A 226,819-nucleotide genomic window follows, 5' to 3' on the forward strand; every position below is an offset into this window, starting at 1 on the left:
CATGAGATAAGGGTCGCATTGCGCGCTGATCGATATGCCGTAGCGAAACAGCCGGTACTGCGTTTCCTGCGCCAGCGCCGAGGAACTGCCGCCCAGTCCGAACACCGTAACCTGGCGCGCCTTGGCGATCAGCTCGGCGGCCTTCTGCAGCTGGACCGGATCGAGCTGCCGCTCGGCCTCCTGCAGCGCCCGCCGCGCTTCGCCGAACACCGCGTTCCAGAACGGCATGCCGGTGTCGTTCTCCCTGGCTGGCGAAGTGTCCAGATAGAGCGCGCCGACGACGAGGCTCTGCGCCAGCTTCAGCTTGAAATCACGCACGCCCTCGCAGCCGATGGCGCGGCAGAAGCGGGTCACCGTCGGTTCGCTGACGCCGGCACGCTGGGCAAGGGCGGCGTTGGAGGCATCGACCGCGTATTTGACGTCGTCGAGCACGACATCGGCGACGCGGCGCTCGGCCGGACGCAGCTCGGCATAGGTATCCTTGACCAGCGAGATGATGTCGGGAATGCGCCGCACAGGCTCACCCCCGTCCGCCTCGCCATCCGTCATCAGGTTTTCCCGGCTGTCAGCTTCGGTCATGAAGTGGCCTTCCCTGGTCCCTTGTCGACCTCTTACCATGCTTGCACGCTGTCGTTCCATGTGCACGGCCCCGCTGCAACTGCTGCGTGCCGTTGCGGCATGCCACCCGGCTTTGCCCATCTGCAACGCCGCCTTGTTGTGCCACTTTTCCCGAGTATGTAGGAAAGCAACACGCATTTCAAGATAAAGAAAAGACAGCGAAAGCAGGTATATAGAGGAATAGGCGGCTCTCAACGACGGAACGATCGCGCTCTTCGCTTGACACCAAAGTAGGATAGTTACACACTGACTTTGGCAGTCGATTGGACGCACTCTCCGAGGGGCGGATGAACGCGGGCGAAACAACAGCGCCGAAGCTTGGTGTGCAGGCAGCGACCAAGATCTATCACACCGCATCCGGCGACCTCCTGGCGCTGGACCGCTGCAGCCTCGACGTCCACGCCAATGAAATCGTTTCGATCGTCGGCCCGTCCGGCTGCGGCAAGACCACGCTTTTGTGGTCGATGTCGGGCTTGCACAGCCTGACCGGCGGCGAGATCCGGCTCGACGGCGTCAAGATCACCGGGCCGCATCCCGACATCGGCATCGTGTTCCAGGAAGCGAACCTGCTGCCTTGGCGCAATCTCGATGCCAACATCCGCTTTCCCTTCGAGGTCAAGGGCGAGAAACCAGACCGCGCATGGATCGCGCATCTGCTCCACCGCGTCGGGCTCGACGGTTTCGGCGGCAAGTTCCCGCGCGAGCTTTCGGGCGGCATGCAGCAGCGCGCCGCGATCGTGCGGGCGCTGGCGCCAAAACCCTCCGTGCTTTTGATGGACGAGCCGTTCGGCGCGCTCGACAGTTTTACCCGCGAGGAGATGAACCGTCTCGTCGAGGAGATCTGGCTCGACACCAAGACCACCATCGTCTTCATCACCCACAGCATTGAGGAAGCAATCTTTCTCTCCGACCGCGTGGTGGTGCTGAGCGCGCGGCCCGGCCGCGTCGCCAGGGAGTATCGCGTGCCGTTCGCGCGGCCGCGCTCGCTGGAGATCATGGCGACGAAAGAGGTTTTCGACCTCACCAACCGGATCAAGATGGACATCGTCGGCGAGCGCGTCAGGCCGAAGGCGCCGGAGCAGGAACGCGCCAGCGCCGAGATCGTGAGGATCAGGCCGTGAGCGACGCCATCCCGGAATTCTCGAAATCGAAATCGGGTGCCAAGTCCGGCGATGGGCAGGACGTCAGCCTGACCAATCTCTCGGCCTTCGCCAGCGGCCCCGGCATCAAGTCGGGCAAGGAGGTGGCGGCGATCATAGCTGTCGCCGTGATCATCATCGGCGGCATCGAACTGGCGCTGCGCCTGTTCCATGTGCCGCTCTATATCATGCCGCCGCCAAGCTCGATCGCCTATGCGCTGTTCGACGAGTTCCCGCTGATTGCGCCGCATCTCGGCTACACGCTGGTCGAGCTGGTTTCCGGCTTCGCCATCGGAGCCGTCGTCGGCCTGGTGCTGGCCGCCGTCATCACCCAGTTTCCCTTCGCCGAAAAGATCGTCGCGCCCTACATCCTGCTTCTCGTCACCACGCCGATGCTGGCGCTGGTGCCGCTTTTGATCCTTCGCTTCGGTTTCGGCTACACGCCGCGCATCATCGCGGTGGCGCTGGCCGCCGGGCCGATGGTGATGATAAACGCAGCCACCGGCTTTCGCCGCGTCGACAGCGCCAAGATCGCGCTGGCGCGCTCCTACGGCGCCAGCACCTTGCAGATATTCTGGAAGATCCGCGCGCCGATGGCGCTGCCTATGATCCTGGTCGGGCTGATGATCGGCGCCATCTTCGGCCTGCTGACGGCAGTCGGCGCCGAGATGGTCGGCGGCGGCTTCGGCCTCGGCAACCGGCTCACCACCTATTCGTCGATGATCCAGATGCCGCAATTCTTCGCCGTGGTGCTGATCCTGTCGACGCTCGGCATCCTGATCTACGTGCTGTTCTTCCTGATCGGCAAGAAATGGGCGAGCTGGGAGGCTTGAGCACGAGATCATGAACGCCCCGGAGCGGGCGAGGAGCGGGCGAAAGGCCATCGATCAACAAGAAGGTCAATCAACAAAAGGGGAATGCCATGACCGACCAGAACTCATTCCAGACGGCGACAAGAACGGGCATCAGCCGCCGCACCTTCCTGCAGGTGACGGCAGCCGGCGTCGTGACCGCCACCGCGCTCGGTGCATCGGGCTTGAAGGCCAGGGCGGCGGCCTATGAAAAATTCACCTGGATCTCGCCGCGCGGCACGCTCGAAGTGCTCGACGACTATCCTTATTGGGCAGCCAAGAAGGCAGGCTATTTCGACGGGCTCAGCACCGACATGCAGCCAGGCCCGTCGGACGGCACGGCGACGGTGAAGTTCGTCGATGTCGGCCAGGCCGATATGGGCTTTCCCTCGCCCGGCGTGTTCTCCTTCGCCATCCAGAACGGCATGAAGCTGAAGTCGGTGTTCCACATGGGCGCGCGCGACACGTTCTCCATCGCCTTCCGCAAGGGCGAGGGTACGAACGACTTGAAGAAGCTCGAAGGCAAGACCATCCTGCTCGGCTCCGCCGCCTGGCAGTCGATCACCGATCCGCTGCTCGCCGCGCAAGGCGTCGACATCAAGAAGGTCAAGTATGTCGAGGCCGGCTGGCCGACCTGGGGCACCGCGCTCGCCGGCGGCCAGGGCGACGCTGCCTTGTCGTGGGAGGGGCTGCGCGCCGAATGGATCGCCAAGGGCCTCGACTTCGAATACTGGCTCGGCGTGAAGAATTCCAAGCTGCCGGCCAACACCTTCGTCGTGCGCGCCGCCGATCTCGAAGATCCCGACAAGAAGGCGTTCCTGGAAAAATATCTGCGCGGCTGGGCGATGGGGCTGGAGTTCGGCTACCAGAACCCACGCGCGGCGGTCGAAGCGGTGTTCGAGCAGTTCCCGACATTGGCCAAGAACCTCGGCCCCGAGCTCGGCACCACCTCGATCCTGCAGCAGATCAACGTCTTCCGCGGCGACATGGACAAGCGCGGCGGCTGGGGCTCGCACGACATGGCGAGCTGGCAAGGCTTCTTCGACGAGATCCACAAGATCGGCCAGATCACCAATCCGGTGAAGGCCGAGGATGTCTGCACCAACGAGCTGATTCCGGCCGCCAACGACTTCGACAAGGCCAAGGTCAAGGCCGATGCCGACGGCGTCAAGCTGACGGAGGGCTTTGCCGCGCTCGATGTCGAGAAGATCAAGGCGCATCTGTTCGATTCGGCGGTGAAGTAAGGGGCAAGGCATGGCTACGTCGGCGCCGCCCCTCATTGCCCTACCGGGCATTTCTCCCCGTATAGTGACGGGGAGAAAGACGCTGTTGTCGCCGCTTTCGCCAATCGCCCACGCTGCAAAAGACGCAGCGGCGTTACGGCCACCTCCCTTCTCCCCGTCACTATACGGGGAGAAGGTGCCGGCAGGCGGATGAGGGGCGGCGCCAACCTGAAGTGATTGTCCTGGATGCCCAGGCGCGGCAGCAGCTCGCCAGGTCCTATCAAAAAATTGGGAGGCTGAAGTGGCCGACAAAATAAAAGTGCTGGTGGTGGGTCTCGGCAATATGGGCGCCTCGCACGCCAGCGCCTATCACCGCTCCGACGGCTTCGAGATCGTCGGCATCATGAGCCGCTCGATCAAGAGCAACAAGAAGATTCCAGCCGAATTGTCCGGCTATCCGCTTTACGAGGATTTCGACCGGGCGCTTGCGGAGACCAGGCCGGACGCCGTGTCGATCAACAGCTGGCCCAACACCCATGCCGAATACGCGCTGAAGGCGATAGCGGCCAACTGCCACGTGTTCATGGAAAAGCCGCTCGCCACCAACATCGAGGATGCCGAGAAGGTCGTCGCGGCAGCGCGGGCGAAGAACCGCAAGCTGGTGCTCGGCTACATCCTGCGCGTCCACCCGTCCTGGATAAAATTCATTGAGGTCGGCAAGACGCTGGGCAAGCCGCTGGTGATGCGCCTCAACCTCAACCAGCAGAGCAGCGGCAGCGCCTGGCACTGGCACAAGAACCTGATCGATTCGCTGATCCCGATCGTTGATTGCGGCGTGCACTATGTCGACGTCATGTGCCAGCTCACCGGCGCCAGGCCGGTGCGCGTGCACGGCATCGGCGCCAAGCTCTGGGCGGAAGCCGACAAGCAGAATTACGGCCACCTCCACGTCACCTTCGATGACGGTTCTGTCGGCTGGTACGAGGCAGGCTGGGGCCCGATGATGAGCGAGACGGCCTATTTCGTGAAGGACGTGGTGGGGCCGAAGGGCGCGGTGTCGATCGTCGCCGGCCAGCAGGCGAGCAGCGCAGCGGAAGCGGCGGAGGTCTCGAACTCGGCCGACATCGACCGCCACACCAAGACCGACGCGCTGAAAATCCACTATGCGGCGGTCGACGCCGACAAGAACTTTTCGAAACCCGACGAGATCGTCAGCATGGAAGACGAGCCCGGCCACCAGGAGCTCTGCGACCGCGAGCAGGCCTTCTTCCTGCGCGCCATCCGCGAGGATCTCGATTTGACCGAGCAGATGGACGCCGCCGTCAACAGCCTGCGCATCGTGCTCGCCGCGGAACAGAGCATCGAATTGGGGCGCACCGTCGAGCTGGCGTGAGACAAGCGCGCTGCTGGGGGCAGCAGTTTCAGGTCGGTGCCCCTCACTCAGCCCTCTCCCGAGAAGAACGGGAGGCGGTCGCCAGCATCAGAGCGCTTTCCTTCTCCCCGTCATGACGGGGAGAAGGTGCCGGCAGGCGGATGAGGGGCGGCGCCAACGTCGGCCCGAAGCGATAGCTCGGGCGCGGCGCGAGGCAACGACTGGGAGGAGAGACATGGTCACCGACAGCCTGCTGAAAACCTATGCGAACTCCGATGCGCTGGATCTTGCTGACTTGGTGCATCGGGGCGAGATTTCACCTGCGGAAATGGTCGAGGCGGCGATCACGCTGGTCGAGCAGCTCAACCCGGCGCTGAACGCGGTCATCCATCGCCTCTACGACATGGCGCGTGCCCAGGCGCAGACGGTCGACAGATCAGCACCTTTCGCCGGCGTGCCATTCCTGCTCAAGGAACTGGCCTCGTCCTGGACCGGCGCGCCGAACACCAACTCTTGCCTCTACCTGAAAGATGTCGTCGCCGATTTCGACACCGAAGTCGTGCGCCGCATGAAGGCGGCCGGGCTGGTGCTGGTCGGCAAGTCGAACGCGCCCGAAAACGGCTGGTCGATCACGACGGAACCGAAGCTCTACGGCACGACGAAGAACCCGTGGAAGGAAGGCATCACGCCAGGTGGCTCGAGCGGCGGCGCGGCGGCGGCCGTCGCTTCGCGCATGGTGCCGATCGCCGAGGCCAGCGACGGCGCCGGCTCGATCCGCATTCCGGCCTCCTGCTGCGGCATCGTCGGGCTGAAGCCGTCGCGCGGCCGCGTCAGCCTGGCACCGTTCGGCGACTATTGGTATGGCGGCGCCTACTTCCTGTGCTGCTCGCGCAGCGTGCGCGACACGGCGGCCTATCTCGACGCGGTGGCCGGCGCCTTGCCGGGCGACCCCTATACGCCGCCGGTCCCCGACGCCTCCTGGCTCAGCCTGTCGGCACAGGCGCCGAAGAAACTGCGCATCGGCTTCACCGTCATACCGCCCAACGGCACGGCCATCGATGCGGACGTGAAGGCGGCCGTGCTGGCGACCGTGGCGGCGTTGGAGCGGCTGGGACATGATGTCGAGGAACACGACATGTCGCTCGATGCCGATGCCGTGTGGGCCACCTATACCAACATGACCTGCGTGCAGACGGCGGCGACCTTCGGCTATCATGAAACGGTGATCGGCCGCCCGGTCACGCCTGATGATGTCGAACCGGTGACCTGGGCGATCATCGAACGCGGCCGTGCGACCAGCGGCATCAGGCACATCTCCGACGTCGAGCAGCTCAGGCAGGTCGGCCGCGACATCGTCGGCGACCTTTCGCCCTACGACCTCTTCATCACCCCGACGCTGACGCAGCTGCCACGCCCGTTCGGCTATTACGACATGTCGGAGACCGACATCGACCGCTACAACGCCAAATGGACGGATGCGGCGTTCGCCTTCCCCTTCAACATCTCAGGCCAGCCGGCCATCTCGCTGCCGCTCGGCTGGTCGAAAGACGGCGTACCGATCGGGGTGCAGCTTGTCGGCCGCTACGGCGACGAGGCGACGGTGCTGGCCGCGTCGGCGCAGCTCGAGCGGGAAATGCCGTGGAGGGACAGGCGGCCGCCGGTGAGCGGTTAATCGCTCGCGACAGGGCACCCATCGCTGAGTTCTGTGGCGCCCCCCTCTGTCCTGCCGGACATCTCCCCCTCAAGGGGGGAGATTGGAAGTTTCGGCGCCGGCTCATCTTGTTCTTGCAACGTTGAAAATTGGCGAAAGCGGGAGCGATAATCGATCTCCCCCCTTGAGGGGGAGATGCCCGGCAGGGCAGAGGGGGGCGCCGTAGGGCGCTGGCAGTGACACCGTCACGATCCCGCCCTCGCTATCCTATCCTCTCCAATCGCCTTGGCAGCCGGTTCATCGCGGCTGGCCCATCCGGCGTGATCAGGAACTGGTCCTCCAGGTTGAAGCTGGCGAGGCCGTCGATGTAGAGCGGGATCTCGAAGGCCAGCACCATGCCGGCTTCGACCAGGACATCGCTGTCGGCCGCAATGAACGGCCATTGCTCCGAGAACACAGACTGCCCGACACCGTGGCCGAAATGCCCCCGGCGGTAGGAGCGCAGGCCTTGCCGCGCCAGGCTGTCGGTGGCGACGCGGTGCACATGGCCGATCGAATTTCCCGGCACGAGTGCCGCCAACCCGTCCTCGAAAGCGCGCTCGGCGATCGCGTGCAGTTCGACCTGGTCGGCGGAAGCGGGACCGAAAGTGAAGTTGCGCGACATGTCGGACGCATACCCGCCGATCGTGCAGACCATGTCGCATTTCAGCGGATCGCCGGGCATTGCCTTGGCATCGGCACCCTTGGCCCGGGCGCCGAGCGTCACATATTCCGCCGTCGCGACCGGATGGGAGAGGCCCGCCGCCGCCGCGGCCACGCCTTGCCGGTAGAGCGCGACGAGATCGGCCTAGCGCATGCCTGCCATCGCATCCACCTGCAGCCGCTCCAGCCCTGCTTCAGACAGGATAATGCCTTGCTGCAGGAGCTCGATCTCGCGTTGCGACTTGATCGCCCGCAGCCGATCCAAGACCGACGAGCCGTCGACCATCCGGCACTGCGGCAGCAGCGCCTGCATGGCCGCGAAATCGGCGGCCGGAACAAAGTCGAGGTCGACGCCGAGCGTTGCGCGCTCCAGTCCGAATTCGGCAAGCAAAGCTTGCAACTGGCGCACCGAGCCGGCGAGATCGAAGGTGGCGGGGCGCGCGAAATCCGGCGCGCGGCCAAGCGAGACAAGGCCAGCCTCGATACGCTCCGCCAACGGGCCGCGGGTTCCCGTCTCGACCGGCGCGAATTCGATCCAGATCGGGTGCGAACGCACAACCGCTTCGGGCGCGGCGATCCGCAACTGTCCCGCACTGAAATCCGCGACGACGACGCCGATCGGCAGGTCCTGCCGGGCCGGGATGACAACGAAGCCGGCGCCGGCACGCCGGAACAGCCCCGCCGGGCCGATCGACGCGCCGGTCGCATAGTGGAAGGCCTGGGGCGCTGAGAGCACCAGCGCCTGCAGGCCGGCGCGTTGCATCAGTTGCATCGCGCGCTGGCGGTCGACAAAGCCGGTCATGGTTCTCTCCGGATGGCTGAAGCGACATCGGAGCATTGCGGAAGCGGACAATCAAGTGGCACGATGCCGGTAGTCTCCGCCACAAGATGGAACCTGTCGTGGCCTGGAGCATTGCCCGGCGACGGCGGCGGGGGAGCGCGGCGAGCCCGCTACTTGATCGATTCCAGCTTGGCGATTGCCGCGGTGAAGCCGGCCAGCGAGACCGGGATGGTGACCGGCTTGCGGGTCACCGATTCCATGCCGATGTTGAGATTGGTTCCCGATTTCATCGCCTTGATCAGTTCCGGCGGCAGCGGCGTGGCGGCATAGGCGCCGTTCTGGTCGCTGGTCTGGATGGCGATGGTCGTCTTCTGGCCTTGATCGATCTGGTAGCTGGCGCCGGAGGGCAGGAACAGCCCGTGCGGCAGGGCGAGCAGCATGGCGAGGGAGCCGTTGCCGTTGTCGCGGCGCACGGTCACGGTCAGCACGCGCTGCCCGGTCTTGGCTTCGGTCAGGTTCTGCGACACCTGGCATTGAAGCTCGCTGTTGGCCGCGCCGCTTGAACAGTTCACCGCCCATGGATTGGCGTCGGCCGGCTTGGATTGAGCGGCCGGGGGCTGCGCCGGCTTGGCGTCCTCGGCAAGCGCCGGCCCGGCGACCGATGCGATCAGCCCCAGGGCGCCCAGTGCTGCCGTCACATTTAACAGATTAGCACGCGCTAAAATGGCTGCCATGTTCTTCACGCCCCGCATTTTTCTCGAAACGGCAGGTATTTTCCCACCGGCGGCTTGATACAATACTCCTGACTGTTCCGGAAGCCGCGCACAGGCGAGGAAAGCCGGCAAAATTACTGTTGCGGCATTGCCACAAGTGAGAACTTTACGGCGCAACAACAGCAGTCGCGACGTTGGGGACTCGCTATACAATGGAATTCGCGCAAGAATTGGTGCGGGGGCGAGCAGTCCCCAAAGGGCGGCCAGGGATGGGAACTACCGAGACGTCTCGGCAGGTTGGGGAGATGGCGGCGCGCGGGGAGGATTTCCGCGTGCGCGTGGCCTATGGTCGCTCGCGTTTTGCAAGGCATCTCTGGAAGACGACGGCGCTTTCGACGCTGGCGGTGGCGCTGTCAGGCGTGGCCGCCTATGGCGACGACGTCCTCTGGCAGCCGCAGATACGCGCCATCATCGGCGCCGACAACAATGGCGGCAACGCCGCGCTCGAAGGCTTCATCCCGATCAAGCAGACGGCCGAATCGGTGCTGTTCCTGGATGTCAGGGCCAAGCACGATTTCAAGGACGCGTTCGGCCAGGATGTCGGCCTGGGCATTCGCCGCATCATCAATCCGGACCTGATGCTCGGCGGCTACGCCTATCTCAACGTCGAGAACTACAACTCCAACCAGTTCACGTCAGCCACGCTCGGCGCCGAGGCCATCACCCCGCATTTCGACGCGCATGTGAATGTCTTCGTGCCGATCAAGGGCGACACGACGGACCATTCGGTCTCGTCGACCCTGTCGATGGTCTCGAACCAGCTGGTCGAGCAGATCTCGGTGCTCGACCATCGCGACTACGCGGCCTGGGGCATCGAGGGCGAGATCGGCGCGCGGGTGCCGCTCAACCTTCCCGACAAGCATTCACTGCGGCTCGACATAGGCGGTTACCACTTCGAGGATCCGCATGGCGACGACAGCGGCGTAACCGGGGTCAAGGCCGGCATCGAATATGAGATCGGCGATGTCTTCGGCACCGGAACGGCGCTGACCTTCACCGGCGAGGTGCGCAACGACAATCGCGACGACACCCAGTTCGCCGGCAGCGTGCGGCTGAGCATCCCGTTCAATCCCGGCCAAGGCGGCGCGGACAGCGGGCCGGAGCCGGTCTATCCGGTCAGCGAAGGCTTGCGCAAGCGCGTCAACGAGCGGGTGCGCGGCGACATCGGCGTCAGGATCCAGAGCCAGGAGCTGCCCGGCGGCTCGACGACGCGCGTCGCCATCAACGCCGCCACCAATGCCGCCTTCGGCAAGTTCTACTACGCCGATGGCGGCCTGGCCGGCGCCGGCACGCTGGCCGATCCGACGACGCTGGACGACGCAGTGACCAAGGCCGGCACCGGGGGTTTCGTGGTGGCGCTGGGCGGCAACGGCAACATCACCACCACCGGCACGACGCTCGCAGACGGCCAGACCGTCATCGGCGGCGGCCAAAGCGTCACCGCGAGGCTATTCGGCGGCGGCACCGGCACCTTCAATCTGGGCGGCAGTAACGGCACCATCCAGGGCACCAGCGTGGCCAACAACGTGATCACGCTCGGCAACGGCGACACGCTGAACGGCATCACCATCACCGGCGGCGCCGACGGCATCTTCGGCAACAACATCACCGGCGCCACGCTGACCAATGTCACGGTGACAGGCGCCGGCGGCAACGGCGCCGCCTTCACCGGCAACTCGACCGGCATCACCGGTTCCAATTTCACCGCCACCGGCAACGGCCTTGACGGCCTGCACATCGAAGGCGACGGCACCTACAATTTCGCCGGCACGACGCTGCTCCAGGGCAATAGCGACGACGGGCTGGATGCCACCGGCCATGGCACCTATACATTCGCGACGCTTAGCGCGAAGGACAATGCCGACCGCGGCATAACCGTTCAGGGCACCTCGACATCAGGCAGCTTCGCCACCACCGGCGGCACCGTGTCGGGCAATGGCGGCGTCGGCGTCTTCATCGATCCGATCACGGCGCATGTGGTGCTGGATTCGATCGACCAGACCGGCGGTCCGTCGGGCGTCGTGCTCGATCACGTGGCGGGCAGCTTCGCCGTCACCGGCGCCACGACCATTTCGGACACCACCGGACCGGCGATCGCCATTTCCAACTCACCGGCGGCGATCCGCTTCGGCGATATCGACATCAGCGCTCCCGCCGGCGACGGCATCTCGTTTACCGGCGTCAACGCGGCGGTGGTGGCAGGCGACATCGTCATCTCGGGCCTCGGCGTCGGCACTGGCCTCGACTTCTCCGGCAGCCATACGAACTTCACCGCCCAGTCGCTCAACATCGCCGGCACGGGTGCGGCCGGCTCGATCGGCATCGACCTCGCCTCGCCGACCTCGGGCGGGGCATCGATCGTCATCACCGATGGCGGTGCGATCACAGGCGTCGGCACCGGCGTGCGCTTCGGCATTTCCGGCTCGCTGCTGAACTCGGCCAATGCCGAATTCTCCTTCGGCGGCGGTTCCATTGCCGGCAGCACCGCCTCGCTCGACGCGCGCGGCCTTAACCAGACGCTCGGCCACTACGCCTTCGGTTCGACGACCTTCAGCGGCCCGCAATTGTTTGACCAGCAGAATGTCATCTTCGTCGGCGCGGCCGCAACCGGCTCGGGCACCGGCTCCTCGCTGCTCGACCTTGCCTCGATTGCCGATGCCGATGCCAACACCGACGGCACCGCGATCTTTGTGCTGGTCAATCGCGGCACCATCGACGACACCGACGGGTTCTCGCTGAGCGCCGGACAGACGCTGGCTTCCTTCGGCAACGGCCGCACATTCTCGCTCGGCGGCATCCCGGTTAACGTAACGGGCGACAACATCGCGCACACCAGCGCCATCTCGGACGGCGCGGGCGCGGCGACGCTCACCAGTTCGGCCGGCGCGGACACCGTCACGCTGGCCAACAACAGCGCGCTGCTCGACTTCAACGTCTCGAACGCCAATCCGGGCGGCGGCAACGGCGTCCACGGCAACAATGTCACCGGCGTGACGATAAGCGGCATGAATGTCAGCGGCGCCGGCCTGGACGGGCTGCTGTTCGAAGGCGCCAGCAACGTCGCGACCAACAATGTGACCTCGACGAGCAACGCCAGCGAGGGCCTGCATATCGACGGCGACGGCAGTTATGCCTTCACCGGCACGACGACACTGTCGAACAATGCCGGCAATGGCCTGTTCGTCGGCGGCGACGGAACATATGCATTCCAGACGCTGAACGCCTCCGACAATTCCGGCTTCGGCGTCAACGTCCTCTCCACCACCGGCACATTCAGCACCACCGACGGCACGATCTCCGGCAATGGCGCGGCCGGCGTCGCCTTGCTTGGCGCTAATCTCGACGTCAAGCTGGCCAGCCTGACGCAGGACGGTGGCCTGTTCGGCGCGACGTTGGCAGGCGTGTCGGGAAATTTCGCCGTTTCCGGCGCAACGACGATCAGCAACACCGTCGTCGGCGGCCTCGGGATCTTCGACAGCACCGCCGATTTCATGTTCGGAGCCGTCGATATTTCGGACATCACCGCCCCCGGCGGCATCGGCATCGACGTCCAGAATTCCGGCGGCGCGGTCACCTTCGGCGGGCCGGTCATGCTGACCCATATCGGCAGCGAGGGCATCCTCGCCACCGACAACACCGGCACGCTCACCTTCAGTGGCCCGGTGAGCATGACCGGCCCCGGCGACGGCGTCTGGCTGGAAAACAACACCGGCGCCGTTTCGTTCGGCGGCGCCGTCACCATCGACCAGCCGCTCGGAAGCGGCATCGACGTCGTCGGCAGCAACGGCGTCATCAGCTTCGACGACATCGACATCACCGGCCTGTGCAATTGCTCCACCGCGCTCGACCTCTCGGGCAGCACGTCGACCTTCACCGCCGCCACGCTCGACATCAGCGGCAGTTCCGGCGGCTCCTCGATCGGCGTCGACCTGTCCGGCACCAATGGCGGCTCGGTGACCATCGGCAGCGGCGTCATCACCGGTGTCGACACCGGCGTCCAGATGGGCACCAACGGCCTGGCCGGAACCACCGCCAGCACGGCGTTCTCGTTCGGCGCGGCCGGCGGCGCATCGATCACCGGCGTCATCGCCTCGCTCGACATGCGCGGCCTGCTGCCCGGCAGCGGCACCTATGCCTTCAACGGCACGCATCTGGTTGGACCGCAGCTGTTCGATGCAGCCAACGTCGTCTTCGTCGGTTCGAGCAGCACCGGAACGGGCGACGGCTCAAGCGTCGCCAACCTGATCGATGCCGCCGCGGCCGACGATCTGACCACCAATGCCAACACGACCTTCGTGCTGGTCAAGACCGCGGCCGTGCAGACCACCGACACCGATGCCAACGGCTTCACGCTGGCCAGCGGCCAGTCGCTGGTCTCCTTCGCCAACGGCGCCACCATCAGCCTGGGCGGTCCGCCGGCCAATGTCACCGGCACGGCGGTCGTCACCGGCGCGACACAGGCCGATCCGTTCGGCTTCGGTGGCGCGACGCTGAACAACGGCGGCGGCAACACCATCGACCTCGCCAGCGGCAACACCGTCTCCAACCTCAGCGTCAACAGCTCGTTCCTGGCGATCGACGGCACGGCGTCGATCAACGGCCTCACCAGCACTGGCGTGACGATCGTGGGCGGGACCATCGGGCTTTACCTCGGCAGCGCGTCGGGCGCGATCACTGTCAACGATCTGACCATCCAGGGGTCGGTGCCGACCGGCGTCGTGCTGGCCAACACATCCGCGACGGTCGACTTCACCGGCACCACGACGATCGCCGGCGGCAGCAATATCGCGCTGCTGGTCAATAATTTCGGCGGCACCGCCAATTTCGCCGATCTCGACATATCAGGCGGCAGCGGCCTCGGCATCGTGATCCTCAACGGCTCGAGCGGAAGCCTGACCTTCGGGGCGGCCAGCTCCATCGACAATACCGGCGCCAGCGCGATCGTTATCGGCAGTTCGTCGGCCGACGTCACCTATGACGGCACGATTAGCCAGAGTAGCGCGGCAAAAGCCGTCAGGATCGACGGCACCACCGGCGGCCTGATCACATTCGGCGGCGCCATCACTTCGACCGGCACCGGCGGCCTCTTCGATATCGGGGAGATAACCGCTCCCACCGACACCGCGATCCGCTTCACGGGTCCGCTCACGGCGACCGGCGGCGGCGGCGCGTCGATCACCAGCCTTGGCGCCGACTCGACATTCGAGGTCAGCGGCACGCTGTCGATCACCGGCACGACCGGCGCCGCGCTGTCCATCTCGAATGCGGCCGGCAGCGCCACCTTCGGCACGACCAATGTGACGCTGGGCGCGACCAGCACTACCGGCATCGATTTCTCCGGCACCAACAACGACGTCAGCTTCGGCACGACCACCGTCAGCGGCCTCGGCGCGGGCGCCAGCCAGACCGCCATCGACTTCTCCGGCTCGGCCACGACCGCCGATTTCGGGCTGACGACGATCACCGGAAACGACGCCGCGAGCTCGCGCGGCATCGACCTGACCTCGACCACGGGCAACCGCACCATCACCTTCCTGACCGGATCGTCGATCTCAGGCGCCGGCATCGGCGTCGATCTGTCGTCCGGCCAGACGGCGGCGACCAGCGCCAACGCCAGCTTCACCTTCGGCGACGGCGAATTCGCCGACGCCAACGGCCGCAATTCGACGATCACCGCGGCGGCGGGCAATTTCACCGTCAACACCGTCGGTCTCGCCGCGCTCGGCAATTATGACTTCGATGACGTGCTCTTCACCGGCAGCGCGAATCTGGCCAGCGCCGTCGGCGGGGTGTTCATGGTGTCGCAAAATGGCGGCGTCATCGCCGCCGGCTCATTTGGGCTCAGTACGTCAGTCAATACCATCTCGGTTGCCGATGCCGATCTGAAGACCGGCACCCAGACCTTCGCCTTCGTCGGCACGGTCGACCTCAGCGGCACGCCGTTCACGCTCGATTCCGGCCAATCGATCACCGGCTTCGGCAACGGCAACGCCATCACCACGACCGGCACCATCCAGCCGGTGAACGTGCAGGGCAATCTCGGCGCCACCGGCGGCGACGTCACCGGCGACGAGGGCGTAGTCAAGAGCACGGGCAGCGATACCCTGCATCTGCTCGGCAGCAACCAAGTGCGCAACACCGCCTTCGACTTCACCGGCGGCAGCGGCTCGGTCTTCACCATCGACCAGAGCGCGGGCAGCTTCAACAATGCCGGCGGCATCGTCATCGAAGGCGTCACGGTCGGCAATGTCGGCGCCGGCCAGACGGCGTTCAAGGTCGCCGGCCTCGACAGCAATTTGTCGATCACCAACAACAACGTCAACGTCGCCGGCACGCTGCTCGACGTCGACGGCGGCGCCGGCAACATCACCGTGACGCGCGGCATCTTGCCCAACAGCGGGCCGGCCGGCACGCTGACCGGCGGCGGCATCTCGATCGCCAATCACGGCGGCGGTCTGATCAATTTCACCGACAAGGTGACTGTTGGCGGCAACGGCGTCTCGCTCACCAACAACGCCGGCACCGTCAACTTCACGGATGTGGACATTTCCACGAACGGCGCGACGGCGTTCAGCGCCAGCGGCGTCGGCACGGTCAATGTCCTGACGGGTACGGTCAATGCCACCAACGCGCAGGCGGTGGCCCTCGACGGCATCGCCGGCAATATCGATTTCGCCTCGACCAGCGCGTCGTTCGGTTCCGGCAGCGGCATCGACCTGCAGAACCTCAGCGGCACGTTCAATTTCGGCACCGGCACGCTGACCAACACCGGTTTGGGCACGGCCTTCAATGTCGGCTCGGGCACCAATGCGAGCGGCGGCAACGCGAACATATCCTACGCGGGCGCCATCGTCAGCAAAGGCACCGGCGCGGCGGTCTCGATCCAGGAACTGACCGGCGGTTCTGTGACGCTGTCGGGCAACCTGACCGATGGCCTTGCGGGCGCCGGCGGCAATATCGTCGTTGCCGGTATCGACAACGGCACGGCGGCGACCGTGACCTTCTCGGGCGCGACCAAGCAGATCAGCTCGGGCGCGACGGACGGCGTCAGCCTGATCGGCAACCCGAACGCCACGATCGGCTTCGGCAATGGCGGCCTTGACATAACGACGACGGCAGGAGCGGGTTTTGGCGCGGGCTCCGGCGGCACGATCAGCATCTCCGGCACCGGCAACACCATCACGACAACGACTGGAACCGCGCTCGATCTCGACGGCGCAACGGTCGGCGCGGGCGGCGTTATTTTCGATTCCGTTTCGGTCAATGGCGCGGCGACCGGCGTTTCGCTCAACAATATAGTCGGCGGCGCCATCGATCTCGGCGCGGTCGACCTGCAGAACATCACCTCGCGCGGTGTCGACATATCCGGCACGCTCGGCTCGACCTTGGGCTTCGACAGCCTGAACATCGGGCTCAATGCAGCCAATGCGGTCGGCTTCGACCTCAACGGCGCTGCGCTCGGCACGAGCAACATCAAGGCCGGCGATTTCGACGTCGACGGCGGCAGCTTCGCCGGCACTATCGGCATCGACATGGCCGGCACGACCGGCACCGGCACGATCCAGCTCGGCGACACTGCCAACAACAATCCGGCGGGCCAGACCTCGAAAATCGAAAATGTCGGCTATGGCGTCCAGTTCTCCAGCGCCACCAACGCCAGGCTGGTGTTCGGCGACGGCGCTGGCCTGGCCGAATCGACGATCGCGACCACCGGCGGCCAGGCCATCCATGCCATCGACACCCTGCCGACCAATGGCGACTACAATTTCAACGACGTCACCTTCACCGGCGACACGTCGAATCTGTCCGCTTACAAGGTCTACTACGTCACCACCGACGCCACCGGCGGCGGCGACGGCAGCTTCGTCAATCCAGGCACCTATGCCAACGCCCAGGCGTCCACGGCCAATGTCATCGTGCTGATCGACAAGAACGGCACCGGTAGCCAGGAAACGATCGACCTGAGCGGCACGTCGTTCCAGCTCGATGACGGGCAGGTGTTGCTCGCCTTCGGGCAAAACGATACGGCCATCGATGTCTCGCAGCTCGGTGTCGACACCAGCAGCGGCGCGTCGGCGGCATTCCACTTCACCACGGTGCAGAATTCGCCGATCATCGCCGCACCGGCCGGCATCGACACGCTGCGGCCGATCCTGCAGAGCAACACTGCCGGGTCGGTGATCACCCTGGCGACCAGTGGTCCCAGCCCGATCACCGGCGGCATCGAGAATCTCATCATCCGCAACACCGGCACCGGTGCCGGTGTTGCCGTCGATGCGTCGACCGCGTCGAGTTTCTTTCTCCGCAACAATGACATATCAGCCGGCGGCAGGGCGCTCGACTTCTCCACGACCGGTGCGGCGGCCAACACGCTGCTGCTTTCGATCGACGGCAATACGCTGCGATCGACGGGATCTGCGCTGGCCGCGTCCTTCGCCGGCCAGAACATCAGCGCGACGGACAATTCGATCGCCATCCGCTCCTTCGCCGGCAACACGGTGCTCGGCGGCACCGGCGGCGGCATTGCCTTCGACAATGTCACGTTCGACTCCACTGGCGCCGGCGGCACGGTCAGCGCCGGCACGCTCGACGTCGGCACATCAGGCGCGCGCGTCCAGGGCAACGGCCTTGCCTTCACCAGCACCAGCGGCACGCTCGATCTCGGCACGTTCACCACGTTCAATGATGGCGGCACTGGCGTCCTCGTCGACACCAAGGGCCCCCCGGCCACAACTTTTGCGCTGAACAGCAGCGGCGGCACCGTCGACACCATCAACGGCGTGGCGTTCAATCTCGATCCGCTGACCGTCAGCATGATCGTAAACAGCGTCAACGCCAGCGGCGGCGCCAGCGGCATCATCTTCGACGGCGTCGCCGGCACGTTCACGGTCACGGGCGCGACCACCGTCACCGGCACGACGGGTGCCGGCATCAGTTCGAACGCCAGCAATCCCACCGGCACCTTCAATTTCAACACGGTGACGGTGAACAACACGGCTTCGACGGGCGGCGGCATCGGCTGGGAGAGCGGCACGCTCAACGTCGGCGGGCTCGCCGACATCGATACGACCAGCGGGGCCGGCCTGTTCCAGGGCGGCGGCACGACCAGCTTCAACGGCGGGCTGACAATCGACACCACCACCGGCGCCGGCATTACCGGCCCCGGCGGGACGATCAACATCATCGCCACCGCCGGCAGCGAAACGGTGAATTCCACCAGCTACAAGGCGATCGATCTCACCAATGCCGCCCTCGACGTCGCGCTCGACTCGACGTCGTCCGGCGGCGGCGGTGTCGTCCTGACCAATGTCACCGGCACCGCCGGCCTCGGCACCGGCACGCTGAGCGGCGGCGGTGGCACGGCATTCAGCGTCGGCGGCGGCACCGTAAGCACCACCTATGGCGGCAACATCACCCAGGCGGGCAACGCCGCCCTGGTGTCGGTTTCAGCAGGCCATACGGGCACGCTGACCTTCTCGGGCACGCTGTCGGCGAACAACGGCACCGGCCTGCAGTTCGACAATGCCGACGGCACCTACAATTTCAACGGCACGACGACGTTGAATGGCGGCGACGCCGGCATCGATATCGTCAACAATTCGGGCGGCACGTTCAACTTCGGCACCGGCACCTCGATCACCAACCCGAACAGCACGGCCTTCAACGTCGACGCAAGCGCGGCGAACATCACCTATAGCGGCAACATCACCCAGGCCGGCAATGCCGCGCTGGTCGCCATCGCCGGCCACACCGCGGGAACGATCACCTTCCAGACGGGCACGCTGTCGGCAACCAACGGCACCGGCCTGCAATTCGACAATGCCGACGGCATCTACAATTTCAACGGCACGACGACACTGAATGGCGGCAATGCCAGCGTCGACATCCTCAACGATTCCGACGGCACGTTCGGCTTCGGCGTCGGCACCTCGATCACCAGCCCGAACGGAACCGCGTTCAGCGTCGATGGCGGTAACGCGACCGTTACCTATGCCGGCACGATCACACAAGGTACCGGCGGCCAGCGCCTAATCGTCGTCGCCGACACCACCGGCGGCGCGGTGAACTTCACCACCGCCCTGGCGAATGGGCTCAACGACACCAGCGGCACCGGCATCGTGGTAGACGGCGCGGCGGGTAACGTCACCGTCAACAATGCCAGCCTGACCGGGACGACCGGCATCACCATCCTTGGCGATGCCGCGAACAACGCGACCGGCACTTATACGTTCAACAACGTCGCTATCGACACGGTTGCCGGCGCGCTGACGAACCATGCGTTCGCCGTCGACGGCGATCAGGGTACGTTTACCAACGGCGACGTGAGCGCCACGATCAATCTCAACAATGTCGACATCACCAACCCTGGCGGCAACGTCGCCAACATTCGCGGCATGGCTGGTGGCTCGGTCAATTTCGACAACGCCAGCTCCATCACCCGAAACGATGGCGGACTGGGCATCGTCGCGCTCAGCAACTCCGGCGGCACGATCAATTTCGGCGGCGCGTCGAAAACGCTCTCGACCGGCGCCAACGCCGCCGTGCTCCTGACCAGCAACGCCGGCGCGACCATCAACTTCACCAATGGCGGCCTGGCGATCACCACCACGAGCGGCATCGGCATCGGCGCCTCGGGCGGCGGCACGGTGAGCGTCACCGGCTCCGGCAACACGATTTCGACCGGCAGCGGCGCTGCGGTCGACATGGACACCGTCGCTATCGGCGCCGGCGGCATGACCTTCGCTTCCACGAACACGAGCGCCGGCGGCGGCAGCGCCGTGATCCTCGACGCTGTTACCGGCGGACCGGTCAACCTCGGCGGTGGCGCGCTGGTCGGCGGCGGCAGCGCCACGATTCGCATCGGCGACGGCGCCGGCAGCGCCAACACCGGCGGCACGGCGGCTTTCACCTATGCAGGCACCATCACCAGCGGAACCGGCCAGGCGGTCAATATCCAGGATCGCGCCGCCGGCGCCGGCAACATCACGCTGTCGGGCAACATCAGCCACAATGTGGCCGGCCAGACCGGCGTCCTCCTCGACGACAATGCCGCCGGCACGATCACCTTCTCCGGTGCTTCCAAGTCGATCACGTCGGGCAGCGCGGCCGGCGTCAACCTGACCGACAACACCGGCGCGACGATCAACTTCACCAATGGCGGACTGGCGATCACCAGCAGCAGCGGCACCGGCTTCGGCGCCACGGGCGGCGGCACGGTGACAGTGACAACCGGCGCCAATCCAAACACGATCACATCCGGTACCGGCACCGCGCTCAACGTCGCCAACACGACGATCGGCGCGAGCGGTCTGACATTCAGGAGCATTTCGGCCAATGGTGCTGTGAATGGCATCGTGCTCAACAACACCGGCACGATCGGCGGGTTGACGGTGACTGGCTCTGGTTCCACGGTCACAGATGGAAGCGACAGTTCCGGTGGCACGATCCAAAACGCCACCGGTGTCGGTATCTCTCTCGTCAATACGACAAGTGCCTCGTTCACAAACATGCTTATCCAGAACACCACCGGCAGCGGTGTGCTGGGAACGAGCGTTCACGGGTTCACTTTCAATAACGGCAAGATCAGCGGTTCCAACAGCGACGGCAACGTCACCACGGAAGAGGCAAACATCTCGTTCGCGACGACGACCGCCGGAACCGAGAACAACATCGACGGGACGATCTCAATCGCCGGCAATCTGCTGACTACGGCTCAATATCACGGCGTTGACATCTTCAATTTCTCCGGGACGATCGATAATCTTACGGTGTCGAATAACACCATCACCAGCGCCACTGCTGCCGCAAATTCGCAAGGCTCTGGTATCAGGGTGGTCGCCTTCGGCAGCGCGGCGACTGTCGCGAGCATTGTCAAAGCGACAATCGACAACAACCATGTCAACAATTTCCCCGGCGGAACTGGCATCCAGGTTCAGGGCGGCAATGCCAATGCCGGTGGCCCCCCCACCGGCTTCCTCGGCCATGTTGGAAGTGCGACTGACATCATTGCCATCACCAACAATGTGGTCGCCGGGCAGAGCGCTGCCAACAGAATTGCCACGTTTGGGATCTCAGCGACCGTCAACGGCCGCGGCCAAGGCAACTTCAATATTGGCGGGAACTCAGTCTCCAACACGATTGGCAACGGGATCAACGTCGGGTCCTTCGGTTTCGCCAATGTCTTCGCGAAGGTGAACAACAACACCCTCGATCTGCACAATCAGGCCGGTGCGGCCGGTATCGGCGCAGGGACGAGTCAGACATTTGGCTCAAACACGGAGACGCCAACGATGACCATCTATCTCGACAACAACATCGTCCACAACAGCGATGGCAACGGGATACTGGTGACGGCGCGTGACGCCAGCGGCACTGTCAATGCGCACATAACTAACAATCACATCGATGCCCCGCTTTCCGGCAACCGCAACGGCATCAGGGTGGATGCTGGGAACGCTGTCAGCGGCAACGAAACCATGAATCTTGAGATTTTCGGCAACACAAGCGCCGGCAGTGGTCTGTCGCCGGAAGGCATCGGCCTGCGCAAGCAGGGCACCGTTGCCACTATCAACACGTTCAACCTTTACGATGCGCCCGGAGGTCCCTCGCTTGTCGCTAATCCGACGACTGCACAGGTCGTCTCTTTTATCGGCGCTCTCAATCCAGGAAGCGCGGTTAATGGAGGCACGGGAGATCGGGTTCTGATTATCTCCGGCGATGCTTACCAGGTGATCACGACCCTAGTTCCGTAAACGCGTTCAGCGCGGCGGAGCAAAATTTTGACGGTTAAGGCTGAGTTGCATGGACATGTGCCGCCGTATATTTTCATAATTCTAAGATAGGATTGAATCTTCCATCGTTTGCCGTAGGGTTACTTGACTAACGTGAGGGATGTACGTGGCAGAGCCATTTTTATCCGAAATTCGGATCATGTCTTTTGTGTTTGCGCCCAAGGGGTGGGCTCTGTGCAACGGGCAGCTGCTGCCCATTAATCAAAACCAAGCCCTGTTCTCGCTGCTCGGCACGACCTTTGGCGGTGATGGCCGTGTGAATTTCGCACTACCCGACTACAGGGGACGCATTCCTATCCATGTGGGTGCCGGTCACACGCTTGGTGAGCGCGCCGGTGAACAATCCCACACGCTTTCGATCTCGGAATTGCCCCAGCACACACATATGTGGAACGCGAATGCGGCGGCGGCCGCTCCAACCAATACGCCCGACACTTCGTTGGTTATGTCCAACTCAACGGGTGACCAGCCTTGGGGACCGGCGACAAACTTGGTTTCAATGAGTTCCGCGACAATCCAGAATGTGGGCGAGTCTCAGGCGCATCTCAACATGCAGCCATTCCTCACCTTAAGCTTCTGCATTGCCCTGCAGGGCATTTTCCCCTCGCCGACCTGAGGAACGAAATCATGGCACAGCCCTATGTTGGTGAAATCCGAATGTTTGCCGGCAACTTTGCGCCGGCCGGCTGGATGTTTTGTGAAGGGCAGCTTCTGCCAATCTCTGAAAACGAGACTTTGTTCCAGTTGATCGGCACGACTTATGGTGGTGACGGTGAAAGCACCTTCGCGTTGCCTGACCTGCGAGGTCGTCTCCCTCTTCACCAGGGCAATGGATTCGTTTTGGCCGAGACCGGTGGGGCGGAAGAAATCACGCTGACGATTCAGCAGATACCTACTCACAGCCATCCGGCGCTGGGATCAACGAACACTGGAACAGGCACATCTCCGACGAACAATGTTTTGTCCAACTTAACTGGCGCTACGAACTCGGCCTATGGGACGGATGCGCCAAAAACGAACCTTAACAGTTCACAAAGTGTTTCGACGATAGGCGGCAGTCAGCCGCACACCAATTTCCAGCCTTATCTCTGCGTCGACTTCATCATCTCGCTGTTCGGCATATTTCCGTCGCCGACTTAAGAGGGACCGCCATGGCCGATCCGTTCGTTGCCGAAATCCGCATTTTTCCTTTCAATTTCGCGCCCAAAGGCTGGGCGTGGTGCGACGGGCAACTGTTGCCGCTGTCGCAGAACACGGCACTGTTCTCGTTGCTCGGCACCACCTATGGCGGCAATGGCAAATCCAATTTTGCCTTGCCCGATCTTCAGGGCCGTGCACCGATGCACCCGGGACAAGGCCCTGGTCTGTCCCTGCATGATCTTGGTGAAGAGGGAGGTTCGGAAACGGTTTCGTTGCTCGAAAGCGAAATTCCATTCCACAGTCATAGCGTGCAGGTTTCGGCTCAGGATGGAACTACCCGTATCGTAGCTCAACAACAACCGGCGACCGGCATTGGAGTATCGATGTACGGTCCGGCGCCCGTGAATACGACCCTCAATCCTGGTGCCCTCGCCCCCGCTGGCGGCGACCAGCCGCACAACAATCTCCAGCCTTATCTCACCTGCTATTTCTGCATCGCGCTGCAAGGCGTTTTCCCGCCGAGAGGCTGAACTCCGAGCCAACAGGGCAATACCGATCATGGCTACCGAAGACGCTCATCTACCATCCCAGGCGGTGCCCCATGGCCAGATGCCCGCCGGCGCGACGTTTTTCGAATTGTCGCGGCTGATGGTCGTCGGCATCGATTCGGCCAAGGGACAATTGATCCAGAAGGCACAGACATCGCCGAACGGACCATGGCCGTCGGCCTGGTCTGTCATCGCGCCCGGCGCCTGGGTGATCATGACGGCAGGTCTCACCAAGGATGGTCGCGTCGCCGTGGTCGCGCAGCCGTCGGGCACCACCAGCCTGTCCTTCATCACCGAGGATGCCAACCAGATCGGCCCGATCGACAAATGGACCGCGCCTGTCGGCATCGGCGCGCCGCCCGGCGCCTTCAGCTACCAGAAGCTTTCCATGGTGCGCGATGCCGATGGCCGCATCGAGATCTTCCTCACCGACAATCTGGGCCGCGTCTGGTGGATCTACCAGAACCCGGATGTGATCGTGCAGGTGCAGAAGACCATCACGCCGCCCGGCACGACGACACCGATCGTCGTCACCGTCGACGAGCTCAGGCCGCCTGCCCAGCCGTGGAGCGCCTGGATTCAGCTCACAGGCCAGCTTGTGGCGATCACCGCATTGCGCCAGGCTGACGGCCGCATCGCCCTGTTCGGCATCAATTCCGGGCTCAACCTCTACCGTTGCCAGCAGGCCAAGGCCCAGGCGCTGACGGTCGCCGACTGGACGCCATGGGTGCAGATCGACGCCGGCTACCCCTTCACGGAAATGGCGCCTATCATCGGTCCGCTGGGCGGCACCAATCTGTTTGCCATGACGCAGCAGGGCCAGGTCCTGCACACCAAGCAATTGCCGGCAGGCTCCGACACCTGGACGGCCTGGGCGACGCCCGGCTACAGCAGGGTTCCCAAATATACGCTCTGCGCCGGCATCCAGGGCGACGGCGACATCATGCTGGTCGCCTCCGACCAGCAGCATGTTCACTCCTTCAACGCCCAATACGACGCCGCCACCCAGAACTGGTCGGGATGGCGCGATTTCAACGCCTCCGGCGCCAACACCCGCCTGTCGCTCGACTACAATGCCGATGGCCGTCTTGCCTTGTTCTCGATGATGATCCAGAACGACGGCACGAATGGTCTGTGGACCATCAATCAGATGGCCATGGACAGTTCGGAATGGGAGTGGACCTGGACGGCGCTGGCCACCAGCAACCTCAAGCAGATTACCGTGGTGCGCGACCTGACGCCGCCGGTGTGACGTCAGGCAGCGTGACAGAAGCGAAACATGCGCAGCGGCTCCCGGCCTGGCCGCGGTCGCGGCAGGCCGGCCTCGCTTTCCGCCCCGCCGCGGAGGCCGACATGCCGTTCCTGGCGCGGCTCTACGCCTCGACGCGCATGGAAGAGCTCGCCGTGACGGACTGGAGCGAGGCGCAGAAGGTCGCCTTCCTCGACATGCAGTTCCAGGCGCAGCACGCGCATTACCGCAAGCATTATCCCGAGGCCGACTGGCTGGTGGTGGAGTGGGCCGGACAGCCCATAGGCCGCCTCTACATCGAGCGCTGGCCGAGCCAGCACCGCATCATCGACATCGCCTTGCTGCCGGCCCATCGCCGCAAGGGCCACGGCGCCGCACTGCTGCGCGACCTCATCGACGAGGCATGGTCATCGGGCAAATCGGCATCGATCCATGTCGAGAAGAACAATCCGGCCAGGCGGCTCTATCTCGAGCTCGGCTTCGCGGTGATCGAGGACAAGGGCGTCTATGATCTGATGGCGTGCGCGCCACCGCGGGGTGGCGCAGACAGTGGGTGAACGGGGACGCCATCCGCTTCGTCATTCCCGGGCCGAGAATCCTGTTCCGGTCGTCGCACAATTCGGCGGTGCTTGTTCGGTATCGATCCTTCGCGCCAGCGTCTCACAAATCGCACCGCTGCTGCGCTCACGCCTGCTTCCAAACTCTAATTGAACACCGCCTCATACAGCCGCCCCGTAGCGTCGGCGGCCACGGGCACGATGAAGATATCGTGGGTCGCGCCACTGCCGGCGAAGCGGTAAGTCGCCTGCGGCAGCGCGGTTTCGCGCGGGCCCTTGAACAGCAGCGAAAAGCCGCCCCCCGGGCGCGGGCTGGAAGCGATGGGGTTGACCGCGCTCAATTCGAGCGCGATCTGCCTGCCGCCGGCCTCGACGGTGAATGCCTGTCCGACCGCCTGTTCGAAATCCGATGCCGACGCCATGCCACCCCGCCTCAAAGCGCTTGCTGAGCGGGCGGCCAAGGGCAGACCCGCTCCGGTTCCTCATATCCTCGCAATTTCCGGACGCAAGACCGCTACGGCTCCCGGATTTTGCCATGCGAGGCCACTGTCGCCGCTTCGCGGCAAGCTGTCCATAGAGCCATTCCAGGAAAAGTGTGTACGGTCTTCCCGGGAAAAGCGCGCAGCGCTTTCCCTGGGGAATTGCGCAAAAACAAAGAGATAGCGCGGCTCGCCGTTTCCGCGAAACGGTGAACCGCTCCAGGGCCGGCATGGTTGCGGGCGTCCCGCAAGGCGATTAGAGCGCAAACGCCAAAATACAGCAGCGCGTGTCCTTTTATGCGCGCCGGCGACGCTGTAGTACTTTGTCCCTGCGCAGGATTGCTTCGAAGCAAGGCCGGCGCGACAAGAACAGACCCCGCTTTGGGAATTCAATGCTGGACGGGCCGGCCTGGTTGGCCGGTGCGAGGAGGAAAACGGACACATGGCTGACAGCGGTGCGAAGACGGAAACGGCGGGCGAGGCCTTGCCGCTGTTCTATTCCAGGCCCGAGGCGCTCAATCCGGCGCGGCACGGTTCACTCGGCCTGACGGCGCGCAGCGATTTCTCCTTCGCCCGCTCGGCGCATGCCATCCCGGTGGTGGCCTCGGAAATGCCGGCGGCGATGCGCTCCTACCCGATCGTTTTCATCGGCGCCGCCAAGGCGCCCGTCATCATCACCGGCCTGCGCCAGGACGAGAACCTGTTCGTGGACGCCGACGGCAACTGGGCCGGGCCGCACTACATCCCCGCCTATGTCCGCCGCTATCCCTTCATTCTCGCCGACGATCCCAAGCAGCCCGGCCGGCTGACGCTGTGCGTCGACCGGGCGAGCGAGCGCGTCATCGACCAGCTGCTGGCGCCGTTCCGCGACGACAAGGTGCTGCCGTTCTTCAGCGGTAACGAGGCGACCGAGGCGACGAAGCAGGCGCTCGCCTTCTGCAACCAGTTCCAGATCGACTTCAGGGCGACCCGCGAGATGGTCGACAAGATCGACGCGCATGCCCTGTTCGCGCCGCGCCAGAGCAAGGTGACGCTGGAAGGAGGCGAGGTGCTGAACCTCACCGATTTCCAGGTGATAGACGAGGCCGCCTTCAACAGATTGAGCGACGAGGCCTTCCTCGACCTGAGAAAGTCAGGCGCGCTCAGCCTGCTCTACTGCCACCTTGCCTCGACCAACAGCTGGACGTCGCTGATGCATCAGGCGTCGCTGCGCAAGGCGGAGGGGGCGAAGAGCGCCTGAACAACCCATGCCGAGATCCTTCGCGGCGCGGCTGGTGAACAAGGTTCGGCGCTAAGCCGCGGCCCGCCTGTCGTGCCGCCCTTCCCTGATCTCTTCCGTGAGCTTGTCGCAGAAGGCGTCGAGATCGCCGGGATTGCGACTGGTGACCAGCCCCTGGTCGGTGACGACCTCGCTGTCTTGCCACAGGCCGCCGGCATTGATCACGTCGGTCTTGATCGACTTGTAGGATGTGACGCGGCGGGCTTTGATGATCCCGGTCTCGACCAGAAGCCAGGGCGCATGGCAGATCGCGCCGACGACCTTGTTGGCCGTCCAGAACGAACTGATGAAATCCAGCGCCTTGCGCTCGACCCGCAACAGGTCGGGATTGATGACGCCGCCGGGCAGAACGATCGCATCGTAGGCATCGGCGCGGGCCTCGTCCAAGGTCTTGTCGACCGGAACTTCGCGCCCCCAATCCTTGTGGTCCCAGCCCTTGATCTTGCCGCTTTCGAGCGACACGATTTCGACCTCGGCGCCGGCCTGGCGCAGCTTGTTCAGCGGTACCTCAAGCTCGGACTGTTCAAAACCATTCGTCGCAAGGATGGCGACGCGCTTGCCGGAAATATCCTGCATCGTTTTTCTCCATGATTGGATTGGATGCAGGGCTAACGAGCCTGAACCGGTACCGTTCCTCGCTGTAACCTTATGTGACCGGAGGGATCTGTGGTGCGCTGTACTGCACCACGGGTCTCCTTTCCTCATCAGCTCTCCTTAGTGAAGGACTGTTACCCTTTTCGTGTCTCAGACTCGGGGTGCACTACGGAATTCTGCTCGCGGATCGCAGCCGCGCGGCAAACGTACAGGCCGCCCCCCGCACCCGGTTTTCTTCCTAGAAGCGGGGCAGGCAGGGCGGCCCTTCATACCAGCGGCTTACTCGATGACGCGGGCTTCACCGACATCTGCGGCCGACGGATCCAGCCCGTAAGCCTTGAGCGCTTCGGCGATAGCCCCGTTCTTGCGGTAGACATCGAGCGAAGCGTCAACCGCCTTAACGAAGCCCTCATTGCTCTTGTCCAGCAGGAAGGCGGTCTGCGACGGGTTCATGGTCGCATCGATGCGCGGATCCGGCTTCAGGACATGCACCTTGTAGTTCTGCCCTTCGTTCTGAATGACAGCGGAGCCGAAGCCGTCGAGCGCCGCCTCAATACGACCGGCATGAAGGTCCTGAGCGAGGTTCAGCGACGACGGATAGGTCTTGGAGCCTTCGTAGAGCTTCTCCATGTCCTGGACCCACAGATATCCTTCCACGGTGCCGACCTTCTTGCCCAGCAGACCGTCGACGGTATCAATGCCGTTGGTCGAGGTGACGGACAGTTGGTCGAGATAGACCGGCGTGGACAGAGCGACGACCTTCGCGCGGGCGGCGGTACGATAGAAGCCGCCAAGCGCGATGTCCGCGCGCCGCGACTGAACTGCGGAAACCGCGCCCGGATATGTGAAGATCTCATAAGCGATCTCCAGGCAGTTCTCCTTGGCAAAACGCTTCACGAGATCGCCGTCGATACCCGCGATGCCGCCGTCTTTTTCGAGCGAATACGGAGCGGTGTTGGTGAGCGCGACGGTGAGTTTGCCCGCCGACACGGTTTCGAAAGCATGCTGCGGCTTGCAATCCTGTGCGGACGCGACGCTGGCACCCAAGGCCGTGGCAATGGCTGCGGCCGAGATGATCTTACTCCAATTTTTCACTTTGCTCTCCTCTGACATTGATGGTTTTTGATTGCAGGTCAGCCGAGATGGCTGCCCAGCCTACGTTCGGTGTACGAGACCAGCCACCCGAACGGGACGGTGATGGCGAGGTAGAACAGGCCCGCCAGGATCAGGACATCGAGGTAGAGGTAGGTGGCCGCACCCACGCGATAGGCGCGCGCCAGAAGTTCGGGGATGGCGATCGTGTATGTAAGGGCCGTCGCCTGGAAGATGAGAATGGCAAAGCCCATCAGCGCGGGTATTGCGAACAGGATTCCCTGGGGGACCACCACGAAGCGCAGGATGTCCCGGCGGGTCATGCCGAGCGCCAAGCCCGCCTCGATCTCACAATGCGGAACCGCGTTCAGACCGGCCCGAAGGATCTCGCTGGTGTAGGCGCCTGTCGTTAGCGCCAACGCAATCACGCCAGAGGTGAAGGCACTTACGGTCATCCCCGAAGCAGGCAATCCATAGTAGACCATCTGCAGGACGACGAGTGCAGGCGCGCCGCGCCCGATCTCGACAAGTACCACCGCGAAATAGCGGACGAGCCTGTTTCCAGAGGAGGAGGCAAGCGCAAGAACGAGACCGATAGGCAATCCGAACAGCAGCGCCAGGCCCGCCAACTGGAGACTGACAAGAACTCCTTGGAAAAGCTGGGGGGACCAGTCCAGCCAGTTGGCCAGCATCTCGCTCATTTCGCTTGCCCCCTTGAGCGCAGCCGCTCGTCCACGGCGCGTGCCAACACGACAACGGGTATCGACAGCGCGATGTAGAGAAGCGCCGCGAAAATGAACGGCATGAAGCTGCCGCCTCCGCCTTGAGCCTGCTGCGATGCGTACATCATCACGTCGCGGACACCGATCGTGGAGGCCACGGTCGTGTCTTTGAGCAGGCTGACAAGAAAGGTCGCCATGGGCGGAACCGAGACGCGCAGGACCTGCGGCGCCAGGATGTAGCGCAGCGTATCCAGGCGCGTCATACCGAGCGCCGTGGACGCCTCCCGCTGGCCCTTCGAGAGGGCCAGGAAGCCACCCCTGTAGATTTCAGCGAGATACGCCGTTGATACCAGCCCCATACCCAGGATGGCAGCCTGATAGGAACTGAGAACGATCACTCCGCTGCCCAATCCGAAGAAGATAATGAACAGCCAGACGATCGGCGGGATTCCCCGGACAACGTCGATGTATATGCGCGCCGGCATGCTTAGAAGGAGCCACCGGGAACGTCGCATCAGCACCAGCGGCACGGCTGCGATGGCCCCGACTGCGAAAGCGCCGAAGGTCACCAGCAGCGTGGCCGGAACGCCTCTGAGCAGTGAAACCAGCAGGTCGATCATCTGCGATCGACCACGGCACGGAAGAACTGCCGCGTGCGCGGCGACGACGGGTTGCGGATCACGGCATCAGGCGGACCCTGCTCGATGATCTCTCCATTGGCCATGACGATCACGCGGTCGGCGACGTCTGCGGCAAAGGCGATCTCGTGCGTGACGATGATCATTGTCATGCCTTCCTGGGCGAGCTCGCGCATCACGGCCAACACCTCAAGCCCGAGTTCGGGATCCAGGGCGCTCGTGGGTTCGTCGAAGAGCATCACCTTGGGGTCAAGAGCCAGGGCGCGTGCGATCGCGATACGCTGCTGCTGGCCACCCGACAGGCGCGCCGGGTAGGAGTGCGCCTTGTCCGTAAGGTGTACGCGTTCGAGCAATTGGGCGGTGCGCGCGTCCGCCTGCTCCCTGGTGCGCCCCAGAACCCGCATCTGCGGCAGCGAAATGTTGCGCTGCACGGTCATGTGCGGAAACAGGTTGAAGGACTGGAAAACCATCCCGGTGGAACGTCGGAGCCTCAACAGCTCTCCGGCGGACAGATTGCGGTCGACCGAAAACCGGATGGCGCCCACTTCGAGGGTACCGGATGACGGCTGTTCGAGCATGTTGATCGCACGCAGCAGCGTGCTCTTCCCCGCGCCGCTGGGTCCGACGATCGCCACGACCTCGCCGCGCGTAATGTCGAGCGAGACGTTTTTCACGGCGTGATGGCCGCCATAGATCACGTTGATGTTCTTGATGCGGACGATGTTTTCTGCCTCGGGCATGGCTTCTTTGTCCTTGCGCTAACGCCGGTGTCCTACTGGTCAAGCCGCCGCAGTATGTACGGCGGGGACGTTTCTTTCCGGAGTTGGAGCGAGACTCTCGGTGCCTGGGATCGATGCGGGAGAGCCCTTGAGCACCCAGTCCGCGACGATCAGGCCTATCACCGGCGCGAGCTGGATCCCGTAGCCGCCCGCACCGGCCGCGGTGATCAGACCGGGCTCGGACTGATCGACTGGTCCGACATGGGGACGGTGGTCGGCGGTGACAGGGTAGAGGCCTGCCCAGCCCCGGCCGAGCCGGGCGCCCGGCAGATCAGGCACGCGCTCGATCAGCATCTCGGCCAGCATGACCTTGGACCCTTCCTCGCACTGCTCGTTGTAATTGTCCGGATCCTCGGGCGAGGGCGAACTTACCTTGTGTATCTCGGCGATGAGCTCGCTCGCTTTCTCGTGCCGAAAGTTGAGTCCGGTGCCCTGCCCGTTCACCAGATCCATGACCATCGGCATTGTGTAGGGGAGCGGCGCGTCCAGGTGGATTGTCAGCGCCTCGTGGCGCTCGGGGTGGATGTGAAGCGTCTGTCCAAGCATCTCGGCAACGCGTGGCGCCCAGGCGCCTGCCGCGTTCACGACGAAGTCGCAGCCGATCGGACCCTTGCTGGTGTCCAACCGATAGCCACCGGATGTCCGCGCGACACCAAGCAGCTTGCGGAACTGGAAAACCTCGGAGCCGAGCTTCTTCACCTCTTGCGCCAGCAACGTGCACATTTCGTGGGGATCGAGGAAGCCGTCGTCCGGCCCGAAGATGCCGCCTTCGAGCCCATCTGAACTCAAGTGCGGCACGAGCTGCTGGAGCTCGCTCGCCTGGTAGACCCTGGACCTGAAGCCGGCATCGCGCTGGATCTCCACCGAGCGGGCGAACAGTTCCATCTGCTCGGAGGTGCGCGCCAGACGCAGATAGCCGATAGGGTTGAAGCCGAGACCGAGGCGCTCCTGCCATCGACGGATGCGCTGCACGGATTGCATGCGCAGCTGGATATCGAACGAATCCGTCAGCTGTGTGCCAACGACGCCGACCGAGCGGCCGCTGGATCCTGACGCAATGGATTGTGCGTCGATGACGGTGACGCGAGCGCCCTGTTCCGCGAGCGCGTGCGCAGAGCACATGCCGAGGGTGCCTGCACCGATGACGACGACGTGAGGAGAAGCTGTCATGTGACTTCCATCTGTTGCTGCGTCGTCCCGTGCCGGATGGATCCGGCGCCGGACGCGCTACGTCATTGCTTCGCCGCGATTGCTGCGAGGGCGCCGTCGATTGCGGAAAGGATTTCGCGTGCGTCTTCCTCGGTCATCGAGGTGGAAAGCGCGAAGAGTCCGTAACTCGCCGAAAGCACGCCGCGGTCGAGCAGACCCTTGTGGAACAGGTCGAGCTTCGTGCGTTCGGACGCACCCGGATAGACCGACCGATAGTCCGTGATCGGCAACGCCGTGAAATGGACTTTGAAGAGCGAGCCGAGACCGACGCACTGCCCGTTGAGGCCATGGCGGGCAAGCGAGGCCGTGATGCCGTCGCGAAGCAGGCTGCCGATAGCGTCCAGATGCGCGAAGCTGGCCGGGGTCAACGCGCGCATCGCCGCCAGACCGGCTCGCATCGTCACCGGGTTCGCGGTGAAGGTGCCGCCATGCGGCAATGCAGGCTTGCCTCGCGTTGGATCGAACACCGCCATCACGTCGGCGCGGCCGCCGACGGCGCCGACCGGGAACCCTCCGCCGATGATCTTGCCGAGAGCCGTCAGATCGGGCGTGATGCTCCACAGGCCCTGCGCCCCCGAATAGCCAAGGCGGAGCGAGATCACCTCGTCGAAGATCACCAGCGAGCCGGCGGCATGAGCGATCTCGACCATCGCGTCGAGATAATCCTTCCGCGCGGGAATAAGTCCGGCGCGGTTCGGCATCGGGTCGATCAGAACACCCGCTATCGAGTCTCCATGCGCGTCGAAGACGGCACGCAGCGCCTCCGTATCGTTGAACGGCACCGCGATGACGTCGTCGAGAACTCCCTTCGGCGTGCCTTTCGCGTATGCCGTCGAGGCAGGCATGTCGCCCCAGTTGGCGGGCGAGCTGTCCAGGCTGACTTCCGCGAAGTCGTAGGAGCCATGGTAGGCACCTTCGATCTTGACGATCTTCGGCCGTTCGGTGAACGCCCGAGCCGCCTTGATCGCCATCATGACGCCTTCCGTGCCGGAGTTGGCGAAGCGAACCTGCTCGACCGACGGGAGGCGCTCCACCAACAGTTCAGCAAGATCAAGTTCGCTCTCGGTGGGCGCTCCGAAAGCCGATCCCCGGGGCATCTGGTCCACCACCGCCGCCGTGACGGCGGGATGGCCGTAGCCATGGATCATGGCCGTGAAATTGTTGATGCAATCGTAGTAGACGTTTCCATCGACGTCCCAGACGCGGCAGCCCTCGCCGCGCTGGGCATAGATCGGAAACGGGTCGATGAAGACCGTTGTCCGGGTGTTCCCTCCCGGCATGACCTTGCGGGCCCGTTCGAACATCTCGCGGGATTTCGACATTGAATCTGGATAGTGGCGCATAATCTTGTAAACCGATGAAGGAGACAGCCTTGGATGGCCGCGGCGAAGAGCGCGACCTCTTTCGATCACCTGGTCATGATCGTGTGGCTCTGCTCGCGCAGGTACTGTGGCAGGAACCACGAGCCGAGACCGCCCTTGCCGCTGACCCCGGTGCCCTTCCAGCCGCAGAATGGCTGCGCGCCTGGCCATGCACCCGTCGTCGCGCCGCTCGCACGGTTGGCGTAGAGAACCCCTGCTTCGGCGGTGTCGAGGAAGTGACGCAACTCTTCCTGGTCGTTGGTAAAGATGCCGGCGGATAGTCCGTAGGCGATGTCGTTGCCCTCTTCGATCGCGGCATCGAGACTATCGAAACCGCGGACGACCACGAAAGGCATGAAGAGTTCGTCGCGGGTCAGCCGGCCCGGACCATCAAGTTCGACGACCGTCGGCAGGACGTAGTTGTCCGCAAAGCCCTGGCCCAGGGCGGCGCCCCCAAAATGCACCTTGCCTTTGCCCTCGACTTCCGACAGTGCGGCCTGGAAAAGGGCGACTGTGGCGTCGCCATAGACAGGGCCCATAAAGGTCTCGGCCTTGCGAGGATCTCCGACCACCAGCTTTGCGGCGAATGCTACCAGCTTCTCGATGAATTCCGCCTTGACCTTCTCGTCGACATACACGACCGAGCATGCGGAGCACTTCTGGCCTTGCAGGCCGAAAGCGGAGCGCGCCACTCCCTGCGCCGCACGGTCGAGATCGGCCTTGCTGGTCACGTAGGCAGGGTTCTTGCCACCCATTTCGGCGATGACGGGCTTCATGTGGGGCAGCGTTGCCATGTGACGGAAGATGCTCATGCCGGTCTTATGGGAGCCCGTGAATGCAACGCCGTCGATGCCGTTGTCGGTGGCAAGAAGGCGCCCCACCTCTCCATCGCCAAGCACGATGTTGAAAACACCTTCGGGCAATCCCGCCTTGCGAAGCGTTTCGGCAATCAGCAGTCCGGTCAGCGCGCAACCCGGCGACGGCTTGTAGACCACCGCATTGCCTGTCAACAGCGCACCCGAGACCATGCCGATCGACAAGGCGAGCGGAAAGTTGAAAGGAGCGATGACCGCGAAGACGCCATAGGGCTTCATGACGCTGGTAGCGGTCTCGTTTTCGACCAACATGTTCATCGGCCGGACGAACCCGTTGTTCGCCTTCATCTCCGATGCGTAGTACTCGACCATGTCGAGGCATTCCTCGGCTTCGCCGACTGCCTCGAGGCGGGACTTTCCGATCTCGTATAGCGCCGCCAAACCAAGGTCATACTTCCGCTCCGCCAGCGCCTCTCGCCAGCGGGCGCCGAATGCAAGGCGATCGTCCAGCGTCGAACGGTTCCAGGCCTTCGCGCCGGCTCGGGCAGCCTGGATCGCCGACTTGACGTCTGACGGGGTTGAAGCCGGGAACTTGCCGAGAGAGATCTTCTTGTCGATCGGGCTCAGGATCTCTTTCCGAGCGCCAGTCGCAAACGGCGTCGACCACTCGCGACCCAGTGTGTTCTTCTCGAAATCCGGGATCATTGCGTCGAGGTGAGCGTGAACCGGGGAAAAATCCACTCCGATGTTCGAGTAGGTCACACGCGGGAGTTCAGCCATTTCAAGTTCCTCCGAAAATCGGTATTTAGTCCGATAATCAGGATTTGGCTTGCGAGTCAATCGAGGGGACCATAAAATGGGGATAATACCGAATTTCGGAATTTGCGAGGACATTTCCGGATTCGGGTACTAACGGAGCCCGATTGATCGAGGGCGTGCGGCCGTTCGGCTATTCTACGGAGACCCCGGGCTCAAGGCGCGGCGGAATAACAAGGGACCGACCTTGCCCCTCATGTCTGTTTTGAACGATAACCTTCTTGCAGTTGCAATTGTCAGATCGGCGTAGGTGCCCTTGAATACGAAGTCGAAGAAGCCGAGCGCCAAGGACAGCCCCCTCGAGCGCTACATCTCGATCATGGAGACGGTCGCGCCGTTCGAGCATGGCCTGACGGCGATCGAACTCGAAACGACGCTTGGATTGCCCAAAACCACGATCAACAGGCTGCTGCATGCCTTGATCGAAAGCGGGATGATCACCGCCGAGAGCGTTCGCAATCGGACATACCGTCTCGGCGATCGCCTGTTGCAGCTGCTACAGATGTCTCCGGATAGCGGCTGGCTGACGACGCTCGCGCAGCGACCGCTTCAGGATTTGGCCGACCGCACCGGCCAGTCGGCGTTCCTGTCGAAGTTCGACGGTACCGAAGTGCGCTCGGTCACCTGCGTCGCGCCCGACACTCCGGTCCGGACCTATGTCATGCCGGGCATGGCCATGCCTGTAAATGCGACCGCTTCGGCCAAGGCGATCCTTGCGTTTCATCCGCAGGAGACCGTGAAGAGGATCCTGGCGACGGAGCTGCGCAGCTACACCGATCGGACGAAAACGAAGATCGCGGAGTTGACCAGGGAATTGGCCGACGTTCGGGAGCAGGGTTACGCCATGGACCTGGCCGAGCATGTTCCGGGCCTGGGCTCGATAGCATTTCCGATAAGGCCGACGAGCGGTGAGGTGATATACGCGGTGGGACTTACGGGACCCTACGGTCAGATCATAGAGCAAAACTTCAAGCAGCATTGCGCAGCGCTCGCGGAGGCCGCCCAGCGCATGGCGAAGCTGGCGCAGATGCACGCCTACAACGGATCGGCTATGGCCGCAAAGAATGCCGCCGCGGATCAGCGACAGGGCGGTGCGTGAGCGGCCGGTCACTTGCGCGAAGACACGTCGCGCTTTGAACCGAGAATGTAGTTTCGCGATCTCCGTCTCGACGGCGGCGAATGTCCGGCTCCCACCCTCCGATCCGCGACCTTGATCTTCCATCGACAAGATCATGGGTGGGAACATGCTCTCCTATCTCGAGCGACTTGGACGCTAATTCCCTCCATGGCAGCGCCCTAACGCAGCACTGCCCGCAGTTCAGCTTGGAGTGCACGCAACGGCTCCAGGTAGAGCGCAACGAGATTGCCGACACCCACTTGTGTCGCCGCAACGCCAACGTTCACGGCTGCGATCACCGTCCCGCGCACGGTCATCAACGGCACGGCGATCGAGCGCAATCCGAGCTCGACCTCCTGATCGATCAACGCGAACCCTTGCGTCCGCACCCGCCCCAACTCCGCAAGGATGGTGTCGGGGTCAGTCAAGGTGTGAGCAGTCCGCGCCGGCAGGGCATGGGAAGATAGAAGATGTGCAGCGCGTTCCGGAGGCATGGCTGCCAGGAGCACGCGCCCCATGGAAGTGCAGTATGCCGGAAGCCGCGAGCCGGGCATCAGCGCGATCGACATCACCTTTCGCTGCGCCGCGCGCGCGACGTAAACGACGTCGGTGCCGTCCAGAATCGAGACGGACGAGCTTTCGCCGAGCCGCTCCGAAAGGTCATCCAGCAAAGGCTGCACCAGATGCGGCAGCGGCATGGTTGCCAGACAGGCTGTCCCGAGCCTCAACACGCGCGGAGTGAGCGTGAAGAACTTTCCGTCGTAGTCGGCGTAGCCGAGATGGGAAAGCGTAAGGAGACAGCGTCTGGCTGTCGCCCTGTCGAGACCGGACGCATTCGCGACGTCCGTGATCGACTGCCGTGGCCGTTCCACCGTGAACGTCTCTATGACGGACAACCCCTTGGCCAAGCCACCCATCGTGTCTCGTTCGGAAATGGGCATCCATTCACCTTGTGCGATATGTCAACAAACGAATGATATCGCACAAGCCGGCTTGCCGAAAGATCTCGTCTGCCGATACGTGTGGCGGCGAAATCCATCTTGGTGCCGGGAAAGGCAGGTTACGTGGACAAGACAATCGCGAGCCTCGCGGAAGCAGTGGCAGTCGTCCAAGACGGCATGACCGTCATGATCGGCGGCTTCGGCGGCGCAGGTGCTCCGATAGAGCTGATCCACGCCCTGATTGACCATTTTCGCGCTACCGGCGCCCCGAAAAACCTTACGATCGTCAACAACAATGCAGGGAACGGACGGATCGGCATTGCCGCCATGATCGACAATGGCATGGTCGCCAAGATGATCTGCTCGTTCCCGCGCTCGTCCGATCCGCGGGCATTCACCGAGCGGTACCTCGCCGGGAAAATCGCGCTCGAACTGGTTCCACAGGGGACCCTGGCCGAACGAATCCGCGCCGGTGGCGCGGGCATCCCGGCTTTCTACACGCCGACGAGCTACGGGACCGACCTCGCGGCCGGCAAGCCTGTGGCCGAGTTCGAGGGGCGCCACTATGTGCAGGAACGTTGGCTGAAGGCGGATGTGGCCCTCATCAAGGCGGAACTTGCCGACCCTCATGGTAACCTCACCTACAGGAAGGCGGCACGCAACTTCTCGCCGCTGATGGCGATGGCCGCACGCACGACCGTCGTTCAGGCGCGCCGGATCGTCCAGCCCGGTGCGATTGATCCTGAGCTGGTCGTGACGCCCGGGATCTTCGTGGACCAGGTGATCGAGGTCTCGAACCCGATGCAGGAAGAGACGCTTATCCGCCAAGGGGTCGCATACGCATGACAGTCAAGCTGACCAACGCGCAGATTGCATGGCGCGCCGCGCAGGACATTGAGGACGGCGCTTATGTGAACCTCGGCATAGGCTTTCCCGAGATGGTGGCGAGCTTTCAGCCGCATGGGCGCCGGGCGATCTTCCACACCGAAAACGGCATCCTCAATTTTGGCGAAGCCCCGGCGGCAGGCGACGAGGACTGGGATCTGATCAATGCGGGCAAGAAGGCGGTCACGCTCAATCCGGGCGCTTCGTTCTTCCACCATGCCGACAGCTTCGCGATGGTGCGTGGCGAACATCTCGACGTTGCCATTCTCGGCGCCTACGAGGTGGCCGAGACCGGTGACCTTGCGAACTGGAGCACAGGACCCAAGGGCATACCAGCGGTCGGTGGTGCCATGGATCTGGTGCACGGAGCAAAACGCGTGGCCGTCATCACCGATCACGTCACCAAGGACGGTCGTCCGAAACTGGTGAAAGCCTGCAGCCTTCCCCTGACCGGCGTGCGCTGCGTGACGAGGGTCTACACGAGCCTTGCGGTCATAGACATCATCGATTGTCGTTTCGTGCTGCGCGAGAAGCTGCTTGCGATGAGCTTCGATGAATTGCAGGCGCTGACCGGCGCAGAGCTTAAGGTCGATGGCGAAATCAAATCCTTGGCGGCACCGGAGCTCTGAATGACCGAGGCCTTCATCTGCGACTACATCCGCACCCCGATCGGCAGGTTTGGCGGTTCGCTGTCCTCGGTCCGGGCCGACGATCTCGGCGCGGTGCCGCTGCGAGCGCTGCGGCACCGCAATCCAGGCCTGGACTGGTCCGCGGTGGATGAGATCATCTTTGGCTGCGCCAACCAGGCAGGCGAGGACAACCGCAATGTCGCGCGCATGTCATCGCTGTTGGCTGGACTGCCGATCGAAGTCCCCGGCAGCACCGTCAACCGCCTGTGCGGTTCTGGAATGGACGCCGTGGGCATCGCTGCACGGGCCATCAAGGCCGGCGAAGCCGACCTGATCATCGCCGGTGGCGTCGAATCCATGAGCCGCGCGCCGTTCGTGCTTCCGAAGGCGGGCGAGGCGTTCTCGCGCAACGCCGAGATTTACGACACCACGATCGGTTGGCGCTTCGTCAATCCATTGATGAAGAAGCAGTACGGCGTCGATTCGATGCCGGAGACGGGTGAAAACGTTGCGGAAGCCTTCAAGGTCAGCCGCGCCGATCAGGATAGCTTCGCCGCACGCAGCCAGGCCAGGACCGCCGCCGCTCAGGAAAATGGCCGGCTGGCGCTGGAGATCACGCCGGTGACTGTGCCCCAGCGCAAAGGCGATGCGATCATGGTCGATCGCGACGAACATCCACGCGCCGGAACGACAACCGAGTCGCTCGCCAAGCTTCCAGCGCCGTTCAAAAAGGAAGGCGGCACCGTCACCGCGGGCAACGCTTCTGGCGTGAACGACGGAGCGGCAGCGCTGATCATCGCGTCCGAAGCTTCCGTGAAGGCATTCGGGCTCACACCGATCGCCCGGATTCTGGGCGTCGCGACGGCCGGGGTTGCCCCACGGATCATGGGGATCGGCCCGGCTCCGGCGACACGCAAGCTTGGCGCGCGCCTCGGCATCGCGCCTTCGGACTTCGACATCATCGAGCTGAATGAAGCATTTGCCTCCCAAAGCATCGCCGTGCTCCGCGAACTCGGTATCCCCGAGGACGCGGAGCATGTGAACCCGAACGGCGGAGCGATCGCGCTCGGGCACCCGCTTGGGATGTCGGGCATTCGCATCACCGGCACTGCCGCGCTTGAGTTGCGGTCCCGAAAAGCACGACTGGCCCTGGCCACGATGTGCATCGGTGTCGGACAGGGTATCGCGATCGCTCTGGCCAGTGCGTAGCGGAGATGGTGCGACAGTCCGAGTCAGGCGGATTGCATCGATCCGCAGCAAAGCAATCACGGGTATGGATCGGTTGACGTTTGTCAGCTTGTCGATTCGCTAACAGACCAGAGCTATGGCGAGCCGACAAAGATCGTGCCCTGGCTCGCCAAGTCGTGGGAGATATCTATGACCTACGGGCAAAAAAGAAGCGCCGCACTAGGCGGCGCTTTTCTCTTAATTGCTTAATTCCCCAAGAGGAAACTGGAGCGGGTGAAGCGATTCGAACGCTCGACCCCAACCTTGGCAAGGTTGTGCTCTACCCCTGAGCTACACCCGCTCGCGCGGCTTTGGGCCGCAAGCCGGGCCTATATGGCTGAAGAGCGCGGCGATTGCAACAGGGAAATCGCAGGCTTTTTTCAATGCGCCGGACGAGGCCGGCAAGGCCGCCGGCGGCAGCCGGAAGGATTCAGCGCCGCGTCGCGCGGTGGTCTTGTCTCGACCATGTCATTGGCCGTAAACGGCATGGCTGGAAACCAGCCGAAGACGAGAACCCCATGCCCAGGACCGAAGCCGAGCTCTTTGCCTTTCTTGCCGAACTCGGCATCGCCGTTTCGACGAAACGCCATCCGCCGCTCTATACGGTCGCCGATTCGCAGGCGCTGCGCGGCGAAATCGCCGGCGGCCACACCAAGAACCTGTTCCTGAAGGACAAGAAGGACGCCTTCTTCCTGGTCACGGTCGGCGAGGACGCTGTCGTCGACCTGAAGCAGATCCATCATGTGATCGGCGCCGCCGGCCGCGTTTCCTTCGGCAAGCCGGAGATGCTGATGGAGCTTCTGGGCGTCGCCCCGGGCGCAGTCACGGTGTTTGGCCTGATCAACGACACGCAGCACAGGGTCAGGGTCGTGCTCGACGAGGCGCTGATGCGGCATGCGGTGATCAACGCGCATCCGCTGACCAATGAGGCGACGACGTCGATCGCATCGGGCGACCTCGTCAGATTCGTCGAGGCAACCGGGCACGATGCTGCTATCTTGAAAGTCTCGGCATGATCGCCACATGGATGGCGAAACCGGTTTCCAACCAAGGACAGTGCGCCGATCCGCTGGCGCCACCGAAAGGGCGACGACATGAGTGACAACAATCCGTTTGGCGGCTCCTTTGGCAACAGCGGCGGCCAGTATGCCACGACGGTGCAGTATGGCGGCGGCGCGGAACCGCAGAAACCTGCGGCCGGCGCCGCCCCCGCCGGCGACGTCATCAAGGATACGACCACCGCGGCCTTTGCCGCCGACGTCATCCAGGAATCGCGCCGCCAGCCGGTGCTGGTGGATTTCTGGGCGCCGTGGTGCGGGCCGTGCAAGCAGCTGACGCCGCAACTGGAAAAGGCGGTCCGCGCCGCCGGCGGCAAGGTCAAGCTGGTCAAGATGAACATCGACGACCATCCCTCGATCGCCGGCCAGCTCGGCATCCAGTCCATTCCCGCGGTCATCGCCTTCAAGGACGGCCAGCCGGTCGACGGCTTCATGGGCGCCATCCCCGAGAGCCAGATCGCCCAGTTCATCGACAAGGTCGGCGGCAAGGGCAATGGTGCGGCTGATGTAACCGAGGCGCTGGCGGCGGCGGCCGAGGCGCGCGCGGCCGGCGACGTGCAGACGGCGGCCGACATCTATGACGCGGTGCTCGAGCAGGCGCCGGAGACGATCGAGGCGATAGCGGGGCTAGGCGAATTGCTGTTCGAGGCCGGTGATACCGAAGGCGCCGAGGCGATGCTGGCGCGGGCGCCGGAGGCCAAGGCCGATGCGCCGCCGCTGGCCGCGCTGCGCGCCAGGATGACCTTGGCCGCGCAAGCGTCCGAACTCGGCAACCCGGCGGAGTTCGAGCGCCGGCTGGCTGAGAATCCCGGCGACCACCAGGCCCGCTTCGATCTGGCCATGGTCCAGAACGCCAGGGGCGAGCGCGATGCGGCCGCCGACAATCTCCTGGCCATCATCAAGGCTGACCGCGGCTGGAACGAGGACGGCGCCAAGGCACAATTGCTGCGCTTCTTCGAGGCCTGGGGCATGACGGACGAGGCGACGCTTGCCGCGCGGCGCAAATTGTCGTCGCTGCTGTTTTCCTGAGCCGGCGCGGCCGAATGGTCGCGCGGGGCTTGCACCCGGCGCCGGCCGCGCCAGATAGGACGAATCCGGCCCGCCTTTCCCTCGGGAAGCCAACAACCCCGGGCAGCGACAGGCGGATCGCGGCATGGAGGCGCTTCCCGGGCGAAGCGATCGGAGGAACGAGGTGCAAGCGGGAAACGCTCACTACCGGCTCGCCAGGGATCTGCCGTCGACCATCCCGGTCTTTCCGCTCGAGGGCGCGCTTCTGCTGCCGGGCGGCCGCATGCCGCTCAACATCTTCGAGCCGCGCTACCTGCAGATGGTCGACGAGGCGATCGCCGGCTCCCGGCTGATCGGCGTCATCCAGCCCAGCCTCGACGGCGCCTTGCGCGACGATGGCGAGCCGGAACTCTGCAATGTCGGCTGCGCCGGCCGCATCATAGCGCTTTCCGAGACCGGCGACGGCCGCTACCTGATTTCGCTGCAGGGCGTGTGCCGGTTCCGTGTCACCCATGAGCTGACGGTCAAGACGCCGTTCCGCCAGGGCAAGATCGCCCCCTTTCTCGCCGATCTCGACGACGACCAGGCGGCCGCCGAGGTCGACCGGCCGGCGCTGCTGCGGGCGTTCCGCTCCTATCTTCAGGCCAACGACCTGGAGGCCGACTGGGAAAGCGTCAGCCGGGCCGAAAACGCCATGCTGGTCAACGCGCTGTCGATGATGGCGCCCTATGGGCCGGCCGAGAAGCAGGCGCTGCTCGAAGCGGCCGATCTCAAGACCCGCGCCGAAACGCTGATCGCCATCACCGAAATGGCGCTGGCGCGCGAGAACGAGGATTTTGGCTCGAGCCTGCAGTAGGATGTTGAGAGAGGACACGATGGCGGCGGATGGGCGTGACGGAAAGAGAGCGAATGTCGACCCCAGGATGCTGGAGCTGCTGGCTTGCCCGCTGACCAAGGGGCCGCTGGCCTGGGATCCCGAGCGCGGCGAACTGATCTCGCGGGTCGCCAAGCTCGCCTATCCCGTGCGCGACGGCATCCCGATCATGCTGCCTTCGGAGGCACGGAGCATCTCGGCGGAAGACGTGCTGCCGCCGCGGCTGGGCGGGCCGGCCGGCTCGACGTGAAAATTATCGGTCGGCATTCTACGGCGCCCCCCTCTGCCCTGCCGGGCATCTCCCCCTCAAGGGGGGAGATCGAATGTCACCTCCGCCTTCGCCAATCTCCATTGTTGCAGGAATTGGCGGAGCGTTGAAACTGCCAATCTCCCCCTTGAGGGGGCGAGGAGTGGTCCATGAAGTGGACGCAAAGCCAATTGCTTGGCTTTGCGAACGAAGAGCGCCCGAAGCGACAGCGAAGGGCCGGGTCCGGCAGGCGAGAGGGGGGCTCGCCCGCCAGCGTCAAGTTTCGCACCGCTGCGGTGCGGAGACGTCGCGGCATGAATCCTCGCGCCGCGTCGCTTCGCTCCTTGCTCCGCCGGTGGATGACGAAGGCATTGATGTGTCTACTGAAAATTGCGGCCCCTGGGCATGACGCTTTCCGCTTCTTCCGACAGTGTTGCCAAATCCTGCCCGGCCGGTGGGTTCCGCATCGCGGGCCGGCCGGGACGATCCGGATCCTCCCTCGAGGCATGCCCCTGAGAACCGGCCCCCGGCAAACTGGCCTGGTCGACCTTCTCCAGCAACACCGTCAGCCAGGGCGTCAAATCCTCGATCTTCTCGGCGACGATGTGGACGACATCCGATTCCGACTGCAATTTGCCGGTGACCTTGACGAAGCGCGCGCCCATGACGATGGGACGGAAGCGGTCGAAGGTCCGCTGCCAGAAAATGACGTTGGCAACGGCCTCGTCATCCTCCAGCGTCAGGAAGACCGCATTGCCCTTGCCGGGGCGCTGCCGCACCAGAACGAGCCCGGCGACCGAGACGCGCCGTCCGTCCCGCACCGAGCACAGCCTGGCATTGGGCGTCACGCCGGCCCGGTCGAGCCGTTCGCGCAGGAAGGCGACCGGGTGCGCCTTCAAGGACAGGCCGAGCGAGCGGTAATCGTGGATGACATGCTCGCCGAGCGGCATTTTCGGCAGCTTCGTCTCCGGCTCCAGCTCGCGTAGCCGCAGCGCCGGCTGGTCGAAAAGCGGCAGCTTTTCGGCGGCACTCTTGCCGTCGAGGGCGCGCACCGCCCAAAGTGCGGCGCGGCGGTCCAGGCCGAGCGAGCGGAAGGCATCGGCCTGCGCCAGTCTTTCGATCTCGGCGACATCGAGGCCGGAGCGCAGCCAGACATCCCGGACGGATATGTAGCCTGAACCGCGTCGCTCGACGAAGGCGTCCATGCGCTCCTTGGAAAGTCCCTTGATCTGCCTGAAGCCGAGCCGCACTGCGTGCTGCGTCGCGATGACGCCGCGCATGTCGGCATGGCGCGGCAGGATGTGGGCCGGGTCGAAAGTCGCCTGTTCCAGCGTGCAGTCCCAGACGGAGAAATTGACGTCGACCTCGCGGATGTCGACGCCATGATCGCGTGCATCACGAACAAGCTGGGCCGGCTGGTAAAACCCCATGGGCTGTGAATTCAGGATCGCGGCGCAGAACACGTCGGGATAGAAGGTCTTGAACCAGCAGGAGGCATAGACCAGCAGCGCGAAGGAGGCGGCATGGCTTTCGGGAAAGCCGTATTCGCCAAAACCCTCGATCTGCTTGAAACAGCGTTCGGCGAAATCCCGGGTGTAGCCCTTGCCGACCATGCCGTCGATCATGCGCCGGCGGTAATTGCCGATCGTGCCGGTGCGCTTGAAGGTGGCCATGGCGCGGCGCAACTCGTCGGCCTCGCCAGGCTTGAAGCCACCGGCCACGATGGCGATGTTCATCGCCTGTTCCTGGAACAGAGGAACGCCCAGCGTCTTGTGGAGGATCGCCTCCAGCTCCGGTTTCTGATACTCGGGCTGCTCCTTGCCTTGCCGGCGGCGCAGATAGGGGTGGACCATGTCGCCCTGGATCGGGCCGGGCCGCACGATCGCCACCTCGATGACAAGGTCATAGAATTCTTTTGGCTTGAGACGCGGCAGCATCGACATCTGCGCGCGCGATTCGATCTGGAAGACGCCGATCGTGTCGGCGCGACCGATCATCTTATAGACCGGCTTCGCCTCTTCCGGCAGGGTGGCAAGGACATAGGGCTGCCCGTAAGGGTCTCGCGCCTGCGGATAATGGTCCGTCAGCAGAGTGAAGGCGCGTTTGAGACAAGTCAGCATGCCGAGCGCCAGCACGTCGACCTTGAGGATCTTGACCGCGTCGAGATCGTCCTTGTCCCATTCGACCATCTTGCGTTCCTCCATCGCCGTCTTGACGATGGGCACGATCTCGTCGAGCCGGTCCCTGGTGATGACGAAGCCGCCGACATGCTGGGAGAGGTGACGGGGAAAGCCCATGATCTCGTTGGCACGCTCCATCACGTGCCGCGATATGGGGTCGGCGCGATCGAGGCCGCCGGCCCGGGCTTCCTTCTCGCCGAGCTCCGAGGTCGACCAGCCCCAGATCGAGCCGGAGAGCGATGCCCTGACATCCTCGGACAGGCCCATCGCCTTCGACACTTCGCGCAGCGCCGAGCGGCCGCGATAGCTGATGACGGCGGCGGCCAGCGCGGTGCGCTTGGAACTGTATTTCTCGTAGATATATTGGATGACCGTCTCGCGCTTCTCATGCTCGAAATCGACGTCGATGTCGGGCGGTTCGTTCCTCTCCTCGGAAATGAAGCGTTCGAACAGCGTGTCGATTCGCTCCGGCCCGACCTCGGTGATGCCGAGGCAGAAGCAGACGACCGAATTGGCGGCCGAACCGCGCCCCTGGCAGAGAATATCCTGGCTGCGGGCGAATTTGACGATGTCGTGGACGGTCAGGAAATAACGGGCATAGTTCAGGCGCTCAATAAGGGCGAGCTCTTCCTCGATGCGCCTCGTCACCGATTGCGGCACGCCCGAGGGATAGCGCCTGGCCGCCCCCTCCCGCGCCAACCTTTCCAGCTCCGCCTGCGGGCCGAGCCCTGATTGCGTCGGCTCGTCGGGGTAATTGTACTGAAGGTCGCTGAGCGAGAAAGTCAGCTCCTGCGCGAAGCGCAGCGTTTCGGCCAGTGCCTCCGGGTGCCTGCGGAACAGGCGCGCCATCTCCAGCGGCGGTTTCAGATGGCGCTCGGCATTCGCCGTGAGTTCCAGCCCGACCTCCGAAACGGGAATGTTGAGACGGATCGCGGTCAGCACGTCCTGCAGCGGGCGGCGTTCGGCCGTGTGGTAGAGGACGTCGTTGGTCGCCATCAAGGGCAGGCCGGCCAGCTCCGCCATCGCCGCCGCCTGCTCGATCCTGAAGCGGTCGTTTCCCGCGTAGTCGGGCGAGACACCGAGCCGCAGGGCCCCGCCGAAACGGTCCTTGAGCTGGCGAAGCAGGGCAAGGCTGTCTTGCGCGCCTGTCGCCAGAGCGGGCAGGACCGCCAGCGACATCAGTTCGCCCCATTCGAGAAGGTCGTCGCGCCGCAGAAGGGTCGCGCCCTTTTCGTTCTCCTCGCGCAGATTGGCTTGCGTGAGCATGCGGCACAGATGTCCCCAGCCCTTGCGGTTCCGCGGATAGGCGAGAATATCAGGCGTGCCGTCGCAAAAAACCAGCCGGCTGCCGGGGTGGTAGGCAAGCGTCTCGACCTTGGCCTGCTGCCAGGCGCGCACCACGCCCGCCACCGTGTTGCGGTCGGCGAGCCCGATCGCGGAGAACCCCATGAGCTTGGCCGCGACCACCAGCTCCTCCGGCTTGGAGGCGCCGCGCAGGAACGAGAAATTCGACTGGATGCCGAATTCCGCATAGGGAATGGCGGTCAGCGCGTTCATGCGAAGACCCCGTGCAGGAACCAGCGCGGCGGGATTTCAGAGCCGCCATAGAGACCTTGCCGGTAGAGCCAGTAGCGGCGGCCGTCGGCATCCTCGATGCGGAAATAGTCGCGTGTCGACGCCGCTTCGTCGCTCGAAAATTCACGCCACCATTCCGGCGCGATGCGTTCAGGGCCTTCGGCGCGGGCGACCCTGTAGAGCGCACGCCGCCAGCGGAAATTCAGCGGCGGTCCCTCGGGCATTTCGGTGGCCGGCACCTCAATCGGCTCGGGCGAGCGGAAAAGCCGGATCGGCCGCTCCGGCGGGAAGATGGTCATCGGCGCCTGCATCCTGTCCGGTTTCTTCGGCGGCGTGATGCGGCGCGGGGTTTCCGTGAAGGGGATGGTGGCGACGGCACGCTCGGGCAGATGGCTTTCCACGACGACCGGCTTGAGAACCGCGCCCTCGCCGAGCCGGGCGCGGATGCGGTCGGCGAACAGCGCGATATCGGCGCCGTCGTCGGTCGTTTTGCCTGTCAGGTCGGCCTGCGGCATGTCGAAGGCCGCCGCCGCCAGCACCGAAAGCCGCACCAGGTCGAAGCCATAGCCGGCATCGATATGCTGCTCGAGGGCGGCCAGCCGCTCATGGAACAATTTCTGGATCAGCCGGGGTTCGCGCATCGGTCGCGACGTGCCGAGCGCGATGCGGCTGACGGCGCCGTCGACGCGGAACAAGAGCAGCGCCAGGCTTCTCGCGCCTTCGCCGCGCCGCTCGAGGTCGATCTTCAGGGTCGTCGCCAGCATGCCCACCAGCCGTTCTATGTCCTCTGTCAGCGTGACGGGCTCGGCCAAATGGCGTTCGACCGAAAGCGGCGCGACGGGCAGGCGCGGCGACACCGCCTCGTCGAGACGGCCGAGCGCCTGGTCGAGGCGCAAGAGCAGGGAGGCACCGAAGCGGCGGGCGAGCGGCGCGCGCGGCGCGGCCATCACCGCGCCCGCCGTGCGCAGGCCAACACTTTCCAGGCTGGCGCGGGTTTCCGGCGCGATGCGTAGCGCCGCCAGCGGCAAGGGCGCCAGGAGCGCTTCCTCCTCGCCGCCGGCAACGATGCGGTCGCCGCAGAACCGCGCCGCCGCCCAGGCGGCGCCGGGTGTCGCGGCAAGGCCGGCACGGACGTCGAAGCCCTGATGGAAGAAGCGCGACAGGATCTCGTCCAGCATGGCGCGTTCGCCGCCGAAAAGATGGGTGCAGCCGGTGACGTCGAGGAACAGGCCGTCGGTCCCGTCGAGCGCCACCAGCGGGGTATAGCGGTCGCACCAGTCCGCAAGGCCTTCGAGCAGGCGCCGGTCGGCTTCGGCATCGGCCTCCATTATGTCGATCGACGGATGCATGGCGCGCGCATCGGCGATGCCCATGCCGGGCTTCAGATGCAGCGCCTCAGCCCGCTCGTCGAGGGCTAAGATGCGCTGCGCGTTGCTGTCGCGATGGCTGATCACCAGCGGCCGGTGATCCGATGGCCGGGAACGCCAGGACCGCCCCAGGCGCTGCCGCAGGATCCGTTCGGCCGCGAGATAGGGAAACCACAGGGACAGGATTCTTTGCTCGTTCTTCCCCAATCCGTCTTTCATCGAATATGCGTTCATCGGGGTTCCACTCCAATATGAATTGTCCTGGCAGGGCCGTGCGGCTCTTGCCGATGCTGATGGTGAAGGCGGGGCGGCCGATCGAGCCGGCAAGCGGCCCGGCGACCGTGTCGCGCGGCCCTGCCGGCGCCGGCGAGACGATGAGGCGGACGGGCGCCGCCGTCGGTTCGGGTTCGGCCGCCTGCCGCAGCAGGAAGACCGGCCGGCCGGCGCTCTGCGCGCGGGCGTGCAGCCGGCGCGTCGCGGTCAGGTCCAGCCGCTGCGGATTGCCGCGGACTTCAAGGATGACGGCGGCGAGCGCCGTCATGCGGGCCGCCTCCTCGGCGACCCACAGCGCATCGGCGAGCCTTGGCGCCTCGGAAAACAGCAATTGCTCCGGCTCGATGCCGAAGGCGGCGTGAAGGCCCCGGGCATAGGGAAAGCCCGCCTCGCGAAAAACCTCCTGGGTGCCGATCCACAGCACCGGCAATCGCGGCCCTTGCTTGAGGATCAGGCTGGGCTTGAGGATCAGGCTGGCGAGCGACAGGGCGAAGCCGGCGACCGCTCCGGCATCGCGGGTCTCGACGCCATGGATTTCGCTCAAGGCCGCTTTCGGCAGGCCGCCGCCCAAATCGCCGCCCCAATCGCCACCGAGGGCGGCATCGAGCCGGCCGATGCCGGTGCGCAGGAAAGCATCCGGCCTGGCTACGGCGATGCCGCGCCGGACCACGGTGCGGTCCGCGGCGGCCATGCCGGCGTCGGAAACCGCGCCGGCCGGCGCCTGCAGGCGCTCGGGCAGCGTTCCCTCGATCTTCGCGATCTGGCGGCGCAGGGCAAAAACAGTCTCCCGCGCCACGGCGCTCATCGCCATGACGGTCAGTGTCCACTCACAATTGTTCCTGTTATGTTCTTATAGATTCCAGAGGCGACCCGAAGAGTCAAGCAGACTCATGGGGGAATTTATTCCTCTCCGATAAGAGGGCCAACATGGGTCGGACAGCCGACCGCCCCTCAAGCCATGCGAAACGGCTCCCGGTGCCGTAAGCAATCCTGGGGTTGGCCGCCGCGTCATTTGCCGATTGTGGCCCAAAAGCCTATATGCCGGGATCAAAGGACAAAGCATGGCCCGCATCTACAAGACCCGCATTTGGCACGACCAGCTTTCGCCGTCGATGGACGAGATCGAGTTCCTGGCGCTGGAGGCCTACGCCCATCTGCCCGAGGATTTTCGCAAGCTGACCGGCGAGATCGTCATCCAGATCGCCGAATTCCCGACCGACGAGATCATGGACGACCTGTCACTGGAAACCCCCTTCGACCTGCTCGGCCTGTTCGAGGGACGCGGCATCGCCGAGCGCTGGAACCCGCAGACCGGCGAAGGCCCGAACCGCATCACGCTCTACCGCCGCGCCATCCTCGATTACTGGGCCGAGAACGAGGAGACTTTGGGCGACATCGTCACCCATGTGCTGATCCACGAGATCGGCCACCATTTCGGCCTCTCGGACGACGATATGGAGAAGATCGAAGAGGCAGCCGAGTGACCGGTTCCACGTCAGGCCGTCATTTCACAATGAGTGTGACGAAATGTTTTAATACGTTCTGCACAGTCTGCTCCCCGGTATGTCCTGCCACTGCCCATTGCGCAAAATGTCCATCAATGTACATGCGTGCGAGCCCGTAGACGAGCGCCCTCGCGGCTATCTGGGTCTCTGCCATGTCGTCCGACCGGAGCATGTTTCGTCGCTGTGCTTCTGCCATTGACGCTTCCATCAGCGAACGCACCGCTTCGTTATCGTGACGCAGCGACTCTGAAGCATCCCAATCAATAAGATTGCGTGTCGAGATGATCTGGAAGTGGGTGGGGTTTCGAATTGCCCAGCGCAAATAGGCGATTCCAACAGCGGCAAAGCGTTCGATCGGATCGTCCGTCGCAACCTTCTCGACCGCATTCGTGATCTCCGAGCGGAATCGGCTCATTGCCTGCTCCGCGACAGCCGTCATCAACGCGGTCTTGTTGCTGAAGTGACGGAATGGCGCGCCAGGGGAAACGCCGGCACGTTTTGCGGCTTCGCGCACGCTCACATTGTCGGGGCCGCCTTCCTCGACCAGTTGAACCGCGGCATCGATCAGGACCTCCCGCAAATTGCCATGGTGGTAACCAGTGCGATGAGGCGCCTTGGCTTTTGCCATCTCTTTCCCTTCGTTCCGTGGAGCAGCTCCCCGCCTCTGTAGCATGATTCCGCGATTTATGTAATCGCCGTTTACAATTCCGGCCAGAGGATGTAAGCAGTGATTACTGATGGGATCGGAACAGGCCTACGGTCTTCGCGGCTCCCGAACTCCCAGCTGAGGAGACGAACATGCTCGCCAGAACAGCCCCACCCCGCTCGCAATCGGTCATTTCGCATCAGAGTCCAGCCGAAGAATTTCAGCAGGAGAATTTCGCGATTGTTCAGTCGAGCGCGACTGTGCCCAGCCTCACGCTTTATCGGCTTGCCGCCGTTGCCGGGATGGGAAGCGCGCTTATTCTTCTGGTCAACGCGGCTAAACGCAGCTCGCTCATCGCGACCACCGATCTGACGCAACTTCTCGCACCAGTCGCCGAGATATTGGCGCTTGGCCTCGTCGTGGGCCTGTTTCTTGCGTTTGGCCGGCGCGCGGGGCTGTTCGGCACTATCGCGTTTGTCATCAACTTCGTTGCGTTGGCAAGTTTGGTAGGCGTGGAAGCAGTGATCAATCTGGTATTTTCGAAGCTTCCGCTCACAACCATCGTCGAGCTGCGAGCCGGACCGCTCGGTCTGGCTCTGGTCGCCAGTTCGGTTCTTTTTCTGGTTGGAACGCTCGCGTTTGTAATCTCTCTCGCCGTTGCAAGAGGCGTGCCGCGCATTCCTCTCGCTCTCTATCTCATTGGCGCGGTGCCGATCGCGCTTCGTGCGTTCGTTCCGGAGCTGGCTCTTGACCTGGGCTTGGCGATGCTTGCGGCATCGATCGCCTGGCTGGCGGCGTGGCTGTGGATGCGAGGGGCTACCACTCGCTGAGCTTGGTGTCCGGCCCGTATTCCTGGCCGTCGACATCCTTCACCACGGCCTGGCCGCAGCGCATGGTCTTGGTCTTCTTGTCGTAGGCGTAGGTGGGGGAGCCGAACAGGTGCCAGCCCTTGTTCAGCGCCGCCGTCACCTTGTGACAGAAGCTGGCGTCGTCCGGAGCGGTGAGAAAGCGGTAGAGTTTCATCATTCAATTCCTGTCGTCAGTCCATCGCCCGCGATCGGCAATCCAACACGGCACATCATGCGCCGACGGCCGCCGCCTTCGCCAGAAGTTTTTCGGCCTGCGCAAGGTGCAGCCGTTCGACCATCCTTCCCTCCAGCGCAATCACGTTCTTGCCGGCATTTTCCGGAAGCGCAAAGGCCTGCTTCACCGCGCGGGCCTTGGCCACCGCCTCCGCCGATGGCGCAAAGGCACGGTTCGCCGCCTCGATCTGGGCGGGATGGATGAGCGTCTTGCCGTCGAAGCCCATGGCGGCCGCTTCCGTGCACTCGCGGCTGAAAGCATCGAGCGCGCGAAAATCGTTGAAGACGCCGTCGACGATATCGAGGTCGCCGGCACGCGCCGCCAGCACCATCTGCATCAGCCACGGCAGGAGATAACGCCGGTCCGACGTCGCCATAATGCCGGTGTCCTTGATCAGGTCATTCGTTCCGGCAACGAAACAATCAAGCCGCGAGGCAGGATCGCGGCCAAGTTCGGCGATGGCGCCGACATTGAGCACGGCCTTCGGCGTCTCGATCATCGCCCATAGTTTCACGCTGTCGGGGGCGGAATTGTCGTCGAGCACGTCACCCGCCTCGAGCACGTCGCGGGGCGTGTCGACCTTGGCCAGCAGGATGCCGTCCGGCTCCGCCTTGGCCGCCGCCAGCAGGTCGGCGCCGCCCCATTCGCTCGAGAGCGCATTGATGCGCACCACCATCTCGCAGCGCCGGCCACTATGGTTGGTATCAGGACGATTGCTGAAGATGCCGGCCAGTTTTTCGCGCGCCGCGACCTTCTCGGCCGGGGCGACGGCATCCTCCAGGTCGATGATGACGGTATCGCAGGCAAGCTGCGCCATCTTGGCCAGCGCCTTGTCGTTCGAGGCCGGGACATAGAGCACCGAGCGGCGCGGGCGGTAGGGATCGGTCGTCATGCCAGATCTATGCCGCCTGCCGCGGGTTGAGGCAAGGGAACAGGCGGCATCGCGCGGTGCTCTACCGGGGGGACCGCATGGGCTCGGCATCGTGCTGGCCCTCCTGAAAGCGCAGGATGGCACGATCAGGCCGGTTGACTCCGAGCGCGGCACGCGCTTCGAGATTGTCTTGCCGGTTGCGTAAGGACGCCGGCAGCGGATCGGAGAAAAAAGTGCGCTACGACATCGTCATCATCGGCGGAGCCATCGTCGGCTCCTCGATCGCCTATTATCTGCGCGAGGAGGGCTTTTCCGGCAGGATCGCGCTGATCGAGCGCGACCCGCAATTTTCCCATGCGGCGACGACGCTATCCATGGCCTCGATCCGCCAGCAATTCTCGATTCCGGAAAACATCCGCCTGTCGCAATTCACGCTGAAACTGTTCCGCCGGCTGAAGAAAGAATTCGGCGCCGACGCCGACATCGGTTTTCGCGAGGGCGGCTATCTCATTCTCGCCGGCGAGGCCGGGCTGCCGATCCTCAGGGCCAACCACGAGGCACAGCTTGCCGAAGGCGCCGACATTTTGCTGGAGGACGCCGAACAGCTCGTGCGCCGTTTCCCTTGGCTGTCGGCCGAGGGCATCACCGCCGGCGCCTATGGCCGCAGCGGCGAGGGCTGGTTCGACGCGCATGCGATGCTGATGCTGTTCCGCAAGGCGTTGCGTGAGAAGAAGATCGACTTCATCAATGCTTCGGTCACCGGCATCGAGCGGCAGGGCGACCGCGTTACCGGCGTCAGCCTCGACAATGGCGAACGGCTCGAGACCGGCATCCTCGTCAATGCCGCAGGGCCGAATGCGGGCAAGGTCGCCGCACTCGCCGGGCTGGCGCTGCCGGTCGAGCCGCGCAAGCGCAACGTCTTCGTCTTCGAGGCGCGCGAGAAATATGCCGACATGCCGCTGCTGGTCGACCCGTCCGGCATCTATGTCAGGCCGGAAGGCTCGGTCTATCTCACCGGCGGCGCCGAGCCGGAGGAGGGCGACGGCCCGGCCGATCCCGCCGATTTCGACGTCGACTGGCCGCTGTTCGAAGAGGTGATCTGGCCGGTGCTGGCGACCCGCATCCCGGCCTTCGAGGCGATCAAGCCGACGCGCGCCTGGGCCGGTCACTACGACTACAACACGCTCGACCAGAACGCGGTGATCGGCCCACATCCCGAAGTCGGCAATTTCCTCTTCGCCAACGGCTTTTCCGGCCACGGCCTGCAGCAGGCGCCCGCCGTCGGCAAGGCGCTGGCCGAGCTGATCGTGCATGGCGGCTACCGCACGGTCGATTGCTCCCCCTTTGGCTACGAACGCGTTGCCGAAGGGCGGGCGTTCCGGGAATTGAATGTGATTTGAGGCGAGTTGAGGGTTCTCTGTGACGCTGACATCAAAAGGCTCTGCACCGCCACCAGTCGGCTAAGCCGCCACTCGGCTTCCCGCACCCAAATACGCCTGTAGCCAGCCCAGCACGCGTCCCCAGCCCTCGGCATGTTCGGCCGCCGCTTCGGCCAGCCCGGCAAAGCCGCCATGGCAGATGGTGAGGCGCGTGCCCGCGGCGGTTGGTTCCAGCAGCCAGGCGACCGTCGTTTGCCGGCGGCCAAGCGTCGGATGGTCCCAGGCATATGCCCTTGTCTGCACGATCCGGCGCGGCACCTCGATATCGAGGAATTCCCCGTTGGCCGGCAATTCCCTGCCGTCGGCTCCACGGACCGTGACGGCCCATCGGCCGCCGGCGCGAGGGTCTGCCGACCATTTCACCATCCGGTAGGTGTCGGCGGACCCCCACCATTGTTCGACCTCGTCCGTGATCAGCGCGCGGAAGACGCGCTCTGCCGGCGCGTCGATCTCGGCCTGGGCCATAACGGTCTCGCCATTGGTCATGCTCTGCACGGCTGAAGTTGGCACTGGCATATGCAACATCGATGCCTCCGAATGATTGTTTCGGCTGAGAAGCAATGATTTTCAGCCTTTTGACGCCGGCCGAGACAGGCCCTGCCCGGTTTCGAGCAGGCTTTTCAGGCTCGACAGGACGAGCGGCCAGCCCTTGCCGACATGCTCCAGCAGCTTGTGCGGGCCGTCGGCCGCATGGGTGACGGCAAGCTTCATCATGTCGCCCTCCTGCTCGATGACGAAGGTGCAGGTGGTGTAGCCGTCGGCCTTGACGTCCGGCATGAACTCATTGCGCCATTTGATCACCAGGCGCCTTGGCGGATCGATCTCGAGGATTTCGCCGCTGTCGGTCACCCGGCCGTCGGCATAGACCATCTTCCACGCGGAGCCCTTTCTCCAGTCGCTCTGCATGCGGGCGCCGAGAAAATATTGCTGGTGGAATTCCGGTTCGGTCAGCGCCTGCCAAAGCTTGTCGGGCGTGGTGCGGATGTAGGTCACATAAACGAAGGCGTTGCTCATCAGTCTTCCCTTTCGAGGCGTCTCTTCAGATCGCCGAGGGCGGAGAGCCGCCCCCGCTCGAATTTGCCGATCCAGCGCTCGGCGATCTCGTTGATCGGAACCGGGTTGAGGTAGTGCTCCTTCTCGCGCCCCTTGCGGATTGTGGTGACAAGGTTCGCCTCCTCGAGGATCGCCAGGTGCTTGGTCACCGCCTGGCGGGTCATATCCATCTCAGCGCACAGCCCGTTCAGCGTCTGCCCGTTCCTGTCATGAAGGCTGTCCAGCAATTGCCGGCGGGTCGGGTCGGCCAAAGCGCGAAAGACGGCGTCCATGCTCATGGCTCTAATATGCAACCAAATGGTTGCATGTCAAGCACAACATGTCATGCCAACGGCTGCTGGATCCGGCCACAGGGAGAAAAAATGTCAGCGCGTGCGGGAGAACCAGAAGGCGTCGGCCATGCGCATCATGCCGATGCGTTCGTAGAAGCCGGCGGCGTCGGGCACGGAAACCAGGCTGATGGCGACGGACGGGCCGAGCTGCCGCCGCGCCTCGTCCATCAGTCCCTTGCCGATGCCGAGCCCCTGCGCCGATCCGGAAACGGCGAGATCGGAGATGTAGCAGACCCAGGAAAAGTCCGTCACGGCCCTGATGACGCCGACCAGCGGCTTGCCTTCGGTATCCAGCCGCGCGGTCAGCACCAGATTGGCGCCCGACAGCATCGCCCGCAGCCTGTCGGCATCGTCGACGGGACGGATCTCGCCAAGGCCGGAGTCCACCAGCACGCGGCGGAATTCGGCGACGTCGAGCGCGGGTTCGCGTGCATAGAGGATTTTTTCAGCCATCACAGCCAGACTGCACCATCGGGCCGCGAATTCGAAGCCGTTTGTGCGGCACCCCGTGCCGACGCGCGCGAACACCTGCCTTTTATTTGTCGCCGGCTTTGTGTAAACCGGGCGCCAGCAATCCCCCGCAATGCCAGGAAGACGGGCAAAGACCATGGAAAAATTCACCAAGCTCACCGGCGTCGCCGCGCCCATGCCGATCGTCAACGTCGACACCGACATGATCATCCCCAAGGACTATCTCAAGACGATCAAGCGCACCGGGCTCGGCAGCGGCCTGTTCGCCGAGATGCGCTACAAGGACGACGGTTCGGAGAATCCGGATTTCGTGCTCAACAAGCCGGCCTACCGCAAGGCGCAGATCCTCGTCGCCGGCGACAATTTCGGCTGCGGCTCCTCGCGCGAGCACGCGCCGTGGGCGCTGCTCGATTTCGGCATACGCTGCGTCATCTCGACCTCCTTCGCCGACATCTTCTACAACAACTGCTTCAAGAACGGCGTGCTGCCCATCACCGTCAGCTCCGAGGATCTCGACAAGCTGATGGACGATGCTTCGCGCGGCTCCAACGCCACTCTGTCGATCGACCTCGAGGCCAAGGAGATTCGCGGGCCCGACGGCGGCGTGGTCAAGTTCGACCTCGACGACTTCAAGCGTCATTGCCTGCTGAACGGCCTCGACGACATCGGCCTGACCATGGAGAAGGCCGGTGCCATCGCTTCGTTCGAGAAGAAGAACGCCGAGCTACGCCCCTGGGCCTGAACGGCGCGGCTGACGACATCGGCCCGGCCGTCGCTGGCCGGGCTTGCGGCGGCTGAAGGAGGAACTGTCATGACACGCCCGCTTCTTGCCAGCGCCTGCGCCCTGGCCATGACCGTGGCGACGATGGCCGGCGCGCATGCGCAGGCCGAGACGCCACCGGCGGCAAGCGAGACGCCGGCCACGGATCAGGGAGCCGCCGACGTTTCCGACGACGACAAACAGGCGCCGGTGCCGTTCGAGGGCGGCCAGTTCACCATCACCCAGCAGGAACAGTATGGCGAGAAGGTGCTTGCCTATGACGGCAAGCATCTGGCCAGCAATTACGACGTCTTCTTCGACAAGATCGTCGAGGTCGGCGGCGTCAAGGTGGCGCTGTTCGACGTCGGCGACGGAGGCAATCAGTGCGGGCCGGCGACGGTGATCGTCTGGAAACCGGAAGGCGCGGAGATCCAGAGCACCACCGTCGAGCAGGACGAGTGCGGCGCCCCGCCCACGGCCGTCTCCGACAGCGCCATCTATTTCGTGCCTTATCTCCTGCCCGGCGATTCGAAGCCGGCATTGCAATGGTCGCCGACATCGGGGCTGACGATCGCGGGCAATCTGACCTACATGCCCGAACCCGGCACCGACTGGAAGGACATCGATCCGTCGAAATACGACAACATCATCGACGCCTTCCACAATGAGGCCGTCTACAAGGCGGCCGAGGCGCTGCTCGGCAAGGACATGCCCGACATGGCGACCAGCCTGCTGGTCGGCGGCGGCACCGAGAAGACCGCGTCCGGCGCCTTCTACGCCAGCGGCTGCGTGCCGCACGATTGCGGCGGCAATGACGGCTTCATGGCGGTCGACCCGGCCCAGCACAAGCTCTATTTCGCCCGTCGCGGCGACAATGGCGAGCCGGACGCCAAGCCCCCGGTGAAGACCTGGCCGGCCGACGTGAAGGCCGCGCTCGACAAGGCGATGAGCGCGGCGAATTAACTCCGAATTGCGCATCGTAGGCGGGATGTGCGGGGCGCCTAAGCTGCCAATCTCCCCCCTTGAGGGGGAGATGTCCGGCAGGACAGAGGGGGGTGCTTTCCGCCGTCCCGAATTAGATATGCAGCGCGTGTCCCAGCGCCTTCAGGGCCGCTTCCTGGAAGCCTTCGCCCTGTGTCGGATGGGCATGGATGGCGCCGGCGATGTCCTCCAGCCGCGCGCCCATTTCGAGCGCCAGGCCGAAGGCCGTCGACAGTTCCGACACGCTTTGCCCGACCGCCTGGATGCCCAGCACAAGATGATTGTCCGCGCGGGCGACGACGCGGACAAAGCCATCCTCGCCAATCCTGGTCATCGCGCGGCCATTGGCGGCGAAGGGAAACATCCCGACCTTGATTTCGCCGCCGAGCGCCTTGGCCTCTTCGGGCGACAGGCCGACGGTGACCAGCTCCGGATCGGTGAAGCAGACAGCGGGGATAGCCCGCTTGTCCCAGCCGCGCTTATGGCCGGCGACGATTTCGGCGACCATCTCGCCTTGCGCCATCGCGCGGTGTGCCAGCATCGGCTCGCCCGTCACGTCGCCAATGGCGAAGATGCCGCGCATGGAGGTGCGGCACTGCTCGTCGATGCGGATGAATCGCCCCGCCATGTCGAGGTCGATCTGGTCGAGCCCCCACCCTTCCGTCACCGGCTTGCGGCCGACCGTGACCAGGATCTTGTCGGCGGCGATCCTCGCATCCTTGCCGTCCGGGGTCTCGACCAGCAGCGCATCGCCTTTCGTCGACAGGCCCTTGGCCTTGGCGCCTGGCATCATTTCGATGCCGAGCGCCGCCAGCCGCTTGACCACCGGCCGCGTCAGTTCGGCGTCATACTGCGCCAGCACGCGCGGCAAGGCCTCGACCACGGTCACCGCCGCGCCCATCTTGGCGAAGGCTGTGCCGAGCTCCAGGCCGATATAGCCGCCGCCGACCACCGCCAGCCGCTGCGGCACCTCCTTCAGCGCCAGCGCTTCCGTCGACGAGATCACCGGCCCGCCGAACGGCAGGAACGGCAACTCGACCGGCGCCGAGCCGGTGGCGATCACCACCGCTTCGGCGCGGATCACCTGGCTTCCCGTCTCGGTCTCGACCGCGACGGTCTTGCCGTCTCGAAACGTCGCCCAGCCCTGCACGGTCTTCACCCCGGCCTTCTTGAGCAGGCCGGCGACACCGCTGTTAAGCCGACTAACGATGCCGTCCTTCCAGGCGACCGTCTTGCCCAGATCCAGCGCCGGAGCGGCCACCGAAATGCCGAGCGGGCTGTTGCCGCCCGCCATCTGCGCGACCTTCTCGAACTCCTCCGCTGCATGGATCAGCGCCTTGGAGGGAATGCAGCCGACATTGAGACAGGTGCCGCCCGGCTTGCCGGCCTCGACGATGACGGTATCGACGCCGAGCTGCCCGGCACGAATAGCGCAGACATAGCCGCCCGGCCCGGCGCCGATGACCAGCAGCTTGCAGGAGATTTCTTTCATGACGTGACCCTTCGATCCGAGGAAACGCTCCGTCGAGATTCTTCGCGCCCCCCTCTGTCCTGCCGGACATCTCCCCCACGAGGGGGGAGATTGGAGGCTTCGGCGCCTCGCTCAATCCCGCAGCGCTGGTGATTGGCGAAAGCCGGCGTGACATCTGATCTCCCCCCTTGTGCGGGAGATGCCTGGCAAGGCAGAGGGGGGCGCTCTCCCGCCATCATCTCGAATGATCCACCCTCAATCCACGAAAATCAGCGCCGGCGTTTCCAGGAGCGTCTTGATGCGCTGGATGAACACCGCCGCGTCCCAGCCGTCGATGACGCGATGGTCGAAGCTCGACGACAGGTTCATCATCTTGCGCGGGATGAACTGGGTGCCGTCCCATACCGGCCGCACCATCATCTTGTTGACGCCGAGGATCGCCACTTCCGGGTGGTTGATGACCGGCGTCGTCGCCACGCCGCCCATGGCGCCGAGCGAGGTGATGGTTATGGTCGAACCGGAGAGCTCGTCGCGCGTCGCGGTTCCCGACTTGGCCGCCTCGGCCAACCTGGCGACCTCCGCGCCGCATTCCCAGATGTCCAGCGCTTCGGCGTGCTTGACGACGGGCACCACCAGTCCCGACGGCGTCTGCGCGGCGATGCCGATATGGACGCCGCCATGCTGGTGGATGATGCCGGCCTCGTCGTCGAACAGCGCATTGAGGTTGGGCTGGTCCGCAATCGCCTTGACCATCGCTCGCATCAGGAACGGCAGCAGCGTCAGCTTGGGCCTTTCCGTCCCCTTGGCCGCCCGCTTCTCCTTGTTGAGCGCGGCGCGCAGATCCTCGAGCGCGGTGACGTCGATCTCCTCGACATAGGTGATGTGCGGGATGCGCGACGTCGCCAGCGTCATCTTCTCGGCGATCTTGCGCCGCAGGCCCACCACCTTGATGTCCTCGACGGCATCGTTGCGGGCGAGGCCGGATGCCTTTGCCATGTGCGGCCCGCGCGCCAGGAACGCCTCGATGTCCTCATGGCCGATGCGGCCGGCCGGGCCGCTTCCCTGGACCTGCCTGAGGTCGATGCCCGCTTCCTTCGCACGCAGCCGCACGGCCGGCGAGGCCAGCGGCCTTTCACCTTGCGCACGCGGCGCGCTGTTGACCTTGGACCTGGCGCCGTCATCCTCGGGCTTGTCCCGAGGATCTACCGACCTTCCGGAACTGGTCGCGTCATATCCCTGTGGGACGGCGGATCCTCGGGACAAGCCCGAGGATGACGGCGACAGATTGGGCGATGACGGCTCCAGGTCCGAGACCGGGCGAGCCCCCGTATCATCGGAGATACTTTCAGCCGTCACTTCCGCCGGCATCGCACCGCCAACGACATTGCCCTCGCCGGCCACCTTCAGCCGCACGATGGGCGAGCCGATCGCCACCGTGTCGCCGATATCGGCGCCCAGCCACAGGATCTCGCCGTCGACGGGGGAAGGGATCTCGACCGTGGCCTTGTCGGTCATCACGGCGGCAAGCATCATGTCCTCGCGCACGATGTCGCCGACCTTGACATGCCATTCGACGAGTTCCGCCTCGGCGACGCCCTCGCCGACATCGGGCAGCTTGATGATGTGTTCGCCCATGTCGGGCCTCCCCGTTCTAGGCTTCCAATGTTTCCGTAAGCGCCCGGCCGACGCGGGCCGGACCGGGGAAATAGTCCCATTCCTGCGCATGCGGATAGGGCGTGTCCCAGCCGGCGACGCGGGCCACCGGTGCCTCCAGATGGTAGAAGCAGTTTTCCTGCACAAGCGCGACCAGCTCCGCTCCGAAGCCGGAGGTCAGCGTCGCCTCGTGCACCACGACGCAGCGTCCGGTCTTCTTCACCGACGCCACGATGGTGTCGAGGTCGAGCGGCAACAGCGTCCTGAGATCGACGATCTCGGCATCGATGCCGGTCTCCTCGGCCGCCGCCTGCGCGACATAGACCATTGTGCCGTACGCCAACACCGTGACGGCGGAGCCGGCCCGGCGGATCGCGGCCTTGCCGAGCGGCACGGTGTAGTGGCCGTCGGCGACCTCGCCCAGCTCGTGCTTCGACCACGGCGTCACCGGCCGGTCGTGATGGCCGTCGAAGGGGCCGTTGTAGAGCCGCTTCGGCTCGAGGAAGATGACCGGGTCGGGATCCTCGATCGCCGCGATCAGCAGTCCCTTGGCGTCATGCGGGTTCGAGGGCACGACGGTCTTCAGCCCCGACACATGGGTGAACAACGCTTCCGGGCTCTGGCTGTGCGTCTGGCCGCCGAATATGCCGCCGCCGGTCGGCATGCGCACCACGATCGGGCAGGTGAAGTCGCCGTTCGAGCGGTAGCGCAGCCTCGCGGCTTCCTGGGTCAGCTGGTCGTAAGCCGGGTACATGTAGTCGGCAAACTGGATCTCGACGCACGGCTTCAGCCCATAGGCGGCCATGCCGATGGCCGAGCCGACAATGCCGGATTCGTTGATCGGTGCGTCGAAGCAGCGGCTCTTGCCGTATTTCGCCTGCAGGCCTTGTGTGCAGCGGAACACGCCGCCGAAAAAGCCGACATCCTCGCCGAACACCACCACTTTCTCGTCGCGCTCCATCGACACGTCCATGGCGTCGCGAATGGCCTCGATCATGGTCCGCCTCGGCATGGCTCAGACCCCCGCCTGCTGGCGCTGGCGCCTGAGATGCGGCGGCATCTCGGCATAGAGCCCCTCGAACATGTCGCGCGTCGACGGCTTGCCGCCGGCGTGCAGCGTGCCGTGGCTTTCGGCCTCCTTCTGCGCCGCGATCACCGTATCGAGGATTTCCGCTTCGGCCTGCTTGTGCCGCTCCTCCGACCAGACGCCGAGCCGGATGAGATGGTTCTTCAGCCGCACCACCGGGTCGCCGAGCGGCCAGGCATCGGATTCGGTTTTCGGCCGGTAGGCCGAGGGATCGTCCGAGCTCGAATGGGCGCCGGCGCGGTAGGTGACATATTCGACCAGCGTCGGCCCCAGGTTGCTGCGCGCGCGCTCGGCCGCCCATTTCGCCACCGCATGGACGGCGAGATAGTCGTTGCCGTCGACGCGCAGCGCCGGGATGCCGAAACCCAGCCCGCGCGCGGCGAAAGTGCCCGCGCCGCCGCGCGCTATGCCTTGAAACGTCGAGATTGCCCACTGGTTGTTGACGACATTGAGCACCACGGGCGCCTTGTAGGTGGAGGCGAACACCAGCGCCGAATGGAAGTCGGATTCCGCGGTCGAGCCGTCGCCGATCCAGGCCGCGGCGATCCTTGAGTCGTTCGAGATCGCCGAGGCCATAGCCCAGCCGACCGCCTGGATATACTGCGTCGCCAGATTGCCCGAGATCGAGAAGAAGCCGTGCTCCTTCGACGAATACATGATGGGCAATTGCCGGCCCTTCAGCGGGTCGGCCTCGTTGGAATAGATCTGGTTCATCATCGTGACCATCGGGTAGCCGTCGGCGATGAGCAGCCCGGCCTGCCGATAGGTCGGGAAATTCATGTCGCCGGGGGCGAGCGCCTTGCGGAAGGCGCAGCTCACCGCCTCTTCGCCCAGATGCTGCATGTAGAAGGAGGTCTTGCCCTGCCGCTGCGCCATCTGCATGCGCGCATCGAAGGTCCTCAGCGTCATCATGTGGCGCAGGCCTTCGAGCAGTTCCTCGTCGGAGAGCAGCCCCGCCCACGGCCCCACCGCCTCGCCGGCGCGGTTCAGCACCCGGATGATCGAGAATGCCATGTCGCGGATGGCGCGTGGATCGACGTCGATTTCGGGGCGCGGCACCGAGCCGGCGGCGGCGATGGTCACGTTGGAGAAATCAGGCGTGCCGCCCGGCCGCACCTCGGGCTCCGGAACATGGAAGCGCAACATCCCAGCATCGGCCATGACCTTCGTCCTCCATGTCGCCCGGCACCGATATTTGCATATCCGCGCCGCCAGTGCGAATTCACCGGGCAAGCCTCCGGGCATCGGGCCGGCCAAGCCGGCCGATACAGCCTGCCGCGCACCAAGATGAAGATATGTCGGCGAAATTTCTTGTCGATGTTGGGCGGCGCCGCGCAATTAGGCGCAAGGTCGCGTGAGGTTTGTCGCCAGATAAGGTGATTGTTTGGCAAGCTTGGCTGCCGCGCCCACTTCACGCCTGCGGAAGGAGAGGAGAATCGCGGGTCCGCCAAACGTGGCGCCCTTCCTCTCCCCCGTCGATCGGGGGAGAGGTGTCGAGCGCAGCTCGACGGAGTGGGGGTCGACCTTCCCTCGAAGCATTGCTTCCGCTTGATTACCCGGTTTTCTTCCTCGCCGGTCATTGCGCGTGTCTTGGAGCGGCGGCGCGTTTGGCAAACGGCTTCCCCCACTCCGTCCCGGCTGCGCCGGGCCACCTCTCCCCCCTCCGGAGGGAGAGGAAAGGCGCCAACCTTGGCGAACTCGCGCCCTTCCTCTCCCCCGTCGATCGGGGGAGAGGTGTCGAGCGCAGCTCGACGGAGTGGGGGTCGACCTTTCATCGAAGCGATGCTCCGCCTGATTGCCTGGGTTTTCTTCCTCGCCGGGGTTGCGCGTGTCTTGGAGCGGCGGCGCGTTTGGCAAACGGCTTCCCCCCACTCCGTCCCGGCTGCGCCGGGCCACCTCTCCCCCTCCGGAGGGAGAGGAAAGGCGTCAAACTTGGCGAGCTCGCACCCTTCCTCTCCCCCGTCGATCGGGGGAGAGGTGTCGAGCGAAGCTCGACGGGGTGGGGTCGATCTTCCCTCGAAGCAGTTCTTCCGAGGTGAACTGGAAAACGTTCACTCCGCCCCAACATCATGCTAACCACCCTCGATGGCACAGAAGAAAGCATACGAAGTGGATTCCTGGCTCGCGAAGCCGGACCCGCGCATGGCGATCGTCCTGCTTTATGGCCCCGATCGGGGCCTCGTCTCGGAGCGCGCCAAGGCTTTTGCCGCCGCGACCGGCCTGCCGCTCGACGACCCCTTCTCGGTGGTCAGGCTCGACGGCTCCGAAGTCGAGCGCGACGAAGGCCGGCTGCTCGACGAGGCGCGCACCGTGCCGATGTTTTCCGACCGCCGCCTGCTGTGGGTGCGCAATGCCGGCGGCCAGAAGGCGCTGGCCGACGACGTCAAGGCGCTGACGGCGGAGCCCGTGCGGGACGCGATCATCCTCATCGAGGCCGGCGATCTCAAGAAGGGCGTCGGGCTGCGCGCCGTCGTCGAGGCGGCCGACAACGCCATGGCGCTGCCCTGCTATGCCGACGAGGCCAGGGACATCGATGCCGTGATCGACGACGAGCTGCGCAAGACCGGCGCGACGATGACGCTTGAGGCAAGACAGGCGCTGCGCCGCAATCTCGGCGGCGACCGGCTGGCCTCGCGCGGCGAGATCGACAAGCTGCTGCTTTATGTCCATGGCCAGAAGGAAATCGGCCTCGACGACGTCAGGGCGATGTCCGGCGACGTGTCCGGCGCGTCCTTCGACGATGCCGTCGACGCGCTTCTCGAAGGCAAGGTCGGCGAGTTCGACACCGCCTTCACCCGCCATTGCCAGGCAGGCGGCCAACCCTTCCTGGTGCTGTCCTCGGCGATGCGGCAGTTTCAGGCGATGCAGTCCATGCGCGGCCAGATGGAGGCCGGCGGCCGCAATGCCGCGTCGGTGGTGGCGGCGGCGCGCCCGCCGGTTTTCTTCTCGCGCCGCAAGCTGGTGGAGAAGGCGCTGGAACGCTGGAGCGTCGAGGCGCTCGGCCGCGCGCTGACCCGGCTGCAGACCGCCGTGCTGCAGACGCGGCGAAGGCCGGACCTGTCGGTGGCGCTGGCAAGGCAGGCGCTGCTCGGGATCGCGGTGGAGAGCGCGAGATTGGCGCAACGTTAGGCCCTTTGGCGCCGGGCGCTGCCTCCGTTGGTCAATTCATTGTCATGGCGCCTACCGGCTCAAAGGTCGGCAGCGCCTGTGGAAAGACCAGCACCGCCGCGCCATAGAGCAGCAGAGCGATCCCCGACAGCTTCGCGATCCCATTTCCAGACGGCAGGGTCTTTTCCGCGAATATCAGCAAGGTGACCACGGCCATTGCGGCAACGTTCATGATCCCGAGAGGAAAGAGGGCGAGAAACAGAAGCCAGCAGCAGCCCAGGCAGAAAAGTCCATGCTCCAGACCCATGCGAACCGCGCCCCAGTAACCATCGCGCCATGAGGTCAGGATGAAGCCGATCGGTGTGCGGCATTTGGCCAGACACAGATCCTTCAGTGGGGAAAGTTGGTAGGCGCCCCCAAGCATCAGCAGCGCGCCGCCGAAACGCGCGGCCGTCGCCGTGGACAATCCCACATGCCCGGCGAGCATCTCCGCACCCGCCGCGCCGGCAAAGGCGATAACGCCCATCACGCCCCAGACTAGCATGTACCCGGCCACGAACACCCAGCTCGAGACAAAGGTCTCGCCCCGGCCCCGTTTGCCCGCCTGGACCCGGTGAAATGTCAGGATCATGGGTGCGGCCGTCGGAAACATCATGGCAATCATCATGATCATCCAGACGGCAAGAAACAGCGGCGCCTTCATGCCCATTGTGAGGGAGTACATTTCCATGCGCATGTCCGCGCCCATGCCCGCCTGCTGCCGGATGAGCAAGGTCCATGCCGCCGCCGCGATAGCGATCAGCAGCGCGAGAATGATGTATCGCTGCAACGTCTGCACCATGGACGAAGTACGTCCCGTACCATGCGGCCAACGGCTACTGCTGGCCAGACCAGTTGATCGGGGCGTAGTGTCCGTTTCGGCGGGAATTGTCCCAGCTCATGCCATGGTCGCTGAATGTACTGCCTTCCGCCCCCATCGCCAAGGCGAGCCAGTCGGGATTGACGGGATGGCCGGTGGCCGCCCACATCTGCCCGTCCTCGCGCATCGTCGGCAGCGGCTCGACCGCCATCCGCATGACGCCGGCAATCTCCGCCGACCGCTTCTTGCCGTCTATCCGGTAGCTTATCGGCACCTTCTTGGCGCCGAGATTCGTGCCGATCAAGGGTGCCAGCACCGCCATCGGGCCGCCCGCGACGCCAGTGAAGATGGCGCCTAGCGCCTCTGTCTGCCTGTCATCGGCCCGTTCGTCGATATAGGCGGCGGCCGTCCAATTGCCGTCTGCCATCGGACCCGGCGTGTGGGCAACCATGGCGACGCTGAGCCCATCCAACCGGACGTCGCCGTAACTGCCCGTATCGATATGAAAGACCAGGCCGACGTCGCAAAAGCCTTTCGTCGGCCTTGATGTCAGCTGCGCGTTGGTGGACAGCAGGCAAGGACACACGACATCGCAGCTACAGTTTTCGAAGTAACTTCCGGACAATTGCCAACGGACTGCCATTTGCACCTCCCATTTGCGTCAGGCGCGCGTCGGCATATTGCTTTGGCGAGGCGGTGCCATTTCACGCCTGTTGCAGGAATGGCAGATAGCCCTCGCCGCGACTGACCGGCACGCTAGGGCAATTAATTTAAGCCTTGTCTAATAGAGGTTACGCCGTTGCCGGGCACTGTCAAGCCGCGAGCGCGGCTGGCGACGGATGCCGATGGCGCTGCTTTTTCGCCAATCGCCAGCGCTTCAAACGAAAGGGCTGGCGGACAGCCAGCCCTCGTTTTCCCTGCGTTGTAGCTTCCGCTTTGTTGAAGTTCGCCGGCTAACTACCGCTCTTGTTTCAATCTCCGACACAGCTCGTCAAGCTGCTCCAGCGTCCGGTACGCCACGCGAATCTCGCCGCCTTTGTTCGTGTGGTCGATGGTCACGATCATGCCGAGCGTGCCGGTCATCAGCTTTTCCAGCGCCAGCGTGTCGGCGTCTTTTTCCGGCGCGCTTTTCGCCTGCTTCGGCTTCGCCGGGGTCGGACCGGCCGGCATCTGCGCCAGCGCTTCGGCCTGGCGCACCGAGAGCCCTTCCTCGACGATGCGCTTGGCAAGCCCTGCCGGGTCCTCCGCCGTCACCAGCGTGCGGGCATGGCCCGCCGACAAGGCCCCGTCGACCAGCATGTCGCGGATCACGTCGGGCAGTTTCAGCAGCCGCAACGTGTTGGCGACATGGCTGCGGCTTTTGCCGATGACCTGGCCGAGATCGGCCTGGGTGTAGCCGTGATCGTCGATGAGCTGCTGATAGCCGAGCGCTTCCTCGACCGGGTTGAGGTCGGCGCGCTGGACGTTCTCGATGATTGCCAGTTCCAGCGCCGTGCGGTCGTTGACCTCGCGCACGATGACCGGGATCTCGGTCAATCCGGCGCGTTGCGCGGCACGCCAGCGCCGCTCGCCGGCGATGATCTCGTAGCGCCCGGCCTGCGACGGCGAAGGCCGCGCCACCACCGGCTGCACCACCCCATGCTCGCGGATCGATTGCGCCAGGTCGGTCAACTCGGCGTCGCCGAAATGTCGGCGCGGGTTCTTCGGATTGGGCGTCAGGAACTCGATCGGCACCTTCCCGTCGGCACTCATCCCAGGCTTCTCCGGCGCGCTCGGACGGTCGATCTCGCCGATCAGCGCCGCCAGCCCGCGGCCTAGTCTCTTTCTCGAAAGGTCTTCGCTCATTTCGGTTCCAGATTGTTTCGGTATCGAATCGGTTTTTGCTCCATGCGCGGCCGCTTGTTAAGCGGCGCGCAATTTACGCTCGCGGCGGATCACTTCCGACGCAAGCTGCAGATAAGCCTGGCTGCCGGAGCATTTGAGGTCGTAGAGGATCGCCGGCTTGCCGTAGGACGGCGCTTCCGACACCCGCACATTGCGCGGAATGATGGTCTCGTAGACCTTGTCCCCCATATGCTCGCGCACGTCCTGCACCACCTGGTTGGCGAGGTTGTTGCGGCCGTCATACATGGTCAGCACGATGCCCTGGATGGTGAGATCCGGGTTGATCGAGCGGCGCACCTGCTCGACGGTTTCGAGCAGCTGGCTGAGACCTTCCAGCGCGAAGAACTCGCATTGCAGCGGCACCAGAACGGAATCGGCTGCCGCCATCGAATTCAAGGTCAAAAGATTGAGCGACGGCGGACAGTCGATAAGCACATAGCCAAACCCGGCCGAACGCGCCGATGCGGCGCGCAGGGCGTTGCGCAGCCGCAGCACCCGGTCCGGCGCCGAGGCGATCTCCATCTCGATGCCGAGCAGGTCGAGGGTCGACGGCACGATCGACAGGCCGGGCACCGCCGTCGGGATCGCCGCCTCCTCAAGCTCCAGCTCGCCGGTCAGCACGTCATAGGACGACACCGTGCGGTCCTTGCGGTCGATGCCGAGGCCGGTGCTGGCATTGCCTTGCGGATCGAGGTCGACGATCAGCACCTTCTCGCCGATCGCCGCCAGCGCGGTGGCCAGGTTGATGGCAGTGGTGGTCTTGCCGACACCGCCCTTCTGGTTGGCTACGGTGATGATTCGAGGGCCGTTCTTCATCATGGGTCTATGCCAGGAATTCATTTTGGGTCGCCAACACGGATTCGGACAGGTCTTTGTTCAGACAGGTCGCACATTGGACAGTTCAAGGATGACGCCGCCAGGGTCGGTCATGCTTGGATGTTCTACCAGATCGAAGCTCCAGCGGTTAACGCTTTCTTGCACTTCGGCGCGGTAATCCCGGCCTTTGTGGAACAGCCCGCGCGCGCCTGATGTCAGCCACGGCCCCGCCAGCTCAAGCAAGGTCGAAAGCGGCGCCAGCGCCCGCGCCGTGACGATTTCCGGTGCCGCGACAAGCGCATGGCTGTCGTCGATGCGGCGCGCGACGACACGCGCCGGCAGACCGAACTGGCCGACGACGGCTTGCAGGAATCCCGCTTTCTTGCGATTGCTTTCGACCAGGTCGATGCTGGCGCCGTCACGCTCGGCAAGCAGGAACGCCAGGACCAGTCCCGGAAATCCGCCGCCCGAGCCGATATCGACCCATCGCAGCGCTTTATCCTCGATTCGCCAGAGCTGCGCGCTGTCCAGTATGTGGCGTTGCCAGACATCGCCGGCCGTGGATTGCGCGACCAGATTGATGCTGCGGTTCCATTTCTGGAACATCTCTTCGAACGCCACCAGGCGATCGAATGTTTCACGTGAAACGGGACCGGCGGCGTTGCGCAGGCTCTCCCAGGAGGCAGCGCTCACGCGACGTCCCTTTGCGCGCTCTCGGAATGCCTGATATGAGCGACGATGATGGCCAGCGCCGCCGGCGTCATGCCTTCCATGCGCTGCGCGTCGGCAACCGAACGCGGTCGCCGCGCATGCATCTTCTGCTTCAGCTCGTTCGATAGTCCCGGCACCTCGGCGAAGTCGAGCGACTCGGGGATGAGCCGGCTTTCCTCGTGCCGGATTTGGGCGACGTCGCTCTTCTGGCGATCGAGATAAACCGAATATTTCGCTTCCGTTTCGAGGCGCTCCGCCGTCCTGGCGTCGATCGTCCCGAAATTCCTATCGATTCGGGCCAGCCAAGCCACGTCGACGCCGGGATAGGCGAGCAGTTCATAGGCGGATCTGCGCACGCCGTCGCGATTGACCTCCAGCCCGTGGCGCGCCGCCTCGTTGGGTGTCAGCTTTATGCCGAGCGCCAGCCGGCGCGCTTCGGCGAGGCGCTGCTCCACCTCGCCGAACCGCTGCATCCGCCGGGCTGACGCTATACCCAGCCTTGCAGCCAGCGGCGTTAGCCGCTCGTCGGCATTGTCGGCGCGCAGCGAAAGCCGGAATTCGGCGCGCGAGGTGAACATGCGGTAAGGCTCGCTGATGCCGCGGCTGGTCAGATCGTCGACCATGACGCCGATATAGGCTTCGGTGCGGCTGAGCACGACCTGCTCGCTGCCCGACGCCCGCCTTGCGGCATTGAGGCCCGCGAGCAGGCCTTGCGCGGCGGCCTCCTCATAGCCGGTCGTGCCGTTGATCTGCCCGGCGAGGAACAGGCCGCCGACGCGCTTTGTCTCCAGCGTCGGATGGAGCTCGCGCGGGTCGACATGGTCATATTCGATGGCATAACCGGGCTGCAGCATCACCGCTCGGTCCAGCCCCGGGATGGTCTTCAAGATTTCGAGCTGAACCTCCTCCGGCAGCGAGGTCGAGATGCCGTTGGGATAGACCGTGTCGTCGTCCAGGCCTTCCGGCTCGAGAAAAATCTGGTGGCCTTCGCGGTCGCCGAACTTGACGATCTTGTCTTCGATCGACGGACAGTAGCGCGGCCCGACGCCTTCGATCGAACCCGAATACATGGCCGAGCGCCCGAGATTGGCGCGGATCAGTTCATGCGTGGCCGCGGTCGTGCGCGTGATGCCGCATTCGATCTGGGGCGTCTCGATGCGGTCGGTCAGCAGCGAGAACGGCACCGGTTCGTCATCCGCCGCCTGGCTTTCCAGCGACGCCCAGTCGATGGTGCGCCCGTCGAGGCGCGGCGGCGTGCCGGTCTTCAGGCGGCTGAGCTTGAAGCCCGCGCGGCTCATCGTCGCCGACAGGCCAAGGCTCGCCTGTTCGTTCATGCGGCCGGCGACGATCTTCTTCTCGCCGATATGGATCAACCCGCGCAGGAAAGTTCCGGTGGTCAGGACCACCGCGCCGCAGGCAAGGCGCCGGCCGTCGGCCAGGAGAACGGCGCGCAGGCACCCCGAATCGTCGATGTCGAAGTCGAGCACCTCGCCCTCGATCACATCGAGACCGCCCTGCTGCCTGACCGCCTCCTGCATGGCGAGCCGGTAAAGTTTCCGGTCGGCCTGGGTGCGCGGGCCGCGCACGGCTGGCCCCTTGCGTCGGTTGAGCAGGCGAAACTGGATGCCGGCGGCATCCGCCACCCGGCCCATCAGTCCGTCCATGGCGTCGATCTCGCGCACCAGATGGCCCTTGCCGAGCCCGCCAATGGCCGGATTGCAGGACATCACGCCGATCGTGTCGAAACGCAGCGTCACCAGCGCTGTCCTGGCGCCCGCACGCGCAGCCGCGCTGGCCGCCTCGCTGCCCGCATGGCCGCCACCCACCACAACCACATCATAGTGATCGGTCATTTCAAAACGCCCTGGATTCGAAGTTTGGTGGAGAGATGTCCCCGCAGCGGGACGGTGTCAAGAAACTTCGCGGGAGTTTCACGTGAAACAGGACGGCGAGCCTCATTGTAGTGTTTCACGTGAGTCACGTGTATCGACCGCCGGCGCCGCCCCCCGGCGCCGTGTCGGCACTTCTCCCTGGCACAGGGAGACAGCGCTGACCGCAAAGCCGGCACCTTCATTTACAAGGCTGATAATTGCCGAAACTGGAAATAACAGCGCGCCCTCTCCCCGTCCTTATAAGAGAATGCCGGATAAGAGAATGCCGGCAGGCAAGTGCGGGGTAGCGCCGACGCTGGCGATTGACCCCGGCGCAGCCGTTTCACGTGAAACAACGTCGGTCGGAGAGCCCTTCTGTTTCACGTGAGTCATCGGCCGGGCCCGTCGTGATAGAAGCCGAGGTCAGCGCTGCCCCTCATCCGCCTGCCGGCACCTTCTCCCCGTATAGTGACGGGGAGAAGGGAGGCTTGACGGCGTCCGCGCCCCGACAATGTTCCACGTGAATCATTTCCCGATGCAGAACTGCGAGAAAATCACATCCAGCATGTCCTCGACATCGACAGCGCCGACGATCCGGCCGAGCCGGTCGGCGGCCAGCCGCAGATCCTCGGCGCGCAGTTCCTGCCCGGCGTCCGGGCTCTCGGCCGCGCGCAGCAGGAAGCGGTTGGCATCGCCTAGCAATTCAACGTGGCGAAGCCGTGAGGGCAGGATGTCGCCCGCTTCGCCGACCTGCGCGGCCGCGAGCCTGGCGATCTCGGTCAACAGCTCCGCCACGCCGGTCCCGTCCTTCGTCGAGATGGCGCGATCATAGCCCCCGGCAGCGGCTTGCCCGTGCACCAGATCGAGCTTGGTGCCCACGCGCAGGGTCGCGATCCCCTCGCGTTGAAGAGCAACGGGATGCGGGTCGGCCATATCCACGAGGATGAGCAAGAGGTCGGCGCCATGCGCCTTGGCTCGCGCCTTCTCGATGCCGATCGCTTCCACCTTGCCGGCCGCATCGCGCAGGCCTGCGGTGTCGGTCAGCCTGACCCGCAGGCCTTCGAGGTCAAGTACGATCTCGAGCAGGTCCCGCGTCGTGCCTGGCTCATCCGTTACAATAGCTGCATCGCGCCGCGCCAAAGCGTTGAACAGGCTCGACTTGCCGGCGTTTGGGGCGCCGAGGATAACGACCTCGAACCCGTCGCGGAGGATTTCGCCGGCACGAAACCCGGCAATGTGGCGGTCGATCTCCCCAATCATCGCCGAGACGTCAGACCAGACCGTGTCCGAAACGGACCCGGGAATATCGTCCTCGTCGGCAAAGTCGATCTCGGCCTCGATCATGGCGCGCGCATGGATCAGCCGCCGCCGCCAGCTCAGATAAAGCTCGGCTTGCGCGCCCTCGGCATTCTGCACCGCGAAGCGCCGCTGCGCCTCGGTCTCGGCGTTGACCAGATCGGCCAGCGCTTCCGTCCTTACCAGATCGACCTTGCCATTAAGGAAGGCCCGGCGCGTAAACTCGCCCGCTTCGGCGTGCCTGACGCCTTCGAAACCGGCGATCGTCTCCAACAGCCTCGCCACCACGGCGCGGCCGCCATGCACCTGGAATTCCGCCACGTCCTCGCCGGTGAAGCTGCCGGGGCCGGGGAAAAAGATCACCAGGCCACTGTCGAGCACGCCGCCATCGGGCGCCCGCAGCTTGCGCAGGCTGGCCACGCGGCCCTTAACCATACCGCCGGCGATCGTTTCGACAACGAATCGAGTCTTTGGCCCCGAAATGCGGATGACGGCGACGCCGGCGGGCAGGCGGCCGCTGGAAAGCGCGACGATGGTGTCGGCCGAAATCATTTGCCCGCCTTGTTGGACCGCCCTAGCTTCACTATCCAACCCCTGTTTCGCCGGACCGCTCATCGTGACACTGCCTGCGCAAAATCTGCTTGCCGACGAAGCCAGCCCCTATTTGCAGCAGCACAGCGGCAATCCCGTGCATTGGCGGGCCTGGTCGCCGGCGTCGCTTGACGAGGCGAGGGCGCTGGATCGGCCGATCCTGCTGTCGATCGGCTATGCCGCCTGCCACTGGTGCCACGTCATGGCCCATGAAAGCTTCGAGAATGACGACGTCGCCGCCGTCATGAACCGTCTGTTCGTCAATATCAAGGTCGACCGCGAGGAGCGTCCCGACATCGACCAGATCTACATGGCGGCGCTGTCCTCGATGGGCGAGCAGGGCGGCTGGCCGCTGACCATGTTCCTGACCCCGGACGGCAAGCCTTTCTGGGGCGGCACCTATTTCCCGCGCGAGCCGCGCTATGGCCGCCCGGGCTTCATCCAGGTCATGGAGGCGATCGACAAGGCCTGGCGCGAGAAAAGAGCAAGCCTGAACCAGAGCGCCGACGGGCTGACTTCGCATGTCGAAACCCGGCTCGCCGGCGCGCATGCCCGCACCGCGCTCGACCGCGACACGCTTGCCGCGCTCGCCAGAGGCATAGACGGCATGATCGACAAGGATCTCGGCGGCCTGCGCGGCGCGCCGAAATTCCCCAATGCGCCATTCATGCAGACACTGTGGCTGTCGTGGCTGCGCGACGGCAATGCCGGTCACCGCGACGATGTCCTCCTGAGCCTCGAACGGATGCTGGCCGGCGGCATCTACGATCACGTCGGCGGCGGTCTCAGCCGCTATTCCACGGACGCGCAATGGCTGGTGCCGCATTTCGAAAAGATGCTCTACGACAACGCGCAGCTCATCCGTTTTTGCAACTGGGCCCATGCCGCGAGCGGGAAGTGTTTGTTCCGGGTCCGAATCGAGGAGACCATCGGCTGGCTGCTGCGTGAGATGCGCGTCGATGGCGGCGCCTTCGCCGCCAGTCTCGATGCCGACAGCGAGGGCGAGGAGGGCCTTTTCTACACCTGGAGCCGGGAAGAGATCGAGGCCGCGCTCGGCGACGATTCTCCGTTGTTTTTCAACCGCTTCATGCTCTCCAGCCCACCCGGTTGGGAAGGCAAGCCTGTCATCCACCAGACGCTGGCCCAGCAGGGGCAAGGCATTGCCGAGCAACCGCTTCTGGCCGCTCTCAAGGCAAGGCTGCTGGCGGTCCGGGAATGGCGCGTCAGGCCCGGCCGCGACGGCAAGGTCCTCGCCGACTGGAACGGCCAGATGATCTCGGCACTTGCCGAGGCCGGCCGCTCGCTGGCGCGGCAAGACTGGATCGACGCGGCCAAGACCGCATTCGACCAGATCGCCTCTTCCGCCGAGGGCGGACGGCTGCCGCATTCCATGCTCGGCGCCAAGAAACTGTTCCCGGCCCTGTCGAGCGACTATGCGTCGATGACCAATGCGGCGATCGCCCTGTTCGAAGCCACCGGCGACTGGAGCTACGCCGATCGGGCCCGGCAATTCGTCGAGCAGCTCGACCGCTGGCACGCCGATGCCGACGGCACCGGCTATTATCTCACGGCATCCGACAGCACCGACGTGCCGATCCGCATCAGGGGCGATGTCGACGAGGCTATTGCGTCGGCCACCGGTCAGGTCATCGAGGCGCTCGTCCGGCTCGCCGCGCTGACCAGCGATCTCGACCTGCAGGAGAAAGCGACGAAAGTCGCCGAACATGCCGCCGGCCGCGCGGCGCACCAGGCCTATGGCCAGGCCGGCATCCTCAACGCCTCGGCGCTCGCCATAGAGCCGCTAAAGCTGGTGCTTGTGGACGATTTGACAAATCCAACGCTCGTTCCGGTAGCGAATCGCAATCCCGATCCGCGCCGGGTGGATATTGTGGTGGCGCTCGGCACGCAGGCGAATCGACCGCTGTTGCCGGGCGGGATCCTGCCTCCCGCCGACAGGCCGGGCGCGTGGCTGTGCACGGGGCAGGTGTGTTTGCCGGCGGTGAGCGATCCGGATGAATTGGAAGGGCTATTGCGACGAAGACCATAGAGTTCGTCATCCTAGGGCGAAGCAGGAGCGAAGCTCCGTGGCGGAGACCCTAGGATCCATGCCGTGACTTTCGAGCGCTGCAACAGGTGGAGATCCAGTCCGCCGCGCTCTTTGGGAGAGGCCATGGCATGGATCCTCGGGTCAAGCCCGAGGATGACGAAGAAGTGGAGCTCGCTCTGCGAACTACGTATTCATTGAATCGAAGAAGTCCGCATTGGTCTTGGTCTGCTTCAGTTTGTCGATGAGGAACTCGATCGCGTCGGTGGTTCCCATCGGCGCCAGGATGCGGCGCAGCACGAAGATCTTCTGCAGGTCAGCGCGCGGCACGAGCAGGTCTTCCTTGCGGGTACCCGACTTCAGAATGTCCATGGCCGGGTAGATGCGCTTGTCGGCGACCTTGCGGTCGAGCTGGATTTCGCAGTTGCCGGTGCCCTTGAACTCTTCGAAGATGACTTCATCCATGCGGCTGCCGGTGTCGATCAGCGCGGTGGCAATGATGGTCAGCGAACCGCCTTCCTCGATGTTGCGGGCGGCACCAAAGAAACGCTTCGGCCGCTGCAGCGCATTGGCGTCGACGCCTCCGGTCAGCACCTTGCCGGAAGACGGCACCACGGTGTTGTAGGCGCGCCCGAGGCGGGTGATCGAATCGAGCAGGATGACGACGTCGCGGCCATGCTCGACCAGCCGCTTGGCTTTCTCGATGACCATCTCGGCGACCTGCACGTGGCGCACAGCCGGCTCATCGAAGGTCGAGGAGATCACCTCGCCCTTCACCGAGCGCTGCATGTCTGTCACTTCCTCCGGCCGCTCGTCGATCAGAAGCACGATCAGGTAGCATTCCGGATGGTTGGCGGTAATCGAGTGGGCGATGTTCTGCATGAGAACCGTCTTGCCGGTACGCGGCTGCGCGTTGATCAACGCGCGTTGGCCCTTGCCGATCGGCGCCACCAGGTCGATCACGCGCGGCGAGATATCTTTGGAGGTCGGGTTGTCGATCTCCATCTTCAGCCGCTTGGTCGGATAGAGCGGCGTCAGATTGTCGAAGTGGATCTTGTGGCGGATCTTTTCGGGATCGTCGAAATTGATCGTGTTGACCTTGAGCAGCGCGAAATAGCGCTCGCCCTCTTTCGGACTGCGGATCGGCCCCTCGACCGTATCGCCGGTCTTGAGCGAAAAGCGTCGGATCTGCGAGGGCGAAATATAAATGTCGTCGGGACCCGGCAGATAATTGGCGTTGGCCGAGCGCAGAAAACCGAAACCGTCCTGCAAGACTTCGACCACGCCGTCGCCGATGATCTCGATGTCCTGGGCGGCCAGCTTCTTGAGGATTGCGAACATCAGCTCCTGCTTGCGCATGACGCTGGCGTTCTCCACCTCGAGCGATTCGGCATAGGCGATCAGCTCTGGCGGTTTCTTGTTCTTGAACTCGGTGAGTTTCATTTCTTGCATTAGGATAGACTCTGGGTAGGCTTTTGGGAGGAAATCGGCGGGATGCGATAAATGCCGGGCGCGGCCAAAAGCAATGAAGGGCGGCGCATGACGGGAAGGAAGACCCGTCTTTTATCGTCGGCCGGCTGAAAGAGCAAGCCGCCTTTTAGCAGGTCGTGAGAGAGGTCCGAAGGTTCAGAACGGCTTGACGACGACCAGGATCACGATAGCGATCATCAGCAATGTGGGGACCTCGTTGACGATCCGCCAGTGCCTCGCGGGTTTTTCGTTACGATCCTCGGCGAATTTTCGCACCGCGCCGGCCAGATAGCCGTGGATGCCGGACAGAACCAGCACCAGCGCGATCTTGCCGTGCAGCCAGCCACCCTGGAAACCAAAACCTTTCCAGGCCAGCCACAGGCCGAACACCCAGGTGACGATCATCGCCGGGTTGATGATGCCGCGCAGCAGCCGGCGCTCCATCACCTTGAAAGTCTCCGACTGCACCGAACCCTTCTCGGCATCGGCGTGATAGACCAGCAGCCGCGGCAGATAGAGCATGCCCGCCATCCACGAAATGACGGCAAGAACGTGGATCGTCTTGGCCCAGAGATAGAAGCCGTCTGGGGCCGCCAGAAACAGCAGCGCGGTGAGCACGACCAGGGCCGCGATGCCGATCACCATGCGCATCATCGCCTGGCCCGTGCTGTTGGTGTTGCTCATCCCGGCCATCAGCGTGTCGCGCTCCTCACCAGTTTCACCATCGCCTCGACATGCGCCACGGGCGTTTCCGGGGTGATGCCGTGGCCAAGATTGAAGATCAACGGTCCGCTTCCCAGGCTCTCCAGGATCGCGCTGACGCCGTCGGCCAGCGCCTTGCCGCCGGCGACCAGCCGCAGCGGATCGAGATTGCCCTGGACGGCCCCTTCCCGCTGCAACGCCTTCGCTGTTTCCAGCGGCACCGTCCAGTCGATCCCCAGCCCCGTGACGCCGGTCTTCTCGCGATAGCTCCGGTAGCGCGCGCCGGCGCCCTTGGGAAAACCGATGATCGGCACATCGGGATGGACCGCTCGAACCTGCCTGACGATCTCGGCCACCGGCTCGACGCAGAACAGCTCGAAACAAGCATCGTCGAGCACGCCGGACCAGGAATCGAATATCTGTACCACATCGGCGCCGGCCCCGATCTGCCTGATGAGATAGGCGGCCGAATGATCGGCCAGCACCTTGAGCAGCTGACGAAACGCCGCCGGCTCGCGATAGGCGAACAGCCGCGCCGGCGCCTGGTCCGGCGTGCCGTGCCCGGCGATCATGTAGGTCGCCACCGTCCATGGCGCGCCGCAGAAGCCGATCAGCGTGATTTCATCGGGCAGTTTCGTCCGCAACCGGCGAACCGTCTCGTAGACCGGTTCGAGATTCACGTGAAACACCGTGCTGTCCAGGGCCGCGATTTCAGCCGCCGTGATCGGCGTCAGCAGCGGCCCTCGCCCCTCTTCGAAGCGCACGTCGCGGCCAAGCGCATGCGGAACGACAAGGATGTCGGAGAACAGGATCGAGGCGTCGAAGCCGAAGCGCTCGATCGGCTGCATGGTCACCTCGAAGGCAAGGTCGGGATCATAGCAGAGGTCGAGGAATGAACCTGCGCGTCGGCGCGTCTCGCGGTATTCCGGCAGATAGCGCCCGGCCTGGCGCATCATCCAGAGCGGCGGCGGAAACACTGTCTCACCCTTCAGCACGTCCAGCATGATCCGTCTTGCAGGCATAGAGCGCTCGCCTCTCCCGGCTTCCCTTTAATCAAATATCTTATTTTAAAGAATCTTCTGATTCTAAGAGTCTGTTGGTTGTGGTGGTTGTCACCTGTCCCGCTTTGGCCGTCAAAACACCAGCAAGCATATTGTCGCGCATTTCCAATCGCCGCTTGCAGGGTTCTGGGGACGATCCGGAATCTTCCATTGGACTCAACACGCTAGAGCAGCGATCCTGCAGGCTCGTCCTGTGGATAGACAAAAGGCAAAAATCTTCGTCCACGGACTTGTCCCCAGCCGCCCGACGAAGCCTACAGCGCATCGAATTGTGGACAAACCGGCATCTGATACAGTCGATCCGGCCGGCGGGTTTTCCGAACCCTGCTTTATCCACATCCGCCCACAGCCCTAGGTAAAACCCTGTGAACAAACCCCAGAGCTTCTTCCACCTGCACCTGATCTCCGACGCCACCGGCGAAACGCTGCTCGCGGCCGGCCGCGCGGCTTCGGCGCAATACAAGGATGCGCGCGCCATCGAGCACATCTACCCGCTCATCCGAACCGAAAAACAGGTGGCCAAAGTGTTCGAGGACATCGAGGAGGAGCCGGGCATCATTCTCTACACCGTCGTCGACCAGAAGCTGGCGCGCGGCATCGACGAGCGCTGCGCCGCCATGGGCCTGCCCTGCGTCTCCGTGCTGGAGCCGGTGCTCACCGTCTTCCAGTCCTATCTGGGCACGCCGGCCGGCCGCCGCGTCGGCGCCCAGCACGTCCTCGATGCCGAATATTTCCGCCGCATCGACGCACTCAACTTCACCATGGAACATGATGACGGCCAGTTGCCGGCCAATATGGACGATGCCGACATCGTGCTGGTCGGCATTTCGCGCACGTCCAAGACGCCGACCAGCATCTATCTCGCCAACAGGGGCATCAAGACCGCCAACATTCCGATCGTGCTCGGCGTGCCGGTGCCCGAAAGCCTGATCAACGCCAGGACGCCGCTGATCGTCGGCCTTGTCGCCACCGCCGAACGCATCTCGCATGTCCGCCAGAACCGCATCCTCGGCAACAGCAGCGCCTATGTGCCAGGCGACTATGTCGACCGCGCCGCCATCAACGAGGAGCTCGCCTATGCCCGCCAGATCTGTACCCGCCATGGCTGGCCGATGATCGACGTCAGCCGCCGCTCGATCGAGGAGACGGCGGCGGCAATCGTTGCCCTGCGGGGGAAGACGCGGTAGGTGCAGATGAGAGAAGTGAGGGGTGCGCGACGGAACGCCAACCCTGGGTGAACCAGCATGACCGAAAAAATCATCCTCGCCTCCGGCAGTCCGTTCCGCAAGACGATGCTCCTCGGTGCCGGCATCGACGTCGAGGCGGTTGCGCCTGATGTCGACGAGCGCGCGCTCGAGGCGCCCCTGCAAGGCAGCGGCGCCTCGCCCGAGGATGTCGCGCTGGTGCTGGCCGAAGCCAAGGCCACCGAAGTAAGCGAGCGCAGGCCCGGCGCGTTGGTGCTCGGCTGCGACCAGACGCTGTCGCTCGGCGACGAGGTGTTCCACAAGCCGGCCGACATGGAAGGGGCGCGCCGCCATCTGCTGGCGCTGTCGGGAAGGACCCATCAGCTCAACAGCGCCGCGGTCCTGGTCCGCGACGGCGAGGTGCTGTGGCGCCATGTCGGCATCGCCAGCCTCACCATGCGCAAGCTCGATCCGGCCTTCATCGGCCGCCATCTGGCGCGCGTCGGCTCAAGGGCGCTGTCGAGCGTCGGCGCCTACCAGGTCGAAGGCGAAGGCATCCAGCTCTTCGAGAAGATCGAGGGCGACCACTTTACCATTGTCGGCCTGCCGCTGCTGCCGCTGCTGGCCGAACTGCGCACGCTGGGAGCGATCGATGGCTGAGGCGACCAAAAAGGCCTTCGTCACCGGTCACCCGATCAAGCATTCGCGCTCGCCGAAGATCCACGGCCACTGGCTGGCCAGATACGGCATCGACGGCAGCTACCAGGCGATCGATGTCGCGCCGCAGGATTTCGCCGAATTCCTGAGCACATTGCAAGCGAGCGGTTATCTCGGCGGCAACGTCACCATCCCGCACAAGGAGGCCGCCTTCGCCCTGGTCGAGCACCGCGATGAGGCAGCCCAGCAGATCGGCGCCGTCAACACGCTTTGGCTGGAGGACGGTCACCTGTGGGGCGGCAACACCGACAGCCATGGCTTCGCCGCCAATCTCGACGATCATGCGCCGGGTTGGGCGTCCATTGGCCCGGCGGTGGTGCTCGGCGCCGGCGGCGCCTCGCGCGCCGTCATCCACGCGCTGAAGCAGCGCGGCATCCGCGATATCCGCATCGTCAACCGCACGCTTGCCCGGGCGGTGGAATTGCGCGACCGGTTCGGCGCCGGTGTCTCCGCGCACGGCGTGGCGGCGACCGGTGAACTGCTTGCCGATGCCGGCCTGCTCATCAACACCACGGCGCTCGGCATGCAAGGCAATGAGGGTCTAGCCGCCGACCCGGCCCTTTTGCCGGACCACGCGATCGTCACCGACATCGTCTATGTGCCGCTCGAGACGCCGCTGCTTGCGGCGGCAAGCGCGCGCAAGCTGAAGACGGTGGACGGCCTCGGCATGCTGCTCAACCAGGCGGTGCCGGGTTTCGAGCGCTGGTTCGGCGTGCGGCCCCGGGTCACACCCGAATTGCGCGCGCTCGTCGAAGCCGATCTGGCGCCAAAACCATGATCGTGCTCGGCCTCACCGGTTCGATCGGCATGGGCAAGTCGACCACCGCGAAAATGTTTGCCGAGGCCGGCATCCCGGTCCACGATTCCGACGAGACGGTGCATCGCCTCTATGCCGGCAAGGCAGCCCCCCTGGTCGAGGCCGCGTTTCCAGGAACCACCGGCGCCGGAGGCGTCGACCGGGCAAAGCTCGGCGCTCGGGTGCTTGGCGATGCGGCCGCGCTGAAAAGGCTGGAAGCGATCATCCATCCGCTGGTGCGCGCCGACGCCGACGCGTTCCTGGCGCGCAACCGCGCCGCCGGCGCGCCGCTTGCCGTCCTCGACATTCCGCTCCTGTTCGAAACCGGCGGCCGCGACCGCGTCGACAAGGTCGTCGTCGTCACCGCGCCGGCCGAAGTCCAGCGCCAGCGCGTGCTGGCGCGGCCCGGCATGAGCGAAGAGAAACTCGCCTCCATCCTCGCCAGCCAGGTGCCGGATGCGCAAAAGCGCCGCCAGGCCGACTTCGTCATCGATACCAGCCAGGGCCTGGATGCCGCGCGGGCTGAGGTCAAAGCTATCATCGCGGATTTGAGAGGTTAGATCGGCGCCTCTTTTCCTTCTCCCCCAGGGGGAGAAGGAAAAAAGTCATTGCCCATTGCCATTTTGTTCCGCTCTCACGATTCTGCTTGCCAGGAGCGACTGATTCGATGCGTGAGATCATTTTCGATACGGAAACCACCGGCCTCGACATGCGCGACGACCGCATCATCGAGCTTGGCGGCGTCGAGCTGGTCAACCGCTTTCCGACCGGCAAGACTTTCCACCACTACATCAACCCGCAGGGCCGCTCGATCCACGCCGAGGCGCAGGCCGTGCACGGCATCAGCATGGCTGACCTGCAGGGTAAGCCGTCCTTCGCCGAGATCGTCGAGGAGTGGATCGCCTTCACCGACGGCGCCAAGCTGGTCGCCCACAACGCCACCTTCGACATCGGATTCCTCAATGTCGAGTTCGGCCGGCTCGGCCATCCGGCCGTCGACATCGGGCGCGTCGTCGACACGCTGGCGCTGGCGCGGCGCAGGCATCCGATGGGTCCCAATTCGCTCGATGCGCTCTGCCGGCGCTATGGCATCGACAATGCGCGGCGCACCAAGCACGGCGCCTTGCTGGATTCGGAGCTGTTGGCCGAAGTCTATATCGAGCTGATCGGCGGCAAGCAGACGGCTCTGATCCTGGACACAGTTTCAGTGCAGATGAACGGCGCGGGCGAAGTGGCAGACATCGATATCTCGGTCGGTGCGCGGCCGATCGCCCTCCCCCCGCGCCTGAGCGAAGCCGAGCGCGCGGCGCATGCCGGCATGGTCGCCACGCTGGGTGAGAAGGCGCTGTGGCTGAAGGTGATGGGCGCCTAAGCGCGCCGTTCTCCTCGAAGTCGGGGGGCTTCGCGGCCAAACCGGCCTCGAAAACGAAAAACCCGGCGCGAGGCCGGGTCTTTCTGCAATATCCGTACGAGCCGGAATCAGCTCACCTGGACCTTCGACGCCGCCTGGTCCTCGGCCAGCTTCTGCTGGAACATCTGCGCGAAATCGATCGGGTCGAGCATCAGCGGCGGGAAGCCGCCATTGCGCGTTGCCTCGGCGATGATCTGCCGGGCGAACGGGAACAGCAGCCGCGGGCATTCGATGAACAGGATCGGCAGCATGTGTTCCTGCGGGAAGCCACTGATGGCGAAAACGCCGCCATAGACCAGCTCGACATTGAACAGCACTTCCTGGTCGAAGGACGCCTTGGCGTTCAGCGTCAGGTTGACGTCGAACTGCTTGTCGGAGAGCGGATTGGCGTTGACGTTGACGTTGATGGCGATGCCGGGCGCCTTATCGCGGCCGCGCAGCGAGTTCGGCGCGCCGGGGCTCTCGAAGGAAAGGTCCTTCACATACTGGGCAAGGACGTTGAGCGAGGGCTGCGCCGTGTTGCCGTTTCCGTTGGCGCCGACCGGCGCGTCATCTTTGCTGGCCATGAGCCTTGTGTCCTTTTGCCTGGGCAGCATTGCTGACCGAATTGAAATCGGGCGTTCGCTACCATGGCCGGCATGACAAGACAAGGTTTGCCGCCTTGCGACCGGAGGGGATCCAGACTGCGTCGAGATTCAGGTCAGGCCGGCATCACCTGAACATCAATATAGCCTCAGTCGTCCTTCAGGCGGCGCCATGGCGAATTGTGGTCCGGCCCGCGCTTGAAATCGTCTTCGCGCGAATAATCGCCGTCGTCGAGGTCGATGACCCTGTCGCGCGGCCGGCCGCGGAAGCCGCCGGCCGAGAAATTCGTCGCCACCACGATGCGGCCCTTGAGCCTGCGCCAGGCAAGATCGCGCACCGGCGGCAGGAACAGGAGAATGCCGAAAATGTCCGATATGAAGCCCGGGATGATCAGCAGGATCGCGGCGAGCACGATCATGGCGCCGTGCGCGAGCTGGCGGCTCGGATCACGGCCGGCGCCCATCTCGGTGCTGATGCGGCTCATGACGCCAAAACCCTGATGCCTGAGCAGCAGCGCCCCGGCGATGCTCGAGGCGAGCACCAGGCCGACCGTCGCCAGCGCGCCGATCTGGCGCCCGACTATGACGAAGCCGGCGATCTCCAGCAGCGGAAGCGCCAGAAGAAAAACGGGAAATAACGAAATGCGCAAGTCTTGCCGATCCTTCCGATCGTTCTGGCGTTGGTCTGTTTTGCCTGCCAGCGGCCACCGGCCGCTGGCGCCGAGGCTGTTAGATAGGTATGGCTGCCTTTGATTTGAATGATTGCGCCTTGCGTTCTATATGGTTTGCATGTTGAACGCTATGCGACCGCTGCCCTGTTGGCCGGGCGGTCCGGCCGAGGGCAGGATTGATTGGCGGAAGATATGGGTTTCTTCGACTTCGGCACGATTTTCTTTCTGATTGCGGCAGTTGTGATCTTTTTCCAGCTGCGCAATGTGCTGGGCCGTCGTACCGGCAGCGAACGGCCGCCTTTCGATCCCTATACCGCCGCCCGCACCGGCGACAAGGATGCGCAGAAGTCCGAGAATGTCGTGTCGCTGCCGCGCAAGCGCCAGCCCGGCGAGCCGGCCGGCGAGGTCTATGCGGCCATCGACGCCTTTGCCAAGCCCGGCACCGACCTCAACAAGGGCCTGCGCACGATCAAGGACAACGATCCGTCCTTCGACCCGAAGGGTTTCGTCGACGGCGCCAAGATGGCTTACGAGATGATCGTCATGGCCTATGCCGACGGCGATCGCAAAACGCTGAAGAACCTTCTGTCGCGCGATGTCTATGACGGTTTCGTCGCCGCGATCGGCGAGCGCGAGGCGCGGTCGGAAAAGATCCAGTCTTCCTTCGTCGGCATCGACAAGGCCGACATCGTCTCGGCCGAGATGAAGGGCGGCGAGGCGCATGTCACGCTGCGCATCATCAGCGAGCTGATTTCGGCGACGCGCGACAAGGCCGGTGCGGTCATCGACGGCGACCCCGAAACCGTCGCCGAGGTCAAGGACGTCTGGACCTTCGCCCGCGACACGCGCTCGCGCGACCCGAACTGGAAGCTCGTCGCCACCGAAGAAGAAGATTGAATCCCTGACCGCGGCGGGCCTGTCGTGTCCTTCCATCAGGCATTCAGCGAAAGATCCTTCGGCGCTCTGCCCGGCTGGGATGACGACGACCATCTGGCGGCCTTGGAGGCCTTTCGCCGCTCTGCCTTCCATGTCCTGGCCAAGCCCTATCGCAGCGGCGCGCTCGGCGTCGACTTCGACGCCTTTGCCGGTGCCTATGCCGAGGCGCGCGCGGCCCCTCCTGCCAGCCGGTCGGAGGCCCGCGCCTTCTTCGAGCGTCATTTCGTCCCCATGCTGGTGAGTCCAGAGACCGGCGCCGGCCTCGTCACCGGCTTCTACGAACCGGAGGTCGAGGCCTCGCCGGTGCGCACGGAGCGTTTTGCCGTGCCGCTTCTGTCGCGTCCCGCCGATCTCGTCGATGTCGACGACGCCAACCGGCCCGACGGAATGGACCCCTATCTCGCTTTCGCGCGCCGGACGCCGGACGGGCCGGCCGAATATTTCGACCGTGGCGCGATCGAGCGGGGCGCGCTCGCCGGCAAGGGCCTGGAGATCGCCTGGTTGGCCGACAAGGTCGACGCCTTCTTCATCCATGTGCAGGGCGCGGCGCGGCTTCTCATGACCGACGGCCGGCTGTGTCGCGTCACCTATGCGGCCAAGTCCGGCCAGCGCTTCACCGGGCCCGGCAAGGTGTTGAGCGAGCTCGGCGAGATCCCGCTGGAAAACGTGACGATGCAGTCGATCCGCGCCTGGTTCAGGGCGCATCCCGGCCGCGTCGACGAGATCCTGTGGCAGAACCGTTCCTATATCTTCTTCCGGGAGGCCGCGGTCGAGGACGCAGCACTCGGGCCGATCGCCGCCGCCAAGGTGCCGCTGACGCCGGGCCGCTCGATCGCCGTCGACCGGCTGCTGCACACATTCGGCACGCCCTTCTACATCGATGCGCCATCGCTGACGGCTTTCGAGGCAAAACCGTTCCGGCGCCTCATGATCGCGCAGGACACCGGCTCCGCCATCACTGGGCCGGCGCGCGGAGATCTCTTCGCCGGGTCGGGCGATGCCGCCGGCGAGATTGCCGGCGTGGTGCGCAATCCGGCCGATTTCTACGCGCTGGTGCCGCGCCCGCTCGTCTCGGGGTCGAGGCCATGACCCGCCGCCCCGACAGGCTGAGCGAGGACGACCGGGTGCTGTGGAACCTGGTGGCGCGCACGGCCAAGCCGCTGAAGGGCAAGGCCGCCGTGCCCGTCCCGGATTTCGACCTTGAGGCGAAGCCGGCGCCGACGCAACACGCCCGGCCCGTTGCCGGTCCGGCCAGCGCGGCGAAGCCGAAGGCCCAGCATGTCTCCCATGCGCTCGACGAGCCGACGCTGGACAAACTGTCGAAAGGCCGGCTGCCCATCGAAGGCCGGGTCGACCTGCACGGCATGACGCAGGACGAAGCCTATTCGCTGCTGTTCTCCTTCCTGCACCGCGCCCATGCCGGCGGCATCCGTTACGTCCTGGTCATCACCGGCAAGGGCTCGTCGTCGGGCGGCGACGGCGTGCTGCGCCGCGCTGTGCCGGCCTGGCTGTCGACGCCGGCGTTCCGGCCGCTGGTCTCCAGTCACGACCATGCCGCGCGCAACCATGGCGGCTCGGGCGCGCTCTATGTCAGGCTGCGGCGGGTCCGGTCGTGAGGATGGGATCGTGACCCCGTTCGGCGAGAGGCTGCGGGCGCTGCGGGCCGAGCGCGGCGTCACCCAGAAGGACATGGCCGCCGCCATCGGCGTCAGCGCCGCCTATCTGTCGGCGCTCGAGCATGGAAGGCGCGGCGCGCCGACCTGGACGCTGATCCAGAAGATCATCGGCTATTTCAACATCATCTGGGACGACGCCGAGGAGCTGGCGCGATTGGCCGAAGGCTCGCATCCGCGCGTCAGGCTCGACACGTCGGGCCTGAGCCCGGCCGCGACCGAGCTTGCCAACCTCCTGGCCGAGAACATCGAAAAGCTCGACGAGGAGGAACTGCGTAGCATAACCGCCTCGATCCGCGCGGCGCTGAGGCCGCGGCGGTAGGCCGGCGGTCGCCCGATCAGAGGCGGGCCGCCGGCAAGCAGGTGTGATGCGCTCAATTCTTGCCGGCCGTGCCGCCATTTGTTTCCACGGCCGCCATTGTCGCCATGGCTGTGGCCATTATTGCCGCCGCCCAGACAGCTCGAGTCGCCGGCGCCGCAACAGCGGCCGCTCCACAGATCGTTGGTCGCGGTCTTGGCGCAGCTGACGGTCTGGTCGGCCAAAGCCGGCCCGGCCAGCGATGATACCGCGACGGCGGCGAAAAGGGTGTTCCGGATAAAAGCAGTCATGTGAGTTCTCCGTGATTGGTTTGCGTCTACAGCCCTGTGTCGCGGGCGGGACGGAAATGGTTCACGGAAGATCGGGAAATTGCTGCGGACGCAAAAGGCGGAACTGGCAACGTCGGCGCTGCCCCTCATCCGCCTGCCCGTCCTCCGCAGCAGCTGCGCTGCAGCTGCGGAGGGTGGACCGGCACCTTCTCCCCGTATAGGGACGGGGAGAAGGGAGACAGCCGCGCCTTCACGTATTTCTTGCGACGTCGGCAATTGGGGAAATCGTCGATGACAGCGTCGTTCTCCCCGTCACTAAACGGGGAGAAATGCCCGGCAGGGCAATGAGGGGCGGCGCCGACATCCGGCGGTTCGCCGCGCAGCCCGCCGCTGTCCTTACTCCACGGACCCCACCAGCACCTGCTGGCCGCCGCGGATCGAGACCCAGCGGCCGGTGTTGTCGATCGCCTGGCGCTTGAGGAAATGGTAGCCGGTGTCGTCCCAGGCCTTGACCTTGTCGGTCAGATTGTCGAGCACATAGTCGCCCCTGTCGGTGCGCACCGTCAGCACCGAGTGCCCTTCGCCGTCGGGTTTGCGCACCACGGTGATGAGAAGATCGGCAAGCGATATGCCCATCCGGGACAGCAGGCGCCGCTTTTCCAGCACATAGTCCTCGCAGTCGCCGACGCCCTTGGCGGGATAGGCCCAGACCTCGTCCTTGCCATAGATGTCCATGTCGCTCATCGGCTTGACGGCGGCATTCACCCTGGCGGTGACCTTGGCCAGCTTGCGCCACAATCTGTCCGTCATCGCGGCCGGCGCCAGATTGCCGGGACGGATCGCGCATTCGCGGGCATTGAGCCTGCAGAAATCATAATGGCCGATCGGTTGCGACGCGACGCCGCCGGTCGTCATCGCTCCGGCCGCCAAGGCCGGAGCCACCCAGCCTCCCATCATTGTCGCCAGTCCGGCTACTGCGCACGCACGAAGCGCTCGCGCCATTGGTGAGGAATTCATTGTCCCCGCTCGCCCTTGTTATTAATGAAAGGTTAAGGGCGATCTACAGTCCGTGTCAATTACCACGATTGGGTGATTTGCGACATGGTTACCCGCGAGACGCATGGCAGCGGCACCCGTGCGACAGGCCTGCCCGGCCTGTCCGGCGCTATCGGGCCGGCAATGCAGGCTGCCTATCTTTTGGCGGTGCGGACCAGCTTCGGTTTCACGGCGACCCGGTTCTGGCGGCCATAGCTGGTGATGAAGTCGACGATGCGCGGCACGATCTCGGCGCGGAAGCGCGACCCGTTGAAGACGCCGTAGTGCCCGACCGCGGGCTGCATGTAATGCGCCTTCCTGTCGGCGGGAATGTTGACGCACAGATCGTGCGCCGCCCGCGTCTGGCCAAGGCCGGAAATGTCGTCGTTCTCGCCCTCCACCGTGAACAGCGCGACATTGCGGATGGCCGAGGGATCGATCGGCGTGCCGCGATGCGTCATCTCGCCCTTGGGCAAGGCATGGCGGACAAACACCGTGTCGACCGTCTGCAGGTAGAACTCCGCCGTCAGGTCCATCACCGCCAGATACTCGTCGTAGAAGTCGCGGTGCTTCTCGGCGCTGTCGCCGTCATGCTTCACAAGGTGCATGAAGAAGTCCTTGTGGGCGATGATGTGGCGGTCGAGGTTCATGCTCATGAAGCCCGAAAGCTGCAGGAAGCCTGGATAGACCTCGCGGCCGAAGCCCGGCACCGGCCAGGGCGCGCGCATCACGACATTGTCGCGGAACCAGTCTATGCCCTTCTCCTCGGCCAGAAGGTTGACCGCGGTCGGGTTGCGGCGCGTGTCGATCGGCCCGCCCATCAGGGTCATCGTCGCGGGAACGAAGGGGTCGCCGCGCGTTTCCATCAGCGCCACGGCCGCCAGCACCGGCACGGAAGGCTGGCAAACAGCCATCACATGCGTGTCGGGGCCCAGCACATGCAGCATGTCGACGACATAGTCGATATAGTCGTCGAGATCGAATTGGCCGTCGGCCGTCGGCACCATGCGGGCGTCGATCCAGTCGGTGATGTGCACGTCGGCATGGGGCAGCATGGCTTCGACCGTGCCGCGCAGCAGCGTCGCATAGTGGCCCGACATCGGCGCCACGATCAGAAGCTTCGGATCGCGCCGCCGCCCGGCGGGCACGGCGCGCTCGAAATGCACCAGGTTGCAGAACGGTCGTGACCAGACGATCTTCTCGGTCACTGCCACGCTCTTCCAGTCGACCACCGTCTTGTCGAGGCCGAATTGCGGCTTGCCGTAGCGGCGCGTGGTGCGCTCGAACAACTCGGCGCCCGCCGCGATCGAGCGGCCCCAGGACGTGTGCGAGAACGGATTGAGCGGGTTGGAATAGAACAGCCGCACCGCATCGGCATAGAGACGGGCCGGCTGCAGGGCGGCGTGGTTCATTTCATAGAGCTGGTAGAACATCCGTTTACCCCGCTGCGGCCTGCGACCGAAGGGGCGGCGAGCAGTGCCTGGCCCTAACTGTCTCGCGGGGAAGTTAACAACTAATTGCTGCGATGCAATACGTCACGTGGCGTGATCTATACGCATTCTTGGTCCAAAGCGTTGGAAATCAGCCTTGGACGGTACAAGCCGGCTCATTGTGCAGGTGCGAAGGCCCGCCAGGCGGCCCGGCCCTCGGGCCGGGCAGTGGTGGTCAGACGCGCGCCATGCAGACCGCGGTGTGGCCCGAACCGATGAAGCCGAGCTGGCCGGCGGCACCCTTCGACAGGTCGAGCACGCGTCCCCGGATGAACGGTCCGCGATCGTTGATGCGCACCACGACGCTGCGGCCATTGTTCTGGTTGGTGACCCGCAGCTTGGTGCCGAAAGGCAGCGTGCGGTGTGCGGCGGTCAAGGCCGAAGGGTTCATCCGTTCGCCCGACGCGGTCCTGGAGTGCAGGGCGTACCAGGAAGCGCGGCCGCATTGACCGGCGGCGGAGGCGGCTGGAGTGGCGGAGGCGCCGACCATCAGGCCAGCAGCGATCGTCACCGCGGCAAGCGCGGTCCGGTTGTTGTTATTCATATTTGGGGGAAGGCTCCGTTTTTGACAGGCCCCAGCCGTTACGGAGACAATAAGGCACGAAATGCGGCGATCATCTGGCGGTTCCATGGCGCCGGCACACGTTTGGAGTCGCCCGGTAACAGTCTGTCAGTGATTTCCCGGCGGTCAGCGATCAACTCACGATGATGTTCCAGCGGATATCCATGTCTTGTTTGACAAGATCGAGCGGCAACATCCAAGTAGAAGATGCTGCTGCCGAACCGATTCCTTTGCCTCTTTCATCGCGACGGCGAAGACGCGACCGATCAACTTCGGAAGGGAGAATCCGGCAATGAGACTGATCAAAAATCTGCTGGCGTTGATTGTGCTGGCCGTCGGCGCGCTGTGGTCGCTGCAAGGCATCGGCGCGATCGGCGGCAGCTTCATGACCGGCCAGTCGCAATGGCTCACCATCGGCATCATCGTCATGCTGGTCGGTCTCGCCGGGCTCGTGTGGGCGAACCGTTCGCGCGGTTGAGCCGCTCTCACTGCGACCAGTACTGCCAGGCCCAGTAGAAGCTTTCGTCTCGCGGCGGCAGGCGGTCACGCCCGGCCGGGAGTCGGACGGGCGCCGGCGAGCGCGGACCGTCCTCCCTTGTCGCCTTGTCCTCCTCTATCGCCTTGCCATCGGATGTCAGGCCCAGCAGCCAGGTGCCGAAATGGGCGAACAGCATGGCGGTGGAATGGGTCATCGTCATCTCCGTTTCCCGATCATTCGCGTCCCGCCCACGGCACGAGCGCGCGCTCGATCCTGCGGATGGCGAATTCGAGCACGAAGGCGATGGCCGCGATCACCAAAATGCCCATGACCACCACGTCGGTGACCAGGAACTGCGCCGCCGACTGGATCATGAAGCCAAGCCCGCGCGTCGCCGCCACCAGTTCGGCGGCGACCAGCGTGGACCACCCGGCGCCGAGCGCGATGCGCAGTCCGGTCAGGATCGACGGCAGCGCGCTGGGCAGGATCACGTGGCGGACCACCTGGCGCCTCGTCGCGCCAAGCGAACGCGCGGCGTTGATGCGCTCCTGCGAGACGCCGCGGACGCCGGACGCGGTCGACAAGGCCACCGGCGCCAGCATGGCGATGGCTATCACCAGGACCTTGGACGGCTCGCCGATGCCGAACCAGATGATGACCAGCGGCAGATAGGCGAGCGGCGGGATCGGCCGCAGGAATTCCAGCAGCGGATCGAAAATGCCGCGGCCGACGGTGCTGATGCCGATGGCGAGGCCAACCGGCACGCCGACGAGGAGCGCCGCGATGAGCGCGGCGAACACCCGCCCCAGACTGGCGGCGATATGCTGGACGAGCGTTGCGTCGACAAAGCCATCGCGGGCGACGATGATGAATTTGTTCCACACCGCGACAGGCGAGGGCAGGAATACCGGCGACACCAGTTGCAGGCGGGCCGACAGCGTCCAAAGCGCCAGCACCAGAAGAATGGTGGCCGCGCTGACCATGCGCGCCGAAACGCCCTTGCGCTTCGGGACCGGGCGCGACCATGGCACCGACAGGCCGTCGGCCTCTTCGGTCCTGGAGCCGGAGCGTTCGGTGTAGGAGGAGAAAATGGTCATGCCGCCTCTCCCTCGAAGATGGCGTCGGTCAGTTCGCCGCGCGCCGCGGCGAAGCCAGGATCGGCCTTGATGGCGCGGATGGCCTCGCCCGCTGCGTAGCGCCTGGAGAAGCCCGGCTCCAAGGTCCGCACCACCCGGCCCGGCCCGGGCGCCAGCACCACGATGCGGGTGGCGAGCACCAGCGCCTCGTCGATGCCGTGCGTGACCATCAGCACGCCGACCTTGCTTGCCGTCCACAGGTCGAGCAGCGTCGTCTGCATACGCTCGCGCGTCAGCGCATCGAGCGCGCCGAGCGGCTCGTCGAGCAGCAGGAATTGCGGCCCGGCAGCCAGCGCCCGGGCAAGGCCGACGCGCTGGCGCATGCCGCCGGACAGTTCCCAGATGCGCTTGTCGCCGGCATCGGTGAGCTTGACCAGGCCGAGCAATTCGTCGGCGCGGCGCGCCCGCTCGGATGGCCCGACACCGCGCAGCCTGAGCGCGAAGGCGACGTTCTCGCGCGCCGTCAGCCAAGGAAACAGCGCGTCGTTCTGGAACACCACCGCACGGTCCGAACCGGGTGCTGCGATCGGCCGGCCGTCGATCGCGGCCGTGCCGCGTGCCGGCGCAACAAAGCCGGCGCCGACATTGAGCAGCGAGGTCTTGCCGCAGCCGGAACGGCCGACAAGGACGACGAAGTCATCGCTGGCGACGTCGATCGATACCCGCTCGACGGCGGGTGCGGGCTGGCCGTCATAGTGGATCGAGATTCTGTCGAGCACGAGATGCGACATGAGCCCTCGCAGGGAGTTCGTTGAAGTCCGCCTGCCCGAAGCCGCGCCTCGTCAGCGGCTCCGGGACAGGCGACACGCGGCGTCAGGAAAGCCGCGCGCGTCTCATAGGGGCGCCACCTGCCCGTCGTGGCATGGGGCGCTCCAACGCTCGGGTCAGTTCGAGGCCAGCGCCTCGGTGACGTATTTCGATGTCACATATTTCGAATAGTCCGGCAGCACGGCGTCTACCTTGCCCTGCTCCTTGAGGAAGGCGGACGCGGCCGCGATCGCCTTGACCGTGCCGCCGCCGAGGAACTTGTCGGAGGCTTGTTCTTCGAGTGTCGGGAAGACATAGCCCTTGAGCAGTTCAGGCACTTCCTCGACCTTGGCGCCGGTCAGCTTGGCGATCTCGGCCGCCTGCGGCGACGCTGCCGACCAGGCATCGGGCTTGACCAGGTACTCGGCATAGGCCGCACCCGTCACCTTGACGAAGTCGCGCACCGCTTCCGGGTTCTTTTCGGCAAAGTCGGTGCGCACGATCCAGGCGTCGAAGGTCGGCGCGCCCCAGGCGGCGACCTGGGAGGAATCCAGCACCACCTTGCCTGATGTCTTGACCTGGCCGAGCGCCGGATCCCAGACATAGGCCGCATCGATATCGCCGCGCGAAAAGGCAGCGGCGATTTCCGGCGGCCTGAGATTGAGGATCTCGACCGATTTCGGGTCGACATTCTCATGTTTCAGCGCGGCAAGCAGGCTGTAATGCGTCGTCGAGACGAAGGGCACGGCCACCTTCTTGCCGGCGAGGTCGGCGACCTTCTCTATGCCGGCGCCGTTGCGTGCGACCAAGGCCTCGGATGGCCCGATCAGGCCGACGACGAAGATGGTCTGGACCGGCAATTCGCGGCTCGCCGCCGCCGCCAGCGGGCTCGAACCGACATAGCCGATGTCTACCGAGCCGGATGCGACCGCGGCGATGACATCGGCGCCGGAATCGAATTTGCGCCAGTCGATGGCGGCGTTGGTAGCCTTTTCATAGGCACCATCGGCCTGCGGCACCTTGGAGGGTTCGACCACCGTCTGGTAGCCGATGGTGATCTTGAGGTCGTCGGCAAAAGCCGGGCCGAGGAAGGCGGCGCCGGCAAGTGCGGCCGTAGACAGGAGAAGGATGCGTCGCGAAATGGTGGTGGACATCAAGGGCTCCATGAAACAGGGGAAAACCGGATTGCTTCATGATAGTCCGCTAATTCTATGGTTCTTGTAGAGTTAAATTCTTCTAGCGGGGCTGGATTTGTTGGAAAAAGCTGCCGGTGCCGAGGTCCCCAGGCGGATTTGGCGGCTATGGCGCTTCAAGAGTGGCGAGATCATCACGTTCGGGAAGCTCCAGCCACCGCTACGGCCTCCGATCGCGAACGAGAATTCACGTTGCAGCCGCTTGAAAGGCAAATCCATGCTTCAGATGGATTGCAATTTAAAAACGTGTTCCGCCTGTTCGCGTTTAAGTATAGTAAACTTATCGACATAGAGACTTGGAGGCGACGATGAGAGGTCATACCTATCCGTATCGCGGCGATCGCCGGTGGCACCGGTCTCGGGCCGTCGCGCCACGGTTTGTGTCCCCGGCATCACAAGTCAGGTCCAAAATCGCCGCAATGGCTTGAAAATCAAGCAAGATCAATCGCGATTGGCTTGTATATCATGTCGGTAGAATTTATGTCATGGATGCTTGAGCGCGGCGGGAGGCACGCCAGGCGTTTCGCAACGGATGGCCTCGAGCCATCGCATGACAGAGAAACGTTCGGATCATGCTCACCAAGAAAGGCAAGTACGGCCTCAAGGCGCTCGTCCATCTGGCGCGGATGCCGGCCGGGCAGCTTGCCTTCGTCAACGACATCGCGACCGGCAACAACATCCCGAAGAAGTTTCTCGACGCCATCCTGGGCGAACTGCGCAATGCCGGTTTCGTGCAGAGCCGCAAAGGCAAGGATGGCGGCTATCGCCTGGCGCGGCCACCGGAGGAAATCAGGGTCGGCCATGTCGTGCGTGTGCTCGACGGCCCGCTGGCGCCGATCCCTTGCGCCAGCCGTACCCAATACCAGCGCTGCGAAGACTGTAACGAGGCGACATGCCAGGTTCGACATCTGATGCTGGAAGTCCGGCAAGCGATCGCCGAGGTGCTCGACCAGCGCAGCCTCGCCGAGATGCGCGACATCGGCCTCGACGACCTTGGGGTCGCAAGGGGCCTCGACGACCTCTCGGTCGCGAGCGACGATCTGCCGGTTGCGGTGAAGGCCTGACGCCGGCGCGTCGCACGGGGCTGGCATGAGCGGCCGCGGCAACTCGATCATCATCGTCGGCGGCGGCGCCAGCGGGGTCGTGCTCGCCGCGCATCTGCTGAGACAGCCCAATCCCGACCTTCGCGTCACGCTGGTCGAGAAGCGCCCGCATTTCGGCCAGGGCATCGCCTATTCCACATTGCTCTCCGCGCATGTGCTGAACGTCAGCGCCGCCGGTATGAGCGCCTATGCCGACGATCCCGGCAATTTCTGGCGCTGGCTGCTGGAACGCGACCTGGCAACGCCCGAGCAGGCGCCGGTCTACGCGCCGCGCAGCATCTATGCCCGCTATCTCGGCGAATTGCTGGACGATCTCGAGGCGCGCGAGAGGGAGACCGGACGCCTCCGGCTGATCCATGAGGAAAGCCTGTCGATCTCGCCCACGGCCTCGGGGGTGGAAGTGGCGCTCGCCAACGGCACCAGCGTCGTCGCCCATCTGGCGGTGCTCGCCACCGGCCATGACGAGGTGCCGGCCATGGGGCAAGGCCATGCGGTTCGGATGGGGTCTGAGGCCGACACCGCGCTCGATCCCGACCGGAGCGTCATGGTGCTGGGAACGGGCCTCAGCATGGTCGACGCGTTCCTCGCCCTCGAACAGCGCGGCCACCGCGCCGAGATCGTCGCGGTGTCGCGGCGCGGCCTGCTGCCCTCGCCGCACCGCAAGGGCAATCCGATCAAGCTCGACGTCGCCGATATCCCGCTCGGCACCCAGCTTTCCTATTTCGTCGGCTGGTTCCGCGACCTGATCCGGGAAAACCAGAAGGCCGGCATCGACTGGCGCGACGTCGTCGACGGCCTGCGTCCGTTCAACCAGAAGATCTGGCAGAACTGGCCGGCCTCCGCCAAGCGTCGTTTCGTCGAGCACACCAAGGCGTGGTGGGACATCCACCGCCACCGCATGGCGCCCGAGGTCCATGCCCGCGTCACGCAAGCCGTGCAGTCCGGCCGCATCCGCCTCGTCGCTGGCCGTGTCGTCGACATCGCGGCGGGCGGCGAGTTCACGGTCCAGGTCCAGTCGCGCCACACCAAGCGGCTGGAGAGGTTCGAGGTCGCCCGCATCTATGATTGCTCCGGTATCGTCAGGGACATCTCGGCCTCGTCGAACAGCGTGGTGCGCTCGCTGGTCGACCGCGGGCTGGCGCGGCCGGATCCGCTGCGCATCGGCCTCGACGTGACGGCCAATTGCGAGATCATCGCCGGCGACGGCACGGTGTCCAGGAAAATCCTCGCCGTCGGCCCGCTGACCAGAGGCACCTTCTTCGAGATCGACGCCATTCCGGATATTCGCGTCCAGTGTGCGAGGCTGAGCAAGCAGCTGCTGGGGTAGCGTGTTGGCGTCGGCGTTCTACGGCAGGCCAGAGGGGGCGTGCCCCACAAGCCTGCGGGCGATTTGCACGACGGAGCCGCCCCGGAATTTCATTCTCCATCTAGCCGGTCGATTGGCACGATCTATCTTCTTTCCCACTGCAAAGGGCTGGAAAAGAGGATACGCTGCCGCCCTGCCCGAAGCGGCCGCTTGATCATGGAGCATCGATATGAGCAGGCACAAGATCGCGCCCTCGGATAGCGCCCCTTTGGAAAACGCCGCTTCGGAAAACGCACTGTCGCGCCTGCGGCCGCCTTACGGATCGGTGCTCGACCTGATCGGCCAGACCCCCGTGGTCGAACTGACCCAATTCGACACCGGCAAGTGCCGGCTGTTCATCAAGCTCGAAAGCCAGAATCCCGGCGGCTCGATCAAGGACCGTATCGCGCTGTCGATGATCGCGGCGGCCGAGAAGGAGGGCAGGCTGAAGCCAGGCGGCACGATTGTCGAGGCGACGGCCGGCAATACGGGCCTGGGGCTGGCCCAGGTCGGCATCCCCAAGGGCTACCGCATCATCCTGGTCGTGCCCGACAAGATGTCGCGCGAGAAGATCCAGCACCTGCGCGCACTGGGCGCGGAAGTGCGCATGACGCGCTCCGATGTCGGCAAGGGCCACCCCGAATATTATCAGGACATGGCCGAAAAAATCGCGGCCGAGCTGCCCGGCGCTTTCTACGCCAACCAGTTCGCCAATCCGGCCAACCCTGAGGCGCACGAAACCACCACCGGTCCGGAAATCTTTTCGCAGCTCGACGGCGATGTCGACGCGGTGGTGGTCGGCGTCGGCTCCGGCGGCACGCTGACCGGCCTTGGCCGGTTCTTCGCCAAGGCATCGCCGAAGACGGAAATGGTGCTGGCCGATCCGGTCGGCTCGGTGCTGGCGCCGCTGATCAAGACCGGCAAGATGGTGGAGGCCGGCAGCTGGACTGTGGAAGGCATCGGCGAGGACTTCGTGCCGCCCAATGCCGAGCTGTCGCTGGTCAAGAAGGCCTATTCCATATCGGACAAGCAGAGCATGCTGGCGGTGCGCGATCTCCTGTCCCGGGAAGGCATCCTGGCCGGCTCGTCTTCGGGCACGCTGCTGTCGGCCGCCTTGCGCTATTGCCGCGAGCAGACGTCGCCCAAGCGCGTCGTCACCTTCGTCTGCGACAGCGGCAACAAATATCTGTCGAAAGTCTTCGACGATTTCTGGCTGGCCGAGCAGGGGCTGGCCGAGCACGAGCAGCATGGCGACCTGCGCGACCTGGTGATGCGCACGCACCGCACCGGCGACACCGTCTATGTCGGTCCGGACGAGAGCCTGCTCAACGCCTATGGCCGCATGCGCCGCTCCGATGTCTCGCAGCTGCCGGTGCTCGACGACGGCAAGCTGGTCGGCATCGTCGACGAAAGCGACATTCTGGCCAAGGTCGACGGCCCCTATGAGGGCCGCTGGGAGCGCTTCAACGCGCCGGTACGCACGGCGATGACCTCCAATCTGCATACTTTGCAGGCCAGCCAGACGCTGGACGCGCTGCTGCCGGTATTCGACCGCAACGAGGTCGCCATCATCTTCGACGGCGACGAGTTCGTCGGCCTGATAACCCGCATCGACCTGATCAACCATTTGAGGCGCCGTGCACGATGACCGCATCCGGAAAGAACCGCCTGGCCTTCTCCACCCGCACCATCCATGGCGGCCAGAGCCACGATCCCCTGACCGGAGCGGTGATGGTGCCGATTTACGCCACCTCGACCTATGGCCAGCAGTCGCCCGGCGTGCACAAGGGCTTTGAATATGCCCGGAGCCAGAATCCGACGCGCTTTGCCTTCGAGCGCGCGGTGGCCGATCTCGAAAGCGGCTCGGCTGCCTTCGCCTTCGCCTCCGGGCTGGCGGCGATCGCCACCGTGCTGGAACTGCTCGATTCCGGCGCCCACATCGTCGCCACCGACGACATCTATGGCGGCTCCTTCCGCCTGATGGAGCGTGTGCGCAAGCGCTCCGCCGATCTCAAGGTGAGCTTCGTCGACTGCACCGACCTTGCGGTTATAGAGGCGGCAATCCGCCCGGAGACGAAAATGCTCTGGGTCGAGACGCCGACCAACCCGCTGCTGCGCATCGTCGATCTCGAAGGCGTCGCAGCCCTTGCAAGGCGCAAGGGCATCCTCTCGGTCGCCGACAACACATTCTGCAGCCCCTATTTGCAGCGGCCGCTGGAGCTCGGCATCGACGTCGTGGTGCATTCGACGACGAAGTACCTCAACGGCCATTCCGACATGGTCGGCGGCGTGGCTGTTGTCGGCGACAACAAGGATCTGGCCGATCGCCTGAAATTCCTGCAGAACGCCATCGGCGCCATTTCGGGCCCGTTCGACAGTTTTCTCGCCCTGCGCGGCCTCAAGACATTGGCGCTGAGGATGGAGCGGCACTCGTCGAACGGCCTCAAGATCGCGCAGTGGCTGGAAGCCCGCAAGGATGTGCGCCGGGTCATCTATCCCGGCCTCGCCAGCCATCCGCAGCATGCCGTTGCCGTCCAGCAGATGCATGCGTTCGGCGGCATGATATCAGCCGTGCTCGACCGCGACCTCGCCGGCACGAAACGCTTCCTCGAACGCACGCAATTGTTCACGCTGGCCGAAAGCCTCGGTGGCGTGGAGAGCCTGATCGAGCATCCGGCGCTGATGACGCATGGATCGATCCCGGCGGAGAAGCGCGAAGAGATCGGCATATCGGATTCGCTGGTGCGGCTGTCGGCGGGCATCGAGGATGGCGACGATCTGATCGCGGACCTGGAGCAGGCGCTGGGGGGCTGAGCGGCGGCGCTCCCGCTGAGACGAGCCAGTCTCCAAGCCAGCGCTGCCCCTTACCTGCCTGCCGGCATCCTCCCGTATAGTGACGGGGAGAGGGGCGCTGTGTCTCGATTTGCGCCAATTATCAACGGCGGCAAGAGGGAGCCGGGGTTGCGGTATCTCCCTTCTCCCCGTCACTATACGGAGAGAAGGTGCCGGCAGGCGGATGAGGGGCAGCGCCAACTTCGCAGAAAGCCAGCCACAACCCCGTTGACCCCAAATCCCATCTGCCCGAGATGTAGAGCCTATGGCCACGCGCGACACATCTCCAGACGCTCCCCTCACTTTCGCGGTGCTGGTCTTCCCCGGCTTTCCGATGATGGCGTTCAGCTCGGTCATCGAGCCGCTGCGCGCGACCAATGTGCTGGCGAAGCGGGAATGCTATCGCTGGATCATCGTCGGCGCTACCCAAGGCGCGGTCGAGGCCTCGAACGGCGTCGTCATCCAGCCGCGCTTCTATGCCGGGGATGCGCCGAAGGTCGACCGCATCGTCGTCTGCTCAGGCGGCGATGCCGATCATCTCGTCGCCGAGGATGCGGCAAGCTGGATCCGCCGCAGCTTGCGCAGTGGCGCCCATATCGGCGCGGTGGCGGACGCCGCCTTCTTCCTCGCCCGCGCCGGCCTGCTCGACGGCCATGCCTGCACCTTGCACTGGACCAGCCAGGCGGCCTTCACCGAGGCCTTTCCCAATGTCGAGCTGAGGCGCGACCTCTATGTCATCGACCGCAAGCGTTTCACCTCGGCGGGCGGCGTCGGCAGCCTCGACATGATGCTGGAGATCATCACCCGCGACTACGGCGCCGAGCTTGCGGCCGGCGTCGCCGAATGGTTCGTGCACAGCCAGCTGCGCTCCAGCGTCGACCGCAAGCTGATGCCGCTGCGCCTCCGTACCGGCGTGCGGAACGAGCTGGTGCTGTCGGCCATCGCCATCATGGAGGACGCTGTGGAGGAGCGGCTCGGCATGGCGGAGCTGACGGCCAGGCTCGGCGTCTCCTCCGATAAGCTCGAACGCTCCTTCCGCTCCGAACTCGCCATCTCGCCCAATGGCTACTATCGGCGGCTCAGGCTGAAACGCGCCGCCGATCTCCTGGCGCACTCGACGCTCGCCGTGCGCGACGTGGCGCTCGCCTGCGGCTTTGCCTCGATGTCGAGCTTCGCGCGCGCCTTTCGCGAGGAGCACGGCCATCCTCCGAAGCTGGCGCGACGGCATTAGAGGTCTTGCTGGCGCTGAGAGACGTCGCCCCCCTCTGTCCTGCCGGCCATCTCCCATACGAGGGTCCCTCAAGGGGGGAGATTGAACGTCACAACAGCTTTCGCCAATTTTCACCGAAGAAGCGACGAGGTCAAAGCTGCCAATCTCCCCACTTGAGGGGGAGATGCCCGGCAGGGCAGAAGGGGGGCGCTTGGCACCTGCATCTCTTATTACCCCAGCGGCATCTCGCACAACAAGCGCGGTTTTCCGCACAATCCCTCGTTATCTCCTGCGCCATGGTCTGATCTTGCAAACCACCCAAGGTCAGCCCCCATGAGCATCGTCGTATTCGACCCCGACAGCACTGAAGACGTCGACTTCAAGGACCGCATGCGCCACCCCGCGGCGGCCGATCCGGCGGGCGGCATGTGGCTGTCCGACACCGAGCCGTCCTTCATCGATGCCGACGCCCTTCGTAAAGGCCGGCTGGCCAAGCTGCGCGGTTGGATGCGCGAGGCCGGCTATGGCGGCGTGGTGCTGTTCGACCCCTACAACCAGCGCTACGCCACCGGCTCGCGCAACATGTTCGGCTATTTTCTGCGCAACTCGACCCGTTATTTCTTCATTCCGACCGAAGGGCCGATCGTGCTGTTCGAATATCCGCAGAGCTACCATGTCTCGATGGTGCTCGACACGATCGACGAGGCGCGTCCTTCCAAGCTCGTCTGGTCGTCGGTATCGGGCCGCGACGACGAGACCGCCGGTCCCTTCGCCGACGAGATCGCCGAACTCCTGAAGCAGCATGGCGGCGGCTCGATGAAACTCGGGCTCGACCGCTGCAGCCACTTGCAGGCGCTGGCGCTGGAGAAGCGCGGCTGCGAGGTCCGGGATTGCCAGGGCGAGATCCTGGCGGTGCGCGCGGTCAAGACGCCGGAGGAAGTCAAATGCCTGCAGGTGTCGATGGCCGGCGCGGAAGCCGCCGTCTATGCGGTGCGCGAGGCGATCAAGCCCGGCGTTTCCGAGAACGAGCTGTTCGCCATCATGTATGGCGAGGTCATCCGCCAGGGCGGCGAGTTCATCGAGACGCGGCTGTTGACGTCCGGCCAGCGCACCAATCCCTGGTTCAACGAGGCCAGCGGGCGAAAAATCCGGCCAGGCGAGTTGCTGGCGCTCGATACCGACACGATCGGCTGCTATGGCTATTATTCGGATTTCTCGCGCACCTTCCGCTGCGGGCCCGGCAAGCCGACCCCCTATCAGAAATCGCTCTACCGCATGGCGCACGACCAGGTTCAGCACAATATCTCGATCGTGAAGCCGGGCATGGCTTTCCGCGAGATCGCCGAAAAGGCGTGGAAGATCCCCGACCGCTTCGTCGACCAGCGCTACACCTCGGTCATGCACGGCGTCGGCATGCATGGCGAGACGCCCTTCATCGCGCACGCCATGGACTACGAGACCTATGGCCGCGACGGCCATATCGTGCCAGGCATGGTGGTGAGCGTGGAAAGCTATATTGGCGAGAAGGGCGGCCGCGAGGGCGTCAAGCTGGAGGATGAAATCCTGATCACCGAGACCGGCACCGAGCTCCTGTCGCGCTTCCCCTATGAGGATGAGTTTCTGGAGAAACAGGTTTGACATCCACTGCCCGCCTCGGCGACGCATCGCAGCTGAAGAACGAGCGCCTCATTCCTTGGCGCCCCCCTCTGTCCCTCCAGCGTTTGGAAGTATCTTGGGGGCCAGGCGCATCCGCATGAAAAGCCCTATCTCCGTCAAGCGCGGCACCGTGGCCGCTGTCTTCATCGACCTGCAGGAAGAGCACCGGCAGGACCCGCGCTACCTGGTCGAGGGTTTTGACAAGATTCTCGCCAACGTCCAGCGGCTGCAGGCGGCGGCGCGGCAGAACAATGTGCCGCTCTATCACTGGGCCTACATTGTCGATCTCGACAAGCAGGAGCGGCCCTTTCACCCTGTTGGAACCGACGGCAAGTCGGCCTTCTCCGACAAGAGCGATCCGCTGACCGAGATCTGCCGTGAGGTGGCGCCTGCTGATGGCGAGGCGCTGCTGATCAAGGCCGAGGCCAGCGCCTTCCGCGCGGGACCGGCCGCCGATCGGCTCAAGGCTTCCGGCGTCGAATGGCTGGTCATATCTGGCGTGTGGACCGAGGCCTGCATCGATGCCACCGTGAAGGACGCCGTGGCGCGCGGCTTTCGCGTGCTGCTGGTCAAGGACGCCTGCGGCAGCGGCAGTGCCGCCATGCACCAGACCGCAATCCTCAACCTCGCCAACCGGCTCTATGGCGGCGCCGTCACCGACACCGACGGCGCCTGCCTGCTGCTGGCTGGCGAGAGCGTCGCCGTCTGGCAGGTCGAGGGCTCGGTGCCGCTGCGCTTCAGCTTTGAAAACGCGGCCAGGCTTTACAGCGAGCTTTGAGGCAATGCCTTCCGAAACCGTGGGCAGCACTGAAATGACCGGTCGCAGCAAATACGCGACGCGGCTCGACCCTGCGCTGTGGGCCTATATAGACGGCATCAACGCCTGGTATCCGCCCGAGACGATCGACCTGCCGATCGCCAAGCAGCGTGCGATCTATGACAGGATGTGCCGGGCGCTTCGCCAGCCCTATCCGCCGGGGGTGACGGCGAGCGACGACCTCATCGCCGCCCCCGGCCGGAACATCGCGGTGCGGCACTATGGGATGGCAGGCACGGCCGCGCGGGCCACGGTGCTTTATTACCATGGCGGCGGCTTCATCCTGGGCGGGCTCGACAGCCATGACGACATCTGCGCCGAGATCTGCGCCGGCACCGGCTTTGCCGTGCTCTCGGTCGACTATCGGCTGGCGCCCGAACATCTCCACCCCGCCGCCTTCGACGACGCTCTGGCCGCCTTCGAATGGGCGGCGGCTAGAGCGAACGGGCCACTGCTGCTGTCCGGCGAGAGCGCCGGCGGCAATCTGGCGGCGGCGGTCAGTCACGCGACGCGCGCTCGCGCGAAGAGGCCGACCGGCCAGGTGCTGATCTATCCCGGCCTCGGCGGCGACGAGACTGCCCGCTCCTACATCGAGCATGCCGAGGCGCCGCTTCTGTCGACCGGCGACGTCGCTTTCTACTGCCACGTCCGCTCGGCCAAGAGACAGGCGCCGGACGATCCGACCTTCTCGCCGCTGCGCGCCGCCGACTTCTCCGGCCTGCCGCCCACCATTGTCGTTACCGCCGAATGCGACCCGCTGTCGTCGGACGGCGAGGCCTATCGCGACCGCATCCTGGCCGCCGGCGGCAAAGCGAGCTGGCGCGAGGAGAAGCGCCTCGTGCACAGTTTCCTGCGCGCCCGCACCACCGTGCCGGCTGCCGCCGAGGCGTTCCGGCGCATAATCGCGGCGATCGCGGCACTTGGCGCGGGCGAATGGCCCGTCGAACACTGAACCCGAGCGACGCAGCCCTCAATTGCGCCCGTAAAACGCGTTCGGGACATGCACCGGCCAGCGCCATGGCAGCACGGCGATCATGTCGAACCGCATCGACAGCCTGCCGTAATCCGGCTGGCGCGACAGCCAGATGTCGGCGGCGCCTTCGATGCGGCGCTCCGATTCATGGGCGATCGCCTCCATCGCTTCCATCAGCGTGCGGCGCGCCTTGACCTCGACGAACAGCACCAGGTCTCCGCGCCGCGCGATCAGGTCGATCTCGCCGAAACGGGTGCGATGGCGGCGCGCCAGGATCCGGTAGCCTTTCAGCACCAGCGCCGCCGCCGCCAGCCATTCGCCGCGATGGCCGCGCCGGTAGGCCTTTTGACGGCTGGCGCTCGGGAGCCTAGCCACGGTCCTCTCCAGAGGCATCCCTGAGTTCCAGCAGCCGCCGGTAAAGCGCCTGCTTCTGGCCGCCGGTCATCTTCGCCGCTTCCGCCGCCGCCTTCGAAGCCGGCATTTCGGCGGCGAGCGACAACAGCATCCGGTCGATATCGGCCGGCTCGTCCGCCCTGGCTTCGGCCGGACCGACGCACACCACGATCTCGCCCTTCGGCGTATCGGCCGCCGCATAGTGGTCGGCCAGCGCCCGCAGCGTGCCGGTGCGCATCTCCTCGAAGGTCTTGGTCAATTCCCTGCCGATCGCTGCCTTGCGCTCGCCGCCAAGCGCCTCGACCATCGCGCCGAGAGACTCGGCCAGCCGGCGCGGCGATTCGAAGAAGATCAGCGTCGCCGGCACCGCTTTAAGCGCGTCCAGCCGCGCCAGCCGCTGCCCCGCCTTGACCGGCAGGAAGCCGGCGAACAGGAAGGCATCCGAAGGCAGGCCGGATGCGGTGAGCGCGGCAAGCGGCGCGGACGGACCGGGGATGGGCACGACGCGAATACCCTGGTCGAGCGCCTCGCCGACCAGCCGGTAGCCGGGATCGGAAACCAGCGGCGTGCCGGCATCCGAGATCAGCGCCACGCTCTGCCCCGACTGGAGCGCCGCTATCAATTTCGGCCCGGCCTCGCCGGCATTGTGCTCGTGATAGGCCGTGGTGCGGCGGCGGATGCCGTAGCGGTCGAGCAGCACGCGCGACACGCGCGTGTCCTCGCAGGCGACCATGTCGGCGGCGGCCAGCGTCTCAAGCGCGCGCAGCGTGATGTCGGCGAGATTGCCGATCGGCGTCGCCACCAGATAGAGCGCGGGTTCGAGCGGCCGGGCCGCGATCTCGGTCTGCCCGATCACATAGCTGCGCTTTCCCGTCTCGCCAGTCACCGGTGCCCTTCTCCGTCAGCGGCGCGCCCGCGTCCAGATGGAGCCGCGAAGGACGTTCCGAAATCATCCGCCCTGTTTGGCACGGCCCGCGCCGGGTTGCAAAAGCCGCTGTAATGCAAGGCGAGCGCCATTCCTTCGCCACAGTAGGGAACGAAACCGTCTTTCGCAGATTTAGCCCCTGATTCCCCCGGGAGGACAGGATGGACAGACTGATCATACAGGACGCTTTCGAGCCCTACTATGCAGGCCGCAAGCGCTTTGCCGCGCAAGGAGACGGGAAGCCGCCCGCCACCAGAGATCAAGCTACCCGACAACGAACCCGACAGCACGACGGAGCACTGACCGGACGATGCCCAATCGCTTCGATATTTTCATCACCCGTCTCGAAACCAAGAACGCCCGCCACGGCGCAGCACTACCCTCGATAAGCGACCAGCACCGCGCCCGCCGCGATAAGGGCGACGCCAAGCCAGTTCGCACCGGTGAGCCGCTCGCCGAGAAAGACCGCGCCAAACACCGCCACAAGCACGACGCTTAGCTTGTCGATGGGCGCCACCTGCACCGCATTGCCGATTTTCAGCGCGCGGAAATAGCAGAGCCACGAGGCTCCGGTCGCCAGTCCCGACAGGCTAAGGAAAAGCCAGGTCTTCCCGGAGATCGAGGCCCACGATTGGAATTGGCCGCTGGCGGCGAGGATCGCCGCAAGCACGACCAGGATGATGGCTGTCCGGATGAGGGTGGCGAAATCGGAATTGATGGTCTCGATGCCGACCTTGGCAAAGATCGCCGTCAGTGCCGCGAAAGTCGCCGACAACAGCGCCCAGAATTGCCAGGAAAGCGTCAGGTTCATTCGGATAGCCTCACCGGTCGGGTCTCAACTCAGATACCGCGAAACAGCTGCCTCAGAAGCGTAATCTTGGCTTCGAGATTGGGAGCAGCATCCCCGCCTACCGCGCCAGATCGGCCACCACGGCGTCGAGCACGATCATGCCGGCGGGCGTGGCGCGCAGGCGGGCGTTGCCGATCGGCGCCACCAGCCCTTCGCCCTGCAGCACCGACAGCCGCGCGCTCGACAGGCCGCGCCCGGAAAACGCTTCGTAACGCGACAGGTCGATGCCTTCCGCCAGCCTCAGTCCCATCAGCAGGAACTCGTCAGCCTCTTCGGAGCGCGTCAGGGTCTCGCCGCCGGTGACGCCATGGCCCTTGGCCTCGACCAGATTGGCCCAGGTTTCCGGCATCCTCTCCGCGATGGTCACGACGCGGTGGCCGTTCTCGACGAAGCGGCCATGCGCGCCGGGGCCGACGCCGACATATTCGCCATAGCGCCAGTAGGTCAGATTGTGCCGGCTTTCGGCACCCGGCCGGGCGTGGTTTGAGATCTCATACGCCGGCAAACTATGGGCTGATGTCACCTCTTGCGTCAGCGCATAAAGGTCGGCGGCGTGGTCGTTGTCGGGGATGATGAATTTCTTCGCCGCGTGCAGCGCGTGGAACGGCGTGCCTTCCTCGATGGTCAGCTGATAGAGCGACAGATGGTCGGCGGCGTGGCCGATCGCCTGTTCGAGCTCCGATGCCCAGGCCTCCGGCGTCTGGCCTGGCCGTGCGTAGATCAGGTCGAAGGAGAGCCTTGGGAATATCTCCCGCGCGAGCCCGATCGCGTGCAGCGCCTCGTCCACATTGTGCAGCCGGCCAAGGAAGCGCAGATCCTTGTCGTTCAGCGCCTGCACGCCGAGCGAGACCCGGTTGACGCCCGCCGCGCGATAGCCGCGAAAGCGTTCGGCTTCGACCGAGGAGGGATTGGCCTCCAGCGTCACCTCGATGCCGTCGGGCACCGTCCAGTTCTTCGCCACGGCGTCCAGGACCCTGGCCACCGTTTCCGGCTTCATCAACGACGGCGTGCCGCCGCCGAGAAAGATGCTGGTCACCTCGCGTGGGCCGGTGCGCTGGCGCATCGTCGCCAGTTCCGCCTCGAAGGCGGCGGCAAAGCGCTCCTGGTCGACCGGCTGGTGGCGGACATGGCTGTTGAAGTCGCAATAGGGGCATTTGGCCGCGCAGAACGGCCAATGCACATAGACGCCGAAACCGGGGCTGCGGTCGAGCGGCATGGTGGCGCCGGGCCTGATCATGCCGAACCTGACCTGGCCAGACCCAATCGGGCTTGGGCGAATTTCTGGAAGGCGCGGGCGCGGTGCGACAGCGCCGTGGCCTGGCCGGGTTTCCAGCCGTGTTTTTCCTCGGCACTCATCTCGCCGAAGGTCTTTTTGAAGCCGTCGGGCAGGAACACCGGGTCGTAGCCGAATCCGAGCTCGCCGCGCGGCGGCCAGACCAGCGTGCCTTCGGCCTCGCCGCGGTAATATTCGGCCTCGCCATCGGGAAAGGCGAGGCAGATGACGGCGACGAAGCGACCCTTGCGCTGCTCGGCCGAGGCGGCGCCGACTTCCTGCAGCGCCACTTCGGTGCGCTGCATGGCGATGCCGAAATCCCTGCTGCCATCAGGCGTTTCGGCCCAGTTGGCGGTGTAGACGCCGGGCGCGCCGTCAAGCGCGTCGACGCACAGGCCCGAATCGTCCGACAGCGCCGGCAGGCCCGTCGCCTTGGCCGCGGCGAAGGCCTTGATATAGGCATTCTCCTGGAAGGTGGTGCCGGTCTCTTCGGGTTCGGGCAAGCCATAGTCCTTCGCCGATTTCGCCTCGAATCCGAATGGCGCCATCAGATCGGCGAATTCGCGCAGCTTGCCTTCATTGTGGCTGGCGACGACGATCTTTTTTCCATCGAGAGAATGCATCAAAGTCCCCAGATTCTCGGCTCGGCGAATTCGATCGAATTGCCGGAAGGATCGCGGATATAAAGCGAGCGGCCGCCTTGCGGCCATTCGAATTCGCTTTCGATGGCGATGTTCTTCGCCTTCAGATGGGATTTCCAGCGGCTGATTTCATCGGCGGTCGCCGCAAAGCAGAGATGGCCTTCGCCTGATGTGCCGTGCGGCGGCACTTTCAGCCTCGCGTCGGGCGCGGGCGGGACCTTGGTCGCCTCGGCGTTGAAGATCAGCAGCACGCCGGCTCCGCAACGGAAGAAGAGATGGCGGCCCTCGATCTTGCCGAGAGGAGTGAGGCCGAGGATGTCGGTGTAGAAGGCTTCGGCTTCGGCGAGGTCTTTGACATAAAGAGCGGATTCAAGAATGGCAGAGGGGATCACGAGGCACCCCCCTCTGGCCTGCCGGCCATCTCCCCCGCAAGGGGGGAGATGGGCGGCGTGAGCGCCGGCTCATGATGTTCTATGCTGATTATTGGCGAAGTTCTAGACAACAGCCGATCTCCCCCTTTGCGGGGGAGATGCCCGGCAGGGCAGAGGGGGGTGCCCAAGCTCCGCATGAATAAACTACGCCACCGCCATCTGCTGCAAACTCACCAGCCTCTGGATGCCTTTCTTGGCCAGGCCCATCAGCTCGGCGAACTGCCCTTCCGAAAAGGGCTCGCCCTCGGCCGTGCCCTGGATCTCGACGATGCCGCCCTTGCCGGTCATCACGAAATTGGCGTCGGTGCCGGCGGAGGAATCCTCGATATAGTCGAGGTCGATGACCGGCTGGCCGTCATGGATGCCGCAGGAAATCGCCGCGACATGGTCCTTCAGCACCTTGGCGACGCTCACCATCTGCCGGGCCTCCATCCAGCGCAGGCAATCGTAGAGCGCCACCCAGCCGCCGGTGATCGAGGCGGTGCGGGTGCCGCCATCGGCCTGGATGACGTCGCAGTCGACGGTGATCTGCTGCTCGCCCAGCGCCTGCAGGTCGACCACGGCGCGCAGCGAGCGGCCGATCAGCCTCTGGATCTCCAGCGTGCGCCCGCCCTGCTTGCCGGCGGAGGCCTCGCGGCGCATGCGCTCGCCTGTCGAGCGCGGCAGCATGCCGTATTCGGCCGTCACCCAGCCTTTCCCGGAATTGCGCATCCAGCCCGGCACTTTTTCCTCCAGGCTTGCCGTGCACAAGACATGCGTGTCGCCGAACTTCACCAGGCACGAGCCTTCGGCATGTTTGGAGACGCCGCGCTCGAAGGAGATGGCGCGCATTTCGTCGAACTGGCGTTTGGAGGGGCGCATTCGGCCTGCTTTCTTGTCAGCTTTTTTGAATCTTGGCCGGCTTTTAGACGCATGCGGGGCACGGCGTAAAGGAAAATGGACCGGCGGCCGCAAACGCGGCGACACCGGGGCGATCGCGCAACACGACACCGGGGTGATCGCAAGTGCGACACCGGCTGATCGCGCAACGCGACACCGGGTTGCGCGCAGCGCCGCGAAGTCTATATCCTTGAACCGGAGGTTATGGCCGCAATGACCAAGGCAGTCGATCCCGCTTCGCAGTCGCTCGCTCTTCACGCGCCGGCACTTCAGGCGCCCGCACTTCAGGCGCTCGACATGCGTTCGCGCGACATCTTCCGGCGTATCGTCGATTCCTATCTGAGGGACGGCGAGCCCGTGGGATCGCGCAGCCTGTCGCGCATCCTGCCGTCCTCGCTGTCGCCCGCCACCATCCGCAACGTGATGAGCGATCTCGAACATCTCGGCCTGATCTACGCGCCGCACATCTCGGCCGGTCGCCTGCCGACGCAGGCCGGCCTGCGCTTCTTCGTCGACGCCTTCATGGAATTGGGCGACCTCTCCGACGAGGAGCGGCGCAGCATCGAGGCGCAGGTGCGCGCCTCCGGCTCGGGCGCCACGCTGGAACACATGCTGACCGAGGCCAGCCAGATGCTGTCGGGCATGTCGCGCGGCGCCGGCCTGGTGCTGGCCGCCAAGAACGAGGTGGCGCTCAAGCACATCGAGTTCATCCAGCTCGAGCCCACCAAGGCGCTGACCGTGATGGTGTCGCAGAACGGCGACGTCGAGAACCGGGTCATCGATCTGCCGGCCGGCATCACCGTCTCGCAATTGCACGAGGCCTCGAATTTTCTCAACGCCCATATTCGCGGCCGTACGCTGGCCGAGGCGCGGGCGGAGGTCGAGCGTATCAAGGAAGAGACAAGGGCAGCGCTCGACACGCTGTCGCAGGACCTGGTGGAGAAAGGGCTGGCGGTGTGGGCCGGCGCGGAAAGCGGCCTGCCGGCGCGCCTGATCGTGCGCGGCCGCGCCAATCTGCTCGAAAACGTCACCGCCCAGGCCGACATCGAACTCCTGCGCCACCTGTTCGAGGACATGGAGACGCAGGACGGGCTGATCCAGCTGCTCGACCTCGCCGAGGCGGGACCGGGCGTGCGCATCTTCATCGGCTCGGAAAACAAGCTTTTCTCGCTCTCCGGCTCGTCGCTGGTCGTGGCGCCTTACCGCGACAAGGACGCTCGCGTCGTCGGCGCGCTCGGAGTCATCGGCCCGACCCGGCTCAACTACGCCCGCATTGTCCCGATGGTCGACTATACGGCGCAGCTGATATCGCGCATGCTGCGCTGAGAGCTGGGATCGATCCAGCCGGCCGAGGAGAGAAAAGATGGCGCTGGAATCGTTCAAGGCCCAGATCAGCCTGCTGCTGGAGGAGATGGTCAACCAGCCTGAGGATGTGCGCGAAGTGCAGGAGCAATTGCGCGAGAAGCTGCGCGAAATCCGCGCCATGGGCATGCCGCTGCCGGCCGACCTCGTCGAACTGGAAAAGAACCTCGACGCCGATCTCGACGCGGATAGCTGACCCGAATTCCTTCAACTCCCCGTGTCGTCCGGAACGACTGCCGAGCCCGCCCGTTCCCTTGATGCATGTGATCCTCGGTTTTGGGACAACGACATGCAGGAAGAAGCGAGAAGCTGGAGACTGGGATGATCAGACTTGCCGGCGCCGTGGCGATCCCCGCAGCCTTGCTCTTCGCCGCGACGGCATTGGCCCAGCAGGAAGAGCCGGTGCTCAAGGGCGCGGCCGCATTCGGTGACTGGCGGGCCGATGAGCCGGGCGTGCGCCGGCTGATCAGGCCGCAAGACCGGCCCCGGCCCTATGTCACCAGATCCGCCTCGAACAGCGCCGGTCCGGTGCAAAGGCCGCAAGGCGCCGAGCCGCGGCTGCCGGCCGGCTTTTCGGCGGAACTGATCGCTTCGGGCGTCGACAATCCGCGCGTCGTGCGCGTCGCGCCCAACGGCGACCTGTTCGTCGCCGACAGCGAGGCCAACCAGATCCGCGTCTACCGTCTGGGCGAGGGCAGCGCGAAACCTGTCAGGGACGGCGTCTTCGCCAGCAATCTCAACCAGCCCTACGGCATCGCCTTCTACCCGCCAGGGGACAACCCGCAATGGGTCTATGTCGCCAACAGCGACAGCATCGTGCGCTTTCCCTACCGCGATGGCGACCTGGAGGCCTCCGGCGAGCCGGAAACCGTCGTCCGCGATATTCCGGCCACTCATCACTGGACCCGCGACATCGCCTTCTCGCCGGACGGCAAGACGCTGTATCTCTCGGTCGGCTCCGGCTCGAACGCCGCCCAGGACATGGCAAGGAAACCGCGGGGCGGGCTCGACGCCTGGGCCAGGTCGAAGCCGCTCGGCGCCACCTGGGGCGCGGAGGAAGGCCGCGCCGACGTCAGGGCTTTCGACCCGGACGGTAGGAATGGGCGCATCGTCGCCACCGGCCTGCGCAACTGTTCGGGCATGGCCATCCAGCCGGCGGCGGGCGCGCTGTGGTGCGTGGTCAACGAGCGCGACGCGCTCGGCGACAACGTGCCGTTCGAATATGCGACCGAAGTGAAGGAAGGCGCCTTCTACGGCTGGCCCTGGTACTATATCGGCGACAATGAGGATCCGCGCCACAAGGGCGCGCGTCCCGACCTTGCCGGCAAGGTCACCGTCCCCGACATTCTGATGCAGGCGCATTCGGCGCCGCTCAACATCGCCTTCTACGACGGCAGGAATGTCCGCGCGGGATCCGGTTTTCCGGCCGAATACAGGGGCGACGCCTTCGTCGCCCTGCACGGTTCGTGGAACCGCGGCAACAGGACCGGCTACAAGGTGGTGCGGCTCAAGTTCAAGGACGGCAAGCCGACCGGCGAATATGAGGACTTCATGACCGGCTTCCTCACCTCCGGCGGCGAGGTCTGGGGCCGGCCTGTCGGCGTGGCGGTGGCGAGCGACGGCGCGCTGATCGTCACCGAGGACGGCAACGGCACCATCTGGCGCGTGACCTACGGCGACGGGCGGTCCTGATCCGCTTGGGAGGTCCCGGGCACGGGGCATGCCTGGTGCAACCAAATCCGGCTCCAGGCAATTCCCGCCCGCGAAACTCTGTGCGACAAGGCGCCGTCCCAGCAGTTTCGCGGACGCAAGGCTCGATCCATGACCCTCACCGGCTTCCTCGCCTACAGCGCCGCCCTCGGCTTGGCCGCGGCCATTCCCGGCCCCGGCATCACCGCGCTTGTGGCGCGCGCGCTCGGTTCCGGCTTCCGCTCGTCGCTGGCCATGTCCTTCGGCCTGATGCTCGGCGACCTCCTTTATCTCACCGCCGTGGTGCTTGGGCTTGCCTTTGTCGCGCAGACCTTCGGCCTGGTGTTCCTCGCCGTCAAATGGGCCGGCGTCGCCTATCTCGCCTTCCTCGGCTGGCGCTTCTGGACCGCCGGCATCACGCCCGAGACGGTCGAGGCCAGGAAAGGCAAGGGCGGGCTGGCGTCGAGCTTCCTCGCCGGCCTGACGGTGACGCTCGGCAATCCGAAGACGATGATCTTCTATCTCGCCATCACGCCGACCATCGTCGACCTCAAGACCATCACGCTGGCCGACTACGGCATCCTCGCCGCACTCACCGTCCTCGTCCTGTTCGTGGTGCTGGTGCCTTATCTGGCGCTGGCGGCCAAGGCGCGCTGGTTCCTGCGCTCGCCGCGCGCCCTGAAGGCGCTGAACCGCACCGCGGCCGGTTTCATGGTCGGCGCGGCGGCGGCGATCGCCGCCCGCCAATAGGGCCATTTTTGCCAAGGCATTCCGCCGGACCGGCTTTTGCGGGAACGCTTTTCCGAGGCCGAGGCGTTTTAGACACGGGCCCCACTCGGATATTTTCGGGCGACGGTCTATCTTGCGTCCGTGGAAGGCCTATCTTGGCGGCCATCCGTCTGAGATCAGTTCCATCCGCCTGACATTCTGGGAGCCAAACCAATGAACAAGTTCGCCGCCTCCGCCCGTGTTCCCGGCCGTGGCCGCATCTACAATTCCATCACCGATACGATCGGCGACACGCCACTGGTGCGGCTCGACAAATTCGCCAAGGAGAAGGGCATCGTTGCCCATCTCCTTGCCAAGCTCGAATTCTTCAACCCGATCGCCTCGGTCAAGGACCGTATCGGCGTGGCGATGATCGAGGCGCTCGAGGCATCGGGCAAGATCGCTCCCGGCAAGACGACGCTGATCGAGCCGACTTCGGGCAATACCGGCATAGCGCTTGCCTTCGCCGCCGCCGCCAAGGGCTACAAGCTGATCCTCACCATGCCCGAGACCATGTCGGTCGAGCGCCGCAAGATGCTGGCGCTGCTCGGCGCCGAACTGGTGCTGACCGAAGGGCCGAAAGGCATGAAGGGCGCCATCGCCAAGGCCGACGAACTGGCGGCCACCATCCCCAACGCCATCATCCCGCAGCAGTTCGAGAACCCGGCCAATCCTGAGATCCATCGCACGACGACTGCCGAGGAGATCTGGAACGACACCCATGGCGAGGTCGACATCATCGTCTCCGGCATCGGCACCGGCGGCACCATCACCGGCGTCGGCCAGGTGCTGAAGAAGCGCAAGCCTTCGCTGCATGTCGTCGCGGTCGAACCGGAAACCTCGCCGGTGCTGTCGGGCGGCCAGCCCGGTCCGCACAAGATCCAGGGCATCGGCGCCGGCTTCGCGCCAAAAATCCTCGACACCACCATCTATGACGAAATCGTCACGGTCTCGAACGAGGATTCGGTCGCCAATGCCCGCCTCGTCGCCCGGCTGGAAGGCGTGCCGGTCGGCATCTCCTCGGGCGCCGCTTTGCAGGCGGCGATCGTCGTCGGCTCGCGGCCGGAGAACAAGGGCAAGAACCTGGTGGTGATCATCCCGTCCTTCGCCGAGCGCTATTTGTCGACGATCCTGTTCGAAGGGCTGGGCGCTTAGGCCAGCATGGCCTCGCGATCCTCCACGACCCTCTGCCCTGCCGGGCAGAAGCGCGCGCTGTCCCGCCAAGGTCAACAGATTCTATTTCCGCCTCGCCTGGCCCGCTGAAAAAACCCGCCGTGGCGGATGCCACGGGCTTGAGCAGCGCCCTGCTTCCGGTTCATATCGCCCCCGGCCCCCGCAGGGCCGGCGGAGGACCTCATGTACAAGCTCTACACCCGTCCCGGCAGCGGCGGCTTCGTTGTCGAGGCGGCCCTGGCGCTGGCCAAGGCGCCGTTCGAGCAGATCGACGTACCGAAATCCGATCGGCCCGATCCCGCTTTCCTCCACATCAGCCCGCTGAACCAGGTGCCGGTGCTGACCTTGCCGGACGGCCGCTCGCTGACCGAATCGGCGGCCATCTGCATCCTGCTCGCCGAACGCCATCCGCGGGCCGGGCTGGCGCCGGCGGCCGATGAACCGGCCCGCGCCGACTTCCTGCGCTGGATGGCGTTCATGTCGTCCGCCCTCTATCCGGCGGTGCTGCGTTTCTACTACGCGCCGCGCTACACGGCCGACGCCGACGGCGCCAAGGCCGTCAAGCAGGCGGCCGTGGCCGAGATGGACCGCGGCTTTGCCGTCGTCGATGCCGCCTTGCGCGGCCGCGACTGGCTGGCAGGCGAGGCGATGTCGGTGGCCGATATCTATTTGGCCATGCTGGTGGCCTGGCATCCCGACAGCGGCAAGGCACGCACTGCCTGGCCCGACATCGAACGCCTGTGGGCCAGGCTTCGCGAGCACCCGCTGATGAAGACGCTCAACGCATCGCACGAAATGTGGCCGGGCTGAACAATTCATCGGCAAAGCACCGCGCTCAGGCATTTCAATGCCTGAGCGTCGCGCGTTTTCCCTGCAGGAAGCGGCGTACCGCCGGATCGCTTTCAAGGCCGATCGCACGGTCATAGGCTTCGACCGCCTGCGGCACCTGGCCGAGCCTGGCCAGAAGGCCGGCGCGCGCTGCCCAATAGGGCTGGTAATCATTGAGCCGCTTGTCGTCGCCAAGCACGTACAGCGCCGCCAGCCCCGCCACGGCGCCCTCGGCTTCGGCGATCGCCACCGCGCGGTTGATCGCCACCACGGGCGATCGTGCGATCGAAAGCAACGCGTCGTAGAATTCGCGGATCGCCACCCAGTCGGTCTCGCCGCTCAGCCGCCGCGCCGCGTGAACGGACTGCACGGCCGCCTCGAGCTGGTAGCGGCCGATCACGCCCATGGAGGCGGCGCGGCCGAGCAGGGTTTCCGCCTCGTCGATCAAGGCATGATCCCAAAGCGCATGATCCTGCTCGGCGAGCGGCACATAATCTCCGGACCCATCGCGGCGCGCGGTACGGCGCGCCTCGGCGAACAGCATCAGCGCAAGCAGGCCCAGCGCCTCCGGTTCGTCCGGCAGCAGCGAGGCCACCAGCCTGCCGAGCCAGATCCCTTCGGTGGCCAGGTTCCGGCGCCGCGTCTCTGTGCCCGCCGGGTCGGACCAGCCCTCGGCGAAGGTCGCGTATATGGCCTCCAGCACGGTATCCAGGCGCTCGCCGAGTTCGGCCCGCTCCGGTACGCGGAACGGAATGCCGGCTTCACGGATGCGGGCCTTGGCCCGCACCAGGCGCTGGCCCATTGTCGCCGGCGGAACCAGGAAGGCGGAGGCGATCGTCGCGGCGTCGAAACCAAGCACGGCCTGCAGGATCAGCGGCGCGCGCACGCCAGGTTCGATCGCCGGATGCGCGCAGGCGAACATCAGCCGCAGCCGTTCGTCGGGCAGGTCCTGGTCGGTCATGCACGCCTCCGCCTCCTCGGCAATCAGCTTGAGATGGTCGCGGCCGGCTTCGCTGGTGAGCCGCCGCCGCACCGCGTCGACACGCCGCCGCCTTGCCACGGCAAGCAGCCAGGCCTCCGGCTTTTCGGGCACGCCGGTTCGTGGCCAGCGTTCGAGCGCCGCGGCAAAGGCGTCGGCCAGCGCGTCCTCGGCGGCGGCCACGTCGCGCGTGGGCGCCGCGAGCCAGGCGACCAGCTTGCCGTAGCTTTGCCGGGCGGCGGCCTCGGCGGCTGCCCGGGCAATCTGCGAGCTGCTGTCCATCACATCGTCATTTCTTGGGCATGTATTCGGCCATTTCCCAAATCGGCCGCAACTCGACCGTGCCTGTGCTGGCCGCCGGGCAGCGCGCCGCCCATTCGATGGCGGTATCGATGTCGGCCGCTTCGATCATGTAGAAGCCGGCAAGCTGCTCCTTGGTGTCGGCATAGGGGCCGTCGATCACGTTGGTCTTGCCGTCGGTGATCCGCACCGAGGTGGTTGCCTGAGTCGGGCGCAGCCTTTCTCCGGCCAGCCACGCGCCGGATTTCTTCAACGCTTCGGTATAGGCGCCATAGGCCGCGCTCATCTGTTGGGCCTTTTCGATCGGCGTGTTCGCCAGTGCGGCTTCGTCGTTGTTGATCAAAAGCATGTATCGCATGGGTCTTCTCCCGTGGTTTCATAGGCCGCGTCCTTGCGAGCCGGACATATGTCGCGCGGCAAGGGCCGATTTCGACAGGTGCCGGAAAAAATCTTTCGGCCACGGTCGCGTCCCGCGCAAGCCGGGAGCTGTTTCCGCATCCATTCAACCGTTCGTCTAATGAATGCAATTGCGGGTTGGCATTTGCGGCCCGCCGTCTAAACTTGGCCGGTTCGCATCGAGGAGGTGGTGCGGCAGCCAATATTTCAGGGAGGAAACCGGATGTTCCATTTCAGAACGAAGTTCGTTGCGGCCGGCGCAATGGCGCTATCGCTTGGGCTCGGCATTGCCTCGGCCAGGGCACAGGAATTCATCAACGTGCTGACCGGCGGCACGTCGGGCGTCTACTACCCGCTCGGCGTGGCGCTGTCGGAAATCTACAGCAAGGGCATCGCAGGCGCCCGCACCCAGGTGCAGGCCACCAAGGCTTCGGTCGAGAACCTCAATCTGCTGCAGCAGGGCAAGGGCGAGATCGCCTTCGCGCTCGGCGATTCCGTCAAGATGGCCGCCGAAGGCAATGCCGAGGCCGGCTTCCCCGGCAAGCTCGACAAATTGCGCGGCATCGCCGCCATCTACCCCAACTACATCCAGATCGTCGCCAGCCAGGAATCCGGCATCAAGACGCTGGCCGACCTCAAGGGCAAGAGCCTGTCGGTCGGCGCGCCGGCCTCCGGCACCGAGCTCAATGCGCGTGCCATCTTTGCCGCCGCCGGGCTGAAATACGAGGATCTCGGCCGGGTCGAATACCTGCCCTTCGCCGAATCGGTCGAGCTGATCAAGAACCGCCAGCTCGATGCCACGCTGCAGTCGGCCGGCCTTGGGGTCGCCTCGATCCGCGACCTCGCCACCTCGGTGCCGATCAATGTCGTCGCCGTGCCGGCCGAGGATGTCGCCAAGATCGGCGCGCCCTATCTGTCGGTCGTCATCCCGAAGGGCACCTATGAGGGCCAGGCTGAGGACGTCGCGACCGCCGCCGTCGGCAATTTCCTCGTCACCCGCGCCGATGTCTCCGACGAGACGGCCTACCAGATGACCAAGCTGCTGTTCGAGCATCTCGACCAACTCGCAGCCGCCCACGCCGCCGCCAAGGCGATCGACCCTGCCAAGGCGCTCGACGGCATGCCGGTGCCGCTGCATCCGGGCGCGGAACGCTATTACAAGGAGAAGGGGCTGCTGAAGTAGGCGAGGACTAGCTAAGATGTCCTCGCGACGCGCCCCCCTCTGTCCTGCCGGACATCTCCCCCTCGAGGGGGGAGATTGGCCGTCGTCACCTCCTTCGCCAACTGCTGACGTTGCTGAAAGAACGCCGACACCGATACTGCCGATCTCCCCCCTTGAGGGGGAGATGCCCGGCAGGGCAGAGGGGGGCGCCTCGCACTGTCATTCGCTCATTTTGGAGTGCGTCGGATGAGCGAAGCAGCCGACGGCAAATCCTCCACCTTCCATCTCCCCGTCGCCGAAGAGCAGGTCGAAGGCTTGCCGCCGGGCTTTGGCGACGGCATCGCCGGCAAGGCTGCCTTCCTCATCGCCGTTGCCTTTTCCGTGTTCCAGATCTACGTCGCCGCCTATGGCAGCATCCCGAGCCAGGTGGTGCGGGCCATGCATGTCGGTTTCCTGCTGCTGCTCGGCTTTGGCCTGATCGCCAACCTGCGCGCCCGAAGCCTGCCGGCCAAGGCCGTGTTCTGGGCGTTCGGCGTGCTCGGCTTCGGCACCGGTCTCTACAATTGGGTGTTCTACACCGACCTCATCCGCCGCTCCGGTTTCCTCACCACGCCGGATCTTGTCGTCGGCGCGGTGCTGGTGGTGCTGGTCTTCGAGGCGGCCCGGCGGCTGATGGGACTGCCGCTGGCGATCATCGCTTTCATCTTTCTCGCCTATTGTTTCGTCGGCAACCATCTGCCGCCGCCCTTCATCCATCGCGGCTACGATTTCGCCCAGCTCGTCGACACTTTCGCCTATGGCACCGAAGGCATATACGGCACGCCGGTCTATGTCTCGGCCGCCTATATCTTCATCTTCGTCGTCTTCGCCGCCTTCCTCGAACGCGCCGGCATGATCGCGCTGTTCAACGATTTCGCGCTCGGCCTGGTCGGCTCGTGGCGCGGCGGCCCGGCGCAGGTCTGCGTTTTGTCCTCGGCGCTGATGGGCACCATCTCCGGCTCCGGCGTTGCCAATGTCGTGGCCAGCGGCCAGTTCACCATCCCGCTGATGAAGCGCTTCGGCTTCCGCTCGGCCTTCGCCGGCGCCGTCGAGGCGACCTCCTCGATGGGCGGCCAGATCATGCCGCCGGTGATGGGCGCGGTCGCCTTCATCATGGCCGAGACGCTGAACATCCCCTATGCCGAAGTGGTCAAGGCGGCGATCATCCCGGCGCTGCTCTATTTCGGCGCCTGTTTCTGGCAGGTGCATCTGGAAGCCGGCAAGGCCGGCCTGCACGGCATGGCCAAGGCCGAACTGCCCAATCCCTGGGATGCCGTGCGCCAGCACTGGCCGCTGGTGCTGCCGCTGGCGGCCCTCATCTATCTCCTGTTTGCCGGCTACACACCGATCTTCGCCGGCACGATGGGGCTGGCGCTGACCATCGTGCTCATCCTCGGCACGCCGCTGGCGGCCCTGATCGGACCGCTCGCCTTCCGCGTCGTCTTCTGGCTGGCGCTCGGGCTTGCCGCCGCCTCGTTCATGCGCTTCGGCGTCAACATACTCGGCCTCGTCATCGTCGCTCTCGTCGTCGCCTGCTTCGCCTTCAAGGGCGGGCGCGAAACGCTGCGGATCTGCGTGGATTCACTCGCCGAAGGGGCCAAGAACGCGCTGCCGGTCGGCATCGCCTGCGCCATCGTCGGCATCGTCATCGGCACGCTGACGCTCACCGGCATCGCCTCCACCTTCATCGGCTGGATCATCTCCATCGGCCAGGACAATCTGTTCCTGTCTCTGGTGCTGACCATGCTCACCTGCCTGGTGCTCGGCATGGGCATCCCGACCATTCCCAACTACATTATCACCTCCTCGCTGGCCGGCCCGGCGCTGCTGTCGCTCGGCGTGCCGCTGGTGGTCAGCCACATGTTCGTCTTCTACTTCGGCATCATGGCCGATCTCACGCCGCCGGTGGCGCTGGCCGCCTTCGCGGCCGCCCCGATGGCCAGGGAAAGCGGCCTCAAGATCGGCATCCAGGCGACCAAGCTTGCCATTGCCGGCTTCGTCGTGCCGTTCATGGCGGTCTACACGCCGGCGCTCATGCTGCAGGATCCAGGCCCGGTCGCCGCCCAGTTCGGCTACCCCGTCGAGGTCGCCTACATCGTCGTCAAGGCGTGCATGGGCATCGTGCTGTGGGGCGCCGCCGCCGTCGGCTTCCTTGCCAGGCGCATGGCGTGGTGGGAACGGCTCGTCGCCTTCTGTGCCGGCGTGCTGCTGGTCGCGGCGATCCCGCTCACCGACGAGACAGGCTGGGCATTGTCGTTTGCCTGGATCGGCTGGCATTTCTGGCGCGCGCGGCGGGCGACGGCCCAAGCATGAGCCTGTGTATCCTTGCCGCCGGCAAGACGGTGACGCTGGCGGCCGCCGCCTTCACCCTGTCCTGGACGCATTCGGTGGAGCGCACGCGCTGGGAGGAGCACTGGCAGGTAATGCCTTCCGGCCTGCAAGTCACCGAGGCGCGCATAAAGGGCTCGGGCGCCGGCATGGAACCACCCGAGGGCGCGGTGCTGCGAGACGGCTGGTGGGCCTATGCGCCGAAGGCCGGGCCGCAGCGAAGCCTTATGCTCGCCGCCTCCGGCGCGACCGGTGATGGTTGGACACTGTGCACAGATCAGGGTTGCCGAGAACTCGGCAAGGTGGCCGGCGGCACGATTGTGCTGGAGCCGTGTGCTCCGGACGGCACGAGCCGGCCGCGGTAGCGCACGATCATCCCGGCTGGAGCCGACGCCGTCGAAGACGGTCAGCGGCTGGGTTGCATCGAAGGGTATTCAGAAGGACGGCTTGGACTGGACCCGACTGGACTGGAGAAGGTCGCTTACGCGGGCCTCGGCGGCTCGTGTCCTGAGACATTAAGCCGGCGAAGGCGGTCTCAAAGCCGCGGCGATGTCGCACGCCGCCGATCGGCGAAGGTCGGGCGCTCGGCGCGATAGGTGGTGGCGCGCGACTCGACGTCAGGCCTGCAGATGCGGCTGTTGTGTCGGCTCTCGAAAGTCATGGTCAGTGCGCGCCCAGCGAGGTGCCGCGACGAGCGCAGGCCGGGCCCGGCCCGCGCATGTAGTAGCGCTCGGGCCGATAGGTCGGCGCGACGAATTCGCGGATGGCTGCGGCATAGCCGATGAGGTGCGTGAGGAAGTTCATTTTACCTGTCCCTGTCCCGACTTTCGGGTGTCCCTTCCGAATTGCGGAAATCATAGCGTCGAGGCGTGAATAGTCGGTGAACGCGATGTTAATTTCTGGTCGAAAACCCGTCGCTTCATGGCCGGAATGCGGCTGATTCGGGGTCTTTCCACGCCTTTTGTCGCCATTTCGGCGTGTGTGACTTTTGCATCACATATGTTTCGTTTGGATGTCGCCTGGGTGCGGTTGCGTTTCAGCTTTCGCCCTGGCGGGAGAATTTTCCTTGCTCGCCGCCGCAAGTCCGGAACCCGGCCTGGGACGAGACGTTGATTCTTCGAGCCGGCATGGCCGGCCCATGGGGCCGCCGACCTGCGGCCCCACGCTAACCCGCAACCGCAAGAGCAAAGGAAGGGCCGCAATCATGGGCTTCTTTTCGAAGGACATCAAAACCCTGGACGACCTCTTCGTGCACACGCTGCGCGACATCTATTATGCCGAAAAGCAGATCGAGAAGGCATTGCCGAAGATGATCGACAAGGCGACGGATCCGCAGCTGAAGGCCGGCTTCGAGAAACATCTCGAGCAGACCAGGGGCCATGTCGAGCGCGTCGAGCAGGTGTTCGAACTGCACGGCGTCAAGGCCAAGGAAGTCAACTGCCCGGCCATAGACGGCATCCTCGAGGAAGCCGACGACGTCAGCGGCGACGTCGACGACAAGGAGGTGCTGGACGCGGCGCTGATCGCCTCGGCGCAAGCGGTCGAGCACTATGAGATGACCCGCTATGGCACCTTGATCGCCTGGGCCAAGCAGCTTGGCCGCAGCGACTGCGCCAACGTGCTGGCCAAGAACCTCAAGGAAGAGCAGGCGACGGATCGCAAGCTGACCGAAATAGCGGAAAGCAAGATCAACCTGCAGGCCGCCGAATAGGGGCTGAAAGAGCCGGGGCCGGTGGCAATCGCGCCGGCCTTGGCTCGACCGGATTGGAACCGTTGGGGTCGTCGTCCGTTCCAGCCAGGTCTTTCTCTACAGGAAATCATCATGGCGCCGCGTCCCGCCTGGAGAGGCTATCTGAAGCTTTCGCTGGTCACCTGCGCCATCGAACTGACCAATGTCGTCACCCATGCCGAGAAGGTCTCTTTTCGCATCCTCAACCGCGAGACCGGCAACACGGTGAAGCGGATCTATGTCGACGCCGAAACCGGCAAGCCGCTTGAGGATGGCGACGAGATAAAGGGCTACGAGGACGACGATGGCAAGTTCATCCACATCGAAGAGGACGAGATCGAGGCCATCCAGATCGAGTCCTCGCACACGATGAGCCTCGACGGCTTCGTCGACAAATCCTCCATCGAGCAGATCTATCTCGATACGCCCTATTACGTCGCGCCGGCCGACAAGGTCTCGCAGGACGCTTTCGCCGTCATCCGGGACGCGATGGCCGGCAAGAAGATGGCGGGCCTGGCGCGCATCGTGCTCTATCGGCGCGAACGTCCCGTGGTCATCGAACCGCTCGGCAAGGGCATGGTGCTGACGACGTTGCGCTACGACAACACGGTGCGCCAGCCGGACACCGTCTTCGGCGACATCGAATCGGTGAAGACGGATCAGGAGATGACCGATCTGGCCGAGCTCATCATCGACAAGAAGAAGGCGAAGTTCGATCCCTCGAAATTCGAGGACAAGTATGAGGATGCGCTGCTCGAACTGATCCGCGCCAAGAAGGCGGGCCGCAAGGCGCCGAAGGCCAAGGCGGCGCCCAAGCCGTCCAACGTCGTCAATCTTTTCGACGCTCTGAAGAAGAGCCTTTCGTCGGACGGCGTATCGGGCGAACGCCGCGGCAAGGCCTCCGCGAAAGCCAAGCCGGCGGTCAAACGCGGCAAGCCGAAAGAAGCCGCGCCCAAGCGCAAATCGGCGTGAGGACATCAAGGGATGGCTAGCCTCGAACAATATCACGCCAAGCGCGATTTCAGGAAAACCGCCGAACCCCCCGGCAAGGTCGCCCGCGGCAAGAAGAGCGAGGCAGGCGGCGTCTTCGTCATCCACAAGCACGCCGCGACCAGGCTGCATTACGACCTGCGCCTCGAACATGCCGGTGTGCTGTGGAGCTGGGCGGTGACGCGCGGGCCCAGCCTCGATCCGCACGAGAAACGGCTCGCCGTGCATGTCGAGGACCATCCGATCGACTATGCGCCGTTCGAGGGCACCATTCCCAAGGGCGAATATGGCGCCGGCTCGGTCATCGTCTGGGACGAGGGCACATGGGTGCCCGAGGGCGATCCGGCCAAGGCGATGAAGAAGGGCCATATCAACTTCGAGCTCAACGGCCACAAGCTGCACGGCCGCTGGCACCTGGTGCGGCTGAGACCGCGCCCCGGAGAGAAGCGCGACAACTGGCTGCTGATCAAGTCGGACGATGGCGCGGCCCGGCCAGGCGAGGATATTCTGGAGGAAGCGCCGAAATCGGTGAAGTCGGGCCTGACGATCGAGGAGGTCGGGGCGGGCAAGGCCGCGAAAGGGGAGAAGGCGAAGGTCTGGCACTCCAACAAACCGGCCGCCGCCCAAGCCAAGGCCGGACACGCAAAGCGCCTCGACTTCATCGAGCCGCAACTGGCCACGCTCGAGCGGGAAGCGCCGCCGGGCGAGGACTGGCTGCATGAGGTGAAGTTCGACGGCTATCGCATGCAGACGCAGATCGCCGGCACGGACGTGCGGCTGCTCACCCGCACCGGCCTCGACTGGACGAAGAAATTCGGCGACGCGATCGTCGCCGAGCTCGCCGGATTGAAATGCAGCGACGCCATCATCGACGGCGAGATCGTCGTGCTGGCCGACAGCGGCGTCTCTTCCTTCGCGCTTTTGCAGGCCGACCTGTCGGCGAAGCGCACGGATCGCTTCATCTACTACGTCTTCGACCTGATGCGGCTGAATGGGCGGGACCTGCGCCGCGAGCCGCTGGTCGAGCGCAAGCAGGCCTTGCAGGAATTGCTGGCCGGCCAGCCGGAGGATTCGGCGGTCCGCTTCAGCGACCATTTCGCCGAGCCCGGCAAGGTGATGCTTGAGCATGCCTGCCGCATGGGACTGGAAGGCGTCGTCTCCAAGCGCGCCGACGCGGTCTACCGCAGCGGGCGCGGGCCGTCCTGGGTGAAGTCGAAATGCACGCTGCGACAGGAGTTCGTCATCGCCGGCTACCTGCCGTCCGACAAGACCGGGCGCGGGCTGCGTTCGCTGCTGCTCGGCTATTTCGAGGCCGGCAAGCTGCACTATGCCGGCCGCGTCGGCACCGGCTTCTCGACCGGCGGCGCCAACGCCCTGAAGAAGAAGCTCGATGCGCTGCAAACGAAGTCGTCGCCCTTCGACAAGGCCGTGCCGAGAGGCAAGGGCCTGGTCTGGGTGAAGCCGGAGCTTGTCGGCGAAGTGGAGTTCCGCAGTTGGACCTCCGACCGTATAGTACGCCACGCCTCGTTCCAGGGGCTGCGCGAAGACAAGCCGGCGGAGGAAGTCGTGCAGGAAAAGCCGAAGGCACCGACAGGCAAAAGCACGGTCCGAGCCAAGCCGGCGTCAAGCGGCGCAACGCCGGCAAGGGCGGCAACCACCACGGTGAAGCTGTCCCACCCGGAAAAGCTGCTGTGGCCCGACGAAAAGATATCCAAGCAGGGGCTGCTCGATCATTACGCGCTGGTGTGGCCGCGCATGAAACAATTCGTGGTCAACCGCCCGCTCAGCCTGGTCAGGGCCCCCGACGGTGTCGGCGGCCAGCGCTTCTTCCAGAAGCATGCCTCGCCAGGCATGCATGACAAGATCGAGAAGACGAGGGATCCCACGGATGGCGAGGAAATCCTGTTCATCCGTGACTTCGACGGCATCGCGGCACTTGTCCAGCTCGGCGTGGTCGAGATCCACATCTGGGGTTGCACCATCGACGAGCTCGAACGTCCCGACCAGATCGTCTTCGATCTCGACCCCGATGAAGGCGTCGATGTGAAGGCGGTGCGGGCGGCGGCACTCGACATAAGAGGCAAGCTAGACGAGCTGTCGCTGCCCAATTTCGTCAAGACGTCGGGTGGCAAGGGCTTTCATGTCGTCGTGCCGCTGAAACCGTCGGCCAACTGGGAGGAGGTGAAAGGCTTCGCCCATGATTTCGCGCGCGCGCTGGAACAGGGCGCGCCCGACCGCTACACCGCGACGCTGTCGAAGAAGGCGCGCACCGGCAAGATATTCGTCGACTATCTGCGCAATGGCAGCGGCGCGACCACGGTGGCGCCCTACTCGTCGCGGGCCAAGAAAGGTGCCACGGTGTCGATGCCGGTGACCTGGGCCGAGATCGAAGCCGGCCTGCCGCCGAACGCATTCCCCATCGGCGACAAGACGACGCTGAAGCAACTCGCGGAAGCCGATCCGTGGAAGGATTTCTTCAAGAAGGGGAAGGTGTTGAAGCGGGGGTAATCCTGCCCGCATTTGCAGCGCGGCGATCCTTCGCGCCTGTCCCGCCGACGAATCGATGCTGGCAACAGCGCGGATAGCTCAAGCCAAAAACACCTTCTCGAACGCCTGTTTGCCGGGCGGCGAAAAAATCACGGCGCGGCTGTCCTTCTCCCGGCGCGCCCATTTCTCGGTGAGGATCTTGTCGAGGATGGCGGCGCCCAGCGTGCCGGCGAGATGCGAGCGCCGTACGCTCCAGTCGAGGCAGGCGCGGCACACCGGCCGCCGGGCCTTTGCCTCCACATCGATGCCCATCGCCGCGAAATGCGAGGCGGCCGAAGGCGCCAACCGGATTTCGCCGCGGTCTCGCAGCAGCAGCCTCCGGTCGATGAGGCGGTCGAGCATCGCCACCGCCTGCTCGCCGGCAAGATGATCGTAGCAGACGCGCGCCACGCGCATGGCCCCGTCGCGCGGGCCCGGCCGCACGCGCCTGGGGCCGATGGTTTCGGCGACGCCGGCGATGACTTCGATCATTTCAGCCACCTGCGGCCCGGCGAGCCCGTAATAGCGATGCCGGCCCTGGCTTGCCACGGTCAGCAGCCCGCCTTCCATCAGTTTCGACAGATGCGAGGAGGCGGTCGGCATCGATACGCCGGCCTCGAGCGCCAGTTCGCTTGCCGTCAGCGCCGTGCCGCCCATCAGTGCGTTGAGCATGTTGGCGCGGGCCGGGTCGCCGATCAGGCTGGCGATGCGGGCAATGTCGGGTCCTTCGCGCATAGTTTCATCCCTATCGAAGCATTCTCGCCAGATAATCACTATCCTTCGCTGAGCTCAAGGAGCGCTGACGATGCTCCTGACAGGAAACTGCTTAGCACACCGGCGTAGGCGACGTTTCGACAGAGATCGAATTATCTGTGCGTCAACTCAGGGAGACCGAAATGACCATCACCTGCTTCATCCGCTACGAGATCGATCCGTTCGGCAAGGCCGCGTTCGAGGAATATGCCCGCAACTGGGGCCAGGCCATTCCGCGCTGCGGCGCCGACCTGATCGGCTACTACGCGCCGCATGAAGGCTCGGCCACGACCGCCTATGCGGCCTACAACATAGAAAGCCTGGCTGCCTATGAAGCCTATAGGGCCCGGCTTGCCGCCGACCCGGCCGGCAAGGCAAACTACGAATTCGCCCGCCGTGAAAAATTCATCCTCAAGGAGGACCGCATGTTCCTGAAACTGGCGTCCGGCCCGCACGCGAAGCTGGTGCTGCCGTGATCGCCGTCATCTTCGAGGTCGAGCCGGCCGCGGGCAGGCGCGATGCCTATCTGGACATCGCCGCGCAGTTGCGGCCGCTGCTTGAAAGCATCGATGGCTTCATCTCGGTCGAGCGCTTCCAGAGCCTCGCCAATCCGGACCGCATCCTGTCACTATCGTTCTGGCGCGACGAGGAAGCGGTGAAGGCCTGGCGCAACACGCAAGAACACCGGCAGGCCCAGCAGGCCGGGCGCGGCGGCATCTTTGCCGGTTACCGCCTGCGCATCGCGCACGTCGTGCGTGATTATGGCTTGAGTGAAAGGCAAGAGGCGCCGGTGGATAGCCGGGCGGTGAACGGGTAATCGGCAGGTCCTTCCTTCTCCCAAAAGGGGGAGAAGGAAGAACCCTATGCGTTCCCGATCAGCACGCCCGCCGCGAACACCAGCGCGCCGCCGAGCACCACCTGGAAGGCGGCGCGCAGGAAGGGTGTCTGCATGTAGCGGTTCTGGACGAAGGCGATCGCCCAGAGTTCGAAGAACACCACCACGGCGGCAACCGCGGTCGCCGTCCAGAAATGCGGGATTAGGTAGGGCAGCGCATGGCCGAGGCCGCCGAGCGTCGTCATGATGCCCACGGTTAGGCCGCGCTTGACCGGCGAACCCCGACCCGACAGCTTGCCGTCGTCGGAGGCGACCTCGGTGAAGCCCATCGAGATGCCGGCGCCGATCGAGGCGGCGAGGCCGACGAGAAGCGTCTGCCAGGTGTCGTGCGTGGCAAAGGCGGCGGCGAAGATCGGCGCCAGCGTCGATACCGAGCCGTCCATCAGTCCGGCCAGTCCCGGCTGCACATAGGTGAGGATGAACTGGCGCTGCTCGGCCGTCGCCTCCTCGACCTTCACGGTGCCCGGCACGTGCTGCTGCTCCAGCCGCTGCGCCATGCTCTCATGGCTCTGTTCCGCCGCCGCCAGTTCGTCGAGCAGCTTTCTGGTTGAGGCATCGGTGGTGCGCCTGGCCGCCTCGACATAGAACAGATAGGCCTGCCGCTCCATCGCCTCGGCCTGGCGGCGTACCTGCTCGATGCCGAGCGGCTTGACCAGCCAGTCGGGCTTGCGCTCGTAATAGCCCTTCACATGCTCGCGCCGGATCAGCGGAATGCGCTCCCCGAAACGCCTGCGGAAAAGCTCGATCAGCGCGTCGCGATGACCGTCCTCCTCCTCGGCCATGTCCTCGAACATTTTGGCCGATTGCGGAAAATCCTCCGCCAGCCCATCCGCATAGGCGCGATAGATGCGACCGTCGTCTTCTTCCGACGAGATGGCAAGCGCCAGGATCTCTTGTTCGGAGAGCGAATCGAAGGAGCGGCGGCCGAAGCCGAAAACACGGGAAAGCATGAGGAAATCACCCTAGTTTAGAATTGTTCTAAACTAAAGTTTGCTGCCGCATCGGTCAATCGTGCGCCTGGGCAGTGGTCAAGATTTGTTGAAGCCGCCATTCGGCGCCGGCTCTTCATTATCGGCAAATGTTCACTTATATGACGGAACTCAAGCCAACAACCGAGGAAGCCGCCGATGACTGCAAAGCCGCACGCCCATCACTTCGACCCGAAACCCGTCCTCGACCTCATAGCCAGCATCGAGGCCGATCTGCAGCGCCTGAAAGGTCTGGTCGAGCAGCAGATCGAGAAGTTCGATCCCGCCAACCCGCACAACAAGACCCTCGACGGCAAGCTGACCGAGGAAGGCGTCGAGTGCTGCTATCGCATGTTCGACGAAGGCAAGTCGCGCTATTCGGTCTCCCAGCAGATGAAGATTTCCTTTGCCGCCGCCACCCATCGCTTCAACGCCTGGCGCAAGGCCGGCGGCAACAAGCGGCAGCGGACGTTGTTGGGGTGAGGGTAGAACTGGACGGACCGGCAGGCAGGTGACGGCCAGCGCTGCCGGCCGTCGTGATCCCAAACCTTGTGACGGTTACATTTTTTTGTTGGCCTCGCGCGGCCCTTTGCGTGCACCATGGCCGGACCACATCTTACAGGACCCGCCATGACCACGCCTCCCGGCATCGCCGATATCCACGCCGCCGCCGCCCGGCTCTCCGGCCTTATCGTCGAGACGCCGCTGATCGAATCGCCCGAGCTCAACAGCCGCTTCGGCGGCCGTATCCTGTTCAAGCCGGAAACGCTGCAGCGTACCGGCTCGTTCAAGTTCCGCGGCGCCCACAACAAGCTGTCCTCGCTCTCGGCCGAGGAGCGCGGCCGCGGCGTGGTCGCTTTTTCCTCGGGCAATCATGCGCAAGGCGTTGCCGCTTCCGCCGCCATGTTCGGCGTCAGGGCGGTCATCGCCATGCCGTCGGACGCACCGGCCATGAAGATCGGCAATGTCCGCAAGATGGGCGCCGAAGTGGTCGCCTTCGATCGCGTCCGCGAAGACCGCGTGGCCGTGGTTCGGCCTTACGTGGAGAGGGGCATGGTCCTGGTGCCGCCCTATGACGATCCCGCCATCATCGCCGGCCAGGGCACGATCGGCCTCGAACTGCTGCGTCAGGCCAAGGCGCTTGGCATGAGCCTCGACGCCGTCATCATTCCCTGTGGCGGCGGCGGGCTGAGCAGCGGGATTTCGATCGCGGTCAAGGACGGTTCGCCCGCCACCGCCGTCTGGGCGGCAGAGCCGGAATTTTTCGACGACACCAGCCGGTCGCTGGCCAAGGGCACCAGGGTAGCGAATGAGCCCGGCCACACCTCGATCTGCGATTCACTTCTCGTCGCCGAGCCGGGCGCGCTCACTTTCGAGATCAATCGCAAGACGCTGGCCGGCGGGATTGCCGTCTCGGAGGAGGCGACGAAGCAGGCCATGCGCGACGCCATGGCCCATCTCAAGCTCGTCGTGGAGCCCGGCGGCTGCGTCGGGCTCGCCGCGCTCTCGTCGGGCAGGATCGACTTGGCCGGCAAATGCGTGGCCGTGGTGCTGTCTGGCGGCAATGTCGATTTCGACGCCTATGCCAAGATCATGGCTGCTGCCGCTTGACGCCCGCCCTGCATGGCAGGGCGGGCAGCCTTGTTGTTTCGCAATTCCGGATGGAAACCGCTGCGCACTTTTCCTGGAATTGCCCAGTGCCCGTCAGCTGATGACGGTGCCGTCAGTCGATGACTTTCACGATGCGACGGGTTCCGGGATCGACGAGGACGGTCTGACCGTTGACGACGACATAGCGGTACTGCACATCAGGAACATCGATCGCATGCAGCTCAACAGTGTCCGGCAAGGTCGAGCCGATGGCCAGCTGGACGCCCAGCAGGTCGACCGAGGCGATCGGCTTCTTGTGCACATATTCGCGGATAACGGTCTCCTGCTGCGGCTCGATGATCACGTCCTGAGCAGCGGCGGCACCGATGCCGGCGGCTAGCAGAAGCCCGGCCGCGGTGGCGGAAAGATACAGTCTCATCATTGCCTCCATTGCTGGTCGATAGAGCGCAATACACTTGCAAGTCTGCGCTCTATCTCGTTGTTTTGATGGCATTCCGCCTCCCGCCAGATGATCCGGCCGGACTTCGGAGTGCCAAAGGCTTCGCTTGCACTGAGGGGGCCGTCTTGGCCCGCAAGTGGCAGCGGCGAGGCTGATCGACAACGCCGGGGCAGAAGCATGGTTCCAACGGGAGGGTCCAGGTTCGATGGAACCCTGGACCGCCCCAGCGGCTGTTTTCAGTCCAGCGTGCGGCGGAAGCGGACAAGGGCGACGCCGGCAAACAGCGCCACGAACACCACCAGCCAGCCGATCTCCACGGCCACCGCCGGCAGCTGCGCGCCCTTCAGCATGACGGCACGGGTAATGCGCAGGAAATGCGTCAGGGGAAAGATCTCGCCAAAGATCTGCGCCCAGCCCGGCATGCCGCGATAGGGAAACATGAAACCCGAAAGCATGATCGACGGCAGGAAGAAGAAGAAGGTGAGCTGCAAGGCCTGCATCTGCGTGCGCGCGACGGTCGAGATCGTGTAGCCGAGCAGCACCAGCGACAGCACGAACACCAGCACCGCCGACAAGAGCAGCGTCATCGATCCGGTGAAGGGGATGGCGAACAGAAGCTTCGATGCCGCCAGCACCACCACGACCTGCACCGCGCCGACCGCCAGATAGGGCAGCACCTTGCCCAGCATGATCTCGAGCGGGCTGGACGGCATGGCGAGCAGGTTCTCCATCGTGCCGCGCTCTGTCTCGCGCGTCAGCGCGATCGAGGTCATCATCACCATCGTCATCTGCAGGATGACGCCGAGCAGGCCGGGGACGATGTTGTATTGCGAGATGCCCTCCGGATTGTAGCGCCGGTGCACGACCACATCGAGCTGGCCCCGGGCGGCCTCGGCGGCGGCCTCCTGCATGCCTTGCGCTCTGAGCAGCGCCTGGCCGGCGACGGTGCTGAGCGTCGAGATGGCGCCGCTGGCAACCGCCGGGTCGGTGGCGTCGGCCTCGATCAGGATCTGCGGATTGTCGCCGCGCTCCACCCGCCGCGCGAAATCGGCCGGAATGGTGACGACGAAGGCGACGTCGCCGCGCGCCATCAGGAATTCGGCCTCCTCGGCACTTTGCGCCACATGGTCGAAACGGTAGTAGCCGGTGGTCTGCAGCGCCGAGACCATGGCGCGCGTATAGGGATCGCTGCTCGTCGCCACGAGTGCCGCCGGCAGGCTCTTCGGGTCGTTGTTGATGGCGTAGCCGAACAGCACCAGCTGGATCAGCGGCACGCCCAGCATCATGGCGAAGGTGATGCGGTCGCGGCGCATCTGGATGAACTCCTTGATCAGCAGCGCGCCGAGCCGGGCGAAGGAGAAGACCGCGTTCATGCCATGTTGTCCTTCGAGCCGGACATGAACTGGATGAAGACGTCCTCGAGGCTGGTTTCGCCCGGCGCCACCGTCACGCCCTTGTGCTCCTTCTCGACATCGGCCAGCGCCGTCTCCAGCTTCTTCCTGTCGGCTCCCACGACATGCAGCGTCGCGCCGAACGGCGCCACCTGGTCGACGCCCGGCCGGCCTTCGAGCGCTTGCGCCACCTGGTCGAGGCGCGGGCCCTGCAGGACGAAAGTGGTCAGGCCGGCATTCCTGACCACCTCGGCGACGGTGCCCGTCGCCAGCATCTTGCCGTAGGAGATATAGCTGATGCGATGGCACCGCTCGGCCTCGTCCATGTAGTGGGTGGAGACCAGCACGGTCAGCCCGCCGCTCGCCAGCCGGTGGATCTCGTCCCAGAACTCGCGCCGCGCCTTGGGGTCGACGCCGGCCGTCGGCTCGTCGAGCAGAAGCAGCTTGGGCTTGTGCATGATGCAAGCGGCCAGCGCCAGCCGCTGCTTCCAGCCGCCCGACAGCGTACCGGCGAGCTGGTTGCGGCGTGTCGTCAGGCCGAGTTCCTCCAAGGTCCTGGCGACATGCTCCTCGACCGGCTTCAACCGGTAGAGCCGCGCCACGAATTCGAGGTTCTCGCCGATCGTCAGATCCTCGTAGAACGAGAATTTCTGCGTCATGTAGCCGACCTCGCGCTTGATGCGCAGGCTGTCGGTGAGGATGTCGAAACCCAGCACCGTGCCTTCGCCCTCGTCCGGGGTCAGCAGGCCGCACATGATGCGGATGGTGGTGGTCTTGCCCGAGCCGTTGGGGCCGAGGAAGCCGACGATCTCGCCTTCCGCCACCGTCATCGTGACATGGTCGACGACGGTCTTGTCGCCGAAGCGCTTGACCAGGCCGTGCACGTCGATGACGTTCATTTTCCTGAAACCGCCAGCTCGACGTCGACGATCTGGCCCGGCTGCAAGGCGCCGGCGCCGCCCTCCGGCCGCGCCTCGACGAGGTAGACCAGCTTCTGCCGGTTCTCCAGCGAATAGATCACCGGCGGAGTGAATTCCGGATCGGGCGAGACATAGCTGACGCGCGCCTTCACATCCGGCCCGCAACCGTCGCAATGGACGCGGAGCAAGGTGCCGACCTTGACCGAGGAGAAGGCGGCTTCGGGTATATAGACACTGAGCTTCACCGCGCCGTCGGGCAGCACGGAGATGACGGGCGCGGTCGGACCTGCCGTGTCGCCCGGATTGCGAATGACGTCGCTGACGCGGCCCGGAGAAGGGGCCGCCAGGGTGCGCTTGGATAGCCGCCACGCCGCTTGGTCGAGCGCGGCCTGTGCCTGCTTGACCTGACTTTCGGCGGCCTTGATCGTCTCGGGACGCGCCGGCAGGCCGCCGGCGGCGAGATTGGCCTGCGCCTGTCCGACCTGCGCGTTGGCCGTCTCCAGCGTGGCCGAGGCGGTGTCGTAGTCGGCCTGCGTGCCGGTGCCGCGCTTGAAGAGGTCGGCGGCGCGGTCGTATTTGCGTCTGGCGTCGTCAGCCTGAGCCTTGGCCATGTCGACCTGGGCCTTGAGGGCCGCGATTTCTTCCGGCCGCTTGCCTACCTGCAGATCGGCAAGCTGCGCCCGCGCCTGGGCGAGACTTGCCGTGGCCTGTGCGACCGCGATTTTCGCGTCGGCGTTTTCCAGCGTCACGATCGTGGTGCCCGATGTGACGCGATCGCCGCGCTTGACCGCGACGGTCTCGACCTGCGCCACCTCGATCGGCGCCAGCAGCACATAGTCGCCTTCGACATAGCCGACGGCCAGCGGCGAAGCCGGTGCGCAGGCGCCGAAGAGTTGAGCGGCAAGCGGCAGCGAACAAAGAAAGCTCATCGTCTCGATCCCTTCCGGGCGGCCAGTATGGCGCTGAGGTTGTCCGATGTGACGGCCGCCACCTTGGCGGCCTCGGCGGCGCCGATCTCGCGCCAGCCCATTCGGCGCATGACCGCCTCGCGGCCGATGCGGAAATAGATGACCTGTCCGATCAGCGTGAACACGGTGAGCCGGGTCGCCTCGCTCTCGGCCGCCTCGCCGGTCGCCTGTTCCCAGAGCAGGCAGAGGCGCCGATGCGTCGGCTCGAACACGCCGTCATAGATGCGGTCGAGCGCCGCGGTCGGGTGCGAGAGCTCGCGCAGCACGAACTGCACGATCTCACCGGCCTGCGGCTGCGCCACGACGAATGCCACCATCCGCTCCAGCGCGGCGAACAGCTGCGCGCGCGCCGTCTCGGCGTTCGCGATTGCCGGCGCCCGCGTCTCGCCGAGTGCCTGGCCGGCGACCGATTGTATGGTGTCCACGATATGGTCGGCGGCGGCGAGGCGCAGCCCCTCCTTGCTGCCGAAGTGATAGGCGATGGAACCGATATTGGCCTTGGCCTCCGCCGCGATCTCGCGCGTGGAGGTGCCGTCGAAGCCTTGTCGTCCGAACAGCTTGAGCGCCGCGCGGACCAGCGCTTCACGCGTCATCTCCGCAGCGGGCGGCTCACGGCGAGGAGTTCGGGCTTCGGGCGGCTTGATCATGTGGCATACTTTAATCAATCGATTGATTAAAGTCAAATCCGAGTTCGGACATGGCTTGCCATGCCGGCCCGCGCGGGCTTTAGTGCGCGGCCATGGGCAAGGAAGTCGAGCGCAAGTTCCTGGTCTCCGGCACGGCATGGCGGGATCTGGTCGAGACGGACGTCCGCATCCTCCAGTTCTATCTCGCCGCCGCGCCAGGACGCACGGTGCGCGTGCGCATCAGCAACGGCGCCTCGGCCAGGTTGACGCTCAAATTCGGCAGCACGGCGCGGGAGCGCGACGAATTCGAATATCCCATTCCGCTGGCCGACGCCGTGGAGATGCTCGGCTTCGCCATCGGGCGTGTCATCGAGAAGACACGTCATCATGTTAGGCATGGCGGCTATCTCTACGAAGTCGATGTCTTCGGCGGCGCGCTGGCGGGGCTTGTGATGGCCGAACTCGAAACGCCGGACGATGTTCCGGATGAAATGCTGCCAGACTGGCTCGGCCGCGAAGTGACTGGCGAACAGAAATTCTACAACGCGTCGCTCGCCCTCGGGGGGATTCCGGAGATCGCCGCATGAGCTTTCGCATCGATCCGCGCCTGCCGCTGACCGGCGAGGTCAGGCGTATCCTGGCCGAGGAAATCGGCAAGGCGCTTGCTCATCTCGACATGGCGCGTGACAGGCCGGAACAGGGACTGCACAAATCCCGCAAACGACTGAAGAGCGTGCGTGCCTTGTTGCGTCTGGTTCGTTCCGGTGACGAAACATTCTGCCGCACGGAGAATGAATGTTACAGGCAGGTCTCGGCATTGCTCGCCGGACCGCGCGAGGCGACCGCCTTGATCGAGACGATCGACCGCCTGGCCGACACCTTTCCGGGGCAAAGCGCCGGTCACGGCCTCGGCCCCGCCCGCGATCGCCTGGTGATGCGCCAGCACGCGCTTCATGCCGGCGCCGGTCTCGACGCGGCCATAAAAGCTGCCATCGCCGCCTGCCAGGAGGGCCTCGAACGCGTCGACAGGCTGTCCTTGCCGGACCAGCCGGAGCAGGCCGCCGACATTCTGGCGGAGGGCGCCCGCGCCACATTGCGGCGCGCGCGCAAAGCACTGGACAAGGCGGCCTCGAGCGGCGGGGCCGAGGATTTCCACGACCTGCGCAAGGCGGCCAAGACCCACAGCATGCATCTGTCGCTGCTCGGCCGCCTGTGGCCGACGCCAATCAAGGCTCGTCGCAAGGCGGTCGACAAGCTCGCAGAGCAACTCGGCGAACTGCACGACGTCTTCGTCATGCGCGCGATGCTGGAGGCCGGCGGCGAGCCGCTTGGGCCGCCCGGGGATACGAAACTCCTTGGCAAACTCCTGAAGCATTCCGAAAAGAGCCTGAGGAAGTCCTGCCTTGCCGAGGCGGCCGAACTGTTCGGCGACAGTCCCAGGCGCTCGACGAAGAAGCTGGCCCGCAAGGCGCGCGACGATCTTGCCGGCGCTCCGCCCGCGGAGGAATTGGCGGCGAGGTGACGCAACGGCATTCATCGCCGGTCATGCCGGCATTGGCCGTGTATGGCTCGCCGGGAGGGGCTGGCCCTTCATTCGCGCACCGGCATCGGTACCGGCGGCAAGTCGATCCTCTATATCCCGCTGATGAACGAGGGCGAAGTCGCGGCGCTGAAGCTGGATTGAGAAGATTTTCGGAGCCGGCCGCACGAGAGCCTTTGCCACATGGGCCGGGCGGATCTAAAACCAGCCGCCATGAGGATGGTCGTCCGCCGCCCGCTCGCTCGTTCGGAACTGCCGCACGATACGGCCGCTCTCGCGCGCTATCTCATCGGCAAGATCGTGGTCCGGGAATTGCCCGAAGGCATTGCCAGCGGCCGCATCGTCGAGACCGAGGCATATGTCGCCGGCGATGCTGCCGGGCACGGCTTCAGGGGAATGACCCCGCGCAATCGCTCGCTGTTCCTCGAGCGCGGGCATGCCTATGTCTATCTCGCCTACGGCATCTCATACATGCTGAATGTCTCGAGCGAGATGCCCGGCATCGGAACCGGCGTCCTGATCAGGGCATTGGAGCCGCTCGACGGCATTCCGATCATGCAGCTCAATCGCGGCATCGAGCGCCTGCGTGACCTGGCGCGAGGACCGGGAAGGCTCGCCATGGCGTTGCGGATCGACCGTTCGCTCGACGGGCTCGATCTTTGCCGGGAAGGCCCTCTATGGCTTGCAAGCGATGGCCGCGACCCCGGCGAAATCGGGCAGAGCGTTCGGATCGGCATTTCGAAGGATGCCGACCGCCTGCTGCGATTTTACGTCCGGGGAAGTCCGTTTGTCAGCGGTTCACGATCGCTCAACCCATGAGAGGTGCTTCCCGGCGCGTTGAAAGGAAGAAGAATGCAAGCTACTGCGCTGCCCTTTTTCCCTCCAACTGCGCCTGCGCTGCCCGGATCGAGGCGGCGTAGGTCACCAGCGGGCGCTTGAGGCCGTGGTTGATCAGCGTGCGTCTTGTCTGCGGCGAAGCGCCAGATATGACAAAGCGCACGCCGGCGCGCCTGGCCTTGTGCGCCGCACCCTCGATGACATTGGCCGCGGTCGAATCGAAGAACGGCACCGCCGAGCAGTCGAGGATGAAGTTCTTGCGCTGGTCGGCGATGCGGTCGAGCACCGCGCCGACGGTCGAAGCGGCGCCGAAGAAGAATGCGCCGGAGATGCGGTAGACGACGGTGTCGGCGTCGGTCGCGACCCTGGAATCATAGACGCTCTTGCGGTCGGCGACGTCCTCAGGCACCAGCGTCTGGTCGGCCTCGACGGCGATGGATTTCGCCATGCGGTCGATGAACAGGATCGAGCCCAGCGCGAAGCCGACAACGATGCCTTCGGTCAAGTCGCGGAAGACCACGATCAGGAAGGTGGCCATCAGCACCAGCGCATCGCCGCGCGAGGCGCGCAGCAGCGTGGCGAAAGCCTGCTTCTCGAACATGTTCCAGCACACCACCGCCAGCACGCCGGCGAGGGCGGAGAGCGGGATGTAGCTGGCGAGCGGCGCTGCCGCCAGCATCAGGACGAGCAGGATCATGGAGTGGATCATGCCCGAAACCGGCCCGTGCGCGCCGGCCCGCACATTGGTGGCGGTACGGGCAATGGTGCCGGTGGTGCAGATGCCGCCGAACAGGGCCGAGGCGATGTTGGCGAAGCCTTGCGCCACCAGTTCGCAGTTGGAACGGTGCCGGCGGCCGGTCATGCCGTCGGCGACGACGGCCGACAGCAAGGATTCGATGGCGCCCAGCAACGCGAAGGCGATGGCGTCCGGCAGCACGTCGATCATCCTGTCGAGGCTGACGGGGGGAAGCGCCGGCCATTGCAGGCTGCGCGGGATCCCGCCAAAGCGCGTGCCGATCGTCTCGGCCGGCAGCGCAAACAGCGCCACCGCGAGCGACGCCAGACCGATGGCGATCAACATCGCCGGCCATTTCGGCCGCCAGCGCTTCAGGAAAGCGATGGTTGCGATTGTCAGCACCGCCACGAAGGTCGCCGCGAGATTGATCGTGCCGGCCGCCTCGCCGATCGCCGTCAGCTTCGGCACCAGCGGGCCTGGCTCCTTGCCGGCGAGCTTCAGCCCGAACAGTTCGACGATCTGGCCCGAGAAGATGATGACGGCGATACCGGCGGTAAAGCCGACCGTCACCGGATAGGGAATGAACTTTATGTAGGTGCCGAGCCGCAGATAGCCGATGGCGATGAGGAAGATGCCGGCCATCATCGTCGCCAGCAACAGCCCGTCCACGCCGACCCGCGCGACCGTCGCCGCCACCAGCACGATGAAGGCGCCCGCGGGGCCGCCGATCTGGAAACGGCTGCCGCCGAACGCCGAGATGATGAAGCCGCCGATGATCGATGTGTAGAGCCCGCGCTCCGGCGTCACCCCTGATGCGATGGCGATTGCCATCGACAGCGGCAAGGCGACGATGGCGACGGTCAGCCCGGCAATGGCATCGGCCCTGAGATGTTCGAGCCTGTAGCCTTCGCGCCAGACCGTCACCAGTTTCGGTGTGAACAGTTCGGAAAAAGTCGGCTTTGCCGGCCCATGGGTCGGTTTGCGCGCGGTTTCGTTGAGCGTCTGCCCGATCTCGTCCATGGACTTCCTTCCGCACCTGAAAGGCGGCGGGATCGTCGGCAGGACTGTCGGCGGTCGCCGTCGCGACTTATGCCGGCTCAGCTTTCGGATTGGGCGGCACGGCAGGCTTGAGGCGCACGCCCCGGCCGCCGCGCTCACTGGGTTGATTCTCGCCGATCAGCTCCACCCCGGCCTCGTCGAGGGCCTGGATGACCTTCATCAGCGTATCGACCACACCCCTGACCACGCCGTCGCTCGCTTCCATGCGCTGGATGGTGGGAAGCGAAACGCCGGCGCGCTCGGCGAGCGTCTTCTGATCGATGCCGGCCAGCGCCCTCGCGGCGCGCATCTGCGCGGCAGTGATCATCGGCCGGGATCCCCGTCTGAGTCTGCGGATATGATGTATAATACGATCATTATGATGTTTCAAGCATCAGGATGTACGCTTGAGCCTTGATCATCATCGCTATCGAGCATTTTTCGGATACTTCCCGAGCATTGAGAGCTATGGTGTTCCATCTGGGGCAGGGGATAACGTGGTTGACCATTTTCAAGACATTGACGACATCGGCATGCCTGGTATCGGTGGTCCTTCTGCTAACGGGCTGCGGACACTTGATCAACCGGCTGATCTGACCGCTTCCCGGTCGAGCGTCGTCAGACGTCGTCACGCACCACCCTGCGCCGTTGCAGGACCCTTGCCGCCAACCAGCACAGCATGGCCCAGGCAAAGCCCGCGCACCAGCCGGCCAGCACGTCCGACGGCCAGTGGACGCCGAGATAGATGCGGCTGATGCCGACCAGCACCGTCGTCAGCACGGCGAGCGCCAGAACATAGATCTTCGTCGTCCGGCCCTGCAGGAAGCGCGCCGCAAGCGAGCCCAATGTGAGATAGGTCACCGCCGAAAGCATCGCGTGGCCGCTCGGGAAGGAAAGCGAGGTCTCGTTGACCAGATGCGAGACGAGCTCGGGCCGCGGCCGGTCGACGCCGAGCTTCAGCAGGCTCGACAGCATCTGGCCGCCCGCCACGGCGACGAAGATGAGAAGCGCGGTCCCGGGCCTGCGGATCAACAGCAGATAGATGATCGTCGCCGCCGTGATCAGCACCAGCACGCTGGTGCTGCCGAGGCTGGTGATGTCGCGCATCGCCCCTTCCATCCATGGCGGGCCGATCGGGATACCGGGTTGGCCGGCCTGGCGGAAGGCAAGCATGATTTCAGCGTCGAAGGCGTGCGGCGTGGTGGCCCGTGCCACCTCCATCAACTCCACGAAGCCCCACAGGCCGGCGGCGACGACAAGGCCGGCCAGCAGCACCGGGAATTCGACCCGGCTCAGCAGAGCCTTTGCCGCAGTCTTCATCGAACCTCGTTTCGCAACCATGGTTTGCCGGTCATCGCCCTTGCACATAGGGCCCGAGCGTGATCAGCGCCACGGCGGCAATCGCCAGCACGATGCCGGCCGCTTGCAGCGTATTGATGCGCTCGCCGAAGAATATCAGCGCCACCAGATTGACCGATACCAGCTGGATGACGGCCGACAGGCTGAACGACACCGACATGCCGAACTCGCGAATCAGCCGCAGCATGATCAGGTTGCCCAGCGAATAGAGCGCAAGCGTCAGCACGATCTTGCCCAGGCTGGGCGCCATCCCCCATTGCTTGGCGGCCGCCGCCGCCAGCAGAAAGATCACGGTCGAAAGACCGAGCTGAAGTAACCCCGAAAAACTCACCCTGCCCTCGATATTGATGCCGGTCGTCCGTGCCTTGTTTCGCAAGCGCGTCGGGACGTCAAGCAGCTGCCGTGGGACCAGGCTCTTGTGTCGGCAGGACCGAAGCGCCAAAGTCGCGGCCACTACCCTGCCCCTGCGGGTGGGGGCGAGGAGCGTGGCGTGCGATTTCTCGAAACCTTGTCGCGGCGCTGGAACGGGCTTACGCTGGCGCTGCAGTTCATCATTGCCGGCGGCTTCGGGCTGCTTGCGGTGATGCTGGTGGTCGGCTTCTGGGTCACCGCGCAAATCCGCGAAAGCGTGCTCCACAATTCAGCGGCCACGACTGCCCTTTATGTCGACAGCGTGATCGCTCCGCTGCTCCCCGATCTGCGCACGAACCATCAGCTCGATGACGCCGTCAAACGGGCGCTTGACGAGACCCTCGGCCAAGGCGCGCTCGGCAAACGGCTGTTTTCCTTCAAGCTGTGGCGTCGGGACGGCACGGTGCTGTATTCGAAGGACACGGCCTTGATCGGCCGGCAGTTCGGCCCGAGCGCCAACCTGCGTGCCGCCTTCGCCGGGAATGTCGTCGCCGAGTTCAACGAGCTAGGCGACGAGGACGACAAGGAGGAGAGGGCCGCGGGCGTGCCGCTGCTGGAAATCTACAATCCAGTCCGCGAACCCTGGTCGGGCGAGGTGGTCGCCGTCACCGAATTCTACGAGATCGCCGACGATTTCCAGGCGGCTCTGGCTTCCGCCTTGCTGTCGAGCTGGCTGATCGTGGCCGGCGCCACGCTGACGGCGCTGCTGCTGTTGTCGGGGATCGTCATACGTGGCAGCCGCACCATCGACAAGCAGCGCGGCGTTCTGCAGGGCCAGGTCTCCGAGCTGCAGGCGCTGGTTTCGCAAAACCGGGCGCTGCGCCTGCGCGTCCAGCAGGCGTCGCGCCGTGCCACGGCGCTCAATGAACGACACCTGCGTCGCATCGGTGCCGACCTTCATGACGGGCCGGCCCAGCTCGTCGCGCTGGCGGCGCTGCGTGTGGATAGCCCCGCCATTTCCGGCGAGGGTGCCTCCAGCGACAGCCGCAACGCCGAGATCGCCATGATCCGCATGGCGCTGGACGACGCGATGCGTGAAATCCGCGGCATCTGCAACGGCCTTGTCCTGCCGCAGATAGAAACGGCCGCGACCGGCGACATTCTGCGTCTTGCCGTCGACGAGCATCAACGCAGGACCCGCAGTTCCGTGGCGCTGACCCTATCCAGGCAGTTGCCCGAACTGGGCGCTTCGGAGAAGATCAGCATCTATCGCTTCGTCCAGGAGGGGCTGAACAACGCCTACCGTCATGGGCAGGGCAAGGATCAGGAGGTGAAGGCCGGGATGACAGGCGGCAAGTTCTTCGTTGAAGTGTCGGATGGCGGGCCCGGATTCGACCCGAGGCGGGCCGAAGGCCTGGGGCTCGCCGGCATCAGGGAGCGTATCGAAAGCATTGGTGGCCAGTTCGAGACCACGACCGGGCCGCAGGGAACACGATTGATGATTACGCTAGCCGTCGAGGATCAACCATGATCGGTACCATCCGTGTCGCCATTGTCGACGACCACCCTCTGTTTCGCGAAGGCGTTACCCGCAGCCTGTCGGAGATCGGCGGCTTCGAAATGGTGGCCCAGGGCGCCACGGCGCAGGATGCCGAACGCATCGCCTCGACTTTGCAGCCCGACATACTGCTGCTCGACATCAGCATGCCGGGTGACGGCCTTGCGTCGGTGGCCGGCATACTGGGTGCCAATCCCGGACAGAAGATCGTCATGCTGACGGTCTCGGAGGCCAATGCCGACGTGGCGCGGGCGCTGAATGCCGGTGTGCGCGGCTATGTGCTGAAGGGGGTCGGCTCGCGCATGCTGGCCGAAATCCTCCATGGTGTCGCGGCCGGCGAGACCTATGTGTCGCCGACCCTGTCGGCTCGCCTGCTTTCGGACCTGCAATCGCTGCAGCCGGCCAACGGCAGGACGGATCGCCTGCGTCAGCTCACCGGACGCGAGGCCGAGATCCTGCAGCTGGTGGCGGAAGGGCTGAGCAACAAGGAAGTGGCGCTGCGGCTGGCACTGCAGGAAAAAACGGTCAAGCATCACATGACCGGTGTGCTATCCAAGCTCAACGTCCGCAATCGCACCGAGGCGGCGCTGCTGATGCGCGAAGCGCGGGATCGGGCCGGCAGCTAATCCTGGTCGGCCGCAAGGGATCCCCGGTTTGGGATAACGACACGCATAAATGAAAACCTGAAGCGCGGTGCAGCAGCGGAACGCTCCAGGGCAAAAAAGACGGCCCCTATACGGGGCCGGAGCGATAAGGTCACCTCCGCCGGGGGGCGGCGGAGGTGACACGTAAAGCGGGCGATGCCTATTGCCCGCTCTACAACCCCTTGAGGCGGCTTATATCCGCCGCCGTCGCAGGGCGCTCGACGATCGTGCGGCCCAGAGCGTCGGTCATTTTGAAGCGACCCTTCTCGATCTCTTCCCCGAAGCCGTTAGGGTGCTGCACCACGATCTTGTTGTCGTCTATTTCGACACGATCGCCGGTTGTTGCGTTCACATGCTTGCCGGAGCTGTTGGCACCCTTCCCCTTGCCGTTGTTGCCGGCGCCATTGTTCCCGTTGCCGCCAGCGTTGCCATTGTTGCCTCCGGCGTTGCCATTGTTGCCGCCGCCGTTATTTCCATTGCCGCCATTGCCGCCATTGCCGTTACCGCCACCACCGCCATTGCCGCTGTTCCCGCCAGGCTTGGCTTGGGCGCTGGACGCGACAATGCCTGCGGCGGAACCGTGAAAATCGAGGTGATAGGGGGCTATGGTCAGCGCCAGTGCCGGCACTGCTCTCAGGGCCAGCCAGCAACAATGAGCCATGATCGAGCTGCGCATCAGTCCCTCACTTGATCGGACCGGCAAAATTCAGAGGCCATCTCGTGCAGGTACGCGACCATCGGCGACATGGCGTGTTCGTGTAAGTGGCCCACGACCGATGCCGCGGCAATCCGGACCTTCGCCCCGATCGGTTTAGGACCTTGGTCCGAGTTTCAAACCGGATGTGGCGCGAGGTTCGCGGTCAAGCTGGCGGGTGCACGAATGTCACGAAAGTGTGACCGATCGTCTATAAGGGGTCGAAACGCGTGACACGCTCCAGCCATCCAGCCAGAGGCAGACCATGACCGACCATCGCTCGCCCGACGCCCGATTCCGCACCAGCCTGCTTGAGGAAAACGACGGTCCGGCGACCAACCCCACCGAAAACCGCACCATGGGCGAAATCATTGCCGAGCGGTTCTCCCGCCGCGCCTTCCTCAAGGGCTCGCTGGCCGTCTCGGCCATCGCCGCCACCGTCAGCCCGCTGGCGCTCGTGGCCGCCGACGATGCGCGTGCCGCCGAGGGCTCCGCCTTCTCGTTCGAGGAACTCGAAGCCGGTATCGACGACAAGCACCATGTCGCGCCGGGCTACGATGCCGACGTGCTGTTGCGCTGGGGCGATCCGCTGTTTGCCGATTCGCCGGAGTTCGACCCGGCCAGGCAGTCGGCTGAGGCCCAGGCAAGACAATTCGGCTACAACAATGACTATGTCGGCTATATCGGGATCGGTGGCTCCGCCGAGCACGGCCTGCTGGTCGTCAACCACGAATACACCAATCCGCATCTGATGTTCCCGGGCATCGTCAGGATCGTCGAGAAGGACGGCAAGAAGGCGGCCGAACTCGCGCCGCTCTCGAAGGAGCAGGTCGATGTCGAGATGGCGGCACATGGCGGCACCATCGTCGAGATCCGCAAGGAAGGCGGCAAGTGGCAGGTGGTGCGCGACGGCAAGTTGAACCGCCGCATCACCTCCAACACCGAAATGGCGCTGTCGGGCCCGGTCGCCGGTCATGACCGCGTCAAGACCAATGCCGACCCATCCGGCACCAAGGTCATCGGCACATTCAACAACTGCGCCGGCGGCGTCACGCCTTGGGGCACCTATGTCATGGCCGAGGAGAACATCCACGGCTATTTCTCCGGTGAACTGCCGGAAGGCCATAAGGAAGCCGCCAATTACAAGCGCCTCGGCATTCCGGAAGGCGCCTATGAATGGGGCGCGCATTACGATCGTTTCGACCTCGCCAAGGAGCCGAACGAGCCCAACCGTTTCGGCTGGATCGTCGAGGTCGACGTCAACGATCCGACATCCACGCCGAGGAAGCGCACCGCAATGGGCCGCTTCAAGCATGAAGGCGCCGAATCGATCGTCGCCAAGGATGGCCGCGTCGTCTTCTATCTCGGCGACGACGAGCGCTTCGAGTACGTCTACAAATTCGTCACCGCGGGCCGTTTCGATCCGGACGACCGCGCCGCCAACATGAACCTGCTCGACGACGGCACGCTGCATGTCGCCAAATTCGCTGCGGACGGTACGGTGGAATGGCTGCCGATCGTCTTCGGCCAGGGCCCGCTGACACCTGAGAACGGCTTTGCCGGCCAGGCCGACGTGTTGATCGAGACGCGGCGTGCCGCCGACCTGCTCGGCGCCACCAAGATGGACCGTCCCGAGGACATCCAGCCCAATCGTGTCAACGGCAAGGTCTATGTCATGCTGACCAACAATTCCAAGCGCAAAGCCGACCAGGTCGACGCCGCCAACCCGCGCGCCGACAACGCTTTCGGCCACATCATCGAGATATCGGAAGATGGCGGCGATTTCGCCGGCACCAGGGGCAAATGGGAAGTGCTCCTGAAATGCGGCGATCCGGCGGTTGCCGATGTCGGCGCCACCTTCTCCACCGCCACCACGGCCAATGGCTGGTTCGGCATGCCCGACAATTGCGCGGTCGATTCAGCCGGGCGCCTGTGGGTCGCCACCGACGGCCAGGGCCCGAAGGCCACCGGCCGCACCGACGGCCTGTGGGCGGTCGACACCGAAGGGCCGGCGCGCGCGACGTCAAAACTGTTTTTCCGCGTGCCGATCGGCGCTGAAATGTGCGGGCCGCTGTTTGCGCCCGACGATCAGACCGCCTTCGTCGCCGTCCAGCATCCAGGCGACGGCGGCGAGGATTGGGAGGCGTTCGGCCGCCCGTCCTATTATGAGGATCCGTCGACGCGCTGGCCCGATTTCAAGCCGGACATGCCGGTGCGGCCGGCGGTCGTCGCCATTACCAGGCAAGGCGGCGGCAAGATCGCGATTTAGAGGGCAATTCCAGGAAAGTGGGGTTCCGTCCGACGCGTAAAACGAACCTCCAGCCCGGTTCAGCGGCCCGAATTGGCGATCCGCCGGGCAATCCGCTCGGCGATCGCCTTGGCCTGGATGGCGGCATTGGCGAAGCAGCCGCGGATGCTCGGCCGCATGCCGGTGAACCAGAGGCCAGGCAGTTTCGGATCCGCATCGCCGCCGTTGAAGACCGGAACGCCCTTGCCGTCGAGCACGCCGAGATTGCCGACCATCTGCTCAAGCCCGGTGCGGTAGCCCGTCGCGGCAATGACGATGTCGGGATCGATCAGGCTGCCATTGGCCAGGATGACGCCGTCGCGGGTGAATTCCCGCACCCCCGGCACGACGGTGATCCTGCCCGCGCGGATGGCGTCGATCGCGCCCTCGTCGGCGGCGATCGCTGTGTAGTCGGTGGTCAGGCGGCTGGCGCCGCCCACCGGTGCCGGCGGCACGCCGAATTTCGTCAGGTCGCCGAAAACCAGGCGCTGCGTCAAGGCGATCACCGCATCGGCGACCCGCAAAGGCAACCGCGCCATCAGCGGCGACAGCCGGTGCACGGCAATCTTGCCGATGCGCTTGGGCAGGACCGACGGACCGTTGCGGGCCGACAGCCACAGCGAGGCGGTGCTTGCCTGCGCCAGGTGGTTGAGCGCGTCTATACCCGAGTTGCCGGCGCCGACGACCAGCACCTTCTTGCCGGCATAGTCCTTCGCGTCGCCGAAATCCGCCGAATGGATGATGCGGCCGGCGAAATCCCGCATTCCTTTCCAGTCGGGGATGAACGGCTGTCTGTCGCGGCCGGTGGCGATCACGACGTGGCGCGCCAGGCGCATCCCGGCGCTGGTCTCTATCGCCCAGTGGTCGCCCCTGAACAGGACCGCCTCGACGGCGACGCCGAGCTCCACCGGCAGCCGGTTCGCCTCGCTGAAATCGTTCAGATAGCGGATGACGGCGGTTCTGTGGGGGAAGGCGAGCGTGCCCTTCGGATAGGCAAGGCCGGGAAGTGACGAAAGGTCGCGGTGAGTATTGAGGCGCAGCTGCTTGTGACGCCGATGCCATGGCTCGGCCAACCGGCTCTCCTTTTCCAGGATCGCCGTCGCCACGCCGGCCTTGACCAGCGCCTGCGCTGCCGCGAGACCGGCGGCGCCGGCGCCGATGACGATCGCCGGTTCGATGGTTACCGTCTGGTGCGCTGCCGGTCTGATTGTCGTATCTGCCATTCGCTCACGAACCCCATTCCACCCTTGTGGCGCTTCCGCCGACACCGGCAGAACGCCCTCCCGCGCATGATCCATACAGCAGATCGGCCCCGGATTTCGAGGCCATGCGCCGCACCGCGGTTGCGTCCTATATGGCATATACGCGAGATCGGCGATAATCAGGTCGCGGCAATGTGATTGATTCGAGATCCGGGGGCTGGCGGATCTCTGTTACCGGTACAGGAATCCGAAGCCCTCGAAACGCTTTTTTCGGCTTCCTGTGCAAAATCAAGGCGCCACGGCGTATAGCGTACCCGGGTGCGCGCCGCAGATGCACGCGGAATCTCGACCCATGCCCTCCTTGCGGATCTATCTCGACAAAATCCTCGAGCGTGCCTCGCCAAAGGTCGAGCGCCAGGCGTTCACCCATGCCGAACGGCTGGCGCTGGTGCGCCGCCACGGCGACTTCTCACTCGCCTACTCCTCCGCCGTGCAAGGCAGGCTCTCCTATTTCGGCGACGCCGACGGTTACATCGCCTTCGGCACCAAGATGAAGCATCATTTCGCGCTCGGCGACCCGGTCGCCGATCCGGCCCATCGGGCCGACTATATCAGGCGCTTCGTCGAGACCGCCGGCAGCCCCTGGTTCGTGCAGATCGGCGAACAGTCGGCGCGGGTGCTGGCCGGGCTCGGCTACAAGGTCAACCGGCTGGGCATCGACACCCGTCTGCCGCTGCCCGAACACGATTTTTCCGGCAAGCGCAACGAAACCGTGCGCTACTCCGAGCGCTGGCTGTTGAAGAAGGGCTTTTCGTTCGCCGAGGACAAGCGGACGATCTTTCTCGACGAGATCTCCCGGCTTTCGGCGAACTGGCGCGGCGACCGCATCGTCAAGCGTTGGGAAATGGGCTTCCTCAACCGGCACTTCGCCGATCATGTGGGCGTCGACATGCGCCGCTTCGTGCTGCACGGCCCCGATGGCGAACTGGTCGCCCTGCTCGACTTCGATCCGCTGTTTCGCGGCGGCAAGGTCATCGGCTACACCACAGCCTTCAAGCGCAAGCACATCGACGCCTCGCCGCATGCGGAGGTCGGCCTGACCAAATTCGCCGTCGACCGCTTTCGCGAGGAAGGCATTTCGGTCGTCACGCTCGGGCTGTCGCCGCTGGTCGACGTCGGCCCCAGCGGATTCGCCGAAAGCGATTTCTGGCGCAACGCCTTCCAGCGCGCCTATGATTCGCCCTGGGTCAACCGCCGCCGCTTCAACCTGCAGGGGCAGGCGGCGTTCAAGCGTCGTTTCCACGGCATCGAGGAGCCGGTCTACGTCGCCTTCCGTGAGGGAACCTATGTCGAGATGCTGGGCCTGCTGCGGCTGGTGAAGGCGATCTAGCTCTGACCGCGGTTCAGCGTGGCTTCGCCCCTCAATTCCTCAGCCGGTAGCCGGTTTTGAATATCCAGGCGACGGTCGCCACGCAGATCAGCAGAAACACCACGGTCATGCCGAGGCTGATGCCGACCGAAACGTCCGATTTTCCGAAAAAGCTCCAGCGGAAGCCGCTGATCAGATAGACGACCGGATTGAACAGCGTCACCGTGCGCCAGGCGCCCGGCAGCATGTTGATGGAATAGAAGCTGCCACCGAGGAAGGTCAGCGGCGTGATGATCAGCAGCGGCACCAGTTGCAACTGCTCGAAGCTCCTGGCCCAGATTCCGATGATGAAGCCGAACAGGCTGAAGGTCACCGCCGTCAGCACCAGGAAGGCCAGCATCCAGAACGGATGCTGGATCGAGAGCGGCACGAACAGCGAGGCCGTCGCCAGAATGATCAGGCCGAGGATGATCGACTTTGTGGCGGCGCCCCCGACATAGGCGAGGACGATCTCGAGATAGGAGACCGGAGCCGACAACAGCTCGTAGATCGAGCCGACGAATTTCGGGAAGTAGATGGCGAAGGAGGCGTTGGAGATCGACTGCGTCAAAAGCGACAGCATGATCAGCCCGGGCACGATGAAGGCGCCGTAGCTGATGCCGTCGATCTCGGTGATGCGCGAACCGATGGCCGAGCCGAAGACGACGAAATACAGCGACGTCGACAGCACGGGCGAGACGATGCTCTGCAAGACGGTGCGCAGCGCGCGCGCCATCTCCACCCGGTAGATCGCCCATACCGCGCGCAGGTTCATGGCTCTTGCCTCAGAAGATTGACGAAGATCTCCTCCAGCGAACTGTTCTGCGTGTCCAGGTCGCGGAACTGGATGTCGGCGGCCTCGAGATCGCGGATCAGCGACGCCACGCCCGGCCGGTCGCTCTGGTTGTCATAGGTGTAGGTGATCTGCCCGCCATCCGGCGACAATTCCAGGGCGTAGTGCGAGAAGGCGTCCGGAATGGCGCCGAGCGGGCTGCGCAGTTCCATCACCAGGCGCTTGCGGCCGAGCTTGCGCATCAGTTCGGCCTTGCCCTCGACCAGGATGATCTCGCCGCGGTTGATGACGCCGACGCGGTCGGCCATCGCCTCGGCTTCCTCGATATAGTGGGTGGTGAGAATGATGGTGACGCCGTCCTCGCGCAGCCGCCGCACCATCGCCCACATGTCCTGGCGCAGTTCGACGTCGACGCCGGCCGTCGGCTCGTCGAGGAACAGCACGCGCGGTTCGTGCGACAGCGCCTTGGCGATCATCAGCCGCCGCTTCATGCCGCCCGAAAGCGTGATGGCCTTGGCGTCCTTCTTGTCCCACAGCGACAGGTCGCGCAGCACCTTCTCGACAAAGGCATGGTTCGCCGGCTTGCCGAACAGGCCGCGGCTGTAGTTGACCGTCGCCCAGACGCTCTCGAAGGCATCGATGGTCAGTTCCTGCGGCACCAGCCCGATCAGGCCGCGCGCGGCGCGATAGTCTCTGGTGATGTCGTGGCCATCCACCGTGACGCTGCCAGACGAACGGTTGACGATGCCGCAGACGATCGAGATCAGCGTCGTCTTGCCGGCGCCGTTGGGGCCAAGCAGCGCGAAGATCTCGCCGCGCTCGATGTCGAGATTGATTTCCTTCAGCGCCTTGAAGCCGGTGGCGTAGGTCTTGGTGACCCCGGAAATGGAGATGACAGGCTGCATGGCTGAAAACGGCTGCTTGAAAGAGGACCCCAGATATAGGACGAATGTCGCCGCATGCAACCGCAAGTCAATGCCGTTGCTGACAGTTCTCGACATTGCCGCCGCATGGCGCTGCGGCGTTCCGCCTCGCGGCGGGACGCCGCTTTGACCGGCTGGCCCTACAAGCCTATTCTCCGCTTATTAGAAGCAGCCGGAGCCCGCCATGGACCCGCTCATCCTTTCGCGCATTCAATTCGGTGCGAATATTTCGTTTCATATTCTGTTTCCAGCCATCACCATCGCACTCGGCTGGGTGCTGCTTTTCTTCAAGCTCCGCTACAACGCGACCAATGATTCGGCCTGGATGCGCGCCTATTTCACCTGGGTGAAGGTGTTCGCATTGTCCTTCGCCATGGGCGTGGTTTCCGGCGTCACCATGAGCTTTCAGTTCGGCACCAACTGGCCGGGCTACATGGAAACGGTCGGCAACATCGCCGGGCCGCTGCTGGCCTACGAAATCCTCACCGCCTTTTTCCTCGAGGCAGCCTTCCTCGGCATCATGCTGTTCGGCTTCCGCCGCGTTTCCAACCGCATCCACACGCTGGCGACCGTGCTGGTGGCCGGCGGCACCACGGTGTCTGCCTTCTGGATCATCGCGCTGAACTCGTGGATGCAGACGCCGGTCGGCTTCGAGATGCGCGACGGCGTCGCCCACGCCGTCGACTGGTGGGCGATCCTCTTCAACCCCTCCATGCCCTACCGTCTCGTCCATATGCTGCTCGCCTCCGGGCTTACGGTATCGTTCCTCATAGCCGGCCTGTCGGCGCTGCGCTACCTCAAGGGCGACCGCTCGGAATCGATGTGGAAGGCGCTGCGCACCGGCGTCTTCACCGCCGCCATCCTCATCCCCATCCAGATCCTTGCCGGCGACCAGCACGGCCTGAACACGCTCGAGCACCAGCCGCAGAAGATCGCCGCCATGGAGGCCAACTGGAACACCGGCCCCAACGTGCCGCTGGTGCTGTTTGCCATTCCGGATGAAGCGGCCAGGGAAAACAGGTTCGAGGTGACCATTCCCGACGGGGCGAGCTGGATCCTCCGGCACAGTGCCAGGGGCGTGGTGCCGGGGCTCAACGACTATCCCGGCAACCATCCGCCCGTCTTCCCGGTGTTCTGGGGTTTTCGCGTCATGGTCGGCACCGGCCTGTTGATGCTCGCCGTCTCCTGGTCGGCCGCCTTCTTCCTCAAGCGCCGTCATGGCTTGCCGAGGCCGCTGGCGCTGCTCATGGTGCCGATGACCATCTCCGGTTGGGTGGCGACGCTCGCCGGCTGGTATACGACGGAGATCGGCCGCCAGCCCTGGCTGGTGACGGGCGTGCTGAGGACCGCCGACGCCGTCGGCCCGGTGGCCGGCAGCCATGTGGCGCTGACGCTGGCCGTCTATCTCGCTCTCTACGTGCTGTTGCTGATCGCCTATCTCGGCGTTCTGGTCCACCTGGCGCTGAAGGCGGCCAAGGACGGCGACACCTCGCCGCTGCCGGGCGTGCTCAACAAGCCGATGTCGCAGCCCGCGGCTGGCGAGTAGGAGAGAGAGAAATGACCTATGACTGGCCGACCCTGCTCCCCCTCATCTTCGCCGGCCTGATGGGCCTCGCCATCCTGATCTACGTCATTCTCGACGGCTTCGATCTCGGCATCGGCATCCTGTTCGCGGCGGCCGAGGACGCCGAGCAGGACACCATGATCGCCGCCATCGGCCCGTTCTGGGATGCCAACGAGACCTGGCTGGTGCTGGCCGTCGGCCTTCTGCTGGTCGCCTTTCCGATGGCGCATGGCGTCATCCTCAGCGCGCTCTATATCCCGGTGTTCGTGCTTCTGGTCGGCCTCATCCTGCGCGGCGTGGCCTTCGACTTCCGCGCCAAGGTGGCGACGGAGCGCAAGCATCGCTGGAACCGCATCTTCTTCCTCGGCTCGCTCATCGCCTCGCTGGCGCAAGGCTATATGCTGGGCGTCTATGTGCTTGGCCTCGACTTCGGCCTGGGCGCCATGGCGTTCGGCGTGCTGGTGGCGTTCTGCCTGGCGGCGGCCTACGCCGCGATGGGGGCGGCCTGGGTCATCTACAAGGCCGAAGGCGACTTGCAGAAAAAGGCGGTGCGCTGGCTGCGCACCACATTGGTGCTGACCGCGCTCGGCATGGCTGCCGTGTCGCTGGCCACGCCCTTCGCCAGCCCGCGCATCTTCGCCAAATGGTTCGTGCTGCCCGAAATGCTCTATCTGTCGCCGCTGCCGATCCTGTCGGCGCTGCTGTTCCTGTGGCTGTGGCGGCAGACCTCTCATCTGCCCAGGCCCGACGACCGCCATTCGCTGACGCCGTTCCTGACGCTGGCCGCCATCTTCGCGCTGGGCTTTGCCGGGCTCGCCTGGTCGTTCTATCCGTTCGTGGTGCCCGACAGGCTGACCATCTGGCAGGCGGCTTCCGCACCCGAAAGCCTGGCCATCATCCTGGCCGGCACCGTGGTCGTGCTGCCGATCATCATCTTCTATTCCTTCTATGCCTACCGCGTGTTCGGCGGCAAGGCGAGGGACCTGACCTACGATTGAAGGGCCAGGCGACGGCGCGAAATCATCGCCTCCGCCTGCCGCCTGTCGCCTGCCGGAAAGACAATATTCATCTTCACGCGGAATAACCTTCCGCGACATGCTGCGGCCTGATGGCAGCGGTCCGAGAAGAAGGGCAATGCAATGCGCGGTGTCCCGGTTGCCTCGATAGAACACGATCCGCAGGCGCGGCAGCGCTACGCGCTTTTCCCGGGAAAATCGCTACGCCGCTTTCCTGGAATTGCTCTGGTCCTGATCCGCCTGGTCACGCTGATCGCCGCGCTTGCGCTGGCCGGCCTGCTGCCTGTCATTCAGCCCGCTTATGCCCAGCAGACGGCCAACTGGGCCGGTGTTTGGGACACCAAATGGCGCGGCGGCGGCGCCCAGATCACCTTCGAGCAGGACGGCGCCGAGGTGAAGGGCGTCTATCCCCTGTATGGCGGCCGCATCGAAGCCAAGACCGAAGGCGAAAAGCTGTTCGGCCGCTGGTTCGAGGGCAGTCGCCAGGGCGAGTTCAGCTTCGTCATGGCGCCGGACGGCGCCAGCTTCATGGGCCGTTTCGAATCCGCCACCGCCGAATGGTGGACGGGCGTGCGCGTCGACGCCGCCGAGACCCTCAAGGTCGACCAGACCAGCCCGATGACGACGATGCGCTCATTCCTGCAGACCATGAACGAGAGCGGCGCCGACAATGTGCCGCGCGCCACCGGCGGCGGCATGGGCCTTGCCGCGCTGGCGGCCGGCCTCGTCGACGTCACGGAGGCCGATCGCGGCGGCCTCAACATGCCCGATTACACCAAGCTCCTGTTTTCGGTGATCGACAACGCCACCTTGCGCCTGTGGAACCTGCCGCATGATGCGATCCCCGGCGACGAGGTGACAGCCAGGCTGCAGCAATATGGCAGCAAGGTTTTCTTCGACGTCACCTTCCGCCGCAAGGCCGGCGAATGGTTCATCGTCGGGCCGCAGCTCGCCGTGCTGCAGGCCAAGCTCGCCGAGTTCCAGGCGGCGCGTGGCGAAGCCCCCGACATGGTCGACGATCCGGCCAAGCTCGCCTCGCCGCGCGACACGTTCAAGATGCTGCTCGGCGGCATCGCCGACCAGAATGGCGGTTCGACGCAAACGGCGCTCGACATGCGCGGTTACAATCCGGCGGTGCGGTCCGACGAGGCGGTTCTGCTCGAGAGCTATCTCAAGAAAGTCATCGACCGCATCGGCTACGTCTACTGGCAGGAAATTCCCGACGATCCCCAAAGCAACACGCCCTATGTGTATTTCGAGCACCCGGCCGGCAACATCGTCGTCGCTCCGGTGGGGACGGAGAAAGGCGGCAAGCTGTGGAAATTCACCCCGGAAACGCTGGCCAACATCCGCACGCTCTATGCCGATATCGAGGACGCGCCGGTGGCGCCGGAATTCACCGCCTTCGCCAGCAACGATCCCTTCTTCGCCACGAGGGGCCTTGCCCGTGAGATCAGCCCTGCCCTTTTGACCCGCGCCGGGCCGATCGAACGCTGGCAATGGCTGGGGCTCGGCATTGCCGTGCTTGCCGGCATCGCCTTCGGCTTCCTTGCCAACGCCGTCATCGTGTTCTTCGCCCGCCGCGGCAGGAGTTCGGGGCGGGCCGGCTTCTTCCGCGTCGTCGAATGGGCGGTGCGCTCGATCTTCCTCGGCCTGTTCCTGCTGTTTGCGCTGCGGCCGCTCGGCTTGCCGCAGGTGATCGCGGCATCCGCCAAGGCGGCGGCCTGGAGCCTGATCCTGATCGGCGCGGTTCCCGTCGTCTGGCACCTTATCGGCAAGATCGCCGAGCGCTACCGCGCCACCTTCAACGTGCCCGGCTACCACGAGACGCTGATCTCGCTGTTGACCGGCGTGGCGCGCATCGCCGCCCTGGTGGTCGCCTTCCTGCTCCTGGCCGAGGTGCTGGCGATCCCCTATCAGGGCGTGCTGGCTGGCCTCGGCATTGGCGGCCTGGCGGTGGCGCTGGCGGCGCAGCCGACGCTGCAGAATTTTCTTTCCGGCCTGACGCTCTATGCCGACCGGCCGGTCAGCGTCGGCGACTTCTGCAAATTCGGCAACCAGTCCGGCACCATCGAGCATATCGGCATGCGCTCGACCCGCATCCGCTCGGTCGACCGCACGGTGATCTCGGTGCCGAATTCCGACTTCGCCGGCATGCAGATCGAGAACTACGCCCATCGCGACCGCACCCGCTTCGCCACCACGCTGCAATTGCGCTACGAGACGACGCCCGACCAGCTGCGCTACACGCTGGCGGCGCTGCGCAAGCTCCTGATCGCTCATCCGCGCGTCATCGACGACCCGTGCCGCGTGCGCTTCGTCGGCTTCGGCCCCTATTCACTCGACATCGAGGTCTTCACCTACATCACGACCGCGGATGGCTCGGAGTTTCTCGCCATCCGCGAGGATATATTGCTGTCGATGATCGCGGTGATGGACGAGGCCGGCGCCCAGTTCGCATTCCCGGCGCAGCTGGAATACAGCGCCGCCGACCTGCCGCTCGACCAGGAAAAGCGCATCGCCGCGGAAAAGCGGGTCAGCGCCTGGCGCGAGGAGGAAAAACTGCCTTTCCCCGATTTCAGCCAGCTCGACAGGCTGGAGCTCAACGACAGCCTGCCCTATCCGCCGCCGGGCTCGGTGCAATACCGCGAAGCCCAGGCCGCCCCGGCCACGGTCGAAGCCAAGGCCTCGCTGGAGAAGGCGCGCTGGAGCCTGCCGTGGCGGAAGAGGGTGTAGCCTTCTTCGCAGGAGAGGCCGCGATCCCTCGCGCCCCCTCTGGCCGGTAGGGCAGCAGGAGAGGCGCTTCCCGCCAGCGCCTCCGCTTCTGAACCTCAATTGCTGGCCGACAGCACCAGCACCGGCTTGTCGCTGTAAAGCTGCGGGAACAGCGTCTTCAAATTCGCCACCTTTGGCAGGTCGTTGTAGACGATGTAGGGATAGGTCGGGTTGAGCGTCAGGAAGTCCTGGTGATACTCCTCGGCCGGGTAGAAGGTCTTGCCGGTTTCGATCGTGGTGACGATGGGTTTGCCGAACAGCTTGGCCTTGTCGAGCTGGGCGATGTAGCTCTGCGCGATCTTCTTCTGCGTGTCGTTTTCGGCGAAGATCGTCGAGCGGTACTGCGTGCCCTGGTCGGGACCCTGATAGTTGAGCTGGGTCGGATTGTGGGCGACCGAGAAATACACCTGCAGCAGCTGGCCATAGGTGACTTTGGAGGGATCGTAGGTGATCTCGACGGATTCGGCATGGCCGGTGCGGCCGGTGCCCACGGTCTCGTAGACGGCGTCGTCCTTGGCGCCGCCGGTATAGCCCGAGACCGCCTTGGTGACGCCCTTGACGTGCTGGAACACGCCCTGCACGCCCCAGAAGCAGCCGCCGGCGAACACTGCCGTCTCGCTGCCGCCCGCGGCCTTTTCATCCAGCGCCGGTGGCGGGATCACCACGGCATCCTCCGCCGAAACCGCTGGGGTGAGCCAGAAGGCGGCGCCCGCGACGGCGAGCGCGAAAGCTGCGAGCGCGCCGCGGACGAGGCCGCTCGAACGGTTCTTGATGTCGGTCATGGTTGCACTCCTCATGGCTTGCATAGGGTCCAGTCTATTGAATTAGCGGAGCCGGTGCGATGCGCGAGTTGCGGCGGAGGCTCACATTCTCGTGCGGCCCCAGCGGGTGCGTAACTCTCCGCCGCGGCTTGACCTAGTTGGCAGGCTTCATCGCATCCGTCGCCGGCTTCATCGCGTCAGCCGCCGGCTTCATGGCGTCCGCCGGTTTCATCGCATCGGCGGCGGGCTTCATGGCATTGGTGGCCATCGGGTCGGCCGGCTTCATTGCATCGGTTGCCGGTTTCATCGCGTCGGCGGCGGGTTTCATGGCGTTGGTGGCCTCGTCGGCCCGGGCGATGCCGCCGGCCAGCAATGCCGTCGAGCACAAAGCGAGCGCAAGCGCCGGCAGCGTCAGGCGGGAAAGAACGGTCATGATGGTCTCCTTGGTTGGGTGGCGCGCCCTCGCGGCGGCCTGCTGTTGCGGCGCCGCAGGCGCGGCGTTGCGCAATTTCTGATCGGGCATGGTCTCTCCCCGCAACCGGGAAGTTCCCGGAGGCAAGCTAATCGGCGGCGGCGGCCAGGATCGGCCCGCCGCCGGGCGACTGCACCAGCACGGCGGTGCTGAGGCCATGGGCGGCGGCCGGCACGTCGAGCGTCGTGGCCTCTCCGGTCCAGCTGCCGAGCTTTTTCAGCGCATGCACGACATTGCCGTGCGGCAAGGTGCGGCCGGTGTTCTCGCCGCGCGCCACGGGCACCTCGACGACGCCCCTGGCATAGCGCACCAGCCAGATGTCGGCTTTGCCGCCCGGCACGCTCCCCGCGCCGATGCTGGCCTTGCCGCCATCGAGCGACAGCGACGGCCCCTTGATGCGGCCGCTCGCCGCAATCAGCCGTTCGATCTCGCCGGGCGCGGCGCCGACCGCATCGGCACGGCCGTTGACCACCACCTGCGGCGTGAACGGCCCGTCACGGCCGAGCGGCGGCTCGTAGCTCACCTGACGTTGCGTGAACTCCTGCCGGCCGAAAATGTCCTTCCAGCCGAGATAGTCCCAGTAGGTGACATTGAAGGACAGCGCCAGCACGCCGGGCTGGTCCTTGACCTTGATCAGGTTGGCATTGGCCGGCGGGCAGGACGAACAGCCCTGGCTGGTGAACAGCTCGACAATGGTAAGCGGCTGCGCCGCGGCCGCACCGAGCGACGCCGCGAGCGCAAGCGCGCCCAGGCTGGACACTGCGAGGAACCTGCTGCGTTTGGCTTGCGACATGGAATGCTCCGTGGGCGACGGCGCCGCGATGCGCCGCTCATATCCCCACTTCGCCGCCAATTATCGCTTCGTTACAGCGCTCACCGGTTTGTGATTGAGCGCCAGCGGGTTCTTCCTTCTCCCCCTGTGGGAGAAGGTGGATCGGCGCGCAGCGCCGAGACGGTTGAGGGGTGTTCCAGCGGAGTGAGACGTTGGCGTTTCCTGGAACAGCCCTCATCCGACCTCGCTTCGCCAGGCCACCGCCCGGGGGCGAGCCACGCGTCCCGCCCCGTCCTTCGGACCCCACAAGGGGAGAAGGGAAAACGGCGCCACTATCTCCAGGGCTGCAGACTTCTGTCCCGCACATAGGCGATGATCGTGTCGCAAACGGCATTCATCTCTTTCAGGACATCGTCGTTCCAGAAGCGCAGAACGCGAAAACCCCTAGCCTCCAGCTCGGCCTTGCGGATCCGGTCAGCATCCGAGTCCGCGTGTTGGCTGCCGTCGATCTCGATAATCAGCCCGGCTTCGAGGCAAACGAAATCGGCAATGTATTTTCCAAAAGGAACCTGGCGCCTGAATTTGATCCGGTCCAGTCTGCGGTCTCGCAGTTCCTGCCAAAGCCTGTCTTCCGCTTCCGTCATGTCACGGCGGAGCGAGCGAGCAAAGTTGCGCTTGGCGGGGGTGACGGGTTGGTGCGGCATGGCGCCAGACTAGTCGAACGCTGCGATCCGTCTATAGCCCCGGCGGACGGGACGAGGCCGAGCGCAAAAGGGCTGTTCCAGCGGAGTGAGGCGTTGGCGTTGCCTGGAACACCCCTCATCCGACCTCGCTTCGCGAGGCCACCTTCTCCCACAAGGGGAGAAGGAAGAAGCCGCAGTGTCACTGCGTCAGCACCGTTTGCGAGGGGCGCTGGTTGAAGTCGCATTTGCCCATCACGGTGTAGAAGAAGTCGGCGTTGACGACAGGCGCCGGCACGGCGGAGCCGCCGTCTTCCCAGGCCTGGTAGCCCGTCTGGCCGCACGGCACGGCGGTGAAGATATCGACGGTCTGGCCCGTGGCGATTTCGGGCATGTCGGTCGGGCTGGTGCCGATATAGAGCCGGTTCGAGGTGTTCGGGTCGTTCGACCTGAGCGTGGTCGGCTGGGCCGGTTTGGCCGTCGCGGCGGAAGGCACGTTCATCTCCAGATAGAGCTGGTCCATCTGGCTGACGTCGATGACCGCGCCGGTGCTGTTGGCCGGCGTGGTGGTGCAGACGGTCTGCCGCATGACGCCGTTGCCGTCGGTGCTGGTGATGGCGCCGGAGGGCGTGTTGTTGAAATTGGCGACCGCCGTGGTGTTGCACACCTGCTGCTGCACCTGGGTAAGCGTGGTGCCGCTCACGGTGGAGACGGTGGTGGTGCCATAGCCCTTGGGGTCGCCGCCCTTGTTGTAGACATAGCTGATCTGCATCAGCTTCTGCTTCGTGGTCGAGCCGAATCGCGTGCCGTAGAGATACATCGTCTTGTCCCACCAGCCCGACGCCTTCTCGATCTTGAAGGTGGTCTGCACCAGGGCCGCCGCCTTGTTGACCGCCGAGGTGACGCCGACCGGCACGGTGTTGATCCTGGCGATCTGCATGAAGTCGGTCGGCATGGCGAAGCTCGCCGAGGCCTGCGCCGTGGCGGTGCCGTTGGCCGCGATGGTGAAGCTCACCAGCGTGGCGGTGCCTTGCCCGCCATTGGCGGCAAAGGTGTCCTGTAGCATCTGCTGGCGGGTCGCCAGCGTCGTCGTCTTCGGCAGCGTGGTGATGGCCAGCGTCGCCGCGTCGAGCGCCTGCTGCATGTTGGACCGGGTCTGGACCGCCGATGTATAGTCGACCGAGAAGCCGACGACGGTGACCAGCGGCACCAGGCTGATGAAGAACAGCGGCATCATCGAGCCGCTGCGAGAGCGGGCGAACCTTCCTGCAAGCCCCGGCATTTTTTCTTACCCCAAAAGACGGTTACCTGCGGGGGAACTAACATGCGCCGGCAAACCGGGGTCTAAGAGGATCGTTCAAAGTTTAAGCATCCGGCCGCACCCGCCCGCTGTTTCGGGCTTTTCCGCCCGGCTCACCGCTTTGTGATGGCCAAGGCGCCCCTTGCGCCGCAAGCCTTGCCGCAGCAAGCCGCCCCTGCTAAAGCGCGCGGCATGAGCACGCCCCTCGACCACATCAGGAATTTCTCCATCGTCGCCCATATCGACCATGGCAAATCCACCCTTGCCGACCGCCTGATCCAGCTCACCGGCGGGCTGGAGCTGCGCGACATGAAGGAGCAGGTGCTGGACTCGATGGACATCGAGCGCGAGCGCGGCATCACCATCAAGGCGCAGACGGTGCGGCTGAAGTACCGCGCCAACAATGGCGAGGACTATATCCTCAACCTCATCGATACGCCCGGCCATGTCGACTTCGCCTATGAAGTGTCGCGCTCGCTGGCCGCCTGCGAAGGCTCGCTGCTGGTGGTCGACGCCTCTCAGGGCGTCGAAGCCCAGACGCTGGCCAACGTCTACCAGGCCATCGACAACAACCATGAGATCGTCGTGGTGCTGAACAAGGTCGACCTGCCGGCCGCCGAGCCCGAGCGCATCCGCGAGCAGGTCGAGGAGGTGATCGGCATCGACGCTTCCAACGCCGTGCTGATCTCGGCCAAGACCGGCCTTGGCATTCCCGATGTGCTCGAAGCCATCGTCCACCAATTGCCGCCGCCGCGCGAGGGCGACGCGACCGCGCCCTTGAAGGCGATGCTGGTCGACAGCTGGTACGACGCCTATCTCGGCGTCATCGTTCTGGTGCGCGTCATCGACGGCGTGCTGAAAAAGGGCCAGACCATCCGCATGATGGGCACCGGCGCCAAATACCTGGTCGAGCGCACCGGCGTGTTCACGCCCGCCCGCATCAATGTCGACGAACTCGGCCCCGGCGAGTTCGGCTTCTTCACCGGCTCGATCAAGGAAGTGGCCGACACCCGCGTCGGCGACACCATCACCGAGGACAAGCGCCAGACCGCGCACGCTTTGCCCGGCTTCAAGCCGGCGCAGCCTGTGGTGTTCTGCGGCCTGTTCCCGGTCGACGCCGCCGATTTCGAGGATCTGCGCGCCGCCGTCGGCAAGCTGCGCCTCAACGACGCCTCCTTCTCCTATGAAATGGAAACCAGCGCGGCGCTCGGCTTCGGCTATCGCTGCGGCTTCCTCGGCTTGCTGCATCTGGAAATCATCCAGGAGCGGCTGGAGCGCGAGTTCAACCTCGACCTGATCGCCACCGCGCCATCGGTCGTCTACCGGCTGCTGCTCAATGACGGCTCGGTGAAGGAACTGCACAACCCGGCCGACATGCCCGACGTGGTCAAGATCTCGGCCATCGAGGAGCCGTGGATCCGCGCCACCATCCTCACCCCTGACGACTATCTCGGCGGCATATTGAAACTCTGCCAGGACCGGCGCGGCATCCAGGCCGACCTCTCCTATGTCGGCAAGCGCGCCATGCTGACCTACGATCTGCCGCTCAACGAAGTCGTCTTCGATTTCTACGACCGGCTGAAGTCGATCTCCAAGGGCTACGCCTCGTTCGACTATCACCTCACCGACTATCGCGAGGGCGACCTGGTGAAGATGTCGATCCTGGTCAATGAGGAGCCGGTCGACGCGCTCTCCATGCTGGTCCACCGCACGGCGGCGGAAAAGCGCGGCCGCCAGATGTGCGAGAAACTCAAGGAGCTGATCCCGCACCACCTCTTCAAGATCCCGATCCAGGCCGCGATCGGCGGCAAGGTCATCGCCCGCGAAACCATCTCGGCGCTGCGCAAGGACGTCACCGCGAAGTGCTACGGCGGCGACGTGAGCCGCAAGCGCAAGCTCTTGGACAAGCAGAAAGAGGGCAAGAAGCGGATGCGCCAGTTCGGCAAGGTGGATATTCCGCAGGAGGCGTTTATCCAGGCCTTGAAGATGGGGGATTGAGCGGGCGGTTGGCGCGCAGAGCGCGCCAAGCCATCGATCCGGTGGATCGATGGCAGGCTTCGAAAGCGGGGGAGCCCCAGCGCAGCGGGGGGAACTGAGCGGTGGAGATTGATCACAACGCCTAGTGATGGCGACGGTGCTGTATCTTGCCGGAACCCACGGGCGGTGTTGTGAGCAGTTGGCGCTGGCATGCTGGCAAGCGGCATGCCCCCGGTTCGACAAAATAGATATCCAAATGACGGGTTTATTCAGCGTTGACGTTGGGGATTGAGAAGAGTCTACGTAACATGCATAGTCGTTCCCTCAAAGATGCGAAAATTCAATCCGCTCTCCACTGGTAAAGATAGACAACCAAGAAGACAGTCGCATTCAAACTGGAGTAATCGATGAGCGATGACAAAGATGGTCTGGCTGCACTCATCGAGGGCTTATCATCGTCCTTTCCTCTTCTGTTTGTTGGCTCGGGATTTTCGGCAAATGCGTTGGACAAAAACGGCGACCGGCTGCCAACTGGACGAGCTCTGATACGGCTGCTTCACGAACAGCTAAATATCCCTATAAAATATGAGCTCGATACGATATCGCGAGAGTACATACACAAGTTGGGCGAGCATACGCTATTCGAGCTGTTAAAGGCCAAATTACTACCCCAAGACATACCGCAATACATCGGAGATGTGGCAGCATTCTCTTGGAAAAGGATATACACTACAAACTATGACAGTGTGATCGAAATTTCGCGGTCAAGGCGGAGCGTAGCTTCGAACCCCATAGACTGCACGGCATCTCAAAGCGTGCCGGAAAAGCCTGGCAATACGTCAGTGGTTCATATCAACGGGATCTTGGATGGGGTCGATTTCCCCGACTTCGCATCTCGCATAAAGTTAACTAAAGCTAGCTATTTAACGAATACATTCGTTGAATCGCCGTGGTACTGGAGATTTAAAACGGATTTGTCAATCGCGGGCTGCGCGGTAATAATAGGCTACAGCGTTTATGATATTGACATTGCCAGAATATTATATTCGGACCCCGTGTTGAAATCGCGGTTATTCTTCATCGAAGTCGATGACATCGATCCTGTTTTAAGGAGAGAGCTGGAGCAATACGGAACGGTGTTAAACATCGGTGTTGAACAATTCGCCGAAATTGTCCTGCAAGTGAAACGTGCTGAGCGGACAGCTCAGGAGTTAATTTCATTCGAGCTGGAATCTTTACCAACTGACTCTCGCCGACCTACCAGTGACGACGTTCTGAAATTACTGTTGTATGGTGGTACAGATTACCCAGCTCTATTAGGCCAAGGGATTCACGGTACTCCCTACGTAGTTCGTCGAGAGGTCGAGTCCGCCATACTGGATCGACTTTCGAACGGTCCCTCACGCATTTTGATTCACTCAGATCTGGGTAACGGCAAGTCCGTGCTGTCAGAATCGGTCAAAATGCGCCTTCTCCAAACGGGTCGAACGGTTCTTCATGTTAACGCCTCGGATGAGACGCTTGGCCAAGACCTAGCAATTGTATCGTCCCGCTTTGTCGATCCGATATTCTTCGTTGACGATGTTTTCCGTTTCTCCGAAACTGTCAAAATCATTCTATCCGAGATTCCAGGCGCGTCAGTTGTCGCCATGACACGCTCATCGATATATGAGTTAAGGTCGTACAGAGTAACTGAGATCTTAGGCGATAATTATACAGAGTATGATGTAAACAAGCTTAGTAGCAATGACGTGCAGTCTTTCGTTAAAGTTATCGACGACAATGGACTGTGGGCAGACTTCTCGAATAGAAGCCAGAAGGACAAGGAGTACTACGTTCACAGTGAGTGTAAGGCTGAAATCAGGAATTTACTTGTTTCTCTTTTCAAATCTCCATCTATTCGAGAGAAGATTATCAAGGCTTTTAATGAACAGCCGAGCAGTGAAGCGCTCCGCATAATTTGTATAACGCTGTTTTTGGATATTGCTGGGTTCCACCCTGATATAATGCTCGTCGGCCAACTATCTGGCATCGATGTTTTTACGAAAAGAGAGCTTATAAATAATCAATTCTCGATGGAAATAATAGAAAGGCGACATGGCAATATTCAGTTGAAGTCGGCTGTGTTCGGCGAGTATGTATTGCAACATGTAGTCGATGTTGACTATGTGGTCGACCTTATAGTGGACGTTGTAAAGAGATGTGAGCGGGTTGGTCAGAATAAGTTGTTTTTTGAGCTCCAGAAGGAGCTAATCCGATTTAGCTTTATAGATAGAATATTTGCTCGTCGGAAGATGGGTGACAAATATAAAGTAATATACGATCGTCTGAAAGAGTTGCCGTCCATGGCGAGGAACCCACTGTTCTGGCTGCAGTTTGCGATATCTAGGCTGGAAGATGGCAATTACCCGGCATGTGAAATTCATTTCAGAACAGCATACAGCCACGCAAATAGGAAGGCAAACTTCGATACCTTTCAGATCGATAATCATTATGCCCGTTTTCTGCTCGAAAGTAGAACGAAGGATGTTTCTTATCGGGATGATTTCAAAGTTTTCTTGGACGCGCACTCATTGTTAGTCAAGCAGGCGGTCAAAGAGGAAGACGCCTACTACCCATTTAGAGTTGCGTCCGGATACTTAGCATTCTACATCGCTCGTGGCATGAACTATGACGCCAACCAGAAAAATGTCATAAGGAAGAGCGCTGAAGAAGTTATATCTCGGGCTAGGTTGATACCAAGAAACACCAAAAAGCATCATCACGTGGAGCAGTGCCTTGCTAACCTTGGTGAGCTGCTGAAGGCCTTGGGGTAATGAGCTAGGCAGCGTGCCTGATAACTTTAGCTGTTTCGGGCTGATTAGCCACGCGGAAATATCACAGGCGTTCCATCTTTGGACATTTGCGAATGTGCGCTTCAATTTCAGGCGTTGGCGCCGCCCCTCATCTGGCCATCTTCTCCCCGTAAACGGGGCGAAGGACGCTGTTGTCGCTGCTTTCGGCAATCGCTAGCGTTGCAGAAAAGCGCCGGCGTTGCGGCGGCTTGCCTTCTCCCCTTGTGGGAGAAGGTGGATCGGCGCGCAGCGCCGAGACGGTTGAGGGGTGTTCCAGCGGAGTGAGGCGTTGGGGTTTTCTGGTTTGGTTCGCTGTTGACGGAGCGCCAAGCTGGAGCACCCCTCATCCGGCCTCGCTGCGCGAGGCCACCGCCCTGGGGCGAGCCACGGGTCTCGCCCGTCCTTCGGACCCCCACTTTCGTGGGGGCGAGGAGATCAGGTCGGCGCTGGCCTCACCCCTCCAGCCAAACCTTCTCGAAATGCTGCTCCAGCGCCTGGTGCTGCTCGCAGCCCTCAACCCCCTTGCGATACGTCCGGTAGACCGAGCGCCAGTAGGGCTGGATGATGATGCCGGAGTCGCGCAAATTCTTTTCGATGCCGGCCATGATCTCCTTGCGCTGGGCGGCGTCGGGGGTGGCAAGCGCCTTGTCTAGCAGTTCGTCGAACTCCTTGTTGGCGTAGGCGCTTTCGTTCCAGGCGGCGCCCGATTTATAGGCCAGCGCCAGCACCTGGACGCCGAGCGGGCGTCCGAGCCACTCGGTGCAGGAGAAGGGATATTTGCTCCAGTCGTTCCAGAAGGTGGCGGCGGGCAGCACGGTGCGCTTGATCTTGAGGCCGGCCTCGCGCATCTGCGCCGCTATGGCGTCGCCGGTGCTCTTCTGCCATTCGACGTCGACCGAGATGAGGTCGTATTCATGGTCGGCCTTGCCGGACTCGGCCAGCAGCTTCTTCGAGGCGTCCACGTCGCGCTTGGCCGGGCCGATATCGGCATATTCGGGATGCATGGGGCCGACATGGTGGTTGTCGGCGGGCTTGCCGCGGCCGCCGAGGCCGAGCGCCAGGACGGCCGAGTTGTCGACGGCGAGCTGGGCGGCGCGGCGCATCTTGATGTCGTCATAGGGCGCGTTGGCGACGTTGAAGCGGGCGACGATGGTGGAGCCGGTGGCGATCTCGGAATTCTTCAGGCCCATCTGCTCGGTCTGCGAGACGGCATCGGAGGCGGTCTCGTGGTCGGTGTCGATCTCGCCGGATTCGAACGCCGACAGCATGGCGTTGGGGTCGGAGCCGTAGTCGATCCACTGGATGCCGTCGAGCCAGAATTCGCCCTTCCACCAGGGCTTGTCCTTGCGCTTCACCTCCGCTCCCGTCTCGGCATCCCACTTCACCAGCTCGCAAGGGCCGGTGGTGATCGAAAGTGCCTTCAGCGGATCGCCGTCGCCATCATAGGAGCGGTGCATGATCAAAGCGGGATAGTCGGCCATGCCGGCGATCAGCGAAATGTCCGGCTTGGGCAGGTTGAGCTTGATGGTGAAGTCGTCGACCTTCTCGATGCCGCCATCGACCACCTTCTTGGTGTCGGCATTGACCAGCGCGCCCATGCGCGCGGCGACCGAATTGCCGGCAACGCCGGCCTCGCACCAGCGGTTGAGGTTGTGGACGACATCGTCGGCGCTGAAGGCATCGCCGTTCGACCAGGTGATACCCTTGCGCACATGCAGCGTGAGCGTCTTGGCGTCGTCGCTCATCTCCCATTTTTCGAGCAGCCAGGGCTCGAACGAGAAATCGGTGTTCCAGCGCACCAGATATTCGTTGCAATGGCGCGCGACGTTGGACATTTCGACGCCGTCGAAGGTGCGCGGATCCTTGAAACCCTTGACGTTCATGGCGACGCGCAGCACGCCGCCCTTCCTGGGCTCCGCCGCGCGGGCGGGCGTGGGCGCCAGCCCGCCCAGGGCAAAAGCGCCGGCGGCGCTGACGCCGAGCCCGGCCATGAGCGCAAAATATTCGCGCCGGTTGATGGCGCCGCTCCTGAAATCCTCGGCGACGGGTTTGGCTTTCGGGTGCAATTTCCTGCCGGTCAGCATGAATTTCATCGTCGTTCCCTCTTGTTGGGCGCCCGGCCGACCGCGTGCGCGGGGGCGGATGCGGCTCGCCGGACGCCATTGCCTGAGGGATGATAGGGCGAGCTTACGCAGCGGAGTGTTCTGGAATCCGCAAGACTTGTGCGCTGCTCCGCAGGAGGTTCGCATGAAGGGGGCGCGCGAAGGCCTTCACCTTCGTCATCCACGGGTCTGCGCGGCGTCGCTGCGCTCCTTGCTTCGCCCGTGGATGACGAGGTCACCCCCAGATCATCAGCGCGGCGAGCCCGACGATGCCGACCACCAGCCGCCACCAGCCGAACAGCGCATAGCCCTTGCGCGAGACGTAATCGAGCAGCAGGCGCACCACCAGCAGCGCGGTGACGAAGGCGGCGACGAAGCCGACGGCGATGATCGGCAGGTCGGCCGACGTCAGCACGTTGCGGTTCTTGAACAGGTCGAAGGCGAAGGCGCCGACCATGGTGGGGATGGCGAGGAAGAAGGAAAATTCCGCCGCCGCCCGCTTGTCGACGCCAAGCAGCAGGGCGCCGACGATGGTCGAGCCCGAGCGTGAAGTGCCGGGGATCAGCGACAGGCACTGGAACAGCCCGATCTGCAAATAGAGCCGCGTCGGGAAGCGTTCGACGTCGCGGTACATCGGCTTCAGCTTCATGCGGTCGACGACGAGCAGCACCACGCCGCCGATGATCAGCATGATGCAGATCAGCCGCGGCGATTCGAACAGGATGGTCTTGATGAAATCATGCGCCAGCGCGCCGATGATGGCCGCCGGCAGGAAGGCGATGAGGATGCCGATGACGAAATGCCGCGTCAGCCGGTCATGCGGCAGGTCGAGCAGCATCTGCCACAAGCGCCGGAAATAGACGCTCAGAATGGCCAGGATGGCGCCGAGCTGGATCAGGATCTCGAAGGCCTTGCCGGTCGAGTGGAAGCCGAGAAAGTGGCCGGCGAGCAGGATATGGCCGGTCGAGGACACCGGAATGAACTCGGTCAATCCCTCCAGCAGACCGAGCAGCAGGGCTTCGACGATTGTCTGGCTTTCCATTGGCTACCTCGGCATTCGCGGGATGGGCTGACAGGGCTTGCTTGTCATGGCGCCGAACTCCCCCTATAGGTCGCAACACCCTGACGGCCCGCTTATCGGGCGGCCAAGACTTACCGGTGCGCCGGGCGATTCGCCAGTGTGGCAATCCGGAATTCGCCACAGCCGGGAGGAGCGCGATGCGCGAATTCCGGATTCTGAGCCACACTGCCAACTTCAAGTTCTGGTGTGGTTTGAATTTGAAGTTCCTGAACGCGGATGCCGTTGAGGGGACAGGAACTTCAAATCCAAACCACCAGTGCGCTTTATCATCGCGGAACCATGCTGACGCTTTTCCATCATCCCATGTTCGCCTCCTGCCGGTTCGTGCGCCTCGCTTTCGGCGAGTATGGCGAGGAGCTGGCGCTGATCGAGGAGAAGCCGTGGACGCGGCGCAAGGAGTTCTTGGCGCTGAACCCGGCCGGCACGCTGCCGATCCTTTTGGCCGAGGGCGACGTGCCGATCGTCGGCGCCACGGTCATCTCGGAATATCTCGACGAGACGCGCGGCGTCCTGAAGCGCGACAAGCGCCTGTTCGCCGAGGACCCGATGCAGCGCGCCGAGATCCGCCGGCTGACCGACTGGTATCTCCACAAGGCCGAGAGCGAGGTCACCCGGCATCTGGTGCGCGAGCGCGTGCTGAAGCCGGTCATGCCGGAAACCGCCGGCGGCGGCTCGCCCGATTCGGCCGCCATCCGTGCGGCGCGGGCCAACATCCGCCAGCACATGAAATACACCAACTGGCTGGCCGGCACCCGCCACTGGCTGGCCGGATCGAGGGTCACCTATGCCGACCTCGCCGCCGCCGCCACCCTTTCGGTGCTCGACTATCTCGGCGAGATCGACTGGCGCGAGCACACCGCCGCGCGCGAATGGTACACGCGGGTCAAGTCGCGGCCTTCGTTCCGGCCGCTGTTGACCGACCGGGTGCGCGGCCTGTCGCCGGTGTCGCATTATGCGGACCTCGACTTCTGACGCCGCAAAACTGCGCGCGCTGATCGACGCGCAGGCGCGGCGCGCCGGTTTCGAGGCGGTCGCCGTCACCACCCCCGATGCGATCCCGCTGGCGCCGGCCCGGCTCGCCGCCTTTGTCGCGGACGGGTTCCATGGCTCCATGGGCTGGATCGCCGAGACGCTGCAACGCCGCAGCGAGCCGTCAAGCCTGTGGCCGCAGGTGCGTTCGATCGTCGTGCTGGCGATGAATTACGGGCCGGACCACGATCCGCGTGACCTGTTGGCCAGGCGCGACCGGGGCGCGATCTCGGTCTATGCGCAAAACCGCGACTATCACGATGTGATGAAGGGCCGGCTGAAGGAAATCGCCGGCAAGATCGTGGCGCGGGCGGGAGGCGACGTCAAAGTCTTCGTCGACACCGCGCCCGTCATGGAAAAGCCGCTGGCCGAGGCCGCCGGGCTCGGCTGGCAAGGCAAGCACACCAATCTGGTCAGCCGGCAGCATGGTTCCTGGCTGTTCCTCGGCACCATTTTCACGACGGCCGAACTGGTCCCGGACGTCCCGGAGGAGGACCATTGCGGCTCCTGCCGCGCCTGCCTCGACGCCTGCCCGACCGATGCCTTCCCGGCGCCCTACCGGCTCGATGCGCGGCGCTGCATCTCCTATCTCACCATCGAGAACAAGGAGCCGATCCCGCATGAATTCCGCGAGGCGATCGGCAACCGCATCTATGGCTGCGACGACTGTCTCGCCGCCTGCCCATGGAACAAGTTCGCCAAGGTGGCGTCCGAGGCCAAGCTCGCCGCGCGCGACGATCTACGCGAGCCGGCGCTGGCCGATCTCCTGCGGCTGGACGACACGGCCTTTCGCGCCTTCTTTTCCGGCTCGCCGGTCAAGCGCATCGGCCGCGACCGCTTTGTCCGCAACGTGCTGATCGCCGCCGGCAATTCCGGCGATGCAGCGCTTGCCGGCGCCGTGCGCGCCTTGCTCGCCGACGCCTCGCCGCTGGTGCGGGGCGCGGCAATATGGGCGCTGGCGCGGCTGGTGCCGGAGGCCGAATATTGCGAACGCGCCGCAGCCGGCCTGAAAACCGAGAGCGACGCGGCCGTGCGCGAGGAATGGGCGCGGCCGGTTCCAGCCAGGGCGCCTGCATGAGTGAAAAGCGGATATTCATCTTCGGCGCCGGCTATTCGGGCAACGCTTTTGCGCGCACCAACAGGGAGTCCGCCACGACGGTCGGCGGCACGACGCGCTCCGTGGAAAAATTCGAGGCGCTCCGCCAGGCCGGCATCGCGCCGCTGCTGTTCGATGGCGCGCTGACCGGCGAAATCGGCGATGCGCTGGCGACAACAACCCATCTGGTGATCTCGATCGCGCCCGAGGAGGCCGGCGATCCCGTGCTGAATGCCGCCCGCGAGGCGATCGTGCGGATGCCTGCGCTCGAATGGATCGGCTATCTCTCCACCGTCGGCGTGTATGGCGACCATGGCGGCGCCTGGGTCGACGAGACGGCGCAATGCCGGCCGGTGTCGAAACGCTCGGCGATGCGCGTGGCGGCCGAGCAGGACTGGCTGCGGCTTGGCCGCGAGATCGGCCGGCCGGTGGCGGTACTGCGGCTCTCCGGCATCTACGGTCCCGGCCGCAACGCCTTGGTCAATCTGGAAAACGCCACCGCGCGGCGGCTGGTCAAGCCCGGCCAGGTGTTCAACCGCATCCATTGCGACGACATAGCCGGCGCGCTGTGGCATCTCATCGGGGATAATACAGGCGGCATCTTCAACGTCACCGACGATGAGCCCGCGCCGCCGCAGGACGTCGTGGGCTACGCCGCCGCGCTGATGGGCATCACACCGCCGCCCGAAATTCCCTTCGAGGCCGCCCAACTTTCGCCCATGGCGCGGTCCTTCTATGGCGAGAACAAGCGCGTCACCAACGCGGCGCTCAAGGCGGCGGGCTACCGGTTCCGCTTCCCGGACTACCGCGCCGCCTTCGACCATATGTGGGCAAGCGGCGATTGGCGCGACGGCGCGCCGCGCAGCCCGATGAAGCGCTGACGCATTCGTGACACGGTTTCGGGCCGGAATGCGTCGGAAAAGAAAACAGGGCGGTTGACCGGTTTGTGAAAAACGGAACCGCTCCGGCGATCGAAGCAACGTCCATTGCGTGCTATGATTCGGGCTTGGGTTTGCGGCGGGGGTTCATGGAGACAGCGATGCGGCTCGGCAAGCGTTCACAGCTGGCGGCTTTTGGCCTGCTCGCCCTCACAAGTCTCGCCGTGCGGCCGGCAATGGCCGAGGAACGGGCAAAGGACCTCTTCGGCGCCGAGAAACTGCCGGCTGCGACCGCCCCGCAATCCTTCGGCTTCTACTCCAAGGGCTGCTTTGCCGGCGGCGTCGCCATCCCCATGGACGGCCCGACCTGGCAGGTGATGCGGCCGTCGCGCAATCGCCGCTGGGGCCATCCGGCGATGATCGCGCTGGTCGAGAAACTGTCGCGCGATGCCGTCGCCGACGGCTGGCCGGGCCTTTTGATCGGCGACATCGCGCAGCCGCGCGGCGGCCCGATGCTGACGGGCCATGCCTCGCACCAGATCGGGCTCGATGCCGACATCTGGCTGACGCCGATGCCCAGCCGGCCGTTGTCGATGGCGCGGCGCGAGACGATGAGCGCGACCTTGATGGTCGACGAAAAGACGCATCTGGTGAAGGACGCGCTGTGGACGTCGGCGCATACGCGGCTTTTGAAGCGCGCGGCGAGCTATCCCGAGGTCGAGCGCATCCTGGTCAATCCCGGCATCAAGAAGAAGCTCTGCGACACCGTCAGGGGCGACCGCTCCTGGCTGCGCAAGATCAGGCCGTTCTGGGGCCACGACTATCATTTCCACATGCGCATCGGCTGTCAGCCGGGCTCGCCCAACTGCAAGGCGCAGGAAGCGACCCCGGCCGACGACGGCTGCGGCAAGCCGCTGGCCTGGTGGTTCACGCAGGAACCGTGGCGGCCCAACAAGAACCCGGATGCGCCCAAGGCGCGCGACCTGATGACCATGGCGAACCTGCCGAGAGAATGCCGCGCCGTGCTCGACGCGCCCGGGCCGGCCTCGGTCGAGGCCGCCACCTATCATGGCGGCGCCGTACCGGTCGCGGTCGCCGCGCCCGAACCCGAAGCGCCGTCGCTGCCCGCCACCGCGGCCAGCGGCACGGCCGGCCTGCCAGGCATGGTGAACGCCTTCACCGCGACGCCCGAGATCGGCGTGCCGGTGCCGCGGCCACGGCCGGGAAACTGACCGCGTCAGTTGACGCCCCGGCGCTTCGCCGCCGTTCATTCGTTCCCCGCGAGCAGGAGGGCCGGCATTGCAAACGCAGGATATAGGCCTTCGCCGCGTCGTCCGGTGGGTGGCCCTTCTGAACCTGGGCTACTTCATCGTCGAGTTCGCCGTGGCATCTGCGATCGGCTCCGTGTCGCTGTTCGCGGACAGCGTCGATTTCCTGGAAGATGCCTCGCTCAATTTGCTTATTCTCGTTGCCCTGGGCTGGGGCGCCCGCAGTCGCGCAAGGGTCGGCATGGCTCTGGCGGCGATTCTTCTGGTGCCCGCGTTGGCAACGCTCTGGACGGCTTGGGCCAAGTTCAACCTGCCGGTCGCGCCGTCGCCGCTGCCGCTGTCTCTTGCGGGCGCCGGGGCTTTGGCCGTGAATCTGTCTTGCGCGTTCATGCTGGCGCGCTTCCGCCATCACGGCGGCAGCCTGACAAAGGCCGCGTTCCTCTCCGCGCGGAACGACGCCTTTGCCAACGTCGCCATAATCGCCGCGGGCCTTCTCACCGCGGTGATCTGGCATTCCGCGTGGCCCGACCTGATTGTCGGCCTGGGAATTGCCGCCATGAACGCCGATGCGGCCCGCGAGGTCTGGTCCGCTGCCCGCGAGGAGCACAAGGCGGCAGCCTAGTCGCGGCCGTTCGACTTCATAAATCGGTCGTGCGCACCATCGGTTTCGAAAACCGTTTCCCTTTTCAAACTCATGCGCTAGTCAACGGGAGAACGGCAATGAGCCGTCGGGCGCCGGGGACGGACGAGAAAGCATGCCAAACACAGGCGACGACGACACGGCGCTGCGGTTCCCGATCCTGATCGGCGACATCGGCGGCACCAATGCGCGCTTCTCGGTCGTGCTCGACGCCAATTCGGAAGCCGGCGAGCCGGCGATCGTCCAGACCGCCAGCTACAACACAATCGACGAGGCGATCCAAGCGGCGGTGCTCGACCGCTCCTCGGTCCGCCCCAATTCGGCGGTGCTGGCGGTGGCCGGCCCGGTCGATGGCGACGAGATCGAGCTCACCAATTGCCCGTGGATCGTCAAGCCCCGGCAGATGTTCGCCAGCCTCGGCCTCAGCGACATCGTCGTGCTCAACGATTTCGAGGCGCAGGCGCTGGCCGTCGTGGCGCTCGGCGAAGAGCACATGGAAAAGATCGGCGGCGGCGCGCCGGAGCCCAATGCCGGCCGCGTGGTGCTCGGTCCCGGAACCGGGCTCGGCGTCGCCGGGCTGGTGCACGCGCTGCGCCACTGGATCCCGGTGCCCGGCGAGGGCGGCCATATGGACATCGGCCCGCGTTCTAGCAGGGATTTCGAGGTTTTCCCGCATATCGAGAAGATCGAGGGCCGCATTTCGGGCGAGCAGATCCTGTGCGGACGCGGTCTGGTCAACGTCTACCGGGCGGTGGCCAAGGCGGACGGCAAGCCGTCGCCCTTCACCACGCCGGCCGAGATAACCGCAGCGGCACTTGCCAGGGCCGATCCGGTTGCGCAGGAAGCGCTGGAGATATTCGTCACCTGCCTTGGGCGCACCGCCGGCGATCTCGCCTTGGTGTTCATGAGCCGCGGCGGTGTGTTTCTCACCGGCGGCATCGCGCAGAAGATCGTGCCGGCGCTGAAACAGGGCAATTTCCGCGCCGCCTTCGAGGACAAGGCCCCGCACAGCGAATTGATGCGCACCATGCCCGTCTATGTCATCACCCATCCGCTGGCGGCCCTTCTGGGCCTCGCCGCCTACGCCAGGAACCCTTCGCTGTTCGGCGTGCAGACCGCGGGCCGCCGCTGGCAGGCCTAGGCTGGGTCGCATGACGGACCAGGCGTCCGTCCGGTCCCCGCGACGAAGTTAATCAGCCGCAGGCATAGGCAAGCCGGCCGCTTGGCGCTAAGAGGGGCGCCAGAAGGGATGCCGTGTGCAGCCCGTCCCACCAAGCGGAAACCACGAAGCGCTCCCGATTTGACACTCCAAGCTCCACATAAGCAGAAAGCCACCCCTGGCGAGGTCTGGGCGGTGCTGCGCCGTATCATCGCCGAGAACGGCCGCGACTATTTGTGGTCCTACATCTTTGCCGGGGCCTGCCTGCTGGCGGTGTCCGCCACGACCGCTTTCACCGCCTGGATCATGAGCCCGGTCGTCAACCAGATCTTCTATGAGCGGCGCGGCGATCTGATCGTGTGGATTTGCGCCGGCGTCATGGGCGCCTTTCTCGTGCGCGGTTTCGCCGGCTACGGCCAGGCGGTGACGCTGGCGACCGTCGGCAACAATCTGGTTGCGCGCTACCAGCGCCGCATCTTCGATCACCTGATGAAGCTCGGCGTCGGTTTCTTCAACGACACGAGATCGGGCCGGCTGGCGGCGCAGGTCAACGAGAACGTCAACGGCATTCGCGACCTGCTGTCGATGACGCTGACGTCGATCGCGCGCGACGGGGTGACGCTGTTCGGGCTGCTCGGCGTCATGATCTACCAGGATCCGGTCCTGTCGCTCAGCTCGCTGGTGATCGGGCCGCCGCTCATCTACACCGTTGTCTACCTGATGCGCCGGGTGCGCCGCATCACCCGCGAATCGGTGCAGATCAACTCCCGGCTGATCGGCGCCATGCAGGAAGCCACGCAAGGCATCGCCATCGTCAAGGCCTTCACCATGGAGGACGAGCTATCGCGACGCATCAGCCAGCTCGCCAACAGCGCCGAGCACCGCGGCAACAAGATCGCCCGGGTTTCGGAACGGCTGTCGCCGATTTCCGACATGCTGGCCGGTCTCGCCGTCACCGGCGTCATCGCCTATTCCGGCTATCGTGCGCTCGTCCTCGGGCAGCCGCCGGGCGCCGTCTTCTCCTTCATCACCGCGCTGATGCTGGCCTACGACCCGGCAAGGCGGCTGGCGCGCATGCAGGTCGGCATGGAGCGCGCTTTGGTCAATGCGCGCATGATCTACGAAATCCTCGATCTCGAGCCGCAGCAGGGCGATGCGCCGGGAGCCGCCGAGGCCAATTTCACCACGGGCGAAGTGCGGTTCAACAATGTGAGCTTCCGCTATGTCGAGGAGGCACCGGTCCTGCAGGACCTCAGTTTCGTCGCCGCCGCCGGCAAGATGACGGCCATCGTCGGCGCCTCCGGCGCCGGCAAGACGACGCTGGTGGCGCTGCTGCAGCGTTTCTACGACGTCGAGTCGGGCACGATCGAGATCGACGGCCAGGACATTTCCAAGATCACCAAGCAATCGCTGCGCAGCTCCATCGCCTATGTTTCGCAGCAGCCCTATCTGTTCGAAGGCACCATCCGCGATAACATCCGCTATGGCCGGCTCTCCGCCACAGATGCCGAGATCGAGCAGGCCGCGCGACTGGCCCAGGCCGACGGCTTCATCCGCCAGCAGCCGCTGGGCTACGACACGCCCGTCGGCGAAAACGGCGCGTCGCTGTCGGGCGGCCAGCGCCAGCGTGTGTCGATCGCCCGCGCCATCGTCCGCCAGGCGCCGATCCTGCTGCTCGACGAGGCGACCTCGGCGCTTGACAATGAGGCGGAAGCCAAGGTCCAGGAAGCGCTGACCCACGTCATGGAGGGGCGCACCACCATCGTCATCGCCCACCGGCTGTCGACGGTGGTCAATGCCGACCACATCATCGTGCTGGAACAGGGCCATCTGGTCGAACAGGGCACCCATGCCTCGCTGATGGCCGACCCGCACAGCGTCTATTCCCGCTTCCACCGGGTGCAGGGCAGGAAGGGCCTGGGGCTTGTCGATGACGGCGCGCCGATCCAAACTCCGGCGCCAGGGCCGACGCAACCTATCGAGACGCAGGGCATCGCCGGGAGCGCGAGATGAGTGAAACGCCGACAGCCGACAGACCCGCGGGCGATATGGGCCTGGTGGTGGTGGGCGCCGCCGGCCGCATGGGCCAGACGCTGATCCGCGCCATCCACACAATGCCGGGCGCACGCGTCGCCGGCGCGATCGAGCGGCAAGGATCGCCCTATCTCGGCAAGGATGCGGGCGAGCTTGCCGGCATCGGCATCATCAATGTGCCGATATCGGACGATCCGCTGCCGGCCTTCGCCGGGGCGGACGGCGTGCTCGATTTCACCGCCCCGGCTGCGACCGTCGAATTCGCCGGCTATGCGGCGCAGGCGCGCATCGTCCATGTCATCGGCACGACCGGCTGCTCGGTCGACGACAATGCCAGGATCGCCGCCGCGGCGCGCCATGCGACGATCGTCAAGTCGGGCAATATGAGCCTCGGCGTCAATCTCCTGGCGGTGCTGGTCGAACAGGCCGCGCGCGCCCTCGACGCCGGGGATTTCGACATCGAGATCCTCGAAATGCATCACAGGCACAAGGTCGACGCGCCGTCCGGCACCGCTCTGCTGCTGGGCGAAGCCGCCGCCGCGGGGCGTGGCGTGCCGCTTGCCGGCAACGATGTGCGCGTCCGCGACGGCCACACCGGCGTGCGCAAGCCGGGCTCGATAGGCTTCGCAACCCTGCGCGGCGGCTCGGTGGTCGGCGACCACAGCGTGATCCTGGCCGGCACCGGCGAACGTATCACGCTGGCCCACCATGCCGAGGACCGCACCATCTTCGCCCGCGGCGCCGTCAAGGCAGCCCTGTGGGCGCATGGCAGGAAGCCCGGCCTTTACTCGATGCGGGACGTGCTCGGGCTTGCCTGAAACGACCCCGGACCATCTTCATCCACATGCAATTCCGGACAGAAAACCGCTTCCCACTTCTGCTGGAATTGCTCAGATCCCAGAGGAGCAAAAATGTCGAGAACCCTCGTGCTCGTGCGCCATGGCCAGAGCGAATGGAATTTGAAGAACCTGTTCACCGGCTGGCGTGACGTCGACCTGACCGAACAGGGCCACGCCGAGGCCAAGGCAGCCGGCCGGAAGCTCAAGGCACGCGGCCTGAAGTTCGACATCGCCTTCACCTCGGCGCTGGTCCGGGCGCAAAAAACCTGCCAGCACATTCTTGACGCCGTCGGCCAGAGCGACCTGGAAACCGTCCGCGACCAGGCGCTGAACGAGCGCGACTATGGCGACCTCTCCGGCCTCAACAAGGACGACGCGCGCAAGAAATGGGGCGAGGAGCAGGTGCATGTCTGGCGCCGCTCCTACGACGTGCCGCCCCCCGGTGGCGAAAGCCTGAAGGACACCGGCGCCCGCGTCTGGCCTTATTACCTGCACGACCTCCAGCCGCATGTGCTGCGCGGCGGCACGGTCCTGGTCGCCGCCCACGGAAATTCGCTGCGCGCGCTGATCATGGCGCTGGACGGCAAGTCGGGCGAGGAGATCGTCAAGCTGGAGCTCGGCACCGGCGTGCCGGTTATCTACACGCTCAACGCCGATTCCACCGTGGCGTCGAAGGAAGTGCTGGAGGGCTGACCGGCAAGCGTCCCGGTCACCAAATTGTCAAAGTCGGCGCCGCCCCTCATTGTCCTGCCGGACATTTCTCCCCGTATAGTGACGGGGAGAAAGGGCTGGCCGCAACGCTGGTGATTGGCGAAACCGTTGATGAAAGCGCCCCTCTCCCCGTCACTATACGGGGAGAGGATGCCGGCAGGCAGGTGAGGGGCGGCGCCAACGCCCGAAACTGAGCCGGCGCGCGGCAGCCCTCGAAAAAAAACCGCGTTGACACGCACCGCTTGCCCGCTTATTGAGCCCGCACCAGCCCAGATGGCGGAATTGGTAGACGCGCACGGTTCAGGTCCGTGTTCCGCAAGGAGTGGAGGTTCGAGTCCTCTTCTGGGCACCAAATTCCCGTTTCGAACCGTTCGACGGTTCAGAGACTCTAAGGAAAAGCCCGGCTCGTCCGGGCTTTTTTCGTACCGCCGATTCGTCGGGCCGCCTGGTTGTCCACCACCCAGGTATAATCCGATATCTGCTACGGGTATGTTGTGCTTACCTTCATAGGTAAAGTGTCGGCATGAGCAGTTATCTCAACGTAAGCGCAGACGATGTCCAAAATCTTTCAGACTCCGACCTTCGCGAGCTCGTTGCTCGCCTTGCACAAGCGGACGTGAGGTCAGCGGGATTCTCAACCAATGCCGTGACATGGGGCGGCGACCAGCGTGCCGAAGACGGTGGTATCGACGTACGAGTTGCCCTTGGAGCTCTAGAGAAAATCTCCGGAAACATACCCGCGTCTCAGACAGGTTTTCAGGTCAAGACTGAAAATTTTGCGAGCGCCGATATCGTCGAGGAAATGATGCCAAGGGGGGCAATTCGGCCATCTATTTCGGAACTCGCGGTAAGGAAAGGGGCCTACGTAATAGTTTCCTCGAAATCGTCAGTCGCGGATAGCGCACACAAGCGCAGATTGGCGACAATGAATAAATGTCTGTCGGAAGCTGGATTGGCAGGTAAAGTAACAGTCGAGTTTTATGATCGCAGACGAATTGCCACCTGGATTGAAAAATATCCTTCACTTGTTGCGTGGGTGCGTGAACTCTGCGGGCGCAGCGCGCAGGGATGGCAATCCTTTGGCGCTTGGGCTCATCGTGAGACCGATGTGAACGCAACATATATGCTCGATGAAAAGGCCAAGGTGCTTGTCCCGGACGCAAGCGATGGCATCACGGTTGCCGCCGCAATCGATCGCATCCGGCGCGATCTCAACAAGGAAAGGGCGTCCGTTCGTATCACCGGATTATCCGGTGTAGGCAAGACCCGCCTTGTGCAAGCTCTTTTCGACGAAAGGCTGATTACGTCAAGCCCGCCCCTCAACCGGAACGAGGTCCTGTATACGGACCTTTCCGACGATCCGCGCCCAGTTCCAATACACCTAGTGGAAGCGCTGCACGCTAGAGAGGACCGTGGCCTGCTAGTCGTCGACAATTGCGGCTTCGATCTTCATCAACGCCTTACCGAGAAAGTACAGCAGCCAAACAGCGTGCTCTCGCTCGTGACTGTTGAATACGATCTTCGAGAACATATTCCGGAGGGTACGAGTTCCTATCGGCTAGAGCCGTGCTCTGATGAGTTGATAAGGCAGTTGGTCAGCAACAGGTATCCGAACCTGACACGCCAAGACGTCGAAACGATCTCGGATTTTTCAGGGGGGAATGTTCGTGTCGCCTTTGCTCTCGCGGAAACGTCATCCATTGGGGGGCAACTGTCGAAGCTTGAAGACGAGCAACTTTTTATCCGCCTCTTCCAACAAACGAAGGCCGAAGACAACGAATTGCTCAGGGCCGCAGAGGTCTGTTCGATGCTCTATTCGTTCGAAGGGGAGCTGGAGGGGGGAGACGATGCAGAGCTACCTATGCTGGCGGCCCTTGCTGGAACGTCCTTTAACCGGCTGTATGCTCATGTTGAGGAGCTGAGAAGGCGCGGGTTAGTTCAGCAGCGAGGCCGATGGCGGGCCGTGCTTCCACCAGCGATTGCCAATCGCCTCGCGCAAAGGGCATTTCAGAACTTCCCCATTCAAACGCTCCAAAGAACTTTTGTCGACAAGGCGAGCAAAAGAATAGCTCGATCGTTCTCTAGGAGGCTGGGGTATCTGCACGACGAAAAGGTGGCCATAACGATAGCATCCGAGTGGCTAGGCCGAGATGGCTTGCTTGGAAAGCCTGACACACTGAACGAATTGGGCCAAGAGATGTTCGGGAACATCGCTGCGGTCGATCCGAGCGCAGCAGTAGCCGCAATTGCTCAAGCTACAGAAAATCCCGATTTTCTTTCTACTAGAAATGCTGCGCGTTCAAAATTTGTTCGAGTGCTCAAGTCAGCCGCCTATGAGCCCCATCTTTTCGAAAAGTGTGTTGCCACATTAATGCTATTCGCGAAAGCGGAGGGGCCAGGATACAATCAGAACTCTGCCAACCAGGCGGTTAAATCGCTGTTTTACGTTCAGTTTTCAGGAACGGAAACTCCTCATCAAGCGCGGGCAGCGCTGGTCCGACGCTATCTCTCGTCAGAGGAGATCAGTGAGCGTGAATTTGGGCTTACGTTTCTCGGCGCAGCCCTCAAGACCTCAAACTTCATGCCCTCACAGACGTTCGATTTCGGCGCTCGCACTAGGAGCTATGGCTGGCACCCGAGAACCAAGGACGATGTGCAAAAGTGGTTCTCGGGTTTCGTTGAGATAGCTATGGAGTTTGGAATTGCGAGGACCATTGTTGGTGCAAAGGTAAGATCGACATTCGCCGACAAATTTCTGGGGCTTTGGTCGCGCACCAGTCTATCAGAAAAGCTTGAAGTCGCGGCCAATGTTTTCTTCTCGATTGACGGATGGCCTGAGGGCTGGCGTGCTGTGAAAACAACCATCCGTAAGGGGGCGAGTGGAAAGGCGTCCGAACGCTTGCTTGTGCTTGAGACTGCGTTAGCACCAATCGACCTTGTGACGGAAATACGAGCGAAAGTACTGACGGGGGGCCAATTTCTGGTGGATGATCTAGCGCCGGGCAGTGATTTGACTCCCTCAGAGCAATATCGGTCCTGGTCGGAAACTATGCGCCAACTCGGACAACGGGCAGGGGCAGACCGAGATGCACTTTCAGAGTTGGCCTCAGACCTGACCATTAACTTTCAGGGGGACGGTTGGAGCTTTGGTGTGGGTGTGGGAGAGACAATTAGTGATCCCGTTTCTTACTTGGAGGAAATCAAACAAGCGATTTGCCGCTCCGGTTCTCGTGATCTGAATTTTGGGTTCATACGTCCCTTTCTACATGGCGCCGGAAAAACGCACGCCTCGGCCATTTCCAAATTTATGGATGTGGCCGTGAGCGACGTACTCTGGGGTCCGTACTTTCCAACACTGCAGACAAGTGTCGAGCTGAATGAAGACGCCGTCGAACGACTGATCTTATCCGCCGATTTGGCATTAACCGCTACCTTTCGCTTTGATAGTTTGGGCGGAGGGATGGTCACGGAGACACTATCCGCAGAGCAAATTTGTCGCCTAGTTCTTGCGATTTCCGCAGCCAGAGATGGTCAAAAATATGCAGCGCATGTTCTCGCAATGGTCATTCATCTTGCCGACGACAAGTCCGAAGATTACAGACGGGAACTTCGGAATACTTGCAGGCGATTCCTTTGCAGTCTCGACTTAGATCAAGACATACGAGACGACCATTATTTCGAAACGGTTTGCAGCTTTGCCTTCGAAGGGGGCGATGCTGAAGCAGACGCTTTGGAAATAGTGCGTAAACTTCAAAGAAAGATCAGTCGACATGAATATTATCGTCTACCTGGTCTTCTAAATCCTATGTTCAAGCATCATGCGCCTGCACTTCTAGACGAGATATTCAAACCAGACAATGATGGTGGATATCGAACCGCTGGCGCCATTATCAGCGCGACTGCTTGGGATTATCATCAGCGGCCGATAAATTCTGCGCCACCTGAAGCCGTAGTTCTTTGGTGCTCGGCGGATTTCGCTACCCGTGGTCCTTTTATTGCACATCATTGCGTCGTTTTTGATCATGATCGGGATGAAAATACAAAGGGTTGGTCCCCGCTAGCCTTGTCATTGATAGATTGTGCAGAAGACCGGTTAAGGATATTTCACATCTTTGTAGATCGGATAGAGCCAACAAGTTGGTCAGGGTCACGTGCAGCGCTCGTCAGATCTCGTGCCGCCCTGCTCGATCAACTTCATGGGAGGCATAAAGACATACCTCTTGATGAAATCAACGAAGCAAAAGCCCGCCTGGAGCAACAAGCAGCCGAATATCAGAGATATGAACGGCAACAGTATCGTGATTGGGACGAACGTTTTGAGTAGCCGCACACGAAACTGCGATCAGGGCTTTCAAATTCCCTTCGAACCGCTCGGTCTGATTCAGAGATCCAAGAAGAACCTCCCCTTCCGGTCAGTCCCCGAAACAAACCACTTCAACCCTGGCGGCCGCTTCGCTGCGGTCCAGCCATGGCCCCTTCCGGCAGCCCGACCATCTGCCGAAGGCCAGAGGTTCTTAAAGGGCTGAAAGGCTGCCGAACCGTTTATCGCACGGAGCCTGTCACCGTCCGGTCGACGGCGGGAACGGATTTGCGGTCGTTGCCGGCAAGTGCGGCGATGATCAGCAGGCTGGCGACGACCGGGACGAACAGAACCGCCACGCGGGCTTGTACGTAAAGAATGGCGCGCCATTCATTGCGCTTGTCAGGGCTGTCGCTCATCATACACTCTCTGTCATGCCCCTCCCGGGCGGTGACATAGCGACGAACGGTTAAACAACCCCTTCCGAAATCGTTAACCGGCGGGAATTGCGCTGGCTCAGTTCAATCCGATCCGCTTTGCGCCTTGCCGGAACAATGCCTCCGCGTCCGCCTCGAAACGGAACGTGCCGATGAAATCGTCGGCGCGGTAGTCCGGCAGCGCCTTGCGGAGGGCGGCGGCGAAATTGTGTGCCTCGTCGAGCCGCCCGGCCAGCGCCAGGCAGTGTGCTGCGATCGCCAGGATGATGGCGTGGGCATTGGGCCGCGCCGCCGCCTTTAGCGCCCATTCTGCCGCTTCCTCGAACTGGCCGAGCCGCACATGCGACATGGCGCGCGCGCCCAGCATGCCGAACAGCAGCGGGTCGAAAGGGCTGAGATGGCGCGAATGGTCGGAAGAGCCGATCGCCGCCTGCGGATCGCCTGACTGCGAGTGGACGAAGGACAGCGCATAGTGGCCGAGCGCGAAATTGGGGCTGAGCTCCACTGCCCGTTCCAATTCGAAGAGCGATCCGTCCTGTTCGCCGCGCAGCCACAGCGCCCGGCCCATCGCCCAGTGCGCGGCAGGGTTCTGTTCGTCAACCAGGAGACTGTGCCCCGCTGTCTCGTAGGCTAGCGCGCTTTCGTGGTCGCGGTCGCCCCAGCGCTGGAAAGCGCTTTGCCAATGGGTGAAGGACAGGCCGGCATGGGCGCGGGCGAAGGTCGGGTCGAGCGCCGTCGCCACGCCGAAGAAATGCTGCGCCAACTCGTTTTCCGGCTGGGTGAAGCGATACATGTGCCAGAGGCCGCGGTGATAGGCCTCCCAGGCGTTGAGCGAGTTGGGCGCCTTCAGCATGGCGCGGTTGCGCTCGACCGTCTCGATCTCGGCCGAGATAGACGAGACGATCGCGTTGCCGATATCGTCGAGCACGCCGAAGAGGTCGTCGGCCCGGCGCTCGAAGCTCTCGGCCCAGACGATCCTGGCCGTGCGAACCTCGATGAGCTCGACGGCGATGATGACGCGGCCGGCCACGGTGCCCACCGTGCCGGTGGCGACATAGTCCACATTCAGCTGCCGCCCCGCTTCCTGCGGCGCGATGTTTTTCTCGGCGAGCGCGAAGACCGAGCCGCGCGCGATGACGAAGAAATCCCTGAGCTTGGCCAGACGCGTGATGATGTCATGGGTCAGCCCGTCGGCGATCCCGCCGCGCGTGCCGCAAGGGCCGGCAGTCTCGACGAACGGCATCACCGCCAGCGAGGCGTGGCTGGGCTCCACGCCCACTGGGGCGGGCGACGGCGGCGATGCCGCGATGCCGGCGGGCTGCGCCGCAAGCCGATCTACCGCCGGCCGATCTACCGACGGCCGATCCGACGGCCGATCCGACGGCCGATCTTCCGCTGGCCGATCTTCCGCTGGCTTGTCGCGCAGCGCCTGCCAAGCCGCGCGCACCGGTCCGAAGTCGAGCCCATCCGATTGGAACAATTGCGCCGTCGCCGTCAGGTGCTGCTCGGCCGCGCCGATGGCGCCGCGCCCGGCCAGATGCGTGAGCAGCGCCAGATGCGCGCGGCCGTCGAACGGCGCCAGCTCCACCCATCGGTCAAGACCGGCTGCTGCCGCCTCCGAACCGGGCGGAACCGCCGCGACAAGGTGCTCCAGCACGGCGGCGTGAGACGACTGGAAGCGGCGGCGCTGCGCGATCAGCCAACTCTCGAAAAACGGACTGCGGTCGAGCTCCAGACCGTCGAGAAAGTCGCCGGCGAACAGCTCCGACAGCGATCGCAGGCGCTCCGCGTCGAGGGAGGCGATCCCTTGCGCGGCGGCGGCGCTAACCTCCAGCGCGTCGACGAAACAGCCGTCGAGGCGCAATGCGACCGTGTCGTCCTGTGTCTCGACCCGACGGTGCCCCGGCTCGTCGAGGACGGCGCGAAGCTTGCTGAGGCACCAACGCAACTCGCCCCTGGGGTCGTTCGGAACATCCCACAAGAGCTCGCACAGCCGAGCGCGTCCGACCGGATGCGGCGCCAGCGCCAGATAGGCAAGCAGCGCGCGCAGCTTGCGCGATGCCGGCAATTCGGCCCGCACGCCATCGCGCACGACCGCAAACGGCCCGAGCAGGCGCACGGCAAGAGCGGGCTTACCGCGATCCAGGCTCGGTCGAGCGGATTCCACGTGCATTTCCACGCTTGCTCCCACGCTTCCTCCCACGTTGGCCGGTCGGCCCTCGTTTATCACCGAACACGGCCTGAACGCACCCGGTTGCGAGTTGCGCGCCGGGATGCGGGCAGCCGCATTGCCGGCACGTCGAGCGACCCTAGCGCGGCAAGGTCTCGAAACCTCGCCGCCCAAGCCGCCGGTTTGTAACCGGCCCGTGACCGCAAGGTACCAACACAGACGAGGAGACCAGACATGTTGCAGCAAGCAAGAATCAGAACCACGGCCGGCCGCGGCCGCCTGTTCGACAGCATTTTGGACACGGTCGGCGACACGCCGGTCATCCGCATCAACAATCTTGGCCCGGCCCACGCGACGATCTACGTCAAGGCCGAGTTCTTCAACCCGGCTGCCTCGGTGAAGGACCGGCTGGCGCTCAACATCATCGAGGAGGGCGAGCGCAGCGGCGCGTTGAAGCCGGGCCAGACCATCGTCGAGGCCACCAGCGGCAACACCGGCATCGGGCTCGCCATGGTCTGCGCGCAGAAAGCCTATCCGCTGGTCGTCACCATGGCCGACAGTTTTTCCGTCGAGCGCCGCAAGCTGATGCGCATGCTGGGTGCCAAGGTGGTGCTGACGCCGCGCGCCGAAAAGGGGTTCGGCATGTACAAGAAGGCCGTGGAGCTGGCCGAGGCCAATGGCTGGTTCCTGGCGCGACAGTTCGAAACCAGGGCCAACGCCGCCATCCACGAGGCGACGACGGCGCGCGAGATCATCAATGATTTCGCCGGCTCGCGGCTCGATTGCTTCGTCACCGGCTACGGCACTGGCGGCACCGTGGTCGGCGTGGCGCGCGTGCTGCGCCGTGAGCGGCCGGATGTCCGTATCATCCTGTCCGAGCCGGCCAACGCCCAGCTCATCGGCAGCGGCAAGGCGCAGCAGCGCGGTGTCGACGGGGCGCCCGCCGCCAGCCACCCGGCCTTCGAGCCGCATCCGATCCAGGGCTGGACGCCTGATTTCATCCCCAACGTGCTGCAGGAAGCGGTCGATGCCGGTCTCTATGACGAGGTGATGCCGATCGCCGGGCCCGAGGGCATCAAATGGGCCAAGGCGTTGGCGCAGAAGGAAGGCATCTTCACCGGCATTTCCGGCGGCGCCACCTTCGCCGTGGCGCGGCAGGTCGCCGAGAAGGCGCCGGCCGGATCGGTGATCCTGTGCATGCTGCCCGACACAGGCGAACGCTACATGACGACGCCGCTGTTCGACGGCATCGATGCCGAGATGGACGCCGACGAGACGGCGCTGTCGCGCTCGACGCCCGGCTGCCAGTTCCCGGCGGCTTGACGGGAGGCTGTCATGGACGTCGCGCAGGAAACCCTTGGCGCTGTGGCCGAGGAGACGCTTGACCCCCTGGACTGGGCCGATGTGCAGGCCCTGTCGCACCGGGTCATTGACGATGCCGTCGACTATCTGCGCGACGTGCGCGACCGTCCGGTCTGGCGGGAGGTGCCGGCTGACGTGAGGGAGGTCTTCGCCGCACCCCTGCCGCGAACGCCGGCGCGGCTGGCCGCCGTCTATGGCGAGGTCTCCCGCACCGTGATGTCATACCCGATGGGCAACATCCATCCTCGCTTCTGGGCCTGGTACATGGGCTCGAGCAACTTCACCGGCGCGCTCGGCGATTTCCTGGCGGCGATCCAGGGTTCCAACCTCGGCGGCGGCAACCATGCCGCCGGGCTGATGGACTGCCAGGTCGTCAACTGGTGCAAGCAAATGCTGGGGTTTCCCGTCTCGGCCAGCGGCACGCTGGTCAGCGGCGGTTCGATGGCCAACATGATCGGGCTGACGGTGGCGCGTAACGTCAAGGCCGGCATCGACGTGCGCGAGCATGGCGTTGCCGCCATCGAGAAGCCCCTGCGCTATTATGGCTCGGACCAGCTCCATTCCTGTCACCGCAAGGCCATGGAGGCGCTCGGCCTCGGCAACCGGGCCTTGCGGCGAATACCGACCGATGCCGGGCTGCGCATCGACATCGCTGCCTTGCGGGCGGCAATTGCCGAGGACCGCCAGGCGGGCTTCAAACCGGCCTGCGTCATCGGCAATGCCGGCACCGTCAACACCGGAGCGATCGACGACCTGCGGGCGCTTGCCAAGCTGGCGCATGAGGAAGAGCTCTGGTTCCATGTCGATGGCTGCATCGGCGCCCTGGTCGCCATCGCTCCGCAGAACGCCCATCGCGTCGCCGGCATCGAATGGGCCGATTCGATCGCGCTCGATCCGCACAAATGGCTGCACGCGCCGTTCGAGGCCGGCTGCGCCCTGGTCAGGGACGCCCTCGCGCATCGCCGTACCTTCGCCGTGACCCCCGAATATCTGGAATCGACGCCGCGTGGTCTCGCCTCCGGCGAATGGCTGCACGACTACGGTTTGCAGACGTCGCGCGGCTTTCGCGCGCTCAAAGTATGGATGGCGCTGAAGGAGCATGGCATCGACAAATTCGGCCGCCTGATCGACCAGAACATCGCGCAAGCGGCCTATCTCGCCGGACTGATCGAGGACGAGCCGTCGCTGGTGCTGATGGCGCCGACCACGATCAACATCGTCTGCTTCCGGCATCGGCTTGCCGGGGCGTCCGGCGAGGAGCTTAAGCGGTTCAACACGGAGATCATGCTGCGTTTGCAGGAACAAGGCATTGCGGCACTGTCGGACACGACGGTGCAAGGCCAGCATTGCCTGCGCGTGGCGATCACCAACCACCGGACCCGGCGCGACGATCTTCACCTGCTGGTGCGGGAAACGCTGCGGCTGGGACGCCAGATCGCGGCGGAGGCGGCTTCCTAGTTCGCGGCGGCCATGCGAGTCTGCTGGCATGATTCGAAAGGTCCAATCGTGACGCTCTTTCGCTCGGCCACACTCGCGGCATTGGTTTTCACCACCTCGGCTGGGGCTGCCGACATGGCTTTCTTCGTCAAGAACCAGCGCGGGCAGGCCGTTGCGGTCGAACTGTTCAGCCGCGACCGCGAAACGGTCTGGCCGGGCGACGACAAGGTGTTCCTGATCGATCCCGGCTCACGCAAATCGGTGCCGATTTCGTGCAATGAGGGCGAACGCATCTGCTACGGCGCGTGGGTCAACGGCAATGACGCCATCTCGGCCGGCGTCGGCCCGGACAACGACCGGCCCTGCGACGATTGCTGTTTCATCTGCGTGCACCATTCGACCGAGACCGTCGACCTGGTGGAGTAGCGCCAATCTCCCCAAAATTAGTCCGGGATTGTCGCGGTCGCCCCCTTTAGCGATCGCTCGCCCCGTGCAATGCCCGCAAGGCGGCCGGGTGGGCCGTTTATTTTTGGGGGATATCATGTTCTACGCCTATGCGCGCCGCTCGCTGGCCGCGCTGTCTCTTGCCATACTGCTGGTGCCGTCGGCCCATGCCGGCGACGTCACCTTCGCCATCAAGAACAGCCATCCCAATGCCATGCGCCTCGAGCTCTACAGCCAGGACCGCGACTATGTGTGGCCGGGCAACGGCAAGGATTTCTACCTCGATGACGGCGAGACCAGGCAATTGCCGGTCTCCTGCGACGAGGGCGAATCGATCTGCTACGGCGCCTGGGTCGACGGCGACGAAGGCACCTATTGGGGCGTCGGCCCCGGCGACAAGGAAAAATGCGACGATTGCTGCTATACCTGCAGCGGCGGCGAGACCGAGGAAATCGAACTGGTTCCCTGACCGGCTTGCCAGCTTGACGCTTTTCCTGCCTGGGGCATAGCCTGCAAGAACAGCACCCAAAGCACGCCGCATCCAGGCGGCGTGCGTCAGGCAACAGGAGCAAGGCGATGGCAGGTCCGGTCGAGGGCGAGAAGATAGACGTCGGCTTTGCCGGCCGGCGCTGCATCCATTCGCGCAATTGCGTGCTGGGCGATCCGCATGTCTTCGTGCCGAACGCGCCGGGAGAGTGGATCCATCCCGACGCGGCCAGCGTCGAGAAGATCGTCGCCATTGCCGAAAGCTGCCCGTCAGGCGCCATTACCTATGTCAGGAAGGATGGCGGGCCGCAGGAAAGGCCGCCGGTGGTCAACACCGTGCGCATCAGGGAAAATGGCCCGCTGGCCGTCCACGCCGAGATTATGCTCGACGGCGAGACGTTACACCGCGCCACGCTCTGCCGCTGCGGCGCGTCGCAGAACAAGCCGTTCTGCGACGGCAGCCACAACAAATCAGGTTTTGCCGCCACCGGCGAGCCGGCGCTGAAGGACACGCCGGCGCTGGACGCGCGCGACGGGCCACTCAAGGTTACGCCGACGAAAGACGGGCCGCTCAAGCTCGAAGGCAATGTCGAAATCGTCACCGGCACCGGCCACACGGTCGACCGCACGCAACGCGCCTTCCTATGCCGCTGCGGCCATTCGGCGAACAAGCCGTATTGCGATGGGTCGCATAAAAAGGTTGGGTTCGTGGGGTAGGTTGACCCTGCCATTGAAGCTGCCAATCTCCCCCCTCGTGGGGGAGATGTCCGGCAGGACAGAGGGGGGCGCCGTAGAGCGCGAACCGCAATAGCCACCGGGCACCGAGCATCACAATGCCTCATACCCTATTGTCTCCAACGTATCGCGCAAACGTCCTGCGCTTCTGGAATGACGATGTCGTCCGCAACATCGACAACGTCTGCCAGCGCATTGTGAATACGGTCGGGCTTGCAGATGCGTCGTCGACCAATCCGCTGGAGGGGCCGTAACCGCAGAAGGTAGGCGGGACAGCGCCCCCCTCTGGCCTGCCGGCCATCTCCCCCACGAGGGGGGAGATCGAACTCTTCCCGTGGCCCATCCCGTGGCCCAGCGCTCGCTGCTTTATCAGCCCGTCCGTATCGGCTAAGGGCTGGGTCAGAGAAATCTGCTCGTCCGGACCTGCTAAAAAATGACCACCAAGACCAAGCCAAAACCTCTTTTCCTCGGCATCGACACCGGCGGCACCTACACCGATGCCGTGCTGTGGTCCGAAACCGAAGGCCCGCAGAGCGGGCCGAACAAGGGAAAGGTGCTGGCCAAGGCCAAGGCTCTGACCACCAGGCACGATCTCGCCGTTGGCATTTCCGGCGCCGTCGACGCGGTTCTGGAAAAAGCGGTCACCGATCCGGCCGCCATCAAGCTTGTCTCCATGTCGACGACGCTTGCCACCAACGCGCTGGTCGAGGGCCAGGGTGGCCGCGTCGCGCTGGTGATGATCGGCTTTTCCGAGGCGGACCTTGCCCGCGATGGGCTGAAGGCGGCATTGGGCACCGATCCGGTCGTGTTCTGCCCCGGCGGCCACGATGTGCATGGCAATACCGCCAAGCTCGATCTGTCCGGCCTCGAGGCGGCGCTGCCCGGACTCGGCGGCTCGGTCTCGGGCTTTGCCGTCTGCGCCTATTTCGCCACCCGCAACCCGGCGCACGAGATCGCCGCCCGCGAGCTGATCCGGGAGAAAACCGGCCTGCCGGTCACCGCGAGCCATGAATTGTCGGCCAAGCTCGGCGGCCCGCGCCGGGCGCTGACGACGCTGCTCAACGCCCGGCTGATCTCGATGATCGACCGGCTGGTGGCGGCGACCGAAGGCTTTCTCGAGGCGCGCGGCATCGCCGCGCCCCTGATGGTGGTGCGCGGCGACGGTGCGCTGGTGTCGGCGGCGTTCGCCCGCCAGCGGCCGATCGAGACCATTCTCTCCGGCCCGGCCGCCAGCCTGGTCGGCGCGCACCACATGACCGGATTGGAAAACGCGGTGGTTTCCGACATCGGCGGCACCACCACCGACGTTGCGGTGCTCGACAAGGGACGGCCGCGGCTCGATCCGGAAGGCGCCACCGTCGGCGGCTTCCGCACCATGGTCGAGGCCGTCGCCATGCGCACCTTCGGCCTCGGCGGCGATTCCGAAGTAGCGTTGGAAGACGGCGCTCTCAACCCCAGGCTCCTGCTTGGACCGCGCCGGCTGGTGCCGCTGGCGCTGGCCGGCATGGTGCATCGCGAGGCCGTTCTGGCGGAACTCGAGCGCCAGCTGCGCGCGCCGAACACCGGCCGCATGGACGGCCGCTTCGCGGTGCGCACCGGCGTGCCCGACCGTCTTGCCGCCGGGCTGACGGCTCCGGAAGCAAGGCTCTATGAAGCGATCGGCGCAATGCCCTTGCCCCTCGACAGGCTTTTGACCTCGAATGCCCAGAACGCTACCCTGAACCGCCTGGTGTCGCGCGGGCTGGTGCACATTTCAGGTTTCACCCCGTCGGATGCGGCGCATGTGCTTGGCAAGCAGGCGAACTGGGATGCCGCGGCCGCCCGCCTCGGCGCAGAGCTGTTTGCCCGCAAGCGCGACGGCCGCGGCCAGGCGATCGCGGCCTCTCCCGAGGCGATTTCGGAGCGCGTGCTGGCGGCGCTGACGCGCTGGTCGGCCGAATATATCCTCCAAACCGCCTTCGCCGAGGACGGGCTCGACGGCGCGGCCACCGTTGCGCATGCGCTGGTGCAGCGCGCCGTCGACGCGCATCCCGGCATTGCGCGCCTGAGCGTCGCGCTCGACCGGCCGGTGATCGGCCTCGGTGCCTCCGCGCCGCTGCACTATGCCGGACTCCCGCCATTGGTCGGCAATGACTGCGTGGTGCCTGATGACACCGACGTCGCCAACGCGCTCGGCGCCGTTGTCGGCCAGGTCCGGGTATCGGCGGAGGCGCGCGTCAGCCAGCCCAAGGAAGGTCTGTTCCGTCTTGCCTCGGGCGAAACCGTGCGCGATTTCCTCGACGAGGCGGCGGCGATCGCGGCCGCCGAGGCCGATGTGCGCAGCATCGCTGCGCAGCGCGCCAGGGATGCCGGCACTGACAGCGCCGAGATCGATGTCGCGACCGAATTCCGCGTCTCCACCGTCGAAGCCCAGCGTATGTTCATCGAGGCACATGTGGTGGCGGTGGCTTCGGGCAGGCCACGGATCGCGGTGTGATGGAGGGTGTAATCTCCCCCCTTGTGGGGGAGATGGCCGGCAGGCCAGAGGGGGGCGCTGTCCCGCCAGCGTCTCGGAGCAGCGCCCGCTCATACTCGACGTCGACCGACTGCACGAAATACCGAAACTTGCCGAGGTCGGCATTCCTTCGCGCCCCCCTCTGCCCTGCCGGGCATCTCCCCCACTTGGGGGGAGATTGGCAGCGTCGCCGCCGGCACCAAGCCTAAAAACCGCGCCTACCTGCCTTGCCTTCACCCTAAGCTGAATTGACCCTGCACTCCCAACATGCCAAAGGCCCGCGAAAGCCTTTCATCTGGAGTAGCCTGATGACCGATCGCGTCGAAATCGCCGGATTGCGGATCGCCCGCGAACTTCATGACTTCGTTGTCAACGAGGCCGCTCCGGGCACCGGCATCGACCCGGACAAATTCTGGAACGGCTTTTCGGCCATCGTCCACGACCTCGCGCCGAAGAACCGGGCACTGCTGGCAAAGCGCGACGCTATCCAGGAAAAGCTCGATGACTGGTATCGCGCCAATGGCGCGCCGGTCGACATGGAAGCCTACAAAACCTTCCTGAAGGAGATCGGCTATCTCGTCCCCGAAGGCCCGGTCTTCTCGGTGACGACCGAAAAGGTTGATCCCGAGATCGCCGTCGTCGCCGGGCCGCAGCTTGTGGTGCCGGTGATGAATGCGCGCTATGCGCTCAACGCCGCCAATGCGCGCTGGGGCTCGCTCTATGATGCGCTTTACGGCACCGACGCGATTCCCGAGACGGACGGCGCCGGGAAGGGCAACGGATTCAACCCCGCGCGCGGTGCGAAAGTCGTCGCCTGGGCCAAGGACTTTCTCGACCAGTCGGTGCCGCTCACATCGGGCAAATGGGCCGGCGTCAACGGCCTTTCGCTGGCCAATGGCGCGCTGCGGCTCAGCGCCGGCGCCGGCTCGACCACGCTTGCCGATGTCAGGCAGTTCGTCGCTTATCGCGGCGATGCCGCCAACCCGCAAGCCGTGCTGCTGGTCAGCAACGGCCTGCATATCGAGATATTGATCGACCGCGATAACCAGATCGGCCGTACCGATCCGGCCGGCATCGCCGACATCATCCTGGAATCGGCGCTGACCACCATCCAGGACTGCGAGGATTCGGTCGCGGCGGTGGATGCGCAGGACAAGGTTGTCGTCTACCGCAACTGGCTTGGCCTGATGAAGGGCGACCTGGCCGAAGAGATCACCAAGGGCGGCCGGACTTTTGTCCGCAAGCTCAACCCCGATCGGTCCTACACCTCGCCAAATGGCGGCACGGTGACGCTGCCCGGCCGCTCGCTGATGCTGGTCAGGAATGTCGGCCACCTCATGACCAATCCGGCGATAACGGACCGAGACGGCAACGAGGTGCCGGAAGGCATCATGGACACCGCGCTGACCGCGCTGATCGCGCTGCACGATATCGGGCCGAACGGCCGCCGCGCCAATTCCCGCGCCGGCTCGATGTATGTCGTGAAACCCAAGATGCATGGACCCGAGGAAGTCGCCTTCGCCGTCGAGATCTTCGATCGCGTCGAGGCCCTGCTCGGTATGGACCAGAATACCATCAAGATGGGCATCATGGACGAGGAGCGGCGCACCACCGTCAACCTCAAGGAGGCGATCCGCGCCGCCAAAGAGCGCGTCGTGTTCATCAACACCGGCTTCCTCGACCGCACCGGCGACGAGATCCACACCTCGATGGAAGCCGGCCCGATGATCCGCAAGGGCGACATGAAGCAGGCCGCCTGGATTTCCGCCTACGAGGCCTGGAATGTCGACACCGGGCTGGAATGCGGGCTTGCCGGCCATGCCCAGATCGGCAAGGGCATGTGGGCGATGCCCGATTTGATGGCGGCGATGCTCACCGAGAAGATCGCCCACCCCAGGGCCGGCGCCAACACCGCCTGGGTGCCTTCGCCGACTGCGGCGACGCTGCACGCCACCCACTATCACAAGGTCGATGTCCACGCCGTCCAGGCGGCGCTGAAGAGCCGGCCGAAGGCCAAGCTCGACGACATCCTGTCGGTGCCGGTCGCGGTGCGGCCCAACTGGTCTCCGGCCGACATCCAGGCGGAACTCGACAACAATGCGCAAGGCATTCTGGGCTATGTCGTGCGCTGGATCGACCAGGGCGTCGGCTGCTCGAAAGTGCCAGATATCAACGATGTCGGCCTGATGGAGGACCGCGCCACGCTGCGCATCTCCTCGCAGCACATCGCCAACTGGCTGCACCATGGCGTCTGCACGGCCGACCAGGTGATGGAAACGATGAGGCGCATGGCTGATATCGTCGACCAGCAGAACCAAGGCGACCCGCTTTACCAGCCGATGGCCGCCGATTTCGACGGCTCCGTCGCCTTCCAGGCCGCCTGCGACCTCGTCTTCAAGGGCCGCATCCAGCCCAACGGCTATACCGAGCCGGTGCTGCACGCGCGGAGGCTGGAACTGAAGGCGAAGGGAGCGGCCTGAACCGGAGAGTTGAAGCCGGCAGGCGTTCCGTTTCCCTCCTCTCGAAGCAGCGCGAACTACGCCGCCTGTGCCACCCGCTCCGAACTCATCCGGTAGGAGATCGCTTCGGCGAGATGAATGCGGCCGACGGTCTCGCTGGCGTCGAGATCGGCCAGTGTTCTCGCCACCTTCAGCACGCGGTGATAGGCCCGCGCCGAGAAGCCGAGCTTTTCGCTGGCCTCCTTGAGCAGCGACAGGCCCGATGCGTCGGGCATGGCGATCTCCTCGATGACCGCGGGCGCGCAATGCGCATTCGTGGCGGCGCTGGTGACGCCGAGCCGTTCGAAGCGCTCGCGCTGGAGGGCGCGGGCACGCGCAACGCGCAGCGCCACGTCGGCGCTCTTCTCCGCCCGGTCGGGCCGGATCAGGTCGCTGGCCGAGACCGCCGGCACCTCGATCCTGAGGTCGATGCGGTCGAGCAGCGGTCCCGAGATGCGCGCCTGGTAGTCGGTGCGGCAGCGTTCGCCGCGCAGGCAGCGATAGCCGGGCTCGCCGGCCATGCCGCAGCGGCACGGGTTCATCGCCGCCACAAGCTGGATGCGCGCCGGATAGGTGACGCGGTGGTTGGCGCGCGCGATCATGCAGTCACCGGTCTCGAGCGGCTGGCGGAGCGCATCGAGCGTCTGCGGCGTGAATTCGGGAAATTCGTCGAGGAACAGCACGCCGTGGTGCGCAAGCGACACTTCGCCCGGCCGCGCCCGGATGCCGCCGCCGACCATCGCCGCCATCGAGGCCGAATGGTGCGGCGCGCGGAACGGCCGCCGGTCGGTCAGCTTGCCTTCGCCGAGCTCGCCGGCGACGGAGGCGATCATCGACACTTCGAGCAGTTCCTTCGGCGCCAGCGGCGGTAGGATCGACGGCAGCCGCTGCGCCAGCATCGATTTTCCCGATCCGGGCGGGCCGACCATCAGCAGGTTGTGCCCACCGGCCGCCGCCACCTCCAGCGCTCGTTTGGCGGTTTCCTGGCCCTTGATATCGGCAAGATCGGGCAGGTCGCGCGCCGCGGCATGGATGCCGGCCTCCGGCCGGGACAGCACCTGCGTGCCGCGGAAATGATTGGCGATGGCAATCAGGCTGCGCGGCGCGAGTATGTCAAAGTCCTTGCCGGCCCAGGCGGCTTCCGGGCCGCAGGCGAAGGGGCAGATCAGGCCCTTGCCTTCAGAATTGGCCCCAATCGCGGCCGGCAAGGCGCCGGCGACGGCGGCGATAGTGCCGTCGAGCGATAGTTCGCCAAGCACGACATAGCCGGCCAGCATGTCGCCCGGAATGGCGCCAAGCGCCGCCATCAGGCCGAGCGCGATCGGCAAATCGTAGTGGCTGCCCTCCTTGGGCAGGTCGGCGGGCGCTAGGTTGACAGTGACCTTCTTGGACGGCATCGACAGGCCGGAAGCATGCAGTGCCGCCTGCACCCGTTCGCGGCTTTCGGCCACCGCTTTGTCGGCCAGGCCAACGATGTGCATGTTGACCTTGCCGGGCGCGATCATCACCTGCACGTCGACCGGCACGGCCTCGATGCCCTGGAAAGCAACCGTGCGAACCCGCGCCACCATGTCTTGCCCCCGGATCTGGGCTTGCCCCAAGCCTTTTGCAATCAGGCCGCGAAGGGCCTGGGCCGGAGACAATCACAGTTCCTCGGCTAAATCAAGAACATTACAGGAACACGCAATCGCTTAAGTTGCGGCGCGATTGTCTCCGGTTGCAAAAACGGAACATGGTTAATACAAAATGAAAACGGCTATTTCCGCTTGGCCTCCACCGCGTCCCAGAACAGGCTGGCGATGTCGGCGCCGCCGAAGCGTTTGACTTCGCGCACGCCGGTCGGCGAGGTCACGTTGATCTCGGTCATGTAGTCGCCGATGACGTCGATGCCGACGAGGATGAAGCCGCGTTCCCTCAGTGCCGGCCCGATGCGGGCGCAGATCTCGCGCTCGCGCTCGGTCAGCTCGGTCTTCTCGGCGCGGCCGCCGACATGCATGTTGGAGCGGGAATCGTGCTCGGCCGGCACCCGGTTGATGGCCCCGACCGGTTCGCCGTCGATCAGGATGATGCGCTTGTCGCCCTTGCGCACGTCCTTCAGGTAGCGCTGCACGATGTAGGGCTCACGGAACAACTGGCCGAACATTTCGAGCAGCGAGGCGAGGTTGCGGTCGGCCTCCAGCAGGTGGAAGATGCCCGCGCCGCCATTGCCGTAGAGCGGCTTGACGATGATGTCGCCGAATTCCTTGCGGAAGGCGGCGACCTCCTGGGGATCCTTGGTGATCAGCGTTTCCGGCATCAGGTCGGAAAACTCGGTGACGAAGATCTTTTCCGGGCTGTTGCGCACCCAGGCCGGGTCGTTGACCACCAGCGTCCTGGGGTGGATGCGCTCCAGTATGTGAGTGGTGGTGATGTAGTTCATGTCGAAGGGCGGATCCTGTCTCAGCAGGATCACGTCCATCTCCGACAGGTCGGTTCGCACCTTCTCCCCCAGCGAATAGTGGCTGCCCTTCTCGTCGCGTACCTGCATCTCCTCGATGCGGGCGAACACCTTGCCGTCGCGCAGCGACAGCCGGTCGGGCGTGTAGTGGTAGAGCTGATGGCCGCGCCGCTGCGCCTCCAGCGACAGCGCGAACGAAGTGTCTCCGGCGATCGACACGGTGGAGATGTGGTCCATCTGGACGGCGATTTTCAGCTTCATGGCAGGTCCCCAGCACGGTCGATGAGAGAGCGATATAAGGGTCCCGGCGCCTTCTGCCAATCGGGCCACGCCTCTAGCGGTCGAAGACCAGCCTGGAATAGCCGAGAAAGGACAGCGCCATGGCGGCCAGCGAAGCGAAAGCAAGGGCGGCCAATGGCGGGGTTGTCGGCAGGACGACAAGGATGGCGCAGTAGACCAGATAGTTGGCGATGCTGGTGGCTATGCCGATGCTGCCATAGCGGGCACCTTCCCGCACCAAGCCGCGGCTCGACGGCGAGAAGGTCAGATGCCGGTTTATCTGCCAGGTGACGCAGAGTGCAAAGCCGATGGACAGCATGCGGGCGCTGAAAGGGCCGAGCGGCGTGACGGCAAGCAGCAGCCAGAGGGCGGCCGCGTCGGCGACGAAGCCGATGCCGCCGGCAAAGAGGAAGCGGATAAGACGGCTCACCGCTTCATGCGGCGCGAGGCGTCTTGCCTGGGCCGGCCTTCGCGGCAGTCGGCTCGCTGGCGCGCTCGCGCCGCTCTATGCGGCCCGAAGGCATCGACAGGTAGAAGATGCGCTTCTGTTCGGCGCGGCCGCGCGACACCGAATCGAGGATCACCCCAGTCACACCAGCCAGCATCGAGAGCAAGAGCAGGCCGACCGACAGCACCCATGTCGGCATGCGCGGCACCAGCCCGGTCTCGGCGAATTCGACCAGCACCGGCGCCATCAGGAACAGGCTCGACGCCAGGAAGACCAGGGCGAAGGCGCCGAAGAAACGCAGCGGTTGCGTTTCCTTCATCAGCATGGCGAACATCCAAAGGATCCTGGCGCCGTCGCGAAACGTCGAAAGCTTCGACGACGAGCCGTCCGGCCGCTTGCCGTAATCGAGCGCGATCTCGCTGACGGGCAATTTGAGCTGCGAGGCATGCACCGACATTTCGGTCTCGATCTCGAAGCCGCCGGAGACGGCCGGGAAGCTCTTGACGAAGCGCCGGGTGAAGACGCGGTAGCCCGAGAAGATGTCGGTGAAATCGCTGCCGAACAGCCCTTTATAGAGGCTGTTGAAGACGCGGTTGCCGAAGGCATGGCCGGTCCTGCCGGCATCGTCGGTGACGCCGCGCCGGGTGCCCACCGCCATGTCGGAGCGCTCGGTCAGAAGCGTGTTGATCAATTGCGGCGCGTCTTCCGGCGCATAGGTGCCGTCGCCGTCGGCCATCAGGTAAATGTCGGCGTCGATGTCGGCGAACATGCGCCGCACCACATTGCCCTTGCCCTGGCGCGGTTCGCGCACCACGATGGCGCCGGCGGCGCGGGCCCTGAGCGCGGTCAGGTCGCGCGAATTGTTGTCGTAGACATAGACCGTCGCCAAAGGCAGCGTCTCGCGGAAGCGCCGCACCACCTCGGCGATCGTCAATTCCTCGTTGTAGCAAGGCAGCAGCACGGCGATGGCGGGTTCGTAGCGAAGCTCTTGCGGCATTTTCCTCTCCGGGTGCCTCGCCGCCACGCGCGGTTCGCGCCGAAAGTCAGGCGCGTTCAGGCGGTTTTACTATTTATTGAAGCCGTTAAGGCTAGGTTTAAGGCCGACTTCACGAGTGTCGATTGGCCGAAAAAGCCCGGCATTCCTGCCAGGGGCGATGGGATGAGCACAGCCAGCACCGGCGCTTCCACCTGGAAGTCCGACATAGCGTTTGCGTTGCTTGCCGCCTTGCTGCTGCTGGCGCTCGATCTCTATGCCGGATTCCCGCAACTGGCCAACCCGGCCGGCGACAATGACAGCCTGCTGCAACTGGTGGAGGTTCGCGACCTCCTGGCCGGCCAGGGCTGGTTCGACCTGCACCAGTACAGGATGGGGCTGGAGGGTGGCTTCGTCATGCACTGGTCGCGGCTGCTCGACGCCCCGCTGGCGCTCGGCATGCTTGCCCTGTCGGCCCTGACGGGCAGTGCCGCTTTGGGCGAGCAGGTCGTGCAGGTGCTTTGGCCTCTCCTGCAATTCTGGCTCGCGCTGTTCTCCATCATGCGCGCCGCGCGCGCTTTCGCCGGCGAGCACGCGGTCCTGCCCGCCGCGGTGGTCGGCGGAGCGGCCTTGTATTATCTCGGAATCTTCTCGCCCGGCGCGCTCGATCACCACAATGTCCAGCTGATGCTGACCTTGGCCGGCTTGGCTTTGCTGCTTGAAGCACCTCGCCACCGGACAGCCGCCCTGTTTGCCGGCGCGTGCGCCACGCTGGCATTGGCGATCGGCATGGAAAGCGCCCCCTATGCTGGAACCCTGGGCGCCATCGTCGCCCTGCTGTTCCTCGTCAGCGGTGGCGGCGAAAGGCTGATCGCCAGGGATTTTGGCTTGGGCGTCACCGCCGTCTCGGCCCTTGTTTTCATCACCACCATACCGGCGTCGGCATGGGGGCAGACCCAGTGCGACACCTTCTCGACCGTGCAGTTCGTGGTTGCCGCGCTTGCCGGCGCCGGCCTTGCGGTCATCGCCTCATGGAGCGCCGCCAATGCGACGTACGGCCGTCGCCTGGCCTCGCTCGGCCTGCTGGCGTTCGTGCTTGTCCTTGTCGTGATGTTTCTGTTCCCGCAATGCCTGGCTGCCCCCTATGCCGGCCTCGACCCGCGCCTCCAGCAGATGTGGCTCGGTCATATCGACGAAGCGCAGTCGATATTCCAGCTCGTCGCGGCCGATCCGGCCAGAGCGGTGGCGCGCTTCGCGACGCCGCTGGTGGCGATCGTCCTGATGGCGCTGCGTCTCGGCAAGGGCGGCTGGCGGCGGCAGGACAGTCTCGTCGGCGCGCTGCTGGTGGTGGCTTTCCTGGTCAGTGCCTGGGAGGTCCGCGGCTCGACCTTCTCCATCGCCTTCGCGGTGATCCCGCTTTGCGCCTGGATCGCCAAATGGCGGCAGCGCGCCGAAAACAGTCCGTCCGGTGGCTCCGTGCTCCGTATGGCCGCAGCCTGGCTGATCTCGGTCAATGCGGTTTGGTCCAGCGCTGCCGAGGCGGCATCGAGCGCCTTCCAGACCGGTGCGGCCGTCACCGACGCCGGCATCGATGCACCTTGCAACAGCAAGGCCTCGTTCGCCGCGCTCGCCCGCATGCCTCACACCACGGTGCTGGCCATCTCCAATCTCGGCTCGCCGATCCTGGCCTTTAGCGGTCATCGCGCGCTCGCTGGGCCCTACCACCGCAACGTCGCCGGAAACCTGCTCGTATTCGATGCCTTGCTGGGCTCGGCCACTGACGCGAAAGCCGTCGTGGCAAACCATCGCGTCGGGATTGTCGCGCTCTGCCGCGGCAATCCCGAAACCAGGCTTCTCGCAACCAAGGCGCCTGACGGCTTTCTGGCCGGGTTGATGCATGGCAGCGTGCCGGATTGGCTGGAACCGGTGGCGGAGACCCAGGGCGCGCCGCTGGAGCTCTATCGCGTTCGCCCCGCCGGCTGAGAATCCGCGTGAGCGACGACGCCGTTGAGCCCGGACGGCTTTGCGGAGGGCAACGCACTCCAGCGGCGAAAAATCGATTTTTCCGATACGTTTCCTAAAGGGTTTGCTGCCAGTCTCGGAAATAAATTCCGACTTCGAGAAACAGGGACACCGATGCAAACTTCGTTTGGCACCGGTCAGGCAAACAGGGAGAGCACGGATCTGGCATTCACCGATCCGTTGACCGGGCTTGGCAACCATCGCCGCTTCTTCGACAAGGTCGATCGCCTGATCAGCGACCGTGCCGACGATCCCGCGCCCTTCACCGTCGGCATTCTCGACCTTGATGGCTTCAAGCCGATCAACGATCTGTTCGGCCACAAGGCCGGCGACGACATCCTGATCCAGGTGGCGATGCGGCTGCGCGCCTCGATGGACGGTCATTCCACCGTCTGCCGCATCGGCGCCGACGAATTCGCCTTCCTCTACCCGCTGGTGTTCAGCGAGGAGGCGGCGGCCGAAAAGTCGCGCATGCTGATCGAAATCCTGTCGGCCCCGTATGATGTCGGCGAACGCACCGCCAGGCTGTCGGCCTCCGTCGGCTGTTCGCTGTTCTATTCCGGCGACGAGACCACCGAGATCCTCATCAACAAGGCCGAAACGGCGCTTTACCATGCCAAGCGGTCCGGCCGCGGCCGGGTCGTCGTCTATACCCGCGAAATGGAAGAGGCGGCCAAGCGCGTCACCCGCATCGAGCAGGCGCTGCGCCGCGCGGTCTCGGCCGGCGAGGTGGAGCCGCATTTCCAGCCGATCGTCGACCTCACCACGCGCCGCACCATCGGCTTCGAGACGCTGGCGCGCTGGACCGACCGCGATCTCGGCTCGGTGCCGCCGACCGTCTTCATTCCGATCGCCGAGGAGCGCGGCATCATCGGCCCGCTGTCGCAGCTAGTGCTGCGCAAGGCGACCGAGGCGGCGAGGAGTTGGCCGAAGGACCTGTTCCTGTCCTTCAACCTGTCGCCCTCGCAGCTCGTCGACCAGAACACCGGCCTGCACATATTGGCGATCCTCGACCGTACGGGCTTCGATCCGCGCCGGCTGGAGATCGAGATTACCGAGACCGGCCTGATGAACGATCCGGCCTCGGCCGCGCAGATCGTCGAGGACCTGCGCCGCGTCGGCATCCGCGTCTCGCTCGACGATTTCGGCACCGGCCAGTCCTCGCTCGGGCGGCTGCGCGAATTCCATTTCGACAAGTTGAAGATCGACCGCGCCTTCGTCTCCTCCATTCTCGATGACCGCCCGTCGGAGCACATCATCCGCGCCATTCTCGCAATGTGCGAAGGGCTCGGCATGGATGTCGTCGCCGAAGGCATCGAGGAAGAGGCGCAGGCCGACCGCCTCGTCCAGTTCGGCTGCGCCGGTGGGCAGGGCTATCTGTTCGGCAAGCCGGCCGATGCCGACGCCACGCTCGGCTATCTCCGCGATTCCTTCCGCGGCGCCTTGCGCGCCAAGGCGATCTGACCGGGCGATTGACCGGTCCTCGATCGAGGACCGACCGTGCCTGTGCGTGGTCTCCAGGCTTTTTGTCAGACATAAGCCTCAAAATCCGTCTTTTCGCCCTTGCCCGCCGGATCGGTCTGGCTAGGATGCGCGCCGGTCAACCCGGGAGACGAAAACCATGATGCCATCGGCACGTTTTGCCGACCTCGAAGGCGCTTCGGTGCTGATCACCGGCGGCGGCTCCGGCATTGGCGCGGCATTGACCGAGGGTTTCATGCGCCAGGGCGCCAAGGTCGCCTTCATCGACATCGCCGACAAGCCCAGCACCGCGCTTGCCGACCGCATCGAGAAAGAGCTCGGCCGCCGGCCGCTCTACCTCAAGTCCGATCTGCGCGACATCGAAGCGCTCCGGGCGTCTGCCGCGAAGGCGGCCGAAGCGCATGGCGACGTCACCGTGCTGGTCAACAATGCCGCCTGGGACGAACGCCACGCCGTCGAAGACGTGACGGTGGAGTTTTGGGACAACAACCAGGCGATCAACCTCAGACCGCATTTCTTCACCGCGCAGGCGGTGGCGCCGGGCATGAAGCGGGCCGGCGGCGGCTCGATCATCAATTTCACCTCGACCTCCTACCTGATCAACCACCCCGACATGCCGGCCTACACCGCCGCCAAGGCGGGCATACTCGGCCTCACCAAGGGTTTGGCCGGCAAGCTCGGGCCCGACCGTATCCGCGTCAACGCCGTCGCGCCCGGCTGGGTCATCACGGAACGGCAGCAGGAACGCTGGGTGACGGAGCAGGCGCTTGCCTCTCATGTCGCCAAGCAGTGCATCAAGGACGTCATGCGGCCGGACGATTTGGTCGGCACCGTGCTGTTCCTGGCCTCGGACGCCTCGCGCATGCTGACCGCGCAAATGCTGATCGTCGACGGAGGTTTCCTGTGAGCCCCGGGTTTGCCGGCCCCCGATTTGTCGGCAATGTGCCGGCGGTCGCGGCGCTCGATTGGGGCACGACCCGGCTTCGTGCCTGGCTGATCGACGGCGGCGGCAAGGTGCTTGCCGAGCGTCGCGGCGACGACGGACTGATCACCGCGCGCGAGAAGGGCTTTTCCCGGGTTCTCGAGGGTCATCTCGCCGCCATGGGCGCGCCGGAAACGCTGCCCGTCATCATCTGCGGCATGGCAGGCTCGCGCCAGGGCTGGCTCGAAGCGCCCTATGTCACCGTGCCGGCGCCGATCGGCGCCATCCTGGCCGGCGCGGCCCGCATCCCGGGGGAGAGCCGCGACATTCGTATCGTGCCCGGCCTTGCCCAACGCCTGGCCGATGCGCCAGACGTCATGCGCGGCGAGGAGACACAGCTTGCCGGCGCCGGTTTGCCGGCAAAGGGGCGTGAAATCGTCTGCATGCCGGGCACCCATTCGAAATGGGTTCTGGTTGAGGACGGCGCCGTTGCCGGCTTCGGCACATGGCCGACCGGCGAGCTGTTCTCGGTGCTGGCCGCGCATTCGATCCTGCGCCATTCGCTCGGCGAGCATCCCAAGCCGGTCGACCCGCAGAACCCTTTCTTCCGCCGCTGGTGTGGTGCGGCGTTGACCGAAGGTGGCGACGTCACCGCAAAACTGTTCTCGATCCGCGCCGCCGGTCTGCTCCAGGACATGAAGGCCGACGATGCCGCGGCCTGCCTGTCGGGCCTGCTGATCGGCGGCGAGATCGCCTCGGCGAGGCGCCGCCAGGCCGCGGGCGCCACATCGGTGGTGCTGATTGCCTCCGGCGCGCTTGCGGCGCTTTATCGGCAGGCGCTCGGCCTTGCCGGGCTTGGCGTGCGGACCGTCGACGCGGATGAGGCGGTGCGTGCCGGCCTGGTCGAGGCGGCGCGCGAAAACGGCATGATCGCCAGAACCGGAGTTGCCTGATGAACCAGACCGCTGCGTTCCCGAAGCTCAAGCGCGGGCTGGTCGCCATCCTGCGCGGCCTCAAGCCTGCCGAGGCGGTGGCGATCGGCCAGGCGGTCTTCGATGCCGGCATCGAGGCGATCGAGGTGCCGCTCAATTCACCCGATCCGTTCGCGTCCATCGCCGCCATCCTCAAGGCGCTGCCGCCGGCCGCGCTGGTCGGCGCCGGCACGGTGCTGACGCCGGCCGATGTCGATGGCTTGCACGAAGCCGGCGGCCGGCTGCTGGTCAGTCCCAATATCGATGCCGAGGTGATGGAACGCGCCATGCAATACGGCATGGTCACCATGCCCGGCGTGTTCACGCCCACGGAGGCCTTCCTGGCGATCCGGCTCGGCGCCTCGGCGCTGAAATTCTTCCCGGCAAGCGTGCTCGGCGCATCCGGTATTTCCGCCATCCGCGCGGTGCTGCCGGCTTCGACATTGGTCGGCGCGGTCGGCGGCGTCTCAGAGAAGGACTTTGCCGGCTACAAGGCGGCCGGCGTCACGGTTTTCGGGCTTGGTTCCAGCCTGTTCAAGCCGGGCATGAGCGTCGAAGACGTGGCCGCGCGGGCCCAGGCGGCGGTGACGGCCTGGGACGCGGTGTTCGGCGGAGACGCAGGATGAGCGAAGCGATCGTTTCGGTTTTTTCCGACCATGTCTGCCAGCTCGGCGAGGGGCCGAGCTACGACCCCGCCACAGACACGCTCTACTGGTTCGACATCGTCAAGGGCCATCTCCTGGAAAAGCGCCTGTCCGGCGGCGCGGCCCAGGTGCACGAGCTTGGCCGGATGGCCAGCGCTATCGCCATCATCGACGACAAGCGCCAGCTGATCGCCACCGAAACCGGGCTTTTTGTCCGCGACGTCGCCACCGGCAGGATGACGCTGCACACACCTGTCGAGGCCGACAATCCGGTCACCCGTTCCAACGATTCCCGCGTCCATCCCTGCGGCGCCCTTTGGACCGGCACGATGGGCAAGGGCGAGGAGAAGGGCGCCGGCGCGATCTACTGGTTCTTCAAGGGCGAATTGCGCAAGCTGTTCTCCGACATCACCGTGTCGAACTCGATCTGTTTTTCCGCGGACGGCGCGCTCGCTTATTACACCGACACCTCGACCGGCCTGTTGATGCGCGTCGCTTGCGATCCGGCGACCGGCCTGCCGGCGGGCGAGCCGAAAGTGTTCGTTGATCACCGGTCGGCCAAGGGCTTCGTCGACGGCTCCGTGCTCGACCGCGACGGCATCCTGTGGAATGCCGTCTGGGGCGGCAAGGTGGTTAAGGGCTACGCCCCGGACGGCAAGCTGGTGCGCACGATCGCCATGCCGGTGACGCAGCCTTCCTGCCCGGCCTTTGTCGGCAAGAACGCCAGCCGGCTGGCGGTTACATCGGCCTGGCACGGCAAGGACGACAAGCAGCGTCAGCTCGACCCTCAGGCCGGCATGACCTTCCTCCTCGACATCGAGGTCAATGGCCGGTTCGAGCCCCGCGTGCTGATCGCCTAGGGCACCTCAGGTGATGCCGGCCTTTTCGGCTCGGCCTGACGCGAGTCTCGGTACCCCGATGCACCGCGTCTGACGGGATCATTCGGCCGGCTGTCACGCAGGCGTCCGGCCCGCGTCGGTTTCGCGAAAGCCTGGCGTCTTCGCCATGCGATGGTGTGGAATTGCACCATTGGGAATCATGTCATGTCCAGCCCCAGGCTGATCCTCGTCCATGAGCCGGAAAAGGCCTGCCTCGAGCGGCTCCTCGCCGAAGGCCACGCGCCGGAGCGTGCCGCCGAAATCGCTTCTTACCTGGCGCAATCGACCGATCTCGCGCATGAGTTCGACGCGCTCGCTTCTGCCTTCAAACGGCGCGATCTCGGCTTCGCAGCGGTGGAGCTGGACGATGCCGCCGATATGCTCGCCAAGGCCGATCCGGCGGCCACGCTGGTCTGGACGCTGACCGACGGCATCGCCTATTTCCGGGGCGGCACGGCGCCCGCGCTTGCCAGGTTGAACGGCCTGAGGACGATCGGCGCCGAGGATTCGCTGTTCGCGCTCTGCCAGGACAAGTTTCGCTCCGGCGCCGTGCTCGACGCGCTCGCCCTGCCTGTGCCGCGGGCCGGCCTGGCGCGCAACGGACAATGGCTGGTCGAGCCGCCGGTTTCCGCCGCCGGCTGGTTCGTCAAGCCGAACCGGCTCGGCGCCAAGATCGGCATATGGCCGGATTCGCGCTGCGGCGATCTCGGCCACGCACTGGAGCTTAGCCGGCGTGTTTTCGCCGCCTATCGCGACGACGCCGTCGTCCAGCCCTATGTCGGCGGCCGCAATGCGCGCGCCAGTTTCCTGGGCCTGAGGCCGGACACCGGCGTCGAAGCGCTCGGCGTCGCCTTCGTCGAGTCCGGCGCCGATTTCCAGACCATGGAAGACAGCCTGGCGCTTTACGGCGAGACCGGCGAGGCGGCGAAGGCGGCGGGCAAATACGCCGAGCCGCTGCTGCTTCCGGTCGCCGAAAGCCAGCCGGTCGCCGATGCAAAAGTCCGCGCCATCGCCGAGCGGCTGATGAGCGGGCTCGGCCTGAGCGACGTGTTTTCCATCGATCTCCGGATCGAGCCCGACGATACCGTTCACCTCATAGAATTCGAGGTCTGCCCCGGCCTGCCTTGCTTCGATTTCCGCGCCTATTGCCGGTCTCAATGGGGCTTGGGGCTTGCCGACGCCATGGCCGAAACCGCCGCGAACCGGATGACCCGTTAAAGCGCGGCAAGATTGCCTGCCGTACGCTATCCCAAAGGCATTCGCTCGAATGCCTGCAAGGAAGGATCTATCCTGTCCCAGGCATGGCCGCGGATGGCATATGTGACCACCTGCGGATTGAACTGGCCGGGATCGTCAAGGCTGGTCGCGTGAACCGCTATCAGGTCCGGCCTTGCGACCTGCGTCAGGTAGACCGGCGTTCCACAGGTCGGGCAGAAGGCGTGGATCTTTTCGTTGCCGCTGTCGCCCGCCACCCGCCAGGTGCTCGCTTCGCCCGTGATCGTCACATCGGCTCGCCGGGGGAAAGTCAGATAGGAGCTGTGGCCCGTGCCGCTTCGCTTCTGGCACTCGTGGCATTGGCAGTGGTTTTGAAAGATGGGTTCGCTGCTCGTTTCATAGCGGATCGCACCGCATGCGCATCCGCCGCTATAGCGTTTGGTCATTGTCGTTTTCCCGCAGTCGGATTTGCTGGTCAGGCCGATTTCGGCTTGGCGAAAATATCGATGCCGCTGCCGGTTTCCAGGAAGGATTTCATGCTGGACAGCACCGCCGGCCATCCCTGGCTGACGCCCTTCGCCATGCCGCTGCCGGCTTCGAGTTCGTTATGGCTGACGGTCAGCCGCACCATCGTGTCGTATTCCTCGATGGCGAACGTCACCCGGCTGTATTTCGACGGATCGTCGGCCTGCGAAGCGTTTGCCCAGGTCATCACGAGACGGGTCGGCGGCGAGATCTCGACGACCTTGCCGACCAGTTCGACGGTGCGCTCGTCATTGGCGCGGATATGTTCCCATTTCGATCCCGCCTTCCAGTCCGAGACGTTCTCATGGCCCCAGTAACGCCGTGCGATGTCGGGCCTGGTTATGGCCTCGAACACTTTTTGCGGCGTCGAGCGGATGTAGGTCACGTAGACAAAGCTGGTCGTCTCTGCGGTCATTTGTCTTCTCCTTCGAGTTCCTGTTTCAGGTCGTGCAGCAGGCTGAGCCGCTGGCGTTCGAATTTGCGCACCCAGCGCTCGTAGACCTCGTGCAGCGGCACGGGATTGATGAAATGCAGCTTCTCGCGGCCGCGTTTGACCGTGCTCACCAGATTGGCCGCCTCCAGCAGGTCGATGTGCTGGGTGGCGGATTGCCTGGCCATATCGAGATGTTCGCAAAGCTGGCCCAGCGTCTGCCCGTTCTTCTCGCACAGAAGATCAAGCAGCCTTCTGCGTGTCGGGTCGCCCAGCGCCTTGAAAACCTTGTCCGCGTCCATCGGGTTCACTCTGATATAAAGCTATAATATGCAGGTAAACACCTGCATGTCAACTGGTGATCAGCGGCATCGCAACTACCCGTGGTAAGGGCTGTTCGAGCGTCGATTGCTGAATGCGTTGTGCGCCGGCCATGTCGCGGCCGTTGTCGAACGGCTGCGCCGGTCATCGCTCAAGTATAGCCGGTCGGGGCGCCGCCTGCTGGGCCAGGCTGCGGGATGTGAAGCTCAGGAACTCGTGCAAAGGCCGCGGCCGGCACTGATGCCGGCCGGGATAGCCTCAGACGCCCTCGACCAGCACGATCTCGCCGTCGGCGACCTTCTGGCGAATGGCGGCGGCGCGCTGGTATTCAGGTGAATGGTAGCAGTCATGCGCGGCGGCAAGCGTCTCGAACTCGATGACGACGTTGCGCGCGCGGCCGGCCCCTTCTGCCTTCTCATGCTCGCCGCCGCGCGCCAGGAATTTCGCGCCGAAGCGCTCGAAGGCCGGCTTGGCGGCGGCGACATAATCCTTGTAGCCTTCCGCGTCGCGCACATCGACGCGGGCGATCCAGTATCCCTTGGGCATCCCTCTTCTCCGAAGCCGTTCGTTGGAAATTATGCCGAGCGCATTTCGTCGAGGATGGCTTCAGCCGCCGCGCGTCTGTCCGCCGCGGCGACGATCGGGCGCCCGACGACCAGATGGCTGGAGCCGCTGCGGATGGCATCCGCCGGCGTCATCACGCGCTTCTGGTCGCCATGGTCGCTGCCGGCGGGGCGTATGCCTGGCGTTACCACCGCCATGTCGGGCCCGACGATGCGGCGCACCGCCTCTGTTTCCGCGGCCGAGCAGACGATGCCGCCCATGCCGGCATGCAGCGCCTGTTCCGCGCGCCTCAGCACCAGCGTGTGCGGGTCGTATTCGTAGCCCGCGTCGATCACGTCCTGTTCGTCCATCGAGGTCAGCACGGTGACGGCAAGCAGGCAAAGCTCGCTGCCTCTCGCCGCCTCGACCGCCGCCCGCATGGTCTTCGGGTAGGCATGCAGCGTCAGCATGGTCATGCCCATCTTGACGATGTTCTCGACCCCCTTGGCCACAGTGTTGTCGATGTCGAGCAGCTTCATGTCGAGAAAGATCTTCTTGCCCGCGCTGGCGAGCTCCCTGGCGAAATCGAGCCCGCCGGCGAAGGCGAGCTGATAGCCGATCTTGTAGAAGGAGACGACGCCGTCGAGTTCGCGGACCGCCTTCTCGGCCTCTTTCAAGCTCGGCACGTCGAGGCCGACGATCAGCCTTTCGCGCATTGTGTCGGTCTGCATGGCGTTGGCGATCACGGCTCGACCCGGGTCGACAGCATGCGTGAGGTTTCGATCAGCGTGCGGCATAGGTGCTCCATGGTTCGGTGCAGTCGTTCGTCCTTGAAACGCCCGTCCTCGTCGAAGGCGTTGCCGCCTTCCGGCACCGAGCATTCCGGCGTCACCACCTCCATCTGGCAACGCACCAGCACGGCGCGCAGATGGTTGATGCAGCGTATCCCGGCGAAGTGTCCGCTGGAAGACGAACTGAGGCCGGCGACCTTGCCGGCAAACGGCCTCACCGCACGGCCGCCATCCTTGCGCACCCGGCTCACCCAGTCGATCGTGTTCTTGAGCAGCGGCGGAATGGAGCCGTTATATTCGGGCGTGGCGATCAGCAGCCCGTCATGGGCAATGATCATCCGGGCAAGTTTCAGGGCGTTTTCGGGGACGCCTTTTTCCTTCTCCAGATCCTCATCCATGATCGGCAAGGGATAGTCGCCAAGCGAGATGCGAGTGACCTCGGCGCCTTGCACCGCAAGTTCCTTCTGCGCCACGTCGGCGGTCCTGCCACTGAAGGCCCCGGCCCGGACCGAGCCGGCAAAGACGAGGATTTTTGGGATCACTGCCATTGGCCAACCTTGTTCCCGGACAGGTACAGCCAGAGCCCGCTCAAATCAATGCAGATCAGGCAAAGCGTCATCCTCGGGCTTGCCCCGAGGATCTGCCAACGCATCCAAGTCAGACATTTTCGTCCCAATGCCCACCGCATCTGATACCGCTATGCGGCAGATCCTCGGGACAAGCCGCAGGATGACGACTTTCGAAGACATTCGCGGTCGGCTTCGCAATCCCTAATGCGCCTCGCGCCGGTAGATCCACAGCTGCGTCGGCGGGATGTTGCGGATGATGAAGTCGAAATGCTTGACAGTATAGTCGCCGCGGCCGGGCGGGATCGGCGACATCGGGCCGTAGGTCAGCTGCACGATCGGCCGGCCGGCCGGAATGCGGTCAAGCAGGCTTTCGATATAGGCGATGCGCTGGGCGACCGGGAAGTTGAGCAGCGGCACGCCCGAGACCACCGAATCGAACATCATCCCGCTCTTGGCGCCAAGCGTGGCGTTGAGATTGAAGGCGTCGCCCTCAATGACGTTGACGCCGGGGTAGAGCCGGCGCAGATGGCGCACGAAGTCGGTGGAATATTCGACCGCGTAAAGGTTTTCAGGCCTCACGCCCTGGGCCAGGATGGCGCGGGTGATGACGCCGGTGCCGGGCCCGACCTCGAGCACCGGCAGACCGGACTTCGGGTCGACGATCGAAGCCATCTTGCGGGCGGTGATGGAGCTGGTCGGCACGATCGAGCCGACCGTCTTCGGCTTGTCGATCCAGCCCTTGAAGAACTTCAGCTCGTCATCGAACTTTTCGGCAAGCGCCTTCCGCAGTCCCGGACCACGTGTCATGCAAGCTCTCCTCAGCGCTCCCCTGAGAGCTACTTAACACCTAAGCCGCCCAAGGCAAGGCAGGGTCATGCCTATGTCGTGGATAAGATAGTTTTCGTCGCGTCTAAAAATGCGCGCCTACTGCGGTTTTCACGGCGCGTGTCGGCCGCCCGGCAGGTGAGGCGCAGCGCCGACACCGGCAAGGCAAGCCACACGCGCACAGGCCGTCGATCAACGCTCGCCGAACGACTCGAAAAAGTCCTTCATGCGGGCGAAAAAGCCGCTCGACTGGGGGGAATTGTCCTGTGAGGAGAGCTGTTCGAATTCCTCCAGCAGCTCGCGTTGGCGGCGCGACAGGTTCTGCGGCGTCTCGACCGCCGTCTGGATGTAGAGGTCGCCGACATTGGGCTGGCGCAGCACCGGCATGCCCTTGCCCTTGAGGCGGAACTGGCGGCCGTTCTGGGTGCCCTCCGGCACCTTCACCTTGGTCTGCGTTCCGTCCAGCGTCGTCACCTCGAACGAGCCGCCAAGGGCGGCAGTCGTCATCGAGATCGGCACCTTGCAGTAGAGGTCGGCGCCGTCGCGCTGGAAGAATTCGTGCGGCTTGACCGCGAGGAAGATGTAGAGGTCGCCCGACGGCCCGCCGCGCAAGCCGGCTTCGCCCTCATTGGCAAGCCGGATGCGGGTGCCGTCCTCGATGCCGGCTGGGATGTTGACCGACAGCGACCGCTCCTCGGTGACGCGGCCCTGGCCGGCGCATTTCGGGCACGGATCCTTGATCGTCTGGCCGCGGCCCTGGCATTGCGGGCAGGTGCGCTCGATGGAGAAGAAGCCTTGCGTGGCGCGCACCTTGCCGTGGCCGTTGCACATCGAGCACGTGACCGGCTGGGTTCCGGGCTTGGCGCCGGTTCCCGAACATTCCGAACAGGAGATCGAGGCCGGCACGCGGATCTGCGCGGTCTTGCCGGCAAAGGCCTCTTCCAGTGAGATTTCCATGTTGTAGCGCAGGTCGGCGCCGCGCTCGCGGCCGCCGGAAGAGCGGCGCTGGCGGCCACCCATCATGTCGCCGAAAATGTCCTCGAAAATGTCGGCGAAGCCGCCGGCGCCGAAGCCGTGTGCGCCGCCGTTCATGCCGCCCTGCTCGAAGGCCGCGTGACCGAAACGGTCATAGGCCGCGCGCTTCTGCGGATCCTTCAGCGTCTCGTAGGCTTCGTTGATTTCCTTGAACTTGTGCTCGCAGGCATGGTCGCCCGGATTGCGGTCGGGGTGGAACTGCATGGCGAGCTTGCGGAAAGCGCTCTTCAGTTCCTTGTCGTCGGCACCCTTGTGCACGCCCAGCGTTTCGTAGAAATCAGCTTTCATTTTTTCCCGCTGTCCGGATGCTCAACGTCTTCATGCAGTGTTGCGTCGTTTGCCGGCACGTTGCCACGATTTAGGATCGGCGCAGCCCGGATGCTAGGGCCGGCGCGGAGCTGTTCGTGCTTTTCGACGATTTTTTCCGCACTTTTTCTGCCAGGGTTGCAAAAAAGCCCGGCTTTGCGCCGGGCTTTCCGCTTTATCTTGCCGTCAGCCGGTTCAGGCCGACTTCTTCTTGTCGTCGTCCTCGTCGATTTCCTCGAAATCGGCATCGACCACATCCGAGTCCTTGGCGGCGTCCGCTTTGGCGTCGGCTTCCGCCGCTTCCTTCTGCGAGGCCTCGTACATGGCCTGGCCGAGCTTCATCGAAGCCTCCGCGAGCGCTTGGCTCTTGGCTTCGATTTCCGCTGCGTCGTCACCCTCGGTAGCGGTCTTCAGCGCCGCGATCGCGTCCGATATCGCCGTGCGGTCGGCTTCCGAGACCTTGTCGCCATATTCCTTCAGCGACTTCTCCGAGGAATGCACCAGCGCCTCGGCCTGGTTGCGGGCCTCGACCAGCGCGCGCCGCTTCTTGTCGGCGTCGGCATTGGCTTCGGCATCCTTCACCATCTTCTCGATGTCGGCGTCCGAAAGGCCACCCGAGGCCTGGATGCGGATTTGGTGCTCCTTGCCGGTGCCCTTGTCCTTGGCCGAAACGTTGACGATGCCGTTGGCGTCGATGTCGAAGGTGACCTCGATCTGCGGCACGCCGCGCGGGGCCGGCGGAATGCCGACCAGGTCGAACTGGCCGAGCGCCTTGTTGTCGGCGGCCATTTCGCGCTCGCCCTGGAAGACCCGGATGGTCACGGCCGACTGCGAATCCTCAGCCGTCGAGAACACCTGGCTCTTCTTCGTCGGGATCGTCGTGTTGCGCTCGATAAGCCGGGTGAACACGCCGCCCAGCGTCTCGATGCCGAGCGACAGCGGGGTCACGTCGAGCAGCAGCACGTCCTTGACATCGCCCTGCAGCACGCCGGCCTGGATGGCGGCGCCGAGTGCGACGACCTCATCGGGGTTGACGCCCTTGTGCGGCTCCTTGCCGAAGAACTGCTTCACGATCTCCTGGATCTTGGGCATGCGGGTCATGCCGCCGACCAGCACCACTTCGTCGATCTCGCCAGCCTTCAGGCCGGCATCCTTGAGCGCCGCCTTGCACGGATCGATGGTGCGCTGGACGAGGTCTTCGACCAGGCTTTCGAACTTGGCGCGCGTCAGCTTCAGCGTCAGGTGCTTGGGCCCGGTGGCGTCGGCGGTGATGAACGGCAGGTTGATCTCGGTCTGCGTCGTCGACGACAGCTCGATCTTGGCCTTCTCGGCAGCCTCCTTGAGGCGCTGCAAGGCAAGCTTGTCGTTCTTCAGGTCGATGCCCTGTTCCTTCTTGAACTCGGCCGCCAGATACTCGACGAGGCGCATGTCGAAATCCTCGCCGCCGAGGAAGGTGTCGCCATTGGTCGACTTCACCTCGAACACGCCGTCACCGATCTCGAGCACCGAAATGTCGAACGTGCCGCCGCCAAGGTCATAGACGGCGATGGTCTTGCCGTCCTTCTTGTCGAGGCCGTAGGCGAGGGCAGCCGCGGTCGGCTCGTTGATGATGCGCAGCACTTCGAGGCCGGCGATCTTGCCGGCGTCCTTGGTCGCCTGGCGCTGGGCGTCATTGAAATAGGCGGGAACGGTGATGACCGCCTTCTCGACCTTCTCGCCGAGATAGGCTTCCGCCGTTTCCTTCATCTTCTGCAGGATCATGGCCGAGATCTGGCTGGGCGACTGCTTCTTGCCGCCGGCCTCGACCCAAGCATCGCCATTGTCGCCCTTGACGATCTTGTAGGGGACAAGCTTCTTGTCCTTTTCCGTCACCGGATCGTCATAGCGGCGGCCGATCAGGCGCTTGACCGCGAAGATGGTGTTTTCAGGATTGGTGACCGCCTGGCGCTTGGCCGGCTGGCCGACGAGACGTTCGCCGTCGCCCGAGATGGCGACGATGGAAGGCGTCGTGCGCGCGCCTTCCGCATTCTCGATCACCTTCGGCTCCTTGCCGTCCATGATGGCGATGCAGGAGTTGGTGGTGCCGAGATCGATACCGATTACTTTTGCCATTTTTCTAGTCTCTCCGCTAAGCAGGCTCTCAGGACCCGTAAGGCGTTCCGACGAAAGCCCCTGTTCACAAGAAATCCCGTTCGGCAACCGCTGTTGCGGCGCTGGACGGCTTGGCGCGTATATAAGAACAGGCAGCATCGGGCGCAAGCATTCTGCGCAAGGCTTCCACCATCCTCGCCAGCGGATGGCGAAACGGCGCAATTACGCCTGCGCCTGAGGCATTTGCGCCGTTCCGCCTCGCTGCGGTCTGGAAAGAATAATCAGACCCCACGGTGAACCTTTCCGCCTCCGCGTGCGACTGACGCTCAGGCGCCGCATGATGCGGCCACGGGAAAGGGAGCCACCATGACCAGCACCCCAGGGACGCCATGGCCTCCCCGACCAACAGGAGCTCGGCGCGACCATCGTCTTCGCGACAGGGTCAATGCGCTTGGCTTTCCGCTGGTTCCGTTGACCCTGCACAGGAGCAGGCGTATCGTAATTATGAGGAAAGCAGACAATTCGATCGGGGACGAACGTGCTGGAACGCCGCGCCTTGCGCTGGTTTGCGCGGCAGGATCGGTTGGTTCTCCGTTAGACTTCGGGGGGAGTTCCATGTCTCGCGATCACCGCCGGTTCGCGCCCTCTCGTGCCGGCCGTTTGGGCGGCGTGGCGAAGGCCGCCAGCGCCTTTCTTGTCCTGGCGCTGATCGCCGGCCTGTGGCTTGGCGGCCCCGCGCGGGCGCAGGAAACCCGGATCATCTATCCCGGCTCGATGGCGGTCACCGGATTTTCCGGCACCGTCATTCCCGATTTCGACTCTTCAGATTCCGAAAAGGGGGGCCTGCCGCCCGGCGTCGATCCGATTGACGAGACCTTCATCGACACGGCGCGCGCCACCTTGCGCGTTTTCGACGTTTCAAGCCTGGGCGGGCCGGCCTCCGGCCAGCTCGTCTACACGCCGCCGCCTTTCGAGGTGACATCAGGCCAGATCGGCCAGGTGTTCGGCCTCACCTATGATGACGGCATGCGCGGTGGCGTCCCGTCAGGCATTCCCAATCTCTATGCCGGCGCCACCTCGCTGCACGGCATCCGCATCGTCACGCCTGACGCCGACGATGACGGCCGTCCGGAGCGGCAGCGCCGCGGCATGGCAGGCGCTGCCTTCATGGAGGGCCAGTTCGGCACCGAGAACGGCGGCGGGCCGGGCACCATCTGGAAGGTCGACGGCATCACCGGCCAGGTCGCCAAATTCGCCGACATCGACACCAACAGCGGGCCCGGCATCGGAAATCTCACCTTCGACCCCATCCACCACCAGGTCTTCGCCTCCGACCTCGATACCGGTCTGATCCATCGCATCGACCCCAATGGCGCGCTGGTCGACACGTTCGACCATGGCGTCGCCGGGCGCCCGGCGCATGGCCTGGCTCCGGTCGCCGACGATGGCGCCGTCATGGACATACAGGGCGCGGCCTTCGACACGGAAGACCCCGAGACCTGGGGCTACACCCAGGACGAGCGCCGTGTCTGGGCCGTCGCCTATCATGGCGGCCGGCTCTATTATTCCGTCGGCGAGAAGGCCGAGATCTGGTCGGTGGGCATTGCCCGCGACGGCCGCTTCGCCGGCGATCCCCGTTGGGAGCTGACGGTCAAGGCCGACAAGGACTACGCCGTCACCGACATCGCCTTCGACGATAGCGGCTTCATGTACCTGGCCCAGCGCGGCCCGGTCGAGAACCGCTACGACTACAGCCAGCTCGCCGATTCCGGCAAGGGCGAGGTCATCCGCTACTTCAGCGAAAACCCGGACGATCCGGCAACGGAATCGGTCTGGGTGGAAGCGCCGCAGGAATATGCCGTCGGCTTCCCGCAAGGTTTCAGGCAGTCGGCCGGCGGGCTGGACCTGCAATATGGCTACGACGCCGAGGGCAATCTCGACACGTCGGCCTGCACCCGGACGCTGGTCAACACCGGCGATAAATTGCGCGACAATCCGGCTCTTGCCGAGCGGCTCGCCGCTGGCGGGCCGCTCGCCGTGCACGGAGTGCAGATCACGCCCAGGGAACTGGTCAAGCCGGCCAATGTGCCGCCTTTCGGCTCCTGGTTCGTCGACTTCGACGGCTATTTCGAGGACCCGGAAGTGGAAGGCCATGTCGGCGACGTCGCCGTCTGGCATCCCTGCGAGGGCCGCGCCGGCTATTATGAGGAAATCCCGGGCGGCTATCTGCCACCCTTCTATCCGCCGGACTTCCCGCCGCCCGGCAACCTGCCCTCCTGTCTCGATGTCGACGATGTCAGGTATTTCTGCACACCGCGCGGGCTCGAGGCGGACCTCTACCTTCATGACCATGCTGGCTTCGGCGGCGATTCGATCAAAGCCCAATCCAGGACGCCAGGCGTCGGGGTGACCTCGCCCATGTCACATGCGCCGGGCAAGCCCTACACGATCGGCATCACCGGCCACTATCCGGGCGACACGGTCGATGTCGGGCTCTGCTTCTACAGGAAGTCCGACAAGGACAAGGGCGGCTACTACCCTTGCTGCAAGATGACCTTGCCGCTCAGAACGCCAGCCGTCAGCTGCGACCGTTGAGGAGGGGACGATGAACAATCTCGCACTCTCCCCGCTGGGCGTCGCCGACAAATCAACCGTCATGAACACGAGGCGCCTGTCTTTTGCCAGGCGCGCTGCGCGCTGGCTGGTGGCGGCCGGTATCGCGGTCGCCATGCTGCCGGCGCTGCCGGCACTTGCCGAAGGCACGGCTCCGGCCAAGACCGTCCAGGCCGCCAGCCCGGATAAGGAATTCAAGCTCGACAATCCGCGCATCATCAATCCGGAGCCCGGACGAGCCGTGCCGTTCTTCACCAAGACCGGTGGTCAGCGAAGCTGCGACTATGTCTTCTACACGTTGAGCTTCGGCCTGCGCGGCGCCCCGCAAGGCTTCGCCAGCCCGAGCCTGGCGGCTTCGCTGCGCAGGGTCCGGCTCGACTTCAAGGACCAGCTCCCGCCTGGCTTGCAGATCGTCAACATGCAGGTCTCCGGTGACGGCACCGATGCGTCCGGCGGACCTCTGCCTGGCGCCGTCATCAGCAATTCGGCCGGCCCCAACGACACGGCAACGGTTTCGGATTTCCGGATTTCCGCTTCCGACCTCGACGGCTCGGGCGCACCGGACGAACGCGTCATCACTTTCCGTATCACCGCCAGGATCGACCACGCGGCGTTCCCCGCGCCGGCGACGGTCGACAATCAGGGCCTGGTCAAAGTCACCGTCGGCACCGGCACGGGAACCATCATCCCGTCGCAGGATCCGGGCAAGCCGGACGACGGCAATTTTCTCACCGGCGAAAAAACCTCGATCCGGATCGACCTGACCAAGTGCAATCCGCCACCACCGCCGCCTCCGGGCAAGGAATGCTTCAAGGTGGAGCGCGGCACGGTCGACTGCGTGCCCGGCGGCGGCGCGTTCATCTACCATATGCCTGTCGGCCCCGAGATGGGCGGCAGGTGGGTGCAGCTTTCGACCGCCACGCCAGGCATCACCATCGTCCCCGACACACAGAAGGTGCCGGCCGGCGGCGGTGTGCTGAACTGGAAGATCGTCGGCGCCTCGCCCGGCGACGTCATCCACCTCGTCGTCACCGGCATCGAGACCTATGCCGGGCCGAAAGAGGGTTGGGGGCTCTGCTGCACGCAGACCATCGACATCGTCATCCCGCGCGACCAGAGATGTCCGCCCAAGGACAGGGAACCGGACCTGAAGGTCGAGAAACGCGCCGATGTCACGCGCTGCACCATGGGCGGCGGCTGCGACTTCTGCATCCGGGTCACCAATGTCGGCGACGCGCCCTACAACGGCAAGATCGTGCTCGACGAGGTGACGCTGCCGGCGGGCTCGACGCTCGATTCGGGACCCAATCCGCCCTGGACCTGTGTGCCCGGCGCCACCCCGATGATGTGCACCCATCCGGTGACCACGCTCAATCCGGGGGCTTTCATCGACCTGGAGTTCGGCTTCAAGCCGGCTGGCGGCTGGCAAGGCAGCAGCTTGCGCAACTGTGCCACCTATAACTATGCCGCCAGCGGCAAGCCGCTGTTCGGCAGCCAGGCCAACGACCGTGGCTGCGCCTCGATCCCGATCTGCCGGCGTGGCGATCGCGATCGCGACTGCCGGCCGCCGGTCGAGAAGAAGGCCGACCTGATCCTGAAAAAGCGTGCCCGCGCGGAAGCCTGCACCGCCGATGGCGTGTGCAGCTTCGTCATCGACATCATCAACAACGGCACCTCGACCTATAACGGGCCGCTGACCGTGGTCGACACCTATCCCGGGGGCGCGCCGGCCTCCTCGACCTTTGGCCCGAGCCCACCCTGGACATGCGGTCCGAACGGGCCCGGCCAGTTCCGTTGCGACAATGCCGGCATCTCGCTGCCGCCGGGCGCTTTGACGGCGATCGTCGTCAAGGCGGTGGTGCCGGCCGGCTACCGGTCGGACACGGTCGAGAATTGCGCCGAGGTGAAACCGATCCCCGGCGAAACCGACCTCACCAATAACCGGGCCTGCGCCAAGCAACGCATTCCTCGTCCCAATGGCGGCCAGCCTCTCCTGCGTATCACCAAGACATGCGGCGGTTCGCTGGCGGGTGCCGCTTTCGTCTCCTGCCGCATCACCGTCAGCAATGCCGGCACGGCTGCCCCCACCGGTCCGGTGCGGGTCAACGATGCCGCCGCTTTGGTGTCGGGCGGCGCGCCCGTCCAGATCCAGACCGTCACATCAGACGGCGCGGAATGGGCGTGCGGACCGGTTCCGGCCGACACGCTGGCGTGCCAGATTCCAGGCGCCGTCATGACACCCGGAACCAGCAGGCACTTCGACGTGACGGTTTCGGCCAACGGCGAGTTCGAGAATTGCGCGCGGGGCTCCTACGGCCCGGCGCAGGGCGAGGACGTCGTCCATCCGGTCGGCCGGGCCTGCGCCAAGGGCGGCGGGGTCTCGTCCATCCGCGTCGAGAAGACCGGCGACCGCGAGTGCCGGCCCGGAGAACCCTGCTCGTTCGAGATCACCATCACCAACGACGGCCCGGCGGAATTTTCCGGCCCTGTCCGCATCGGCGATGCGATCGGCGTCGAAGGCCTCGGCCGGCTGGAAGGCGTCGCGATCACCTCGATCGAGCCGGCCTTCGGCTGCTCGCCGGAACCGGCGGCCTTGCCTGCGTCCTGCATCGCAGACCTGACGCTTGGCGCTGGCGAAAGCCGCGTCCACCACGTCACCGTGGTCATCCCCGACGACGGCCGCCTGGCCAATCTGCAAGGCAGCGTCAACGGCCAGAACTGCGTCGGCGTGCTCTCTCCCGACACGCGGGTGCAGGGCGGCGGAGATGTGCTTTCCCGCGACCAGGCCAATACCCAGGGCAATCGCGACAAGGCCTATGCCTGCCATCCCTTCGCCATCAGGCATGAGACGAAGAAGGAATGCTCGGCAGGCTTCGTCATGAACGACGCCGGCCGGTGCGTCTGCCCGCAAGGCACCACCTATCGCAACGGCCAGTGCTCGTCCGGCGGCGTCATCATCCCGCCGAAGGAGCCAAAGCGTTGCGTGCTGCTCAAGGGCCAGGTCCGCACAGAGGACGGACGCTGCGTCTGTCCGCGCGGGACCGAGTTGGAGAATGGCGCCTGCGTCACGATATCCAGGCCGGGCTGCGCGATACCGGGCTCGGTGCCGACATCGAACGGCCATGGCTGCACCTGTCCCAGGGGCACGCATCTCGACCGGGATGCCAACGCCTGCGTACGCGAGAGGCCGAAGCCTGAGCAGTGCACCATCCGTGGCCAGGTCCACGGCGCGGAAGGCGAATGCGTCTGCCCACGAGGGACCGAACTGCGCAAGGGAGCCTGCCGGGCTCTCCAGCCGGAGCCTGAGCAATGCACCATCCGCGGCCAGGTCCACGACGCCAATGGCGACTGCGTCTGCCCGAGGGGGACCGAGCTGCGCAATGGAGTGTGCCGGCGCAAGCAGCCCGATGTGGAGCAGTGCGACATTCGCGGCCAGATCCACAACAAGCGCGGCGAGTGCGTCTGTCCGCGTGGAACCCAGGTGATCGACGGCGCATGCCGCCGGTCCAGGCAAGAGAGCGAATGCGCGCCGGGCTCGCAAATGGTCAACGGCCAGTGCCAGCCGATCTTCAGGCGGCGTTGCCCGGAAGGCATGATCGGCCGTTATCCAAACTGCAGGCCGGTGCGCGGGCAGCCCTCGCTGGAACTCAACCCGGGACTGCTGCTGCAGCAGGTTCTGCCACGGCGCAGGCCGCAGTCCGAACAGCGGCAGGATACGGCTCCAAACAGAATCCTGAATCTCCAGCAGCAGTAACCATCGCCTGAAGGCACATCGGAAACCCCGCCGGAGCAATCCGGCGGGGTTCTTCGTGGCCGGGCAGGCTGAAGCTGCAACACGAAGAGGACGCCGCACTACCCCAGCTGTGGAACCGCCAAGCTCGCACCCTCGACAAGTCAGCGGCTGCGCTTTAGGCAGTGATCAGATGAAAAAGGCGCTCGGAAAGGCCCCGTCATCATGACGAAAAAAACCTTGATCGCACCTTCGGTGCTGGCTTCGGACTTTTCGAAGCTGGGCGACGAGGTCGAAGCCGTCACGGCAGCCGGCGCCGACTGGATCCATCTCGATGTGATGGACGGCCATTTCGTCCCCAACATCACCTTCGGCCCGCCGGTGATCAAGGCGATCCGCGATCGCACCAAGGCTTTCTTCGACTGCCATTTGATGATTGCGCCGGCCGATCCCTATCTGGCCGCCTTCGCCGAGGCCGGTTGCGACGGCATGACGGTGCATGCCGAGGCCGGGCCGCATCTCGACCGCTCGTTGCAGACGATCAGGAATCTCGGCAAGAAGGCCGGCGTTTCGCTCAATCCGGCAACGCCGGAAAGTGCGATCGAATACGTGCTCGACAGGCTCGACCTGATCCTGATCATGACCGTCAACCCGGGTTTCGGGGGCCAGGCCTTCATTCCGGCAATCGTTGACAAGGTGAGGCGGGTCAAGGCGCTGATCGGCGGCCGGCCGATCCGCATCGAGATCGACGGCGGCGTGTCGCCCGAAACCGCGCCGCTGGTGACCGCCGCCGGCGCCGATGTGCTGGTGGCCGGCGCCGCCATCTTCAAGGGCGGCAGCGTGGAAGCGTACCGGGCAAATATCGAGGCGATCAGGACGGCGGCCGACAAGGCAGCCGGCTAAAAGCACCGCACAAGGAACCGATGGAGGCCAGGATCTCCCCACGTGGTCAACCCCGGGGGCCTGCACTGCGCGCTTCGCTGCGGCTGGCCCCGCGACAAAAGCCATGGGCAGGATAAAAGGCCTGATTCGGTCCCACTGTTCGGTGTCTTTTGCGCGCGACAGAAAAGAGGTTCGCGCGGAGGCACGGAAGAACAGGTGATCCTGCATATAAACACGTTAAATTTCCGCCGGTTGTAGCCGAACACGATTTCGTTCGACCAGATATAGGATCGTGCATATTTCTTTGTTCTAAAGTACAATGACGCGATCTCCCGCTTGAGCGCGTCGAGGCGCGCGCGGTAGGGTACGTGTACGGAAAGGGAACTGTTTCTCGGACTCGAATTGCCCAGGACCAGATTTGGGGACAAGGAGCCGATTTTGACATACGCAGCTGCCAATCTGAATGACGACGGCACAGGCTCGAAGAGTACGCTCGCCAGCACTGTCTATCATCAACTCCGTGCCGATCTTCTGCGGGGCGCCTTTGAAACCGAGAGCAAGCTGCGGGTTGAGTGGGTTGTTTCCAAATATGGCGCCGGCGCTTCCCCGGTTCGTGAGGCTCTCAATCGCCTGGCCTCGGAAGGGCTTCTCGGTCGGCATGACCAGCGAGGCTTCTTCATCATGCCGGTCAGCGCGGCAGAGCTCGAGGAATTGACGCGTACCCGTTGCTGGCTCGAGGAACGGGCGCTTCGCGAATCCATCGCCCACCGCACCGCCGAATGGGAAGAACAGCTGGTTCTGGCGTTGCATCGGTTGGGGCGCACCTCACGTCTCATGCCAACGGATCTGTCGTCGCTCAATCCGGACTGGGAGAGACTGCACCGCACTTTCCACCGTGCGCTGATCTCGGCCTGCCGGTCGCGATGGCTGGTGGGGTTTTGCGACCAGCTTTCCGATCACGCCTACCGCTACCGCCGAATGGCCAGTAACGGCGAAGGCATCCAGCGCGACGATTTTGCAGAGCACCGCCTGATCGCGGAAAATGCGCTGGACGGTAATGCCGACGCCGCGGTCGAAGCCCTGCTCAATCACTATCGCCTGACGGCAGCGATGTGCATGGAGCGCTTCAAGCAGGTCGAAGCATCAGAGCCGGCCAGCGCCAGGGCCGAGCGCACGCCACGTTAGCGCCGCATCGCGCCCCAAGCCTTTGCCGCCCCAGCCTTTTACCGCCAAAGCCTTCCGCTTTCGCCCGGCGACATGATCATGGCCGCCGCGTGGAGCCGCCCTTGCGGGCTTGACGGGTCGGCAAGAACCACCAACAGTCTGGCGCCGTGCAAGCGGCCGAACCGGAAGACAGGCCCGGCTCCGTCCGGATGCATGCCTTTCGCCGCCAGACGCAGGAAGACCTCATGAGCAATCATCTGTTCGACATTTTCCGGTCCCGGATGCCGAAGCCCGGACGCCTGTTGATGCGGACGGATGACGGCCGCGTGCTGACCTATGGCGACATGCTGGCGCGCTCGGCGCAACTGGCGCACGCGCTTTTGCAACTTGGCGTCGAGCCCGGCGACCGGGTCGCGGTGCAGGTCGAGAAGAGCCCGGAAGCTATGCTGCTGTACCTCGCCTGCCTGCGTGCCGGCGCCGTCTTCCTGCCGCTCAACACCGCCTATACGCTGGCCGAACTCGCCTATTTCTTCGGCGACGCCGAGCCCCGGCTGGTCGTCTGCGATCCGGCACGTGCAGCCGGCATCGAAGCCCTGGCGCAAAAATGCGGAGCCCTTGCCGTCACCCTCGACGGCAAGGGGCAAGGATCGCTGGCGGACCAGGCGTCGCGGCAATCGCCCGACTTCCACGACGTCGCGCGCGGTCCCGACGATCTTGCGGCGATCCTCTACACGTCGGGAACGACCGGCCGCTCGAAAGGGGCCATGCTCAGCCACGAGAACCTCGCCTCGAATGCGCGCGTGCTGGTCGACTATTGGCGCTTCACATCGGACGATGTGCTGATCCACGCACTGCCCATCTTCCACACCCATGGGCTGTTCGTCGCCACCAACGTCATCCTGATGGCCGGCGCCTCGATGCTGTTCGAGCAGAAATTCGACGCAGGGCGCGTCGTCGCGCTCTTGCCGGACGCCACGGCGCTGATGGGCGTGCCGACCTTCTATGTCCGGCTCTTGCAGCAGGACGGGCTGACCCGCGAGGCGGCAAGAAACATCCGCCTGTTCGTTTCCGGCTCGGCGCCGCTGCTGGCCGAGACGCACAGGGCCTGGCGCGAGCGCACAGGCCACGCCATTCTCGAGCGCTACGGCATGACCGAGACCAACATGAACACCTCGAACCCCTATGATGGCGAGCGCCGCGCCGGCACCGTCGGCTTTCCCTTGCCCGGCGTGTCGTTGCGCATCGCCGACCCCGACACTGGCAGCCCGCTTGCCCAAAGCGAGGTCGGCATGATCGAGGTCAAGGGCCCGAACGTCTTCTCCGGCTACTGGCGCATGCCGGAAAAGACCAAAGCGGAATTCCGCGCCGACGGCTTCTTCATCACGGGCGATCTCGGCATGATCGACCCCGACGGTTATGTCCACATCGTCGGCCGCGGCAAGGACCTGATCATCTCGGGCGGCTACAACATCTATCCCAAGGAGCTCGAGAGCGAGATCGACGCGCTTGACGGCGTCCTGGAAAGTGCCGTCATCGGCGTTGCCCATCCCGATTTCGGCGAAGGCGTAACGGCCGTCGTGGTTCGCTCGCCGGCTTCGACCGTCACCGCTGCCGAGATACTCAATGCCATTGCCGCGCGCGTGGCGAAATACAAGCATCCCAAGCGCGTGGTCTTCGTCGACGAATTGCCGCGCAACACCATGGGCAAGGTGCAGAAGAATCTGCTGCGCGATACCTACAAGGACCTTTTTTCCATAAGCAGTCCCGCCAGCTAAGTCGATCCAGGCAAGGATACCTCATCCCGCTTGTTTGGACGGGAGGCATCGCGACAGTTTCGTGCGGTCGCCTGGGCACTATCGGGGGAACAAGAGACCGACGACATGCTCGGCCAGCGCCAGGCTTGCCGTCAGGCCCGGGCTCTCTATGCCGAACAGGTTGACGATCCGGCCCGCGCGGTGGTCGGCCGGCCCCTGCACCATGAAGTCGGCCGCCGGCTGGTTCGGGCCCGACAGTTTCGGCCTGATCCCGGCATAGGCCGGCAGCAGGGCGCCGTCCCTCAGATCCGGCCAATAGCGCCGGATCTCGTCATAGAAGACCGTGCTGCGGCCGGGATCCACCGTATAGTCCGCCTGGCCGATCCATTCGACGTCGGGGCCGAAGCGCGCGCTGCCGCCGAGGTCGAGGGTCAGGTGCACGCCCAGGCCGCCATTGACCGGCACTGGATAGATCAGCCGCGAGAATGGCGAGCGGTCCGAAAGCGAAAAGTAGTTGCCGCGCGCCAGCCAGAGCGGCGGCACGAGCTCTTGCGGGAACCCTTCGATGCGGCCGGCCAGCGCCTGCGCGTCGAGCCCTGCGGCGTTGACGAAAGCGCCGGCTTTCAACGCGAACGTCTCGCCGTCGCCATCGCGCGTGGTGATACGAATCCCGTCGGCCTCGACCGTCGCCGCTGCGACGGCGGTCAGGAAGGCGAACGACGCACCGGCCGCCTCCGCGTCGCCGCGCAGCGACAGCATCAGCCCCCGGCTGTCGACGATGCCCGTCGACGGCGACAGCAGCGCCCCGGCGCAGCTCAGCGCCGGTTCGAGGCTTTCTGCTTGCGCGGCGGTCAGCAAATCGAGGTCGTCGACGCCGCATTGTTCCGCATTGGCCCGGATTGCATTGAGCCGAGGCAGTTGGCCTGGTCCGACGGCGACGATCAGCTTGCCGGTGCGTCGATGGCCGATGCCGCGCTCGCGGCAATAGGTATAGAGCCGTTCGCGTCCTTCGACGCAGAAACGCGCCTTCAGGCTTCCGGGCGCGTAATAGAGCCCGGCATGAACGACTTCCGAATTGCGCGAACTGGTGACGGTGCCGATCGAAGCGGCCTTTTCGACCACCAGCACTTCGCGGCCCGACAGGGCGAGCGCCCTGGCGATGGCGAGCCCGACGACGCCGGCTCCGGCGACGACGCAATCGACGTCAGGCATTGCCGGCTTTCACCGTTGCCCGCCGGCGCTGGTCGAAAAAACCTTGTCGCCGCCGATCCAGACCCTTTTGATGTCGAGATCGTCTGAAAGCGCAACGATGTCGGCGGCGGTGCCCTTGGCGAAGCGGCCGAGCCGGTGCGACTGGCCGATCGCCTGCGCCGGATAGAGAGAGGCCATGCGCAAGGCCTCGGAAAGCTCCACGCCCACGCTGCGATGGGTGAAACGCACAGCCGAGATCATGTCGAGATCCGCGCCGGCCAGCGTTCCATCGGCAAGCCGCAGGCTGCCGTCCTTGCGGTAGATGGTGCGGCCGTTGAGCGTGAAGGAGGTCATGTCGGTGCCGATCGTCGCCATGGCGTCGGTGACCAGCACGATCCTGCCCGGCCCCTCTTTGGCCCGCAGCGCTATTGCGATGGTGGCGGGATCGACATGGATGCCGTCGGCGATCAGTCCCGCGGACAGGCCGCCGATGTCGATGGCGGCGCCGGCCAGTCCCGGCTCCCGGTTGCCGATCTGGCTCATGGCGTTGAACAGATGCGTGACCACGCTGGCGCCGGCCTCGCTGAATGCTTTGGCCGTGGCGTAGCCGCTGTCGGAATGGCCGAGGCTGACGATGATGCCGGCCTTGGCCAAGGCCGTCACGCGGGTCGCCTCGACGGATTCGGGCGCGATCGTGGTGAGCAGCACCGGGAGCTTGGCTCTCGCCGCGATCAGCATCGCCTCGTCCTTGTCCGTCATCGGCCGGATCAGCGCCGGGTCATGCGCGCCCTTGCGGGCGATCGACAGATGCGGACCTTCCAGATGCAGCCCGAGGAACCCCGGCACTTTCCGCAGTGCCGACGCCTCGCCAGCGGCAATCGCCGCGGCGGTGATATCAGCCGTATCGGTGATGAGCGTCGGCAGCAGCGCCGTGGTGCCGAACGGCGCATGCGCCCGGCAGATGGTCTCGATCGAGGCGACATCGGGGTGATCGTTGAGCATGACGCCGCCGCCGCCATTGACCTGGATGTCGACGAAGCCCGGCGTCAGCATGCCGCCGCCGGTGTCGACGCGGCGCATATCCGCGGCAAGCGCGCCGGTGGGCAGGATGGCCTCGACCAGACCGTCGCGCACGACGAGGGCATGACCGTCATGCCAGTCGTCGCCGTCGAAAATACGGGCGCCAGTCAGGGCGAAACGGTCGCTCATACGGTCTCCGTCACCTTGCGAAGGTTGCGCGGCGTGTCCGGATCGAGGCCGCGGTGGCGCGCAAGGGCCTCGACGAACACGTAGAAGGACACGATCAGCGTCAGCGGATCGGTCAGTGGATGGCCGGTGGCGACATGCGGCAGGCGTATGGCCTTGTTCGCCAGCATCGAGGTGACGAAGACCGGCGCCCCCTTGGCCGCCAGGCTGTCGGCGGCTTCGGCTACGGACGGTTCGGACGCGTCGCGCGCGGCCAGCGCCAGCACCGGAAAATCGGGGCCGATCAGCGCCAGCGGGCCATGCATGACTTCGGCAGCACTGTAGGCCTCGGCATGCATGCCGCAGGTTTCCTTGAATTTCAGCGCCGCTTCGTTGGCCATCGCCGCGGATGGGCCGCGGCCGAGGATGAACAGCGACTTCTGCTTTTCGATCGTTTCGACGAGCACGCTCATCCAGTCACAGGCGATCGCCTTGCCGAAATGCTCGGGCAAGCGGGCAAGCGCCTTGAGAAGCGCTTCGTCGCCGGTGGAATGCGCCATCAGAGCAAGGCCGGCGACAGCGGAATTGACGAAGGTCTTGGTCGCCGCGACGCTGCGCTCGGGCCCGGCCAGGATGTCGATCGCATGGTCCGAGGCGCGCGCCAGCGGTGAATCGGCGGTGTTGGTGACGGCGATGGTCAGCGCGCCACCTGCCCGTGCGGTTTCGGCCATGGCGACGATGTCGGGGCTCTTGCCCGACTGCGAGATGGCCAGGCACGCGGAGCCGCCGAGCCTGAGCTTGCGGCCATAGATCGAAGCGATGGAAGGGCCGACCGAAGCCACCGCAAGACCGGCGGTGAGTTCGACCGCGTACTTCATAAAAGTAGCGGCATGGTCGGACGAGCCGCGCGCCACAGTGACGACGAAATGCGGGTCGCGCTCGCGAATGCCGCGGCCGGCTTCGGAAAGTACGGCACCGGAACCGTCGAGCAGGCGGGCGACGGCTTGCGGGATCTCCTCGATCTCGCGCCGCATATGGGTCGGCTCCGTCGATTTGTTCGGCTCGGTCGTCATGGTCGGCCCTCTTCGCTCGGCCCTGTCAGCCGCAGTTCGGCGACGAAATCATAAGCGTCGCCCCTGTAGATGGAGCGGGTGAACTCGATCACCTTGCCGCTCGCCAGATAGGAAATACGCTCGATGTGCAGGCCGGCAATGCCCGGCGGCACTTCGAGCAGGCGCGCGTCGCCGTCGCCGAGATTGGCGGCCGAGATGCGCTGCACCGCGCGCACCGGCCTGTTGCCGGTCAATTCCAGGGCTGCGTAGAGCGAGGAGCCAATTCCAGCGGGGTCCGGCAGCACGCTGGCCGACAGCGAGGCGCGCTCGATCGCCAGCGGCGTGTCGTTGGCTATGCGCAGGCGCGCCACGCGCGCCACCAATTCGTTCGACGACAGGCCAAGCACCATCATCTCGTCGGGCGAGGGCGCGTAAAGGCCGCGGTCGAGCCAGGCCGAGCGCACAACCATGCCGCGCCGCGCCATGTCCTCGGTGAAGGAGGTCAGCCGCGACAGCGACTGCTCGACCCGCTCCATGCGCGGCGCCACGAAGGTGCCGGAGCCGTGGCGCTGGACCAGGATGCCGCCCTTGACGAGGTCCTGCACCGCCTTACGCACGGTGACACGCGAAATATCGGCCTTGATGGCGATGTCGCGCTCGGAAGGCAGCGCGTCGCCGGGCCCGATCAGACCGCGATTGACGGCATCCTCAATGCTTTTGCGCAGTTGCAGGTAGAGCGGCGCACCGCTTTGCGAGGACTGTTTCAGCGCGGCGAAGATCTGGTCGGCGGCGTCGCTCATCGAGCCGCTCCCCTCGGCGCGAACAGGCGGACCGCCATCTGCACGGCGCCGCCGAGCGCATCGTCGAGCGGCTCCCGAAGCAGCGCCCGGTAGCGTGCAGACAGGCGCGGCGCGTAGAGCGGCGCCAGCCCGCCGAGCAGGCAGAGCGGCGCGTCTGCCGCGAGATCGAGAGCGCCGAGCGAGGCCTCGACATCGGCGACCGCCTTGTCGAGGATCCAGTTGGCGACCGCGTCGCCCTTTTCGGCATGTTCGAACACTTTGGGGGCGAAGCCGCCGAAATCGCCGGGCTTGGCATTGGTGGTGAACTCGACCACATCCTCCGGATT

Annotated in this window: 202 protein-coding genes and 2 tRNA genes (2 of these 204 running past the window's edge); 104 read left to right on the forward strand and 100 right to left on the reverse strand. The window is 64.6% G+C overall.

From position 1 onward, the window contains the following. Positions 1 to 579, reverse strand: partial view of a MurR/RpiR family transcriptional regulator gene (locus FJ426_RS02680; protein ID WP_140492084.1) — the 5' portion only. It extends 366 nt beyond the left edge of the window; the window shows 579 of its 945 coding nt (coding positions 1–579); the start codon lies at positions 577 to 579; its stop codon lies beyond the left edge, outside the window. A gap of 326 nt (positions 580 to 905) precedes the next feature. Here FJ426_RS02680 and FJ426_RS02685 point away from each other — a divergent pair, with 326 nt between their 5' ends. The 5 genes from FJ426_RS02685 to FJ426_RS02710 all read left to right on the forward strand — a co-directional run bounded on the left by FJ426_RS02685 (position 906) and on the right by FJ426_RS02710 (position 6,875). After that, the gene (locus FJ426_RS02685) at positions 906 to 1,739 is read left to right on the forward strand and encodes an ABC transporter ATP-binding protein (protein ID WP_140559201.1); all 834 of its coding nucleotides are present in this window, start codon (positions 906 to 908) and stop codon (positions 1,737 to 1,739) included. Then, entirely contained in the window at positions 1,736 to 2,590 is an 855-nt protein-coding gene (locus FJ426_RS02690; RefSeq protein WP_140492076.1) for an ABC transporter permease, read from the forward strand. Before FJ426_RS02685 ends, FJ426_RS02690 begins: the two co-directional genes overlap by 4 nt. A gap of 89 nt (positions 2,591 to 2,679) precedes the next feature. After that, positions 2,680 to 3,852 (forward strand): ABC transporter substrate-binding protein, encoded by a 1,173-nt coding sequence (locus FJ426_RS02695; protein ID WP_140554766.1) that lies wholly within the window; start codon positions 2,680 to 2,682, stop codon positions 3,850 to 3,852. Between the two features lie 280 nt (positions 3,853 to 4,132). Beyond that, on the forward strand, positions 4,133 to 5,224 hold the full coding sequence (locus FJ426_RS02705) for a Gfo/Idh/MocA family oxidoreductase (protein WP_140559200.1): 1,092 nt from the start codon (positions 4,133 to 4,135) through the stop codon (positions 5,222 to 5,224). A gap of 214 nt (positions 5,225 to 5,438) precedes the next feature. After that, the gene (locus FJ426_RS02710) at positions 5,439 to 6,875 is read left to right on the forward strand and encodes an amidase (protein ID WP_140559199.1); all 1,437 of its coding nucleotides are present in this window, start codon (positions 5,439 to 5,441) and stop codon (positions 6,873 to 6,875) included. 241 nt (positions 6,876 to 7,116) lie between these two features. Here FJ426_RS02710 and FJ426_RS31675 read toward each other — a convergent pair whose 3' ends face one another. From FJ426_RS31675 to FJ426_RS02725, 3 genes are all read right to left on the reverse strand, one after another. Continuing rightward, positions 7,117 to 7,671: a M24 family metallopeptidase gene (locus tag FJ426_RS31675; RefSeq protein WP_246675474.1), complete on the reverse strand. Its 555-nt coding sequence runs from the start codon at positions 7,669 to 7,671 to the stop codon at positions 7,117 to 7,119. Between the two features lie 30 nt (positions 7,672 to 7,701). Then, complete coding sequence (locus FJ426_RS31680; protein WP_246675476.1) at positions 7,702 to 8,358, reverse strand: aminopeptidase P family N-terminal domain-containing protein; 657 nt, start codon at positions 8,356 to 8,358, stop codon at positions 7,702 to 7,704. A 149-nt stretch (positions 8,359 to 8,507) separates the two neighbouring features. Beyond that, a complete protein-coding gene (locus FJ426_RS02725; protein ID WP_224618147.1) occupies positions 8,508 to 9,071 on the reverse strand; it encodes an invasion associated locus B family protein in 564 nt (187 codons plus the stop codon). 284 nt (positions 9,072 to 9,355) lie between these two features. Here FJ426_RS02725 and FJ426_RS02730 point away from each other — a divergent pair, with 284 nt between their 5' ends. The 6 genes from FJ426_RS02730 to FJ426_RS02755 all read left to right on the forward strand — a co-directional run bounded on the left by FJ426_RS02730 (position 9,356) and on the right by FJ426_RS02755 (position 25,395). Then, positions 9,356 to 21,862 (forward strand): S-layer family protein, encoded by a 12,507-nt coding sequence (locus tag FJ426_RS02730; protein WP_140824722.1) that lies wholly within the window; start codon positions 9,356 to 9,358, stop codon positions 21,860 to 21,862. Between the two features lie 145 nt (positions 21,863 to 22,007). Then, the gene (locus FJ426_RS02735; protein ID WP_140559197.1) at positions 22,008 to 22,517 is read left to right on the forward strand and encodes a tail fiber protein; all 510 of its coding nucleotides are present in this window, start codon (positions 22,008 to 22,010) and stop codon (positions 22,515 to 22,517) included. Positions 22,518 to 22,528: 11 nt separating this feature from the next. Next, positions 22,529 to 23,041, forward strand: a complete 513-nt coding sequence (locus FJ426_RS02740; RefSeq protein WP_140559196.1) for a tail fiber protein — start codon at positions 22,529 to 22,531, stop codon at positions 23,039 to 23,041. Positions 23,042 to 23,052: 11 nt separating this feature from the next. Then, positions 23,053 to 23,571 carry a tail fiber protein gene (locus FJ426_RS02745; protein WP_140559195.1) on the forward strand — a complete coding sequence of 173 codons (519 nt, stop codon included), beginning with the start codon at positions 23,053 to 23,055 and terminating at the stop codon, positions 23,569 to 23,571. Between the two features lie 28 nt (positions 23,572 to 23,599). Further along, positions 23,600 to 24,841, forward strand: a complete 1,242-nt coding sequence (locus tag FJ426_RS02750; RefSeq protein ID WP_181172709.1) for a hypothetical protein — start codon at positions 23,600 to 23,602, stop codon at positions 24,839 to 24,841. A gap of 101 nt (positions 24,842 to 24,942) precedes the next feature. Next, complete coding sequence (locus tag FJ426_RS02755) at positions 24,943 to 25,395, forward strand: GNAT family N-acetyltransferase (protein WP_224671645.1); 453 nt, start codon at positions 24,943 to 24,945, stop codon at positions 25,393 to 25,395. A gap of 146 nt (positions 25,396 to 25,541) precedes the next feature. On the opposite strand, the gene FJ426_RS02760 is transcribed toward FJ426_RS02755, so the two are convergent. Further along, a complete protein-coding gene (locus FJ426_RS02760; RefSeq protein ID WP_140559193.1) occupies positions 25,542 to 25,817 on the reverse strand; it encodes a hypothetical protein in 276 nt (91 codons plus the stop codon). A gap of 499 nt (positions 25,818 to 26,316) precedes the next feature. On the opposite strand from FJ426_RS02760, the gene FJ426_RS02765 reads away from it, so the two are divergent. Beyond that, a complete protein-coding gene (locus tag FJ426_RS02765) occupies positions 26,317 to 27,114 on the forward strand; it encodes a SapC family protein (RefSeq protein WP_140559192.1) in 798 nt (265 codons plus the stop codon). 51 nt (positions 27,115 to 27,165) lie between these two features. Here FJ426_RS02765 and FJ426_RS02770 read toward each other — a convergent pair whose 3' ends face one another. The 8 genes from FJ426_RS02770 to FJ426_RS02805 form a co-directional block, all read right to left on the reverse strand. Further along, a complete protein-coding gene (locus tag FJ426_RS02770) occupies positions 27,166 to 27,729 on the reverse strand; it encodes a type 1 glutamine amidotransferase domain-containing protein (RefSeq protein ID WP_140559191.1) in 564 nt (187 codons plus the stop codon). Positions 27,730 to 28,026: 297 nt separating this feature from the next. Continuing rightward, positions 28,027 to 28,842, reverse strand: coding sequence for a transporter substrate-binding domain-containing protein (locus FJ426_RS02775; protein WP_181165194.1), 816 nt, complete (start codon positions 28,840 to 28,842; stop codon positions 28,027 to 28,029). A 38-nt stretch (positions 28,843 to 28,880) separates the two neighbouring features. Next, entirely contained in the window at positions 28,881 to 29,540 is a 660-nt protein-coding gene (locus FJ426_RS02780; protein WP_140492032.1) for an amino acid ABC transporter permease, read from the reverse strand. Further along, positions 29,537 to 30,181 (reverse strand): amino acid ABC transporter permease, encoded by a 645-nt coding sequence (locus tag FJ426_RS02785; RefSeq protein ID WP_140492029.1) that lies wholly within the window; start codon positions 30,179 to 30,181, stop codon positions 29,537 to 29,539. The genes FJ426_RS02780 and FJ426_RS02785 overlap by 4 nt, the downstream gene beginning before the upstream one ends. Next, positions 30,178 to 30,939: an amino acid ABC transporter ATP-binding protein gene (locus tag FJ426_RS02790; protein ID WP_263483292.1), complete on the reverse strand. Its 762-nt coding sequence runs from the start codon at positions 30,937 to 30,939 to the stop codon at positions 30,178 to 30,180. Before FJ426_RS02790 ends, FJ426_RS02785 begins: the two co-directional genes overlap by 4 nt. Positions 30,940 to 30,978: 39 nt before the next feature. Then, the gene (locus FJ426_RS02795; protein ID WP_140492026.1) at positions 30,979 to 32,148 is read right to left on the reverse strand and encodes an FAD-binding oxidoreductase; all 1,170 of its coding nucleotides are present in this window, start codon (positions 32,146 to 32,148) and stop codon (positions 30,979 to 30,981) included. A 62-nt stretch (positions 32,149 to 32,210) separates the two neighbouring features. Further along, positions 32,211 to 33,509 carry an aspartate aminotransferase family protein gene (locus FJ426_RS02800; RefSeq protein ID WP_224618152.1) on the reverse strand — a complete coding sequence of 433 codons (1,299 nt, stop codon included), beginning with the start codon at positions 33,507 to 33,509 and terminating at the stop codon, positions 32,211 to 32,213. A gap of 86 nt (positions 33,510 to 33,595) precedes the next feature. Beyond that, positions 33,596 to 35,143 carry an aldehyde dehydrogenase family protein gene (locus tag FJ426_RS02805; protein WP_140492020.1) on the reverse strand — a complete coding sequence of 516 codons (1,548 nt, stop codon included), beginning with the start codon at positions 35,141 to 35,143 and terminating at the stop codon, positions 33,596 to 33,598. Positions 35,144 to 35,435: 292 nt separating this feature from the next. On the opposite strand from FJ426_RS02805, the gene FJ426_RS02810 reads away from it, so the two are divergent. After that, positions 35,436 to 36,278, forward strand: a complete 843-nt coding sequence (locus FJ426_RS02810) for an IclR family transcriptional regulator (protein ID WP_140559189.1) — start codon at positions 35,436 to 35,438, stop codon at positions 36,276 to 36,278. A 197-nt stretch (positions 36,279 to 36,475) separates the two neighbouring features. Here FJ426_RS02810 and FJ426_RS02815 read toward each other — a convergent pair whose 3' ends face one another. Further along, complete coding sequence (locus FJ426_RS02815; protein WP_140492012.1) at positions 36,476 to 37,237, reverse strand: IclR family transcriptional regulator C-terminal domain-containing protein; 762 nt, start codon at positions 37,235 to 37,237, stop codon at positions 36,476 to 36,478. Positions 37,238 to 37,360: 123 nt separating this feature from the next. On the opposite strand from FJ426_RS02815, the gene FJ426_RS02820 reads away from it, so the two are divergent. Genes FJ426_RS02820 through pcaF form a run of 3 tightly spaced genes read left to right on the forward strand, consistent with a single transcriptional unit; the run spans position 37,361 to position 39,960 of the window. Then, the gene (locus FJ426_RS02820) at positions 37,361 to 38,083 is read left to right on the forward strand and encodes a 3-oxoacid CoA-transferase subunit A (RefSeq protein ID WP_140559188.1); all 723 of its coding nucleotides are present in this window, start codon (positions 37,361 to 37,363) and stop codon (positions 38,081 to 38,083) included. After that, positions 38,080 to 38,751 (forward strand): 3-oxoacid CoA-transferase subunit B, encoded by a 672-nt coding sequence (locus FJ426_RS02825; RefSeq protein WP_140559187.1) that lies wholly within the window; start codon positions 38,080 to 38,082, stop codon positions 38,749 to 38,751. Before FJ426_RS02820 ends, FJ426_RS02825 begins: the two co-directional genes overlap by 4 nt. Beyond that, positions 38,752 to 39,960, forward strand: a complete 1,209-nt coding sequence (gene pcaF, locus FJ426_RS02830) for a 3-oxoadipyl-CoA thiolase (protein WP_140559186.1) — start codon at positions 38,752 to 38,754, stop codon at positions 39,958 to 39,960. It abuts the gene before it with no gap. Positions 39,961 to 40,204: 244 nt separating this feature from the next. Here the strand turns inward: pcaF and FJ426_RS02835 are convergent. Next, positions 40,205 to 40,279 (reverse strand) — tRNA-Gly (locus FJ426_RS02835). 217 nt (positions 40,280 to 40,496) lie between these two features. On the opposite strand from FJ426_RS02835, the gene FJ426_RS02840 reads away from it, so the two are divergent. From FJ426_RS02840 to FJ426_RS02855, 4 genes are all read left to right on the forward strand, one after another. Next, positions 40,497 to 40,994 (forward strand): prolyl-tRNA synthetase associated domain-containing protein, encoded by a 498-nt coding sequence (locus tag FJ426_RS02840; RefSeq protein WP_140524511.1) that lies wholly within the window; start codon positions 40,497 to 40,499, stop codon positions 40,992 to 40,994. A gap of 78 nt (positions 40,995 to 41,072) precedes the next feature. Continuing rightward, the gene (gene trxA, locus FJ426_RS02845; RefSeq protein WP_140559185.1) at positions 41,073 to 42,065 is read left to right on the forward strand and encodes a thioredoxin; all 993 of its coding nucleotides are present in this window, start codon (positions 41,073 to 41,075) and stop codon (positions 42,063 to 42,065) included. Between the two features lie 163 nt (positions 42,066 to 42,228). Further along, a complete protein-coding gene (locus FJ426_RS02850) occupies positions 42,229 to 42,900 on the forward strand; it encodes an LON peptidase substrate-binding domain-containing protein (RefSeq protein ID WP_140514078.1) in 672 nt (223 codons plus the stop codon). A gap of 19 nt (positions 42,901 to 42,919) precedes the next feature. Further along, on the forward strand, positions 42,920 to 43,168 hold the full coding sequence (locus FJ426_RS02855; RefSeq protein ID WP_140514079.1) for a Trm112 family protein: 249 nt from the start codon (positions 42,920 to 42,922) through the stop codon (positions 43,166 to 43,168). 377 nt (positions 43,169 to 43,545) lie between these two features. Here the strand turns inward: FJ426_RS02855 and FJ426_RS02865 are convergent, their stop codons facing one another. The 3 genes from FJ426_RS02865 to FJ426_RS31685 are packed head-to-tail and all read right to left on the reverse strand — an operon-like array spanning position 43,546 to position 49,371. Further along, the gene (locus tag FJ426_RS02865; protein WP_140559184.1) at positions 43,546 to 46,902 is read right to left on the reverse strand and encodes an error-prone DNA polymerase; all 3,357 of its coding nucleotides are present in this window, start codon (positions 46,900 to 46,902) and stop codon (positions 43,546 to 43,548) included. After that, on the reverse strand, positions 46,899 to 48,374 hold the full coding sequence (locus FJ426_RS02870; protein WP_140491985.1) for a DUF6504 family protein: 1,476 nt from the start codon (positions 48,372 to 48,374) through the stop codon (positions 46,899 to 46,901). Before FJ426_RS02870 ends, FJ426_RS02865 begins: the two co-directional genes overlap by 4 nt. Then, positions 48,316 to 49,371, reverse strand: a complete 1,056-nt coding sequence (locus FJ426_RS31685; RefSeq protein ID WP_140514081.1) for a hypothetical protein — start codon at positions 49,369 to 49,371, stop codon at positions 48,316 to 48,318. The genes FJ426_RS02870 and FJ426_RS31685 overlap by 59 nt, the downstream gene beginning before the upstream one ends. 250 nt (positions 49,372 to 49,621) lie before the next feature. On the opposite strand from FJ426_RS31685, the gene FJ426_RS02880 reads away from it, so the two are divergent. Beyond that, positions 49,622 to 50,044: a metallopeptidase family protein gene (locus FJ426_RS02880; RefSeq protein WP_140491980.1), complete on the forward strand. Its 423-nt coding sequence runs from the start codon at positions 49,622 to 49,624 to the stop codon at positions 50,042 to 50,044. 19 nt (positions 50,045 to 50,063) lie between these two features. On the opposite strand, the gene FJ426_RS02885 is transcribed toward FJ426_RS02880, so the two are convergent. Next, positions 50,064 to 50,693 carry a TetR/AcrR family transcriptional regulator gene (locus FJ426_RS02885; RefSeq protein WP_140514082.1) on the reverse strand — a complete coding sequence of 210 codons (630 nt, stop codon included), beginning with the start codon at positions 50,691 to 50,693 and terminating at the stop codon, positions 50,064 to 50,066. 170 nt (positions 50,694 to 50,863) lie between these two features. Here FJ426_RS02885 and FJ426_RS02890 point away from each other — a divergent pair, with 170 nt between their 5' ends. Continuing rightward, positions 50,864 to 51,541 carry a hypothetical protein gene (locus FJ426_RS02890; RefSeq protein WP_210239496.1) on the forward strand — a complete coding sequence of 226 codons (678 nt, stop codon included), beginning with the start codon at positions 50,864 to 50,866 and terminating at the stop codon, positions 51,539 to 51,541. Here the strand turns inward: FJ426_RS02890 and FJ426_RS02895 are convergent. Beyond that, on the reverse strand, positions 51,528 to 51,734 hold the full coding sequence (locus FJ426_RS02895) for a DUF1737 domain-containing protein (RefSeq protein ID WP_140559183.1): 207 nt from the start codon (positions 51,732 to 51,734) through the stop codon (positions 51,528 to 51,530). The two genes, FJ426_RS02890 and FJ426_RS02895, sit on opposite strands and share 14 nt — an antisense overlap. A gap of 55 nt (positions 51,735 to 51,789) precedes the next feature. Further along, a complete protein-coding gene (locus tag FJ426_RS02900; protein WP_181172706.1) occupies positions 51,790 to 52,686 on the reverse strand; it encodes a CoA ester lyase in 897 nt (298 codons plus the stop codon). A 212-nt stretch (positions 52,687 to 52,898) separates the two neighbouring features. Between FJ426_RS02900 and FJ426_RS02910 the strand changes: the two genes are divergently transcribed. Then, positions 52,899 to 54,065, forward strand: coding sequence for an FAD-binding oxidoreductase (locus FJ426_RS02910; protein WP_140824723.1), 1,167 nt, complete (start codon positions 52,899 to 52,901; stop codon positions 54,063 to 54,065). Positions 54,066 to 54,125: 60 nt separating this feature from the next. Here FJ426_RS02910 and FJ426_RS02915 read toward each other — a convergent pair whose 3' ends face one another. The 4 genes from FJ426_RS02915 to FJ426_RS02930 form a co-directional block, all read right to left on the reverse strand. Beyond that, complete coding sequence (locus FJ426_RS02915) at positions 54,126 to 54,629, reverse strand: SRPBCC domain-containing protein (protein ID WP_140559179.1); 504 nt, start codon at positions 54,627 to 54,629, stop codon at positions 54,126 to 54,128. A 42-nt stretch (positions 54,630 to 54,671) separates the two neighbouring features. After that, the gene (locus FJ426_RS02920) at positions 54,672 to 55,118 is read right to left on the reverse strand and encodes an SRPBCC family protein (protein ID WP_140491965.1); all 447 of its coding nucleotides are present in this window, start codon (positions 55,116 to 55,118) and stop codon (positions 54,672 to 54,674) included. Further along, entirely contained in the window at positions 55,118 to 55,429 is a 312-nt protein-coding gene (locus tag FJ426_RS02925; RefSeq protein ID WP_140514430.1) for a metalloregulator ArsR/SmtB family transcription factor, read from the reverse strand. The genes FJ426_RS02920 and FJ426_RS02925 overlap by 1 nt, the downstream gene beginning before the upstream one ends. Before the next feature lie 93 nt (positions 55,430 to 55,522). Continuing rightward, entirely contained in the window at positions 55,523 to 55,942 is a 420-nt protein-coding gene (locus FJ426_RS02930; protein ID WP_140491962.1) for a GNAT family N-acetyltransferase, read from the reverse strand. Between the two features lie 154 nt (positions 55,943 to 56,096). Here FJ426_RS02930 and leuD point away from each other — a divergent pair, with 154 nt between their 5' ends. Together leuD and FJ426_RS02940 are read left to right on the forward strand one after the other, a co-directional pair. After that, the gene (gene leuD / locus FJ426_RS02935; RefSeq protein ID WP_140559178.1) at positions 56,097 to 56,702 is read left to right on the forward strand and encodes a 3-isopropylmalate dehydratase small subunit; all 606 of its coding nucleotides are present in this window, start codon (positions 56,097 to 56,099) and stop codon (positions 56,700 to 56,702) included. A gap of 69 nt (positions 56,703 to 56,771) precedes the next feature. Continuing rightward, the gene (locus FJ426_RS02940; RefSeq protein WP_140559177.1) at positions 56,772 to 57,683 is read left to right on the forward strand and encodes a hypothetical protein; all 912 of its coding nucleotides are present in this window, start codon (positions 56,772 to 56,774) and stop codon (positions 57,681 to 57,683) included. 112 nt (positions 57,684 to 57,795) lie between these two features. On the opposite strand, the gene lpdA is transcribed toward FJ426_RS02940, so the two are convergent. From lpdA to FJ426_RS02965, 4 genes are all read right to left on the reverse strand, one after another. Further along, on the reverse strand, positions 57,796 to 59,193 hold the full coding sequence (gene lpdA, locus FJ426_RS02945) for a dihydrolipoyl dehydrogenase (RefSeq protein ID WP_140559176.1): 1,398 nt from the start codon (positions 59,191 to 59,193) through the stop codon (positions 57,796 to 57,798). Positions 59,194 to 59,427: 234 nt separating this feature from the next. Further along, positions 59,428 to 60,807, reverse strand: coding sequence for a dihydrolipoamide acetyltransferase family protein (locus FJ426_RS02955; protein ID WP_140514090.1), 1,380 nt, complete (start codon positions 60,805 to 60,807; stop codon positions 59,428 to 59,430). Positions 60,808 to 60,823: 16 nt separating this feature from the next. Continuing rightward, positions 60,824 to 61,837 carry an alpha-ketoacid dehydrogenase subunit beta gene (locus FJ426_RS02960; RefSeq protein ID WP_140559175.1) on the reverse strand — a complete coding sequence of 338 codons (1,014 nt, stop codon included), beginning with the start codon at positions 61,835 to 61,837 and terminating at the stop codon, positions 60,824 to 60,826. Positions 61,838 to 61,840: 3 nt separating this feature from the next. Next, positions 61,841 to 63,073: a 3-methyl-2-oxobutanoate dehydrogenase (2-methylpropanoyl-transferring) subunit alpha gene (locus FJ426_RS02965; RefSeq protein ID WP_140514092.1), complete on the reverse strand. Its 1,233-nt coding sequence runs from the start codon at positions 63,071 to 63,073 to the stop codon at positions 61,841 to 61,843. Positions 63,074 to 63,997: 924 nt separating this feature from the next. On the opposite strand from FJ426_RS02965, the gene holA reads away from it, so the two are divergent. Then, on the forward strand, positions 63,998 to 65,041 hold the full coding sequence (gene holA, locus FJ426_RS02985; protein ID WP_140524492.1) for a DNA polymerase III subunit delta: 1,044 nt from the start codon (positions 63,998 to 64,000) through the stop codon (positions 65,039 to 65,041). Between the two features lie 31 nt (positions 65,042 to 65,072). Here holA and FJ426_RS02990 read toward each other — a convergent pair whose 3' ends face one another. From FJ426_RS02990 to mnmE, 7 genes are all read right to left on the reverse strand, one after another. Beyond that, on the reverse strand, positions 65,073 to 65,861 hold the full coding sequence (locus tag FJ426_RS02990) for a DUF2182 domain-containing protein (protein WP_140524490.1): 789 nt from the start codon (positions 65,859 to 65,861) through the stop codon (positions 65,073 to 65,075). Between the two features lie 34 nt (positions 65,862 to 65,895). Further along, positions 65,896 to 66,522: a DUF1326 domain-containing protein gene (locus FJ426_RS02995; protein ID WP_140491936.1), complete on the reverse strand. Its 627-nt coding sequence runs from the start codon at positions 66,520 to 66,522 to the stop codon at positions 65,896 to 65,898. Positions 66,523 to 66,836: 314 nt separating this feature from the next. Next, positions 66,837 to 67,724 (reverse strand): ParB/RepB/Spo0J family partition protein, encoded by an 888-nt coding sequence (locus FJ426_RS03000; protein WP_140491933.1) that lies wholly within the window; start codon positions 67,722 to 67,724, stop codon positions 66,837 to 66,839. Between the two features lie 57 nt (positions 67,725 to 67,781). Beyond that, positions 67,782 to 68,582 carry a ParA family protein gene (locus FJ426_RS03005; RefSeq protein WP_140491929.1) on the reverse strand — a complete coding sequence of 267 codons (801 nt, stop codon included), beginning with the start codon at positions 68,580 to 68,582 and terminating at the stop codon, positions 67,782 to 67,784. Between the two features lie 57 nt (positions 68,583 to 68,639). Beyond that, on the reverse strand, positions 68,640 to 69,272 hold the full coding sequence (rsmG, locus tag FJ426_RS03010) for a 16S rRNA (guanine(527)-N(7))-methyltransferase RsmG (RefSeq protein WP_140559174.1): 633 nt from the start codon (positions 69,270 to 69,272) through the stop codon (positions 68,640 to 68,642). Continuing rightward, positions 69,269 to 71,143: a tRNA uridine-5-carboxymethylaminomethyl(34) synthesis enzyme MnmG gene (gene mnmG / locus FJ426_RS03015; protein WP_140559173.1), complete on the reverse strand. Its 1,875-nt coding sequence runs from the start codon at positions 71,141 to 71,143 to the stop codon at positions 69,269 to 69,271. The genes rsmG and mnmG overlap by 4 nt, the downstream gene beginning before the upstream one ends. 543 nt (positions 71,144 to 71,686) lie before the next feature. Beyond that, positions 71,687 to 73,009 carry a tRNA uridine-5-carboxymethylaminomethyl(34) synthesis GTPase MnmE gene (gene mnmE, locus FJ426_RS03020; protein ID WP_140559172.1) on the reverse strand — a complete coding sequence of 441 codons (1,323 nt, stop codon included), beginning with the start codon at positions 73,007 to 73,009 and terminating at the stop codon, positions 71,687 to 71,689. Positions 73,010 to 73,073: 64 nt separating this feature from the next. On the opposite strand from mnmE, the gene FJ426_RS03025 reads away from it, so the two are divergent. Beyond that, positions 73,074 to 75,095: a thioredoxin domain-containing protein gene (locus FJ426_RS03025; RefSeq protein WP_140559171.1), complete on the forward strand. Its 2,022-nt coding sequence runs from the start codon at positions 73,074 to 73,076 to the stop codon at positions 75,093 to 75,095. A gap of 183 nt (positions 75,096 to 75,278) precedes the next feature. On the opposite strand, the gene rho is transcribed toward FJ426_RS03025, so the two are convergent. The 3 genes from rho to hemE form a co-directional block, all read right to left on the reverse strand. Then, entirely contained in the window at positions 75,279 to 76,544 is a 1,266-nt protein-coding gene (gene rho / locus FJ426_RS03030) for a transcription termination factor Rho (protein WP_140491913.1), read from the reverse strand. Positions 76,545 to 76,718: 174 nt separating this feature from the next. After that, on the reverse strand, positions 76,719 to 77,255 hold the full coding sequence (hemJ, locus tag FJ426_RS03035; RefSeq protein ID WP_140559170.1) for a protoporphyrinogen oxidase HemJ: 537 nt from the start codon (positions 77,253 to 77,255) through the stop codon (positions 76,719 to 76,721). Beyond that, the gene (hemE, locus tag FJ426_RS03040; RefSeq protein WP_140559169.1) at positions 77,255 to 78,286 is read right to left on the reverse strand and encodes a uroporphyrinogen decarboxylase; all 1,032 of its coding nucleotides are present in this window, start codon (positions 78,284 to 78,286) and stop codon (positions 77,255 to 77,257) included. The genes hemJ and hemE overlap by 1 nt, the downstream gene beginning before the upstream one ends. A 404-nt stretch (positions 78,287 to 78,690) precedes the next feature. Between hemE and FJ426_RS03045 the strand changes: the two genes are divergently transcribed. From FJ426_RS03045 to dnaQ, 5 genes are all read left to right on the forward strand, one after another. After that, positions 78,691 to 79,512 carry a pyruvate, water dikinase regulatory protein gene (locus FJ426_RS03045; protein ID WP_140559168.1) on the forward strand — a complete coding sequence of 274 codons (822 nt, stop codon included), beginning with the start codon at positions 78,691 to 78,693 and terminating at the stop codon, positions 79,510 to 79,512. Positions 79,513 to 79,569: 57 nt separating this feature from the next. Beyond that, on the forward strand, positions 79,570 to 80,169 hold the full coding sequence (locus FJ426_RS03050; protein ID WP_140491900.1) for a Maf-like protein: 600 nt from the start codon (positions 79,570 to 79,572) through the stop codon (positions 80,167 to 80,169). Beyond that, on the forward strand, positions 80,162 to 81,004 hold the full coding sequence (locus tag FJ426_RS03055) for a shikimate dehydrogenase (RefSeq protein WP_140673837.1): 843 nt from the start codon (positions 80,162 to 80,164) through the stop codon (positions 81,002 to 81,004). The genes FJ426_RS03050 and FJ426_RS03055 overlap by 8 nt, the downstream gene beginning before the upstream one ends. Next, entirely contained in the window at positions 81,001 to 81,582 is a 582-nt protein-coding gene (coaE, locus tag FJ426_RS03060) for a dephospho-CoA kinase (protein ID WP_140559166.1), read from the forward strand. Before FJ426_RS03055 ends, coaE begins: the two co-directional genes overlap by 4 nt. 107 nt (positions 81,583 to 81,689) lie before the next feature. After that, on the forward strand, positions 81,690 to 82,394 hold the full coding sequence (gene dnaQ / locus FJ426_RS03065; protein ID WP_140514104.1) for a DNA polymerase III subunit epsilon: 705 nt from the start codon (positions 81,690 to 81,692) through the stop codon (positions 82,392 to 82,394). Between the two features lie 107 nt (positions 82,395 to 82,501). On the opposite strand, the gene secB is transcribed toward dnaQ, so the two are convergent. Both secB and FJ426_RS03075 read right to left on the reverse strand, forming a co-directional pair. After that, positions 82,502 to 82,999: a protein-export chaperone SecB gene (secB, locus tag FJ426_RS03070; RefSeq protein ID WP_140491875.1), complete on the reverse strand. Its 498-nt coding sequence runs from the start codon at positions 82,997 to 82,999 to the stop codon at positions 82,502 to 82,504. A 167-nt stretch (positions 83,000 to 83,166) separates the two neighbouring features. Beyond that, on the reverse strand, positions 83,167 to 83,667 hold the full coding sequence (locus FJ426_RS03075) for an FxsA family protein (protein WP_140491873.1): 501 nt from the start codon (positions 83,665 to 83,667) through the stop codon (positions 83,167 to 83,169). Between the two features lie 213 nt (positions 83,668 to 83,880). On the opposite strand from FJ426_RS03075, the gene FJ426_RS03080 reads away from it, so the two are divergent. From FJ426_RS03080 to FJ426_RS03095, 4 genes are read left to right on the forward strand one after another with little or no spacing between them, the layout of a single operon-like run. Next, positions 83,881 to 84,585, forward strand: a complete 705-nt coding sequence (locus tag FJ426_RS03080; RefSeq protein ID WP_140514105.1) for a Tim44/TimA family putative adaptor protein — start codon at positions 83,881 to 83,883, stop codon at positions 84,583 to 84,585. A gap of 24 nt (positions 84,586 to 84,609) precedes the next feature. Next, positions 84,610 to 85,713 carry a murein transglycosylase A gene (locus FJ426_RS03085; protein WP_140559165.1) on the forward strand — a complete coding sequence of 368 codons (1,104 nt, stop codon included), beginning with the start codon at positions 84,610 to 84,612 and terminating at the stop codon, positions 85,711 to 85,713. Beyond that, positions 85,710 to 86,240, forward strand: a complete 531-nt coding sequence (locus FJ426_RS03090; protein ID WP_140559164.1) for a Smr/MutS family protein — start codon at positions 85,710 to 85,712, stop codon at positions 86,238 to 86,240. Before FJ426_RS03085 ends, FJ426_RS03090 begins: the two co-directional genes overlap by 4 nt. A 10-nt stretch (positions 86,241 to 86,250) precedes the next feature. Continuing rightward, complete coding sequence (locus FJ426_RS03095) at positions 86,251 to 86,619, forward strand: helix-turn-helix transcriptional regulator (RefSeq protein ID WP_140559163.1); 369 nt, start codon at positions 86,251 to 86,253, stop codon at positions 86,617 to 86,619. A gap of 662 nt (positions 86,620 to 87,281) precedes the next feature. On the opposite strand, the gene FJ426_RS03105 is transcribed toward FJ426_RS03095, so the two are convergent. From FJ426_RS03105 to FJ426_RS03115, 3 genes are all read right to left on the reverse strand, one after another. Then, positions 87,282 to 87,902 (reverse strand): transglutaminase-like cysteine peptidase, encoded by a 621-nt coding sequence (locus FJ426_RS03105; RefSeq protein ID WP_140491861.1) that lies wholly within the window; start codon positions 87,900 to 87,902, stop codon positions 87,282 to 87,284. A gap of 173 nt (positions 87,903 to 88,075) precedes the next feature. Continuing rightward, entirely contained in the window at positions 88,076 to 89,353 is a 1,278-nt protein-coding gene (locus tag FJ426_RS03110; protein ID WP_140524467.1) for a polyhydroxyalkanoate depolymerase, read from the reverse strand. 232 nt (positions 89,354 to 89,585) lie between these two features. Then, positions 89,586 to 89,954, reverse strand: a complete 369-nt coding sequence (locus FJ426_RS03115; RefSeq protein ID WP_140491856.1) for a septal ring lytic transglycosylase RlpA family protein — start codon at positions 89,952 to 89,954, stop codon at positions 89,586 to 89,588. Positions 89,955 to 90,264: 310 nt separating this feature from the next. Here FJ426_RS03115 and FJ426_RS31225 point away from each other — a divergent pair, with 310 nt between their 5' ends. Then, the gene (locus FJ426_RS31225) at positions 90,265 to 90,450 is read left to right on the forward strand and encodes a hypothetical protein (RefSeq protein ID WP_181165190.1); all 186 of its coding nucleotides are present in this window, start codon (positions 90,265 to 90,267) and stop codon (positions 90,448 to 90,450) included. A gap of 7 nt (positions 90,451 to 90,457) precedes the next feature. On the opposite strand, the gene FJ426_RS03125 is transcribed toward FJ426_RS31225, so the two are convergent. The 4 genes from FJ426_RS03125 to tauA all read right to left on the reverse strand — a co-directional run bounded on the left by FJ426_RS03125 (position 90,458) and on the right by tauA (position 93,487). Beyond that, positions 90,458 to 90,664 carry a hypothetical protein gene (locus FJ426_RS03125; RefSeq protein ID WP_140491853.1) on the reverse strand — a complete coding sequence of 69 codons (207 nt, stop codon included), beginning with the start codon at positions 90,662 to 90,664 and terminating at the stop codon, positions 90,458 to 90,460. 19 nt (positions 90,665 to 90,683) lie between these two features. Continuing rightward, on the reverse strand, positions 90,684 to 91,547 hold the full coding sequence (locus tag FJ426_RS03130; protein WP_140559162.1) for an ABC transporter permease subunit: 864 nt from the start codon (positions 91,545 to 91,547) through the stop codon (positions 90,684 to 90,686). After that, complete coding sequence (locus tag FJ426_RS03135) at positions 91,544 to 92,317, reverse strand: taurine ABC transporter ATP-binding protein (RefSeq protein WP_140514111.1); 774 nt, start codon at positions 92,315 to 92,317, stop codon at positions 91,544 to 91,546. Before FJ426_RS03135 ends, FJ426_RS03130 begins: the two co-directional genes overlap by 4 nt. A gap of 153 nt (positions 92,318 to 92,470) precedes the next feature. Then, on the reverse strand, positions 92,471 to 93,487 hold the full coding sequence (gene tauA / locus FJ426_RS03140; RefSeq protein WP_140559161.1) for a taurine ABC transporter substrate-binding protein: 1,017 nt from the start codon (positions 93,485 to 93,487) through the stop codon (positions 92,471 to 92,473). A 611-nt stretch (positions 93,488 to 94,098) separates the two neighbouring features. Between tauA and FJ426_RS03145 the strand changes: the two genes are divergently transcribed. The 8 genes from FJ426_RS03145 (at position 94,099) to FJ426_RS03180 (ending at position 103,441) form a co-directional block, all read left to right on the forward strand. Next, positions 94,099 to 94,590, forward strand: coding sequence for an Rrf2 family transcriptional regulator (locus FJ426_RS03145; RefSeq protein ID WP_140491847.1), 492 nt, complete (start codon positions 94,099 to 94,101; stop codon positions 94,588 to 94,590). A 25-nt stretch (positions 94,591 to 94,615) separates the two neighbouring features. After that, positions 94,616 to 95,956 carry an FAD/NAD(P)-binding protein gene (locus tag FJ426_RS03150; RefSeq protein WP_140491845.1) on the forward strand — a complete coding sequence of 447 codons (1,341 nt, stop codon included), beginning with the start codon at positions 94,616 to 94,618 and terminating at the stop codon, positions 95,954 to 95,956. A gap of 208 nt (positions 95,957 to 96,164) precedes the next feature. After that, positions 96,165 to 97,622: a pyridoxal-phosphate dependent enzyme gene (locus FJ426_RS03155; RefSeq protein WP_140559160.1), complete on the forward strand. Its 1,458-nt coding sequence runs from the start codon at positions 96,165 to 96,167 to the stop codon at positions 97,620 to 97,622. Beyond that, the gene (locus FJ426_RS03160) at positions 97,619 to 98,788 is read left to right on the forward strand and encodes a PLP-dependent aspartate aminotransferase family protein (RefSeq protein WP_140554727.1); all 1,170 of its coding nucleotides are present in this window, start codon (positions 97,619 to 97,621) and stop codon (positions 98,786 to 98,788) included. The genes FJ426_RS03155 and FJ426_RS03160 overlap by 4 nt, the downstream gene beginning before the upstream one ends. A 283-nt stretch (positions 98,789 to 99,071) precedes the next feature. After that, positions 99,072 to 100,037 (forward strand): GlxA family transcriptional regulator, encoded by a 966-nt coding sequence (locus tag FJ426_RS03165; RefSeq protein ID WP_140524457.1) that lies wholly within the window; start codon positions 99,072 to 99,074, stop codon positions 100,035 to 100,037. 312 nt (positions 100,038 to 100,349) lie between these two features. Continuing rightward, on the forward strand, positions 100,350 to 101,654 hold the full coding sequence (locus FJ426_RS03170) for a Xaa-Pro peptidase family protein (protein ID WP_140550515.1): 1,305 nt from the start codon (positions 100,350 to 100,352) through the stop codon (positions 101,652 to 101,654). A 115-nt stretch (positions 101,655 to 101,769) separates the two neighbouring features. Next, entirely contained in the window at positions 101,770 to 102,450 is a 681-nt protein-coding gene (locus FJ426_RS03175) for an isochorismatase family protein (protein WP_140491835.1), read from the forward strand. Positions 102,451 to 102,484: 34 nt separating this feature from the next. Continuing rightward, positions 102,485 to 103,441: an alpha/beta hydrolase gene (locus FJ426_RS03180; protein ID WP_140559159.1), complete on the forward strand. Its 957-nt coding sequence runs from the start codon at positions 102,485 to 102,487 to the stop codon at positions 103,439 to 103,441. An 18-nt stretch (positions 103,442 to 103,459) separates the two neighbouring features. Here FJ426_RS03180 and FJ426_RS03185 read toward each other — a convergent pair whose 3' ends face one another. From FJ426_RS03185 to rph, 7 genes are all read right to left on the reverse strand, one after another. Next, positions 103,460 to 103,837, reverse strand: a complete 378-nt coding sequence (locus FJ426_RS03185) for a YraN family protein (RefSeq protein ID WP_181168306.1) — start codon at positions 103,835 to 103,837, stop codon at positions 103,460 to 103,462. Further along, entirely contained in the window at positions 103,830 to 104,741 is a 912-nt protein-coding gene (gene rsmI, locus FJ426_RS03190; protein WP_140559158.1) for a 16S rRNA (cytidine(1402)-2'-O)-methyltransferase, read from the reverse strand. The genes FJ426_RS03185 and rsmI overlap by 8 nt, the downstream gene beginning before the upstream one ends. Positions 104,742 to 105,156: 415 nt before the next feature. Next, positions 105,157 to 105,591: an EamA family transporter gene (locus FJ426_RS03195; protein ID WP_140824724.1), complete on the reverse strand. Its 435-nt coding sequence runs from the start codon at positions 105,589 to 105,591 to the stop codon at positions 105,157 to 105,159. A 97-nt stretch (positions 105,592 to 105,688) separates the two neighbouring features. Continuing rightward, a complete protein-coding gene (gene hemW, locus FJ426_RS03200; protein WP_140824725.1) occupies positions 105,689 to 106,867 on the reverse strand; it encodes a radical SAM family heme chaperone HemW in 1,179 nt (392 codons plus the stop codon). Continuing rightward, positions 106,864 to 107,526, reverse strand: coding sequence for an RdgB/HAM1 family non-canonical purine NTP pyrophosphatase (gene rdgB / locus FJ426_RS03205; RefSeq protein WP_140514124.1), 663 nt, complete (start codon positions 107,524 to 107,526; stop codon positions 106,864 to 106,866). Before rdgB ends, hemW begins: the two co-directional genes overlap by 4 nt. After that, positions 107,526 to 107,936, reverse strand: a complete 411-nt coding sequence (locus FJ426_RS03210) for a VOC family protein (RefSeq protein ID WP_140559156.1) — start codon at positions 107,934 to 107,936, stop codon at positions 107,526 to 107,528. Before FJ426_RS03210 ends, rdgB begins: the two co-directional genes overlap by 1 nt. 183 nt (positions 107,937 to 108,119) lie before the next feature. Next, the gene (gene rph, locus FJ426_RS03220) at positions 108,120 to 108,836 is read right to left on the reverse strand and encodes a ribonuclease PH (protein ID WP_140514127.1); all 717 of its coding nucleotides are present in this window, start codon (positions 108,834 to 108,836) and stop codon (positions 108,120 to 108,122) included. Positions 108,837 to 109,067: 231 nt separating this feature from the next. Between rph and hrcA the strand changes: the two genes are divergently transcribed. The 6 genes from hrcA to FJ426_RS03250 all read left to right on the forward strand — a co-directional run bounded on the left by hrcA (position 109,068) and on the right by FJ426_RS03250 (position 114,656). After that, positions 109,068 to 110,180, forward strand: a complete 1,113-nt coding sequence (gene hrcA / locus FJ426_RS03225; RefSeq protein ID WP_140491812.1) for a heat-inducible transcriptional repressor HrcA — start codon at positions 109,068 to 109,070, stop codon at positions 110,178 to 110,180. A 37-nt stretch (positions 110,181 to 110,217) separates the two neighbouring features. Further along, positions 110,218 to 110,412, forward strand: a complete 195-nt coding sequence (locus tag FJ426_RS03230) for a hypothetical protein (RefSeq protein WP_140559155.1) — start codon at positions 110,218 to 110,220, stop codon at positions 110,410 to 110,412. A 125-nt stretch (positions 110,413 to 110,537) separates the two neighbouring features. Then, positions 110,538 to 111,908, forward strand: a complete 1,371-nt coding sequence (locus FJ426_RS03235) for a sorbosone dehydrogenase family protein (protein ID WP_140559154.1) — start codon at positions 110,538 to 110,540, stop codon at positions 111,906 to 111,908. A gap of 129 nt (positions 111,909 to 112,037) precedes the next feature. Next, positions 112,038 to 112,655, forward strand: coding sequence for a LysE family translocator (locus FJ426_RS03240; RefSeq protein ID WP_140514131.1), 618 nt, complete (start codon positions 112,038 to 112,040; stop codon positions 112,653 to 112,655). Between the two features lie 192 nt (positions 112,656 to 112,847). Then, complete coding sequence (gene cysK, locus FJ426_RS03245; RefSeq protein WP_140514132.1) at positions 112,848 to 113,828, forward strand: cysteine synthase A; 981 nt, start codon at positions 112,848 to 112,850, stop codon at positions 113,826 to 113,828. 201 nt (positions 113,829 to 114,029) lie between these two features. Continuing rightward, on the forward strand, positions 114,030 to 114,656 hold the full coding sequence (locus FJ426_RS03250) for a glutathione S-transferase family protein (protein ID WP_140514133.1): 627 nt from the start codon (positions 114,030 to 114,032) through the stop codon (positions 114,654 to 114,656). 34 nt (positions 114,657 to 114,690) lie between these two features. Here FJ426_RS03250 and FJ426_RS03255 read toward each other — a convergent pair whose 3' ends face one another. Continuing rightward, positions 114,691 to 115,935, reverse strand: coding sequence for an RNA polymerase sigma factor (locus FJ426_RS03255; protein ID WP_140559153.1), 1,245 nt, complete (start codon positions 115,933 to 115,935; stop codon positions 114,691 to 114,693). A gap of 7 nt (positions 115,936 to 115,942) precedes the next feature. Beyond that, positions 115,943 to 116,311 carry a YciI family protein gene (locus tag FJ426_RS03260; RefSeq protein ID WP_140491798.1) on the reverse strand — a complete coding sequence of 123 codons (369 nt, stop codon included), beginning with the start codon at positions 116,309 to 116,311 and terminating at the stop codon, positions 115,943 to 115,945. A 261-nt stretch (positions 116,312 to 116,572) separates the two neighbouring features. On the opposite strand from FJ426_RS03260, the gene FJ426_RS03265 reads away from it, so the two are divergent. From FJ426_RS03265 to FJ426_RS03280, 3 genes are all read left to right on the forward strand, one after another. After that, positions 116,573 to 117,532 carry a TAXI family TRAP transporter solute-binding subunit gene (locus FJ426_RS03265; protein WP_140559152.1) on the forward strand — a complete coding sequence of 320 codons (960 nt, stop codon included), beginning with the start codon at positions 116,573 to 116,575 and terminating at the stop codon, positions 117,530 to 117,532. A 225-nt stretch (positions 117,533 to 117,757) separates the two neighbouring features. Beyond that, positions 117,758 to 119,863, forward strand: coding sequence for a TRAP transporter permease (locus FJ426_RS03275; RefSeq protein WP_140559151.1), 2,106 nt, complete (start codon positions 117,758 to 117,760; stop codon positions 119,861 to 119,863). Continuing rightward, entirely contained in the window at positions 119,860 to 120,243 is a 384-nt protein-coding gene (locus FJ426_RS03280; protein ID WP_140559150.1) for a DUF1850 domain-containing protein, read from the forward strand. The genes FJ426_RS03275 and FJ426_RS03280 overlap by 4 nt, the downstream gene beginning before the upstream one ends. 298 nt (positions 120,244 to 120,541) lie before the next feature. Here the strand turns inward: FJ426_RS03280 and FJ426_RS03285 are convergent, their stop codons facing one another. Further along, the gene (locus FJ426_RS03285; RefSeq protein WP_013892047.1) at positions 120,542 to 120,682 is read right to left on the reverse strand and encodes a hypothetical protein; all 141 of its coding nucleotides are present in this window, start codon (positions 120,680 to 120,682) and stop codon (positions 120,542 to 120,544) included. Positions 120,683 to 121,082: 400 nt separating this feature from the next. Between FJ426_RS03285 and FJ426_RS03290 the strand changes: the two genes are divergently transcribed. The 3 genes from FJ426_RS03290 (at position 121,083) to ligD (ending at position 125,105) form a co-directional block, all read left to right on the forward strand. Beyond that, a complete protein-coding gene (locus FJ426_RS03290; RefSeq protein ID WP_140491790.1) occupies positions 121,083 to 121,589 on the forward strand; it encodes a ferritin-like domain-containing protein in 507 nt (168 codons plus the stop codon). Between the two features lie 111 nt (positions 121,590 to 121,700). Beyond that, the gene (locus FJ426_RS03295; RefSeq protein WP_140559149.1) at positions 121,701 to 122,579 is read left to right on the forward strand and encodes a Ku protein; all 879 of its coding nucleotides are present in this window, start codon (positions 121,701 to 121,703) and stop codon (positions 122,577 to 122,579) included. 12 nt (positions 122,580 to 122,591) lie between these two features. Then, entirely contained in the window at positions 122,592 to 125,105 is a 2,514-nt protein-coding gene (gene ligD, locus FJ426_RS03300; protein ID WP_140559148.1) for a DNA ligase D, read from the forward strand. Positions 125,106 to 125,183: 78 nt separating this feature from the next. On the opposite strand, the gene FJ426_RS03305 is transcribed toward ligD, so the two are convergent. After that, on the reverse strand, positions 125,184 to 125,858 hold the full coding sequence (locus tag FJ426_RS03305; RefSeq protein WP_140559147.1) for a winged helix-turn-helix domain-containing protein: 675 nt from the start codon (positions 125,856 to 125,858) through the stop codon (positions 125,184 to 125,186). A gap of 161 nt (positions 125,859 to 126,019) precedes the next feature. Between FJ426_RS03305 and FJ426_RS03310 the strand changes: the two genes are divergently transcribed. After that, positions 126,020 to 126,352: an NIPSNAP family protein gene (locus tag FJ426_RS03310; RefSeq protein WP_140491782.1), complete on the forward strand. Its 333-nt coding sequence runs from the start codon at positions 126,020 to 126,022 to the stop codon at positions 126,350 to 126,352. After that, positions 126,349 to 126,693, forward strand: coding sequence for an antibiotic biosynthesis monooxygenase (locus FJ426_RS03315; protein WP_140559146.1), 345 nt, complete (start codon positions 126,349 to 126,351; stop codon positions 126,691 to 126,693). Before FJ426_RS03310 ends, FJ426_RS03315 begins: the two co-directional genes overlap by 4 nt. A gap of 44 nt (positions 126,694 to 126,737) precedes the next feature. Here the strand turns inward: FJ426_RS03315 and mbfA are convergent, their stop codons facing one another. Next, positions 126,738 to 127,721 carry an iron exporter MbfA gene (gene mbfA, locus FJ426_RS03320; RefSeq protein WP_140491779.1) on the reverse strand — a complete coding sequence of 328 codons (984 nt, stop codon included), beginning with the start codon at positions 127,719 to 127,721 and terminating at the stop codon, positions 126,738 to 126,740. A 177-nt stretch (positions 127,722 to 127,898) separates the two neighbouring features. Here mbfA and FJ426_RS03325 point away from each other — a divergent pair, with 177 nt between their 5' ends. Both FJ426_RS03325 and FJ426_RS03330 read left to right on the forward strand, forming a co-directional pair. After that, complete coding sequence (locus tag FJ426_RS03325) at positions 127,899 to 128,222, forward strand: hypothetical protein (RefSeq protein WP_140491777.1); 324 nt, start codon at positions 127,899 to 127,901, stop codon at positions 128,220 to 128,222. A 147-nt stretch (positions 128,223 to 128,369) separates the two neighbouring features. After that, on the forward strand, positions 128,370 to 129,350 hold the full coding sequence (locus tag FJ426_RS03330) for a threonine/serine dehydratase (protein WP_140559145.1): 981 nt from the start codon (positions 128,370 to 128,372) through the stop codon (positions 129,348 to 129,350). Positions 129,351 to 129,462: 112 nt separating this feature from the next. On the opposite strand, the gene FJ426_RS03335 is transcribed toward FJ426_RS03330, so the two are convergent. The 5 genes from FJ426_RS03335 to FJ426_RS03355 form a co-directional block, all read right to left on the reverse strand. Continuing rightward, positions 129,463 to 129,768 carry a DUF1236 domain-containing protein gene (locus FJ426_RS03335; protein ID WP_140491773.1) on the reverse strand — a complete coding sequence of 102 codons (306 nt, stop codon included), beginning with the start codon at positions 129,766 to 129,768 and terminating at the stop codon, positions 129,463 to 129,465. Between the two features lie 257 nt (positions 129,769 to 130,025). Next, positions 130,026 to 131,162 (reverse strand): ABC transporter permease, encoded by a 1,137-nt coding sequence (locus FJ426_RS03340; RefSeq protein WP_140559144.1) that lies wholly within the window; start codon positions 131,160 to 131,162, stop codon positions 130,026 to 130,028. Further along, positions 131,159 to 132,079 carry an ABC transporter ATP-binding protein gene (locus FJ426_RS03345; protein WP_140491769.1) on the reverse strand — a complete coding sequence of 307 codons (921 nt, stop codon included), beginning with the start codon at positions 132,077 to 132,079 and terminating at the stop codon, positions 131,159 to 131,161. Before FJ426_RS03345 ends, FJ426_RS03340 begins: the two co-directional genes overlap by 4 nt. Further along, the gene (locus FJ426_RS03350) at positions 132,076 to 133,029 is read right to left on the reverse strand and encodes an HlyD family efflux transporter periplasmic adaptor subunit (protein ID WP_140524405.1); all 954 of its coding nucleotides are present in this window, start codon (positions 133,027 to 133,029) and stop codon (positions 132,076 to 132,078) included. The genes FJ426_RS03345 and FJ426_RS03350 overlap by 4 nt, the downstream gene beginning before the upstream one ends. Next, positions 133,026 to 133,715, reverse strand: a complete 690-nt coding sequence (locus FJ426_RS03355) for a CerR family C-terminal domain-containing protein (protein ID WP_140559143.1) — start codon at positions 133,713 to 133,715, stop codon at positions 133,026 to 133,028. The genes FJ426_RS03350 and FJ426_RS03355 overlap by 4 nt, the downstream gene beginning before the upstream one ends. 92 nt (positions 133,716 to 133,807) lie before the next feature. On the opposite strand from FJ426_RS03355, the gene FJ426_RS03360 reads away from it, so the two are divergent. The 3 genes from FJ426_RS03360 (at position 133,808) to FJ426_RS03370 (ending at position 136,053) form a co-directional block, all read left to right on the forward strand. Continuing rightward, entirely contained in the window at positions 133,808 to 134,281 is a 474-nt protein-coding gene (locus FJ426_RS03360; protein ID WP_140559142.1) for a CYTH domain-containing protein, read from the forward strand. After that, on the forward strand, positions 134,278 to 135,216 hold the full coding sequence (locus FJ426_RS03365) for a CHAD domain-containing protein (RefSeq protein WP_140554707.1): 939 nt from the start codon (positions 134,278 to 134,280) through the stop codon (positions 135,214 to 135,216). Before FJ426_RS03360 ends, FJ426_RS03365 begins: the two co-directional genes overlap by 4 nt. A gap of 237 nt (positions 135,217 to 135,453) precedes the next feature. Then, positions 135,454 to 136,053, forward strand: coding sequence for a DNA-3-methyladenine glycosylase (locus FJ426_RS03370; RefSeq protein ID WP_140493453.1), 600 nt, complete (start codon positions 135,454 to 135,456; stop codon positions 136,051 to 136,053). A gap of 40 nt (positions 136,054 to 136,093) precedes the next feature. Here the strand turns inward: FJ426_RS03370 and FJ426_RS03375 are convergent, their stop codons facing one another. The 4 genes from FJ426_RS03375 to FJ426_RS03390 all read right to left on the reverse strand — a co-directional run bounded on the left by FJ426_RS03375 (position 136,094) and on the right by FJ426_RS03390 (position 139,535). Next, complete coding sequence (locus FJ426_RS03375; protein WP_140559141.1) at positions 136,094 to 137,827, reverse strand: SulP family inorganic anion transporter; 1,734 nt, start codon at positions 137,825 to 137,827, stop codon at positions 136,094 to 136,096. 67 nt (positions 137,828 to 137,894) lie between these two features. Next, the gene (locus tag FJ426_RS03380; protein WP_140491757.1) at positions 137,895 to 138,173 is read right to left on the reverse strand and encodes a helix-turn-helix transcriptional regulator; all 279 of its coding nucleotides are present in this window, start codon (positions 138,171 to 138,173) and stop codon (positions 137,895 to 137,897) included. A 290-nt stretch (positions 138,174 to 138,463) separates the two neighbouring features. After that, positions 138,464 to 139,165 carry a phosphatase PAP2 family protein gene (locus FJ426_RS03385; protein ID WP_140514147.1) on the reverse strand — a complete coding sequence of 234 codons (702 nt, stop codon included), beginning with the start codon at positions 139,163 to 139,165 and terminating at the stop codon, positions 138,464 to 138,466. Positions 139,166 to 139,196: 31 nt separating this feature from the next. Further along, positions 139,197 to 139,535 carry a hypothetical protein gene (locus tag FJ426_RS03390; RefSeq protein ID WP_140493450.1) on the reverse strand — a complete coding sequence of 113 codons (339 nt, stop codon included), beginning with the start codon at positions 139,533 to 139,535 and terminating at the stop codon, positions 139,197 to 139,199. Positions 139,536 to 139,694: 159 nt separating this feature from the next. On the opposite strand from FJ426_RS03390, the gene FJ426_RS03395 reads away from it, so the two are divergent. Both FJ426_RS03395 and FJ426_RS03400 read left to right on the forward strand, forming a co-directional pair. After that, positions 139,695 to 141,086: a sensor histidine kinase gene (locus tag FJ426_RS03395; protein ID WP_140559140.1), complete on the forward strand. Its 1,392-nt coding sequence runs from the start codon at positions 139,695 to 139,697 to the stop codon at positions 141,084 to 141,086. Beyond that, positions 141,083 to 141,739, forward strand: a complete 657-nt coding sequence (locus FJ426_RS03400; protein ID WP_140491751.1) for a response regulator transcription factor — start codon at positions 141,083 to 141,085, stop codon at positions 141,737 to 141,739. Before FJ426_RS03395 ends, FJ426_RS03400 begins: the two co-directional genes overlap by 4 nt. A gap of 190 nt (positions 141,740 to 141,929) precedes the next feature. Here FJ426_RS03400 and FJ426_RS31230 read toward each other — a convergent pair whose 3' ends face one another. Beyond that, positions 141,930 to 142,385 carry a hypothetical protein gene (locus FJ426_RS31230; protein ID WP_318013613.1) on the reverse strand — a complete coding sequence of 152 codons (456 nt, stop codon included), beginning with the start codon at positions 142,383 to 142,385 and terminating at the stop codon, positions 141,930 to 141,932. A 331-nt stretch (positions 142,386 to 142,716) separates the two neighbouring features. Here FJ426_RS31230 and FJ426_RS03415 point away from each other — a divergent pair, with 331 nt between their 5' ends. Continuing rightward, the gene (locus FJ426_RS03415) at positions 142,717 to 144,720 is read left to right on the forward strand and encodes a PhoX family phosphatase (protein ID WP_140559139.1); all 2,004 of its coding nucleotides are present in this window, start codon (positions 142,717 to 142,719) and stop codon (positions 144,718 to 144,720) included. A gap of 59 nt (positions 144,721 to 144,779) precedes the next feature. Here the strand turns inward: FJ426_RS03415 and FJ426_RS03420 are convergent, their stop codons facing one another. After that, positions 144,780 to 145,961 (reverse strand): NAD(P)/FAD-dependent oxidoreductase, encoded by a 1,182-nt coding sequence (locus FJ426_RS03420; RefSeq protein ID WP_140559138.1) that lies wholly within the window; start codon positions 145,959 to 145,961, stop codon positions 144,780 to 144,782. Between the two features lie 331 nt (positions 145,962 to 146,292). On the opposite strand from FJ426_RS03420, the gene FJ426_RS03425 reads away from it, so the two are divergent. Then, positions 146,293 to 147,330: a phosphatidylglycerol lysyltransferase domain-containing protein gene (locus tag FJ426_RS03425; protein ID WP_140559137.1), complete on the forward strand. Its 1,038-nt coding sequence runs from the start codon at positions 146,293 to 146,295 to the stop codon at positions 147,328 to 147,330. Between the two features lie 31 nt (positions 147,331 to 147,361). Here FJ426_RS03425 and FJ426_RS03430 read toward each other — a convergent pair whose 3' ends face one another. Together FJ426_RS03430 and FJ426_RS03435 are read right to left on the reverse strand one after the other, a co-directional pair. After that, positions 147,362 to 148,123: an ABC transporter permease gene (locus FJ426_RS03430; protein ID WP_140551751.1), complete on the reverse strand. Its 762-nt coding sequence runs from the start codon at positions 148,121 to 148,123 to the stop codon at positions 147,362 to 147,364. After that, positions 148,120 to 149,046: an ABC transporter ATP-binding protein gene (locus FJ426_RS03435; RefSeq protein WP_140655140.1), complete on the reverse strand. Its 927-nt coding sequence runs from the start codon at positions 149,044 to 149,046 to the stop codon at positions 148,120 to 148,122. Before FJ426_RS03435 ends, FJ426_RS03430 begins: the two co-directional genes overlap by 4 nt. Positions 149,047 to 149,248: 202 nt before the next feature. On the opposite strand from FJ426_RS03435, the gene FJ426_RS03440 reads away from it, so the two are divergent. From FJ426_RS03440 to FJ426_RS03450, 3 genes are all read left to right on the forward strand, one after another. Next, complete coding sequence (locus FJ426_RS03440; protein WP_140559135.1) at positions 149,249 to 150,610, forward strand: cytochrome ubiquinol oxidase subunit I; 1,362 nt, start codon at positions 149,249 to 149,251, stop codon at positions 150,608 to 150,610. A gap of 11 nt (positions 150,611 to 150,621) precedes the next feature. Beyond that, on the forward strand, positions 150,622 to 151,626 hold the full coding sequence (locus FJ426_RS03445) for a cytochrome d ubiquinol oxidase subunit II (protein ID WP_140824726.1): 1,005 nt from the start codon (positions 150,622 to 150,624) through the stop codon (positions 151,624 to 151,626). A 141-nt stretch (positions 151,627 to 151,767) separates the two neighbouring features. Then, positions 151,768 to 154,380, forward strand: a complete 2,613-nt coding sequence (locus FJ426_RS03450) for a mechanosensitive ion channel family protein (protein WP_140824727.1) — start codon at positions 151,768 to 151,770, stop codon at positions 154,378 to 154,380. 95 nt (positions 154,381 to 154,475) lie between these two features. Here FJ426_RS03450 and msrA read toward each other — a convergent pair whose 3' ends face one another. From msrA to FJ426_RS03475, 5 genes are all read right to left on the reverse strand, one after another. Then, complete coding sequence (gene msrA, locus FJ426_RS03455) at positions 154,476 to 155,201, reverse strand: peptide-methionine (S)-S-oxide reductase MsrA (protein ID WP_140824728.1); 726 nt, start codon at positions 155,199 to 155,201, stop codon at positions 154,476 to 154,478. 133 nt (positions 155,202 to 155,334) lie between these two features. Next, complete coding sequence (locus tag FJ426_RS03460; protein ID WP_140524380.1) at positions 155,335 to 155,613, reverse strand: hypothetical protein; 279 nt, start codon at positions 155,611 to 155,613, stop codon at positions 155,335 to 155,337. Positions 155,614 to 155,740: 127 nt separating this feature from the next. Continuing rightward, positions 155,741 to 156,445 carry a DUF1223 domain-containing protein gene (locus tag FJ426_RS03465; protein ID WP_140759024.1) on the reverse strand — a complete coding sequence of 235 codons (705 nt, stop codon included), beginning with the start codon at positions 156,443 to 156,445 and terminating at the stop codon, positions 155,741 to 155,743. Between the two features lie 311 nt (positions 156,446 to 156,756). Next, positions 156,757 to 157,128: an endonuclease domain-containing protein gene (locus FJ426_RS03470; protein WP_140491726.1), complete on the reverse strand. Its 372-nt coding sequence runs from the start codon at positions 157,126 to 157,128 to the stop codon at positions 156,757 to 156,759. Positions 157,129 to 157,306: 178 nt separating this feature from the next. Continuing rightward, a complete protein-coding gene (locus FJ426_RS03475) occupies positions 157,307 to 158,386 on the reverse strand; it encodes a TadE/TadG family type IV pilus assembly protein (RefSeq protein WP_140824729.1) in 1,080 nt (359 codons plus the stop codon). 210 nt (positions 158,387 to 158,596) lie between these two features. Here FJ426_RS03475 and lepA point away from each other — a divergent pair, with 210 nt between their 5' ends. Together lepA and FJ426_RS03485 are read left to right on the forward strand one after the other, a co-directional pair. Beyond that, positions 158,597 to 160,402, forward strand: coding sequence for a translation elongation factor 4 (gene lepA / locus FJ426_RS03480; protein WP_140551741.1), 1,806 nt, complete (start codon positions 158,597 to 158,599; stop codon positions 160,400 to 160,402). A 386-nt stretch (positions 160,403 to 160,788) separates the two neighbouring features. Then, complete coding sequence (locus FJ426_RS03485) at positions 160,789 to 163,197, forward strand: SIR2 family protein (protein ID WP_140524373.1); 2,409 nt, start codon at positions 160,789 to 160,791, stop codon at positions 163,195 to 163,197. 470 nt (positions 163,198 to 163,667) lie between these two features. Here FJ426_RS03485 and FJ426_RS03495 read toward each other — a convergent pair whose 3' ends face one another. Further along, positions 163,668 to 165,308, reverse strand: a complete 1,641-nt coding sequence (locus FJ426_RS03495) for an ABC transporter substrate-binding protein (protein WP_140824731.1) — start codon at positions 165,306 to 165,308, stop codon at positions 163,668 to 163,670. A gap of 244 nt (positions 165,309 to 165,552) precedes the next feature. Beyond that, a complete protein-coding gene (locus FJ426_RS03500; protein ID WP_140649544.1) occupies positions 165,553 to 166,359 on the reverse strand; it encodes an undecaprenyl-diphosphate phosphatase in 807 nt (268 codons plus the stop codon). Positions 166,360 to 166,677: 318 nt separating this feature from the next. Here FJ426_RS03500 and FJ426_RS03505 point away from each other — a divergent pair, with 318 nt between their 5' ends. The 11 genes from FJ426_RS03505 (at position 166,678) to FJ426_RS03560 (ending at position 180,376) form a co-directional block, all read left to right on the forward strand. Further along, positions 166,678 to 167,370 carry a glutathione S-transferase family protein gene (locus tag FJ426_RS03505; protein WP_140491712.1) on the forward strand — a complete coding sequence of 231 codons (693 nt, stop codon included), beginning with the start codon at positions 166,678 to 166,680 and terminating at the stop codon, positions 167,368 to 167,370. Beyond that, the gene (queG, locus tag FJ426_RS03510; RefSeq protein WP_140559125.1) at positions 167,351 to 168,505 is read left to right on the forward strand and encodes a tRNA epoxyqueuosine(34) reductase QueG; all 1,155 of its coding nucleotides are present in this window, start codon (positions 167,351 to 167,353) and stop codon (positions 168,503 to 168,505) included. The genes FJ426_RS03505 and queG overlap by 20 nt, the downstream gene beginning before the upstream one ends. Further along, positions 168,502 to 169,404 carry an SDR family oxidoreductase gene (locus tag FJ426_RS03515; protein ID WP_140559124.1) on the forward strand — a complete coding sequence of 301 codons (903 nt, stop codon included), beginning with the start codon at positions 168,502 to 168,504 and terminating at the stop codon, positions 169,402 to 169,404. Before queG ends, FJ426_RS03515 begins: the two co-directional genes overlap by 4 nt. A gap of 146 nt (positions 169,405 to 169,550) precedes the next feature. Beyond that, entirely contained in the window at positions 169,551 to 170,633 is a 1,083-nt protein-coding gene (gene mepA, locus FJ426_RS03520; protein ID WP_140559123.1) for a penicillin-insensitive murein endopeptidase, read from the forward strand. Positions 170,634 to 170,700: 67 nt separating this feature from the next. Continuing rightward, positions 170,701 to 171,291: a cation transporter gene (locus FJ426_RS03525; RefSeq protein ID WP_140491703.1), complete on the forward strand. Its 591-nt coding sequence runs from the start codon at positions 170,701 to 170,703 to the stop codon at positions 171,289 to 171,291. 133 nt (positions 171,292 to 171,424) lie between these two features. Continuing rightward, positions 171,425 to 172,450: a glucokinase gene (locus FJ426_RS03530; RefSeq protein WP_140554690.1), complete on the forward strand. Its 1,026-nt coding sequence runs from the start codon at positions 171,425 to 171,427 to the stop codon at positions 172,448 to 172,450. Positions 172,451 to 172,558: 108 nt separating this feature from the next. Next, entirely contained in the window at positions 172,559 to 174,481 is a 1,923-nt protein-coding gene (locus FJ426_RS03535) for an ABC transporter ATP-binding protein (RefSeq protein WP_140524356.1), read from the forward strand. Then, positions 174,478 to 175,320, forward strand: a complete 843-nt coding sequence (gene dapB, locus FJ426_RS03540; RefSeq protein WP_140554689.1) for a 4-hydroxy-tetrahydrodipicolinate reductase — start codon at positions 174,478 to 174,480, stop codon at positions 175,318 to 175,320. Before FJ426_RS03535 ends, dapB begins: the two co-directional genes overlap by 4 nt. A 93-nt stretch (positions 175,321 to 175,413) precedes the next feature. Continuing rightward, a complete protein-coding gene (locus FJ426_RS03545; protein ID WP_140559122.1) occupies positions 175,414 to 176,034 on the forward strand; it encodes a 2,3-bisphosphoglycerate-dependent phosphoglycerate mutase in 621 nt (206 codons plus the stop codon). 285 nt (positions 176,035 to 176,319) lie between these two features. Beyond that, positions 176,320 to 176,404, forward strand: a tRNA-Leu gene (locus tag FJ426_RS03555). Positions 176,405 to 176,575: 171 nt separating this feature from the next. After that, complete coding sequence (locus tag FJ426_RS03560; protein ID WP_140824732.1) at positions 176,576 to 180,376, forward strand: hypothetical protein; 3,801 nt, start codon at positions 176,576 to 176,578, stop codon at positions 180,374 to 180,376. Positions 180,377 to 180,594: 218 nt separating this feature from the next. Here the strand turns inward: FJ426_RS03560 and FJ426_RS03565 are convergent, their stop codons facing one another. Together FJ426_RS03565 and FJ426_RS03570 are read right to left on the reverse strand one after the other, a co-directional pair. Beyond that, positions 180,595 to 180,771 (reverse strand): hypothetical protein, encoded by a 177-nt coding sequence (locus FJ426_RS03565; protein WP_181165187.1) that lies wholly within the window; start codon positions 180,769 to 180,771, stop codon positions 180,595 to 180,597. Between the two features lie 97 nt (positions 180,772 to 180,868). Continuing rightward, on the reverse strand, positions 180,869 to 182,962 hold the full coding sequence (locus FJ426_RS03570) for a transcriptional regulator (RefSeq protein WP_140559293.1): 2,094 nt from the start codon (positions 182,960 to 182,962) through the stop codon (positions 180,869 to 180,871). 231 nt (positions 182,963 to 183,193) lie between these two features. Here FJ426_RS03570 and FJ426_RS03575 point away from each other — a divergent pair, with 231 nt between their 5' ends. The 8 genes from FJ426_RS03575 to FJ426_RS03615 all read left to right on the forward strand — a co-directional run bounded on the left by FJ426_RS03575 (position 183,194) and on the right by FJ426_RS03615 (position 192,397). Further along, positions 183,194 to 184,282, forward strand: a complete 1,089-nt coding sequence (locus FJ426_RS03575; RefSeq protein ID WP_140559120.1) for a pyridoxal-phosphate dependent enzyme — start codon at positions 183,194 to 183,196, stop codon at positions 184,280 to 184,282. Between the two features lie 12 nt (positions 184,283 to 184,294). Next, positions 184,295 to 185,779 (forward strand): aspartate aminotransferase family protein, encoded by a 1,485-nt coding sequence (locus tag FJ426_RS03580; protein ID WP_140514172.1) that lies wholly within the window; start codon positions 184,295 to 184,297, stop codon positions 185,777 to 185,779. Positions 185,780 to 185,827: 48 nt separating this feature from the next. Next, a complete protein-coding gene (locus FJ426_RS03585; RefSeq protein WP_140559119.1) occupies positions 185,828 to 186,184 on the forward strand; it encodes a hypothetical protein in 357 nt (118 codons plus the stop codon). Positions 186,185 to 186,299: 115 nt separating this feature from the next. Then, the gene (locus FJ426_RS03590) at positions 186,300 to 186,671 is read left to right on the forward strand and encodes a hypothetical protein (RefSeq protein ID WP_140559118.1); all 372 of its coding nucleotides are present in this window, start codon (positions 186,300 to 186,302) and stop codon (positions 186,669 to 186,671) included. A 107-nt stretch (positions 186,672 to 186,778) separates the two neighbouring features. After that, entirely contained in the window at positions 186,779 to 187,405 is a 627-nt protein-coding gene (locus FJ426_RS03595; protein ID WP_140491673.1) for a CDGSH iron-sulfur domain-containing protein, read from the forward strand. Between the two features lie 116 nt (positions 187,406 to 187,521). Continuing rightward, positions 187,522 to 187,677: a DUF559 domain-containing protein gene (locus FJ426_RS03600; RefSeq protein WP_140491671.1), complete on the forward strand. Its 156-nt coding sequence runs from the start codon at positions 187,522 to 187,524 to the stop codon at positions 187,675 to 187,677. A 179-nt stretch (positions 187,678 to 187,856) separates the two neighbouring features. Continuing rightward, positions 187,857 to 189,899 (forward strand): hydantoinase/oxoprolinase family protein, encoded by a 2,043-nt coding sequence (locus FJ426_RS03605; RefSeq protein WP_140559117.1) that lies wholly within the window; start codon positions 187,857 to 187,859, stop codon positions 189,897 to 189,899. A gap of 326 nt (positions 189,900 to 190,225) precedes the next feature. Continuing rightward, the gene (locus tag FJ426_RS03615) at positions 190,226 to 192,397 is read left to right on the forward strand and encodes a malate synthase G (protein ID WP_140559116.1); all 2,172 of its coding nucleotides are present in this window, start codon (positions 190,226 to 190,228) and stop codon (positions 192,395 to 192,397) included. A 56-nt stretch (positions 192,398 to 192,453) separates the two neighbouring features. Here FJ426_RS03615 and FJ426_RS03620 read toward each other — a convergent pair whose 3' ends face one another. From FJ426_RS03620 to FJ426_RS03635, 4 genes are all read right to left on the reverse strand, one after another. Next, complete coding sequence (locus FJ426_RS03620; RefSeq protein ID WP_140559115.1) at positions 192,454 to 193,986, reverse strand: YifB family Mg chelatase-like AAA ATPase; 1,533 nt, start codon at positions 193,984 to 193,986, stop codon at positions 192,454 to 192,456. 185 nt (positions 193,987 to 194,171) lie between these two features. Further along, the gene (gene gshB / locus FJ426_RS03625) at positions 194,172 to 195,113 is read right to left on the reverse strand and encodes a glutathione synthase (RefSeq protein WP_140514181.1); all 942 of its coding nucleotides are present in this window, start codon (positions 195,111 to 195,113) and stop codon (positions 194,172 to 194,174) included. A 73-nt stretch (positions 195,114 to 195,186) separates the two neighbouring features. Beyond that, positions 195,187 to 195,561: a GtrA family protein gene (locus FJ426_RS03630; RefSeq protein ID WP_140514183.1), complete on the reverse strand. Its 375-nt coding sequence runs from the start codon at positions 195,559 to 195,561 to the stop codon at positions 195,187 to 195,189. A gap of 4 nt (positions 195,562 to 195,565) precedes the next feature. Next, positions 195,566 to 196,576, reverse strand: a complete 1,011-nt coding sequence (locus FJ426_RS03635; RefSeq protein WP_140514184.1) for a glycosyltransferase — start codon at positions 196,574 to 196,576, stop codon at positions 195,566 to 195,568. Between the two features lie 162 nt (positions 196,577 to 196,738). Between FJ426_RS03635 and FJ426_RS03640 the strand changes: the two genes are divergently transcribed. The 7 genes from FJ426_RS03640 (at position 196,739) to FJ426_RS03670 (ending at position 204,689) form a co-directional block, all read left to right on the forward strand. Then, positions 196,739 to 198,535, forward strand: a complete 1,797-nt coding sequence (locus FJ426_RS03640) for a GtrA family protein (RefSeq protein WP_140559114.1) — start codon at positions 196,739 to 196,741, stop codon at positions 198,533 to 198,535. Positions 198,536 to 198,688: 153 nt separating this feature from the next. Continuing rightward, a complete protein-coding gene (locus FJ426_RS03645; RefSeq protein ID WP_140491655.1) occupies positions 198,689 to 200,038 on the forward strand; it encodes an EAL domain-containing protein in 1,350 nt (449 codons plus the stop codon). A 157-nt stretch (positions 200,039 to 200,195) separates the two neighbouring features. After that, the gene (locus FJ426_RS03650; RefSeq protein ID WP_140491653.1) at positions 200,196 to 200,963 is read left to right on the forward strand and encodes an SDR family oxidoreductase; all 768 of its coding nucleotides are present in this window, start codon (positions 200,196 to 200,198) and stop codon (positions 200,961 to 200,963) included. After that, a complete protein-coding gene (locus FJ426_RS03655; protein ID WP_140491651.1) occupies positions 200,960 to 201,931 on the forward strand; it encodes a 2-dehydro-3-deoxygalactonokinase in 972 nt (323 codons plus the stop codon). The genes FJ426_RS03650 and FJ426_RS03655 overlap by 4 nt, the downstream gene beginning before the upstream one ends. Continuing rightward, entirely contained in the window at positions 201,931 to 202,575 is a 645-nt protein-coding gene (locus FJ426_RS03660; protein ID WP_140491649.1) for a 2-dehydro-3-deoxy-6-phosphogalactonate aldolase, read from the forward strand. The genes FJ426_RS03655 and FJ426_RS03660 overlap by 1 nt, the downstream gene beginning before the upstream one ends. Continuing rightward, positions 202,572 to 203,453, forward strand: a complete 882-nt coding sequence (locus FJ426_RS03665; protein ID WP_140491648.1) for an SMP-30/gluconolactonase/LRE family protein — start codon at positions 202,572 to 202,574, stop codon at positions 203,451 to 203,453. Before FJ426_RS03660 ends, FJ426_RS03665 begins: the two co-directional genes overlap by 4 nt. A gap of 183 nt (positions 203,454 to 203,636) precedes the next feature. Further along, complete coding sequence (locus FJ426_RS03670; RefSeq protein WP_140559113.1) at positions 203,637 to 204,689, forward strand: D-alanine:D-lactate ligase-like protein; 1,053 nt, start codon at positions 203,637 to 203,639, stop codon at positions 204,687 to 204,689. Between the two features lie 26 nt (positions 204,690 to 204,715). Here FJ426_RS03670 and FJ426_RS03675 read toward each other — a convergent pair whose 3' ends face one another. The 9 genes from FJ426_RS03675 to dnaK form a co-directional block, all read right to left on the reverse strand. Then, the gene (locus FJ426_RS03675) at positions 204,716 to 205,132 is read right to left on the reverse strand and encodes a GFA family protein (protein ID WP_140514192.1); all 417 of its coding nucleotides are present in this window, start codon (positions 205,130 to 205,132) and stop codon (positions 204,716 to 204,718) included. Between the two features lie 29 nt (positions 205,133 to 205,161). Continuing rightward, entirely contained in the window at positions 205,162 to 205,626 is a 465-nt protein-coding gene (locus FJ426_RS03680; RefSeq protein WP_140514194.1) for an SRPBCC family protein, read from the reverse strand. Then, complete coding sequence (locus FJ426_RS03685) at positions 205,623 to 205,943, reverse strand: helix-turn-helix domain-containing protein (protein WP_140491640.1); 321 nt, start codon at positions 205,941 to 205,943, stop codon at positions 205,623 to 205,625. Before FJ426_RS03685 ends, FJ426_RS03680 begins: the two co-directional genes overlap by 4 nt. 277 nt (positions 205,944 to 206,220) lie before the next feature. Next, complete coding sequence (locus tag FJ426_RS03690; protein ID WP_140491638.1) at positions 206,221 to 206,508, reverse strand: DUF1330 domain-containing protein; 288 nt, start codon at positions 206,506 to 206,508, stop codon at positions 206,221 to 206,223. Between the two features lie 29 nt (positions 206,509 to 206,537). Continuing rightward, complete coding sequence (gene pyrF, locus FJ426_RS03695; RefSeq protein ID WP_181165186.1) at positions 206,538 to 207,251, reverse strand: orotidine-5'-phosphate decarboxylase; 714 nt, start codon at positions 207,249 to 207,251, stop codon at positions 206,538 to 206,540. Continuing rightward, entirely contained in the window at positions 207,248 to 207,844 is a 597-nt protein-coding gene (locus FJ426_RS03700) for an NADPH-dependent FMN reductase (protein ID WP_140491631.1), read from the reverse strand. Before FJ426_RS03700 ends, pyrF begins: the two co-directional genes overlap by 4 nt. 222 nt (positions 207,845 to 208,066) lie before the next feature. After that, positions 208,067 to 208,672 carry a phospholipid N-methyltransferase PmtA gene (pmtA, locus tag FJ426_RS03705; protein ID WP_140514197.1) on the reverse strand — a complete coding sequence of 202 codons (606 nt, stop codon included), beginning with the start codon at positions 208,670 to 208,672 and terminating at the stop codon, positions 208,067 to 208,069. 210 nt (positions 208,673 to 208,882) lie between these two features. Continuing rightward, positions 208,883 to 210,013 (reverse strand): molecular chaperone DnaJ, encoded by a 1,131-nt coding sequence (dnaJ, locus tag FJ426_RS03710; protein ID WP_140491627.1) that lies wholly within the window; start codon positions 210,011 to 210,013, stop codon positions 208,883 to 208,885. 213 nt (positions 210,014 to 210,226) lie between these two features. Then, positions 210,227 to 212,143 (reverse strand): molecular chaperone DnaK, encoded by a 1,917-nt coding sequence (dnaK, locus tag FJ426_RS03715; protein ID WP_140514198.1) that lies wholly within the window; start codon positions 212,141 to 212,143, stop codon positions 210,227 to 210,229. A gap of 345 nt (positions 212,144 to 212,488) precedes the next feature. Here dnaK and FJ426_RS03720 point away from each other — a divergent pair, with 345 nt between their 5' ends. The 5 genes from FJ426_RS03720 (at position 212,489) to FJ426_RS03740 (ending at position 222,286) form a co-directional block, all read left to right on the forward strand. Next, positions 212,489 to 214,717, forward strand: coding sequence for a hypothetical protein (locus tag FJ426_RS03720; RefSeq protein WP_140824734.1), 2,229 nt, complete (start codon positions 212,489 to 212,491; stop codon positions 214,715 to 214,717). Positions 214,718 to 214,727: 10 nt separating this feature from the next. Beyond that, the gene (locus FJ426_RS03725) at positions 214,728 to 218,489 is read left to right on the forward strand and encodes a hypothetical protein (protein WP_140824735.1); all 3,762 of its coding nucleotides are present in this window, start codon (positions 214,728 to 214,730) and stop codon (positions 218,487 to 218,489) included. Positions 218,490 to 218,690: 201 nt separating this feature from the next. Next, positions 218,691 to 219,368 (forward strand): ribulose-phosphate 3-epimerase, encoded by a 678-nt coding sequence (gene rpe, locus FJ426_RS03730; protein WP_140491619.1) that lies wholly within the window; start codon positions 218,691 to 218,693, stop codon positions 219,366 to 219,368. A 417-nt stretch (positions 219,369 to 219,785) separates the two neighbouring features. Beyond that, positions 219,786 to 220,532, forward strand: a complete 747-nt coding sequence (locus tag FJ426_RS03735; protein ID WP_140514205.1) for a GntR family transcriptional regulator — start codon at positions 219,786 to 219,788, stop codon at positions 220,530 to 220,532. A gap of 224 nt (positions 220,533 to 220,756) precedes the next feature. Beyond that, complete coding sequence (locus FJ426_RS03740; protein ID WP_140824737.1) at positions 220,757 to 222,286, forward strand: malonyl-CoA synthase; 1,530 nt, start codon at positions 220,757 to 220,759, stop codon at positions 222,284 to 222,286. Between the two features lie 78 nt (positions 222,287 to 222,364). Here the strand turns inward: FJ426_RS03740 and FJ426_RS03745 are convergent, their stop codons facing one another. The 5 genes in view from FJ426_RS03745 to FJ426_RS03765 are tightly spaced (at most 9 nt apart) and all read right to left on the reverse strand, a layout consistent with a single transcriptional unit that may run on beyond the window. Next, positions 222,365 to 223,477 (reverse strand): NAD(P)/FAD-dependent oxidoreductase, encoded by a 1,113-nt coding sequence (locus tag FJ426_RS03745; protein WP_140559107.1) that lies wholly within the window; start codon positions 223,475 to 223,477, stop codon positions 222,365 to 222,367. 9 nt (positions 223,478 to 223,486) lie between these two features. Further along, a complete protein-coding gene (gene nagA / locus FJ426_RS03750; RefSeq protein ID WP_140559106.1) occupies positions 223,487 to 224,665 on the reverse strand; it encodes an N-acetylglucosamine-6-phosphate deacetylase in 1,179 nt (392 codons plus the stop codon). Continuing rightward, positions 224,662 to 225,714: an SIS domain-containing protein gene (locus FJ426_RS03755; RefSeq protein ID WP_140559105.1), complete on the reverse strand. Its 1,053-nt coding sequence runs from the start codon at positions 225,712 to 225,714 to the stop codon at positions 224,662 to 224,664. The genes nagA and FJ426_RS03755 overlap by 4 nt, the downstream gene beginning before the upstream one ends. Continuing rightward, on the reverse strand, positions 225,711 to 226,493 hold the full coding sequence (locus FJ426_RS03760; protein ID WP_140491609.1) for a GntR family transcriptional regulator: 783 nt from the start codon (positions 226,491 to 226,493) through the stop codon (positions 225,711 to 225,713). The genes FJ426_RS03755 and FJ426_RS03760 overlap by 4 nt, the downstream gene beginning before the upstream one ends. Then, a protein-coding gene (locus tag FJ426_RS03765; RefSeq protein WP_140559104.1) for an N-acetylglucosamine kinase crosses the window boundary here: on the reverse strand, positions 226,490 to 226,819 show its final stretch. The gene runs 549 nt beyond the window's last position; 330 of the gene's 879 nt are visible here — the last part of the coding sequence; the start codon falls outside the window, past its right edge — the gene reads right to left on this strand; the stop codon is at positions 226,490 to 226,492. Before FJ426_RS03765 ends, FJ426_RS03760 begins: the two co-directional genes overlap by 4 nt.

Source organism: Mesorhizobium sp. B2-6-4, from assembly GCF_006441495.1.
Classification (GTDB): Bacteria; Pseudomonadota; Alphaproteobacteria; order Rhizobiales; family Rhizobiaceae; genus Mesorhizobium.

What these genes read in the sequence shown, in the direction of transcription:
- FJ426_RS03515 (WP_140559124.1), top strand. Translation starts at nt 168,502, where the DNA reads ATGAGTGAAAAGCGGATATTCATCTTCGGCGCCGGCTATTCGGGCAAC.
- FJ426_RS02930 (WP_140491962.1), bottom strand. Translation starts at nt 55,942, where the DNA reads ATGGCTGAAAAAATCCTCTATGCACGCGAACCCGCGCTCGACGTCGCC.
- FJ426_RS02855 (WP_140514079.1), top strand. Translation starts at nt 42,920, where the DNA reads ATGGCGGCGGATGGGCGTGACGGAAAGAGAGCGAATGTCGACCCCAGG.
- FJ426_RS03635 (WP_140514184.1), bottom strand. Translation starts at nt 196,576, where the DNA reads ATGCCGCAAGAGCTTCGCTACGAACCCGCCATCGCCGTGCTGCTGCCT.
- FJ426_RS02685 (WP_140559201.1), top strand. Translation starts at nt 906, where the DNA reads ATGAACGCGGGCGAAACAACAGCGCCGAAGCTTGGTGTGCAGGCAGCG.
- FJ426_RS03235 (WP_140559154.1), top strand. Translation starts at nt 110,538, where the DNA reads ATGATCAGACTTGCCGGCGCCGTGGCGATCCCCGCAGCCTTGCTCTTC.
- FJ426_RS03110 (WP_140524467.1), bottom strand. Translation starts at nt 89,353, where the DNA reads ATGTTCTACCAGCTCTATGAAATGAACCACGCCGCCCTGCAGCCGGCC.
- FJ426_RS02770 (WP_140559191.1), bottom strand. Translation starts at nt 27,729, where the DNA reads ATGCAGGATATTTCCGGCAAGCGCGTCGCCATCCTTGCGACGAATGGT.
- FJ426_RS03690 (WP_140491638.1), bottom strand. Translation starts at nt 206,508, where the DNA reads ATGCCCAAGGGATACTGGATCGCCCGCGTCGATGTGCGCGACGCGGAA.
- FJ426_RS03595 (WP_140491673.1), top strand. Translation starts at nt 186,779, where the DNA reads ATGGCAGGTCCGGTCGAGGGCGAGAAGATAGACGTCGGCTTTGCCGGC.
- FJ426_RS03170 (WP_140550515.1), top strand. Translation starts at nt 100,350, where the DNA reads ATGAGCATCGTCGTATTCGACCCCGACAGCACTGAAGACGTCGACTTC.
- FJ426_RS03340 (WP_140559144.1), bottom strand. Translation starts at nt 131,162, where the DNA reads ATGAACGCGGTCTTCTCCTTCGCCCGGCTCGGCGCGCTGCTGATCAAG.
- rdgB (WP_140514124.1), bottom strand. Translation starts at nt 107,526, where the DNA reads ATGCATTCTCTCGATGGAAAAAAGATCGTCGTCGCCAGCCACAATGAA.
- FJ426_RS03105 (WP_140491861.1), bottom strand. Translation starts at nt 87,902, where the DNA reads ATGAATTCCTCACCAATGGCGCGAGCGCTTCGTGCGTGCGCAGTAGCC.
- FJ426_RS03145 (WP_140491847.1), top strand. Translation starts at nt 94,099, where the DNA reads ATGCTCACCAAGAAAGGCAAGTACGGCCTCAAGGCGCTCGTCCATCTG.
- FJ426_RS03285 (WP_013892047.1), bottom strand. Translation starts at nt 120,682, where the DNA reads ATGAACTTCCTCACGCACCTCATCGGCTATGCCGCAGCCATCCGCGAA.
- FJ426_RS03645 (WP_140491655.1), top strand. Translation starts at nt 198,689, where the DNA reads ATGCAAACTTCGTTTGGCACCGGTCAGGCAAACAGGGAGAGCACGGAT.
- queG (WP_140559125.1), top strand. Translation starts at nt 167,351, where the DNA reads ATGCGGACCTCGACTTCTGACGCCGCAAAACTGCGCGCGCTGATCGAC.
- pmtA (WP_140514197.1), bottom strand. Translation starts at nt 208,672, where the DNA reads ATGACACGTGGTCCGGGACTGCGGAAGGCGCTTGCCGAAAAGTTCGAT.
- gshB (WP_140514181.1), bottom strand. Translation starts at nt 195,113, where the DNA reads ATGAAGCTGAAAATCGCCGTCCAGATGGACCACATCTCCACCGTGTCG.
- FJ426_RS03545 (WP_140559122.1), top strand. Translation starts at nt 175,414, where the DNA reads ATGTCGAGAACCCTCGTGCTCGTGCGCCATGGCCAGAGCGAATGGAAT.
- FJ426_RS03360 (WP_140559142.1), top strand. Translation starts at nt 133,808, where the DNA reads ATGGGCAAGGAAGTCGAGCGCAAGTTCCTGGTCTCCGGCACGGCATGG.
- FJ426_RS02780 (WP_140492032.1), bottom strand. Translation starts at nt 29,540, where the DNA reads ATGAGCGAGATGCTGGCCAACTGGCTGGACTGGTCCCCCCAGCTTTTC.
- FJ426_RS03640 (WP_140559114.1), top strand. Translation starts at nt 196,739, where the DNA reads ATGAGCACAGCCAGCACCGGCGCTTCCACCTGGAAGTCCGACATAGCG.
- FJ426_RS03670 (WP_140559113.1), top strand. Translation starts at nt 203,637, where the DNA reads ATGTCCAGCCCCAGGCTGATCCTCGTCCATGAGCCGGAAAAGGCCTGC.
- FJ426_RS03755 (WP_140559105.1), bottom strand. Translation starts at nt 225,714, where the DNA reads ATGACGACCGAGCCGAACAAATCGACGGAGCCGACCCATATGCGGCGC.
- FJ426_RS03470 (WP_140491726.1), bottom strand. Translation starts at nt 157,128, where the DNA reads ATGCCGCACCAACCCGTCACCCCCGCCAAGCGCAACTTTGCTCGCTCG.
- FJ426_RS03650 (WP_140491653.1), top strand. Translation starts at nt 200,196, where the DNA reads ATGATGCCATCGGCACGTTTTGCCGACCTCGAAGGCGCTTCGGTGCTG.
- leuD (WP_140559178.1), top strand. Translation starts at nt 56,097, where the DNA reads ATGGAAAAATTCACCAAGCTCACCGGCGTCGCCGCGCCCATGCCGATC.
- FJ426_RS02765 (WP_140559192.1), top strand. Translation starts at nt 26,317, where the DNA reads ATGGCTGACAGCGGTGCGAAGACGGAAACGGCGGGCGAGGCCTTGCCG.
- hrcA (WP_140491812.1), top strand. Translation starts at nt 109,068, where the DNA reads ATGACCAAGGCAGTCGATCCCGCTTCGCAGTCGCTCGCTCTTCACGCG.
- FJ426_RS02940 (WP_140559177.1), top strand. Translation starts at nt 56,772, where the DNA reads ATGACACGCCCGCTTCTTGCCAGCGCCTGCGCCCTGGCCATGACCGTG.
- FJ426_RS02800 (WP_224618152.1), bottom strand. Translation starts at nt 33,509, where the DNA reads ATGTCGAAATCCCGCGAGATGTTCGAACGGGCCCGCAAGGTCATGCCG.
- hemJ (WP_140559170.1), bottom strand. Translation starts at nt 77,255, where the DNA reads ATGGCCGGGATGAGCAACACCAACAGCACGGGCCAGGCGATGATGCGC.
- FJ426_RS03165 (WP_140524457.1), top strand. Translation starts at nt 99,072, where the DNA reads ATGGCCACGCGCGACACATCTCCAGACGCTCCCCTCACTTTCGCGGTG.
- FJ426_RS02725 (WP_224618147.1), bottom strand. Translation starts at nt 9,071, where the DNA reads ATGGCAGCCATTTTAGCGCGTGCTAATCTGTTAAATGTGACGGCAGCA.
- FJ426_RS02895 (WP_140559183.1), bottom strand. Translation starts at nt 51,734, where the DNA reads ATGAAACTCTACCGCTTTCTCACCGCTCCGGACGACGCCAGCTTCTGT.
- FJ426_RS02710 (WP_140559199.1), top strand. Translation starts at nt 5,439, where the DNA reads ATGGTCACCGACAGCCTGCTGAAAACCTATGCGAACTCCGATGCGCTG.
- FJ426_RS02990 (WP_140524490.1), bottom strand. Translation starts at nt 65,861, where the DNA reads ATGGTGCAGACGTTGCAGCGATACATCATTCTCGCGCTGCTGATCGCT.
- FJ426_RS02815 (WP_140492012.1), bottom strand. Translation starts at nt 37,237, where the DNA reads ATGCCCATTTCCGAACGAGACACGATGGGTGGCTTGGCCAAGGGGTTG.
- FJ426_RS03680 (WP_140514194.1), bottom strand. Translation starts at nt 205,626, where the DNA reads ATGACCGCAGAGACGACCAGCTTTGTCTACGTGACCTACATCCGCTCG.
- FJ426_RS03295 (WP_140559149.1), top strand. Translation starts at nt 121,701, where the DNA reads ATGGCGCCGCGTCCCGCCTGGAGAGGCTATCTGAAGCTTTCGCTGGTC.
- FJ426_RS03280 (WP_140559150.1), top strand. Translation starts at nt 119,860, where the DNA reads ATGAGCCTGTGTATCCTTGCCGCCGGCAAGACGGTGACGCTGGCGGCC.
- FJ426_RS03570 (WP_140559293.1), bottom strand. Translation starts at nt 182,962, where the DNA reads ATGCACGTGGAATCCGCTCGACCGAGCCTGGATCGCGGTAAGCCCGCT.
- FJ426_RS02745 (WP_140559195.1), top strand. Translation starts at nt 23,053, where the DNA reads ATGGCCGATCCGTTCGTTGCCGAAATCCGCATTTTTCCTTTCAATTTC.
- FJ426_RS03420 (WP_140559138.1), bottom strand. Translation starts at nt 145,961, where the DNA reads ATGGCAGATACGACAATCAGACCGGCAGCGCACCAGACGGTAACCATC.
- FJ426_RS03260 (WP_140491798.1), bottom strand. Translation starts at nt 116,311, where the DNA reads ATGCGATACATGCTTTTGATCAACAACGACGAAGCCGCACTGGCGAAC.
- lepA (WP_140551741.1), top strand. Translation starts at nt 158,597, where the DNA reads ATGAGCACGCCCCTCGACCACATCAGGAATTTCTCCATCGTCGCCCAT.
- FJ426_RS03155 (WP_140559160.1), top strand. Translation starts at nt 96,165, where the DNA reads ATGAGCAGGCACAAGATCGCGCCCTCGGATAGCGCCCCTTTGGAAAAC.
- FJ426_RS03355 (WP_140559143.1), bottom strand. Translation starts at nt 133,715, where the DNA reads ATGATCAAGCCGCCCGAAGCCCGAACTCCTCGCCGTGAGCCGCCCGCT.
- dapB (WP_140554689.1), top strand. Translation starts at nt 174,478, where the DNA reads ATGAGTGAAACGCCGACAGCCGACAGACCCGCGGGCGATATGGGCCTG.
- FJ426_RS03080 (WP_140514105.1), top strand. Translation starts at nt 83,881, where the DNA reads ATGGGTTTCTTCGACTTCGGCACGATTTTCTTTCTGATTGCGGCAGTT.
- FJ426_RS03250 (WP_140514133.1), top strand. Translation starts at nt 114,030, where the DNA reads ATGTACAAGCTCTACACCCGTCCCGGCAGCGGCGGCTTCGTTGTCGAG.
- FJ426_RS03135 (WP_140514111.1), bottom strand. Translation starts at nt 92,317, where the DNA reads ATGTCGCATCTCGTGCTCGACAGAATCTCGATCCACTATGACGGCCAG.
- FJ426_RS03700 (WP_140491631.1), bottom strand. Translation starts at nt 207,844, where the DNA reads ATGGCAGTGATCCCAAAAATCCTCGTCTTTGCCGGCTCGGTCCGGGCC.
- FJ426_RS02740 (WP_140559196.1), top strand. Translation starts at nt 22,529, where the DNA reads ATGGCACAGCCCTATGTTGGTGAAATCCGAATGTTTGCCGGCAACTTT.
- FJ426_RS03575 (WP_140559120.1), top strand. Translation starts at nt 183,194, where the DNA reads ATGTTGCAGCAAGCAAGAATCAGAACCACGGCCGGCCGCGGCCGCCTG.
- FJ426_RS03725 (WP_140824735.1), top strand. Translation starts at nt 214,728, where the DNA reads ATGAACAATCTCGCACTCTCCCCGCTGGGCGTCGCCGACAAATCAACC.
- mbfA (WP_140491779.1), bottom strand. Translation starts at nt 127,721, where the DNA reads ATGCTTTCCCGTGTTTTCGGCTTCGGCCGCCGCTCCTTCGATTCGCTC.
- FJ426_RS03720 (WP_140824734.1), top strand. Translation starts at nt 212,489, where the DNA reads ATGACCAGCACCCCAGGGACGCCATGGCCTCCCCGACCAACAGGAGCT.
- FJ426_RS03310 (WP_140491782.1), top strand. Translation starts at nt 126,020, where the DNA reads ATGACCATCACCTGCTTCATCCGCTACGAGATCGATCCGTTCGGCAAG.
- FJ426_RS03535 (WP_140524356.1), top strand. Translation starts at nt 172,559, where the DNA reads ATGCCGTGTGCAGCCCGTCCCACCAAGCGGAAACCACGAAGCGCTCCC.
- FJ426_RS03330 (WP_140559145.1), top strand. Translation starts at nt 128,370, where the DNA reads ATGACCACGCCTCCCGGCATCGCCGATATCCACGCCGCCGCCGCCCGG.
- FJ426_RS03150 (WP_140491845.1), top strand. Translation starts at nt 94,616, where the DNA reads ATGAGCGGCCGCGGCAACTCGATCATCATCGTCGGCGGCGGCGCCAGC.
- FJ426_RS03500 (WP_140649544.1), bottom strand. Translation starts at nt 166,359, where the DNA reads ATGGAAAGCCAGACAATCGTCGAAGCCCTGCTGCTCGGTCTGCTGGAG.
- FJ426_RS03465 (WP_140759024.1), bottom strand. Translation starts at nt 156,445, where the DNA reads ATGTCGCAAGCCAAACGCAGCAGGTTCCTCGCAGTGTCCAGCCTGGGC.
- FJ426_RS02695 (WP_140554766.1), top strand. Translation starts at nt 2,680, where the DNA reads ATGACCGACCAGAACTCATTCCAGACGGCGACAAGAACGGGCATCAGC.
- FJ426_RS03485 (WP_140524373.1), top strand. Translation starts at nt 160,789, where the DNA reads ATGAGCGATGACAAAGATGGTCTGGCTGCACTCATCGAGGGCTTATCA.
- FJ426_RS02825 (WP_140559187.1), top strand. Translation starts at nt 38,080, where the DNA reads ATGACAGTCAAGCTGACCAACGCGCAGATTGCATGGCGCGCCGCGCAG.
- FJ426_RS03745 (WP_140559107.1), bottom strand. Translation starts at nt 223,477, where the DNA reads ATGCCTGACGTCGATTGCGTCGTCGCCGGAGCCGGCGTCGTCGGGCTC.
- FJ426_RS03425 (WP_140559137.1), top strand. Translation starts at nt 146,293, where the DNA reads ATGCCCTCCTTGCGGATCTATCTCGACAAAATCCTCGAGCGTGCCTCG.
- FJ426_RS02900 (WP_181172706.1), bottom strand. Translation starts at nt 52,686, where the DNA reads ATGACGACCGATCCCTACCGCCCGCGCCGCTCGGTGCTCTATGTCCCG.
- FJ426_RS03240 (WP_140514131.1), top strand. Translation starts at nt 112,038, where the DNA reads ATGACCCTCACCGGCTTCCTCGCCTACAGCGCCGCCCTCGGCTTGGCC.
- tauA (WP_140559161.1), bottom strand. Translation starts at nt 93,487, where the DNA reads ATGTCCACCACCATTTCGCGACGCATCCTTCTCCTGTCTACGGCCGCA.
- dnaJ (WP_140491627.1), bottom strand. Translation starts at nt 210,013, where the DNA reads ATGAAAGCTGATTTCTACGAAACGCTGGGCGTGCACAAGGGTGCCGAC.
- FJ426_RS03365 (WP_140554707.1), top strand. Translation starts at nt 134,278, where the DNA reads ATGAGCTTTCGCATCGATCCGCGCCTGCCGCTGACCGGCGAGGTCAGG.
- FJ426_RS03400 (WP_140491751.1), top strand. Translation starts at nt 141,083, where the DNA reads ATGATCGGTACCATCCGTGTCGCCATTGTCGACGACCACCCTCTGTTT.
- FJ426_RS03440 (WP_140559135.1), top strand. Translation starts at nt 149,249, where the DNA reads ATGGACCCGCTCATCCTTTCGCGCATTCAATTCGGTGCGAATATTTCG.
- hemW (WP_140824725.1), bottom strand. Translation starts at nt 106,867, where the DNA reads ATGATCAGGCCCGGCGCCACCATGCCGCTCGACCGCAGCCCCGGTTTC.
- cysK (WP_140514132.1), top strand. Translation starts at nt 112,848, where the DNA reads ATGAACAAGTTCGCCGCCTCCGCCCGTGTTCCCGGCCGTGGCCGCATC.
- FJ426_RS03255 (WP_140559153.1), bottom strand. Translation starts at nt 115,935, where the DNA reads ATGGACAGCAGCTCGCAGATTGCCCGGGCAGCCGCCGAGGCCGCCGCC.
- FJ426_RS03450 (WP_140824727.1), top strand. Translation starts at nt 151,768, where the DNA reads ATGCGCGGTGTCCCGGTTGCCTCGATAGAACACGATCCGCAGGCGCGG.
- FJ426_RS03560 (WP_140824732.1), top strand. Translation starts at nt 176,576, where the DNA reads ATGAGCAGTTATCTCAACGTAAGCGCAGACGATGTCCAAAATCTTTCA.
- trxA (WP_140559185.1), top strand. Translation starts at nt 41,073, where the DNA reads ATGAGTGACAACAATCCGTTTGGCGGCTCCTTTGGCAACAGCGGCGGC.
- msrA (WP_140824728.1), bottom strand. Translation starts at nt 155,201, where the DNA reads ATGACCGACATCAAGAACCGTTCGAGCGGCCTCGTCCGCGGCGCGCTC.
- secB (WP_140491875.1), bottom strand. Translation starts at nt 82,999, where the DNA reads ATGGCCAGCAAAGATGACGCGCCGGTCGGCGCCAACGGAAACGGCAAC.
- FJ426_RS03375 (WP_140559141.1), bottom strand. Translation starts at nt 137,827, where the DNA reads ATGGACGAGATCGGGCAGACGCTCAACGAAACCGCGCGCAAACCGACC.
- FJ426_RS31680 (WP_246675476.1), bottom strand. Translation starts at nt 8,358, where the DNA reads ATGACCGGCTTTGTCGACCGCCAGCGCGCGATGCAACTGATGCAACGC.
- FJ426_RS03230 (WP_140559155.1), top strand. Translation starts at nt 110,218, where the DNA reads ATGGCGCTGGAATCGTTCAAGGCCCAGATCAGCCTGCTGCTGGAGGAG.
- FJ426_RS03275 (WP_140559151.1), top strand. Translation starts at nt 117,758, where the DNA reads ATGAGCGAAGCAGCCGACGGCAAATCCTCCACCTTCCATCTCCCCGTC.
- FJ426_RS02805 (WP_140492020.1), bottom strand. Translation starts at nt 35,143, where the DNA reads ATGGCTGAACTCCCGCGTGTGACCTACTCGAACATCGGAGTGGATTTT.
- rph (WP_140514127.1), bottom strand. Translation starts at nt 108,836, where the DNA reads ATGCGCCCCTCCAAACGCCAGTTCGACGAAATGCGCGCCATCTCCTTC.
- FJ426_RS02840 (WP_140524511.1), top strand. Translation starts at nt 40,497, where the DNA reads ATGCCCAGGACCGAAGCCGAGCTCTTTGCCTTTCTTGCCGAACTCGGC.
- FJ426_RS02995 (WP_140491936.1), bottom strand. Translation starts at nt 66,522, where the DNA reads ATGGCAGTCCGTTGGCAATTGTCCGGAAGTTACTTCGAAAACTGTAGC.
- rho (WP_140491913.1), bottom strand. Translation starts at nt 76,544, where the DNA reads ATGCAAGAAATGAAACTCACCGAGTTCAAGAACAAGAAACCGCCAGAG.
- FJ426_RS03600 (WP_140491671.1), top strand. Translation starts at nt 187,522, where the DNA reads ATGCCTCATACCCTATTGTCTCCAACGTATCGCGCAAACGTCCTGCGC.
- FJ426_RS03325 (WP_140491777.1), top strand. Translation starts at nt 127,899, where the DNA reads ATGACTGCAAAGCCGCACGCCCATCACTTCGACCCGAAACCCGTCCTC.
- FJ426_RS03380 (WP_140491757.1), bottom strand. Translation starts at nt 138,173, where the DNA reads ATGATCACTGCCGCGCAGATGCGCGCCGCGAGGGCGCTGGCCGGCATC.
- rpe (WP_140491619.1), top strand. Translation starts at nt 218,691, where the DNA reads ATGACGAAAAAAACCTTGATCGCACCTTCGGTGCTGGCTTCGGACTTT.
- FJ426_RS03115 (WP_140491856.1), bottom strand. Translation starts at nt 89,954, where the DNA reads ATGAATAACAACAACCGGACCGCGCTTGCCGCGGTGACGATCGCTGCT.
- lpdA (WP_140559176.1), bottom strand. Translation starts at nt 59,193, where the DNA reads ATGAAAGAAATCTCCTGCAAGCTGCTGGTCATCGGCGCCGGGCCGGGC.
- ligD (WP_140559148.1), top strand. Translation starts at nt 122,592, where the DNA reads ATGGCTAGCCTCGAACAATATCACGCCAAGCGCGATTTCAGGAAAACC.
- FJ426_RS03195 (WP_140824724.1), bottom strand. Translation starts at nt 105,591, where the DNA reads ATGAACCTGACGCTTTCCTGGCAATTCTGGGCGCTGTTGTCGGCGACT.
- FJ426_RS02925 (WP_140514430.1), bottom strand. Translation starts at nt 55,429, where the DNA reads ATGGACGCCGTCTTTCGCGCTTTGGCCGACCCGACCCGCCGGCAATTG.
- FJ426_RS03685 (WP_140491640.1), bottom strand. Translation starts at nt 205,943, where the DNA reads ATGGACGCGGACAAGGTTTTCAAGGCGCTGGGCGACCCGACACGCAGA.
- mnmG (WP_140559173.1), bottom strand. Translation starts at nt 71,143, where the DNA reads ATGACCGATCACTATGATGTGGTTGTGGTGGGTGGCGGCCATGCGGGC.
- FJ426_RS03335 (WP_140491773.1), bottom strand. Translation starts at nt 129,768, where the DNA reads ATGAGACTGTATCTTTCCGCCACCGCGGCCGGGCTTCTGCTAGCCGCC.
- FJ426_RS02755 (WP_224671645.1), top strand. Translation starts at nt 24,943, where the DNA reads ATGCCGTTCCTGGCGCGGCTCTACGCCTCGACGCGCATGGAAGAGCTC.
- FJ426_RS03055 (WP_140673837.1), top strand. Translation starts at nt 80,162, where the DNA reads ATGGCTGAGGCGACCAAAAAGGCCTTCGTCACCGGTCACCCGATCAAG.
- FJ426_RS03590 (WP_140559118.1), top strand. Translation starts at nt 186,300, where the DNA reads ATGTTCTACGCCTATGCGCGCCGCTCGCTGGCCGCGCTGTCTCTTGCC.
- FJ426_RS03265 (WP_140559152.1), top strand. Translation starts at nt 116,573, where the DNA reads ATGTTCCATTTCAGAACGAAGTTCGTTGCGGCCGGCGCAATGGCGCTA.
- FJ426_RS03740 (WP_140824737.1), top strand. Translation starts at nt 220,757, where the DNA reads ATGAGCAATCATCTGTTCGACATTTTCCGGTCCCGGATGCCGAAGCCC.
- FJ426_RS03175 (WP_140491835.1), top strand. Translation starts at nt 101,770, where the DNA reads ATGAAAAGCCCTATCTCCGTCAAGCGCGGCACCGTGGCCGCTGTCTTC.
- FJ426_RS02885 (WP_140514082.1), bottom strand. Translation starts at nt 50,693, where the DNA reads ATGGCAAAAGCCAAGGCGCCTCATCGCACTGGTTACCACCATGGCAAT.
- holA (WP_140524492.1), top strand. Translation starts at nt 63,998, where the DNA reads ATGGCACAGAAGAAAGCATACGAAGTGGATTCCTGGCTCGCGAAGCCG.
- FJ426_RS03305 (WP_140559147.1), bottom strand. Translation starts at nt 125,858, where the DNA reads ATGCGCGAAGGACCCGACATTGCCCGCATCGCCAGCCTGATCGGCGAC.
- FJ426_RS02880 (WP_140491980.1), top strand. Translation starts at nt 49,622, where the DNA reads ATGGCCCGCATCTACAAGACCCGCATTTGGCACGACCAGCTTTCGCCG.
- FJ426_RS02790 (WP_263483292.1), bottom strand. Translation starts at nt 30,939, where the DNA reads ATGCCCGAGGCAGAAAACATCGTCCGCATCAAGAACATCAACGTGATC.
- hemE (WP_140559169.1), bottom strand. Translation starts at nt 78,286, where the DNA reads ATGCCTGCAAGACGGATCATGCTGGACGTGCTGAAGGGTGAGACAGTG.
- FJ426_RS02760 (WP_140559193.1), bottom strand. Translation starts at nt 25,817, where the DNA reads ATGGCGTCGGCATCGGATTTCGAACAGGCGGTCGGACAGGCATTCACC.
- nagA (WP_140559106.1), bottom strand. Translation starts at nt 224,665, where the DNA reads ATGAGCGACCGTTTCGCCCTGACTGGCGCCCGTATTTTCGACGGCGAC.
- FJ426_RS02730 (WP_140824722.1), top strand. Translation starts at nt 9,356, where the DNA reads ATGGCGGCGCGCGGGGAGGATTTCCGCGTGCGCGTGGCCTATGGTCGC.
- FJ426_RS02965 (WP_140514092.1), bottom strand. Translation starts at nt 63,073, where the DNA reads ATGGCCGATGCTGGGATGTTGCGCTTCCATGTTCCGGAGCCCGAGGTG.
- FJ426_RS03675 (WP_140514192.1), bottom strand. Translation starts at nt 205,132, where the DNA reads ATGACCAAACGCTATAGCGGCGGATGCGCATGCGGTGCGATCCGCTAT.
- FJ426_RS03050 (WP_140491900.1), top strand. Translation starts at nt 79,570, where the DNA reads ATGACCGAAAAAATCATCCTCGCCTCCGGCAGTCCGTTCCGCAAGACG.
- FJ426_RS03125 (WP_140491853.1), bottom strand. Translation starts at nt 90,664, where the DNA reads ATGACCCATTCCACCGCCATGCTGTTCGCCCATTTCGGCACCTGGCTG.
- FJ426_RS03430 (WP_140551751.1), bottom strand. Translation starts at nt 148,123, where the DNA reads ATGAACCTGCGCGCGGTATGGGCGATCTACCGGGTGGAGATGGCGCGC.
- FJ426_RS03090 (WP_140559164.1), top strand. Translation starts at nt 85,710, where the DNA reads ATGACCCGCCGCCCCGACAGGCTGAGCGAGGACGACCGGGTGCTGTGG.
- FJ426_RS03370 (WP_140493453.1), top strand. Translation starts at nt 135,454, where the DNA reads ATGGTCGTCCGCCGCCCGCTCGCTCGTTCGGAACTGCCGCACGATACG.
- FJ426_RS03445 (WP_140824726.1), top strand. Translation starts at nt 150,622, where the DNA reads ATGACCTATGACTGGCCGACCCTGCTCCCCCTCATCTTCGCCGGCCTG.
- FJ426_RS31225 (WP_181165190.1), top strand. Translation starts at nt 90,265, where the DNA reads ATGAGACTGATCAAAAATCTGCTGGCGTTGATTGTGCTGGCCGTCGGC.
- mepA (WP_140559123.1), top strand. Translation starts at nt 169,551, where the DNA reads ATGGAGACAGCGATGCGGCTCGGCAAGCGTTCACAGCTGGCGGCTTTT.
- FJ426_RS03620 (WP_140559115.1), bottom strand. Translation starts at nt 193,986, where the DNA reads ATGGTGGCGCGGGTTCGCACGGTTGCTTTCCAGGGCATCGAGGCCGTG.
- FJ426_RS03435 (WP_140655140.1), bottom strand. Translation starts at nt 149,046, where the DNA reads ATGCAGCCTGTCATCTCCATTTCCGGGGTCACCAAGACCTACGCCACC.
- FJ426_RS03580 (WP_140514172.1), top strand. Translation starts at nt 184,295, where the DNA reads ATGGACGTCGCGCAGGAAACCCTTGGCGCTGTGGCCGAGGAGACGCTT.
- FJ426_RS03615 (WP_140559116.1), top strand. Translation starts at nt 190,226, where the DNA reads ATGACCGATCGCGTCGAAATCGCCGGATTGCGGATCGCCCGCGAACTT.
- FJ426_RS03565 (WP_181165187.1), bottom strand. Translation starts at nt 180,771, where the DNA reads ATGAGCGACAGCCCTGACAAGCGCAATGAATGGCGCGCCATTCTTTAC.
- FJ426_RS03460 (WP_140524380.1), bottom strand. Translation starts at nt 155,613, where the DNA reads ATGACCGTTCTTTCCCGCCTGACGCTGCCGGCGCTTGCGCTCGCTTTG.
- FJ426_RS03160 (WP_140554727.1), top strand. Translation starts at nt 97,619, where the DNA reads ATGACCGCATCCGGAAAGAACCGCCTGGCCTTCTCCACCCGCACCATC.
- FJ426_RS02955 (WP_140514090.1), bottom strand. Translation starts at nt 60,807, where the DNA reads ATGGGCGAACACATCATCAAGCTGCCCGATGTCGGCGAGGGCGTCGCC.
- FJ426_RS03505 (WP_140491712.1), top strand. Translation starts at nt 166,678, where the DNA reads ATGCTGACGCTTTTCCATCATCCCATGTTCGCCTCCTGCCGGTTCGTG.
- dnaQ (WP_140514104.1), top strand. Translation starts at nt 81,690, where the DNA reads ATGCGTGAGATCATTTTCGATACGGAAACCACCGGCCTCGACATGCGC.
- FJ426_RS03350 (WP_140524405.1), bottom strand. Translation starts at nt 133,029, where the DNA reads ATGAGCTTTCTTTGTTCGCTGCCGCTTGCCGCTCAACTCTTCGGCGCC.
- FJ426_RS03385 (WP_140514147.1), bottom strand. Translation starts at nt 139,165, where the DNA reads ATGAAGACTGCGGCAAAGGCTCTGCTGAGCCGGGTCGAATTCCCGGTG.
- FJ426_RS03665 (WP_140491648.1), top strand. Translation starts at nt 202,572, where the DNA reads ATGAGCGAAGCGATCGTTTCGGTTTTTTCCGACCATGTCTGCCAGCTC.
- FJ426_RS02865 (WP_140559184.1), bottom strand. Translation starts at nt 46,902, where the DNA reads ATGAACGCGCTGACCGCCATTCCCTATGCGGAATTCGGCATCCAGTCG.
- pcaF (WP_140559186.1), top strand. Translation starts at nt 38,752, where the DNA reads ATGACCGAGGCCTTCATCTGCGACTACATCCGCACCCCGATCGGCAGG.
- FJ426_RS02915 (WP_140559179.1), bottom strand. Translation starts at nt 54,629, where the DNA reads ATGTTGCATATGCCAGTGCCAACTTCAGCCGTGCAGAGCATGACCAAT.
- coaE (WP_140559166.1), top strand. Translation starts at nt 81,001, where the DNA reads ATGATCGTGCTCGGCCTCACCGGTTCGATCGGCATGGGCAAGTCGACC.
- FJ426_RS02920 (WP_140491965.1), bottom strand. Translation starts at nt 55,118, where the DNA reads ATGAGCAACGCCTTCGTTTATGTGACCTACATCCGCACCACGCCCGAC.
- FJ426_RS03005 (WP_140491929.1), bottom strand. Translation starts at nt 68,582, where the DNA reads ATGATGAAGAACGGCCCTCGAATCATCACCGTAGCCAACCAGAAGGGC.
- FJ426_RS03495 (WP_140824731.1), bottom strand. Translation starts at nt 165,308, where the DNA reads ATGAAATTCATGCTGACCGGCAGGAAATTGCACCCGAAAGCCAAACCC.
- FJ426_RS03660 (WP_140491649.1), top strand. Translation starts at nt 201,931, where the DNA reads ATGAACCAGACCGCTGCGTTCCCGAAGCTCAAGCGCGGGCTGGTCGCC.
- FJ426_RS03130 (WP_140559162.1), bottom strand. Translation starts at nt 91,547, where the DNA reads ATGACCATTTTCTCCTCCTACACCGAACGCTCCGGCTCCAGGACCGAA.
- FJ426_RS03000 (WP_140491933.1), bottom strand. Translation starts at nt 67,724, where the DNA reads ATGAGCGAAGACCTTTCGAGAAAGAGACTAGGCCGCGGGCTGGCGGCG.
- FJ426_RS03605 (WP_140559117.1), top strand. Translation starts at nt 187,857, where the DNA reads ATGACCACCAAGACCAAGCCAAAACCTCTTTTCCTCGGCATCGACACC.
- FJ426_RS03345 (WP_140491769.1), bottom strand. Translation starts at nt 132,079, where the DNA reads ATGAACGTCATCGACGTGCACGGCCTGGTCAAGCGCTTCGGCGACAAG.
- mnmE (WP_140559172.1), bottom strand. Translation starts at nt 73,009, where the DNA reads ATGATTTCGGCCGACACCATCGTCGCGCTTTCCAGCGGCCGCCTGCCC.
- dnaK (WP_140514198.1), bottom strand. Translation starts at nt 212,143, where the DNA reads ATGGCAAAAGTAATCGGTATCGATCTCGGCACCACCAACTCCTGCATC.
- FJ426_RS02750 (WP_181172709.1), top strand. Translation starts at nt 23,600, where the DNA reads ATGGCTACCGAAGACGCTCATCTACCATCCCAGGCGGTGCCCCATGGC.
- FJ426_RS03180 (WP_140559159.1), top strand. Translation starts at nt 102,485, where the DNA reads ATGACCGGTCGCAGCAAATACGCGACGCGGCTCGACCCTGCGCTGTGG.
- FJ426_RS02785 (WP_140492029.1), bottom strand. Translation starts at nt 30,181, where the DNA reads ATGATCGACCTGCTGGTTTCACTGCTCAGAGGCGTTCCGGCCACGCTG.
- FJ426_RS03530 (WP_140554690.1), top strand. Translation starts at nt 171,425, where the DNA reads ATGCCAAACACAGGCGACGACGACACGGCGCTGCGGTTCCCGATCCTG.
- FJ426_RS03415 (WP_140559139.1), top strand. Translation starts at nt 142,717, where the DNA reads ATGACCGACCATCGCTCGCCCGACGCCCGATTCCGCACCAGCCTGCTT.
- FJ426_RS03475 (WP_140824729.1), bottom strand. Translation starts at nt 158,386, where the DNA reads ATGCCGGGGCTTGCAGGAAGGTTCGCCCGCTCTCGCAGCGGCTCGATG.
- FJ426_RS02890 (WP_210239496.1), top strand. Translation starts at nt 50,864, where the DNA reads ATGCTCGCCAGAACAGCCCCACCCCGCTCGCAATCGGTCATTTCGCAT.
- FJ426_RS02795 (WP_140492026.1), bottom strand. Translation starts at nt 32,148, where the DNA reads ATGACAGCTTCTCCTCACGTCGTCGTCATCGGTGCAGGCACCCTCGGC.
- FJ426_RS03290 (WP_140491790.1), top strand. Translation starts at nt 121,083, where the DNA reads ATGGGCTTCTTTTCGAAGGACATCAAAACCCTGGACGACCTCTTCGTG.
- FJ426_RS03760 (WP_140491609.1), bottom strand. Translation starts at nt 226,493, where the DNA reads ATGAGCGACGCCGCCGACCAGATCTTCGCCGCGCTGAAACAGTCCTCG.
- FJ426_RS02960 (WP_140559175.1), bottom strand. Translation starts at nt 61,837, where the DNA reads ATGCCGAGGCGGACCATGATCGAGGCCATTCGCGACGCCATGGACGTG.
- FJ426_RS31685 (WP_140514081.1), bottom strand. Translation starts at nt 49,371, where the DNA reads ATGGCGATGAGCGCCGTGGCGCGGGAGACTGTTTTTGCCCTGCGCCGC.